Raw genomic sequence first — 230,686 nt, 5'->3', positions numbered from 1 at the left:
GATAGAGCTTGCCGCCGAGCAGCGCCTGCTGGGGATGCTGCCCCCGGAACTGGTCGAGGATTTTCGCCCCCTGCTGGACTCGGGTGCCCAGGACGACGCGCTCGCCCGGCTGGTGAAAGACGCGGACACCCTCTGCGCCTACACCAAGTGCCTCGAGGAGATGAATGCCGGCAACCGGGAGTTTGAACCGGCCAGGAAACGCCTCGAGCAGATGCTGGACGCACGGATGAACCCCGCCATGCGCTACTTTATCGACGTGTTCGTGGCGAGTTTTTCACTACCTCTTGATGAATTGAATGCCCATTGATGCTGTTAACCATAACTTGTGCATGATTTAACCCCGCCCACTCCCCTGGTGGCAGCTTTTTCGGGGTTCCCCAGCAAGCAAAAGGGCCCCGCAGGGCCCTTGTCATCATCACAGTCATCTTGAAACATCAATGCCCCAGCTCCCGGGACGGCACCAGGCCGCTCGCCCGCCAGGCGGGATAGAGGGTCGCCACCAGGCTCATCAGGATGGCGGCGCTGGTCACGATCACCAGATCCTGCATGTGCAGCTCGGTGGGCAGGAAGTCGATGAAGTAGATGTCCGGGTTGAGGAAGCGATGACCGATGAGGGTCTCGACGAAGCTCAGGATCTGGGTCAGCTTGCTCGACAGCAGGCCGCCGAGCAACGCCCCGAGCAGCGCCCCCGCCACCCCGTTCACCATGCCCTGGATGACGAAGGTGAGCCGGATCTGGCCCGGGCTCGCTCCCATGGTCTTGAGGATCGCTATCTCGCTGCGCTTCTCGTTCACCGCCATCACCAGGGTGGAGACGATGTTGAAACAGGCCACCGCCACCACCATCAGCATCACCACGTACATCACGGTGCGCACCATCTGGATGTCCTGATAGAGGTAGCCCTGACGGCTCATCCAGCTGCTGATGTAGACGTAGTGCGGGAACTTGCTCGCCGCCGCCACCGTGATGGACTGCGCCTTGAGCACGTCATTGACCTTGAGGCTGAACCCCTCCACGTCCTTACCCATGCCGATGATGGCCTGGGCATCCGCCAGGTGCATGAAGCCGAGCAGGCCGTCGAGCTGACCGCCGATCTCCATCAGCCCCACCACGGTGAGCGCCTCACGCTTGGGGTTCTTGATACCGCTGGCATCGCCCCCCTGGGGCAGCAACAGGGCAACCTGATCCCCTATCTTGACCCCCAGCTTGTCGGCGATGGTCTTGCCGAGGATCACCTCCTTCTCGCCGGGCTCCAGTTCACGCAGGCCACGGCCCGTCATGTACTTGCCTGCATCCGACAGGTTCGCCTCGAGCTCCGGCAGCACGGCGCGCAACTGGACGCCCTTCAAGGCAGAGCCGTGCTCCAGCAGGCCGTCCAAACGGATCACCGGGGCCGCGGCCTCGATCCCCGGCTGGGCCAGCAGGTAGTCACGAAGCTTCGGCCAGTTGGGCAGCGGCGCCTCCATGCCGATGAGCTCGCCGTGAGGCACCACGGAGAGCACCCGGTTCTTTAGCTCCCGCTCGAAGCCGTTCATGGCCGAGAGCCCCAAGATCAGCGCCATCACCCCGAGGGCGATGCCGATGAGGGAGGAGGCGGAGATGAAGGCGATGAAGCCGTTGCGACGGCGGGAGCGGCTGTAACGCAGGCCCAGGAACAGGGGCAGCGGTTTGAACATCAGGCGACCTCCGCCATGACGCCGCTTACCAGGGTCACCCGCCGGTGCAGCTTGGCGGCGAGGCTCAAATCGTGGGTCACCACCACGAAGGCGGTGCCGAGTTCACGGTTCAGCTCGCACAAGAGCTCGTAGACGGCGGTGGCGCTGGCGTGATCTAGGTTGCCGGTGGGCTCGTCCGCCAGCACCAGGCTGGGCTCATTGACCAGGGCGCGGGCGATGGCCACCCGCTGGCGCTCGCCCCCTGAGAGTTCGGAGGGCCTGTGATTGAGGCGATGGGAGAGCCCCACCCGCCCCAGCATCCGGGTCGCCTTCTCGCTGGCGCTTGCCACCGATTCACCGGCGATGAGCAGCGGCATGGCGGTGTTTTCCAGCGCCGTGAACTCGGCGAGTAGGTGGTGGAACTGGTAGACAAACCCCAGCTCCTGATTGCGGAACCGGGCCTGGGTACGGCTGTCCCAGTGGTGAATGTCCTGACCGTTGAACAGCACGCTGCCGCTGCTGGGGTTATCCAGCGCCCCCATCAAATGCAGCAAGGTGGTCTTGCCGGAGCCCGAGCTCCCCACCACCGCCAGCATCTCGCCGGGGGCCACGGACAGGTCTATCCCCTTGAGCACTTGCGTCTCGAGATTGCCCTCTTTGTAGACATGGTTCAGGGCCTCACAGCGCAGCAGCGGCTCGCGGGACGGATTGTCGCGGGACTCGGCGCCACGCACTACAGGCTCATTCATAAAAGGGGCTCCGCTTGGGGAAGTAATAACAGAAGAATTATTCATGACGCAGTGCCTCGGCCGGTTTGACCCGGGCCGCACGGGCCGCCGGGTAGAGGGTGGCACTGAAGCTCAGCAGCACGGCGCCGAGCAAGATGGTGATGACCTGGGCCGGCTCGACGATGACCGGCAGGCCCGAGCCCCCCGCCGCCATATAGAGGTTGAGCCCCACCGCATTGAGCAGGGGGTTGAGACCAAGGGAGAGCCCCAGTCCCGCCAGGCCGCCAAACAGGGCGCCGATGACGCCGCTCGACGCCCCCAGCACCATGAAGATCTTGACGATACCGGACTCGCTCATGCCCATGGTGCGCAGGATGGCCACCTCCCCTTCCTTGTCGGTGACGACCATCACCAGGGCCGAGAGGATGTTGAAGGTGGCGACCGCGATGATCAGCACCAGCATCAGCCCCATCATGCGCTTCTCCATGGCCACCGCCTGGAACAGCTCGCCCCGCTCCCGGCGCCAGTCCTGCCACTCCAGCCCGTCAGGCAGCGCCGTCTTGATCACCTCGTCGGCGGCGAAGGGATCGTCCAGCCAGAGGCGGATGCCACCGACGGTGTCATCCGGCAGGCGCAGCATGCGCTGGGCATCACCCAGCGCGATCAGCGCCACCTGGCTGTCCACGTCGGCCCCGACCCCGAAGATGCCGGAGACGGTGAACAGCCGCTGGGCCGGTACCCGGCCAAACGGCGTGAAGCGGGTGCCTTCGGTCAGGATAAGGCGCACCTGATCCCCGAGCGATACCTTCAGGCGGTTGGCCACCCCCTGCCCCAGCACGATGTGGTATTCACCCCGTTGCAGGCTGCTGAGCTGCCCCGCCAGCATCTGGGCGTGAAGGATGTCATCTTTCGGCCAGAGTGAAGGGTCGATGCCCTGTACGCTCACCCCGGTCAGCTGACCCGGGCTCTGCAACATGCCTTCGCTGTCGAGCATGGGGGCATGGGCCACCACGTGAGGCAGCCTGGCCAGGTCCGGCAGCCCCTCGGGCGCCCTCTCGATACGGCCGGCGGGATTGGTCACCACCACGTGGGGGATCACCCCGAGGATGCGTCCCTTGAGCTGCCCCTCGAAGCCGTTCATCACGGAGATGACCACCATCAGGGCGGCGACCCCGATGGCGATGCCGAAAGTGGAAAACAGGGAGATAAAGGAGACGAAGCGGTTACTGCGTCGCGAGCCTGCATAACGCAGGCCGATGGCCAGCGACAATGGCTGAAAAAGTCCAGTCTTCAAGGATATCTACGTTGCCAACAAAATAAGATACCGGATAATAAAGGCAAACAGACTAGGACAACAAGGGATAGCCTCCATGCAGGAACAGTTCTTCAGCGTCACCCATGCCACGCCGGTCAATGTGATCCCCATGCCGGCCGACTTCCATCTGCCGACGCTGGAGGCGCTGGACGCCGAACTGCCAGAACCCTTTCGCATCGCCTCCGCCATCACCGCCATCGATCTGGTGAGCAGCCGGCTGCTGCGCAGCCAGAACGAGTCGATGCACGATCTGGTCGAGATCGTCAATCAGCAGTCCCGCAAGATAGACATGATCATGGGCTATGTGCTGGCGGTGCAGGATCACCCGGAACACCGCTTCCACACCCTGCGCTTCGGCGCTGGCAACCTTGTCTACCTGCACCCGCGCCAGGGGCACGGGGAGCCCCCCCGCCCCCACCAAATCGTGCGGCTCAAGATCTTCTTGCGGGAAGAGGCTTCCGCCGTCTACTGCTACGCCGAGGTCAAACAGCTGGAACCGGGCGAGCATGGCACCCAGGTGCTGCTCGACTATGTACGGATCCGCGAGGATGACCGGGAGCTGCTGGTGCGTGCCAGCCTGCACGTGCAATCCAAACAGCTCAAGCTGCGGGCCCAGGAGCGCCAGCGCTAATTCCGGTCTCATCGCCAACGTCAACGTGAAAAGAATCGAACGATGCCAATGACAATCCCCGCCTTGCCCGCCAAAGCGGGCCAGAAGATCACCCTTGGCCAGCTGGTCGGCAGCAGCCTGGCACTGGTCGCCGCCCGTCTCACCCAGCAATCGGATCGCCCCGTTCTGCTGGTCACCGCCGATACCCCGAGCGCCCTGCGCCTCGAACAGGAACTGCAGTATCTGCTGGCTGACAAGGGCTGCCCCGTGCTGCTGTTCCCGGACTGGGAGACCCTGCCCTACGACACCTTCTCCCCCCATCAGGACATCATCTCCCAGCGCCTCGAGACCCTCTACAAGCTGCCGCAGATGAGCAGCGGCGTGCTGATCGTCCCCATCTCCACCCTGATGCTGCGCTGTGCCCCCCGGGTCTATCTGGACAAGTACAGCCTGCTGGTCAAGGCGGGCCAGCGCCTCAACCTGCAGCAGTTGCGCGGGCGTCTGGCCGAGGCGGGGTATGTGGCGGTGGAACAGGTGCTGGAGCACGGCGAGTTCGCCGCCCGCGGCTCCCTGCTGGACCTCTTCCCCATGGGCAGCAACAGCCCCTATCGCATCGACTTCTTCGACGATGAGGTGGACTCCATCCGCCCGTTTGATCCCGAGACCCAGCGCTCCAGCGAGCCGGTCAAGTCGGTGAGCCTGCTGCCCGCCCGGGAGTTTCCCACCGACGAGGGGGCCATCGAGCTGTTTCGCGGCCAATACCGGGAGCAGTTCGAGATCTCCCGCGCCGAGGGCTCCATCTATCAGGAGGTGAGCAAGGGGCGCTGGCCCGCCGGCATCGAATATTACCTGCCGCTCTTCTTCAACGAGACCGCCAGCCTGTTCGACCATCTGCCAGGCAACACCCTGCTGCTCACGGTGGGAGAGATTTATCCTGCCGCCCAGCGCTTCTGGAACGACATCGGTCAGCGCTATGAGGACAGACGCTGGGATAACACCCGTCCCTTGCTGCGGCCCCAGCAGATCTATCTGCCGGTGGAGCAGCTGTTTGCGGCGCTCGGGGACTATGGCGCCGTGCGGCTGCAGGCCGACGCCACCGACGGCAGCGCCGGTCAGCACAACCTGGCCACGGCTCCCCTGCCGGATTTGCAGCTCGATCACAGCAAGGAACAGCCCCTGCTGGCACTGGGCCAGTTCCTGCAAGGCTTTGGGGGCCGCACCCTGTTCTCCGTGGAGTCCGAGGGACGACGGGAGGTGCTGGGTGACTTGCTGGCACGTATCAGCGTGCAGCCCAGGGAGTTCACCTCCCTTGAAGCCTTCGTGGCCAGCACCGCGCGCCATGGCCTGCTGGTCTGCCCGCTGGAGCGAGGCTTCCTGCTGCGCGAGCCGGGACAGGAGGAGCTCGCCCTCATCACCGAGACCGAGCTGCTCGGCGGCAAGATCCGAAGCCGCCGCACCCGGGACAAGAGCAAGAACTTAAGCTCCGATGCGGTCATTCGCAACCTCGGCGAACTGACCCAGGGTCAGCCCGTGGTGCACCTGGATCACGGGGTCGGCCGCTACCTTGGCCTCGAGACCATCGACGCCGGCGGCCTGCCCACCGAGTTCCTGACCCTGGAGTACGCGGGCGGCGACAAGCTGTTCGTGCCGGTCACCAACTTGCACCTCATCAGCCGCTACACCGGCTCGGACAACCCGCCGAGCCACAAGCTCGGCGGCGAGGCCTGGACCAAGGCACGGCGCAAGGCGGCGGAGAAAATCCGCGACGTGGCGGCGGAGCTGCTCGACGTCTACGCCATGCGGGCGGCCCGCCACGGCTTTGCCTTCAAGCACGACAAAGAGGCCTATCGCCAGTTTGCCGCCGGTTTCCCGTTCGAGGAGACCGAAGATCAGCTCAACGCCATCAATGCGGTGCTCGGCGACATGTGCCAGGCCAAGAGCATGGACCGCCTGGTGTGCGGCGACGTGGGCTTTGGCAAGACCGAAGTGGCGATGCGGGCGGCCTTCGTGGCGGTACACGGCGGTAAGCAGGTGGCCGTGCTGGTGCCGACCACCCTCTTGGCCCAACAGCACTACGACAACTTCCGGGATCGCTTCGCGAACTGGCCGGTGCGGGTCGAGGTGCTGAGCCGTTTCCGCTCCGCCAAGGAGCAGACCGCCGTGCTCAAGGAGCTGGCGGAAGGTAAGGTGGACATCATCATCGGCACCCACAAACTGCTGGGGTCCGACCTCACCTTCAAGGATCTGGGCCTGCTCATCGTCGATGAGGAGCACAGATTCGGGGTACGCCAGAAGGAGAAGATCAAGGCGCTGCGCGCCGACGTGGACATCCTCACCCTCACCGCAACCCCGATCCCGCGTACCCTCAACATGGCCATGTCCGGCATGCGGGATCTCTCCATCATCGCCACCCCGCCCGCCAAGCGGCTCGCCATCAAGACCTTCGTGCGCCAGCAGGAGCCGGCGGTCACCCGGGAGGCGGTGCTGCGGGAATTGAAACGGGGCGGTCAGGTTTATTACCTGCACAACGACGTGGAGAGTATTGAGCAGTGTGCGGCGGATCTCGCCACCCTGGTACCGGAGGCGCGCATCGGCATCGCCCACGGCCAGATGCGCGAGCGGGAGCTCGAGCGGGTGATGTCGGATTTCTACCATCAGCGCTTCAACCTGCTGGTGTGCACCACCATCATCGAGACCGGCATCGACGTGCCGAGCGCCAACACCATCATCATGGACCGGGCGGATCATCTGGGCCTAGCCCAGTTGCACCAGTTGCGGGGCCGGGTCGGCCGCTCCCATCACCAGGCCTACGCCTATCTACTCACCCCCCATCCCAAGCTGATGACCAAGGACGCCGCCAAGCGGCTCGACGCCATCGCATCGCTCGAAGATCTCGGGGCAGGCTTTGCGCTCGCCACCCACGATCTGGAGATCCGCGGCGCGGGCGAGCTGCTCGGGGACGATCAGAGCGGCCAGATCGAATCCATCGGCTTCACCCTCTACATGGAGCTGCTTGAGCAGGCGGTGGAGGCGCTCAAACATGGCAAGGAGCCCTCCCTGGATCAGCTGATGAGCCAGCACACCGAGGTGGAGCTGCGCCTGCCCGCCCTGTTGCCGGACGACTACATTCCGGACGTCAACATGCGTCTCTCCATGTACAAGCGCATCGCCAGCAGCCGGGACGAGCAGGAGCTGCGGGAGCTCAAAGTGGAGCTCATCGACCGCTTCGGCCTGCTGCCGGAGGCGACCAAGACACTGATGGAGATAGCCGCCTTCCGCCAGCGGGCCACGGCCCTTGGCATCCGCCGGGTAGAGATGAGCGATCGCGGTGGCTACCTCGACTTCAGTCAGGACACCAAGGTCAATCCGACCTATCTGGTCAAGCTGCTCTCCGAGCAGCCACGTATCTATAAAATGGATGGACCGACCCGCCTGCGCTTCCAGGTGCCAAACCAGGAGAGGGCCATGCGGCTGAAACTGGTGGATTCCCTGCTGGCGGACTTGGCCAAGCACGCCCTGCCCTGATGAGCCCCGCTGGCTGGTTTGACAAGCAGTGTTGGCTGGCACAATGCCATTGAGTCAGTCAGTACGCCAGACCACTCATCGCGCGGCCATCCATGACACCACTCCAACAAAACGGGAGCCCTGAGGCTCCCGTTTTTTATCTGTCTATCCTGCTCGTCATGCCTGGCCCCCTTGGGTTGCCAGTGCCCTGCGAGCCATTCATCCCTGATTGGCCGGATCCTCGTGGGCGGAAAACTCCCGCATGAAGGCCTCGGCCCTGTCCACCATCTTGGTAGAACCAACGAAGTAGGGCGTGCGCTGGTGCAGGGCGGTGGGCTGGATGTCCATGATGCGGCCAAAGCCGTCGGAGGCCTTGCCACCAGCCTGCTCCACCAGAAACGCCATGGGGTTGCACTCGTAGAGCAGGCGCAGCTTGCCGTTCGGGGAGTTGGTGCCGGACGGATAGATGTAGATGCCGCCCTTGAGCAGGTTGCGGTGGAAATCCGACACCAGGGAGCCGATGTAGCGGGAGGTGTAGGGTCTGTGGGTCGCCTCGTCCCGCTCCTGGCAATATTTCAGGTACTTCTTCACCCCGTCCGGGAACTTGATGTAGTTGCCCTCGTTGATGGAGTAGATCTTGCCCTCCTCCGGGATGCGGATGTTCTCGTGGGAGAGGCAGAAGCAGCCGATGGACGGGTCATAGGTGAAGCCGTTGACCCCGAAGCCCGTGGTGTAGACCAGCATGGTGGAGGAGCCATAGACCACGTAACCGGCGGCAACCTGACGGTTGCCCGGCTGCAGGAAGTCCTCCAGGGTCACCCCGCCCCCCGGCGTGCTCACCCGGCGGTAGATGGAGAAGATGGTCCCGACCGAGACGTTGACGTCGATGTTGGAAGAGCCGTCGAGGGGGTCTATCAGCACCACGTACTTGGAGTGGCGGGAGAGCTCGGAATCGAAGGAGACGAAGTCCTCTTCCTCTTCGGAGGCCATGCCGCACACCTCGCCCCGGGCTTCCAGCGCCGCCTTGAAGCGCTCGTTGGCGTAGACGTCCAGCTTCTGCTGCACCTCACCCTGCACGTTTTCGGCTCCCATGGAGCCGATGATGTCCGCCAGCCCCGCCTTGTTGATCTCCCGGTTCACCACCTTGGCAGCCAGGCGGATGGAGCTGAGCAAGGAGGTCAGCTCGCCGGTTGCGGTCGGGTAGTCCGCCTGCTTTTTGACGATGAACTCGCCCATGGTGATCATGTTTCGCATTCTTCTTCCTTTAGGATCGTTTCCGTTGGCCTTGAAAACGTTTGCAAGCATCAGCAAAAAAAGTGCCGATCCTCGGCTGCGTTGTTTTGTAACCTAATGTAACGTCTGTTTTTTGTTTTTGCAGCGAATTAAGGCGGTGATTGTCTCGCCAGTTCACGCCAGAAAATGGCGTCATACTGGGGAAAAAAGGGCGTCAACCGACCTCTTTCGCCACCTTAATTCGTAACAATAATCCAACCCCTGTTGCCTCCGTTCTCCGGCCCCTCCCCATTCGGGAACAGGTCCATGACACCCTCCAATCCCTCCTTGAGATCTGGGGCTCAATCCCGCACACTGGCTTGGCTTTGGAAGCAAAAAAACATAAGGATATTCAATGAAAAGGACACTCATTGCCGGCACGGTTGCCGCCCTGATCTCCCTCCCCGCCCTGGCGGCCCAGGTGCCTGCCGGCACCCAGCTCCTCCCCGCAGCCCAGCAGACCTTCGTGCGCAACATCGGCACCGAGCCCGCCTCCATCGATCCCCAGATGGTGGAGGAGAGCGCGGGCAGCGAGATCGTCAACGATCTGTTCGAGGGACTCTACACCCTGGACGGGGATGGCAAGCTGCAACCCGCCGGGGCCATCAGCTATGAGCTCGACCCCACGGGCACCATTTATACCTTCAAGCTCAGACCCGACGCCAAGTGGTCAAACGGCGAGCCAGTCACGGCGGCGGACTATGTCTATGGCTGGCAGCGGGCGGCGGATCCCAAGAACGCCTCCAACTACGCCTGGTTCATCGAACTGACCGGGGTCACCCACGCCAGCGAGGTGGTGCAAGGCAAGGCCAAACCCGATGCCCTCGGCATCAAGGCCCTGGATGACCACACCCTGCAGATCACCCTGAAAAACCCGGTCCCCTTCTTCCTGAAGACCCTCTCCCACTACACCACCTTCCCGGCGCCGAAGGCGACCATCGAGAAGTACGGCAACGAGTGGGTCAAACCGGGCAACATCGTCTCCAACGGCGCCTTCGTGCTCAAAGAGTGGACCCCGAACGAGCGGCTCATCTCCGAGCGCAACGTCCACTACTGGGACAATCAGCATACCGTGCTGAACAAGGTGATCTATCTGGAAATCATCTCCGATACCGCCGCCTTCAACCGCTACCGGGCGAGCGAGGTGCACTACACCAGCTATCCGCTGGAGCAGTACAAGCAGATCAAGAGCCAGAGCCCGCAAGAGCTGGTCAACGTGCCCGTGCTTGCCACCTATTACTATGTGTTCAACACCCAGCGCAAACCCTTCGACAACCCCAAGGTGCGCAAGGCGCTCTCCTTGGCCATCGACCGGGATACCATCACCGAGAAGATCCTGGGACAGGGGCAGCTCTCCGCCTTCAGCCTGACGCCGCCGAGCGTGGACGGGTTTGAACTCAAGCAACCGGCCAGCGAACTGATGAGCAAGGAGGCGCGGATCAAGGAGGCCAAGACCCTGCTGAACGAAGCCGGCTATGGCCCGGGCAAGCCGCTGGACGTGGACATCCTCTACAACACCAACGAGGGACACAAGAAGATTGCCCTGGCCATTGCCTCCATGTGGAAACACAACCTGGGGGTCAGGGCCGAGCTCAACAACATGGAGTGGAAGACCATGGTGTCGACCCTGAACGAGGGAGACTTCGGGGTGAGCCGCTACTCCTGGAACGGGGACTACAACGACGCCTCCACCTTCCTCGACATCATGACCTCCAGCAGCAGCGCCAACAGCGGCAAGTGGCACAACCCGCAATATGACGCCCTGCTGGCCAAGGCGCATGACTCCCAGGACGCGGCCGAGCGCAATCGCCTCTACCAGCAGGCGGAAGCCCTGATCGATGCCGAAGCCCCCATAGCCCCGGTCTATTTCTATGTGAAATCCCGGCTGCTCAAGCCCTTCGTCAAGGGCTACCCCTATCACAACCCGCAGGATCTGGTCTATTCCAAAGACCTCTATCTGACGGCCCAGTGAGCCGGCCACAAAACCAAAAAGACCGCCTGTTGGCGGTCTTTTTTCTTTCTACCGGGGTTTCAGTCGTCGGGGCAACCCGCCATGGCCAGCCGGGTACGGCGCCGCAAGATCACCGGCTTGACCAGCAACTGCGCCAGCAAGACCCCCACCAGCGTCATGCCGCCGCCGATCAGGTGGTAGCTGGTGAGCCGCTCCCCGAGCCAGCTGATGGCCAGGGCCGCCGTCATCACCGGCAGCAGGTTCATGAAGATGGCGGTGCGGCTCGCCCCGAGCAGGGCAATCCCTTGTATCCAGAGCCAGGGCGAGAGCGCCGAGGTCGGGATCCCCGCATAGAGGATGAGCCAGAGGGCGCGATGATCCGGCCATTGTCCGTCCACCAGCAGGTAGAAGGGGGTGAGGAACAGGAGGCTGCACAGCACCTGGCCGTAGAACAGGGTCCAGCTGCTCAGCCCCAGATCCCAGCGCTTGAGCAGCACGCTGTAGAGCGCATAGGTAGCCGCCGACAACAGCATGTAGATGTAGCCGATGTGAATGCCCTGAGTGAACATGCGAGCGGGATCCCCCTGCCCGAGCAAGATGGTCAGCCCGAAGATGGAGATAACGCCGCCGAGCAGGGCCCCCCAGGTCGGGCGTTCGTGCAGCAGCCAGATGCTGAGCATCACCGTCATCAACGGTGTCAGCCCCATCATGAGGCCTATCTCGGTGGCCCCCAGGGTCTGGGCGGCGTAATAACCGAAGCTCTGGTTCAGCACCATGCCGAGCAGGGCCAGCATGGCAAGCTTGTAGAAACCGGCTTTCAGCCGCACGCGCTCGCGCCAGGCGCGATGGGCCAGGAAGGGGGTCAGGATGATGGCCGCCACCACCCAGCGCGACCAGGCCAGGGCCGCCGGTGAGAGCACGCCCACCGCCAGCTTGCTGACAATGCTGTTGCCGGCCCAGATGGCCATGCAGGAGAAGGGAAACAAGAAGGCAAGTGGCATCGCTAAATCCAGAACAAGACAGCGGGTATTTTGCGGGAGTATAGAGAGGCAAACAGGATAAGCAAGCACCATCATCGGCTGCGCAAAAAGTCATCGACAGCTGGTAACAAAATTGCCACAGCGATTTTCAAAACGGCGTTTTCGGGGAGCTTTAAACAATCATGCCCGCACGAGGGCGGGCATGAGGGGGAACCTATCCGGGCGTGTCTGTCACGCCGCATCCATATGCAGCCTCGAGATCAACTCGTTGACCTCGAGCACCGTCTGGCGATGGGGAATGTCGGCCGCCATTGGCATCAATAACAGGCCCGACTGGAAATCGAAGCGCCCCCTGCCGTGGATGTATATCCGTCCCTTGAAGAAAGTTTTGACATGTTTTGCCACCATCAGCGGCAGGTATTTCTTGAACACTCTCATCGTTTGCAACCTCTTGCAGTTGTATCCGTATGACAGCAGCTCCTGCGAAATAATTCCGTTAAATTTATATAAAATACCGGAAAAATCGCCCATCTCTTCCCTAAAAAACCATTCTGTAACTTATTGTTAACTTTTATCGTATTGTATGCGGCCCTTCCAGCCAGAGCAATACCCCCTTGTCATCTTGCCACTCGATACAGGCCATGCCGGAGGTGGCAAACATGGGCGCCCCCGCCGCCGGACAGAGGCTCTGCACCAGATAACCCACCAGCGGCAGATGGCTGACCATCAGAATGTTGTCATGGCGGCTCGCCAGGGCGGTGAGATAGCTCGCCACCATGGCCGGATCCCCGTAAGGGGTGATATCGCCACTCTCTTCGACGCTCTGCGCCTTTGGCAGCTCGGGAGCGATGGCCTGCCAGGTCTGCCTGGCCCTCAGATAGTTGCTATGAATGGCCAGACTCAAGGGGCCCGTCAATTGGGGAGCCAGCCAGCGAGCCATATGAATGGACTCGTCACGGCCTTGTTCGGTCAGGGGACGCTGTTCATCCGTTTTTGCATTCATGCCAGCCTGGCCATGACGCATGATGTAGATCTTCATTACAACCTCGCCCAGGGGGCCTGTTTAAATAGCGGGGGGATCTTACCCCGCCGTGCCGGGGGAAACAATTGCGCTACCTCTCAGAAAAGGGTTTGCCTCGTGAGATAGCGGCGTCGATAATCATGTTTAAATTCAAATAAATTCACCGCGAGTCAGCCCTCATGAGCCCACATGCCAGTCCCAACGACCATAGGCGGTATCACTATCTGGAGCTGGCAAACCGGCTCAGGGTCCTGCTGATCTGCGATCCCGATACCGACAAGTCCGCCGCCTCCCTGGCCGTCAACACCGGTCATTTCGATGATCCCGCCGACCGCCAGGGGATGGCCCACTTCCTCGAGCACATGCTGTTTCTCGGCACCCAGACCTATCCCAAGCCCGGTGAATATCAGCAGTTCATGAGTCGTCACGGAGGCAGCAACAACGCCTGGACCGGAACCGAGTTCACCAACTTCTTCTTCGACATCGACAACGGCTTCTTCGAGGCAGGGCTCCATCGCTTCTCCCAGTTCTTCATCTGCCCCACCTTCGCCACCGAATGGGTCGACAAGGAACGCAACGCGGTGGACTCCGAATACCGCCTCAAGTTGCAAGACGATGTGCGCCGCAGCTATCAGGTACATAAAGAGACCGTCAATCCGGCCCACCCTTTCTCCAAATTTTCGGTGGGCAACCTCGATACCCTGGCCGATCTGCCCGGCCGGGATCTGAGATCCGATCTCGTTGCTTTCTACGAATCTCACTACAGTGCGGATCGCATGGCGCTGGTGATGATCTCCCCCGCCCCCATCGAGACCCAGCTCGGCTGGTGTGAGCACTACTTCGGCCCCATTCAGGATCGCAACCTCGGCGAGCCGACCCTGTCGGTCCCCCTCTATCGCCTCGAGGATCTCGGCATCCGCATCCAGATAAAACCGGTCAAGGAGACCCGCAAGCTGGCGCTGACCTTCCCCTTGCCGAGCGTGGATGCCTACTACGACAAGAAGCCCCTCACCTTCCTGAGCCACCTTATCGGCTACGAAGGGGATGGCAGCCTGCTCTCCCTCCTCAAGGGCAAGGGCTGGGTCAATCAGCTCGCCGCCGGCGGCGGGGTCAGCGGCAGCAACTTCAAGGATTTCGGGGTGAGCTTTGGCCTCACGCCCCTCGGTCTCGAGCACGTGAACGAGATCATCGAGGCGCTGTTCGGCTACCTGAAACTCATCGAGCGCGATGGCCTGGAGGCCTGGCGTTACGACGAGAAGCGCAGCGTGCTGGAGTCCGCCTTCCGCTTCCAGGAGCGAGGCCGGGCACTGGACACCGCCTCCGGCCTGGTGCTGAATCTCTTCAGTTACGCCCCGGCCGATCTGCTCTACGGCGACTACATGATGCGCGAATATGACGAGGCGCTGCTGCGCCGCTTCCTCGCCAAGCTCACCCCCCACAACCTGCGCATGACGGTGCAGGCACCGGAGGTGAATACCGATCGCCTCGCCCGCTGGTATCAGACCCCCTATAGCGTCGCCCCCATTCCGGAGGCGCTGAAAGTCCGTTGGCAGCAGAGCAAACCGGACTCCAATCTGCATCTGCCCGCCCCCAACCCCTTCATCAGCAGCCGGCTGGATGCGCGCACGCCCCCCTTGCCTGCCGACATGCCCGCCTGCCTGGTGGACAGACCGGGTTTTCGACTCTGGCATCTGCACGAGCACCTGTTCGGGGTCCCCAAGGGCAACCTTTATATCTCCATCGACAGCGAACATGCGGTGAAGAACCCACGCCACATCGCCATGGCCCGCCTCGCGGTGGAACTGCTTCAGGATCACCTCAATGCCCTTACCTACCCGGCGGAGCTCGCCGGGCTCGGCTACCAGATCTATGCCCACCAGGGGGGCTTTACCATCAACATGAGCGGCTTTGCCGACAAACAGCCCCTGCTGCTCGACATGATCCTCAGCAATCGCACCTTGGGTTACCCGGATCCGGCCCGCTTTGCCGAGATAAAAGAGCAACTCATCCGCAACTGGGAGAACCAGTCCAAGACCCGCCCCATCTCCCAGCTGTTCAACCAGCTCACCAGCCTGCTGCAGCCCAACAATCCGCCGTTCGAGCAGTTGTTGCGCCACCTGCGCACCATCGAGCTTGGCGAGATGCCCGAGTTCGTCGCCCAGCTGTTCGCCAAGGTACACGTGGAGACCCTGGTGCACGGGGACTGGGACGTGGGCGAGGCGCTGGATCTCGCCGCCCTGCTGGAGCGCCACTTGGGCGACAACAGCCAGCCCAGCGCCGAGACCCGCCGCCCCCTCATCTCCATCCAGGACAGGGGCACCCTCATTCGCGAGCAGGGTTGCGAGCATGAAGACTCGGCGCTGCTGGTCTACTACCAGTCCCGCACCGTGCGGGCGCGGGATCTCGCCTGCTTCACCCTGGCCAACCACATCATGTCCTCCACCTTCTTCCACGAGCTGCGCACCCGTCAGCAGCTCGGTTACGTGGTGGGGGCCGGCAACCTTCCCCTCAATCGCCACCCCGGCCTCATCTTCTATATCCAGTCGCCGGTGGCGGGGCCGCAGATCCTGCTGGACGCGGTGGAGGAGTTCATCGACCTCTTCCCCATCGCCATGCTGGAGTTTACCGAGCAGCAGTGGCAGGAGAGCAAGGCGGGCCTGCAGGCCCAGCTCAGCGAGCGGGATGCCAACCTGCGCAGCCGCGGCCAGCGGCTCTGGGTCAGCATTGGCAACAAGGATCTCGGCTTCGATCAGCGGGAACGGGTCTGCGAGGAGGTGGGCAACCTCAGCCGCGCCGATCTGGTGCGCTTCATCACCCAGTTGCGCTCCCGTACCTCGGACAGGCTGATCCTCTGCAGTTATGGCCAGGGCCATGAGCACGACGATCGGATCACCGGCCAGCTCATCGACGATCCCAGAGCATTTCGTCTCGCCGCCGCCACCTTCGAGGCGTAACCGCCTCTTCTCACCACGCCGCCGATAATAAAAAGCCGACCCCTGGGGGTCGGCTGGAAAAACCATTAGCAATTGCGACCTGGGCCGCCAAAGTGAACATGAGCGTGAAAATCAGACACTGAGCCGATGACAGGTCAGGCGATGAAACCAGAGCGCGCCGACCGAAACCTGACAGTGATTGAGAAACAGAGCCATCTTAGACAGAGCCTCTGTCCACCACGTTGATCTACATCAAAGGAGGTAAAAAGAGTCTCACGCTCCTCACCAAGGGGTCCCTAGCCCCGGCGCGTCAGCCGGTAGGCTACCTCGTCAAAATAGGAGAGCTGACCCGAGATCACCCTGGGGTGCTCCTGTTCGCTGGCCCGGCCCAGCACCTCCACCGCAAAGTCCCGCTCGAACAGATGGCGAACCTCCATCTCCCCCACCGAGAACGGCGGCTGCTTCTGCTGCTCCGGCTGATACTCCAGGGTCACCAGCAGGATCTGCCCGCCTGGCACCATCAGGCGGCTCATCAACTGGGCATACTCCCGGCGCATGGCGGTCGGCAGCGCGATGAGCGCCGCCCTGTCATAGGCCAGTCGGTACTGGCGCCCGAGGGCGGGGGCCGCAAAAAAATCCCCCTGATGGATGCGCAGGCGCTCATGTTGATGGCAGCGATAGGGACCGACCTCGGTCACCGTCTCGGTCAGCCGGTTTTCACTGAAGAACTGCTCGATGGCAAGCTCGGAGAGCTCGAAGCCATCAACGGGATGGCCCTGGCCACTCAGCCAGAGCATGTCGCTGGACTTGCCGCACAGGGGCACCAGCACGGTCTCCTCTTCTTGCCCGGCGGACCAGCCGACCGGCAGCCAGGGGTTGACGTCCGCCTGATGGAAGCCTATCCGGTTCTCTTCCCACTTCTGATGCCAAAATGCCGCTTCCATCCTCATCCTCTCGCCATCTGCAATGATGCATCAATATCACAACTTCACCGGGGCGGTGCAAGCCCTGTCGACCCTGTCTTGGCCATTTCATAACGGCCATCGTCAACAACATAAAATATGCATCCAAATCACTTTAACAGGTTCCTTTGACTACCCATTTGCCACCTTGCGACACAATACCGTCAGGACTCAGATCCCGCAGTCGTTTATCCCATCAGCGGCGCCCTCTCGGTGCGCAACGAACACAGCGCATCGTCAAGCCGGGAGCCAATCTCGGCAAAGCTCGGTCGCAAGACCACCTCCGGGCGCTGGCATTCGTTCGCCAGTCGATGGAGCGACTCGCACTCGGCGGCTTTCGCCGGGCACAGGGCCAGCAGCTCTTCGAGCAGGCAGCCGAAGGCGCGCACCTCCAGCCGCTCCAGCGCGGCAGCCAGCACGGCGTCTGCCAGCGGATAGCAGGAGGCGGCGCCGAAATCCCCGAGCAGCACGGCCCCCTCCCCATCATGGAGCAGGTTGTGACCGTAGAGATCCCCGTGCATCACCCCCAACCGGTGCAGATGGGCGGCGGCCGAGGCGACGTTCCTGACCATGGCGAGCGCCGCCGACAACGAGAGTGCGAGCCCCTCCGGGTAGATGTCCCGGGTGCAGGAATCAAGGCTCGGCGGCCCCGCCAGGTTCTGCATGTGAGGGCTGACCAGCGTCATCCCGAGCGCCGGGATCCCGGAGGGGTGATCATCCACCCGCCCCAGCACCCCGATGAGCGCCGCATGCTGACCCGCCGCCAAGGCGGCCTTCATCTCGGCCGCCGGCAGGCCGTCGCTAGTCACCGCCCCCTTGAACAGCTTGAGGGCCAATGCCACTGGCTGGCCCACTGCGGGGCGCCAGGTCGCACGGTGAATGGCGCCGGACGCCCCCTGCCCCAGCAGGGCGCCCAGCTCGAGCTCCTGCCAGGGAATGTCGGCAACCACGTTTGCCCTCTTCGGCTCCCACTCCTCGGCGAAAGGATTGCCCGCGTAGGCGAGCCAGGCGAGGCGCGGCAAGGCGAGCAGCCAGGCGGGGAATGCCGTAATCCGATTCGCGGCGATGCGCAGCAGCTCGAGGCGCTGGCAGTGGGCGAGGCTCGCGGGCAGCTCGGTCAGGCGATTGCCCGCCAGCATCAGTTTTTGCAAGGAGGTGCACTGACCCAGTTCGTCCGGCAGGCGCTCGATGGCGTTGTCGGTCAGGATCAGCCAGCGCAGCTTCGCGGGCAGCGACTTGGGGGAGACCACTTCAATCCGGTTGGCCTTGAAGCCCACCATGGAGAGCTCGGGGCAGTTCCCCAACACCTCGGGCAGTTCGGTGAAGCGGTTCTCGGAGCAGAAGATGATGCGAAGCTTCTTGCACTCGGCCAGCTCATCAGGCAGCTCACTTAACTGGTTGCCGGTGAGATCCAGCACCTCCAGTGTCTCTTTGAGGCTCAAGATCTCGGGGGGGAAAACCGCCAGGTTTTCAGAGAGCTTGAGGTGACGGGCGCCGTTCAAGGAGCCTGCGCGCAGCTGTTCCAGGGTATGCATGGCAATGTCTCTTTCGGGGTGGCCAATTATCCGTCGTGATGAAGCAGGCCATCTGCACCACCGGGCCTTGGCCCGGCAGCCATGAAAAGAGGGGCATTATAAAGAACTGGCGCCAGAGATCTTCTGGTTTGTTACGCCACTGGCGGATCATGTTGCAAGCAACCTGATTGGAATGCACGACTCCTTTAACGTCCAGCTGCTTGCCACGGACTGACATTGATTATCTGAAACACCAGAACCCTGGCGCTGAATCTCACGGTTAAAAGAGGGGCAAACAATGACAACCGAAAATATCGTTCAAGGTCAGATAACGCCCCTCTGCCTACTGCTTGGTCAATCCGGCTTTCTAAGTTTGAATGCCAGATATAGCGATAACGCCCCGATCAACAATATGAAGTAAAAGACAGCATGAACCCCCTGGGACAGGGCCGCGGTTTCACTGATATCCCCGCCACTCACCAGCAACTTATCGGTAACTTGAGACATCAAGGTCACAGAAACCGCAGAGCCAATGGCTCCCGATACCTGATATAGCGTGTTCCACACCGACGAACCATCCGCATAGAGTGTTTTGGATAAGGCACTCAGCGCCGTCGTTTGAGCAGGCATGATAATGCAGGTCACCCCGCAGCAGAGGCAGGTAAATGCGATGCTGATCTTCCATGCTGATGTGGACTCATTGACGACACCGAGGAAAATTGCGGCACTCAATAGAATAAATACAGCTCCCATGACGGTAAATACTCTGGTGTCATAGCGGTGATACAAGTTTCCAACAATGGGTGACAACACGACATTTGCAATATTTCCAGGAAGAAGGAACATGCCTGCCAATGCTGCCTCCAGCTTTAAAACATTCATAAAATAAATGGGCAACACTATCGCTGTGGCCAGCACACTCATGATGCTTAACATCATCATGAATAATCCTATTGAGAACTCACGTTGGTTAAAAACACGAAAGTTTATCATGGGCAATGTAATGCGCCCTTGCCGCCATGCAAACAGGATGAGACTGGTAATCCCCAGCATCATTGGTAACCAGAGCGTTGGCGACAGCAAGGGCGTTTCTGCCATGATGGACAGGCTGAAAACGACCCCACCAAACCCCAATGCTGATAGCGCAATAGAGATCACATCTACCTCAGGCTTGCTGATGTCACCGATGTTCTCCACGACACTCAGAGTCATCATGAATATCATCATATAAAGCAAAGCACTGATTATAAAGATGGCTCGCCAGTTCACGAATGTAATTATGACGCCAGACAATGTAGGCCCAATAGCGGGAGCAAGCGTGATTGCGATGCCAACGAACCCCATGATGGCAGCATGCTTTATTTTAGGAAAGGTAACCAAGGCGGCATTGATGAGTACGGGTAGAATGATGGCTGTACCTATCGCATGCACAATACGGCCAATCATTAGCGTGATGATGCTGGTCGCAACAGTGGCGATCACGCACCCAATGAAGGAGATTAGGATTGCGTTTAGAATAAGGCTTCTCGTATTGAACCATTTAGTTAAAATGGCCGAAACAGGCATGAAGATGGCCAAGGTCAATAGATAGCCAGTCACCAACCACTGTGCAATACCCGCAGTAATCGAAAACTCGTCCATGAGCGTGGGCAGCGCCATATTCAATGCTGTTTCGCCAAACAAACCAGAAAAGGTTCCTATCATCAATACCATCAACATTAGATAGGGTGATTCAACCTGTTTCTCTGGCTTTTCAAATGTGTCACAAGTCATTTTTTAATCCGAACTGTCGGTTGCTTGATAAGCTCACATAAAACAACCGCCATTAAATATCCTTAATGGCGGTTGCTTCATTTCACTTGATGTTTGTTACATTGCTTGATCGAAGAAATCACCACCATATGCCTGTGCAAAGTGGTAAGACGCCTTGCGCTCGGCCAGACGGAAGAACTGTTCAATTTCATCCGCTGACAAAGTCACAAATGACTTCGCTTTGATGGAGAGCTCTTCAAAGGCGGTCTGTGACAGGCTCTCAATTTTTTCCAAATCATACCCGACGAGCTGGCCATGGCGTTTACGGATCATGCCGTCAGCGATAACGGTATCGACATCGCTACTCTTCGTCATTTGCGCAACACTGCCAGCCACATTCATTGTCGAAGAGAAGCCTTCATGATGGCGAATGATAATAATGTCGGCTTTTTTATCTATGGTTAATGAGCCGATCTCATTCTCCATTCCCATTACCTCAGCACTGCCCAGAGTGGCCCAATGGAGTGCTTCACGCACGGTTGGCGTAATGACGAATGGCATGGTGTCACGCTGGTGAACCTTGTCATTGGCCAGGGCTCGCTCAATTTGCAATGCAATATTCAGCTGGGTGAACAGATCGTCAGTCGTTACCCCCGTCAGGTCGGTCCCCAGACCAAAGGGAATATTATGTTCGACGCAAGGCCGATAGGGCAGGAACCCCATCCCCATTTGCAATTCACTGGACGGTGTACTGACGACATACCCACCTGTCTTTGCAATCAGTTTCCAGTCTTCACCGGTTAATCCATTACTGTGTGCATGCAGGTGGCCCGGGCGCAACAGACCGTGATCATCCAGTTCTCGCAGGCCACGCAGTAGTACCGATGTTTTCGCCGCCCCCGTGTGAGAAACACATTTTATTCCCAGCTCGTCAATCAGATTGATCTGTTTGACTGTCGACTCGAAATCAACGGTACCCAAGTCAGAAATGAGCATCCCCATTTTCAGGCGATCTTGACCATTGAACTTGGTTTTCGAAATATCTTTCGCATTATCCAGGCGATCTTTCATGGATTTATAACCGGCTGGTTTGAAATCATATACCTGCATGCCATAGGCATAGATGCCACGAATACCGCTATCCTTCATGGCCTGGATCGCATTCACCGCATGATCAGGAGTATTCACACAGTCATTGATCTCATACACAGTGGTTGTACCCGCATTGAGAGCACTCACGTTACCGCCAAGCACGGCGGCATACATGTTGTCTGCGGTAAGCACACCACCGAAAGCGTAAAACGTATTGATCAGAAAAGCCGGCAAGGACTCTTCTGTCGACACCCCACGGAAAAGAGACATCCAGTTATGGCGATGAGCATCGACCATCCCAGGCATGACGATGGCACCATCGGCATCAATAAACTCCGCATCTTCGTGACTGTCAAATTCATGGGGGTTTCGACTCACGCCTTTAATGAGGTTTCCCTCAATCAACAACGCACCATTATGGATATCACCCATGGCCTTATCCATAGTGATAAAGACACCACCCCGAATAACTTTCTTATGCTGATTCATACAGTACCTTCATTAATCCAGAAAATATTAAAAGTCACATTGCAACCAGTGTTTTTATTTTTAACACCATCACCACAGTAAAATGTTTTAAAGATGAATGGTTCCCTATCTGAGCATCATCAGGAATTCATCCTTCAATCTCATGGTGAAATTATAAAAACACTCTATTCAAGTGTCAGTGGACAATCCGGACAAGATATTGCTCAATCCGGCCAAGGTTGAATAAAGGTAACGGTGATACGGTTCAATCACGCAGGCCGTGATCCCATGCATATGGAGGAATATTTTGAGAGAAGGTTCATCTGCCTCATTGAATGGCGCAAGGCATTCACCAAGGGGATGGCTTGTCTGGAATAAACCTGCCTTGGAGATACCCTGTGCCCGCAGCGGTCGCTCACCCGGGCCCTAAGGACACATAGGATTGCTGCTTGCGTATCGCTTGCCCACCCCTCTTGACTCAACTGCATCAGCCCTCCCCTGGCAGGCGAGCAATATGTCACCACATTCGCAATGCCCGATAAGGATTTATCGAGCGAATAATAACCCCACGACTACGCTGCTGACGAAACGACCTCAGGCCCCCACCAAAGAGCAAATTTTACTCACGAACGATTGGAAAAAGAAAAGACGCCCTAGAGCGTCTTTCTTATTGATGAGGTTTGGGATCAACCGGTCGGTAGCTTTTCTCCTTCCCCGGCTTGTCCCACTACGGATCAGATCGGGGTGATGGAGGTTATCTGGGCAGTGCCTTCCAGAGATTGGAAGATCTGCACTACGGCTTCCCCGTGGATGGGGTTGGGCAACGGTACCGTGCTCTTGCATTTGAAGCGGTAGTTGGTGCCGGCGACGACCTGGGTCGAGGCCTCAAAGGGTGTGTACTGCACCCCGACAAATCCTGCCAGCGCTTGATTGAATACGGCCTGATCCTTGGTGCTCAACTTGTGGTAGGCAGTCCATCCGCCCAACAACACTGCTTGTTCTGACATAACTAACCCTCCGTGATCTCTTGTCCCTACTCGTTTGGCTGTTCGGGTTCCGCCCCGTTGATTCAAGTGGTACCAGGACTCCACCGGGGCCATACCAGAGAGTGGTATGTCCGGTGCCGACAGCGTACATGGAGGCTTTGCTGTCGCCACCCTCCCCTTCTGCCACGACCGGTGCCTTACAGAGCAGGTCTCAATTGGCATGGCAGAGCCTAGCGCGTGATCCATGATCCCCCTTGTCATAGATCACAGAGACAAGAAGGCGAGAAAACGGCTAACGAACAGAAAAGTGAGGCGCAAACGATTGGAAAAAGAAAAGACGCCTCAAGGGCGTCTTTTTTACAGTTTTGCGTTATCGGTAAGGAAAGCGTTAACCGCTTATTCCCACTCGATGGTTGCAGGCGGCTTGCCGGAGACGTCGTACACCACGCGGGAGATGCCGTTGATCTCGTTGATGATGCGATTCGACACGTGGCCGAGGAAGTCGTATGGCAGGTGAGCCCAGTGGGCGGTCATGAAGTCGATGGTCTCGACGGCGCGCAGCGCAATGACCCAGTCGTACTTGCGACCATCGCCCATGACGCCGACGGAGCGCACCGGCAGGAACACGGCGAACGCCTGGCTGACCTGGTTGTAGAGATCGGCCTTGCGCAGTTCTTCGATGAAGATGGCATCGGCCTTGCGCAGCAGATCGCAGTACTCTTTCTTCACCTCGCCCAGCACGCGTACGCCCAGACCCGGGCCCGGGAACGGGTGACGGTAGAGCATGTCGTAAGGCAGACCCAGCTCCAGGCCGACGCGGCGCACCTCGTCCTTGAACAGCTCGCGCAGGGGCTCGACCAGACCCATCTTCATCTCTTCCGGCAGGCCGCCGACGTTGTGGTGAGACTTGATGACGTGGGCCTTGCCGGTGGCGCTGGCGGCAGATTCGATGACATCCGGGTAGATGGTGCCCTGAGCCAGCCACTTGGCGTTCTTGAGCTTCTTGGACTCGTCATCGAACACTTCCACGAAGACGCGACCGATGGTCTTGCGCTTGGCTTCCGGCTCGTCGATACCCGCGAGAGCTGACAGGAAGCGCTCCTCGGCGTCGACCTTGACGATGTTCAGACCAAAGTGATCACCGAACATGTCCATCACCTGCTGGCCTTCGTTCAGGCGCAGCAGACCGTTGTCCACGAACACGCAGGTCAGGCGATCACCGATGGCGCGGTGCACCAGCATGGCGACCACGGAGGAGTCCACCCCGCCGGAGAGGCCCAGGATCACCTCATCTTCACCCACCTGCTCGCGAATGCGGGCGACGGCGTCATCGATGATGGTGGCCGGAGTCCACAGGCACTCGCAACCACAGATGTCTTTCACGAAGTGTTCCAGCAGACGGGCGCCCTGACGGGTGTGGGTCACTTCCGGGTGGAACTGCACGCCGTAGAAACGCTTCTCTTCACAGGCCATGGCGGCGTGGGGGCAGGTGGCGGTCTGGGCGATGGTGGTGAAACCGGCCGGGATGGTGGTGACCTTGTCGCCGTGGCTCATCCAGACGTCCAGCAGGGCGTGGCCGTTCGGGGCGATGGCGTCTTCGATGTTGCGCAGCAGGGCGCTCTGACCCAGTACTTCGACCTGGGCATAACCAAATTCACGTTCGGTGGAGGATTGCACCTTGCCGCCGAGCTGCTCGGCCATGGTCTGCATGCCGTAGCAGATACCGAACACCGGCACGCCGGCGTTGAACACGTACTCGGGCGCGCGGGGGCTGCCTGCCTCGGTCACGGATTCCGGGCCACCGGAGAGGATGATGCCGCTCGGATTGAATTCACGGATCTGCGCTTCGGTCACATCCCAGGCCCAGAGCTCGCAGTAGACGCCGATTTCACGCACGCGGCGGGCGATCAGCTGGGTGTACTGGGAACCGAAGTCGAGGATAAGGATACGGTGCTGGTGAATATCTTTAGTCATTTTATTCCTGCATCAGGCTGATGTTGTCACAAAAAGCACGGGATAAAAAAGGGGTGGAGAAACGGGGCCGCAGCCCCGTTTTATCAGCCCATCCGGTAGTTGGGGGCTTCTTTGGTAATGGTCACGTCGTGGACATGGGACTCTTTCATCCCGGCGCCCGAGATGCGCACGAACTCGGCCTTGGTGCGCATGTCGTCTATGGTGGCGCTGCCGGTCAGCCCCATGGAGGAGCGCAGGCCGCCCATCTGCTGGTGGATGATTTCTTTGAGGCGGCCCTTGTAGGGCACGCGCCCTTCGATCCCTTCCGGCACCAGCTTGTCGGCGGCGTTGTCGGTCTGGAAGTAGCGATCGCTGGAACCCTTGGACATGGCACCGAGGGAGCCCATGCCACGGTAGGACTTGAAGGAGCGGCCCTGGTAGAGCTCGATTTCACCCGGCGCCTCTTCGGTACCGGCGAACATGGAGCCGACCATGACGCAGCTGGCGCCAGCGGCGATGGCCTTGGCCAAGTCGCCGGAGAAGCGGATGCCGCCATCGGCGATGACCGGGATGCCGGTGCCTTCCAGGGCATCGACCGCGTCAGAGATGGCGGTGATCTGGGGTACGCCGACACCGGTCACGATGCGGGTAGTACAGATGGAGCCCGGGCCGATACCGACCTTGACGGCGTTGACGCCCGCTTCCACCAGCGCCAGGGCGCCAGCACCGGTAGCCACGTTGCCACCGATGATCTGCAGATCCGGATAGGCTTCGCGGGTCGCCTTGATGCGATCCAGCACGCCCTGGGAGTGGCCGTGGGAGGAGTCAATCAGCAGCACGTCCACCCCGGCCTCGACCAGGGCGGCGACGCGCTCCTCGTTGCCGGCACCGGCACCGACGGCGGCACCGACCCGCAGACGACCCTTGTCGTCCTTACAGGCGTTGGGCTTGCGCTCGGCTTTCTGGAAGTCCTTGACGGTGATCATGCCCTTCAATTTGAAGTCGGCGTTGACCACCAGCACCTTCTCGATACGGTGCTTTTGCATCAGGGCGACCACCTCTTCACGAGGCGCACCTTCACGCACGGTGACCAGACGATCCTTCTGGGTCATGATTTGTTCGACGGTCTGGGAGAGATCGATCACGAAGCGCACATCACGGCCAGTGATGATGCCGACCAGCTGGTTACCGTCGGTGACGACGGGGTAGCCGGCGAAGCCATTCTTGAGGCTCAGCTCCTTGATCTGGGCGATGGTCATGTCGGGACGCACGGTGACGGGGTCGGAGACGACGCCGCTCTCGTACTTCTTGACCTTGCGCACTTCGAAGGCCTGTTGCTCGATGGACATGTTCTTGTGAATGAAGCCGATACCGCCTTCCTGGGCCAGTGCGATAGCCAGACGGGCTTCGGTCACTGTGTCCATGGCAGCGGAAATCATCGGGATATTCAGGGAGATACCAGACGTGAGCTTGGTGCGCAGGTCGGCGGTATTAGGAAGAACAGTGGAGTGGGCTGGTACCAACAATACATCGTCGAAGGTCAGCGCTTCTTTGGCAATCCTGAGCATGGCAATATCTCACCGTTGTGGAAGTGGGGGTGTAAAATATTGCCGACAAATTTTACTCATGCATTGGTCGATGGTAAAGAAGTTTTTTGAATTTTTTATGGCGTAGCCCGTTTTAACGCCCTGAACTGGGCAAAAAACCAATAAATTCAGCCGTAACCATGTCGTTTTGTGGAACAAGATGATCTTTTTTGCCGTTGGGACAATTTCTGCCACCAACCCCTCGCCTGCGTCTTTTTTAACAACTCCTCTGCCCTCTGGGAAGCCGAGGGCAGCCTCAGCTGCCCTGATAGCGACCAGGCTTGTGCCAGTTCATCAGCATGGCGTTCATGGCGAGCGCGCTCAGGGTGGACCAGAGCAACAGAGTCAGCGGCAGGGTGAGCAAGGAGAGGACGAACACCAGCACATCCAGCAGCATCTGGCTCTTGCCTGCATTGATGCCGGCGCGCCGCTGCAGCCAGAGCGTGACCACGCCGACGCCCCCGACCGAGGCGTTATGGCGGGCGAGAGACAATACTCCCATGCCGAGGAAGGTGCCCCCGACCAGGGCGGAGAACAGGGGATGCACATAGCTCACCGTCAGCAGCAAGGGCACCCCTTGGGTCGCCGCCGAGAGTGCCACATTGACCACCAGGGTCTTGAGCATGAAAGCCCGGCCCATGGTGAAGTAGCTGAACACCAGGAACGGCAGGTTGGCCAGGAAGAACAGCACACCGATGGGCAAGGTACTGACGTGGGAGAGCAGCAGCGCGATACCCGCGATGCCACCGGTGATCATGCCAGAGCACTTGAGCAGATTGAGCCCCACGGCGATGAACATGACGCCGAGCACCATGCCGTAAACATCGTCCTTGAGGCTGTGGGCCAGCCCCTGGGTTGCCGGGGATGAGATGGCCATTTCACCTTCCATATGACTCCTTTTCTTGATCCTGAAAACCCGGGTGGCTCGACCCGAGAGCGGCTTGCCGAGCCCCTGTCCCGTCAGCACATCACGGCGACAGAGGCCATGACCCTCCGGCGAGAAGCGGCATCCGGATTACTCAGGGTGTGACGCGTCCATTCATCGCAGCAAAAACGGCGCCAACCAACACAAGCGACCATTAAATATTGAATTTTTGAATTTAATATCTGTTATTTATTCAATTAACAGTCGATTGCACCTGTATGAAAACGCCAGGCTTCACGGAGTCAGCATGTTTGCGCTGTCCCGGGATGGCAATGCGTGAAACGTCGCCACGACTCGGCGACGAAACGGGCAAGAGGCCGGTGGCAACAGGGCTGGGGATAGATCAGTGCCTCATCCCGGCTCCCGAACTTGCACGAAAACGGCAGGACCAATATCGAACGAGGCGCACCACAATGATGCAATAGCACCAACTTGGTGCGAATGTTGGACGGCAAGATCAAGATGGCCTGGTATTGGCTGCGTATCCATCTCTCCCTTCCCTGGATGGATGGCCATCAGGAAGGCCGTCGGGATCAGGGCCAGGCAGTTGCGCCGAGGAAATCGGGAACAGGGCTTGGCAACGTACCTGGAGCGCCGACGGCCCAAACAACGGGCGTACCCACTACCAGCAGTCAGCAGTCAGCAGTCAGCAGTCAGCAGTCAGCAGTCAGCAGTCAGCAGTCAGCAGTCAGCAGTCAGCAGTCAGCAGTCAGCAGTCAGCAGTCAGCAGTCAGCAGTCAGCAGTGAACAGTGAACAGTGAACAGTGAACAGTGAACATTGCCGCGCATCATCGTTGGTGAAGATCATGGGGGGATAAAAAGTCGGCCCTCGGGCCGACTTGGGATTTGTCAGTCACGCGATGGCCCGGTGGCCGGGCCATCGCAGGCGATCATTTCAGATACTTGCCATCCCCCCCGACCTTGCCCGGGCCGTTCAGCACCCAGACGCGCGCCGAATAGGCGGGCACCGCAAAGCTCAGGCTGCCATTGCTGACGCTGACCGTGGTACCGGTCACGGCGTCCGTGTAGCTGCCGTTCTTGATGCCGCTCAGGCTTATCTGCTGGGCCGAGTTGGCGGCAAGGCCGACCGCCGCGTAGCTGCCCTCGGCGCTGAGATCGCGCACGAAACTCATGCCGCTGCCCCACTCGTTCACCTGGCTCATGGGCGCCTTTTGCAGGGCGGGCACCGCCTTGCGGATCTGGTTCAGACGCTTGATGTGCTGGTAGAGCGGATGGGAGGCGGTCGCCGGGTTGTCCAGCACGTCGCCGTAATAGGCGCGACCGGTCTGATCCACCGTCATGGTGGCGCCGTCGATGTCTTGCGGCTTGCCGGCCTGGAACATCACCTCCTCCCCGTAGTAGAGGGTCGGGATGCCCCGCGCCGTCCACAGCAGGTTGTAGGTCATGGCCGCGTTGCCCTCCTCCCCGCCGTAGCGGTACTTGAAGTCGTTATCCGGCCCCACGTCGTGGTTCTGGAAGAAGGTAATGAGCTTGGTGGCATCCCCGTAGACCCAGTCCATGCCGAAGATGCCGCCGACTCCGCCAAAACTCCCCTTGGTGACGTTGTCACGGAAGGTGGAGAACAGGGAGAAGTCGAGCACCGACAGGCCCGAGTCCCCACCGGCGCGCGGATTGGCCGGATCGCTGGTGGTGCGGGTGTACCACCAGGGGCGGATCACCGCGGAGGCGTTGTCGTTGGCGATCTCAGATCCCCAGCCGGTGCCCTTCACCAGGTTCTCCCCGAATACGAAGAGCCCGGGCTTGTGGGCCTGCCAGTCGTGGACATAGGTCAGCAGCTCGTCCCGCTCGATGTGCTTGAGGGTATCGATACGGATGGCATCGACCCCCATATCGAGGTACTGGTGGATGGCGCCGTTGATGTAATCCTTGACGTTCTGGTTGCCGGTGGCCAAGTCGATGCAATCCCCCGCCATGTGCTTGCGCTGCAAAGAGAGCGGATTTTCCCAGTCACCGCCGGACATGAAGCCATCCAGGTGATACCAGGCGGGATCCAGCCCCTGGGCGTCGATGCCGAAGAAGCGGTTGGGGTTGTAACCGGCGCTTGGCACCGTGCTGCCGGTCTTGGGATCCACCAGGGGGACCAGACCTTCCGGGTCAGACTGACAGCGGGCCTTGTACCAGTCCGGCGCCGCCGGGTTGTCATCGTCACAGCGGTTTGCGCTGGCGTAATCCCCGAGGTTGCCCTGATAGGGGCCGTTGTTGATCAGCCCCTGCTTGGAGCCAGCCGGCACATAGTATTTGATGGGCAAGTGATCTATCCAGGTCTTGCCCCGCAGGCCGTACTGGCTGGAGTGGTTGATCACCACATCCTGTATCACCTTGATCCCCTTGGCGTGGGCCGCCTGGATAAACTCACGGTAGCCCGCCCCCGGCGACTCCAGCCGGGGGTCGACCCGATAGAAGTCGTAGGCATGGTAGCCGTGATAATCGAGGCCGGAGCGGTTCTCCACCGGCGGTGTCACCCAGATGGCGGTGAAGCCGAGATCCTTGATGTAGTCGAGCTTCTCGATGAGGCCCTTGAAGTCGCCACGCCAGTGAGGATCCCCCGCCTTGTAACGGTCCCGGTTGTAGTAGTTGTTGCCGGCATCCCCGTCATAGAAGCGGGCGGTCAGCAGGAAGTAGATGCTCTCCCCCCGAAAATCGCCGCTGGCCACTGCCTGATCGCCGATGTAGTAGCTGAAACTCTGCTCACGGCGATTGCCGGCAGCATCAACGCTCAGGGTCTTGATCACCAGATCGGCGCCGCTGCCCTTGTCGCTGGCGCTGATCCCCTGACCGCTGTAGAGGGGGGAGCCGGTGCTCGGGGTGCTGCCATCCAGGGTGAAATAGAGCTTGGGGGCGGCATCCTGGTCATCGCTCACGGTGAGGGTGATGGACTGCGCCTGGGTGTAGTTGCCGGGGGCCGGGCTCGCGCTCACCGTCGGTGCCTGGGTGTCGGCACCCACCAGCGGCGCCACATTCAGCGCCTTGCTCGTGGCATCGAAGCAGATGCGGTAGCTGGTGTTGGCGGTCACCTTGTAGTCCTGGGCCGGGTAGGCTTCCGTCCAGTCCCCCTTGTGATCCACCTTGAAGCGGGGATCGCTGTTGCCAAAGGCCTGCTCGGTACAGAAATTGACCCCATCCTGGCTGGTCATGGCGGTCAGGCCCCAGTTGTTGGGGGTACCGCGGAAGTACCATTTGTCACCGCTCTGGGGCGCCGCCACCACCACGCTGGCACTGCTGCTCCCGGTTGCCCCCTGATCGTCGGTCACCGTCAGGCCGTAGGTGAAGGTGCCCACCTGGCTGGTGTTGACGACGATGCTCTCCGTGGTCTCGCCGCTGCTCCAGAGGTAACCCGCTATCTGGCCGTCCGCGTCCGTGGAGTCGCTGCCGCTCAAGGTGAGCGCCGCTCCCTGCGCCACATTGACCGTGCCGCCCGGGGTGATCACCGCGAGCGGCGGCTGGTTGTCATCCCCAAGGGAAGTGATGCTGTAGGCCAGGGTCTGATCGTTGACCTGGAAGCGGACATTACCGGTGCCGCCCCAGAAGATGTCGCCACCGCCCGGCTCCAGTACTCCGTCGGCGTTGCTGTCCCCGTAGTTGCTCACCCAGTCGCCCGCCAGATCGAACTTGAGGCGTTGGCTCGCCTTACCATCCATATAGGCATCCACCTGCCACAGGTGATCCGCCACCAGGGTCAGGGGCTGGCTGGCCCAGCCGTTGAAGGTGCCGCGTACCTGCAACTGCGGCCAGATCTTGGCAAAGCCTCCCGGCTCACAGCTCTCCACCGCCGTGGCGGTGATGGCCTGGGTACCGGCGTTGATGCGAATTTGATAGTGGGTATTGGCATTGACCAGCTTGTCGGCCGCCGGGTAGCTCTGCTGCCAGTTGCCGTATCTGTCTATCTTGAAGCGCGGGCCGCCGCTGGCGTCTCCGCTCTGGAAGAATTGGCAGGTATCGAAGTTGACGCCGTCGGTGGAGACCATGGCGGTCGCCGCCCATCCATTCGCGGTACCACGGAAGAACCACTCCGCGGCCGCCGCTCCTGGCGGCACCATGAGGGTTCCCAACAATCCGGCCGCGATTATCCATCTAGCCATTGATAGTCCTTTATTTTCATTGTTTTGTGTGTGACGCCTGTGTGTCGGCGTTCCCCCATCCGCTACTGTCCCGCCTTCAGATGGGCCCAGCCAGTCTAGGGCTCAAACTGGCCGCCCAATGACCCGTTACGTGCAATTTGTGACCAATATCGCCCCCGATATCTGCTGTATGTGATTGATAGCGCTTTCATTTCTAAGCAGGTTGCGATGGGCTCCGCGTGCTATGGATGAGAGCTTGGCGGGAGGGATTGCTCCTCATCGAGAAGATGCACGGCAGGTCGGCACGATGGCACCCACATCGCCGTGGATCTGCCCGGATGATTAAAACGCGATTGATAATCTTTCTTGTTTGAGGGCTGTCGGCTGGCGCATGCTGGGCACCAAGGGCCGGTATTGACGGCCATTTCATAGACATTCGAGTACCAAGATGACATGCCGGAAGGACGCGGGTCGATGAGCACCTGCACGATGAGGCCTACCCTGGGCCGCGACAAGATGACCCTTGGCCCTGCCCAGCTCGCCTGCCTGACCCTGGCTCTGCTCCTGCACCTCGCCCTTTTCGCATTGATGCAGGGCAGTCACGCCGCCCCCATCCAGCCGCCCGAACCCCTCACCCTCTCTGCCCGCTGGGCGGGGGAGTCGAACAAAGATGATGCTCCGGCCAAGGCGGCCGCCGCCCCCGCACCGCCCCCGGTTGTCAAAAAATCGGCGCCGGTGCAGCAGAAGGTGGTCAAGCCGGTCGTCAAGCGGCCAGCGCCCAAACCCGTGCCCAAGGCGCCGCCCAAGCCCAGACCCGTTCCTGTGGTCAAACCTGTCACCGTGGTGGCCCCCGTTGCGCCTGCCACGCCGACCACGGCCGCATCCAATAACCAGAGTGCCAACAGCAGCAGTACACCGGCCAAGAGCCAACCGACGGGCACTGGCGGGGGCAGCAGCGCCCCCATCGCCCGGGATGCCAGGTTGAAAAACCCCGAGCCCCTCTACCCCCAGGAGTCCCGCAGGCGCGGGGAAGAGGGCCAGGTCGTGCTGAAGGTACGCGTCACCAGGGAGGGCACGGCGGAGTCGGTCGAGGTGGAGCGCAGCAGCGGTTATCGGCGCCTTGACATGATCGCCAGACGCACCGTCAACCGCTGGCGCTTCATTCCAGCCAGGCAGAACAATGTCGCCGTCGCGGACTGGGCCAGGGTCACCATCATTTTCAAGCTAGGAAGTTAACCATGAATCCGGAAGTCCAAACCAACACCATGGGCATCGCCCATCTGCTCAGCCAAAACACCGGGGTCGGCCTCATCCCCCTGATCCTGCTGGTGTTGATGTCGCTGGCCACCTGCTACTACGCCCTGCTCAAGCTCTGGCTCGGGGTGCGCGAACAGCGGCTGAACGCGCGTTTCATCACCCGGTTCTGGCAGCATGAGAGCGTGCAGGAGGTGGAACGCCAGCTCGCCCACACGCCCCCCGACGAGGCCTATGGCAGAATTACCCACGCGGCCCTCGCAGCCGTGGCCCAGATTGACCGGGCGCAGGAGCGAGCCGTCTCCCTCAAACTGGGCGCCCCCGATGACTTCCTGCTGCGCGCCCTGCGCCAGGCCATCACCATGGAGCGCATCCGCCTCGAGCAGGGGCTGGCCTTCCTCGCGTCCGTCGGCTCGGCGGCCCCCTTCATCGGGCTGTTTGGCACCGTCTGGGGTATCTATCACGCCCTGCTGGCCATCGGTGCCGCCGGCCAGAGCAGCCTGGACAAGGTGGCAGGCCCCGTAGGTGAGGCCCTCATCATGACCGGCTTCGGCCTCGCCGTCGCCCTGCCCGCCGTGCTCATCTATAACGTCTTCGTGCGCCGCAATCGCCTCAAGCTCGCCGCCCTAGACGAGTTTGCCTACGACCTGTTCGCCCTGCTGGTAACCGGGTTTGAGAAGAGCGCCTCCAACGTGACCCAACTGCCTGGTATCGAGAATGCCAAGAGCGAGAACATCAAGAAGGGGCAGCTGTAATGGCCTTTGGCAAACTGCCCGGCGATCCGGATGAGCAGCCGCTCTCCGAGATCAACATGATCCCCATGATCGACGTCATGCTGGTGCTGCTGATCGTCTTCATGATCACGGCCCCCCTGCTCACCAATGCGGTCAAACTCGAGTTGCCCGAAGCCAGCAGTCAGGTCAACCAACCCAAACAGGAGGATGTGGTGCTCTCCATCGACGGGGCTGGCAAGCTGTACTGGAACGATCAGGAGGTCGATGAGGCGGCGCTGCTCGGCAAGATGGAACAGGCCAGCGCGGCCAAACCCGAGGCCCCCGAGATCCAGCTGCGCATCGACAAGGGGGTCAAGTACGGCATCATCGCCAAGGTGATGGCCCAGGCCTCCCAACAGGGTCTGCACAAGATAGCCTTCGTGAGTCAGCCGCAAAGCGAATAGGGATGCCAAGTCGAATACGGCATGATCATCGGCCAAGGTGATGGCCCAGGCATCCCAGCAGGGTCTGCACAAGATAGCCTTCGTGAGTCAGCCGGAAAACGAGTGATAGACCCAGGCACGGATTGAGCTAAATCGACACACCCCATGCGACAAGGCATCACCCAGGTGGTGCCTTGCTGGTGTGCCTCCCCTTCAACCGGTTGTCAGCAGCCGGGCAAGGCTGCATGATGCGGAGTCTGCAGGCCAGTCAGTGGACGCAAGCCCGGCATTTCAAGGAAGAGAATATGAGAACATCGGATTATGGAAGACTGCTGGCCCTGGCCGCCATCTGGGGCGCCAGCTTTCTGTTCATGCGCATCGCGGCCCCCGCCTTTGGCTCGGTCAATACCACCTTTTTGCGGGTCTTCTTCGCCCTCATCGGCCTCGCCGCCATGTTGGCGCTGCTGCGAACCCCCATGCAGTTTCACGGCAAACTCAAGTCGTCCATGGTGCTTGGCATCATCAACTCCGGCATCCCCTTCCTGATGTACGCCATCGCGGCGCTCTGGCTGCCGGCGGGGTATTCCGCGATCCTCAACGCCACCACGCCCCTGATGGGGGCCCTCATCGGCTTCTCCTTCTTCAACGAGCAGCTGACCCTGCGCAAATGGGCCGGCGTGCTGCTCGGCCTCGTCGGGATCACCCTCATCACCACCACCGGGGAGCTGAGCCTGACCGGCAACCTCGTCACCGGGGTGCTGGCCTGCCTCCTCGCCACCGCCTGTTACGGTTGCGCCGGCTTCCTGACCCGCCGCTGGATCAGCGAGCGCGGAGGGCTGGATGCCAAGCTGGTGGCCTTTGGCAGCCAGCTCGGCGCCTGCCTGTTCCTGCTGCCCTTCTTCGGCTATGTCCAGGCCACGGGGCCCGTGGTCAACTGGGCCCTGCCCGAGGTGTGGGCCAGCGTGCTGGCGGTCGGTTTCATCTGTACCGCCCTCGCCTACCTGCTCTATTTTCGCCTCATCGCCGACATCGGCCCCCTGCGCTCCCTCACCGTCACCTTCCTCATTCCCCCGTTTGGCATCCTGTGGGGCTATCTGGTGCTCGGTGAGACCCTGACCGGTGGCTTCGTCATCGGTGGCGTCGTTGTCTGTCTCGCGGTCTGGCTGGTGGTGAGCCCGGCCCGCGCCGTCAAACCCATCAGCCCACAGCCCGAGCGCTGATCCCGTAACTGAACCCTTGAAATACCGGGCCCCAGGGCCCGGTATCTGTTTCGGCCATCAGATTGCGCCGCCTCGCCTTCCCCGGACTCGGCTCACGCCGCGAACTGGGGTAAGATAGGCCCCATCGTCTTCTCCCCGCCCCGGCGGACCCAGCAGCAGGACCAGCCTTGAATCACCTCAACGACAACAGCCAGAACCGGGCGCAACAGATCTTCACCGTCACCCGCCTCAACAGCGCCGTGCGCATGATCCTGGAGCAGGATCTGGGGCTGGTGTGGCTGACGGGGGAACTCTCCAACCTGGCGATGCCCAGCTCCGGCCACTGGTACTTCTCCTTGAAGGACATGTCCGCCCAGGTGCGCTGCGCCATGTTCAAGGGCAACAACCGCCGGGTGCCGTTCCGCCCGCAGGATGGCATGCAGGTACTGGTGCAGGCACGGGTCTCCCTCTACGAGCCCCGCGGCGACTATCAGCTCATCATCGAGTCCATGCAGCCCGCCGGGGATGGCATGCTGGCCCTGCGCTTCGAGGAGCTCAAGCGTCGGCTCGGCGCCGAGGGGCTGTTCGACGAGGGGCGCAAGCGTCCCCTGCCCCGTGAACCCCGCGCCGTGGGCCTGGTCACCTCCGCCACCGGCGCCGCCCTGCACGACATGCTGACGGTGCTCAGGCGCCGGGCCCCGGATCTGCCGGTCTTCATCTACCCGACCCAGGTGCAGGGCAGCGCCGCCACCAGCCAGATAGTGGCGGCCATCATGCTGGCCAACCGCCGCGCCGAGGTGGACGTGCTGATCGTCGGTCGCGGCGGCGGGTCGCTGGAAGATCTCTGGTGCTTCAACGAAGAGGCAGTGGCCCGTGCCATCAGTCGCTCCGCCATCCCGGTGGTGAGCGCCGTGGGTCACGAGGTGGATGTGACCATCAGCGACTTTGCCGCCGACTTGCGCGCCCCTACCCCCTCCGCCGCCGCCGAGCTGGTGGCGCCGGACAGAAGCGCCCGTGCCCAGCGTCTCGCCCACCTGCACCAGCGCATCACCCAGGCCATGGCGCGACGCCAGACCGCCGCCAGCCACCAGTTTGCCCTGCTGCAAAAACGGCTGGATCACCAGGATCCCAAACGCCGGCTGGAGCAGCAGTCCCAGCATCTGGACGAGCTTGCCAACCGCTTGCAGCAGTTGCTGGCAAGCCGCCTGCATCGAGGGGAGCGGCGCCTGGCGAACCTCGAGCTGCGCCTGCAGGCCAGCAGCCCCGAGAAACGGCTGGCCGCCGGCAAGCGCCGTCATCAGCTCGCCGAGGAGCGCCTCCTGACCCTGATGAACCGCCGCCAGAGCCAGGCCGAACACCGCCTCGCCATGCTGAGCGCCCGCCTCGACGGGGTCAGCCCGCTGGCCACCCTGGGTCGCGGCTACTCCATCACCCGCACCCAGAGCGGCGAGGTGATCAGTCGCGCCAGTCAGGTGAGTCCGGGTCAGACACTCCTCACCACCCTGGCACAGGGGAGCCTCGAGGTGCGAGTGGACAGCATTAACGACCAGTAAACTGCGCTACAGAAAAATAAAAATGGCCCACCGTATGGTGGGCCATTTTTTATGCTGCCAAACTCACACCATGGAATGACGAACTGCGGCGCCCGGATGGCCAGATCTCGCCGCCGGCACAGGCTCACCACCCAGGGGATTGAGCTGCAAGAACTCGAACAGCCCGGCCTGCAGATTGACGTTCCAGAAGCGCCCGGCCAGGGTCAGATCCAGACGTTCCCTCGACAGTGTCGCCAGTCCGTGCTGCTGCCAGGCTTCGAACAAGGGGGCCAGATGGGCACGCAATGGCGCAGGGATCCGTTCCAGCGCCAGCCAGCCGGTGTCGAGCGCCCCGCGCAGCAGGCCGTCGATACGGGCATTGGGATTGACGCTCATCACCATGCCGGGGGCGCGCGCATTCGCACTCAGGGCCTCGTGCCAGAGGGCCAGATCCCGGCCATACATCAAACCATGGCCGTGCACATTGCCCCCGGCACCGGCGCCGAAGGGGAGGATCTCGGCCCCGCGCTTCGCCATCTGGTTGTAGCGGCTCTGCTCAGCATCGCCCCGGCGCCAATGGCTGCCGGAGAGCCGATCCCAGCCCCCCTGCTCCAGCGTGTGGGCCCCATAGGCATACATGGCCGCGCGCTGCTGGCCGTCTGCCGACCAGCCGAGCTTGCCCTTCTGCTCCGCCCGCTCCAGATTGGTGCCCGCCATGGCGATGAGCTGATAGAGATCCACCCCGTGCACCCCGCTCGCCATCACGTCCGCGATGTCCTGACGCCAGATTGCATCATCCTGGCCCGGCAGACCGAAGATGAGATCCGCGACGATGACGGCGGCATCGTCCCGGGTCAGCTCGGCCAGCCGAGTCAGTAGCGTCTCCCTGTCGTCGAAACGGGCCGCCTGCTGGCGCACGGCGGTATCGAAGCTCTGCACCCCGAACGAGAAGCGGTTGAAACCCCCTTCGAGGGCCGTCTGCCACTTCTCGTCATCGAAGCCGTTGAGGCGCCCCTCCAGCGTCAGCTCCGCATCCGGCGTCAGGGGAAAACGGCGGATCACGGCGGCGAGGCGCGCCAAATCCACCGCCTCCATGTCGGTGGGGGTGCCGCCCCCCACATAGACGGCGGAAAATGGCAGACTCTGACCGAGGGGGGAATCGGCGGCCCGCTGCAAACTTTCACACAGGGCGGCCATATAGCGGCTCATGCGCGCCGGATTGGCGCCATTTTCGAAGAAGTTGCAGAAACTGCAGCGCTTGCGACAAAACGGAATATGGATGTAGAGCGCCCGCTCATCCGCCTGGCTCGGCTGCTGCCACCAGGCCTGCCAGCCCGCGTCATCAAGGGGCAAGGGACGCACGCCTCCCCGGCTGGCGTGGGCCGACGTCTTGGCGGTGAAGGCAAACTTGAGGGGATCCGGGCTGGAGACCCCGGTCATGGTGGGAGTGAGTTGTACTGTCATCAGGGACCGTTACCATCTGCAAATAATGCAAATGATAACGACTATCACTCAATGGCCGCGTTGTGCTGGATCAAGTCAGGGGCAGAGTGTGGCCATTAATCCCCACCCTGAGACAGGACCGGGCTAGAAGGGGTTGAGTGACGAGGGATCAGAGAAGAGAGATAGCCACCCCCCGGGGAGAGTGGCGACACACACGGATTGGCTTTGCCTGCGCAACATGGCGACCTCGCGATGCGGGAAATCAGCCAGGCGCGGCTCGCGCGCTCAATCGTTGCCGATGATGATGGCCACCCGGCGATTCTCGGCGCGTCCGGCCATGTTGCTGTTGCTGGCGATGGGCGCCTCTTCACCGCGGCCGCGGATATCCAGGTTGGCAGGGGGCATGCCCACGGAGATCAGCACGTCCGCCACGGACTGGGCCCGTTTCAGGGAGAGCTGCTGATTGTAGGCCGCCTCACCATTGGAGTCGGTGTGGCCATCCACCCGCGCCTTGTCCAGCCCCACATCCATCAGTGCCTTGCCAAGCTGCGCCACCACCTGGCGCGTGTTGGGGTTGAGTGCCCCCACGTTGTTGGCAAATAGCACCTTGTTGGAAATATCCAGAGTCCAGCCTTCGTCGGTCAGGTGAAAGCCCTGCTCCTTGAGCACGGTCAGCTGTGCCGGGGTCAGGCCCTGGGGAGCGCTCTGGCATGCGCTCAGAAGGGTGAGCAACAAACCGGTCAGGCTCGCTCTTATCCAGTTGGAAGTGTTCATTCTTGTCCTCTTGTTATTGTACTTGCGTCACTCTGCGTCTCTTGTGCTCTCTTCAGCCTCCCGTCGTTGTCGTTTCGACTCATACATGGCGCCATCCGCGTGTTGCAGCAGCGCCTCCGCCGTGCCCCCCTGCTGGGGATACATGGCAAATCCGACACTGACGCCGGCCACCAGCTGCTGGCCGTCCCCCAGCACCACGGGGGCCGCCATGGCCCGCTGGATCCGGACCATCACCTCATCCACCTCGTGCTGGAAATGCAGGGGCAACAGCAGGATGGCAAACTCGTCCCCCCCCAGCCGGCATACCAGATCCAGCGGCCGCAGCTGATGCTGGATCCGTCTGGCCAGGGTGATCAGCACATCGTCACCGGCGGCGTGGCCGAGGCTGTCATTGATCTGTTTGAAGCGATCGCAGTCGAGATAGAGCAAGGCAAAGTGCTCCCCCTTGGTCGCACCGGCCGTGATGGCCTGGGCCAGCCTCGCCTCGAACAGGGCCCGGTTGGGCAGCCCGGTCAGGGGATCGTGGGTCGCCTGATGGAGCAGGCTGGCATTCTCCCGCTTCTGGTGTGCCTGCCAGGCTTCCAGCTCATCCAGCAGGGAGTTGAAATCCTCCCCCAGCTCGTGCAGCTCGGCGATATTGGTCGACGGTACCCGCAGGTTGGTGTCGCGGCGGCGGCGCACATTGAAGGCCACCAGCGCCAGGGACTTTAGCGGTTCGGTGATGGAGTGCTGCATCCGGCGCGCCACATAGAGGGCACCCAGGATGCTGAGCAGCAGGCAGACCAGGGTCGCCAGCAGGGTTTGCAGCAAGAAGCTGAGCAGGTATTGCCCGTGTCCCACCAGATGGATGCTGGCGATCTCCTGGCCATCCCGCAGTATGGGCAAGTCCACCGGACCTGGCAGGATCAGGTGAGCCAGTTGCTGCTCCAGACTGGACCAGGGGGTGGAGATGGCCCGGGTCCAGCTTGCCAGCAGCTGACCATCGGCCAGATGAATGCTGGCGCTCGCCACATCCTCGTGGGAGGCAATGGCCTCAAGGGCATCTCTGGCCGCCTCCTCGTCGTGGAACACCACCGCCGCCTCAGTGGTATAGCTGATGGCCCGCGCCACCAGCTCCAGGTTGTGGTCCGCATAGAGGCGCAGGGCCAGCAGGGCGGTGATGGTCAAAAACAGGCCCGCCATGCAGACGGCGGTGAGCGACGTCATCATATGGGTGCGCCCAAGGCTCTGACGCAGGGTGACCCGGGTTGAATCAAACGAGGCGTGATCTTTCATGGCGCCCCCTCCCCGGCACGGGCCAATTTGAGCACGGCCGGGTGCACCCTGACCCCGCTGCGGGCAAGGGCATCCAGATTGACCTTGAAGCGCACCCTCTCCCCCGTCGCCTGCAGGCAGAAGACGGCGTCGGCGATGCACTCGCTGCTCTGCTCGCTGATGCTGAGGATGGGGTACCCCTCCAGCCGCTGGAACAGGGGCAGACGCAATGGGGGGGAGAGCACGCCGACGTAGATCACGTCGCAACGCTGGCCCAGGCTCTCGTCATTGGTTTCGTAACGGTGTACCTCCACTGGACGGCCATTGGCCTGGTGCGCGATGCTGAGCAGGGCCTCCGCATATTCCGTCGGCGCCGTGATGCACAGGCGCAGGGTCGTGGGTTCGCTCGGCCAGCGGGTGTAGCTGAGGATATCGAGCACGGTCTGGCGAACCTGTTCGGCACGCAGTTCCGCACTGGTCAGGGGCTCACCGGCCTGCACCAGGGAGCCAGACAGCGTGATCAGCAGCAACAGGGCCCGGATCAAGGAGTGTGATTGCATCATGCCTGTCTGCGCTCGTCAGTACCCATGGCAAGGGGGAGGATATGTGATGCGAGCTTACCAGTCGTGCGAGCATCGCAGACCCGCAACCACCTCGGTTGTGTCAGCTGTTGTCGCAAGCACCACAGGGCCCCGTGATCAACAGGGCCCCACCAGCCTGATCCACTCATCTCGCTATTTCTTGCCGAGCCCGTACTCACGCAGCTTGTTGGCGATGGCGGTGTGGGAGACCCCGAGCCGCTTGGCCAGCTGGCGAGTGGATGGAAAAGCCGGGTAGAGCCGCGCCAGCAGCTGGCTCTCGAAGCGCTTGACCGCTTCGTCGAGCCCTCCCTCAAACCACTCGTCGATGATCGGCATGGTGTCAGCCGCCATGGGCAAATCCACGTGCTCGGGGCCGATCTCGTCCCCTTCCAGCAGGGTCATGGCCCGGTAGAGGCAGTTGCGCAGCTGGCGCACGTTGCCCGGCCAGCGATAGGCGGTCAGGTATTCGGCCATGTTGCGGGTGAAACGCGGGCGCGGGCGCTGCAACTCGCTCGCGAAGCGGGAAACGAACTGCTGGGCCAGGGCCATGATGTCCGCCTTGCGCTCACGCAAGGGGGGAAGCGCCAGACTCAGCACGTTGAGGCGATAGTAGAGATCTTCGCGGAACTTGCCCTCGTGCACCAGATCCAGCAACTGCTTCTGGGTGGTGCAGATGAAACGCACATTGACCCGCACCTCCTGCTCGTCCCCGACCCGGCGGAAGACCCCGTCTTGCAGCACCCGCAGGAACTTGGTCTGCAGATGGGGAGACATGTCGCCGATCTCGTCCAGCATCAGGGTGCCACCGCTCGCCAGCTCCAGCACCCCGCGCTTGCCCTCGGTGTTGTTGCCAAAGGCGCCGGGGGCGTAACCGAATAGCTCGCTCTCGGCCACGTTGTCCGGCATGGCGGCACAGTTGAGCGCCATGAAGGGGTGGCTGGAGCGCAGGCTGGCGCCGTGGCAGGCGCGGGCCAGCAGCTCCTTGCCGGTGCCGGTTTCCCCGACGATCAGCAAGGGGGCGTCCTGCATCGCGAGCTTGGCGGCCTGGGCCAGCACCTCTTTCATCTTCTGGCTCTCGGCCTGCAGGTGCTCGAAGCCCCCCACTTCCACCGCGTGCAGCGCACTGAAATGCATGCCGACCCGGCGGGCGGATTTGAGTACCACCACGGCGCCGGCCAGGGCCTGTTTGCCCTTCTCCTCCGCCACGAACAGCGGCATGAGATCGCCGAGGTACTCCTCGCTACCGAGGCTCAGCTTGCAGGTCTGGGGGCGGATCTCTGGGGCCTCCAGCCAGCGGCTGAAGGAGAAGCCCTTGACCAGGGAGCCCAGCGCCATGCCGCGCACCTCCTCCGGTGGCAATGCCAGCGTGGTGAGGGCGGACTGGTTGGCCTGGGTGATCTTGCCCTTGGCGTCGAGGGAGAACACCAGATCCGGCAGCGCCTTGAGCAGGGCCTCAATCTCGTGATGCTCCCGCTCGGAGGGCATGTAGGGAATGGTTTTGACGTCATAGACGCCAGGAATGCGGCGAATGCCCGGCATCAGGTGCTGGAAGTCGCTGAATTCCAGCTCGGGGAAGTTGAGGTAGATGATGCCTGAGGTATCGATTTCGATGCCACGCAGATCGATGTTGTGCTCCACCAGGCGGTCGAGGAGTTCCCGGGTCAGGCCCAGGCGGTCTTCACAGCTGACTTCAAGACGCATTCGGAACACACTTCCTAGCTAACATTCTGATTCACCGGATAATACAGACTCGATCCCGCCAGTGCGAGCGCTGACCCACAAAAATGCGGGCCCACCCGATTTTCATCAGGCAGGCCCGCGGGGAAAAACCGGGGAAAATGGCTTACTTCAGCAGCGCATCGGTGCGTGCCGCCATGATGAAGTCGTTGCGATGTAATCCGCCAATCTTGTGGGTCCACCAGCTCACCGTGACCTTGCCCCACTCGGTCAAGATGGCGGGGTGGTGAAACTCTGCCTCCGCCAGCTCGCCGAGACGGTTGGTGAAGGCGAGCGCCTCCTTGAAGTTGCGAAAGCCAAACTCCCGGCGCAGTTGCAGCTCACCGGCGACCACCAGGGGTTGCCAGTCGGGAATGTCGTGCATCAGCGTCGCCAGCTCCTCGTCGCTGACCTTGGGGGCATCGGCGCGGCACGCTTCGCACTGTTGGCTTGCCAGTTCGGACATGGGGGACTCCTTTGGTTAATAAATCGGAAAGTGGACCCTGGCCTCAGCTCGCCTGCTTGTCAGGGGCCGGGGCGAACAAGGGGGCATTGAGGCCGAGGCGACGCGCCTCGGCGAGCGCCCCCATGATGTCTTGCTCCGCCAGCCGGTAGAGGGCATCCAGGCTCGGCAACACGAAGTAGATGGGTTGCATGATGTCGATGCGATAGGGGGTGCGCAGCACCTCCATCAGATTGAAGGGCTGCAACTTGGGCTGGCCCGAGAGGGCATAGGCGGTCTCGCCGATGGAGGAGAGGATGCCGCCGCCATAAATGTGAAGGCCATCGCTCCCCTGCCCCTTATCGGCGTCCCCCTGCACCAGGCCGAACTCCACCGTGAACCAGTAGAGGCGTGCGAGGAAGACCCGCTCCTCCTTGCTCGCCTGCTGACCGAGCTGGCCGTAGACATGGGTGAAGTGGGCGAAGGCCGGGTTGGTCAGCATGGCGCAGTGACCGAACAACTCGTGGAAGATGTCGGGCTCCTGCAGATAATCGAGCTCGTCCCGGCGGCGGATGAAGGTGGCCACCGGAAACTGGCGGTTGGCCAAGAGCGAGAAGAAGCGGTCGAAGGAGATGAGCGCCGGCACGGCCACCACGGTCCAACCGGTGGCGGGTTGCAGCACGGCGTTGATCTCGGCGAGCTGGGGGATCCGCTCCCGGGGCAGGTCGAGGCGCGCGAGCCCCGCCACGTACTCCTCACAGGCCTTGCCACCCAGCGCCGCGAGCTGGCGCTCGATGAGGATCTGCCAGGTGCCGTGCTCCTCATCGCTGTAGTGGATGACGCCCTGCTCGTCCGGTTGATGTGCTGTATAGAGGCTGGCCATGATCCCTTCCATCCCGTGCCCTGCCTGGGCGCCGCTGCGTTGGCTCTGCGGGAGAAGCCCTGTGTGCACAGGTTCTCTCGCAAAGGTCTATGGGATCACTGTAACGGTTTGCCCCCTAAAAAAGCAGCCGACCCCGGGGTCGGCTGCCACGCACAAATGTAAATAATTTGTGACATTCAGATTTGAGACTCCCATGCCAGACCCGAACCATCATCCGGGCTCCGGAACGGGAGTGCCAGGACCTCAGCGATTGAGATAGCCCGCCAATTGGCCGATGAGCCGCTTGCGCAACTCGCCAAGCTTGGGTTTCTCGTCGCCGCACCAGGGCAGCGGGCGGCACGCCTCTATGGTGCGCAGCCCGAGCCGTGCGGTGAGCAGCCCCGCCCCCACCCCCTGGGCGGCCCGCGCCGACAGCTTGGCGGTAAGCTCGGCACCGAGCAAATCCATCCCCACCTCGGTGACGAGTTCGGTGGCGCCGGCATAGAGCATGTTGCGAAACACCTGGCGGATCAGCTTAATTCGACTCCAATAACCGAGTTCAATGGCATAAACATCCGCAATATCTTCAATCATCCGCAGGTTTCGCCACAGCATCAGCATCATGTCGACGGTGGCAAGTGGACTCAGGGCCACCAGCACGGCGGCCTCCCCCGACCATTTGGCGACCCGGGCCTGGGCCAGCTTGTCCCGCTCGGTCAGCACCAGCTGGCTGTAAAGGGTCAGCACCTCCCGGTCGCTGTGACTCTCGTCGAGCTGGGAGAGCCAGTTGCGATAGCCCTCCCGCCCCTTGTCACCACTCTTCTCGGCCAGAGCCTCGCAAAATGCCTGGCCCTGCCCCACCCCCTGATGCGCCAGCAGGTCTTCGGCGCGGGAGCGCACATCCTGGCGCCGCTTGAGGGTACGCAGTCGCAGCCACTCACGGCCCGCCACGGAGGCCGTACCCACCAGCACCAGACCGGAGGCCAGCAGCCAAGCCCCGCCCCAGAACGGCGAGGAGGCAAACTGGTCGGCGAGGAAGACCCCAAACTGGCCGAGGGAGAGCAGCCCCACGGCCCCCAGTCCCCAACCCAGCAGGCGGTGACGGCGACGGGGCTTGACGGTGAGGGCGGGCTCCACCTCGGTGAAGTCATCGAGATCGTCGAGGCGCTCGAAACTCGCCTCTTCCAGCCGCTGGGCCGGTGCGGGAGCGGGCTCCCGGGCTGCCGCCGGGATCACCGGCTCCAGCACCATCTTCCCCTGCAGCGGCGCCTCATCCAGCGCACGCGGTTTTGTCTGATCGTTCATCGCTATGTTCCTCGGCGCTAGGTCGCGGGGTTGCCGCCGCCTGGCCACCTGATTATTCGAGATGATCCCCGAGCAAGAATTCCAGCGCGGCATCGAGCCGGATATGGGGCAGCGCCTGATGGGCGCTCATGGGCAACGGGCGAAATGCCTGGAAATCAAAGCCCTGGTGTTGCCACCACTGGGCCGACGGGATCTGGGAAGGCACCTCCCCGGGAAACAGCAGCAAGGGCTCGCCGTCCAGACTGGTGCCACGGATGGCGGGGAACTCCCGGCCATTGGCCTGCCCCTTGCCCACCTCGGTGGCCTTGATGGCGGCGAGCGCCAGGCATTCGGTCTCGATGCCCTCGAAGCGAGCCTGGCCGCGACCGCTGCTCACCAGATGTTGCAACAGAGAGACCAGAGGCCCGTGCTGCTCCGGGGTCACGTGATCGGCCTTGCTCGCCACGAACAGCAACTTGTCGATGCGCGGGGCGAACAGCCTGCGCCACCAGTTGCTCTTGCCGTAGGCAAAGCTCTCCATGATGCGGGCGATGGCCTGTTGCATGTCACCAAAGCTGGCGGCACCGGCGTTGAGGGGTTGCAGGCAGTCCACCAGCACGATCTGGCGATCAAACCCGGCGAAATGCTGCTCGTAGAAGCCCTGTACCAGGTGCTGCTTGTACTGCTCGAAGCGCTGCTTGAAGGTGGCGTAGAGGGTGCCGTCGGCAGGCTCGTGGGCAGGCTTGTCCCACACCCAGGGCACGAATTGCAGCAGCGGTGCACCGGCATACTCCCCCGGCAGCACAAAGCGCCCGGGCTGGATGAGGTGCAGACCGAGCTCCCGCTTGCAGGCGTGCAGGTAGTCGGTGTAACGCTCCGCCAGCTCGCAGGCCGGTTTCTCCTCGAACGGCTGCTCTGCCTGCCAGGCCGGCGCCAGCCAGCGACTGGCGAGCGCCTGCAGCTCGGGGCGGCGCAGCTGCTGCTCAACCTGCTCGCTCCACTGCTCGTAGCTGAGATCCAGCAGCGGCAAGTCCAGCAGCCACTCGCCGGGGTAATCCACCAGATCCACATAGAGGGTGGAGATCTCCCCCAGATGGCGACGCAAGGGATGGCGGGTGCGATAACGAATTTCGAGGCGTACCTCGGCCACCCCGCGGGTGGGCTCGGGCCAGGCGGGGGGATCGCCAAACAGAGCGTCGAGCCCCCGCTCGTAGGGGAAGGTGGGGATGTGGACGTTTTGCTGGGGCACCCGACGGGCCCCCAGGATCCGCCCCTGACGCTGGGCATCCCACAAGGGCAGCCGACCGTCGATGGCCGCATGCTCCAGCTGGTTTACCAGCGCCGTGATGAAGGCGGTCTTGCCACTGCGGGAGAGGCCGGTGACCGCTAGCCGGATGTGGCGATCCCGAACCCGGTTCACTACCTCATTGGCCTTGTGTTGCAGCACGGACCACTGCTGTTCGAACTTGTTTCGTAGCAATTTTTTAGGTGTCAAGGCGTGCTCAATCCTCTGTGTTGCTGCGCCCCAACCCTCGCTGGCCCAGGGCGCGCTTGTCTCTTGTCACACTCTCATCACAGCTTGCTGAATTCCCGTTGCAAGTTGAACTCCTTGGAGGTGACCAGCTTCTCCATGCGCTGCAATCTCGGCTCCAGGCTGTCGAGCTCCTGGGCGATTCGTCCCAGCGCCTGATGAGGGGTAACCCCCGCCTGCCAGCTGCGCGCCTTCATGCGCAGCTCGCCAAAATCGGCATCCTGCTCCCCATAGAGGGTCACCGGTTTCTTGTCGAGCAGGAACCAGGCTGCAATATAGGCGGTGAAGGTGATGAAACCGGCGAAGATGAGACCGCTGATGGCCAGCAGCCGCACTATCCAGGTCTCCACTCCAAAGTAGTCGGCAAGGCCGGCGCAGACGCCGGCAATCTTGCCCTGCTGGGGATCCCGATAAAGGTTGCGTTGACTGTTGGCGGCGCTCATACCTTGTTCCTCCAGCCGGGGACCTCGGCATCCAGGATGGACTCCAGGGCACCGACCCGCTCCTGCATCTTCTCGGCGCGCACCAGCAACCCTTGCAACTGTTCGCGCTCGTTGTCGGCGAGGCCTGCCCCTATCCTGCCTTTGGCACGATAGTGCAGCACCAGCCAGATGGGGGCGACGATCACCATGAAGACGATGAGCGGCGTCGCCAGAATGCCAATGATGTCTTCCATCCATTACTCTCCTTTGGGAGCCGGGTTCTGACCCAGCTTCTCACGCATGGCCTCGAGTTCACGACTGATCTGATCGTCCACTTCCAGCTCGGCGAATTGCTGGGCCAGCGCCTTGTCGGATTGCCCCAGATCGGCGCGGGCTTCCATCTCGTCGATGCGACGCTCCATGCGCTCGAACTTGCTGACCACGGCCTGGCTGTCGCCACGGGCCACCTGGCTTTGCACGTTTAGGCGGCTGCTGGCCGCTTCGCTGCGAATGGCCATCGCCTTCTGGCGGGCACGGGCGTCTTCGAGTTTGGCTTCCAGCTGGCGAATTTCATCCCCCAGCTTGTCGATGCCGCTGTCCACCGCCTGCTGCTCCCGCTGGAGCGCATCGGCGAGCTCCACCTGCTTCTTCTTCTCGATGAGGGCGGCGCGGGCCAGATCTTCACGGCCCTTGGTCAGCGCCAGCTCGGCCTTGGCCTGCCACTCGTCCACCCGCTCCTGATGGCGGCAGACCTGGCGGCCAATCTCTTTCTGGTTGGCGAGGAAGCGGGCCAGGTTGGAGCGCTCCTTCACCAGTTCATCTTCCATCTCCTGGATGATCAGGCGCACCATCTTCTGGGGATCTTCTGCCTTGTCGAGCAGGGCCGTCAGGTTGGAATTGATGATGTCGGCCAGACGGGAAAAAATACTCATGATTGTACTCCTGTGATGGGCATTGGGTTGTTTCTCCATTGACAATGGCAACTTGTGTGCCAATCTGGAACAAATTTTAACTTATTGATTTATATGGGCGCATTGGATGAAATTCAAGGACGCCGTCTCAAGGGGTGATAAAAATCACCAACTCTTGGTAAGATTGACCAGATTTTTCAACGAGCAGGGAGCAAGATGAGCACAACCACGGAGAGCCTGTTGGGTGAGTCCAACGCATTTCTCGAGATCATTGAGCAGGCCTCGCGACTCGCCCCCCTGCGCAAACCCGTGCTCATCATTGGCGAGCGGGGCACCGGCAAGGAGCTCATCGCCCACCGCCTACATTATCTCTCGGCCCGCTGGGATCAAAGCTTTGTCACCATCAACTGCGCCACCTTGAGTGAAAGCTTGCTGGAGACCGAGCTGTTTGGCCACGAGGCAGGCGCCTTCACCGGCGCCGCCAAGCGTCACCAGGGCCGTTTCGAACGAGCGGACGGGGGCACCCTCTTTCTCGACGAGCTGGCCACCACCAGCGCCCGGGTGCAGGAAAAGCTGCTGCGGGTCATCGAATACGGGGAGTTCGAGCGGGTCGGCGGGGCCAAGCCCCTCAAGGTGGACGTGCGCCTGGTGTGCGCCACCAACGAGGATCTGCCCGCCTTGGCAGACAAGGGGCTGTTTCGACACGATCTGCTGGATAGATTGGCCTTTGACGTGATAACCCTCCCCCCTTTGCGGGAGCGACGGGAGGATATCCTGATGCTGGCGGAGCACTTCGCCCACAGCATGACCAGGGAACTCGGCTACCCGCTGTTTGCGGGTTTCTCCCGCAAGGCGACCCAGCTGATGCTCGACTACCCCTGGCCCGGCAACGTGCGGGAGCTGAAAAACGTGGTGGAGCGCAGCATCTACCGCCAGGGCAACCCGCAATTGCCGCTGGCGGAGCTGGTGCTCAATCCCTTCGACTCCCCCTGGCGCCCTCGCGCCGCGAGCGTGCAGACCTCCGCTCCCGCCGGGGAAGCGCCCCCTGCCGGCTCCCCGCCCCTCCAGTTGCCGCTGGATCTCAAGAGCACGGTGGCCGAGTTCGAGATTAATTTACTCAAGCAAGGGATGCAGCAATCTCAGTATAATCAGCGCAAAGCGGCCCAATTGCTGGCGCTGAGTTACCACCAGTTCAGGGGCATGCTGCGAAAATACCAGTTGCTCGACGGGGATGATGGCAATGGCAACCCAGAGCACGACGGCGCCTGAGTCAGGACCTGCCAGGGGCCATGTCGCCCACGGTTGATGACGGGATGTGGCAAGATAGCCGCCAGGAGAGGGATGATGCGCCGCCACGGCAGCAGCACGGGCCCTCACCACTCGCCAGCCCGGGGCTGGCACTTTCGAATAAAAACATGGTTCCATAATGAGAATGCTCAAACCAATGCTGCTCGGGCTGCTGGTGCTGGTCACCGGTTGTCAGAAACAGGACGACGCCTCCAAGACAGGGCTCATCTATTGCGTCGAAGGGGCGCCCCAGACCTTCAACCCGCAGCTCGCCAACTCGGCGGTGACCCTGGATGCCAGCGCCCGCCCCCTCTACGATCGCCTGCTGGAGGTCAACGCCAATACCCTGAGCATCGAAGGGGGGCTGGCCACCCGTTGGCAGATCAGTGACGACGGCCTGACTTACCGCCTCACCCTGCGCAAGGGGGTGACCTTCCATCGCACTCCCTGGTTCAATCCATCCCGTCCCTTCAACGCCGACGACGTGGTATTCACCTATCATCGCCTACTGGATGAGCATCACCCCTACCACCACATCTCAGGTGGCGATTACCCCTATTTCTCGAGCCTCGGCCTCTCCTCCCTCATCAAGCGGGTCTACAAGAAGGGCCCCCATGAGGTGGTATTCGAGCTGAATCGGCCGGACTCCTCCTTCCTCGCCACCCTGGCCAGCGACTACGCCATCGTGCTCTCGGCAGAGTATGGCGAGCAGATGCAAAAGGCAGGTACCCCCGAGCTGCTCGACAGCCGCCCCATCGGTACCGGTCCCTTCAGCTTCAAGGAGTACCGCCACAACGAGTTCGTGCGCTACCTGCGCCATCCCGGCTACTGGGGCGGCGAGGCCAGGATTGAGCAGCTCATCTACGACATTACCCCCAAATCCTCCAAGCGGCTCGCCAAACTGCTGACCGGGGAATGCGACGTGATGAGCACCCCCTCCGCCAGCCAGCTGTCGGTGATCGACAAGGATTCCCACCTCAATCTGTCGGTACAGTCGGGCATGAACGTCGCCTTCCTCGCCCTCAACACCCGCAAGGCACCGTTCAACAAGGTGAAGGTTCGCCAGGCCATCGCCAGCGCCATCAATGTGCAGAACCTGCTGCAGGCGGTCTATTTCGAGACCGGACAACCGGCGGTCAGCCTGCTGCCGCCCCTCTCCTGGGGCTACAACCCCTCCTTGCACCTGCGCAAGCAGGATCTCAAGCTCGCCCGTCAACTGCTCGCCGAGGCTGGTTTCCCCCACGGTTTCGAGATGCAGGTGCTGGTCCAGCCAGGGGCGCGCCCCTACAACCCCGATGGCCTCAAGACCGCCCAGCTGATGCGCAGCGATCTGGCCAAGATTGGGGTGAAGCTGAAAATCGTGCAGCAGGCCTGGCCGGTCATCGAGACCCGGCTCGCCAAGGGGCAATATGACAGCCTGCTCTCCGGCTGGGTCGCCGACAACGCGGATCCGGACAACTTCTTCCGTCAGCTGCTCAGCTGCGCCGCCGTCGAGCGGGGCAACAACTACAGCCGCTGGTGCAGCCCCGCCTTCGATCAGCTGCTTGACGATGCGGTGACCACGCCCCAGCTCGCCTTCCGGCTGCGCAATTACTACTATGCCCAGACCCTGCTCGGCGAGCAGTTGCCGGTGATCCCCCTGGCCCATGCCCTGCGCACTCAGGTGAGCCGCAACGATATCGAGGGGCTGGCCCTTATGCCCTTTGGGGGCACCACGTTCAATCAGGCCCATCGGGAGTGAGCATGTTCCGACTTCTTCATGCCAGCGATGACGCTCCGTCATCCCACCGTCAGCGAGGACGGACCTAACCATGTTCTTCTATATCCTGCGCCGCATCACCTTGCTGCTCATCACCCTGCTGGTGCTGAGCATCGGGGCCTATCTGCTGGAATATCGCCTCATCACCCAGGTACTGGACTTCTGGCACGGCTACCCGGACTTCATGCGCCGGATCTTCGCCGGCAATCTCGGCGTCTCCAGCGTCTCCGGCCAGCCGGTGCTGGACGAGATCCGTCACTACTTCCCGGCTACCCTGACCCTCTGCCTCGCGGCCTTCGCCATCTCCCTGCTGGTGGGGATCCCGCTCGGCACCCTGGCCGCCCTCTACCAGGGGCGCAGCGTGGATCTCTCCATCATGACCGCCGGCCTCATCGGCTATGCCGTGCCGGTGTTCTGGCTGGGGCTGCTGATGGTGATGTTCTTCTCCCTGGATCTCGGCTGGCTGCCGAGCTCGGGCCAGATCAGTCTGCTCTATGACGTGCCCAACATCAGCGGCATTGCGATCATCGACGTGCTGATGAGCCAGGAGCCCTGGCGCGAGGCGGCCCTGCACGATGCCCTTCGCCATTTGGTGCTCCCCTCCCTGGTGCTGGCGGTGGTGCCCACCACCGAGGTGATCCGCCATGTGCGCAGCTCCCTCATCGACGTGATGAAGCAGAACTACATCAAGGCCGCGGCGAGCCGTGGCCTCTCCCGTCGCCAGATCGTCTGGCGCCACGGCCTCAAGAATGCCCTGCCCCCGGTGTTGCCCCTGCTCGGGTTGCAGCTCGGCAGCGTACTCACCTCCGCCATGATCACCGAGGTCGTGTTCGACTGGCCCGGCATTGGTCGCTGGCTGGTGAGCAGCATCGCCCTGCAGGATTATGCCGCCATCCGGGGAGCCTCCCTGGTGGTGGCGAGCTTCGTCATCTTCACCAGCGTCAGCACCGAACTGCTGACCACCATCATGTATCCGGCCAGGCGCAAAGAGCTCTATGCAAAGCAACACTGAACAGGGTCACGGGATGCACCGCAACCAGACACCATCCGCGATACCGGCCCCTTGCGGCTCTCGGGGTTGCCGGCCTGGCGCAAAGCACGCGATGCAACACATGACTGAACACGCCGATGGCCTGGGTGGGAGCCTGACTCATGCAAGATAAATCGAGCCTCTACCCGGAACTCAGGATCCTCTCCCCCCTGGAGCAGACCTGGGCCGCCTATCGCCGCAATCCCCTGGCCATGGCCGGACTATGGTGTTTCGGCCTGTTGCTGCTCATCACCCTCATCGGTCCCCTGGTGGTGCCCTATGGCATCGATGATCAGCACAGCACCCGCCTGTTGCTGCCCCCCTCCTGGGCCAGCACCGGCAACATCGACTACTTCCTCGGCACCGATGATCTGGGCCGTGACATCCTCTCCCGCCTGGTGGTGGGGGCCCGTCTGACCTTCGGCAATGCCCTGCTGGTGGTGCTGATTGCCCTGATCATCGGCTCCGCCATCGGCATCCTCGGCGGCATGAGCAAGGGGGTGAAATCGAGTGTGCTGCACCATCTGCTCGATACCCTGCTCTCCATCCCCTCATTGCTGCTGGCCATCATAGTGGTGGCCATCCTGGGGCCTGGCCTGTTCAACACCCTGATCGCCATCACCCTGGCGCTCATTCCGCCGTTCATCCGGGCCACCTACAACGCGGTCCACACCGAGATGCAGAAGGAGTACATCATCGCCAGCCGCCTCGACGGCTCGCCCCCCTCCCGCATCATGCGTCTCGCCATCTTGCCGAACATCGTCGAGACCCTGGTGGCCCAGACCACCCGCACCCTCTCCGCCGCCACCCTGGACATCTCGGCGGTGGGCTTCCTCGGCCTCGGCGCCCAATCCCCCCAGCCGGAGTGGGGTGCCATGCTGGCGGATTCGAGCGACCTCATCTATCTCGCTCCCTGGACCGTGACCCTGCCCGGCATGGCCATCCTGTTCAGCGTGCTGGTGACCAACGTGGTGGGTGAAGGGATCCGCGAAGCGCTCAAGGAGGGGAACGACTGATGGGGGTATCATTGAAGATAGGCAGCCGCGCGCACCTGAGCTCCGCGCTGGACATGCCGTCACGGGCTGGCGCCCGCGCACCACTCGAAGGGGGAAACGTCCATGCCCTTGCTTGATATCCGCAACCTCACCATCGAGATTGACACACCCCAGGGCAAGGTCAAGGCGGTGGACAAGGTCAGCCTGACCTTGAGCGAGGGAGAAATTCGCGGCCTCGTCGGCGAATCCGGCTCCGGCAAGAGCCTGGTGGCCAAGGTGATCGTCGGCATCCAGAAGGACAACTGGACGGTGCGCGCCGACCGGATGCGCTTCAACGACATGGATCTGCTGACCATGGCCCCCAAGGAGCGGCGCCGCATCATGGGCCGGGAGATCGCCATGATCTTCCAGGATCCCATCAGCTGTCTCGACCCCTCGACGGAGATTGGCACCCAGCTGGAAGAGGCCATCCCCACCGACTCCTTCGTCGGCAAGCTCTGGCAGCGCTTCCAGTGGCGCAAGAAGCGGGCCATCGCCCTCTTGCACCGGGTCGGGGTCAAGGATCACCGCAAGGTGATGCGGGCCTATCCCCACGAGCTCTCGGACGGCATGTGCCAGAAGGTGATGATCGCCATGGCCATCGCCAATCAGCCGCGCCTGCTGGTAGCGGACGAGCCCACCAGCGCCATGGAGTCCACCACCCACTCCCAGATCCTGCGGCTGCTGGACAAGATGAACAAGCTGGGCAACACCACCATCCTGATCATCAGCAACGACGTCGCCGCCATCGCCAACCTGACCGACACCATCAACATCATGTACTGCGGTCAGATGGTAGAGGTGGGGACCCGCGAGCAGATCATGACCAGCCCTCATCACCCTTATACGGACGCCCTGCTCAAATCCATCCCGGACTTTGACAAGCTGGTGCGCCACAAGTCCCGGCTCGAAACCCTGCCCGGGGTGATCCCTCCCCTGCAGCACCTGCCCATCGGCTGCCGGCTCGGCCCTCGCTGCCCCTATGCCCAGAAGCAGTGCGTGCAGACCCCGCTGATGAGCAAGGTGAAGGGACACCAGTTCAGCTGCCACTTCCCCCTCAACATGGAAGAGCCGAAGAAATGATCGCTCCCCGTCGCCAGCCCCGGCTCCCGGGCACCCCATCCCAACAGGCCGGTCATGGCGCTGCACACCCGAGCCACATCGATATAAAAATGATGCCAAGAGCCATTTTTTTAGCATGTTCCGCTACCCAGGAGCCCAACCTGTGACCGAACCCTCTCTGTTGCAGGTCAGGGGCCTGTGCAAGACCTATCAGAACCGTACCGGCCTGTTCCGGCGCCAGGCGGTGGAGGCGATCAAACCCCTCTCCTTCAGCCTGGAGACGGGTCAGACCCTGGCCATCGTCGGCGAGGCGGGCTCCGGCAAGAGCACTCTCGCGCGCATTCTGGCGGGCATGATAGAGCCGAGCGGCGGCGAGATCGCCGTCGAGGGCCAGCGCCTGGTACACGGCGACTACCAGACCCGCTGCAAGCTGCTGCGGATGATCTTCCAGGACCCCAACACCTCCCTTAACCGCAAGATCCGGGTCGGCCAGATCCTGGAGACCCCCCTTCGCCTCAACACGGCGCTGAGCGAGGAGGAACGACGGGAGAAGGTCGTCCAGACCCTGCGCATGGTGGGCATGCTGCCGGATCACGCCCTCTTCTACCCCCAGATGCTCTCCGCCGGTCAGCAGCAACGGGTGGGGCTGGCACGTGCTCTGATCCTCAACCCCAAAATCGTGGTGGCGGATGAGGCGCTGTCGACCCTGGATATCTCGGTGCGCTCCCAGATCATCAACCTGCTGCTGGAGATGCAGGAGACCACGGGGCTGAGCTATGTGCTGGTCGCCAACGATCTGGGCATCGTCAGCCACATCAGCGACGAGGTGCTGGTGATGCACGAGGGCCGGGTGGTGGAGCGTGGCAAGACCCTCAAGGTGTTCGCCGATCCCCAGCACGAGGTGACCCGCCGCCTCATCCAGAACTACAACAACGAATACCGCCGATAACCCCCAAACGGCCCGCTCGGGCCGTTCCTCCCCCTGTCAGCGACAAGAGAGAACCGGCCTGTTAGCCGTTTTCAGCCATAAAAAAACCCGGCTTGTGGGCCGGGTATTGCGCTCAAAAAAAAGTGATTGCGTCGCTCGTAGTAGGAACACCCCAGATACTAGGTGTGCCCCCTTTTATCAACAACTGTCAGATCTGACAGGCAGTCCGCTATGGAACCTGAACTGCGGATCCGGTGAGCAGATGAGCTCCGCCTCTATCTTCCCGAAGAAGGCCACCCGCTCGCTGATATCCTCCTCGGCAAACTGTTCCGCCAGGGCCAGATAATCCTGGTAGTGACGCGCCTCCGAGCGCAGCAGGGAGACATAGAAGCGCCCCAATTCTTCGTCCAGATGGGGAGCCAGCTTGGCGAAGCGCTCGCAGGATCGCGCCTCGATGTAGGCACCGATGATCATCTTGTCCACCACGGCCGCGGGCTCGTAGGTGCGCACATGGGTGAGCAGGCTGCGGGCGTAGCGGGAGGCGCTGACCGGGCCATAGGGGATGTCGCGGGCCTGCATCAGCGCCAGCACCTGCTCGAAGTGGTGCAGCTCCTCCTGAATGAGCCTGACCATGGGAAACAGCAAGGGGTTGCGCTCAAGCTCGGCAAACACGCTTCTGTCCGACTCCCCCATGGTGCGCTTGCCCAGGATCTCCGCCTTCTCGGGGATGGCGTCTAGCTCCCGGTAAAACTCGAGCTTGGGCAGCAGATGGCGCTTGCCCTTGGGCAGGCAGTAGCGGCGCACCAGACTGTGGGCGGTCAGGGCGGCCTTGTTCTCGCAGTTGGCGTGATCGATGAGCAGGGTCGACAACTGGGCGGGATCCCGCGCCATCTCCACCCACTCATCCGGGGTCTCACAATGCAGGAACTGGCGAACGGGGGCTAGCAGATCATCCATCTGAACTCTTGTACTCTCTGGTTGGCGTTGACTGACATACAGGCTGCGGCGGGTCGCCGCGAAGGGGGCCTATGCTAACGGATCCCGCCCCCGCTGCCCACTGCCATCACGCCAGCAGGCGCTTGAGGGAGTCGCGCCGGATCAGGGTGCCGCTGAAGGAGGGCAGTGTCTGAACGCCCCCCTCCTCCACCATGGTGATCAGCCGGCTGATGGTCTCCTGGATCATCTCGGTCACCGGCATCTTGACGCTGGCCAGCGAGGGAATGACGTAAGGTGCCAGCGCGATGTCATCGAACCCCACCACGGAGACCTGCTGGGGCACCGCGACTCCGCTGGCGTGCAGCTGCTTGATGGCACCGATGGCCATGTCATCGTTGCTGGCCACCAGGGCCGTGAAACTCACCCCTCGCGCCAGCAGGGTCGCGGCGGCGGCGGCGCCGCAGGCGGGGGTCCACTTGCCGGGGGCGATCAGGGCATCTTGCTGGGGCAAGCCGTGGCGAGCCAGGGCGTCGCGGTAACCTGCGAGGCGCTCGATGCCGGTCGGCGAATCGGACGAGCCGGCGATGAAGGCGATCTCCCTGTGCCCCATCTCCACCAGCTTGTCCACCACGGTCGCCGCCGCCACCCGCTGATCGGAGTAGACGCAGTGGTGGTGGTGACGGGGCAATCGCCGGTTGAGCACCATGATGGGCTGGGGATGCTGCTCGATGATCTCGTCCATCTCCTCGACGCCGAGGAAACGGGGGTAGATGATGACACCATCACAGCGCGAGTCCAGCAGGTACTGAATGGCCTGACGCTCTTCCTCGGCGCTGTGCTTGCCATCGGCCAGGATCAGCTGGCGCCCGCGGGCCTCCGTCATCCGCGCCGCGTGGGAGAGCAGCTCGCCGAAGTAGACGCCGTGATAGAGGGTGTTGGTCACCACCAGCCCCAGGGTCTGGGTGCTTTTGGTCGCCAGTTGCCTCGCCACCAGATTGGGGCGATAGCCGCTCTCGTCGATGGCTTTGAACACCCGATCCCGGGTCTCCTGGCTGGTATAGCCATTGCCCGACAACACGCGGGAGACCGTCGCCTTCGACACCCCTGCCCGTCTCGCCACCTCCAGCATAGTGGTCATCTTCTTCATCCCTCCTATCCGACGGGCCGCAGTGTACTGCACGGGACCCGCTTGTGCTAACGGGAATGGGCGCAGGCCGCCCCTTTCAGTGATCCCATTCACGGTTCTGCACAATGGTGGTGCGACCGTCTTGTCTACAAGTATGAAACTGCGCATGCTATGTGGAACCGGTTCCATATTCAGTTTCATGCCTTCTCATCCCGCCGTCAACGGGCCCGGATGAACAGGACCCATTTGGTAAAAAGGATACAGCTAGATGTCAAAAAACTATGCGGCCCTGGCCGGCCAGGTCATCACTGCACTCGGCGGAACCGGCAACATCAGTGCCGTGACCCATTGCATGACGCGCCTGCGCTTCGTGCTGCAAGACCCCGCCCTGCTCGACGGTCCGGCCCTGAAAGCCATCTCCGGGGTGCTCGGGGTGGTGCAAAGCGACAACCAGTGCCAGGTGATCATCGGCAACATGGTCTCTCACGCCTATAAGGAGGTGCTCGCCCTGCTGCCCGCCGGTGAGCACGCCCCCGCCGTCGAGGCCAAGCCCGGCTTCAGCCTCCGTCGCCTCGGGGCCGGCATCCTGGATGCCCTCATCGGCACCATGTCGCCGCTCATCCCGGCCATCATCGGCGGCTCCATGGTCAAGCTGCTGGCCATGGTGCTCAGCATGAGCGGCGTCGTGGAGACCACGGCCCCCAGCTACATCATCCTCAATGCCATCGGTGACGGCGCCTTCTTCTTCCTGCCGCTGATGGTGGCGGCCTCGGCGGCCATCAAGTTCAAGACCAACATGTCGCTCGCCATCGCCATCGCCGGCGTGCTGGTGCACCCGAGCTTCATCGACCTGATGGCCAGGGCCGCCCAGGGTGAGCAGGTCAGCTTCGCCCTCATTCCGGTCACGGCGGTGAAATACACCTACACGGTGATCCCGGCCCTGGTGATGACCTGGTGCCTCTCCTACATCGAGCGCTGGGTGGACAGGATCACCCCGGCGGTGACCAAGAACTTCTTGAAACCCATGCTGATCGTGCTCATCGCCGCGCCGCTCGCCATCGTGCTCATCGGCCCCATCGGCATCTGGATCGGCACCGCCATCTCCGGCCTGGTCTACACGGTCCACGACTACCTCGGCTGGCTGTCGGTGGCCATCATGGGGGCCCTGTGGCCGCTGCTGGTGATGACCGGCATGCATCGCGTCTTCACCCCCACCATCATCCAGACCATCGCCGAGACCGGCAAAGAGGGCATGGTGATGCCGTCCGAGATCGGCGCCAACCTCTCCCTCGGTGGCTCTTCCCTCGCCGTGGCCTGGAAGACCAAGAACCCCGAGCTGCGTCAGACCGCGATGGCGGCGGCCGCCTCCGCCATCATGGCGGGGATCTCCGAGCCCGCCCTCTACGGGGTGGCCCTGCGCCTGAAGCGGCCGCTCATCGCCAGCCTCATCAGCGGCTTCATCTGCGGCGCCGTCGCCGGCATGGCGGGGCTTGCCAGCCACTCCATGGCGGCTCCCGGCCTCTTCACCAGCGTGCAGTTCTTCGATCCGGCCAACCCCATGAGCATCGCCTGGGTGTTCGGCGTCATGGCGCTCTCCGTGGTGCTCTCCTTCATCCTGACCCTGGTGATGGGCTTTGAAGACATCCCGGTCGAGGCCCCCAAGGAGGCCGACGCACCCCAGCCGGCTGCGACTGCCCAGGCCAAGGTTGGCCAGAGCCAAACCACCGCCAGCGCCTAACCCACTCATATCAGACATGACAAGAGGTAACAGATGTCGATAACCCGATTCCCCGAAGACTTCCTCTGGGGCGGCGCCCTGGCCGCCAACCAGGCGGAGGGGGGCTACTGCGAGGGCGGCAAGGGGCTGACCACGGTGGACATGATCCCCCACGGCCCGAACCGCATGGCGGTCAAGCTCGGTCAGGAGAAGCGTTTCTCCCTGCGAAGCGACGAGTATTACCCGAGTCACGATGCCATCGACTTCTATCACCGCTACAAGGAAGACATCGCCCTGATGGCCGAGATGGGCTTCACCGTGTTTCGCACCTCCATCGCCTGGAGCCGGATCTACCCCAGGGGAGATGAGCACGAGCCCAATGCCGAGGGCATCGCCTTCTATCGCGCCGTGTTCGAGGAGTGCAAGAAATACGGTATCGAGCCCCTGGTCACCCTGTGCCACTTCGACGTGCCCATGCACCTGGTGACGGAATACGGCTCCTGGCGCAGCCGCCAGATGGTGGAATTCTTCACCCGCTACGCCCGCACCTGCTTCGAGCAATTCGATGGTCTGGTGAAGTACTGGCTCACCTTCAACGAGATCAACATCATGCTGCACAGCCCCTTCTCCGGCGCCGGGCTGGTGTTTGAGGAAGGGGAAGACAAGGAGCAGGTGAAGTATCAGGCAGCCCATCACGAGCTCGTCGCCAGCGCTCTGGCGACCCGGATTGCCCACGAGGTAAACCCTCGCAACCAGGTGGGGTGCATGCTGGCGGGGGGCAACTTCTACCCCTACTCCTGCAAGCCGGAAGATGTGTGGATGGCGCTCCAAAAAGAACGGGAGAACCTGCTGTTCATCGACGTGCAGGCCAGGGGCGCCTACCCGAGCTATGCCGCCAGCCTGTTTCGGGACAAGGGCATCCAGATCGTCAAGGCGCCGGAGGATGACGACATTCTGAAAAATACCGTCGATTTCGTCTCCTTCAGCTATTACGCCTCCCGCTGCGCCTCCGCCGACATGAACGCCGGCAACACCAGCGCGGCCAACGTGGTCAAGTCCCTGAAAAACCCCCATCTCCAGGTCAGCGAATGGGGCTGGGGCATCGATCCCCTCGGCCTTCGCATCACCATGAACACCCTCTATGACCGCTACCAGAAGCCGCTGTTTCTGGTGGAGAACGGTCTGGGCGCCGTGGACGAGGTGAATGAGGCGGGCGAGATTGAGGATGACTATCGCATCAGCTATCTGCGCGAGCACATCCGCGCCATGGGGGACGCCATCGGTGACGGCATACCGCTGCTGGGCTACACCAGCTGGGGCTGCATCGATCTCGTCGCCGCCTCCACCGGCGAGATGAGCAAGCGCTACGGCTTCGTGTATGTGGACAGGGACGATGCGGGCAAGGGAACCCTTGAGCGCAGACGCAAGAAGTCGTTCTGGTGGTACAAAAAGGTCATCGCCAGCAACGGCGAGGATCTGGCGTAACCAGATAGCTATAACAGGGATAAAAAATGGGGGCCTCGGCCCCCATTTTCGTGTCGGCTCGCAAGCCGTGAGAAAACGTTTAACTGCCTTCGTTAAAAATTTCCAGGTTACTGGTGCCTTCCTGCCACTCGCGCACGGCCTTGTTGTCGTCGCTGCGCATGGCATTGAGGTGATCCAGATAGCCTTGATCCACGTCGGAGGTGACGTAGTGGCCGTTGAACACCGAGGTCTCGAAGTGGCGCAGCTCGGGGTTGATCTCCCGCACCGCCTCTTCCAGATCTTCCAGATCCTGGAAGATGAGGCCGTCTGCACCGATGATCTTGCATACCTCTTCCACTTCCCGGCCATGGGCGATCAGCTCGTTGGCGGTGGGCATGTCGATGCCGTAGACGTTGGGGAAGCGAATTTCCGGCGCGGCGGAGGCGAAGTAGACCTTGGCAGCACCGGCTTCCCGCGCCATCTGGATGATCTGCTCGGAGGTGGTGCCACGGACGATGGAGTCATCCACCAGCAATACCTTCTTGCCCTTGAACTCGGAGCCGATGGCGTTGAGCTTGCGGCGCACCGACTTCTTGCGCTGGGTCTGGCCCGGCATGATGAAGGTACGGCCGATGTAGCGGTTCTTCACGAAGCCCTGACGGTAAGGCAGGTCCAGGGTGTGGGCGATCTCCAGCGCCACGTCGCAGGAGGTCTCGGGGATGGGGATGACCACGTCGATGTCGAGATCTTCCCACTCGCGGGCGATCTTCTTGCCGAGCTTGCGACCCATGTTGAGGCGGGCGGCGTAGACCGAGACCTTGTCAATGCACGAATCGGGACGGGCGAAGTAGACGTACTCGAAGATGCAGGAGCTCATCTGCGGGTTGTCGGCGCACTGCTCGGAAAAGAGCTGGCCCTGCTCGGTGATGTAGATGGCCTCACCCGGGGCGACGTCACGCACGGTCTCGAAGCCGATGGCATCCAGTGCCACACTCTCCGAGGCGAGCATATATTCAATCTGTCCCTGCTCGTCGGTGCGACGACCCAGGATCAGCGGGCGGATGCCGTTGGGATCACGGAAACCGATGAGGCCATGGCCAATCACCAGGGAGACCACAGCGTAGGCACCGCGGATCTGCTGATGCACCTTGCGCACCGCAGAGAAGATGTCTGCCGGCGCCAGCGCCATCTTGTCGCACAAGTCCAGCTCGTGGGCCAGCACGTTCAGCAGCACTTCCGAATCGGACGTGGTGTTGATGTGGCGGCGAGCCACCTTGAACTGCTGCTCCTTGAGCGCCTTGGCGTTGGTGAGGTTGCCGTTGTGGGCCAGCACCATGCCGTAGGGAGAGTTCACATAAAAGGGTTGGGCTTCTGCGGCACTGGAGCTGCCTGCGGTGGGATAACGGACATGTCCTATGCCGATATTCCCTTTCAGACGCTGCATGTGGCGCACTTCAAACACATCCTTCACCAGGCCGTTGGCCTTGCGTTGCCGGAAGTTTCCACTGTCTATGGTCACGATCCCGGCGGCGTCCTGTCCCCTGTGCTGCAACACCGTCAAGGCGTCGTAGAGGGCCTGATTGACGGGGGTGGTGCCAACTATACCGACAATACCACACATGTCTTTGCTACCTCGAAGTCACTGTACCGGTTGAATGAAACTCGATGAGCTCTGTATGAACCCAAAAAACCACTGGATCACCGGTTTGAACTCGGGAACCAGCTTGGATGCCGCCCACCAGTCGCTCTGGGAGAGACTGGTGAAGGTATCCATGAAAAACAGCAGGGCACTGACGATCAGTACCCCACGAATGGCGCCAAAACAGATGCCGAGCACCCGATCCGTGCCGGACAGGCCCGTCTTGTCCACCAGGAGCCCCACCACATAGTTCACCACGCTGCCGAGGATCAGGGTCGCCACGAACAGGGCGGCGATGGCCAGGCCATTGCGCACGAGAGCGTCGGAGAAGGAGGTGAAATAGACGGCGAGATCGGAATAGAAATGGCTGGCGATGAAGAAGGCGACGAACCAGGTGACAAGGGACATGGCCTCCTTGACGAAGCCGCGCACCAGGCTGATGAGGGCGGAAAAACCGATGATGCCGATGATGGCGTAATCAATCCAGACCATAGAAACGGGTGTCCTGCGAAATTGCGGCGCAGTCTAACAAAAACGATTGCGCAATGCTTGATAAAATTGTGTTAAAGCTTCACTACAGCGTCGATAGAGCCCTGTTTTGCGGCACTAAAAAACGATTGAGCCGCGCCCAAATGCACAACGCCATGGCACTGCCATGGCGTTGTCATTACGGCGTTCGGCTTAGCCGATATGGGTCAGACCACCCATGTAGGACTGCAACGCCTTGGGAATGGCGATGCGGCCGTCGGCCTGCTGATAGTTCTCCATCACCGCCACCAGGGTGCGACCCACCGCGAGGCCGGAGCCGTTCAGGGTATGCAGCAACTGGGGCTTGCCGTCGATGCGTACCCGGCCCTGCATGCGGCGAGCCTGGAAATCGGTACAGTTGGAGACGGAGGAGATCTCGCGGTAGGTATCCTGTGCCGGCAGCCAGACTTCCAGATCGTAGGTCTTGGCGGCGCAGAAGCCCATGTCACCGGTGGCCAGCGCCATCACGCGATACGGCAGCTCCAGCAGTTGCAGCACCTTCTCGGCGTGACCCACCATCTCTTCCAGGGCATCCCAGGATTTTTCCGGGTGCACCAGCTGTACCATCTCGACCTTGTCGAACTGGTGCATGCGGATGAGGCCACGGGTGTCACGGCCGTAGGAGCCCGCTTCGGAGCGGAAGCAGGGGCTGTGGGCAGTCATCTTGATGGGCAGGTCCTGCTCGTCGAAGATCTCGTCGCGGGCCATGTTGGTCAGCGGCACTTCGGAGGTCGGGATCAGGGAGAACTTGCGCACGTGGCCCTCTTCGTCCCCTTCCCCGTTGATGCCGGTGTTGAACAAGTCTTCGGAGAACTTCGGCAGCTGGCCGGTGCCGTACAGGCTGTCCGGGTTCACCAGGTAGGGAACATAGCACTCGGTATAACCGTGCTGCTGGGTGTGCAGGTCCAGCATGAACTGCGCCAGGGCGCGGTGCAGGCGGGCAATCTGACCCTTCATCACCACGAAACGGGCACCGGAGAGCTTGACCCCGTTCTTGAAGTCCACGCCCTTGGCCGCTTCACCGAGATCGATGTGATCGCGCACCGGGAAATCGAAGGCGCGCGGGGTGCCCCAGCGGCGCACTTCCACGTTGTCGTTCTCGTCACGGCCCACCGGGGTGGTATCGCTCGGCAGGTTCGGGATGGCGTCGGAGATGGCCTTGAGGTCGCGCAGCAGCGCCTCGAGTTCAACCTTGCTGGTCTCAAGCTCTTCGTTAATCAGGGTGACTTGTGCCTTGAGCGGGGCCACATCTTCACCACGACGAGCTGCCTCACCGATGGACTTGGAGCGGGCGTTGCGCTCGGCCTGCAGCTCCTGGGTGCGGGACTGCAGATCCTTGCGTTTCTCTTCCAGAGCATTGACAGCCGCTACGTCCAGGACGTAGCCACGTGTCGCCAGACGAGCGGCAGCTTCGGCGATATCGCTGCGCAGATATTTGGGATCCAGCATGGTTTACCTACTTTTTTAATGAGATCTGAGCCCGGGGCATGGCCCTGGCGAGAAAACAGATCAGGAAGTTAATATCGATTGGCGTACCCCAGTCGTCTTTAAGAAGAAAGTTGGATCTTTCCAGCCTTCAAAATCAAGAAGATGGCACCGAGCCAAGACAACGGGGTCAGTGGGGCAGTGTAGCAGACCGCCCCCCCGCCCGAACAGGGCGTTATGGGGTCGTTTTTCGCAAGTTTTACGACAGGGGCGGCACTTCGCACCGCCCATCGGCGCATTGCACTGCCCTGCCTCATTGAAACGACTTATTTATCCCGTTTTTTCGGGCTTTGACTGTCCAGTTCACGCAGATAATCGAGCTTTTGCCCTATCTGCTTCTCCAGACCCCGATCGGTGGGTTGGTAGTAGTGCTTGCCGGCGAGCTCCGGCGGGAAGTAGCTCTCGCCGGCGGCATAGGCGCCGGGCTCGTCGTGGGCGTAGCGGTACTCGGCGCCGTAGCCGAGTTCGCTCATCAGCTTGGTGGGGGCGTTGCGAAGGTGGGGCGGCACCTCGAAGTCCGGCAGGTTTCTGGCGTCATTGAGCGCCGCCTTCCAGGCAACATAGACCGCGTTGCTCTTGGGGGCGCAGGCGAGGTAGACGATGGCCTGGGCGATGGCCCGCTCCCCTTCCGCCGGGCCGATGCGATGGAAGCAATCCCAGGCTGACAGGGCTACCTGCATGGCACGGGGATCGGCATTGCCCACGTCCTCCGAGGCGATGGCCAGCAGTCGGCGAGCGATATAGAGGGGATCGCAACCGGCACTCACCATGCGGGCATACCAGTAGAGGGCCGCATCCGGCGCCGAGCCGCGAATGGATTTGTGCACCGCCGAGATGAGGTCGTAGAAGTGATCGCCCCCCTTGTCGAAACGGGCCACGTGCTCCCCCACCACGGCGGCAAGCAGGCTGCTGTCGATAACCCGCTCCCCCGCTCCGTTCGCCTCGGCCATGTCGGCCAGGAGCTCCAGGTAGTTGAGGGACTTGCGCCCGTCCCCGTCCACGGCTTTGGCCAACGCCTCCTTCACCCCGGGGGCGAAGTGCAGGCCGGGATCACTCAGGCCGCGGGGATCGGTCAGCGCCTGATCGATCATGGCGAGGATGTCCGCCTCTTCCAGCCTTTTCAGCAGATAGACCCGGGCCCGGGAGAGCAGCGCGTTGTTGAGTTCGAACGAGGGGTTTTCGGTGGTGGCACCGATGAAGGTGATGGTGCCGTCTTCGATGTGGGGCAGGAACACATCCTGCTGGCTCTTGTTGAAGCGGTGCACCTCGTCCACGAACAGGATGGTGCGCACCCCGCGCCAGCTGTTCTCCTTGGCCTTGTCGATGGCCGCGCGGATCTCCTTGATGCCGGAGGTGACCGCCGAGAGTCGCTCCACCTCGGCCTGGCAGTAGTGCGCCATCAGTTCTGCGAGGGTGGTCTTGCCGGTGCCGGGGGGCCCCCAGAGGATCATGGAGTGGCAGTGGCCCGCCAGTATGGCCTTTCGCAGGGGCTTGTCGGGCCCCAGGATATGCTGCTGGCCGATGTATTGATCCAGGTTCTGCGGCCGCATGCGGGCCGCCAGCGGGCGAAAGTCCGACGAAAAATCCAGGGATAAATTGCTCATCAGGGTTACTCGTCCAATGGGGAGCAGGCCGCGCCCGATGAAACACCGGGCGGCGGCCTGCTCCCGCTCATCAGCGTTGGTCGTCCAGCGCCACGCCCTTCGGTGCCTTGAACACGAACTCATTGCCCTTGAGCGCCGGCTTGCGATTGAAACTGCTCAGGGTGAATTCGCTCCACTGCCCCTGGGCCTCTTTCACATCGAAGCGGTTGATGTTGTTCTGTCTGTCGAAGGTGATGCGAAAGGAGGCTATCAGCTCGTCCTTGTTGCGGCTGGTGACGGTGTAGACGTCCCCCTGCTGGGTCACTTCATAGTTCTTCCAGAGCGTGTCGTCGTTGCCGGCGATCAGCACGAAGGGGGTGTTGAGCACGGCGTCTTTCAACTTGAGGGCGGTGACCTGCTCGACGAAGGGATCGTAGATCCAGACATCCTTGCCGTCGGCCACGATCAGGCTCTCGTCCGGGGTGGTGGTGTGCCAGTTGAAACGATTGGGGCGTTGCACCAGCAGGTCGCCACCGGCGCGCTGCAGCTCCTTGCCCTTGCTGTCATAGACCACCTGGGAGAACTTGGCGGAGAAGAGGCTGACACCCGCCAGCTTCTGTTTGAGATCGCTGGCGGCATCCGCCCAGACCTGGCTGCTGGCCAGCAGCAGTACAGAACCCATCAACAATGCTTTTTTCATCACGATTCCCATGTCAGAGGGCCAGATAAAGGCCATGTCCGCAGACATGGCCAGGATGATATGAAGAGTCAGTCGCGTACCGGGGGCGGTGCCAGCACGTCCCGTTGGCCGTTGCCGCCGGGGGAGCTGACGATGCCCTGATTCTCCATCTGTTCGATGAGGCGGGCCGCCCGGTTGTAGCCAATCTTGAACTTGCGCTGCACGCTGGAGGTGGAGCCGCGGCGGGATTCCACCACGAAGGCCACCGCCTCGTCGAACAGGGGATCGAGCTCCTCGTCGCCACCACCGCCGTAGTCGCCACCGCTCCCCTCGCCGTCCGATTCACCGGAGAGGATCTCGTCGATGTAATCCGGCTCGCCGCGCAGTTTCCAGTCCGCCACCACCTTGTGGACCTCGTGGTCATCGACGAAGGCGCCGTGCACCCGGGTCGGGTTGGAGGTGCCGGCCGGCATGTAGAGCATGTCACCCATGCCGAGCAGGGATTCCGCACCGCCCTGATCCAGGATGGTACGCGAATCGATCTTGCTCGACACCTGGAAGGAGATCCGGGTCGGGATGTTGGCCTTGATGAGGCCGGTGATCACGTCCACCGACGGACGCTGGGTCGCGAGGATGAGGTGAATACCGGCGGCCCGCGCCTTCTGGGCGATACGGGCGATGAGCTCTTCCACCTTCTTGCCGACGATCATCATCATGTCGGCGAACTCGTCCACCACCACCACGATGTGGGGCAGCTTCACCAGCTCGGGCGGCATCTGATCCATGGAGTCGCCCGGACGCCACAGGGGATCCAGCAGGGGTTCTCCTTCGGCGGCGGCCGCCAGCACCTTGTCGTTGTAGCCCTTGAGGTTGCGCACCCCGACCGCCGACATCAGCTTGTAGCGACGCTCCATCTCGCCGACGCACCAGCGCAGGGCGTTGGCGGCATCCTTCATGTCGGTGACCACCTCGGTCAGCAGATGAGGGATCCCCTCATAGACCGACAGCTCCAGCATCTTGGGGTCGATCATGATGAAGCGCAGATCTTCCGGGGAGGACTTGTAGAGCATGGAGATGATCATGGTGTTCACCCCCACCGACTTGCCCGAGCCCGTGGTACCGGCCACCAGCAGGTGCGGCATCTTGGCGAGGTTCACCACCACGGGTTCACCGGCGATGTCCTGACCCAGACCCATGGTGAGCGGGTTGTGGCTGCCGGTGAAGGCTTCGCAGTCCAGGGTCTCGCGCAGGTAGACGGTCTGGCGCACCCGGTTGGGCAACTCGATGCCGACGAAGGTCTTGCCCGGGATGACTTCCACTACCCGCACGCTGCTGGCAGACAAAGAGCGGGCCAGGTCTCGCGACAGGTTGGTGATCTTGCTCGCCTTCATGCCCGGCGCCAGGTCCAGCTCGAAGCGGGTGATGACGGGGCCCGGGTAGACGCCGACCACCTTGGCCTGCACGTTGTAATCGGCGAGCTTGGCTTCCACCAGGCGGCCCATGCGATCCAGCTCGTCCTTGCTCATCATTTGGGTCTTGGCAGGGGGACGGTCCAGCAGCTCCAGGCTCGGCAAGGGTGCCATGTTGGGCTGCGGGCGACGCTTGGCCTTGGGCGCGGGGGCGGCGGCAACAGGCGCCGCGGGTTCGTCATCTCCATCCGCCCAGGGCAGATCGAGATCATCTTCCTCTTCGTTGGCCAGCTGCGGCTGGGCACGGGCCGGACGCTTGGCCTTGGCCGCGGGGGCTGGCGCGTCATCATCGTCGTCAAATTGCGGATCGAACTGGAAGGTATCCTCGTCCAGCTCCGGCAGGTATTCGTCAGATCTTGTCTTTTGCACCTTGCCGACCGCCTTGGGGCGACGGGTCCAGCTGCTGTGGGGCTCATCCTCGTCATCGAGATTGACGCCACTCGGGCCCCCTTCCAGCAAGGGATCCGGCCCCTCCATGCGCGGCTGGCGCCAGCCACCGGTCAGCCAGCGACCCAGGGTGGTGGGGAAATGGTAGATGGCGCTGACGCTGCCGGTGCAGCTCGCACCGATGCGCTCGACAATGGTAAGCCAGGACCAGCCGGTAAACAGGGTGATGCCGGTAGCCACGAAGCAGAGCAACATCAGGTTGGCACCAACGCCACCAAACAGCGGCACCACGGCGGAGGCGATCACGTCCCCCACCAGGCCGCCGGCGGAGAAGTTTTGCAGATCGTTGAAGTTCATGCTGGCGATGGCCGACATGCCAAGCACCGTCAATACGAAGCCGATGATGCGTACCGACAGGGTGAGATAGTCCACTTCCAGCAGTTTGCTCGGGCGCCAGAAGAGGCTCCAGCCGAGCAAGACGACCAGAGGGGGAACCAGATAGGAGAAGGCACCGAAGGTGAACATGGTGATATCGGCAAGCCAGGCACCGGCACTGCCCGCCAGGTTCTTCACATCCCCCTGCCAGGAGGTTTGGGACCAGCCGGGATCGGCGGGGTGATAGGACAACAAGGCGAGTAAGAGATAGGCAGCCATCAGGGTGATGGCGATCAAGACGGCCTCGAAGATCCGTTGGGTACCTGATAAAGGAGTAAACAGCTTTTTGTCGGCCAAACTCCGGCTCCTTTCTGAAAACGAGTAATGCGGGGATAGGTGGCCTAGTATCCCTGAAAAGCCCACCGATTGTCAGCCTGTGCCTGTGGGCGGCCATGGTTATCACCAGGTGATAAGAAGAAACGAGCGGACCAGCCGCTCGTTTCTGACTATCGTGACTCGTCGTTGAACAAGCAAGTCACAGCACAACCCACCTTAGCGGGTGCTGATCACCAGACGACTACTCTGTTTGACCTCTTCCATCACCACGTAGGTGCGGGTGTCGTTGACCCCGGGCAGGCGCAGCAGCGTCTCCCCAAGCAGACGGCGGTAAGCCGACATGTCGCTAACACGGGTCTTGAGCAGATAGTCAAAATCGCCGGAGACCAGGTGGCACTCCTGGATCTCTTCGAGTACCTGAACAGCCTTGTTGAACTGTTCAAACACGTCGGGAGCACCACGATTGAGGGTAATTTCCACGAATACCAGCAGGGACGCGTCAAGATAATGAGGGTTCAGAATGGCGGCATATCCTTCGATATAACCTTGTCGCTCGAGGCGACGAACCCGTTCAAGACACGGTGTAGGACTCAGGCCAACTCGCTTGGACAACTCAACATTCGAAATCCTGCCGTCCTTTTGCAGTTCGTTCAGAATGTTGCGGTCAATCCTGTCCAAATCCTTCAGCCGACTCTTAGCTTCCATCATTTAATTCCATCCTTTGGCTATTTTTTGGTAAGAATCACCAGTCATTTTATAATAATGGTCACAAATCCTGTCAATACCTGAATATACTAGGCGCAAATGTTGCTTAACACATTGGCAACATAAACCACCAATCGATAGACGAGGGATAGCATGATTATCGGTGTACCTAAGGAAATAAAAAACCATGAATATCGCGTAGGCATGGTTCCAGCCAGTGTACGTGAACTAACAGCACGAAACCATACTGTTTTCGTGCAAAGCGGGGCAGGAAGTGGCATTGGCTTCACTGACGCAGATTATCTGGCTGCTGGCGCCGAAATTTTGGCCTCTGCTGCCGATGTTTTCGCCAAGGCGGAGATGATCGTCAAAGTGAAGGAGCCCCAGGCGGTCGAGCGTGCCATGTTGCGCCCGGGCCAGACCCTGTTCACCTACCTGCATCTGGCGCCAGACCTGGCCCAGACCCGGGAACTGGTCGACAGCGGCGCGGTCTGCATCGCCTACGAAACCGTCACCGATACCCGTGGCGGCCTGCCCCTGCTGGCCCCCATGTCGGAGGTGGCCGGACGCATGTCTATTCAAGCCGGCGCCCAGGCGCTGGAGAAATCCCGTGGCGGTAGCGGTGTGCTGCTCGGTGGCGTGCCCGGCGTGGAACCGGCCAAGGTGGTGATCATCGGTGGCGGGGTCGTGGGCTCCAACGCGGCCCGCATGGCCATCGGCCTGCGCGCAGACGTCACCATCCTTGATAACAACATCGACACCCTGCGCCGTCTCGACAGCGAGTTCCAGGGCGCAGCCAAGGTGGTTTACTCCAATCGCGAGACCCTGGAGCGCCACATCCTGGCAGCGGATCTGGTCATCGGCGGTGTACTGGTACCCGGTGCCACTGCGCCAAAACTTGTCAGCCGTGACCATATTGCGCGCATGAAGCCGGGTTCGGCCATCGTCGATGTGGCCATCGATCAGGGTGGCTGCGTGGAAACCTCTCACGCCACCACCCACCAGGATCCCACCTTTATCGTGGATGAGGTGGTGCACTATTGTGTGGCCAACATGCCGGGTGCCGTGGCCCGCACCTCCACCGTGGCCCTCAACAACGCCACCCTGCCCTTCATCATCCGGCTGGCGGATCAGGGTTATCGCAAGGCGCTGCTCGGCGATCCCCACCTGCTGCACGGCCTGAACGTGATGGCGGGCAAGATCACCTGCCGGGAAGTGGCCGAGGCGCATAACCTGGCCTACACCGATCCCCTGACCCTGTTGAACTGATCGCCCGCCGAGTCGATGAGTGAAAATCCGCCCGCGATGGGCGGTTTTTTTATGGCTCTTTTCCTGCCCCCTCCCCCCTTTCAAGGCGATTGCCACAATCGATGCACCGCCCTTTGACCCCGGATCACGAATTACCTACAATCGCGCAAACTCATCACGTCTCGGAAATCACATCATGAGCCAAGTCACTCACAGCAAACTGCTGATCCTGGGGTCCGGCCCGGCAGGCTACACCGCCGCCGTCTACGCCGCCCGCGCCAACCTCAATCCCCTGCTGGTCACCGGCATGCAGCAAGGTGGTCAGCTGACCACCACCACGGAAGTGGAAAACTGGCCAGGTGACGCGGAAGGGCTGACCGGCCCGGCCCTGATGGAGCGCATGCAGGCCCATGCCGAAAAATTCGATACCCGCATCCTGTTCGACCACATCAATGAGGTCGAACTGACCCAGCGCCCGTTCCGCCTCAAGGGCGACAACGGTGAATACAGCTGCGATGCGCTCATCATCGCTACCGGTGCCTCCGCCAAATACCTGGGTCTGCCCTCGGAAGAGGCGTTCAAGGGTCGCGGCGTCTCCGCCTGCGCCACCTGTGATGGTTTCTTCTATCGCAATCAGGAAGTGGCCGTGGTCGGCGGCGGCAACACCGCCGTGGAAGAGGCCCTCTATCTGGCCAACATCGCCAAGAAGGTGCACCTCATCCATCGCCGCGACGAGTTCCGCGCCGAGAAGATCCTGATCAAGCGCCTGCACGACAAGGTAGCGAGCGGCAACATCGTGTTGCACACCCACCAGACCCTGGACGAGGTGCTGGGCGATGAAATGGGCGTCACCGGTGTACGCCTGCGCAGCACCCGCGATGACAGCACCACCGAGCTGCCGCTGATGGGGGTCTTCATCGCCATCGGCCACCAGCCCAATACCCAGATCTTCGCCGGCCAGCTGGCGATGGAGAATGGCTACCTCAAGGTACGTGGCGGTCTCGAGGGATTTGCCACCCAGACCAGCATCGAGGGAGTCTTCGCCGCCGGTGACGTGGCCGATCACGTCTACCGTCAGGCCATCACCTCCGCCGGCACGGGCTGCATGGCGGCCCTGGATGCTGAGCGATATCTGGACGCGCAATAAGCGCAAGGATATAAAGGGCATGCCAAGAGGCATGCCCTTTTCTTTTTAAGGAGCCGGATGAAGCGAAAAATATTGATAGTCGAAGACAGCCTGACGATCCGCCGGATGCTGATCCAGGCCATCGCCCAGCAAACCGGGCTGGAAGTGGATGCCTTCGATACCCTGGCGGGCGCCCGCCACTGCCAGGGAGAAGAGTATGTGGTGGCCCTAGTGGATCTCACTCTGCCGGATGCCCCGAGTGGAGAAGCGGTCAAGGTACTGCTGGAGCAGGGCTTGCCGGTGGTGATCCTCACCGCCGACATCAGCGAGGAGAAGCGGGAAGCCTGGCTGGAGGCCGGAGTGCTGGATTATGTGATGAAGGATTCCCGTCACTCGCTCCAATACGCCGTGAGCCTGGTGCATCGCCTCTACCTCAATCAGGCCATCGAGGTGCTGGTGGTGGATGACTCCCTTACCTCGCGCCACCGCACCATGGCGCAGCTGCGCAAGCAACTGCTGCAGGTGCACGAAGCCAACTGCGCCCGCGATGCCCTGACCCTGCTGGAGCAGCACCCGGCCATCCGGCTGGTACTGGTGGATTACTACATGCCGGAGATCGACGGCATCAGCCTGGTACGCATGCTGCGTGAGCGCTACAGCAAGCAGCAGCTCGCCATCATCGGTATCTCGGTGTCGGACAAGCGCGGCCTCTCGGCCCGTTACCTCAAGCAGGGGGCCAACGACTTTCTCAACCAGCCGTTCGAGCCCGAGGAGCTGCAATGCCGGGTCAGCCACAATCTGGAGGCCCTCGAGCAGTTCAACAACATTCAGGAGTCGGCCAACCGCGACTATCTGACCGGGCTCTACAACCGGCGTTACTGGTTCAACGAGGGCCAGAAGTGGTTCGAGGAGCACCAACAGCAGCAGACGCAGCTCTCCCTCTGCGTACTCGATGTGGATCATTTCAAGCAGGTCAACGATCACTGGGGTCACGCCATCGGCGATCAGCTGCTCTGCCATCTGACCCGGCTGCTCGCCCAGTTCTTCCCCGATGCCATGATCGCCCGCTTCGGTGGCGAGGAGTTCGCCCTGATGGTGCCTCATTGCACCGTACCCGTGCTGCTCAAGCGGTTGGAAGGTCTGCGCCAGCAGATGCGCCAGCAACCCCTCTCCCGGGAGACCCCGCTGTTCGTGCGCGCCAGTTTTGGCGTCATCAACGTCGGGCGGCTCTCCATGGATGAAGCACTGTCCGAGGCGGATCGCCAGCTCTATCTGGCAAAGAACACCGGTCGCGACAAGATAGTGTGTCAGGAAGCCTGAGCGTCTCGCCAAGGCACTCCGTGTAGTCCCGCCCGGCCCGCTCTCTTGCGGCGCCGGGTTCATTTCCCTTCTTCTTTATCTCTGCTTGGCCACAGTCAGCCGCTCAATAGGTCTTGTCGACCCGCACCCCGTCGCTGAAATAGAGAATGCGCACCTTGTCACCGCTCGCAAAGACCATGGCCGGATCGTAATCCTGGATCACGTTGATGAGGCCGTTCTGCTCGTTGCGAATGAGCAGCTCCACCAGTTTGTTTTCCACCACGCTGTCGTCAGACTGGTAGTGCTGCACCGCTGCCGCCCCCGCGAGCGCCCCGACGGCGGTCGCAATTTCCCGCCCGTGACCACCGCCAAACTGGTTGCCAAGCAGACCTCCCAGCACGGCGCCGCCCAGGGTCTTCCAGCCACTGTGCTCGGACTCCACTATCTGGCGCTGGGTGATGTTGCGCACCGTATCGACCTGGCCAAACACCACCTGATCCACGGGGCGCGCCGTGTTGCGCTCATAAGGCGCAGCCCAGGCGGCTGCCGTGACAAAGCAGAGCAAGCTGGATACTATCAGGAGAATGGCCTTCATCTGTGAACCTCTGTCTTATGTCTCGCTATCTCACCCAACTGGATGATGAGCTGTGCTGGTTTCCCGACCCCCGCCACGCGCTGGAAGAGCCCAACGGTCTGCTGGCCATCGGGGGGGATCTCTCCCCTGACCGTCTGCTGGCAGCTTATCACAGGGGGATCTTCCCATGGAATGAACCCCACCAGCCGCTGCTCTGGTGGTCACCGGATCCCAGGGGCGTGGTCCTGCCGGATCAACTGCACATTGGTCGCAGCCTGCACAAGGCCATCCGGCGTACCTCATTCGATATTTCCGTCAATCGCGCCTTTAATGAGGTGATAGTGGCCTGTGCCGCCCCCCGTCGCAGCGCCAGTGGAACCTGGATAAGCACCCCCATGATCGACGCCTATCAACAACTCCATCGCCTGGGCCACGCCCACTCTGTCGAGATCTGGCAGGAGGGAGAGCTGCGAGCCGGGCTCTACGGGCTCTCCCTCGGGCGCCTCTTCTGCGGTGAATCCATGTTCAGCCGCATCGATAACGGCGCCAAGCTGGCCATGGTCGCGCTCTGTCGCCACTTTGCCCGCCACGGCGGTGCCCTCATCGATTGCCAGATGCAAAATGACTTCCTCGCCACCCTCGGGATCGAGCAATGGCCGAGGTCGCAGTTCTTGAGTGCCTTGAACCGGCTGACCCAGCAACCCCTGCAGGCGGGCTGCTGGCAACCGCGGAGCATCAGCCTATGACCGAAGAAGTCATCCTCAAAGTGGGATTGACCCCCAGGCACCCGTGCAGCTACCTCGGCCACGAGCAGGAGCAGCTGCTGGTGCTGATGGATCACGACCTGCTCAATGCCAACGGTTACGAGCGACTGCTGACGGCGGGATTCCGACGCAGCGGCAACGACATCTATCGTCCCCACTGCCCGGCCTGCAGCGCCTGCCAATCCCTTCGCATTCACAGCGAACTCTTTGTGCCGAGCCGGGGCCAGAAGCGCGTGCGTCAGCAGAACCGGGATATCGAACTGGTGCTGAGTTACGACGACAAGCCCGAGTACTATCAGCTCTACGAGCGTTACATCCGCGAGCGCCACCGTGACGGCAGCATGTATCCACCGAGCCGAACCCAATACAAGGGCTTCCTGCACTGTGACTGGATGCCCCCGCTCTATCTGGAGATGCGCAAGGAGGGGCGCCTCATCGGGGTCGCCACCACGGATCTGCTGCCCCACTCCCTGAGCGCCATGTATACCTTCTTCGATCCGGACTACGCCGATCGCTCACTGGGCACCTTCGCCATTCTGAGTCAGTTGGAACTGGCCCGACGAACCGGCCGCAGTTGGCTGTATCTGGGTTATCTGGTGGAGGCGTGCCGCAAGATGAATTACAAACGCCAGTACCTGCCTCATGAACTGCTGGTACAGGGAGAATGGAAAAAGATCGACGCCAAGCCCGAGTAAACTTTACACATAGCCTTAAATCCGGCATGATCCAGCGGTTTTTTGTTGTGGCTTATCAAGAGGATTCAATGGCTAAAGAAGACAGTATTGAGATGCAGGGTACCATTCTCGAAACCTTGCCCAATACCATGTTCCGTGTGGAACTGGAAAATGGTCACGTGGTTATCGCTCATATTTCCGGCAAGATGCGCAAAAACTACATCCGTATCCTGACTGGGGACAAAGTAACGGTGGCTCTGACTCCGTACGATCTCTCCAAGGGACGTATTGTTTTCCGCTCTCGCTAAGCCAGGAATTCAGCAAAAAACCCCAGCCTCTCGGTTGGGGTTTTTTGCTATTTCTGTCGTCAGCGAGATTTAGTGGGACACAGCTTCAACATTGACCTGAAAATCAAAGCTGAGGCTGTCATTCACCAGTTCCACTTTCACCACCCCACCATCGACCAGGGAACCAAACAGGATCTCATTAGCCAACGGCTTCTTGAGGTGTTCCTGAATGACCCGTCCCATGGGTCTGGCACCCATGGCTCTGTCGTATCCCTTCTCGGCCAGCCAGTGACGCGCCCCTTCTGACACCTCGAGGGACACGCCCTTGGCATCCAGCTGCACCTGCAGTTCGACGATGAACTTGTCGACGACCTGGTGGATCACCTGCATGTCCAGATGATTGAACCAGATGGTGTGATCGAGCCGGTTGCGGAATTCCGGACTGAACGTCTTGTTGATCACTGCCATGGCATCGTGGCTCATGTCCTGCTGCTGGAAGCCGATGGACTTGCGCTGGGTCTCCTGCACACCGGCGTTGGTGGTCATCACCAGGATCACGTTACGGAAATCCGCCTTGCGGCCGTTGTTATCCGTCAGGGTACCGTTGTCCATCACCTGCAGCAGCAGGTTGAACACATCCGGGTGCGCCTTTTCGATCTCGTCCAGCAACACCACGGAGTGCGGGTGCTTGAGGACGGAATCGGTCAACAGCCCCCCCTGCTCGAAGCCCACATAGCCGGGAGGTGCCCCGATCAAGCGGGAAACGGTATGGCGCTCCATGTATTCGGACATGTCAAAGCGCAGCACCTCAACACCGAGCGCCTTGCCAAGCTGCTGGGTGACCTCTGTCTTGCCTACCCCGGTCGGGCCGGCAAACAGGAAGCAGCCCACCGGCCTGCGCTCGTTGCCAAGACCGGAGCGTGACAGACGGATGGCATCGGTCAGCACGGTAATGGCCTTGTCTTGCCCGAACACCACCATCTTGAGATTGCGCTCCAGGTTCTTCAGTACTTCCTTGTCGGAGGAAGAAACAGATTTCTCCGGGATACGGGCGATCTTGGCCACGATGGCTTCAATCTCCGGCACATTGATCACTTTTTTACGCTTGCTGGCTGGCAGCAGCCGCTGGCCCGCCCCCGCCTCGTCGATCACGTCGATGGCCTTGTCCGGCAGGTGACGATCGTTGATGTACTTGGCCGAGAGCTCTACTGCCGCCCGGATCGCTTTCACTGTGTAACGCACACCGTGGTGCGATTCATAGCGGCTCTTGAGCCCCATCAGGATGCGGGTGGTGTCGTCCACGCTCGGCTCGACGATATCGATCTTCTGGAAGCGGCGCGCCAGGGCACGGTCTTTCTCGAAGATTTGGGAATACTCCTGATACGTGGTGGAGCCGACGCAGCGCAGCAAGCCATTGGAGAGCAGCGGCTTGATGAGGTTGGCGGCATCCAGTTGCCCACCGGAGGCTGCCCCCGCTCCTATGATGGTATGGATTTCGTCGATGAAGAGGATGGCCCCTTCCTGACGTTCAATCTGCTTGAGCAGCACCTTGAGGCGCTTCTCGAAGTCACCGCGATACTTGGTTCCCGCCAGCAGGGAGCCCATGTCCAGGGAATAGATGGTGCTGCCTGCGATCACCTCTGGCACGTCGCCCTTGACGATCCGATAGGCCAGCCCTTCGGCGATGGCGGTCTTGCCCACGCCGGCTTCCCCGACAAGCAGGGGGTTGTTCTTGCGGCGGCGGCAGAGTACCTGGATGGTGCGGTTGAGTTCCTGATCACGCCCGATGAGGGGGTCGATGCGCCCTTCCAGCACCAGCTGGTTGAGGTTGGTGGCAAAACTCTCGATCTGGGCGGAGGAAACCTCATCGTCAGACTCGGCATTGTTGCCGCCACTCTCGGGCTTGCTGTCCTTGCGTACCCCATGGGAGAGGAAGTTCACCACATCCAGTCGGCTTATCTCGGCCTTTTTCAGGAAGTAAGCGGCCTGGGACTCCTGCTCGCTGAAGATGGCCACCAGCACATTGGCGCCGCTCACCTCGGTATTGCCGGAGGATTGGACGTGGAATACGGCCCGTTGCAGCACGCGCTGGAAGCCTAAGGTGGGTTGGGTTTCACGGTCTTCGTCATCCCGGGGGATGAGCGGGGTAGTCTGGTTGATGAATGCGCGAATTTCCTTGCGCAGTTGCTCCACGTCCGCACCACATGAACTCAGCGCCTCATGGGCTGAGCTGTTATCCAGCAGGGCTAACAACAGGTGCTCGACTGTCATGAATTCGTGGCGCTCGTCACGGGCCAGTTTGAAAGCCTCGTTCAGCGTCTTTTCTAGATCTTTGTTCAACATAGGCACCTCCCCTCAGTACAGCCACAATGCGGTGTCGTTATCGCCATCAAGTCATCAGATTCAAACCTTTTCCATGGTACATAGCAGTGGATGTTCGTTGTTACGTGCGTAGGTGTTGACCTGGACTACCTTGGTCTCGGCAATCTCGGCGGTAAAGGTGCCGCAGACTCCCTTACCACTATAATGCACACTCAGCATGACCTGAGTTGCCTTGTCCAAGTCCATACCAAAGAACCTTTGCAGCACCTCCACCACGAACTCCATGGGTGTGTAGTCATCGTTGTTCAACACAACCTTGTACATGGATGGCGGTTGCAGCTTCGTTTTCTCTGCTTCTGCAATCTCTTCATTAGCAAAGAGTTCTTTCTGCTTGCTCATAATTGCGCTTTGGTACCTCTAGATTACTACCGTCTCGCTCAGGATTGTCAATAGACTTGTTAACCAGATCACATCGGTTGTTAACAACTTCTTGACTCGCTCAAAAGTTGGACTAGATTGGTTACTTGCTAATCGGCGCCCGTCTGCTATGGGCTGATGCTCTAGTTATATAAGGCTGGCGCAGGTTACTCAACGACTTCAGGGTAATCAATAAAAGGATGTAGATGTATGGCAACCGGAACAGTCAAGTGGTTCAACAACGCAAAAGGATTTGGGTTTATCTGTCCGGAAGGCGGTGGTGAAGATATCTTCGCTCACTACTCCACGATTCAAATGGAAGGTTACAAGACCTTGAAAGCAGGTCAAGCAGTCAACTTTGAACTGCAGCAGGGGCCGAAAGGAAATCACGCCTCTGTCATCGTGCCAAACGAAGCACAGAACATGTAAGAGTCAAACTGGATAAATTAAAAAACGGCAGGCCACGCGGCTGCCGTTTTTTATTGGGAAAAATACATAGAAAAAGGAAGGCCTGGCCTTCCTTTTTTACTGCTCGGAACGGGTAAGCGATAGTTCCTCAGCGCGCCAGCAGGATGTTCAGCATCCGGCGCAGCGGCTCGGCGGCCCCCCACAGCAGCTGATCACCCACGGTGAAGGCGGCCAGGTATTCCGGACCCATGTTGAGCTTGCGCAGACGTCCCACCGGGATGCTGAGGGTGCCGGTGACGGCGGCCGGAGTCAGCTCACGGGCGGTGATATCGCGATCGTTTGGAATGACCTTCACCCAGTCGTTGTGTGCGGCGAGCAGCGCCTCGATCTCGGCCAGCGGCACGTCTTTTTTCAGCTTGATGGTGAAAGCCTGGCTGTGGCAACGCAGGGCGCCGATCCGCACGCAGAGGCCGTCCACCGGAATGGCCGCATCTTCGATACCCAGGATCTTGTTGGTCTCCGCCTGGCCCTTCCACTCCTCACGGCTCTGACCGTTGTCGAGCTTGGTGTCAATCCAGGGGATGAGGCCGCCGGCCAGCGGCACGCCGAAGTTGTCCACCGGCAGGGTGCCGGAGCGGGTCTTCTCGGTGATCTTGCGCTCGATGTCGAGGATGGCAGAGGCGGGATCCGCCAGCTCCACCGCCACTTCGTCCCGCAGCAGGCCCATCTGGGTGACCAACTCGCGCATGTGGCGGGCACCGCCACCGGAAGCAGCCTGATAGGTCGCCACGCTCACCCACTCCACCAGGTCTGCCTTGAACAGGCCGCCCAGGGCCAGCAGCATCAGGCTGACGGTGCAGTTGCCACCGACGAAGGTCTTGACGCCCTTGGCCAGGGCCTGCTCAATCACATCGCCATTGACCGGATCCAGGATGATGACGGCATCCTTGTCCATGCGCAGGGAGGAGGCGGCATCGATCCAGTAGCCTTGCCAGCCGGTGGCCAGCAGACGTGGATAGACATCCTTGGTGTAATCGCCGCCCTGGGCGGTGATGATGATCTCCTGCGCCGCCAGCGCCTCGATGTCGAAGGCATCCTGCAGGGTGCCGGCATCGACGCCGAAATTGGGGGCGGCCTCACCGGCCTGGGAGGTGGTGAAGAAGGTGGGCTGGATACGGGCAAAGTCTTTCTCTTCCTGCATCCGGCTCATCAGTACCGAACCCACCATGCCCCGCCAACCGACCAAACCTACTTTTTTCATAATGTCCTACCCTGGATAGCTGCTATAGAAACTGTGTATCAAACGCCCGGATCCCTTGCCGGACGCGGGGTCCGTTTACAAATGGATCACAAGAATGGTGTTGCACGCATGCGTCTGTCCACATTACGGATTGTCGCGGCGGGCGCAAGTCGAATTGCGCAATATTCTGTGTCGATTGCCGCAATACCCCCCTGGTGCGATTGCCGCTGGCAACCCCTGGCAGCCAAGCGCACCTTGAGGCATGATGGACGGGATCTGGCAGCCCGGCTGCCCCTCGGGGACGACCCCGAGGCTCCTCTGCTCGCAGGGACGACCCTGCCCCTTCGGAAACTCCCTGATGGCGTGGTTACTCCTGCTACTGGCTGGCCTGTTCGAGGTCGCCTGGGCCATTGGCCTCAAATACACCGACGGCTTCAGCCGCCCCCTCCCCACCCTGCTGACCCTCTCTGCCATGGGGGTGAGCGTGTTCTTGCTCGCCATGGCGGTCAAGCAGCTGCCCCTTGGCACCGCCTACGCGGTCTGGACCGGCATCGGCGCCGTCGGCACCGTGCTGATGGGGATCTGGCTGTTCAACGAACCCGCCACCCTGGCGCGCATCCTCTGCCTGCTGCTGATCATCGGCGGCATCCTGGGGCTGAAGTTTGTTGGCTAAACCATAAAATGGGGATCGGACTGACCGATCCCCTGCATCATCGCCGTGTTCGGCACAGGACGCCGTGCCGGGTGGCACAGAATCGCACCAACATCTCACTGCCCGTTGCGACTTTTCATTCAGCTTATTCTGCGAAATGTATAGGGAATAGCATCTCTCACTGCCATGAATCGGCATTGATCCCTGGGTCGGCGCTCGCCATCCCTGCTCTGTCATGCGCGATCCACGCATATAAAAAGGGCCACCCAGGGTGGCCCTCTTCTTGCCTTTCCTTATTTATGGCTCTGCCAGCCTTATGCCTGCGTCAGACTGCCGATCAGCTCATGTTCGATGCGGGCCTCCGGCATCATCTGCCGCAATCCTTCGATGAGCCGATCGCCGGCCTCCTGCAAGGCCGAGAGCGGCATTGGCGGCAGGCTTTCCAGGATGAACCACATCTGGCCGGACTCGGCGCTGAGCCGGGTTCTGATCCCCTGGCGCCAGTTCCAGCGCCGGCAGGTCACCCCCTTGTCGTCACGCCACACCACTTCGCCAGGTTCCGGACACTCAAAGGCGGGCTCCCCCTCCTTTATGGTGTCAAACAGCTCGCTGCCATCGGCCACGATGAGGCGCGGTGCCCCCTCATAGGCGGTGAGATCTTCCCCCCCGACCGGAATGGCGTATTCGATGCTGATGGCGTTGTAGAGATCCACCACGGGATCGATGCTGGGCAGGCTGCCGTCCCGCTGCACCCGCTTGCGCAGGGCCAGTGCCGAACAGGGGAAACGCTGGGGCTTGGCGCCAAAGCGTTTGAAGACCTCGCCCCAGGCATCGAGGTGGGCCTGCGCCCAGGGGGCCCCGTCGGCGTCGACCGACTGACAGGCCCGCGCCAGCGCCCGGGCACCGACCTCGGCATCGACGATGGGGGCCCCGTCGACCAGAATGCTCAGGGCCCGAAATCCCGGTGCCAAGTCGGTCACGCCGGGTGCAATTTGTGGTGTCATCAATGGCATAGCAACTCCCGATAAATGGGCTCCGGACAGACAATCATGAAGAGCGGCCCGCGCCGGTGCGCGCCGCATCTTGTCTTCCGCAGCAAGAGGGCCCCATGATGGCGGAGGCCGAATCATAAAAAAAACTACTTTTTCTTAATGTTGTTTAGAGAAACTAATGAAGAAGAGGCAGATCGGCCGCCGATGGCACTCCTCACAACCTCTGGGGTGGGATTGTCCCCGCCGACTCATGCTATTATCTGCGGCCTAACATGAGTCAATAAAATCAGGATATTGTGATGACCGACCACACCTTTATTCCCGGCAAGGACGCGGCGCTGGAAGACTCCATCGAACGCTTCCAGACCAAGCTGCAAGCCCTGGGGTTTGATATAGAAGAAGCCTCCTGGCTCAACCCCGTGCCCAACGTCTGGTCCGTGCATATCCGCGACAAGGAGTGCGCCCTGTGCTTCACCAACGGCAAGGGTGCCAGCAAGAAGGCGGCACTCGCCTCCGCCCTTGGCGAATACTTCGAGCGTCTCTCCACCAACTACTTCTTCGCCGACTTCTATCTGGGCGAGCAGGTCGCGAATGGCGACTTCGTTCACTACCCGAACGAGAAGTGGTTCCCCATCGAGGGGGATCAGCTGCCCGCCGGGCTGCTCGACAGCTTCACCCGCAAGTTCTACAACCCGGACGGGGAAGTGACCGCCGACATGCTGGTGGACCTGCAATCGGGCAACGAGGGCCGCGGCATCGTCGCCCTGCCGTTCGAGCGCCAGTCTGATCACCAGACCGTCTACATCCCGATGAACATCATCGGCAACCTCTATGTCTCCAACGGCATGAGCGCCGGCAACACCAAGACCGAGGCCCGCACCCAGGGGCTGTCCGAGGTGTTCGAGCGTCACGTGAAGAACAAGATCATCGCCGAGGCCATCAGCCTGCCGGAAATTCCGAGCGACGTGATCGCCCGCTACCCGGGGATCAAGGCCTCCATCGATGCGCTCGAGGCCGAAGGCTTCCCCATCTACAGCTTCGATGCCTCCCTGGGCGGTCGTTACCCCGTCATCTGCGTGGTGTTGCTCAACCCGAGCAACGGCACCTGCTTCGCCTCCTTCGGTGCCCACCCGCGCTTTGAAGTGGCGTTCGAGCGTACCGTCACCGAGCTGCTGCAGGGCCGTGGCCTGAAAGATCTGGACGTGTTCGTGCCCCCCTCGTTCGACAACGAGCAGGTGGCGGATCACCACAACCTGGAGACCCACTTCATCGACTCCTCCGGTCTCATCAGCTGGGATCTGTTCAAGCAGGAGAGCGATTTCGAGTTCGCCGACTGGGACTTCCGTGGCAGCTCTCAGGAGGAGTTCGATCACCTGATCGGCATCTTCCATGAGCTGGAGCAGCCGGTCTACATCGCCGACTACGAGCACCTTGGCGTCTATGCCTGTCGCATCCTGGTGCCCGGCATGTCCGACATCTACCCGGTCGAGGATCTGCTGCTGGCCAACAACACCATGGGCGCGCACCTGCGGGAAGTGATCCTGGCGCTGCCGTCCCTGGAGTGGGATGCCGAGCAGTACATGGCGCTGTTCGATCAGCTCGATGAAGAGGGTCACGACGAGCGTACCCGGGTGCGCGAGCTGCTCGGCATCGCTGCCGCCAAGGGCACCGCCCTGCACACCCTGCGCGTCGGTGAACTCAAAGCCATGCTGGCACTGGCTGCTGGCGAGCTGGAGAGCGCGCTGGATCTCATCGACTGGACCATGGAGTTCAACCAGTCGGTGTTCCCAAGCGATCGCGCCAACTACTACCGCGCCCTGCGTGCCTGCGTCGAGCTGTTCCTGGACGAGGAGCGCGATCCTGAGCAGTACCGTCCGGTGTTCGCCCGCATGTTCGGGGAAGCGGCGCTGGCCGAGGCCTGGGCCCACGCCAGTGGCGAGGCCCGCTTCCATGGGCTGGAGGCCGCCGATCTGTCCCTGTCTCAATTCCCGCTGCACCAGAAGTTGCTGGCGGCCTATGAGAAGCTACAGAAGGCCAAACGAGCCCATTCTTGGGCCTGATGTGGTAATGTGACGAAGGGGCCTGATGGCCCCTTCTGTTTTATGGTCTACGCTTTGGGCTGTTTGTTATTCAGGGATGAAATAAATAACAAAAAATACCCCTAAGGGGGTTGTCAACCTCGGTACTTCTGTGCGGGGCTGCCGCAAAGATAGATTGACGATGTATTTTTGCCAAAAACAAAATAATGTCACATTAAATCATTAACTTACTGTAAAATGCATTTCTGTTTCACATGAAATCGGGTGTAAAGTCAAGCTGCCAGCGGGGTAAAATTTCTGTAGTAAAATTACATTCACAATCTGTAATTCTTGATCCGAGTCAAATTTGACGAAATGCCCCTTTGTTATGATTTCCACAGGCAAAATATGCAGGTACATGAGAATTGAAAGCAGAATCTCCCTTTGATTGTCTCAAGCCCGAAGCCATCGCCGCATTGGCCGAAGACATTACCTATGCCAAGGCCACCAAGCCTGCATACAAGGTCATCCCCCTGGCCATCACGGCCGGCGCCTTCATCGCCATCGCGTTCATCTTCTATATCACGGTCACCACCGGCAGCAGCGGCATGTCCTGGGGCATGGCCAAACTGGTTGGCGGTCTGTGCTTCTCCCTCGGCCTCATCCTGTGCGTGCTGCTCGGTGCCGAGCTGTTCACCTCCACCACCCTGACTCTGGTGGCCAAGGCGGCCAATCGCATCAGCTGGGCGCAGCTGTTCAAGAACTGGGGTCTGGTCTACTTTGGCAACCTCATCGGTGGCCTCATCATGGTCGGCCTCATCATCATGTCCGCCGAGTACACCGCCGCCAACGGCCAGTGGGGCCTCAATGCCCTCAACGTGGCCCAGCACAAGCTTCATCACAGCTTCTTCGAAGCCGTCGCCCTCGGTATTCTCTGCAACCTCATGGTGTGTCTCGCCGTGTGGATGGCCTTTGGTGCCCGCAGTGCCACCGACAAGGTGATGGTCATGCTGCTCCCCGTCGCCATGTTCGTGGCCTCCGGTTTCGAGCACAGCATCGCAAACATGTTTATGATCCCGGTTGGCATCGCCATTCACAGCGTGGCCGGTCCGGAATTCTGGCAGGCCATCGGCCAGGATCCGGCAAGCTTCGCCGATCTGACCGTATCCAACTTCGTGCTACACAACCTCATTCCGGTGACCATTGGCAACATCATTGGCGGCGGCGTAATGGTTGGTTTGACTTACTGGTTTATCTTCCGTCGCCATCATTAAGGACGGCGACAGACACATAAATACCTTGAGAGGTAATGAAAATGGCAGAACTTAACGAACAGTTCCAAAGCGCATGGGAAGGCTTCGCAGCCGGTGAATGGCAGACCTCTGTCAATACCCGTGATTTCATCCAGAAGAACTACACCCCTTATGAAGGTGACGAGTCCTTCCTGGCTGGCGCGACCGAAGCTACCACCAAGCTGTGGGACAAGGTCATGGAAGGCATCAAGATCGAGAACCGCACTCACGCGCCGGTCGATTTTGATACTGACCTGCCCTCCACCATTACCGCTCACGATGCCGGCTATATCGACCAGAGCCTGGAGCAGATCGTCGGTCTGCAGACTGACAAGCCGCTCAAGCGCGCCATCATCGCCAACGGCGGTATCAAGATGGTCAAGACTTCCTGTGAAGTCTACGGCCGTCAGCTCGACCCCATGGTCGAGAAGATCTTCACCGAATACCGCAAGACCCACAACCAGGGCGTGTTCGATGTCTACACCAAGGACATCCTGAACTGCCGCAAGTCCGGCGTCATCACCGGTCTGCCGGATGCCTACGGCCGTGGCCGTATCATCGGTGACTACCGTCGTGTCGCCCTGTACGGTATCGACTTCCTGATGGCCGACAAACTGGCCCAGTTCAAGTCCCTGCAGGCTGATCTGGAAAACGGTGTCAACCTGGAAGCCACCATCCGTCTGCGCGAAGAGATCTCCGAGCAGCACCGTGCCCTGGCCCAGATGAAGGTGATGGCTGCCAAATATGGCTGCGACATCTCCGTTCCGGCCAAGACTGCCAAAGAAGCCGTACAGTGGACCTACTTCGCCTACCTGGCGGCGGTCAAGTCCCAGAATGGTGCCGCCATGTCCTTCGGTCGTACCTCCAGCTTCCTGGACGTCTACATCGAACGTGACCTGAAGAAGGGCCTGATCACCGAGCAAGAAGCCCAGGAGCTGATGGACCACATGGTCATGAAGCTGCGTATGGTTCGCTTCCTGCGTACCCCGGAATACGATTCACTGTTCTCCGGCGACCCGATGTGGGCCACCGAGACCCTGGCCGGTATGGGTGTTGATGGCCGTACCCTGGTCACCAAGAACAGCTTCCGTATGCTGAACACCCTGTACACCATGGGCCCGTCCCCTGAGCCGAACCTGACCATCCTGTGGTCCGAGAAGCTGCCGGTCGGTTTCAAGAAGTACTGCGCCAAGGTATCCATCGAGACCTCTTCCGTTCAGTACGAGAACGACGACCTGATGCGTCCGGACTTCAACAACGATGACTACGCCATCGCTTGCTGCGTGTCCCCGATGATCGTCGGCAAACAGATGCAGTTCTTCGGTGCCCGCGCCAACCTGGCCAAGACCATGCTGTATGCAATCAACGGCGGTATGGACGAGAAGCTCAAGATCCAGGTCGGTCCGAAAACCGAAATGGTCAAGTCCGAGTTCCTCGACTACGACGACGTGATGGACCGTCTGGATCACTTCATGGACTGGCTGGCCAAGCAGTACGTCGCCGCCCTGAACATCATCCACTACATGCACGACAAGTACAGCTACGAAGCCTCCCTGATGGCGCTGCACGACCGTGACGTCTATCGCACCATGGCTTGCGGCATCGCCGGTCTGTCTGTTGCAGCTGACTCCCTGTCTGCCATCAAGTACGCCAAGGTCAAGCCGGTACGTGATGCCGACGGCGTCTCCATCGACTTCGAAATCGAAGGCGAGTACCCGCAGTTCGGTAACAACGACGCCCGCGTCGATGACATCGCCTGCGACCTGGTCGAGCGCTTCATGAAGAAGATCCAGAAGCTCAATACCTACCGTGGCGCCGTGGCGACCCAGTCCGTGCTGACCATCACCTCCAACGTGGTGTACGGCAAGAAGACCGGTAACACCCCGGATGGCCGTCGCGCCGGTGCACCGTTCGGCCCGGGTGCCAACCCGATGCACGGTCGTGACCAGAAGGGTGCCGTTGCTTCACTGACGTCCGTCGCCAAGCTGCCGTTCGCCTACGCCAAAGATGGTATCTCCTATACCTTCTCCATCGTACCGAACGCCCTGGGCAAAGACATGGAAGCCCAGAAAGCCAACCTGGCTGGCCTGATGGATGGTTACTTCCACCACGAGTCCAACCTGGAAGGCGGTCAGCACCTGAACGTCAACGTGATGAACCGTGAAATGCTGCTGGACGCCATGGAAAACCCGGAGAAATATCCGCAGTTGACCATCCGCGTATCCGGTTATGCCGTTCGCTTCAACTCCTTGACCAAGGAGCAACAGCAAGACGTCATCACCCGTACCTTCACCGCTTCTCTGTAATCGCTTATTTGTAAGCAAGCATTGCGGTGAACAAGAACCGGCGCCCAGGCGCCGGTTTTTTTATGGCTGTTGGCCGCAGTGCAAGCCGCTTTCACCCTCGCAGATCCGCTGATCCACCGATTTGCTTCGACGCACGGGCTCGGCCAGACATTGGCTTCCTGACGTCCCTCTCTATGCCCCTCTCTCCTCCCCTCCACCGTTTTATGTACTGATGCGCTCACAAGCACTCAGACAAGCAGACAAGCAGACAAGCAGACAAGCAGACAAGCAGACAAGCAGAGCAGAACCGTGCTCGGCCGCCACGGACTTTGCATCAGAACCTGAATCCCTTCCCTCGCCCCTTGGGAGAGGGTCAAGGTGAGGGGATGTCATCGACATCGCGAGAAGGCGCCAGAAAGCAACAAGGGCAGCAGAGTGTGAACTCTGCTGCCCTTGTATCCTGGACGCGATTGAACGGGTGCTGGCGGCGTTAGAGGCGACCTCTCAGAACCCGGCGCAGCGTTTATCTCACAGCAAGACGTTACACTGCCTATATCTCATAAAACTGATCATTTATATGCCAAAAACAACAGGGGCAGTGGAGTCTCACTCCCCTGCCCCTGTTGTTTGCGATAAACGGCGGCGATAAACGGCGATGTAAGGTTTAGCTCGCCCAGGTAATGATATGGTCAGCCCAGTCGCCGGCCTGCGCCTCGTGGACCACCTTGCCACGCACCGACTGGCCAGCCTGGTGCATGGCGCTGCGGCTGCCGGTGATCAGCGGATGCCAGGCAGGCAGGGTATTGCCTTCGGCCAGCAGGCGATAGGCGCAGCTCGACGGCAGCCAGTCGTATTCGGCAATCTTGTCGACCGTGATTTGCAGGCAGTCCGGCTCTTTCTTGAAGCGGTTGCCGTAGTCGGAGCACTGGCAGGTCTTGGTATTGAGCAGGTTGCAGGCCACGTTGGTGAACACCAGCTCTTCGGTGTCCTCGTCAATGAGCTTGTTCAGGCAGCATTTGCCACAGCCGTCGCACAGAGACTCCCACTCGGTCATGGTCATCTGCTGCAGGCTCTTTACCTGCCAAAAGGGGGCGGTCTGCACGGGTTCACTCTGCTGCATAAATTTGGCTCACTCAATACACTGACAAGCGCGTGGTTATACGCTTTTTGACCCGATTTTTCAAGGTTGGGGACTGCTCGCAGTATGATAAGCAAGCAGCAGCTTTCCGATGTTGGTCAAAGATCGTAGTGTTTTAACAAAAGCTACTTAAAAATAAATGATGCATAAAATCAACAATTTATACGTCTTGACCAAGCGCATAAGAAACCTTACTCCCATCAACTGTTATGTGGCCCGCGCTGATCAGTGCTCGAACGATATTTTGTACGTCTTCATTAGTGAGCTGTTTCTGAAATAATGATGCAATCGTGCTATTCAACGTCGCTATCGCTCTGGGCCGAGATGTCTTCATCTGTTGAAGTTTCTTCAGAACAAGGGTCATACGTTCCAAGGAAGTCTGAGCGTTATTGCTCTTAATGAGAGGAATATCTACAACATGTTCGGTGCGAGCTGCGAATATTTTCTTGTCTTTGAGATGCTGTATGAGCGGATCAAACCCCTTGTCCTTCGAGATTATATGGAAAAAGCCAGCAGGATCCGAGGCAGCTAATTGGCCAATGTAATATGCAATATGAAAGTCCAAAGCATTCGGACCGCTCCCCGCAATCTTAATATACTGAGCCTTATCTCCGAGCTGCTGGATCACTGAGACCGTTTCGAAAGCGAGCTTGGACTGATTCGAGCCGACGAACACCAAGATTTTGAAGTGATCTTTCGCCAAAACAGCGAGACGCTCGGGCTGAACATTCTCAAAATCAATGAGGACGTAGTTAGTGCGCATGAAGGGGCCTCGCAATTTATTACGCGGCAATTTGCCATCTATCCATGATTCACTCGCCATCAAGCCCTTAATGGCATGGGAGCATATCCTTGTAACTTGTTGTTACATCTAAAAATATGCCATATATTTTTATTTGTGCATAGGCTAAGAACTTACAATCCATCCAGCAAGGAAAACTCGGATGCTGTATAGAAAAAATCCATTATTTGGCGATCCTTCATCAAACCGCATCCATAAAAAATGCCGCCCTAAGGCGGCATTTTTCTATCAGAGATAACAGGCTGACTTACCAGCCGGTCACTTCACGCAGAGCCTTGCCGATATCGGCCAGGGAGCGCACGGTTTTCACACCGGCATCTTCCAGGGCGGCAAATTTCTCGGCCGCCGTGCCTTTACCACCGGCGATGATGGCGCCCGCATGACCCATGCGCTTGCCAGCCGGGGCGGTGACACCCGCGATGTAGGAGACCACCGGCTTGGTGACGTAAGCCTTGATGTAGGCTGCCGCTTCTTCCTCGGCGCTGCCGCCGATCTCGCCGATCATCACGATGGCCTCGGTCTCAGGATCCTTCTGGAACATCTCCAGGATGTCGATGAAGTTGGAGCCCGGGATGGGGTCGCCACCGATGCCGACGCAGGTGGACTGGCCGAAGCCCTCGTCCGTGGTCTGCTTGACCGCTTCATAGGTCAGGGTGCCGGAACGAGAGACGATACCGACCTTGCCCGGCTTGTGGATGTGGCCTGGCATGATGCCGATCTTGCACTCACCCGGGGTGATGACGCCCGGGCAGTTCGGCCCAATCATGCGCACGCCGGTTTCCTGCAGCTTCACCTTGACCTGCAGCATGTCCAGGGTCGGGATGCCTTCGGTGATGGTGACGATGAGCTTGATGCCGGCATCGATGGCTTCCAGGATGGCGTCCTTGCAGAACGGGGCCGGAACATAGATGACGGAGGCGGTGGCGCCGGTGGCTTCCACGGCGTCACGGACGGTGTTGAACACCGGCAGGCCCAGGTGGGTGGTGCCACCCTTGCCGGGCGACACGCCGCCGACCATCTGGGTACCGTAGGCAATGGCCTGTTCGGAGTGGAAGGTACCCTGACCGCCGGTGAAGCCCTGGCAGATCACCTTGGTGTCTTTGTTGATCAGAACGCTCATTATTTGGCCTCCGCGGCTTTGACCACTTGCTGCGCGGCGTCAGTCAGACTCGTTGCGGCGATGATGTTGAGGCCGCTGTCGGCCAGTTTACGGGCACCCAGTTCGGCGTTGTTGCCTTCCAGACGCACCACCACGGGCACTTTCACCCCGACTTCTTTCACGGCGCCGATGATGCCTTCCGCGATCATGTCGCAGCGCACGATGCCGCCGAAGATGTTGACCAGCACGGCCTGGACCTTGCTGTCAGACAGGATGATCTTGAAGGCCTCGGTCACGCGCTCCTTGGTGGCGCCGCCGCCGACGTCCAGGAAGTTGGCCGGTGAGCCGCCGTGCAGGTTGACGATGTCCATGGTACCCATGGCCAGACCCGCGCCGTTGACCATGCAGCCGATGTTGCCATCGAGCGCCACATAGTTCAGCTCCCACTGGGCGGCGTGCGCTTCGCGGGGGTCATCCTGGGAGGGATCGTGCATCTGGCGCAGCTTGGGCTGACGGTACAGGGCGTTGGCATCGATGTTGATCTTGCCGTCCAGGCAATGCAGGTTGCCCTTGTCGGTGATGACCAGGGGGTTGATTTCCAGCAATGCGAAGTCGCAATCCAGGAACATCTGGCCAAGACCCAGGAAGATCTTGGTGAACTGCTTGATCTGATCACCGACCAGACCCAGCTTGAAGGCCAGCTCGCGCGCCTGGTAAGCCTGCGGGCCTACCAGCGGATCGATGGCCGCCTTGTGAATAAGTTCCGGGGTCTCGTGGGCAATCTTCTCGATGTCCACGCCACCTTCGGTAGAGGCCATGAAGACCACGCGGCGGCTGCCACGATCGACCACGGCGCCGAGGTACAGTTCCTTGGCGATGTCGGTGCAGGATTCCACCAGGATCTTGGTGACCGGCTGACCGTTGGCGTCAGTCTGATAGGTCACCAGGTTCTTGCCGAGCCAGTTCTGAGCGAAGGCACGGATCTCGTCCTTGCTCTTGGCCAGCTTGACGCCGCCCGCTTTACCGCGGCCGCCGGCGTGGACCTGGCATTTGACGACCCAGGTGTTGCCGCCAATCTTGTCGGCCGCTTCGGCCGCTTCCTGCGGGGTAGCGCAGGCATAACCTTCGGAGACCGGCAGGCCATACTCGGCAAACAGCTGTTTTGCCTGATATTCATGCAGATTCATAGATGCTCTATCCGTGTTGTAGGTATTTCCGTCCGGGGCTCGTGTTTCTCAATCCCCTGTGAAAGGGCCTCGGGGGCCCCGGTTATCTTTCTGATTTCGCTCGGGTACTCGAAGGCGGGGGCGCTTGCCAGCAAGGGCGCCTCCCCTGCCCCTCGGACATCCTGTGCATGGCCGGATGGAAAGCCCGGGGGCTTGCCCATCCGGCCCATGCCCTTAGACGTCCAGCAACAGACGGGTCGGATCTTCCAGCAGTTCCTTGATGGAGACCAGGAAGCCCACGGACTCGCGACCGTCGATGATGCGGTGATCATAAGAGAGCGCCAGGTACATCATCGGCAGGATCTCGACCTTGCCATCGACCGCCATGGGTCTGTCCTGGATCTTGTGCATCCCCAGGATGGCGCTCTGCGGCGGGTTGATGATGGGAGTAGACATCAGGGAGCCGAACACGCCACCGTTGGTGATGGTGAAGTTGCCGCCGGTCAGTTCATCCACGGTCAGCTTGCCGTCACGGCCCTTGCCAGCCAGATCCTTGATGGCCTTCTCGATGTCCGCCAGGCTCATGTTGTCGCAATCGCGCAGCACCGGGGTTACCAGACCACGGGGGGTGGAGACGGCGATGCTGACGTCGAAGTAGTTGTGATAGACGATGTCATCCCCGTCCAGCGCCGCATTCACTTCCGGGTAGCGCTTCAGGGACTCAACAACGGCCTTCACGTAGAAGGACATGAAGCCGAGCTTGATGCCGTGCTTCTTCTCGAAGATCTCGCCGTACTGCTTGCGCAGCTTCATGATGGGCGCCATGTTGATCTCGTTGAAGGTGGTCAGCATGGCGGTGGTGTTCTTGGCCTCCAACAGACGCTCGGCGATGCGCTTGCGCAGACGGGTCATGGGCACGCGCTTCTCGGTGCGACCGGCCAGCGGAGCGACCGGTGCCGCAGCCACGGGGGCGGCAGCAGCCGGAGCGGCAGCAGCCGGAGCGGCAGGAGCCTTGCCCAGGTTCTTGATGAAGGCTTCCACGTCTTCCTTGGTGACGCGACCGCCCTTGCCGGTGCCGGTCAGCTTGGCGACGTCGATGGCGTGCTCGGCCACCAGACGGCGCACGGACGGGCTCATGCCATCGGTGCTGTCGTCGGCTGCGGCTTCCACCGGCTTCTCCTTGGTCTCTTCACCGGCCACGGGGGCGGCCTTGAGCATGGCGATCAGCTGACGGGAGAGCACGGTCGCCCCTTCCGCCTGCAGGATGTCACCCAGAACGCCGGCTTCCGGCGCCGGGACTTCCAGCACGACCTTGTCGGTTTCGATGTCGACCAGCACTTCGTCACGGGCAACCAGATCACCCGGTTTCTTGTGCCAGGTCGCGATGGTGGCATCTGCCACTGATTCGGGCAGGTCCGGTACCTTGATCTCGATAGTCATCTATTCAGTTCCTTGTTTACTTCTTGGCCAGCAGGCTTGTTCCAGCTCAGAGAGGGGCTTGGCACCCCTCTCATCCATGACTCGTTTATTCCAGCGTGAGGGCGTCTTCCACCAGGGCTTTCTGCTGCTTGGTGTGGACGGACATGTAGCCGACGGCCGGTGAGGCCGAGGCCGGGCGACCGGCATAACGCAGGCGGGCCTGACTTGGCAGCACGCTGTCATAGTGATGACGGGTGCTGTACCAGGCGCCCTGGTTCTGCGGCTCTTCCTGACACCAGACGAAGTCGGTGACATGGGCGTAATCGGCGAGAATGGTGCGCACCTCTTCCTCCGGGAAGGGGTAAAGCTGCTCGATCCGCACCAGGGCCACGTCCTGCTGCTCGGCCTTGCGACGGGCATCGAGCAGGTCGTAGTAGACCTTGCCGGAGCAGAACACCACGCGTTTGACCCCTTTCGGATCCAGTGCATCGATCTCGCCGATGGCGTTCTGGAAGGTGCCTTCCGCCAGCTCGTCGAGCTTGCTCACCGCCAGCGGGTGGCGCAGCAGGGATTTCGGCGTCATCACGATGAGCGGACGACGCATGGGGCGCACCACCTGGCGGCGCAGCATGTGGAACACCTGGGCCGGGGTGGACGGCACGCACACCTGCATGTTGTGTTGGGCGCACATCTGCAGATAACGCTCGAGGCGGGCGGAGGAGTGCTCCGGACCCTGCCCTTCGTAACCGTGGGGCAGCAGCATGGTCAGACCGCACATCCGGCCCCACTTCTGCTCACCGGAGGAGAGGAACTGATCCACCACCACCTGGGCACAGTTGGCGAAGTCACCAAACTGGGCTTCCCAGATGGTGAGACCCGCCGGCTCGGCGCTGGCATAGCCGTATTCGAAGGCCAGGACCGCGTTCTCGGTCAGCACGGAGTCGTACACCTCGAACGGCCCCTGCTCGTCGTGCAGGTTGCACAGCGGGGTATAGGTGCTGGCGTCGGTCTGGCTGTGCAGCACGGCGTGGCGGTGGAAGAAGGTGCCACGGCCGGAGTCTTCACCGGTGAAGCGGATGCGCGAGCCCTTGTCCACCAGGGTGGCGTAGGCCAGGGTCTCGGCAAAGCCCCAGTCCAGCAGCTTCTCGCCGGCGGCCATCAGGCGACGGTCTTCGTAGATCTTCTCGACCTGGCGTTGCAATACGTGAGTCGCCGGGTACTGGCTGATGCGCTCCCCTAAGGACTTCAGGTGATCCATGGGCACAGTGCTGTCGTAGGGCATGGCCCAGTCATGACCGAGATACGGGGTCCAGTCCACGGAGTGCAGCTCCATGGGGCGCCACTCCTTGCTCACCCGCTCACCCCGGTCCAGGGTGTCGCGGTACTCGTTGACCAGGGTGGTCGCGAGCTCGGGAGCGATGATGCCCTCGGCGATCAGCTGATCGGCGTAGATCTTGCGCGGGGTCGGATGCTGCTTGATCTTCTGGTACATCAGCGGCTGGGTCGCGCTCGGCTCGTCCGCCTCGTTGTGGCCGTGACGACGGTAGCAGACCAGTTCGATGACCACGTCGCGCTTGAAGGTGTTGCGATAATCCAGCGCAATCTGGGTCACCAGCACCACGGCTTCCGGATCGTCACCGTTGACGTGCAGCACAGGCGCCTGCACGGACTTGGCGATGTCGGTGCAATATTCGGTGGAGCGCAGGTCACGGATGTAGGAGGTGGTGAAGCCGACCTGGTTGTTGATGACGATGCGCACTGTCCCGCCGACGCCATAGGCACGGGTCAGGGACATGTTGAAGGTCTCGGCGACTACCCCCTGCCCGGCCATGGCGGAATCACCGTGGATGGTGATGGGCAAAACGCTGGAGCCATCCTTGTCACCACGACGGTCCATACGGGCACGGACCGAGCCGATGACCACGGGGTTGACGATCTCGAGGTGAGACGGGTTGAAGGCGAGCGCCAGGTGGACGTTGCCACCCGGGGTGGCGAAGTCGGAGGAGAAGCCCATGTGGTACTTCACGTCACCGGTGCCCCAGGACTCACCATGCTTGCCGGCAAACTCGTCGAACAAATCTTGCGCCCGCTTGCCGAGCACGTTGATCAGCACGTTCAGGCGACCACGGTGGGCCATGCCGATGACGGCCTCTTTGCAGCCCTGCTCACCGGCGCGGCGGATCAACTCTTTCAGCATGGGCACCATGGCATCGCCCCCTTCCAGGGAGAAACGCTTGGCACCGGGGAACTTGGCCCCCAGGTATTTTTCCAGCCCTTCGGCTGCGGTCAGACTCTCGAGGAAACGGGTCTTCTCCTCCAGGTTGTAGTTGCCGTGGGCTTCGATGGATTCGAGCCTGTCCTGCAGCCAGCGCTTCTCCTCGGTGGAGGTGAGGTGCATGTAGTCGGCACCGATGCTGTTGCAGTAGGTCTTCTTGAGCGATGCGTAGAGATCCGACAGCACCATGGTCTCACGCCCGATGGCGTAAGAGCCCACGTTGAAGGTGGCCTCCATGTCGGCCCCCTGCAGACCGTGGAAGGCGGGGTCCAGTTCGGCAACGGTTTCACGATCCCAGAGGCCGAGCGGATCCAGATTGGCGTTTTGATGGCCACGGAAACGGAAGGCGTTGATCAGCTGCAGCACGCGCACCTGCTTGGCGTCCACCTGGGGATCGCTGACAGGGGCACTGTAACGGGAGGGATCCTTGGCCAGGCGGCGGAAATAGTCGCGAACCTGGGAATGGGGTTGGTCGACAGCATGACCGTTGACCTGGGGCAGCTGCTCAAACAGGCTGCGCCACTCGTCGGCGACGGAGTCGGGGTTTTCCAGGAAGGATTCGTACAAATCCTCAATGTAGCTTGCATTCGCACCAGCCAGGTGAGATGACTCCAACCAGGCCTTCATCACGCCGTTATGCATTTCTATCCCTTGTACATCTTGTTCGCTGCAGCGCAGCTTGTAGGGGTCAAACAGCCATCCTGCATCTCGCCTGGCACCTCGCCTGAAGAGGGGCGGGATGGCTATCCAGAGGTCGGGCCCGGCGGGTGACGCCCGGCCCTGGTACTACACGGCCCGATTGAGCAGCATCGACTTGATCTGACCGATGGCCTTGGTCGGGTTCAAGCCTTTGGGACAGACGTTCACGCAGTTCATGATGCCGTGGCAGCGGAACACGCTGAACGCGTCGTCCAGGTTACCCAGTCGTTCGGCAGCCGCGGTATCACGGCTGTCCGCCAGCCAGCGATAGGCGGCGAGCAGACCGGCCGGGCCGATGAACTTGTCCGGGTTCCACCAGAAGGAGGGGCAAGAGGTGGAGCAGCAGGCGCACAGAATGCACTCGTACAGACCATCCAGCTTGGCGCGCTCTTCGGGGGATTGCAGGTGCTCACGCACGGGCGGCAGTTTTTCATCGTTGATGAGGAAGGGTTTGACCTTCTCCCACTGGGTGTAGAACTGGGTCATGTCGATCACGAGATCCCGGATCACCGGCAGGCCGGGCAAGGGACGAATGACGACCTTGTTGCCCTTCTTCAAGAGATCGGAAAGCGGAGTGATGCAGGCAAGACCATTCTTGCCATTCATGTTGACGCCGTCGGATCCACAGACCCCTTCGCGGCAGGAGCGGCGGAAGGCGAGTGTGGGGTCCAGCTCTTTCAGCTGGATCAGTGCGTCGAGCACCATCATGTCGGAACCTTCAGGAATATCAAGGTGATAATCCTTCATGTGCGGGACGTTATCAACATCCGGGTTGTATCTGTAAACAGAGAATGTGACGTTCATTGTATTTGGCTCCGCAATCAGTAAGTCCGCACCTTGGGTGGGAATGCCTCACGGGTTTTCGGAGACATGTTGACAGCGCGACGGGTCATGGACTCGGTGTCCGGGTGATAGAGGCTGTGGCACAGCCAGCTCTCATCGTCGCGATCCGGGAAGTCGAAGCGGCTGTGGGCACCGCGACTCTCGGTACGGAAGTTCGCCGCCACCGCGGTGGCATAGGCCGTCTCCATCAGGTTATCCAGCTCCAGGCACTCGATGCGCTGGGTGTTGAACTCCTTGGAGGTGTCGTCCAGACGGGCGTTCTTGAGGCGCTCGCGGATGAGTTTCAGCTCGGCCAGCCCCTCTGCCATGGCATCCCCTTCCCGGAATACGGAGAAGTTGTTCTGCATGCAGCGCTGCAGATCTTTACGGATCTGGGCCGGGTCTTCCCCGTCACGGTTGGCTTCCCAGCGGTTGAAGCGCTCAAGAGCCTTGGCGACCTCGGCCTCGGTGGCCTCGCGGCCATGTTCCATCTCGCCCAAGGTCTCCACCAGGTGCATGCCGGCGGCACGACCGAACACCACCAGATCCAGCAGGGAGTTGCCACCCAGACGGTTGGCGCCGTGTACGGAGACACAGGCGATCTCCCCCACCGCGAACAGACCGACCACGGGGACGTCGTTGCCGTCCTTGTCCTGGGTCAGGCACTGGCCGTTCACGCTGGTCGGCACGCCGCCCATCATGTAGTGGCAGGTCGGGATGATGGGAATGGGTTCCTTGACCGGATCCACGTGGGCGAAGGTGCGAGACAGCTCGCAGATCCCCGGCAGGCGGGATTCCAGTACCTCTTTACCCAGGTGATCCAGCTTGAGTTTGATGTGCGGGCCCCAGGGACCGTCGCAGCCACGGCCTTCGCGGATCTCGATCATGATGGAGCGAGCCACCACGTCGCGACCGGCGAGATCCTTGGCGTTCGGCGCATAACGCTCCATAAAGCGCTCGCCGTCCTTGTTCAGCAGATAGCCGCCTTCACCGCGGCAACCCTCGGTCACCAGCACCCCTGCCCCGGCGATGCCGGTCGGGTGGAACTGCCAGAACTCCATGTCCTGCACGCCTACACCGGCGCGCAGCGCCATGCCGACACCGTCACCGGTGTTGATGTGGGCATTGGTGGTGGACTGGTAGATGCGACCGGCGCCACCGGTGGCGAGCACCGTGGCCTTGGCCTTGAAGTAGACGACCTCGCCGCTCTCCATGTCGATGGCGGTGCAGCCGACGACGTGACCGTCCTGGTTCTTCACCAGATCCAGCGCATACCACTCGGAGAAGACCGTGGTCTTGTTCTTGACGTTCTGCTGATACAGGGTATGCAGCAGGGCATGGCCGGTCCGGTCGGCCGCAGCCGCGGTACGGGCCGCCTGCTCGCCACCGAAATTCTTGGACTGACCACCAAACGGGCGCTGATAGACGGCGCCGTTGTCGAAGCGGGAGAAGGGCAGACCCATGTTCTCCAGCTCATAGACGGCTTCCGGGCCCGTCTTGCACATGTATTCAATCGCTTCCTGGTCACCGATGTAATCGGAGCCCTTGACGGTGTCGTACATGTGCCACTGCCAGTTGTCGTCATGGGCATTGCCCAGGGCGACCGTGATCCCGCCCTGGGCGGAAACGGTGTGGGAACGAGTCGGGAAAACCTTGGAAAGCAGTGCGCAGCTCTTGCCGGATTGGGCAATCTGCAGCGCGGCGCGCATACCGGCGCCACCGGCACCGATCACGACCGCATCAAATTCACGAGTTGGAATAGTCACCTTACACACCCCACAGCACGACGAAACCAGTCATCAGATAGACAAACAGCACCACCACCAGTGCAAATTGCAGTGCACCGCGCAGTCCCACCGGTTTGATATAGTCGGTCAGCACCTGCCACAGACCGATCCAGGCGTGGATCAGGACGCAAACCAGCGTCAGCAGGGTGAAGACCTTGGTGAAGGTTTTGGCGAAGAAGCCGGTCCACACCTCGTAGGTGATGTCATTGAGGGCGACAAAACCCACCAGATAGAGGACGTAGGCCGTCATGATGAGGGCGGTGGCGCGGATCAGGATGTAGTCATGAACACCGCTGCGCCCGAAAGTTGCAGAATTGGTTACCATACCAGTACCCCCGCCAATACGGCCAGAATCGCGGTGATCACGAAGCCCACCCGGGCGCTCTGATTCGCGGATTCCAGCTCTTCCCAATGCCCCATGTCCATGACCAGGTGACGCAGACCGCCCACGATGTGGTAAGCCAGCGCAGTCAGGATCCCCCACAGCACGAACTTGACCAGGAAGTTGTCCATGATGGCAACGACCGTTTCAAATCCTTCGGGAGAGGCGAGTGAAGTACCAAGCATCCACAGCAAGATGGCAAGCGCCACAAAGGTGATGACCCCTGAGACACGATGCAAGATGGAAGCGATGGCGGTGACAGGAAAGCTGATCGTCTGTAGGTCGAGGTTTACAGGTCTCTGTTTGTTTTTCACGGCTTTGCCCACTCAGCTCCATTGAGCACGTTAGTTATTGTTTTTACACGCTTTGAGGGCTAGGAGTGGCATTTGTTAGGTTTTTGTTACCAAAACAACTCAGGAAAGCCAAAAATAACATTTTCAATATCACATCTGGCTTTGCGAAAGCGTTTCAAACACCGACGACCATCACCCACGTGGCGCAGTATATCGGCGGCCTTAACCAATGACAATCAATTAGCTACATAGAAAACCCAAAACCGTAAACCAGATCCCACAACAGCTTTAACAACTCATTAATGATCATCCAGTAAAATTGACAAAGCTATCGATCTCTGGTTCAAATAAGGCGCTCCAGCCGCCGTGGTACGGGTAACAACCTTTGCCAGCGTTATGAAAGTCGTAATAAAGTAGGACTGGAACCAAATTATAAAGAGCAAAGGAGACGTGCTATGGCTGATAAAATAGCCACCCTACACTTGCCCGGAAAAGAGCCGGTAGAACTGCCGATCCTGTCCGGGACTGTCGGACCCGATGTCATCGATGTCAGAAAACTGGGTGCTCAAGGGTACTTCACCTTTGACCCGGGCTTCATGGCCACCGGATCTTGCAAATCGTCCATCACCTACATCGACGGGGATCAGGGTGTCTTGCTGCACCGTGGTTATCCCATCGCCCAGTTGGCCACCCAGGCCAGCTACCTCGAAGTCTGCTACATCCTGCTCTACGGTGAGGCCCCCACCAAGGCCCAGTACACGGACTTCGAACGTCTGGTCACCCGCCATACCATGGTGCACGAACAGATCGCCTTCTTCTTCCGCGGCTTCCGTCGTGACGCTCACCCCATGGCCGTCATGTGCGCCGTGGTCAGCGCCCTGTCCGCCTTCTATCACGATGCCCTCGACATCAACAACGAGGAGCACCGCGAGATCTGCGCCTTCCGCCTGCTCTCCAAGATGCCGACCCTGGCCGCCATGTGCTACAAGTACTCCATCGGTCAGCCGTTCATGCAGCCGCGCAACGCCCTCTCCTATGCGGGCAACTTCCTGCACATGATGTTTGGCGTGCCGACCGAAGAGTACAAGGTCAACCCCATCGTCGAACGCGCCATGGATCGCATCTTCACCCTGCATGCGGATCATGAGCAGAACGCCTCCACCTCCACCGTGCGTCTGGCGGGCTCCTCCGGTGCCAACCCGTTCGCCTGTATCGCCGCCGGGATCGCCTCCCTGTGGGGTCCGGCCCACGGCGGTGCCAACGAAGCCTGCCTCAAGATGCTCGAAGAGATCGGTTCGGTCGATCGCATCCCCGAGTTCATTGCCAAGGCCAAGGACAAGAACGATCCCTTCCGTCTGATGGGCTTCGGTCACCGGGTCTACAAGAACCACGATCCCCGCGCCACCGTGATGCGTCAGACCTGCCACGAAGTGCTGCAGGAGCTGCAGATCAAGGATCCGCTGCTGGATGTGGCCATGGAGCTGGAGCGCATCGCGCTCTCCGACCCCTACTTCATCGAGAAGAAGCTCTACCCGAACGTGGACTTCTACTCCGGCATCATCATGAAGGCCATCGGCATCCCCATGTCCATGTTCACCGTGATCTTCGCCATCTCCCGTACCATCGGCTGGATTGCCCACTGGAATGAAATGCACTCGGATCCGGATCAGAAGATCGGCCGTCCTCGTCAGCTCTACACCGGTCAGCCCCAGCGGGAATTCGTCCCCCTGGATCAGCGCTGAATTCATCGCGGATAAAAATTGTTACAAAGGCGGTCATTGACCGCCTTTTCATTTACCGCTTTAATCGCGCCCTTTCGCCAAAAGGAGAGACCCTGATGAAAGCCCCCCTGATACTCTGTTCCGCCCTGTTGCTCAGTGCCTGCCAGAGCACCCCGCCCACCGAGACCCTCTACATCAAGAGCCAGCTGGCCGACTGCGTCGGTGTCGCCCCCATGAAGTGCATGCAGGTACGCAGCCAGCCCGGCGAGAGCTGGAGCTTCTTCTACCAGCAGATCGAGGGCTTCACCTTCGAGCCCGGCTACAACTATCAGCTGGAAGTCACCAAGGAGAAGCTGACCGATGTGCCGGCCGATGCCTCTTCCCTGCGCTACCAGCTGATCAAGGTCGTGAGCAAGGAAGCCGCTCGCTGAGTGAATGGGCGTCATATAGACCACACCAGTTCAATTAATCAGCACCTTGTGCTAGTCTGGGCCTCCCTCATGGTTTGAGTCACTACTGCAGCGTTAAAGGTTATGATTAACATCCGCGCCATCCGGGCTCCCGACTGGCCCGCCATCATGAAGATCCAGCACGAGTGCTATCACCAGTTCGATCCCGAGCCTCTCGACGTGATGCAGAACAAGTCCGAGCTGGCGCCGGCATGCTGCTGGGTTGCCGAGCGCCAGGGCAAGGTGCTCGGTTACCTGCTCTGTCACCCCTGGCGTGCCAGACGGCCCCCACCCCTCTCGGTCGCCATGCAACGACTGGCTGGGGATGAGGAGTTCTATCTGCACGATCTCGCCGTCTCCGGCGAAGCGCGCGGCATCGGGGTGGGTCAGCGGCTGCTTGCCACCGCCCTCGCCTTCGCCAGTGAAGAGGGATTCGCACATGCGGGTCTGGTGGCGGTGCAAGACGCGCCGGCCTTCTGGCGCAAGCAGGGGTTCCTGCCCGCCGCCACCGACAAGTGTCTGGCGGAATATGGTGAGGGTGCCGTCTATATGCGACTGCCGCTGGCAGCGCCAAGCGTGGCGTGAACGACAGCAAGCAAACCCGGTGTGTACGCCAGCGTACTTTTCCCGGCAGCAGTGCGGTTTGAACACTGACGACCGGCCATAAAAAAGGCGCCTTGCGGCGCCTTTTTCTATCTCGATTGTCTCGCCAGGATGGCTAGTTCATCAAGCCTTGAACTTGCTGAACACCAGGGAGGCGTTGGTCCCGCCGAAGCCGAAGCTGTTGGACATGACGGTGTTGAGATCAGCCGCTTCGTACTCGCGCACGATGGGCAGGCCCACGGCCTTCTCGTCCAGATTCTCGATGTTGATGCTGGGGGCGATGAAGCCGTGCTTGAGCATCAGCAGGGAGTAGACGGCCTCGTGCACACCGGCCGCGCCCAGGGCGTGCCCGGTCATGGCCTTGGTGGCGGAGAGCTTGGGCGCATTGCTGCCAAACAGGGTCTGGATCGCTTCCAGCTCCTTGGTATCGCCCACCGGGGTGGAGGTGCCGTGGGTGTTGATGTAATCCACCTGACCCACACCCTGCATCGCCATCTTCATGCAACGCACCGCGCCTTCACCGCTCGGGGCCACCATGTCGTAGCCGTCGGAAGTGGCACCGTAACCGGTGATCTCGGCGTAGATGTGCGCACCACGGGCCAGGGCATGTTCCAGCTCCTCGACCACCAGGATGCCGCCGCCACCGGAGATGACGAAGCCATCGCGGTCCGCATCATAGGTGCGGGAGGCTTTTTCCGGGTTGTCGTTGTACTTGGTGGAGAGAGCGCCCATGGCGTCAAACTGGATGGTGGAGGACCAGTCCAGCTCCTCGCCGCCGCCGGCGAAGACGATGTCCTGCTTGCCGAGCTGGATCAGTTCCAGTGCGTGACCGATGCAGTGGGCAGAGGTCGCGCAGGCGGAGCTGATGGTGTAGTTGACACCCTTGATCTTGAACGGCGTGGCCAGACAGGCGGAGGTGGTGGAAGACATGGTGCGCGGCACCATGTAGGGACCTACCCGCTTGACGCCCTTCTCGCGGGCGATGTCTGCAGACTCCGAGGTATTCTTGCCGGAGGCGCCGCCGGAGCCGGTGACGATACCGGTACGCTCGTTGGAAACCTGATCCTCTGCCAGACCCGCATCTTCGATGGCCTGCTGCATGGAGAGATAGGCGTAGGCCGCAGCGTCACCCATGAAGCGCATGACTTTACGGTCGATCAGTTCAGACGGATCGAGTTTGATGTTACCCCAGACACGGCTGCGCAGATTGTACTGTTCAAACTGCTCGGAATAGGTGATGCCGGATTTGCCTGCTTGCAGGGAGGCCAGCACTTCTTCCTTGTTGTTGCCGATACTGGAGATGACGCCGATACCGGTGATCACTGCTCTTCTCATTAATTCATCTCGTCTGGAAAAACTGGCACCGAGTCTACCCGCTTTCGGCTGCCAAACTGGTCTGCTTTCACGTAGAATGCCCGCGATTTTATGACGCGAGCAGAGGAAAACGTGAGTCAAACATCCTTACATCATGCCCGATTGGACTGGAATGAAGCGGGAACTCCAGTCTCCAGTGAGTTCGGGGATGTGTACTTTTCCAATGATAACGGTCTAAGTGAAACCCGCTACGTCTTTTTGCAGCAAAATCGGCTGCCAGAGCGATTTTCGCACCACGATAGTGACAGTTTCGTGATTGGTGAAACAGGTTTCGGCACTGGTCTTAACTTTCTGGCGACAATGGCTGCGTTTCTGGAACAGGCCGGCGATCCCGCCCGCTGCCCGCGTCTGCACTTCATCAGCTTCGAAAAATACCCTCTGACCCGGGACGATCTGTGCAAAGCGCTCGCGGCCTGGCCCGAACTCGCGCCGTTGAGCCGTGCCCTCATCGACCAGTGGCCGCTGCCGGTCGAAGGCTGTCACCGTCTGTCGTTTGCCGGTGGCCGGATACGCCTCGATCTCTGGCTCGGTGACATCAAGGAGACGCTGCCGCAGGTCCCCCACCCGGCCGAGGGACTGGTGGATGCCTGGTATCTGGACGGTTTTTCGCCTGCCAAGAACCCCGAGATGTGGACCCAGGATCTGTTCGACGGCCTCGCGCGTCTCGCGCGCCCCACCGCCACCATCGCCACCTTTACCTGCGCCGGTTTCGTGCGCCGGGGGCTCATCGCCGCGGGTTTTGCCATGAAGAAGGTGAAAGGTCACGGCAGCAAGCGGGAGATGCTGGCCGGAATGCGGGAAGAGAAGACCCCGGACAGCACCATAGCGCCCTGGTACGCCCGCCCGGCGGGCCGGGAAGGGGCGACCCTCATCATCGGCGGCGGTATCGCCTCCGCCATGACCGCCCTCTCTTTGGTGGAGCGGGGCCGCGCCGTCACCCTGCTCTGCGCCGATGCCGAGCCCGCCACCGGCGCCTCCGGCAACCGCCAGGGGGCGCTCTATCCCTTGCTCAACGGCGAGCATGACGCCCTGTCGCGCTTCTATGCCCTCGCCTTCGGCTATGCCCGAAACCGGCTGCAGGCCCTGAGCGATCGCCACCCCATCGCCTTTGCATTGTGCGGCGTCACCCAGCTCGGCTATGACGACAAGTCGGCGGCCAAGCTCGCCAAGATGAGCCAGGGCCCCTTCCCGCCCGAACTGATGCGCCCCCTCTCGGCCAGCGAGATCGAACCATTGGTCGGCCTGCCCTGCGGCGTGGGCGGCGTCAGCTATCCCCTGGGGGGCTGGCTCTGCCCGGCGGACCTGACCCGGGCGGCGCTGAGCGACGCCATGCAGAGCGGCTTGCTGCAGCTGGAATATGGCGCCGAGGTGACCCAGGTCGATGAACAGGCCGATGGCTGGCAGGTGACGAGCCATGACGGCCGCCACTGGCTGGCCCCCAATCTGGTGGTCGCCGCCGGTCATCGTCTGCCCGCCCTCATCCCCTTCGCCGAGCTGCCCCTCTACCCGGTGCGCGGTCAGGTGAGCCATGTGCCGACCACGGCAGGCTTAAGTCAGCTCAACACCGTGCTCTGCTACGACGGTTATCTCACCCCGGCTCACGATGGCGCCCACTGCATCGGTGCCAGCTATGGCCGCAACCAGACCGAGCTTGGGTTTAGCGCCGAGGAGCAGGCCCAGAACCGCAGCCGGTTGCAGGCCTGCCTGCCAGATCAGATCTGGCCGGACGAAGTGGACGTGAGTGGCCACCAGGCCAGGGTCGGCGTGCGCTGCGCCAGTCGGGATCACCTGCCGGTGGCGGGGCCCGTGGTGCGTCTGCCCGGTCTCGCGGATCACTACGCCGGGCTCCAGCAGCATCCGGCGGATGCCGCTCCCCTGCCCCTCCACCCGGGCCTCTATGTGCTGGGGGCGCTCGGCTCCCGGGGCCTCTGCTCGGCCCCCCTGTGCGGTGAGCTGGTGGCGAGCGAGATCTGTGGCGATCCCCTGCCGCTGCCCCGCGATCTGCTGGAAGCGCTCCACCCCGCCCGCTACTGGGTGCGTAAGCTGCTCAAGGGCAAGTCCCTCGACTGAACAAGCAAGCCTGAGGCTGGCGGCCGATGACCAACGAAAACGGGCTACCCACTGGGTAGCCCGTTCTGTTTTGCCCCATGTCAGCGCTCAGCGCCAGACCAGCCCCAACTTGCGGCCACCGTCGGTCTGCTGCGCCAGGGTGGCGAAACGGCTGCGGGTGGTCGCCAGCACCGCCTGCCCCTGCTGCCACCCCTGATATTGCAGGGCGTCGCAATCCCGGGTCACCGGCAACTGGGCGAGCCGGATGCCAAGCTGGCTCACGCTCTCCAGCAGGATGTCCTTGTGACGGCTCTCGTAGTCAAACATGGCCGCCATCAGCCGATCCCACTTCTGCCGTTCGCGCTCGGGCGCCTTCGCCTTGTCCATCCAGTTCGGTACCAGCACCTTGACGCGGGCGGTCACGCTGGCCTGCTCCAGCTCGCAGCGCGCCGCCGTTGGCTTTGTCTGCAACTGCCAGGAGAGCTGATAACTCGCCTTGCCGATGTGGCCGTTCGCCTGGGTGGGAGCGGGGTGGGCGATCTGGCGCATCAGGCTGGCGACATCGGGACCGGATACCCGGTAAAACTGAAAATCGACCTTTATATCCGGCGCCACTCGAATACCGCTATGATGGGAGGGTTGTGCCCCGATTGAGGCGGCGTACATCAGGACGGCCGCCATCCCTGCTTTGCTGAAGAGTCCCATCTGTTCGCTGCCTTGCTCCTTGTGAGTCCGGCGTAATTTCGATTAAGAATCAATGAATTAATATTCAAGATGGGAGATTACCCGCGTTCGGGACAACTGTCACCTCCTGTCACCCTGAGCCAGGTCCAAGTGCACAAAGGGTGGTCAGACGAGACAGCTCGAATGTGAAAGATAGGGAGACAGATCAAAGAAAAATACTACTTTTGAGATAATAATCAGCACGTTTTATTACCGGGGCTAACCAATTTGGTCAGATCTGCGCCAACGCGGGCACGCAGCTCCACCGTTATTCGTACTCAGGAACTTACTTTATGATGGAACTCCTCATTGGCACCCTGGTCACCCTGGCCGTGGGTCGCTACATATTCAAAGGCTACTCGGCGACCGGGGTCCTGCTCAGCGGCGGTCTGCTGCTGCTGGCCATCACCGCCCTGATGGGCAAGACCGTGCTGCCCGCCAGCGTCACCTCCACCGGTCATGTAGCCACGGACGTGTTCGAGTACGTGCGCTTCCTGCTGGTCGACCGTGGCGGTGGCCTGGGCATGCTGATCATGGTGCTGTGCGGTTTTGCCGGCTACATGAGCCACATCGGCGCCAACACCATTCTGGTGAAACTCGCCAGCAAGCCGCTTGGCATCATCAAGTCCCCCTATATCCTGCTGGTCGCCGCCTATCTGGTGGCCTGCGCCATGTCCCTCGCGGTGAGCTCGGCCACCGGTCTCGGGGTACTGCTGATGGCGACCCTGTTCCCGCTCATGGTCAACATGGGGATCTCCCGCGGCGCGGCGGCGGCGGTGTGCGCCTCCCCGGCGGCCATCATCCTCGCCCCCACCTCCGGGGACGTGGTGATGGCGGCCCAGGCGGCCAACATGGAGCTCATCGAGTTCGCCTTCCAGCTGACCCTGCCCATCTCCCTCGCGGCCATCGCCGCCATGGCGGTGACCCACTTCTTCTGGCAGCGTTATCTGGACCAGAAGTCCGGCGAGCACAATGCTCCGGTCGCCCCGAGCGATCTCATCACCGATGCCCCCAGCTTCTACGCCATCCTGCCCTTCACTCCCATCATCGGGGTGCTGCTGTTTGACGGCAAAGTCGGTCCCAAGCTCGACATCGTCACCATCATCGTCATCTGCCTGGTGCTGGCCGCCCTGCTGGAGCTGGTGCGCAAGCGCGATGGCAAGGAGCTGCTGGACGGTCTGCAGATCTGCTGGCGCAGCATGGCAGACGCCTTCGCCGGCGTGGTCATGCTCCTGGTCGGCGCCGGGGTCTTCGCCCAGGGCCTGATGGGGCTCGGCTTCATCGCAAACCTGCTGGATCTTGCCCAGAGTTTTGGCACCGGCGGCATCGTCATCATGCTGGTACTGGTGGTCATCACCACCCTGGCCGCCTTCACCACCGGCTCGGGCAATGCCCCCTTCTACGCCTTCGTGGAGCTGATCCCGCATCTGGCCACCAGCCTCGGGGTCAACCCGGCCTATCTGGTCATCCCCATGCTGCAGGCCTCCAACCTCGGTCGCACCATCTCCCCGGTCTCCGGCGTGGTGGTCGCCTGTGCGGGCATGGGCAATCTCTCCCCCTTCGAAGTGGTCAAGCGTACCTCGCTGCCGGTGGCCGTCGGCCTGCTGGTGGTGATCCTCGCCACCCAGATCCTGGTTCCCGCCTAAGTCACTGCCCTACTGTCACCAGCCCGGCGCCCGCCGGGCTGGTATCTCCCCCCTCCCCTGGAGTAGACTCGGTGCTCTTTTTTCTCTAAGGAGGACCGAGATGAGTATTACGGTTCAACTTGCCCATTTCAGTGACTGCCACTCCCATTTCGATGGGGCGCCCATGCGCTTTCTCCCGGTCGGCGAATCCGAATGGCGCACCCAGTGCGGCGGCTATGGCCGCATCCTGACCCGGCTCGACCGCCTGCGTGCGCAGGCCGAGGCGGCAGGTCAGGCGTGCCTGTTCCTCCACGGCGGCGACACCTTCCAGGGCTCCCTCTATTTCAACCGCTTCAAGGGGCGCGCCAACGCGGATCTGCTCGGCCGGTTGCGCCCGGACGCCATGGTGATCGGCAATCACGAATTCGATCTCGGCAACGGCCCTCTGGTGGAGTTCCTGCGCCAACTCGACTTCCCGGTGCTGACGGCCAACCTCGACAGCAGCCAGGAGCCCGACGGCCTCTCCCTGCGCCTGCGCGGCCTGACCAACCTGTATGACGCCAGCCGTCCCTGGCACCAACGCCTCGTCGGCGGCGTCCCCTTCGCCCTGCTCGGCATCACCTTGCCGCAGATGGCGACCATCGCCAACCCGGACGCCCACACCCATTTTCACGGCATCGAGGAGACCCTCACCCGGGCCCTCGAAGAGATCCGGGCGCAAGGCATCCACCACATCATCTTGCTGAGCCATCTCGGGCTTGAGCAGGACAAGCGCCTGGCCGCGCGCTTCCCCGAACTCAGCCTCATCATCGGGGGCCATACCCACAGCCTGCTGGGGGATCTCGCCCCCCTTGGCCTCACAAGTGAAGGCGACTACCCCCTGATGATCGAAGGGGTCGCCATCCTGCACGCCGCCCACAGCGCGCTCTGCCTCGGGGTGTGCGAGCTGACCTTCGATGACGCAGGCCGGGTTAGCCACAGCCGTGGCCAGCTGGAGTGGCTACCCTGGCAACCCTGGCCGTTCGCCTCTGAGGCACCCGCGGGCCTCTGCTTCTGCGAGCCCGCCGCCGAGATAGAGCAACATCTGGCCAAGCGCTATCGACCCGAGCTCGAGACCATGACCCAGCGGGTGGTGACCCGCCTGGATGCGCCCCTTCATCACCAGCGTCTGCCCGATGCCAACTACCCCGCCGGCAGCCAGGTCGCGCCGCTCGTGGCGAGCGCCATGCTGAGCGCCGCTCACGAGCAGGTGGGTCAGGTGGATTTCTCCCTGCACAACGCAGGGGGCGTGCGCTGCTCCCTCGAGGCCGGGCCCCTCAGCGAGGCGGACATCGCCGGACGGCTGCTCCCCTTCGCCATTCCCCTGACCCTCTACCGGGTCCACGGTCATGAGCTGGCGGAGGCGCTGGAGAGTGCCATCGACAATGCCACCAACAACGGCGTCGTCGGCAATGGCAACGGCAGCTTCCCCTATACCGCCGGGGTGCGGTTCTGCTATCAGGGGGATCGGCCCAAGGGCAGTCGCATTACCCGGCTGGAGTGGGAGCCTAGCCCGGGCCAGTGGCAAGCCGTCGACGCGAACACCGTCTATCGCGGTGTTTCCAGCGCCTATACCGCCTCCGGCAAGGAGGGTTACACGGCGCTGGCCCGTACCCTGACCCAACACAATCAGGAACTTGGCATCACCCTCGCCGATGCCTTCAGCCGCTGGGCCCGTCATCGCCCCGTGCTGGCCCCCCTGCCGGTGCTGGTGGAGTACCACGGCGGCTAGCCTGGGTACCCCGTACAAAACGAGGCCCTTTCTCCTTGCGGGGAAAGGGCCTCGTCACTTGGGGCGACCCCGGCTGCTATGGTAGTCAAAAAATCTATAACACTTCAATTTGTTAGCTAAATGTTTAATTAAACCCACAGAAATCCAGAATTAAATGTTGATTATCTTTCACTATCGATATTTTACACTATAGAGGTGTGCGAGAAATAGGTCCCTCGGCAACACTGGGCCCCACTTCCCGTCCCCCCGCGAGGGACTGAAAACGGGACTTTTATAAATTATTTCAAGCACATTCCTTCATCCCATTGCATAACGCTACCAGCCTCGGCAAGGACTTGGCCCCGCTTTTCGTCTCCCCGCGAGGGACTGAAAACGGGACTTTTATAAATTATTTCAAGCACATTCCTTCATCCCATTGCATAGCGCTGCTAGCCTCGGCAAGATAGGCCCGCTTTTCGTCTCCCTGCTGGAACAGGTCACCCATGAATCACGCCATCCGTTTTACTCCGCAGCGCCACAACCCGGGGCTCAAGCCACTGGTTATCCTGCTCACGGCCCTGATAGCCCTGCTGTTTTGCCTGCGCAATCCGCTGTTCCACGGCATGGCGCCGGGCTTTGACGCCTCGCTGTTCGCGGTGATGGGCAAGATGTGGAGCGAGGGGGGCGTGCTCTATCGGGACATGATCGACATCAAGGGGCCCATGATCTTTGCCCTCGATGCCCTGGGCTACGGGATGGGTGGCTTCTTCGGGATCTGGCTGCTGGAATGGGTGCTCTGCTGGTTCGGACTGCTCGCCAGCTGGCAGGCCTTCACCCAGCTCGGGCTCTCCCTGCAGGCCCGTCTTGGCAGCATGCTGGCGCTGCTGGCGCTCTACAGCACCCGCTACTACTACGGCAACATGACCGAGGACTGGACGTTCCACCTGGCCCTCATCGCCCAGTGGGCCTTCATCACCCTGTTGCTGGACAAACGCTTCAGCTGGGGACCCGCCCTGGTGACGGCCATCACCTTCGCCATCGTCGCCTGGATGCGCACCAACAACGGGGCCTTCTGGGGAGCCTGGTATCTGGTGCTGTTCTGCACCTGGGGCCTGCGGGAGCAATGGCGCTGCGCCTTCGCCCTGCTCGTCTCCAGCCTGCTGGGGCTCGCCCTCGTCGGCGGGCCGCTGTTGGCCTACTTCCAGCACCATGGCCTCCTGGCCGAGTTCCAGTACTACGCCTTCGGGATCTTCTTCGAGGGCAGCTACGGCAGCAGCGGCTTCTCGCCGGATGTCGGCAGCGTCGGCCTGCTGCGCACCGGCCTCATCATGTTGCTGCCCGCCTTCATCGTGCTGATGCTGACCCGCCGGCAGGAGTGGTACCTGCCCGCCCTGTCCGCCACCCTGCTCGGGGTGCTGTTCACCCTGGTGGCCAACTCGGTCTCCGGCCATGTGTTCGATCACTATGACGTGCTCTTTCTGCAGTTCGCTCTGTTGCCGCTCGCCTGCCTGCTGGATCGCAGCGAGCAGCAGTCCGACGCCCTGGGCTTGCTCTGCATCTCCCTGGTGGTGCTGACCGCCAGCTGGCTGCTGGCCCAGCAGCTCGGCTATGGCTGGAGCACCAAGGAGTGGACCCTGGAGAGGGTGCGGGAAGTGCTTGGCAACAGCCTGCTGTGGGCCCTGCCTGTGTTGATCCTGGTGCCCCTGTGGCGTGCCTGGGATGTGCGCAGTGCCACTCCCTGGCTCGCCTCGCTGGCCATGCTGGCCCTGCTGCTCAACAACGCCTGGGAGGGCAACCTCAAGGGCAAGCCGTTCAATCCGCCGACCCAGGTACGGGTCGACAGGATCAAGGCAGAGACGACGCCGAGTGACAAGATCTGGGTCGATGGCATCCAGCCGCAATATTACCTCTGGACCGATCGCCAGCCCGCCTCCGCCTACCTGTTCTTTGCCAACGTCAATCCGCCCTATGACGTGCGCGAGCGGGTATTGGCGGATCTCAAACGCCAGACCCCCAAGTTCATCATCGCCAAGCCGGAGCGGATCGCCGATGAGTTGAAAAAACCGAGCTCCCCCTCCAGCCTCGCCTTCTATCAGTACCTGACCGAGCGCTATGAAGAGGTGGATCCCGGCCTCTACCGCAGACGCTGAGCCGCCCCATCATGACAAGGGCCGCCCTGGGCAATCAGGGCGGCCCTTGTCATTGCCGCGGTATCCAAAGCGGCGCATCCTCACTACAATGGCGCTCATTTTTGATGTGACGAGTGAGATACCATGGCGGAACTGACCTATCTCGGTGGCTATCCCGAGCCCCTCAAGGCCCAGGTGCAGCAGCTGATTGCGGCAAACAAGCTCGGCGAGGTGCTGGCCAAGCGCTACCCCGACACGCACCTCATCCAGAGTGACAAGGCGCTCTTGGCCTACACCATGGATCTCAAGAACCGCTACCTCAAGAGTTCGGCGCCACTCTCCAAGGTGATCTTCGACGGCAAGATCAACGTGATCAAGGACGCGCTGGGTCTGCACACCTATGTCAGCCGGGTGCAGGGCAACAAACTCAAGGCCAAGAACGAAATTCGCATCGCCGCCCTGTTCAAGGAGGCCCACCCCGCATTCCTGAAGATGATCGTGGTGCACGAGCTGGCCCACCTCAAAGAGAAGGATCACAACAAGGCCTTCTATCAGCTCTGCCAGCACATGGAACCGGACTATCATCAACTGGAGTTTGATCTCAGGCTCTGGCTCACCTGGCGTGACATCGAGCGGAGCAAGGGCTGATCAGGTTGCAAGGAGGCAACATGTTCCCATGGCGACAGCGTTCCCGACGATATGGCCGCCGTCTGGTGTGGCCCTGGCTTGTCAGCGCCTGGCTGGCCTGGATGCCAAGCCAACCCCTGCAGGCGGCCGCCCGCTGGCAGAGCGATGCGTATCTCATTCAGAGCTTCATGGAAGTCGCCATGAAACGCGAATATGGCCATGAGACCCAGATCCGCTTCTCCCGCTGGCAGGCCCCCATCCGCCTCAAACTCATCAACGAATTTGGCGACAAGCCGCTGCAGGCCGAGGTGGTCAGAGTCCAGAGCCAGCACCTGGCCAGGATCACCGGCCAGCCCATCCAGCTGGTGGAGACCAATCCCAATCTCACCCTCATCATGACGCGCCACCAGCAGATGGCGAGCTGGGCCAGCCGTACCATAGGTCGGGGGGATTCGGTCAAGATCGCCCTCAAGGAGGGGATCTGCCTGGCCAATTTCGCCACCAACCCCCGCTTCGAGATAGCCCGCGCCACCATCATCATTCCGGTGGATTACAGCCGGGACAAGGGGCGTTTTTTGGACTGCGTGGTGGAGGAGCTCACCCAGGTGATGGGACTGCCCAACGACTCGGACAAGGTCTTCCCCTCCATCTTCAACGACCGCAGCATCGACAGCTTCCCGACCGGGCTCGATTACGTGCTGCTCAAGCTCGCCTACCACCCGGCCCTGCGCTCCGGCATGACAGTGGACGAGGTGCAGGCTGCCCTGCCTGCCGCCATCAAGACCCTGCGGGCCAACGGTGACATCGCCCAGGCCGACCAGCGGGTGCAGATAGATAGCCTGAAACGTTGGGCCGGGCTCTAGCCTGCCCTGCGTCAGCTCGTCAGCTCGTCAGCTCGTCAGCTCGTCAGCTCGTCAGCTCGTCAGCTCGTCAGCTCGTCAGCTCGTCAGCTCGTCAGCTCGTCAGCTCGTCAGCTCGTCAGCTCGTCAGCAAATCACATCCTTTGGCTTGTTTGTCACTGTGCCATCAACAAAAAACGCAGCCTGGGCTGCGTTTTTTGTCATCACAAGCGGGCGTCATACAAGCTCGGCCTGAGTGCGAGAGGCTCAGGCGTGCTGCTCTTCCGGCATCCAGCTGTCGGCATTCTCCCACACCTCCTGCACCATGGCTTCAGCCAGCTCCTTGTCTTCCTTGCTGGCCCGGCTGACCGTCAGCGCCATGGTACTGCCCGGGGCCACCCGCACATGCAAGTCGGGGAATTTCTCGCCCAGCTGCTTGAGCAGCTCCTGGCGCAGTGCCTCCATGGTCGAGGTGGGGATCTGATGTTTCTTGTCGATGATGATTTCCAGACGCATAGGGTACTTCTCCATGATGGTTAACTGTATTTTTATACAGTAACTTGAAAAAGTAAAGCCTCCTGAACGCGCCACTCATGTCGATGCACTGAACCCCGAGCGAACCCTACGAGATCGGATCTTGCCCCTCACTGTTCCTCCCAGCCTGCGTCCACGGGTGAGCCTGGATCGATAAAAAAGAGTTGATATTGATTCTCATCTGTCGCACTATCCTTGTGTTATAAGATAACATCACAAGGAAAATCATGCGCCCCCATATTCACCCCGAGTATCGCCAGGTCCTGTTCCATGACCTGACCACCAATACCCACTTCCTGATCGGTTCCACCCTCAAGACCGATCGCACCAAACTGTGGGAGGATGGCAATACCTACCCCTATGTGACACTGGATGTCTCCAGCGCCTCCCACCCCTTCTATACCGGCAAACAGAAACAGGTTGGCAAAGAGGGACAAGTGGCCCGCTTCGGCCAGCGTTTCGGCCAGTTCCTGAACAGAGGCAAGGAAAAATCATGAAAGTGCTCTCCTCCCTTAAATCCGCCAAGTCACGCCACCCCGACTGCCAGATTGTGCGCCGCCGCGGCAAGCTGTTCGTGATCTGCAAGAGCAACCCCCGCTTCAAGGCGCGCCAACGCTGAATGAAGCCCCCATCTACCGCTGGTCACGGGCCAGCGGGTTTACCTGCCTTCATACGGGCGATAATGGCTCACTCTCATCTTTCTTAACGACCCGGCTAACCCGCATCTCGTGGCAATAACCCCATACAAGATATCGCTAATCGCCATAACACAGATTTTTACGCTAAAAATCACACAAAATTTAGATAAAAAACCAAACAACCGCGGTTTTATAGTCATCCTCGCTAGCCAACCCCTGCCCGAGGCCAGACCTGCATCGCCTGGCCGTTCTCAATGCCCCATCCCATCAACCCCCTCGATGCCAATGACGGGAAACCACGGCACACTTTTCACCGCAAGCCTTCTATTTCTGCGATTTCCCGATGGCATAGCATGCCAACCCCCACCAAAACGACCACCCAGCCGCCATGAGATGTCGATCATTTCATCGTTTATGGTGTGAAAATTGTGTCATCCGGTGAATGCATCGTTACCCAAAAGAGGTATTAGATGGTGACTTTGGGCGCCTCTCTCCATAATTTTTGCGTTAAATCACAATTTAATGAAATGGCATTTCAATATGCTTGATGCATTAATTTCATTTTATAGAATGGCGACATCAGAACGGTGGAGAGTCCCATGTCTATCAAGGTTGCCGTCATTGGCGAATGCATGATCGAGTTGTCCGAAAACAAGACGGGCATCCAGCGCCATTTTGGCGGGGACACGCTCAACACCGCCGTCTATCTGGCCCGTACCAATGCCAACCTGGCGGTGCACTATGTCAGTGCCCTCGGCACGGATGCCATCAGCGATGCCATGCTGAGCCAGTGGCAACACGAAGGGATCATCACCGACCTGGTCCAACGCATGGCCAACAAGCTGCCAGGGCTTTATCTCATCGAGACCGACGATAAGGGCGAGCGCACCTTTCACTACTGGCGCAATGATGCCGCGGCGCGCTATTGGCTGCAGACGCCGGACGCCCGCTCTGTCTGCCAGCAGTTGCAGGATGTCGACTACATCTACCTGAGCGGAATCAGCCTCGCCATCCTCTCACCCCAGGATAGGGCCACGCTGCTGGCACAACTCGCCCTCTGCCGGACCCAAGGGGTGAAGATCGCCTTTGACAACAATTACCGTCCGCGCCTGTGGGAAAGCCGGGAGGCCACACAGCAAGCGTATAGCGCTCTGCTGGCCCTGACCGACCTTGCCTTCCTGACCCTGGATGATGAGGTTGCCCTGTGGGGCGATCGCCAGATCTCCCAGACGCTGGCGCGTACCCAGGCCCTCGGTGTCGGTGAAATCGTCATCAAGCGGGGAGCCGAACCCTGTCTCATCGCCCAGGGAGATCATCAGTGCGAAGTGCTGGCCGTCTCGCTCCCCCGGGAGCGGGTGATAGACACCACGGCAGCAGGCGACTCGTTCAGTGCCGGCTACCTCGCCAGCAGACTGGCCGGCAATGCCGTCGCCATCGCCGCTCGCCATGCTCATCGGCTGGCCAGCACCGTCATACAGCATCGTGGGGCCATCATTCCCCCGGCCGCCATGACAGCCCCCTGAATATCGAGAGGACACCGGTAGCGTGCCCTTGAACAGAAGCGACCTTGGTTGCCATGCCACTCTCTCGTCAGAGGGGGTTTACCTACCTGCAACTGCAGGAAATACCGTCAGAAAGGATATTCGACTCATGATCATCGGTAATTTGAACTGCCTTGATAACGCCCTGCTGCCAGCTCCGCTGAAGGCGTTGTTGAATAAAGAAGAGTGTTCCTTTGCGCAGTTGAGTAATAAGGAAGACGGCAGGTATGACATCTTGAATAACACCGTCTTTTATATTGTTTCAAGCCCGATGACGGCCCCCGAAAATACGCTCAAGAGCGAATTCCATGATCAGTTCATCGATATTCAGGTGCTGCTGTCGGGCCATGAGGTCATCGCCACCAGCAACACCATCACCCAACCGCACCCCTATCAGGCGTGCAAGCCGGATCTCCTATTCGTGGATGATGACCAGCTCACCACCCGCATCGTGCTGGCCGCCGGCGACTTCGCCATCTTCTATCCGGGGGAGGTGCATCGGCCGACTTGTCAGCAGGAAGAGCCGACCCGGATCAAGAAAGTCGTCTTCAAAGTCTGCAAGGATTGGCTGGCCAACCAATAAGCCAGCCCCAACACCACCCATTCCATTATTTCCATTTTCGACAAGGAAGTAGCCATGAAGATCAAACAAACGTTGGACAAGATCCCGGGAGGGATCATGCTGGTGCCTTTGCTGCTGGGGGCCACGCTCAACACCTTCGCCCCTGGTGTCGCCGAATACTATGGTGGCTTCACCAAGGGGATCATCACGGGGACTGTGCCCATTCTGGCGGTCTGGTTCTTCTGCATCGGTGCCTCCATCAACCTGCGCGCCACCGGCACCGTGCTGCGTAAATCCGGGGTATTGGTGATCACCAAGATAGCCGTCGCCTGGGTGGTCGCCCTGGTCGCTGCCAAACTCATCCCCGAGCATGGCATTCAGGCCGGCATGCTGGCCGGGCTTTCGACCCTCGCCCTCGTCTCGGCCATGGACATGACCAATGGCGGCCTCTACGCCAGCCTGATGAACCAGTACGGCACCAAGGAAGAGTCTGGCGCCTTCGTGCTCATGTCCATCGAATCCGGTCCCCTGATGACCATGGTCATCCTGGGTGCGGCCGGGCTCGCCTCCTTCCAGGGCCACCATTTCGTCGGTGCGATCCTGCCCTTCCTGATCGGCTTCGCCCTTGGCAACCTGGATCCGGATCTGAAAGAGTTCTTCAGCAAGGCAACCGGCACCCTGATCCCCTTCTTCGGGTTCGCGCTGGGTAACACCATCAACTTTGCGGTCATCATCGACACCGGCCTGCTCGGCATCCTGCTTGGTCTGGCAGTCATCGTCATCACCGGCATTCCGCTGATCTTCGCCGACAAGTGGCTGGCCGGTGGCAATGGCACCGCCGGGGTCGCAGCCTCCTCCACCGCCGGAGCCGCCGTCGCCAACCCGATGATCATCGCCCAGATGAACCCGGATTTTGCCGCCATCGCTCCCTCGGCCACCGCCCTGGTTGCCACTTGTGTCATCGTGACCGCGATTCTGGTGCCGATCCTGACGGCACTGTACAACAAACGCTTCGCCCCACAGGCCATCCCTGAGGTTCCTGCCGCTGATGCCGCCATGGCCAAGGTGCGCCGGGCTTGATAGAGGGGAACCTTGCCCCTCTTACCCCATAACCCATAACCCCAGGCAGACATGCCTGGGGTTTTCTTTTTCTGACTGGAATAAACACTGGTTAAATATCGTTAACCCTTGGAACTGGCATAATCTCCCACCAAAACATGCACACCTGATTTAATTCCGGCGAACCCGGTATTGATTTAGCGAGTCATTTAAAAACAAAAGAAAGGGCCATTGAATTGAGGTGGCCTGCGGGTTATTTCCCTCCATGAAGGCGGGGGAATATCGCCTCCCCCGCTCGCAGGCATACTACGCATCCCCATCCAATAATGGGGAGGTCATATTCAGGATGACGGGTGGCAGTCCTGCAACCAGTGACTGATCCGGGTCACCCCGGCGCGCTGGTTATCGGGGCGCACCAGCAAGGCATATTCGTGATCCGTGCCGAGTACCAGATCGAACGGCGCCACCAGGGTGCCGCTTTCCAGCTCTTCGGCCACTATGGTGGGATCGCCGAGGGAGAGGCCAAAGCCCTGCAGGGCGGCATTCATCGCCAAGTCCAGGGTGTCGAACAACTGCCCCCCCTGGGGTTGCCAGGGCGTGCCGAGGAAGGTCGCAAACCAGTTGCGCCAATCCCGCCTGTCCGTACTGGCATGGAGCAGTGGCAGCAGGGGAAGATCCTCGATGCGGCGCTCAAACAGGCCGTGTTTTTGCGCAAACGCGGGGGCGCAGATGGGGGTCAGACGCTCCCGAAACAGCGGTTGGCTGTGGGGATATCTGGCCTGGCTCGATTGATAGACGATGGCGAGATCGAAGGATTCGCGGGAGAAATCGATGCCATGACTGTGGCTACCCCGCACCTCGACCTCATCCCCCTCGAATGCCTGCAAGCGGCGCAGCAGCCAGCGGCTGGCACAGGAGGGCACCTTGATGCTGATGGCCTTCTCATGGGCCAGGGCCTGCAGGGCGCAGAGTCCCTCGCCCATGCGCGCCAGCCCCTCCCTGACGAAGGGCAACAGGCACTCGGCGGCGGGAGTCAGGCTCAGGCAGCGCGTCCCGCGCAAGAAGAGCGGATGGCCGAGGCGCTCCTCCAGCTGGGCTATCTGTTTGCTCACCGCCCCCTGACTCACGCACAGTTCATCGGCCGCCAGGGTGAAGCTCAGATGACGGGCGGCACACTCAAAGACTTGCAAGCCATAGAGGGGCAAGTGGCTACGGACGGGGTAGGTTGACATTCAGGCCTCCATGCTTGAGAAAAACTCATGCATACCATGCCGAATAATCCATTGTCCGACAAGCCTGCCCGAGGCTAAAAAGAGGCATCTTTCACACAATCAGGTGACGGCGTGATGTCTTCCCCCCGCATTCTCAGCAAACTGCCCCAGGTGGGCACCACCATCTTCAGCGTCATCGGCGATCTGGCCGCCCGTCACCCCAGCATCAACCTCTCCCAGGGGGCGCCAAGCTTCCCCTGCGATCCCGACCTCATCCGGGTCACCCATGAGGCCATGCTGGCCGGTGAAAACCAGTATGCCCCCATGACGGGGTTGCCCGAGCTGCGCGAACGGCTGGCGGCCAAGATAGACGCCAGCTATGGCCATGCCTACGATGCCGGCGAGGAGATCACCATCACCGCCAGTGCCAGCGAAGCCCTGTTCTGCGCCATCACCGCTCTGGTACACCCCGGCGATGAAGTCATCATGTTCGAGCCCGCGTTCGACAGTTATCGCCCCATGATCCAGCTGCAAGGGGCCACCCCTGTGGTGATCGCCCTCAAGGCGCCAAGCTTTGCCATTCCCTGGGACGAGGTCGCCGCCCGCATCACCCCGCGCACCCGCATGATAGTGCTCAACACCCCCCACAACCCCACCGGTACCGTCTGGCAGGCGGGGGATCAGGAGCGCCTGGCCCGTCTGGTGCGCGGCACCGACATCGTCATCCTCTCCGACGAGGTGTATGAGCACGTGGTGTTCGATGGGGCCCTGCACCAGAGCGTCATCCGCTACCCGGAGCTGGTGGAACGCTCCGTCGCCGTCTTCTCCTTCGGCAAGACCTTCCATGTCACCGGCTGGCGGGTGGGTTACTGCGTCGCCCCCCGTCCCCTGATGGAGGAGATCCGCAAGGTTCACCAGTTCGCCATGTTCGCCGCCGACACCCCCATGCAGTACGGTTTCGCGCACTTGCTCCAGCAGCCCGACCACTACCAGGGGCTGGCTGATTTCTATCAGCGCAAGCGCGACCTGCTGGTCTCGGCCCTGGGCAATTCACGCTTTACTCTCTTGCCCTCCGCCGGCAGCTTCTTCATGCTGGCCAGCTACGAGCGGATCACGGACGAGGCGGACAGCCTGTTCGTGCAGCGTCTCATCCGCGATCACGGAGTCGCCACCATTCCGGTCTCCGCCTTCTATCACGACGGCACGGATCAGCGGGTCATTCGCCTCTCCTTCTCCAAGGATGACGACACCCTGCTGGCGGGCGCCGAGCGTCTGTGCAAGGTCTAGGAGGCGTCATGGACAGCGTACGTGTTGCCGTATTGCAGATGGTGTCGGGAGATGATCTTGCCCGCAACCTGGTCCAGGCCGAAGCGCTGCTGCGTCAGGCGGCGGCCGAGGGGGCCGAGTTTGCCCAGCTGCCCGAATATTTCTATCTGATGCCCGACGATGAGCGGGCACGGGTCGCCCTGGCCGCAGCCGTGGAGGATAGCCCTCTGCTGGCATGGGTCCAGGGGCTGGCCCGGGAGCTCGGGATCTGGATCCTGGCAGGCACCCTGCCCCTTGCCAGCGAAGAGCCCGGCAAGATGTACAACAGCAGCCTGCTCATCGACCCTCAAGGGCAACTGGCCACCCGCTATGACAAGTTGCACCTGTTCGGCTTTTGCACCGACAGCGAGCAATACGATGAGGCCGCGACCATGAGCCCGGGCCAGCAGGTGGTGAGCCATCCCTTGCCCTGGGGCCTGCTGCGTTTCGGCATCTGTTACGATCTGCGTTTCCCCGAGCTGTTTCGCCTTGGACCGGCCCCCGACATCATCGCCCTGCCCGCCGCCTTCACCCACACCACGGGGGAGGCCCATTGGGAGTTGCTGTTGCGGGCCCGGGCGGTGGAGAATCTGGCATTCGTGCTGGCCTCGGCCCAGGGGGGATATCATCCGGGTGGACGACGTACCTACGGTCACAGCATGATCATCGATCCCTGGGGCCGTGTGCTGGCCCGGGTCGAGACAGGTCAGGGCATGGCCATCGCCACCCTGGATCTGGCCGCCCAACGCACCGTGCGCAGCCAGCTGCCCGCCCTCCACCATCGCAAGATACCCGTCGGCCCCTGAGGCCGGTACATTGACGACGACTGGCATGACGCCACAACTTCAAGGGAATGACCATGAAACTCAACACAGCCATGATGCTGGTGGCCCTGGCCACCGCCGGACAAGCTGCCGCCAAGCCCCTGGTGATCGCCACCGACGCCACCTATCCCCCGTTCGAGATGGTCGACAGCAACGGCAAGCTCGGCGGCTTCGAAGTGGATCTCGCCTACGCCCTGTGCGCGGCCATGAAGACCCAGTGCGAGGTGATCAACCAGCCCTGGGATGCCCTGCTGCCAGGCCTGCAGGTGCGCAAATACGACGCCATCATGTCCTCCATGAACATCACCGACGAGCGGCGCCAGAAGGTGGACTTCAGTCAGGTCTACTACATGATGCAGAACCGCTTCGTGGGGCGCAGTGACAAGGCCGACACCTTCGCCGACGATCCCGCCCACTTCAAGGGCAAGGTGATAGCGGTGCAGGAGGGGACGCCCCAGGACAACTTCATCACCGCCCGCTATGGGGAAATGGCCAGCATCAAGCGCTACGTCAACGCCCAGTCTCCCATGCTGGATCTGCAATCCGGCCGTGCCGACTACACCTTCGGCAACATGGTGCAGCTGAAAGTCGGTTTCCTCGACAAGGAGATGGGCAAGCAGTTCACCTTCGTGGGTCCCCAGTTCAACGGTACCCAGGACAAGATCCTGGGCGAAGGGGTGGCGGTGGCGCTGCGCAAGAACGACGCCAAGCTCAAGGGCCAGTTCGATGCCGCCATCGACAGCGTCAAGACCGACGGCACCTTCGATCGACTGCTCAAAAAGTATCAGCTGGAAGACCTGCTGTAAGGCAGATTGACTCGCGATAAAAAGACTTACCACAGAATAAAACAACGCCAGTCAATTGACTGGCGTTGTTTTATTCTACTTCCAACCAAGGCGCTCCATTCCCCCGGGCCAGACGATCCCGACATCCTCAGTGATCCTGTTCCTCCCCCGTCCAGGGCAGCCGATCGGCGATGCTCCGGTACAGCACCCCATAGTCATCGTCAAAGTGGTGGGAGCCTGGCAGCGTCACCGTGGTGACGTTTGGCTGTTTGAGCCTTGGGCAGAGCCGCACCGGCGAGTCATCCTCTGCCCCCTGCAGACAGAGCAGGGGCAGCGACGTGATCCGCTGCACCTCAGGTTGGGTGGGATAATTGCCCGCCTTGTTGTGTATCACCATGTCGCTGACGTGGATCTCGAAATCCGAGGCCGTCGAGGGAGAGAGCATCACCGCCCCCACCAGGCTGTCGCGATAGTGCTGTGGCAACCGGTTGATGACGAAGGGGACTATTTCAGCTCCGAAAGAGAAGCCCACCAGCAACCAGCGCTGGCGCCCCCAGCGGGACTGGTAGTCGGCGAGGATCCGCGCCAGATCGGCGCTGGCCTGCTCCGGCGTCTTCTTCTTCCAGTAGTAGGTCAGCGAACTCCAGCCCACCACCGGCATGCCGTGGCGCTGAAACTCGGCGCTGAGCCCCTTGTCGAGCGCCGCCCAGCCGCCATCCCCGCTCATGAACACCACCATGGGCGCGGGCGATGCTTTGGCCACCGGCAGCTCCACCAGCCCGAGATCCCCCTTCACCGATGGGCCCTGGGGCGCGGCGACAGAGGGAAAGACACAACACAACAGCAATAACAGCAGGGCTCTCATGGCCAACTCCTATTTCTTCAGCATGTTATTCATCAACCCAAGCGGGCCGCGGCTTATCAGGGAGATCAGGTGAGTCAGGGTGCGGGGCAGCGTCAATCGGCTGGTGCAGAGCAGATAGCGGGGCTCCCACTGGGGGGAGAACTTCTCCTTGTAGCGGCGCAGCCCCTGGAAGTTCTAAAAACGGCTGCCCCGGGTAAACAGGGTATTGCCGAGCCGGGCCCAGTAGCTGGCAAGGGGGTGATCGTTGAAGCCGGACATGGGGGCCATGCCGAGGTTGAAGCTCTCATAACCCTCCCCCTTGCCCCACAGCAGCAGCTCCACGAACAGGAAGTCCATGATGGGGGCCGTGCCCGTGTCCACGCTGTAGCGCATCAGATCGATGGAGAGGCTCTCCTTGTTGTCGCTGATCCAGAGGTTGGCAAACCCCACGATGTGGCCCTCGTGCCACACCAGCGCCGCCGGGCTCAGGGCAAGATAGTCAGGCTCGAAGCTCCCCACCGAGAACCCCTTCTCCTTGCCCTGCTTGCTGCGCAGCCAGGTGTCGGAGATGGCCTTGAGGGCAGGCAGCAGGGCGGCCACCTGGGCTACGTCCACCACCTCGAAACTCAGCCCCTCCCGCTTGCCCTTGGCGTGGCTCTGGCGCAGGTTGCGCAGCCGGCTGCCGGCGAGATCGAACCCCTTGAGATCGACGATCGCCTCCTCCCCGAGCTTGAACGGGATGAGGCCGAGATCCAGGTAGAGCGGCAGATAGCGGGCCGACACCTGATAGAACACCGGGTTGGCGTCCTGCTCGTCGCACAGTTCCCTAAACTGCCACAGCAGTTCCTCGACCAGCGAGGCATGGCCGATGGGGTCCCCCATCACTATCCAGCTGTTGCCCTCCACCCCGTACATCAGAAACGCCTCGCCACTGGCGTGAAACAGCAGTGACTTGTCACCGAGCTGGGCCAGATAACCGTGACCGCCGCCATGACGCAGCACCAGCGCCTGTGCCCGGGCCAGCTCCTCTTTGCCCGGCTTGTTGCCAAAGACCCGCAGGGGCGCCAGCAACTGGGCCACCCCCACCACCGCCAGCACGGCGATCACGCTCCCCATGGCACGCAAGGCACGGGAAGCCGCGCCCGGCCCATGGGCCGAGACATTGAGCCAGAGGCTCTGGTCATACTCCACCTGGCGATAGGAGAAGAAGAGCAGCCACAAGGCCCCCAGCAGCACGGCCCCCACCGACATCAGCCAGCCGGGGGTGAACTGGGCGTGCAGCAGGGAGCCCTTGCGATAGAACAGCGACCGACAGGGGGTGATGACGAGCAGGAAGGCGCCGAGCAGCAGGGCAGACTCCCAGTCGGCCCCCTTGAACAGGGAGAACATCATGCCAAGGCCAAGCAGCCACTGGGTGATGCGAAACGCCCCGTCGTGACGCCGATAGAGGCTGTGGGCCAGCAGGATCAGCAGCACGCCGCTGACGCTGCCGAGCACATGGGAGATCTCCAGCAGGTGCAGGGGAAAGATCTGCAACACGGCCTCGATGCGCCCCCGCATGGTCGGCACCATGCCGGAGCAGAGCAGCAGTGTGCCGGCGGCGAAGGTGCCGAGACTGATGAGGGCCGGCAGAAACTCGCGCATGGCGCTCATGAGCCCCTGCAGCCGCTGCCAGCGGGCCCGCTGTTGCAAGGCCTCCTGGCTCGCGAACAACAGCAGGGCGCAGAGGAAGGGCAGCACATAGTAGATGCAGCGATAGAGCAGCAGGGCGGCCAGCAGTTTGTCCGCCGGCAGATAGTGCGCAAGCAGCAGGCTCATGCTCGCCTCAAACACCCCCAGCCCCCCCGGCACATGAGCCAGCACCCCGAGCAGGCTGGAGATCACGAAGGCGCTGAGCAGCACGCCATAGGGTACGCTCCCAGACGGCAGCAACACATAGAGCACGGCGGCGGCGGCCATCCAGTCCAGCAGGGCGACCAGCAGTTGCAGCAGCCGGTACTTCAGGCTCGGCAGGGTCAGCTGATGGCCGCGCCAGCTGAGCCGGGCGCCGGGCCAGAACAGATAACCCAGCACCGCCAGCAGCGCCAGGGCGCCAGCCAGTTGCAACCCCCAGCCCGCCCAATCCGGCCAGCCCGGCAACAGGCTCCGGGCCTGCCCCAGCAGGAGGGAGAGCCCGCCCCAGGCCAGCAGGCCGAGGAAGAAAGTGATGGAGCAGAACAGGATGACGCGAGCCACCTCGAAGGTGCCGAGCCCCAGGGAGGAGTAGAGACGGTAGCGCACCGAGGAGCCGGTCAGCAGCGCAAAGCCCAGGGTGTTGGAGAAGGTATAGGCGATGAAGGAGGTCATCCCGACCTGCGGCCAGGGTACGGGTTTGCCGAGCATGCGCACCGCCAGCAGGTCATAGCAGCAGAGGCAGCCATAGCTCAGCAGGGTCAGCAGCAAGGCCCCGGCCAGCGGTGGCAGGGGTTGGGACCAGAGGGCCAGCCGGATATCGTGCCAGTGCCAGGACTCGGTCAGGTGATACAACACGGTCAAGGCCGCCCCGAGCAGCAGCAGGCTGCACAGGGGGCCTATCCAGACGAACAATGAACGCCGCATTCCCGCTTCCCGTCATGATATTGAGAATGAACACACCCCATTGAGCCTACAGGCAAACCCGCGGTGGGGTGAAAAAACCAACTCAAATGAGAACAGACACGACGCCGCTGCGCCTGACAGAAGCCCGGCCATCCATCGGACAAGGGCGGTCACCTGCCACCGGGCCAACCCGGCCCTCTCGTCATGCACACATGATTCACCAGAGCCCCGCCCGACCGCCATGCTTCTTCTGTAACCTTATGTACAAGCAGCAAATACTGACGCTTCCCACCATCGAGCCTGCTCGTGCCCCTTTATCGATATGACGATCATGGGCTGCTGTCGGGGCATCCCCTAACAGATCTGAACGAACTGACGTTACCCGCAGCCATGGCATGGCCTGCCGATTAAAGCATCAGGCGGGAGGGCTGCACTTCGCTCTGCCGACGCTATGGTTTACCATGCTGGCATTCGTGGTGCCCGTCACCATCCACCCTGGCGCCAGGCGCCCCCGCATTTCGGACAACATGAGCAACGCAGCACAATCAGGCCAAGGGCCGACCTTCTACTTCCACGACTACGAGACCTTCGGGATCAGCCCCGCGAAGGACAGGCCGTCCCAGTTCGCGGGCATTCGCACCGACGCGGATTTCAACCTCATCGGCGAGCCCCTGGTCATCTACTGCAAGCCCCCTGCTGACTACCTGCCGGATCCCGAGGCCTGCCTCATCACCGGCATCACGCCGCAAAAGGCGATGAAGGACGGGTTGTGCGAGGCGGACTTCATTCGCCAGATCCACGAACAGTTCGCGACGCCGAACACCTGCGTGCTCGGTTACAACAGCATCCGCTTCGATGACGAGGTGACCCGCTACACCCTCTATCGCAACTTCTACGACCCTTACGCCTACGCCTGGCAAAACGGCAACTCCCGCTGGGACATCCTCGACATGCTGCGGGCCTGCTACGCCTTGCGTCCGGAGGGGATCACGTGGGCGTTCGATGAAGAGGGCAAGCCGAGCTTTCGCCTCGAAAAATTGACCGTGGCCAACGGCGTGGCCCACGCCAATGCCCACGATGCGCTCTCGGACGTGCTGGCCACCATCGAGATGGCCAAGCTGGTAAAAAAAGCCCAGCCCAAGCTGTTCGGGTATCTCTTCGATCTGCGCAACAAGAACAAGGTCAAGGCCCTCATCGACGTGGTGACCATGAAGCCCCTGGTGCACGTCTCCGGCATGTTCTCCCCCTGGCAGGGGTGCGTGAGCTGGGTGTCGCCACTCGCCTGGCATCCCACCAATCAGAATGCGGTGATCATGGTGGATCTCACCCGCGACCCCACCCCCCTCATCGAGCTCAGCAGCGACGAGATCCGCGAGCGGCTCTACACCAAGAAGGATGAGCTGGGGGATCTGGCCGGCATTCCGGTGAAGCTGGTGCACATCAACAAGTGCCCGGTGCTGGCCCCGGCCGCCACCCTCACGGCCGAGCGGGCGGACGAACTCGGGGTCAATCGGGAGCAGTGTCGCAAGAGCCTGGATCTGCTGCGAGCCCACCCCGAAATACGGGAGAAGCTGGTGGAGGTGTTCAACCAGGAGTTCGCCGGCAGCAACGACAAGGATCCCGACACCCAGCTCTACGCCGGCTTCTTCAGCCACGGCGACAAGGCCAGCATGGATCTGGTGCGCGCCACCCCGGCGGATCTGCTGGGAGAGCGGGAATTTGCCTTCAGCGATCCGCGCCTGCCCGAGATGCTGCTGCGCTATCGTGCCCGCAACTGGCCCCATACCTTGAGCGAAGCCGAACAGAAACGCTGGCGCCTGCACTGCAGCGACTACTTCAGCAGCCGGTTGCCGGATTATGCCGCCCGTCTGGAGGCCCTGGCGGAACAGAACCAGGGGAACGAACGGAACTTCGCCATCCTCAAGAGCCTCTATCGCTACCTCGAAGATCTCTGATATGTGAGTGATTTCACAGTTAAATCCCTGTACGCTGCCCTTGCTCGGGACATAATGAGCAAGGGGAGCCCAGACTCCTGATAATTTGATTATTTGTATCTACGAACGGCAGGACGCCGTGCCATCGACTCTTGGGGATTGCCGATTTGATGCGTTCAGGACTGTCTGTTTTCACCCTTGTGGCCTGTGCCCTGCTGCCCTCGGCTGCCATGGCCAGCGTGCGCTTCGAGGTACCGGACTATCTGCTGCGCCTGCCCGAGCAGACCTACCGGCTCATCGAAAGCAACTTCAGCACCCTCTATCGGCAGACCGATTTCACCCCCCAGATCACCAACAGCTACTTCAACCACTCGGATCTCTACCGCTTCGCCGGCATCCCGATCGCCATCACGCCGCAAAACGGCTTCCAGATGGAGGTGTTCGGTCAGCTCTACAACAAGTCGTCCCAGATCTACGCCCAGATGAGCGAGGATCTCTCCCTCTATCGCACCCTGCGGGTCGACATGATGGGGGATCAGACCGACGAGGTGGCCATCGGCATGGGGCTCGGCATGCCCCTGAGCAAGCGCATGACCCTGAAGGCCCTGGTCTCCAGCAACGAGATCCCGGGCTACGGCTCCTCCAACTATGCCATCGGCATGGAGTGGCACTTCTAGCGCCTCCCCAGGCAACCAGAGACACCAAAAAAGGCTCCCGAGGGAGCCTTTTTATCTGCCTGAACTGACTTTAACGGTACAGCAGCACTCTGCCTTGCCCTGCTTGCAGCGCAATCCGCTGACCCGCGGGGCGCTCATCCCAGAAGTCCTGCCCTCCCGCTGGCACAGAGACCTCCCGCGCAGCGTCTTCCCAGTTGAACAGGCAGAGCAGCTCGCCGCCACCTGGCAGCGCCACCCTGCCACGGCTGAACCCCATGTCATCGAACCGGGCCGCCGGGGCCCGCGCCTCGCACAGGGCCAGCAGCTTGTGCAGCCAGGTCGCCTGCTCGTCATCGAGATCCCGCAGCCTGTCTCCCGCCAGCACCATGCCGCCGCTCGCCACCAGGGCGGCCAGGTGGAACTGGTAGTCCGCCTCAAAGGCACGTTGACTTGGCAAATCCCGCAGGCAGACGCAGTCCGGATCCAGCGCCCACAACCGGTCATTTTGCCAGGCGCGGCAGAAGGCCTCCCGCGCTATCTGGCGAAAACGGGGGCCATGGCGCTCCACGTCGTCGCTCACCCGCATGCCGTGCACCAGCCCCAGACTCGGCCAGATGGGGGCGTTGCAGCCGAGCAGGAAGGCCCCCTCCCCGGCGCCGCGCAGCACCGCCGCCATGCCACGGCGATAGGCCTCGACCCGGGTCGCGCTAGCATCGTGGAACTGACCGCCGTGAATGGTGCCCCAGAAGTTCGCGTCCAGCTTGAAGTAGTGGATCCCCCACTGCTGGCGCAGGGTGCGAAATACCTGCTCGAGATGGGCCTGCACCTCAGGATGGGTGCCATCCAGCACATACCAGGGAGTGCAGCGCCAGCCACCGTAGGTGACCCGCTCCGAGGGGAGCGGCAGACCGTCCTCCCCCTTCACGAACCACTCGGGATGCTGCTGGAATACCCGGGAGCCGGGTTCGGCGATAAAGGGGGCGACCCAGAGCGCCGGCTCACAACCGGCGGCGCGGATCTCGCTGGCGAGCGCCGCCACCCCCTGCTCGAATTTGGCAGACGGCTCAAGCCAGTCCCCCATCCTCGCCTGATAACCGTCATCGATCTGCACATAGCGCAGGCCTGGAAAGCGCGCGGCCCGCTCGGCCAGATTCTCGCGGATGTCGTCCGCGCTCACCTGCGCGTAGTAGTGATACCAGGAGCACCAGCCGCTGGGGCGGGCCTTCACGTCGGCGACCAGGGCCGGGTGTTCGGCGCCAATCCGGCTGGCCAGCTCAGCCAGCAGCGCCTCCCGATCCGGCCCCTCCAGGCAGAGCAGGGCTTCGCTTTGCCAATGCTGGCCCGGGGCCAATGCCCGCCCCTCGCCGTTCATCAGGATCTGCAAACGGCCATCGGGATAGAGCCGAAACTCGCCGCCAAAGCGCTGGCAACTCGTGAACCCCAGCAGCAGCCAGCCCCCCGCTTGCTCCACCAGCAGCAGGTTGTGGATGGTGTGATAACCCTGATCCGCACTGATGCGATAGACGCTCGCGTCCGGGCAGCGTCCGACCGGCTCGGGAGAACGCCAGGTGCCCATGGTCTGGGCCAGCATCTGGAATCCCTCCCCGTAGATGGCGGCATCAGGGCTAATGCCGAGATCGCCATCAAACAACAACCACGTCTGGATTGCCGCCGGCGCCGCACCCGTGTTGTCCAGCCGCACCCGGCACAGGGGGCCATCCCAGGCGGGGGTCTGCAGCAACTGGGTATGGGGGTCAGGCTGGGCGGATAACTGGCGCAGCCGGGACAAGCGCGAGGGGGCCGACATGGGATCTCCTTCTGATGGGCAGGTACGATACGTCTGGTGAATGGAAACGACGCTGGCGCCATTGTATCCCCTGTGGGTCAGTTGGCCCTGTCCTGTTCCCCCCGCGTTCTGTTAAACTGCGACCTCGCTCACAGTTGCCAAGATGAGGCCCCCGTGCTGCTTCAACGCGCCCTGCTCTACCTTCGTGATTTCATGGTCATCATCGCCTGCCTGCTGGCGGGCAAAGCCCTGGCGGCCCTGCTGCCCTTCGCCTTCCCCGGCAGCATCATCGGCATGCTGCTGCTGTTCGTGCTGCTCTCCCTGCAACTCGTCAAGCTGCACTGGGTGGAACAGGGGGCCGGTCTGCTGCTGCGCCACATGGGGGTTTTGTTCGTGCCGGTGGCGGTTGGCCTCGTGGCCTGGCTCGAGCCCCTGCGCCAATCCTTCGGCCTCATCATGCTCTGCGTGGTGCTCGGCATCGTGCTGATCCTCGCCACCGTCGGCCATCTCTACCAGAGGATGAACAAGCAATGATGTTCTGGTTTGCCATTCCCCTGACACTGGCGCTCTATTTCGCCACCCGGGCCCTCTATCGCCGTCTGCCCTGGCCCATCATCAACCCGGTGCTGATCCCGACCCTGGTGATCATCGCCATCCTGCTCCTCTTCAACCTGCCGCTGGCGGAGTACCAGCACGGCACCTTCCCCATCACGGCCCTGCTCGAACCCGCCGTGGTGGCGCTGGCGCTGCCCCTCTATCAGCAGGCGCGCCAGATCCAGGCCAGACTCAAGCCCATACTCGTCTGCACCCTGGCATCCGTGCTGATCTCGGTCTGTACCACCTTAGGCATCGGCCACGTCATGGGGGCGGATCCGGCGCTGCTGGCCTCCCTGGCCACCAAGTCCATCACCACGCCGCTCGCCATGAGTGTCAGCCAGTCCCTTGGCGGCATTCCCGCCATCGCCGCCGCCGTGGTGGTGGTGGTCGGGATCCTGGGGGCCCTCATCGGCTACCCCCTGCTCAAGCTGATGCGGGTCACCGACCCCGAGGCGCAGGGGCTCGCCATGGGGGCCTGCGCCCACGCCATCGGCACCGCCACCTCCGCCGAAAAAGGAGTGACCCAGGGGGCCTTCTCGTCGCTCGCCATGGTGGTCTGCGGGGTGCTCACCGCCGCTGTTGCCCCCCTGCTGTTTGCCCTCTACCACTGGCTCACCTGAAACACCCCACGATGGGAGGAGAGCGCCCCCTGCCCCTCCCATCGCCCGCTCCCTGACTCGTCACGCAGCCATGGCCCCGCCCGGGGTGGGAGCCGCCGCACAGATTGCGAAAGACAAACGTTTCCTTTAACATCCATCGTCCTTTGCCCACCAAGGCGTGAGCGCGCTCACACATTTCAGTGCGCTTGCTCCCTACAATGGCCCCCCAATTGGCCTTTGAGGACACAGTATGCATCCCCGTTTTGCCAAGCCATTCGACACCCTGCCCGCCCCGCTGCAAGCGGCGCTGCGCCCCATGCTGGACGACCAGTTCGCCGCCCGCTTCAGCCCCGAGCAAGTCGCCACCCTGAAAGCCGCCACCGGTCTTGAGGATCGCGCCCTGCGTCTGGCCCTGCTGCCGCTGGCCGCCGCCTGTTCGGTCGCCCCCATCTCCAAATTCTTCGTGGGCGCCATCGCCTGCGGCCTGAGCGGCAGCTGGTATTTCGGCGCCAACATGGAGTTCGCGGGCCCGGGACTGTTCCACTCGGTCCATGCGGAGCAGTCCGCCATCTCCAATGCCTGGCTCGGCGGCGAGACCGGGATCAGTGAGATCACCGTCAACTACACCCCCTGTGGTCACTGCCGCCAGTTCATGAACGAGCTGAGTACCGCCAAGACCCTGAAAGTCTCCCTGCCAGACGACTTGAGCGAGCTGCAATCCTTCCTGCCCCACTCCTTCGGCCCGGCGGATCTCGACATCACCGACGCCCTGATGAGCCCGCAGGCCCACGACGAGCTGGTGCTGAAGACCGACGATCCCCTGTGGCAAGCCGCCCTCGCGGCCGCCCGCCAGAGCTACGCCCCCTACAGTCAGGGCTATGCCGCGGTGGCGCTGCAATTTGCAGACGGCCGCATCTTCTGCGGGCGCTACGCGGAGAACGCCGCCTTCAACCCCAGCCTGCCGCCGATGCAGATGGCCTGCGCCCATGCGGTCCTGAACGGTGAGGATCTCGGCCAGGTGCGCCGCGCCGTGCTGCTGGAGAACGGCAACAGCCCGATCAGCCAGCGGGATGCCGCCCAGTCCACCCTCAAGGCGCTGGGACATGTCGAGCTGGAGTACCGGGCGGTCTGATAGGCCCGTTGAACGCAAGAAGGGGAGCCCATGGCTCCCCTTCTTCATTTAATTTTCAAATACGCTGCGGCTTGTTAGTGATTTTCCAAATGCCTGCCGGGCGTGGCAAGCCCGCCACAGCGGCCAGTCATGACTCCCAGACGATGGTCTCGGCCCCGGCCCAGCGTTCGCCGATGTCGGCGTACTTCTGCTCCAGCAGGTGGCGGCGGATCTTCATGGTGGGGGTCAGCACCCCGTTCTCGATGTTCCAGGGGCTCTTCACCACCAGGATGCCGCGGATCTTGGCGTGGGGTTCCAGCTGGGCGTTGACCCGGTTGCGAGCCGCCTCCAGCTGGGCATTGACGATGGAACGTTCCCCGCGCATGGCGCTCTCGGCGAGCTGCACCAGGGCGACCGGCTGCGGCATGCCATAACCGATGACGCAGAGCTGCTCGATGATGGGTTCCTGCCCCAGCATCCCCTCGATGGGCACGGGGGCCACGTACTTGCCCTTGGCGGTCTTGAACACATCCTTCATGCGCCCGGTGATGGTGAGGTAGCCCTCCTTGTCCAGCTTACCCATGTCGCCGGTGTGCAGCCAGCCCTCCTCATCGATGGCCTCGCGGCTGTGCTCGGGATCCTTGTAGTAACCCAGCATCATGCCCTCGCAGCGGCAGAGGATCTCCCCCTCGTCGGAGATCTTGATGGTCACCCCGGGCCCGGCCTTGCCGACAGTGCCTATCTTGTCTGCCCGGAAGGGGAAATTGAGCGTGGAGAAGGCGTGGTTCTCGGTCATGCCCCAGGCCTCGGTGATCTCGAGGCCGATGCTGTGATACCACGCCAGCAGCGCCGGCGCCACCGGCGCCGAACCGCAGCCCAGCACCCGTGCCTGATCCAGCCCCAATCCCTTTTGCAGCTTGCCCTTGATAAGCCCTGAAATCAGAGGGATCTTGAGCAGCAGCTCGAGCTTCTTCTGGGGCAGCTTCTCGTGGATCTTGATGCGGAACATGGCCCACAGCCGCGGCACCGAGATGAAGACGGTGGGACGGCAGCGTTTGACGTCGTCGATGAAGGTGTCAAGGGACTCGGGGAAGGCAATGGTGGCCCCGCTGAACAGGCTGCCACCGTAGATGTAGACCCGCTCGGTGATGTGGGCCAGCGGCAGGTAGGAGAAGCCGCGATCGGCATCGGTCAGCGCCACCGCCTCCACCAGCTTCTCGCAGGACCAGGCATAGCGCTCCACGCTCAGCATGGCGCCCTTGGGCTTGCCGGTGCTGCCGGAGGTGTAGACCAGGCTCAGCAGGGCATCCGGCGCCTGCATCGGACTGTCAGCAATGGGCTCGTGGGCCTTGAGCAGCGCGTCCCACTGATGGGGGGCCGGCATGGTGTCGTAGGGGAAGGCGATGCGCAGCAAGTCCGTCGGCACCCCCGCCTCCTGGCTCTTCCAGTCATCGAGCTTGCCGACGAAGATCGCCTTGGCCTCGCTGTGGCGCAGCACGTATTCGATGGTATCGACGTTGGCGGTCGGATAGATGGGGACGCTAACATACTGCCCCATCTGCATCGCCAGATCGGCGATGAACCACTGTGCACAGTTCTTGGAGAGCAGGGCCACCTTGTCGCCGGGCTCAAGGCCCAGCTCACGCAGTGCCGTGACCATGCGCCGCGCCTGCTCGGCAACCTCACCCCAGGTGAAATCGACGTATTCGCGGTGAATGGTTTGACGAAGGTAGACCCGATCAGGCGTCTGCCGCTCCCAGTGATAGAGCATCTCGAGCGGCAGTTTGTTGGCAATGCGTGAGGAGGAAGCCATGGTTTATTCCCTGAAACAAAAGGCAAGACTCATTATTAACCTTTTGATAACAATCAGGGAAGCAGAAAACTCAAACTTGTGTTTGAACTGCGAATGGGATCAAGCTTCTACCTGTTGTTGCAGCCGTTTCCACATATCCTGCACCAGCTCCTCGTCCTGCTCGGAGAGCTCTCCCTGCAGGATGGCTTCGTTCAGGCTACGCAACACATAGCTCTTCACGTCCCGCACCAGGGTCTTGCCCTCCAGCTCGGCCCGGGCGACGGCGAGGGAGATATGACCGCGCAGGTAGCCACCCGCAAACAGCTCGTCTTCGCTGGCCGTGGCGACCATGGCGTCGATCAGTCCCAACAACTTGTGTTCAAAATCGTGAATCGTCATTTAACGCAGCCTCATTTCCGGGGTTGCCGGCAAAATAATTCGGGGAGTGGAACCGCGATCCGGTTGATCGCGGCTCTCTGGCGCCAGGCCAGCCGCATCCTTGATGTCCTATTCCGGGTTGGCCACCGGGTAGATGACCTGATCCTTGTATCCGGTGGTTATGCGCAGATAACCACTTAACGACCGGTTCAGTGCCGGGTCATCGGTATCCACCAGCAGCGGACGGCCATCGAGTGCCGCCAGCTTGGCTTTGGTAGCGAGCACCTGGATGTGCTCGCGTCCGACGGTCCGGATCACCTCTGGACTCAGTTGCTGATTTCCGCGCCCGAACAGATGTCCCTGGCCACCGATCAGGGTGATGATCAGGCGGCAGCGACGGCCACGGATCCGGGTCAGGATCTCGGTGGCGGACAGATCCTGCCCGATAAGCCGGCCATTTTCCACCAGATCCACACCGAGCAGGGTATTTTCCAGACCCAGCTCCCCCATGCAGGCAGCCACCGTGCTGCCGGAGCCCATCAAATAGAGGGTGTCGGGCTCCATCTCCTCCACCACGCCGGCGGCGAGATCGGCGAGCACCAGCGCCTCGGACTCCCGCCCGCCCTGCTTGGTGGCCTGCACGTAGCGCAGATCCCCGGGCACCTGCATCTGGCCATAGTGGCGCGCCCGCACCTTGCCGGCCCGGAACGCCTCCTCGTCGATGTCCACCACCTCGGCGTCGATGAGACTCAGCAGTTCACCGGCGATCATCCTGGCGACCACCCGGCCGCTGGCGGCGGGGGTAACCCCGTAGACCCCGGAGTGGATCTTGCACCCCGCCGGGATGCCGAGCACGTGGCAGGACTCCCCCACCGCGGCGCAGATGTCCCGGGCGGTACCGTCGCCACCGGCGAACAGCAGCAGATCCACCTCGGCATCGCGCAGCAGGGCGGCTGCGATGCGGGTGTCGGCGGCGCTGCTCGGGGAGGCTGGCTGATGCACGATGGTATGGGGCAGTTGCAGCGACGCGGCCAGCTCGCCCCCCATCTCCCCCCCGACCGTCAACAGTTCGAAGGGTTGGCTCAGGCCACACAGGGGCAGCAGGGCCTGACGAGCCCGCTCCCGGGCTTTTGGGACTGCACCCCGCGCCAGCGCCTCGGCCACCACGCCGTCACTGCCCTTGAGCCCCACGGCCCCGCCAATGCCGGCGACCGGGTTGATAATAAGCCCTAAACGAAACATGTTTTTCTCCCTCTGGACGCCGCCATTTTATCTGTTCGGCGCGCTGGGACAAGTCAGGTCCGCCTGCTAGAATGCGCTGTTTCAATCGTCAACCACTGTTCAACCAAGGTTCAATCATGCTGGAATGGATTGCTGACCCCTCAGCCTGGGTCGCGCTCGCCACCCTGACCCTGCTCGAGATCGTGCTGGGTATCGACAACATCATCTTCATCTCCATCCTGGTGGGCCGCCTGCCGGAAGCCCAGCGCCAGCGTGCCCGGATCCTGGGCCTCGGCCTCGCCATGGGGACCCGCATCCTGCTGCTGCTCTCCCTCGCCTGGGTGATGCGCCTCACCGAACCGCTCTTCTCCGTGCTGGGCGAAGCCATCTCGGGCCGGGATCTCATCTTGCTGATCGGGGGCCTGTTCCTCATCGCCAAGAGTACCCACGAGATCCACCACAGCCTGGAAGGGGCCGCCGACGAACAGAGCACGGTAAGCAAGGCGGCGGGCTTCATGTCCACCCTGGTGCAGATCGCCATCCTGGACATCATCTTCAGCCTGGACTCGGTCATCACGGCCGTCGGCATGGCGGATCACGTGCCGGTCATGGTGCTGGCCATCATCATCGCGGTTGGCGTCATGATGTTCGCTGCCAAGGCCATCGGTGACTTCGTCGATACCCACCCCACCATCAAGATGCTGGCCCTATCCTTCCTCATCCTGGTCGGGGTCGCCCTGATGGCGGAAGGGCTGGATCTGCACATTCCCAAGGGCTACATCTACTTCGCCATGGCCTTCTCGCTGGTGGTGGAGATGATCAACATTCGCCTGCGGGATCACATGGCGCGCAGCAAATAAGCACGCACAGCCCCCTGGCACCATGAGCGGCCCCATAAAAAAGCGCGACCCAGGGTCGCGCTTTTTGTTGCCAGTGGTGTGATCGCCCGGGCGCTATCGGCCTGACAGCATCTCCCTCAGCCTGCGTTGCGGGTGGCCACCGCATCGGCCAGATTGTGCAGCAACACCTCGGTGTCATCCCAGCTGATGCAGGCATCCGTGATGCTCTGGCCGAAGGTGAGCTCGCAGCCCTCCACCAGATCCTGGCGTCCTTCCACCAGATGGCTCTCCACCATGACCCCGAACACCGCCTGGCTGCCACCGCGCAGCTGGTCGGCCACGTCCTCGGCTACCCGCATCTGGTTCTTGAACTGCTTGCTGCTGTTGGCGTGACTGAAGTCGATCATCACCTTCTGTGGCAGACCGGCCTTGTCCAGCCCCTTCACCACCTCGCTCACATGGGCGGCGCTGTAGTTTGGCTCGCGGCCGCCGCGCAGGATGATGTGGCAATCCGGGTTGCCCGCGGTGGAGACGATGGCGGAGTGGCCGAACTTGGTCACCGACAGGAAGTGGTGCGGGGCGCTGGCGGCACCGATGGCGTCGATGGCCACCTTGATGGTGCCGTCGGTACCGTTCTTGAAGCCCACCGGGCAGGAGAGGCCGGAGGCGAGCTCACGGTGAACCTGGGATTCGGTGGTGCGGGCGCCGATGGCCCCCCAGCTCATCAGATCCGCCATGTACTGCGGGGTGATCATGTCGAGGAATTCGGAGGCGGTGGGCAGCCCCATGTCGTTGAGATCCAGCAGCAGCTTGCGGCCGATGCGCAGGCCGTCGTTGATCTGGCAGCTGTTGTCGAGGTAAGGGTCGTTGATGAGCCCCTTCCAGCCCACGGTGGTGCGCGGCTTCTCGAAGTAGACCCGCATCACGATTTCCAGCTCGCCCTTGAGCTCGTCACGCAACACCTTGAGGCGCTTGCCATATTCCAGTGCGGCGACCGGATCATGGATGGAGCAGGGGCCGATCACCACCAGCAGACGTTGATCTTCACCGGCCAGGATCTGATGAATGGCCTGGCGGGATTCAAACACGGTCTGTGAGGCGTTCTCGGTCGCCGGAAATTTCTCGAGCACCGCAACCGGGGGCAATAACTCTTTGATTTCTTTGATTCTAACGTCGTCGGTTTGATGCTGCATGACCATACTTCCTGCTAAATGACTGCGATTGAGTGATCCCAATCTATTCCTCTATCGAAAGGGTGTAAATAGAAAATTACATGCCTCAACAAAGTATTTTTGCAACTAACCTTGCAAGTTGTTGCAATGCTGCTATTGGCATGCGGGAAAGCAAGAGGCCCGCACGGTGGCGGGCCTCTTGGATGACAACGAGCATGAGATCAGACGGCCTGGCTGATCCCCGCCAGCTTGTCGAAGTAATCCGGGAAGGTCTTGGAGGTACAACCCGGATCATTGATGGTCACCGCCGTATCGGACAGGGCCACCAGGGAGAAGCACATGGCGATGCGGTGATCGTTGTAGGTGTCGATGGCCGCATGCTTGAGGCTGGCAGGCGGAGTGACGGTGATGAAGTCATGCCCCTCCTCCACTTCCACACCCAGTTTGCGTAGCTCGGTGGCCATGGCGTGCAGACGATCCGTCTCCTTCACCCGCCAGTTGTAGATATTGCGAATGGAGGTGAGCCCCTCGGCAAACAGCGCCGTGGTGGCGATGGTCATGGCCGCATCCGGGATCTGGTTCATGTCCATGTCGATGCCGTGCAGGGGAGCCTGCTCGGCCTCGATGAAATCATCCCCCCAGGTGATGCGGGCGCCCATCTTCTCCAGCACGTCGGCGAAGTGAATATCCCCCTGGATGCTGTGCTTGCCGATGCCGGTCACCCGCACTTTGCCCTTGATGGCGCCGGCGGCGAGGAAGTAAGAGGCGCTGGAGGCATCCCCTTCCACCAGGAAGTCACCTGGGCTGACATAGGTCTGGTTGCCCTTGATGTAGAACAGCTTGTAGTCGTCGTGTTCGATGACCACGCCAAACTGCTTCATGATGTGCAGGGTGATGTCGATGTAGGGCTTGGAGACCAGCTCCCCCTTGATGTGGATGCGGGTGTCGCCGGCCGCCATGGGGGCCGCCATCAAAAACGCCGTCAGGAACTGGCTGGAGACGGATCCGTCGATATGGACGTCGCCGCCCCAGAGCCCCTTGGCATCCACCACCAGGGGCGGGAACCCGTCTTTTTTCAGGTACTGGATATGGGCACCGGCTTCGCGCAGGGCATCCACCAGATGACCGATGGGACGCTCCTCCATGCGCGGCTCGCCGCCCAGCATGTATTCACCGGAACCCAGACAGAGCGCGGCGCAGAGGGGGCGCATGGCGGTACCGGCATTGCCGAGGAACAGATTGACCGGATCCTTCACCGCAAAGCTGCGGCCAAGGCCGTGCACCGTACATTCGGTCTTGTCGGCAGACAGCTTGTACTTGACCCCGAGCTGGGTCAGGGCCGCCAGCATGTGACGGATGTCATCGCTGTCGAGCAGGTTGGTCAACCGGGTGGTGCCGCGGGCCAGGGCCGCCAGCAACAGGGCACGGTTAGAGACACTTTTGGAGCCAGGCAGATTGACGACACCGGCCACGCGAGAGATGGGTTCCAGACGCAACGAATTCATAGACTTCCTGTACGACCTCAAATAAATCACCTGACCGGACGTTAACAGCCTCGCCCCTGTGCGGCAATACCGCGCTTGGCACAAATACGGGGCTGGGGGCACAAAGGTCAGGATCCTCTGCAAAAACAGACGCCGGGGAGTCCCCGGCGCCTCACGATGGGGAAAACGCCTCAACCGTGGCGCTTGGCAAAACCGTCCATAAAGCTCACCAGGGCCTTGACCCCTTCCAGCGGCATGGCGTTGTAGAGGCTGGCACGCATGCCACCGACGATGCGGTGCCCCTTGAGCGCCAGCAGGCCGGCGGCCTCCGACTCGGCCAGGAACAGCTTGTCCAGCGCTTCGTTCTTGAGCTGGAATGGCACGTTCATGCGGGAGCGGCAGGCCGCATCCACCTTGTTGCCATAGAAGCTGGAGTCATCGAGATAGCCGTAGAGGAAATCGGCCTTCTCCTTGTTGCGCGCCTCCATGGCCGCCAGACCGCCCTGCTCTTTGAGCCACTCGAACACCAAGCCGGCCAGGTACCAGGCGTAGGTTGGCGGCGTGTTGAACATGGAGTCGTTCTTGGCGGTGAGCTGATAGTCGAAGATGGAAGGCACGTCGGCGCGCGCCTGGTTCAGCAGATCGTCGCGCACGATGGCGATAGCGAGCCCGGATGGCCCTATGTTCTTCTGCGCACCGGCATAGATGACGCCGAAACGACTGACATCGAGGGGACGGGAGAGGATGGTGGAGGAGAGATCCGCCACCAGGGGCACAGATCCTGTGGCCGGGATGTCGAACATCTCGATGCCATCGATGGTTTCGTTCGGGCAGTAGTGCACATAGGCCGCATCGGCACGAAATGCCGGGGCCGGCAGCAGGTGACTGACCCCTTCTGCGTTCTTGGCGACCCCCTCGACGGTCTGGATGTCGCCGAACTTGCGGGCCTCGTCCACCGCACTCGCGGCCCAGACCCCGGTCAGCAGATAGTCGGCTTTTTTATTCGCGCCGCCCAGCAGGTTCATGGGCACGGCGGAGAACTGGCCACGGCCACCGCCGTGCATGAACAGCACCTTGTAGTTGTCCGGCACCGCCAGCAGGTCGCGCAGATCGGCCTCGGCCTTCTCGGCGACCGCCATATAGGGCTTGCCGCGATGGGAAAGCTCCATGACCGAGGCTCCCAGCCCCTGGAAGTTACAAAATTCGCGCTGGGCGCGCTCCATGACTTCGACCGGCAACATGGCGGGGCCGGCGCAGAAGTTGTAAATCGGTTTGCTCATGACGCTTTCCGTGAATGGCTGAGTGTGAATGACGACTCGAACGGTTTTACACGAGAGGCCCCGGTGGGGGCAAAGGCTTTTTGGGATCTGGCGCACCCTTTTTGGGCAGGCATGCCCCCCCTTGGCAGCAGAAAAGCCCTGAACGGGTCAGGGCTTGCAGAGAACATGCAGATAAATGGCCGACTGCTGGCATAAACGCGCAGTCATGCCCCTTTTGACAGCATCATGTCAGCGCATCACAGCTTGGCGGTGAGCTCCGGCAACAAAGTGAAGAGATCCCCCACCAGACCGTAATCCGCCACCTGGAAGATGGGGGCCTCCGCATCCTTGTTGATGGCGACGATCACCTTGGACTCCTTCATCCCCGCCAGGTGCTGGATGGCCCCCGAGATGCCGACCGCAATATAGAGCTCGGGCGCCACTATCTTGCCGGTCTGACCCACCTGCAGATCGTTGGCGACAAAACCCGCGTCCACCGCCGCCCGGGAGGCACCGACCGCCGCCCCCAGCTTGTCTGCCAGCGCCTCGATGAGGGCGAACTGCGCTTTCGAACCCAGTGCCCTGCCCCCTGAGACCACCACCCGCGCCGCGCCGAGCTCGGGACGTGCGGATCGTACCGCCCGCCGCTCGATAAGGCGGGTCCTGCAGCGGATCTCGGGCACGGGCACTGACGAAATGGTGGCCACACTGGTGCCCTGCCCTGCCCCGTCAAAGGCGCTCGCCCGGATGCTGAGCACCTTGATGGCCGCCGAGCTTGTCACCCTGGCGATGGCGTTGCCCGCATAGATGGGACGCAGGAAGGTATCGGCGGACTCGATGGCCGTTACCTCGGAGATCATCTCCACCCCGAGCCTGGCCGCCACCCGCGGCAGCAGATCCTTGCCCTGGCTGCTCGCCGCCATCAGGCAGTGTTGATAATCCCGCGCCAGCGGAGCCAGCAGGGCGTCCACCCCGTCATTGAGCCCCTCCGCCAGCATGGGGTGTTCGGCCAGCAGCACCCTGTCCACCCCCTGCAAGCGGGCGGCCTGCTCCCCCGCCTCGGTCAATCCCTGACCCAGCAGCAGCAGGTGCACCTCGCCGCCGAGTGGCCCGGCCGCCGCCACTACGCGGGCGACGCTGTCGGCCAACTGGCCCTGATGATGTTCGGCAATGATGAGTACGCTCATGGCAGCACCTTGGCTTCGTTCTTGAGTTTGCTTAGCAGCTCGTCCACCGAGCCGACCCGCACTCCTGCACTGCGCACCGGGGGGGCCATCACCCCGAGTACACGGATCTCGCTTTGGGTATCCAGACCCAGAGCCGCCAGGGGTTGGCTCTCCAGGGGCTTGCGCTTGGCCTTCATGATGTTGGGGAGCGAGGCAAAGCGCGGTTCGTTGAGCCGCAGATCCACTGTCACCAGGGCGGGCAGGCCCATGCCGAGGGTTTCGAGCCCGCCGTCAATCTCCCGGGTCACCTGCAGCTCTCCCTCAACCAGCTTGAGGGCGGAGGCGAAAGTGGCCAGGGGCCAGTCGTTGAGGGCGGCGAGCATCTGGCCCACCTGATTGTTGTCAGAATCAATGGATTGCTTGCCAAGCAGCACCAGATCCGGTTGCTCCTGCTCGCACAATTTTTGCAATGCCTGCGCCACCTTGAGGGGGCTCAGGGTCTCGTCGCTCACGTAGTGAAGCGCCCGATCCGCCCCCAGAGCCAGGGCGTGGCGCAGTTGCTCGGCCGCGGCCTCTGGCCCGAAGGTGACCACGATCAGCTCGCTCGCTACCCCGGCTTCGCGCAGCCTCACCCCCTCTTCCACCGCGATCTCACAGAAAGGGTTGATGCCCATCTTCACATTGGCGAGCTCCACATCGGAGCCATCCTGCTTGACCCGGATCTTGACGTTGAAGTCAACGACCCGTTTGACAGCGACCAGCAGCTTCATGTCGGTCTTCCTCGTACCGGTTGAGTGAGTCCATTGCGCCCACTTGCGCGTTAGTGCTTACAAAATGGTTTACGTTTACGTAAACTACCATCACTACCCTAGGCCAAGTCGAGCACAGAGGCAAGATGGAACGCGAAGCAATGGAATTTGATGTCGTCATCGTCGGTGGCGGCCCGGCGGGCCTCAGCGCCGCCATCGCCCTCAAGCAGCAAAGCCCGGCGCTGTCGGTCTGCCTGCTGGAAAAGGGGGCCGAAGTGGGGGCCCACCTGCTCTCCGGCGCCCTGTTCGATCCCGTCGCGCTCAGGGAGCTGCTGCCTGACAGCTGGCAGGAGGCTCCCCTCGGGTTGGCGGTGAGCGACGATCAGGTGCACCTCCTGCAAAACGGAAGCCGCGCCCTGTCACTACCCCACTGGGCGGTGCCACCGCGCATGCACAACGACGGCTGTCACATCATCAGCCTCGGCAACCTCTGCCGCTGGCTGGGCAAGCAGGCCGAAGCCCTCGGGGTCGAGATCTACCCCGGCTTCACCGCCAGCGAGCTCATTCTGGAAGAGGGCAAGGTCAGAGGGGTGATCACCGGCGATCTCGGGCTGGACAGAGACGGCAATCCCAAGGCGGATCACGTACCCGGCATGGCGCTTCATGGCCGCTACACCCTGTTCGCGGAGGGGGCTCGCGGTCATCTCGGCAAGCAACTCATCAAGGAGTTCAACCTGGAAAACGGCGCCCAGCCGCAGCACTACGCCATCGGTTTCAAGGAGTTGTGGCAGGTTCCCGCCAACCAGTCCCACCCCGGCCGGGTGCTGCACGGCAGCGGCTGGCCTCTCACCGAGGATGGGGGCAACAAGAGCCAGGGGGGCTTCTACCTCTATCACCTGGCGGACAACCTGGTGGCGGTGGGTCTCATCGTCGATCTCAACTACCAGAATCCCTGGCTCAGCCCGTTCGACGAGTTCCAGCGCCTCAAGCACCATCCCCTCATTGCCCAGACCCTGACGGGAGGCGAGCGCATCAGCTACGGTGCCCGCGCCATCACCAAGGGAGGCTGGCACTCCCTGCCCCGCATGCACTTTCCCGGCGGCCTGCTCATCGGTTGCGATGCCGGCACCCTGGATTTTTCCCGCATCAAGGGCATCCACACCGCCATGAAGTCCGGCATGTTGGCGGCTGACATTGTCGCCATGCGTCTGCGTGGGGGGGATGAAGGAGGACGGGATCTGGCCGAGTTCGGCGATGCCCTGCAGCAGAGCTGGCTGGCAAGCGAGCTGAAGACCGCCCGCAATTTCGGCGCCGCCCTGCACCGCTGGGGCCCCTGGTTGGGCGGGGCCTTCAACTGGCTGGAGCAGCGGCTCTGGGGCAAGGGCTCCCCCGTGACGCTATTGGACAAGGAGCCGGACTATCGCCAGCTGCGCCTGGCCAGCCGCTGTCAAGCCATCCCCTACCCCAAGCCGGACGGCAGACTCAGTTTTGACAAGCTCTCCTCTGTCTATCTCGCCAACACCAGCCATGACGAGGATCAACCCTGCCACCTCAAGTTGCAGGACGCGAGCATACCGGTGAGCGTCAACCTGCCCACCTGGGCCGAACCCGCCCAACGCTACTGCCCCGCCGGGGTCTTCGAAATCATTGAGGCCGAGCCCCAAGGGACACAGAACCAACCCAGATTGCAGATCAACGCAGCCAACTGCATTCACTGCAAGACCTGCGACATCAAGGATCCCAGCCAGAATATCCTCTGGACCCCCCCGCAAGGTGGCTCGGGGCCCAATTACCCCAATATGTGATGGGAGTTGACGATACACAGGAGCTGCAACATCAAGGATACTCAGTCCCAGCATATCCTCTGGACACCACCGCAAGGCGGCTCGGGGCCCAATTACCCCAATATGTGATGGAAGTTGACGATGCACAGGATCTGCGACATCGAGGATGCTCAGCCCGTCGCAGTCCGGGCTTCGCCATAAGGGGGCGCGAAACGGACCCGTGAGAGATCAACTGGATGATAAAAGGCGACATCGTCACCTTGCTGTCATCCTCTTCTGCCCTCGGCCGACGGGGCCGGAAAACGATGGCGCCAGGGCGGGATCCGCTGCTCCGACCTCGCCGTTTTTTTGAGCAAACAGGCTGAACCCCTGATGAATAGGCCCTGACAAGCGGGGCGCACCCCTGTATAGTTCGCGGCATTCAGGTTGTCCATCGGCCCCGTCATGCTTTCCCATGGATCGCGCTCCGAACGATCCAAGGCCGTATGAACCTGTGCAACCATCCCTGATAACCCATGACTTCTTAAGGGGGACAGATGATCACCGCCTACATCCTCAACAACAAGGTGCTGGACATCGTCACGCTCGGGCCGGACGACATCGTTCCCGACAACACCGTCTGGCTGGATGCCTACAAGCCGGACACGGCGGAGCGAGAATGGTTGACGGGCCTGTTCCTGGAAGAAGTGCCAGACAAGGAAGAGCTGGATGATATCGAGGCATCCGCCCGCTTCTACTGGGACACCGACGGCCTGCACATTCACTCCCTGTTTCCCCAGCGGATCGGTCGTGACACCAAGGGTGTCCACGTCTCCTTCACCCTGCGCCAGAACCTGCTGATCAGCATCCGCGAGGATGACATCGGCCTGGTACGCCTGCTGCGCCATTACATGCGCCAGGACCGGCTGGAGGTGGAAGATGCACTGGATATTCTGCTGGAAGTACAGAACCTGAAAGTGGAATATCTCTCCGATCTCATCGAGGATGGTTACAAAACACTGGAAAATACCGCAGACCAGATTTTTGAACCGGACCAGATCAATCCCATGCTCAAAGAGCTGATGGCCCAGGAAGAGGCCAACGGCCAGATCCGTCTCTCCCTGCACGATACCCGCCGCGCCCTGCGATTCCTCAAACGCAGCCTGCGCCAGCGCATGACCGGCGAGCAGAACAAGTGGATCGACGAGATGCTCCATGACGTGGAGTCCCTGCTGCCCCACACCCAGTTCCTGTTCGACAAGATCAACTTCCAGCTGGAGGCCTCCATGGGGGTGACCAATCTGGAGCAGAACAAGGTGATCAAGATCTTCTCGGTAGCCGCGGTGATCTTCCTGCCACCGACCCTGATCGCCAGCATCTACGGCATGAACTTCGGCCGGATGCCGGAGCTCGCCTGGGAATATGGCTATCCGCTCTCGCTGGTGCTGATGGTGATGTCATCCCTCGGCACCGGCCTCTTCTTCAAACGCAAGGGCTGGCTCTGATCTGCCGGGTGGCCGCAGGCTTGAAACAGATCGGGGAGCCAAGGCTCCCCGATTAATTCCAGCCGGCTTCCTGCCTTGTAAAGGCCAGGCCCCTGCCCCATATCCCCAGGTATCACTCACCCGATGCGGAGCAGACCGGGCCCCATGACCCTCTACCCCGAACACCGATATGACGATCACGGCCAGCTGCGCCCCCCGCTCTGGTTCTGGCCCATCGCCCTGCTGCTGACCCGCTCGGTCTGGCTGTTTCTGATGGCCGGGGTCACCCGCGAGAGCGGCAGCGCCATCCTGACCCTGTTCTATCCGGACCGGCTCAGCCTCTATCTCGGCCTCTTGAGCGACCTGCCCGCCATGCTGGCCCTGCTCGCCTACGGCGGTACCCATCAGCAGACGCAGAGCATCCGCGCCTGGCTCAGACGACACAGCCGCGGCCTGCTGCTCTGCTCCACCCTGAGCGGCCTGGCGCTGCAACTGCACAGCCTCAACTTGCAGAAGTGGTCCTTCAGCTGGCCGACGGCCCTGGTGCTCATCGGCAGCCTGTGGGCACTCTGGTACCTGCTCAGGAGCCGTCAGCTGCGCGAATATGCGGTGGATCAGCCCCACGCCGGGAGTTGATCCGCGCCATTCACTCTGAGTGATCAAACAGGTCGAGAGGGGATGTGCCGGGCCGCCTATTGACGGCTGACCCGGATCTGCAGCCTCTGGCGCTCGCCGCCGCTGGTTGTGCTTATCCCCGACGGATTGGCGATTGCCGCCCCCTGGCTCCCCTGTGTGGTGGCAAGCTCCCCCACCGTCAACCACTCGCCGGGGGCACCGCTCACCTCGGTGGCGCTCTGCCCAGTCTTGATGTCACCCCGCTCCAGCCTCGCCTGCTCGCTGCCAAGGGCGATCTGCACCCGCTCCCCCACCAGGGTAGCGGTGGCGTAGAGGCCGTTCACCAGCGGCACCATGCCCACCACCCGCCCTCCCCGCCAGCGATAGAAGGTGACTGGTTGATAGGATCCCATCTGCAGCAACACGGGACGCCCGGAGAGGCCGCGCACCTGCCAGCTGTCACTCTGAGTGCGCTGGTACTGCTCTGCCCTTCCCTCCAGCAACCATTGCCGTCTGGCGTTGTCATTGCCGATCCCCACTCCCAGTTGCTGACTGCTCGAAGCGCCCTCCACCCGCCATTCGATGAGCAGGCTCTGGGGCGGCTGGTTGAGCTTGGTCAGCAGGGTCTCGGCCTCCTGCAACTGGGCGGGCGTGCCGCTTAGCACCAGCTGGTTGCCCATGGCGCTCACCCCGAGCTCCGGGTAGATCTCTCTGAGCGTCTGCACCATGGCCTCGGCCTCGAACACGGGCACCACCTTGACCTCGGCCCGCAAGGGCAGTGCCCAGAGCCAGCACATACAGATTATCCAGCTGCCACCTCTCATCACCCTCTCCCCCACTTTTCTCACCCTCATGAATGCATCATCGACCATGGACGGCCAATTGCAACGAGTCCGTGGCAAGCGGCCACCCGGGTTCGCGTGCCATGGCTGAAAAGGCTTCATTCGCATGCTTTTTTGGCCTCTGAGTACGGTGCAAAAAAGAGACTCATTGAGAGACCAATCAATACAAATAAAAATGGTTATCATTTGTTGTCACAACAAGATCGCTCGGATACAATTCGGACTCATTTTTTCGAGCAGCCTCTGATGAAGCCAGATCCTGTCGTCTCCCGTACCCCTGCCACCATCCATCTGGCCATGTTGATCAACATGCTCTCCATGGGCAGCATGATGATGGTGATGCCACTTGGGCCCGATCTGGTCACCAGCCTCGGCATGCAGTCGGAGCAGACCGGCTACTTCAGCGGCGGCGCCACCCTGGGGGCTGCGCTCATGGGGATCCTGGCCGCCCCCTGGCTCGATCGCTTCAATCGCAAACCCGCCTTGATCCTGTTGCTGACCCTGCGCTTCCTGTTGCTGATGGCCTGCGCCCTGGTGCAAGACAGCCAGCAGTTGCTGCTGCTGTTCATCCTGTCGGGCTGCGTGGCCGGCCCCCTCGCCGCCATCCTGATGGCCGCCGTGCTGGATCTGGTCCCCCCGGCGGAGCGCGGACGCCGTCTCGCCTACGTGGGCATGGCGTTTTCGCTGGCCGCCATCCTGGTCGTGCCCGCCGCCCTGACCCTGGCCCAGTGGCTTGGCTGGCAGAGCCCCTTCCTGCTGTTTGGTGCCTGTGGCCTGCTGCTGGCCCTGGTGAGCAGCCGTCTGCTGCCCTCCCTGCCGGTCAGCCCTGCTCCCCATGGCAAGGGACTGCGACAGTTGCTCGCCTCCCCCCTCTGTCAGGGAGCCCTCGTCATCCTCTGTTTGCAGATGTTCGGCCACTTCCTGCTGATCCCGCACTTCGCCAACTATTTCCAGTTCAATCTGGGCTTCCCACGCCAGCAGATCGCCGCCCTTTATCTCTGTGGCGGCCTCGCCAGCATGGCCACCATGCGCCTGTGCGGTGGCTGGATCGATCAAGGGCGTGCCCAGGGCGCCATCCTGCTCACCAGCCTGCTGCTGGCCCTGGTCACCCTGCTCGGCTTCGCCCTGCCGGCGGGCTTGCCCATCTATCTGCTGTTTACCCTCTTCATGGCGCTCAGTTCGGCTCGCGCCAGCACCACACTGGCCATCACGGCGGCCATTCCGGCTCCCCATCAGCGCGCCGCCTTCATGTCATTCCAGGGCACGGTCACCAATGTGGCGGCCGGCCTTGGCAGCTTGCTCTCCGCCAGTTACCTGGTATCGGACGAGCAAGGCGCCCTGCACGGCTTCGCCGAGCTGGCCTGGTTCAATATTGCCTGCGGCCTGTTGGCCTGCGCCGGCGTCTGGTTCCTCATCAGGGGGCTGGAGCGGATAAAGAATAACAATAACCCCGCGTCTGGCATCGCCAGACAAGGAAGTCAGTGAGCAGTCGGACCAGAAGAGTCCGACCCAAATAACCTCTGTTTTTCATGGAGCTTTAACAATGCAGTTGCAGCACGGCGTATTTAAATTAAACCCCATCCTGCTCTCCCTCGGGCTGATGGCCCTGCCGGGTCTGGCCCAGGCCGAGACGGTCAAGGCCAACGAGACCGTGGTCGTCACCGCGACCCAGACCAAGCACACCGAGTTCACCGCCCCGGCGAGCGTCTCCGTGGTGACCCGCGCAGACATCGACAAGATGAACGTGAACAACATCGGCGATGCGCTCAAGCATGTGCCCGGCGTCAACATCATTGCCACCAACCCCACCGGTCGCAACGAGATCAAGATCCGTGGCATGGGCGGTGACTACACCCTGCTGCTGATCAACGGCAAGCGCGTCAACGCCCGCGAAACCCTGGGCAGCGCCTATGGCAACGACTTCGACCTGAGCTCCATCCCCATGGCGGCCATCGAGCGCATCGAAGTGATCCGCGGCCCCGTCTCCTCCCTGTACGGTGCCGATGCACTGGGGGGCGTGGTCAACGTGATCCTGCGCCAGGCCAAGGAGCAGACCGAAGCCGCCGTCAGCTACACCCACAGCATGCCCACCAAGGGGGATGGCGGTGACGCCAACCAGGGCAGCGCCTATGTGTCCGGTGCCCTCATCGACAACAAGCTGCTCGGCAACATCGTGGTCGAAGGCTACCAGCGGGATCGCTGGAAGAGCGATCAGAGCAACAACCCGGACGCCGACGCTCTGGAAAAACGGGAAGTGGTCAACGTGCTGACCGGCCTGAAATGGCTGGTGTCCGACAACCAGGACATCGACTTCGATCTGGGCTACAACCAGAACGACATGGACAGCTACTTCAACAACGTACCCCGTGCCCCGACCGCACCAGCCACCCCCCACAACGTGCAGAACCTGGATCGCCTGAGCCTGGGCGTGACCCACAACGGCCGCTGGGAGCACTTCGACAGCCGTCTGCGCTACTACTTCGAGCAGACCGACCTGATGGACGACTCCCAGCTCAACGGTGGCGCCGCCGATGTGACCCAGACCAACAACACCGTCGACGGTCAGGTCAGCGGCTACCTCGGGGATCACCTGCTCACTTCGGGTGCCGAGTTCCGCAAGACCGAGCTGGAGCACAGCCGCAACATCACCAACGGCAGCGTGGATGCCTCCCAGAGCGCCGTCTACCTGCAGGACGAGTTCAGCTTCGGTGATCTGGCCCTGACCCTCTCCGGCCGTCTGGATCACCACGAGACCTATGGCAACGAGTTCAGCCCCCGTGCCTACGCCCTCTACACCCTGACCGACGAGTGGGTGATCAAGGGCGGCGCCGGCAAGGCGTTCAAGGCCCCGACCCTGGCGCAATCCAGCGAAGGTTTCTCCACCACCGCCTGCCGCGGCGCCTGCCAGGTCATCGGCAACCCGGATCTGAAACCGGAAACCGCCGTCAGCTATGAGCTGGGTACCGCCTACGAGAGCGCTCGCTTCGGCGCTGGCGTCACCGGCTTCCACAACGACATCGAGGATCTGATCCAGAGCGATCAGTGGGGCCCGGGCTACCGTCCGAGCGTCATGACCTACCTCAACGTCAAGAAGGCGCGGGTCAAGGGTCTGGAGCTGACCGGCTGGGTTGACGTGCTGGACAACGTACAGCTGACCGGTAACTGGACCCTGCTGGACTCCGAAGACAAGAGCACCGGCGAGGATCTGGCCAAGACCCCGGATCACACCGGCAACATCGGCCTGGATTGGCAGGCGAGCGACGTGGTCAGCGCCAACCTGGCCTGGCAGTACGTGGGCAGCCAGATCATCAAGGTGCCGGCCCGCAACGCCCAGGCGTTCAAATCCGAGCACTACCAGACCCTGGACGTGAACACCAACTGGAAGGTCACGCCGGCCCTGGACTTCAAGCTCGGCATCACCAACCTCACCAACACCCAGCGTGATGAAGTGGCCACCGACGCCGACTTCATCCTGGAAGGTCGTACCGTCTACGCCGGGATCGATTACAAGCTGTAATCCCCCCCTGTGGGAGCTCCGGCAACGGGGCTCCCTTTTTGCGTTTCTACTGCTCTGACATGAAAGGAGTTTTTGCGTGCTCAGATACCAAACCCGGCTGTTCTGGCTCGGCGTACTGCTCCTCTTTCTGCTGATTTGTCTGTCACTGGCCACCGGGGCCGGTGTCTATGGTGGCCGTGAGGTCGCCGGTTTCCTCCTGGGCGACCCCGCCCTCGTGGCCGATGAAAAACTCGCCATGATAGTGCATACCTTGCGACTGCCCCGCACCCTGGCCGCCCTGGTGGTCGGTGTCTGCCTCGCGCTCGCCGCCTCCATGCTGCAAAGCGCCACCCGCAACCCCCTGGCCGAGCCCGGCCTGCTCGGGGTCAACGCCGGCGCCGTCTTCGCCCTGGTCATCGGGCTCACATACTTCGGGGTCGAATCCGCCTACGGTTACCTGCTCTGGTCCGGCCTCGGCGCCCTCATGGGCAACCTGGTCGTGCTCGGCCTCGGCCTCATGGTGGGCCGCTCCAACCCTCTCAAGCTCATCCTGGTCGGGGTCGCCCTCTCCGCCACCTTCGGCGGCCTCTCCAACTTCCTGCTGCTCTCCAACAAGGTGGTGCTGGAACAGTTCCGCTTCTGGAACTTGGGGTCGCTGGCCGCCTCCAGCCTCGATGCCGTGCTGACGGTGATGCCCTTCGCCTTCGCCGCCCTGCTGCTGACCCTGGCCCTGTGCCGTCAGCTCACCCTGATGCAGATGGGGGACAACCAGGCCCAGGCACTCGGGATCCGCACCACCCGGGTGCGCATCGGGGTATTGCTCGCCGCCACCCTGTTCACCGCCTGCGCCATCGCCATCGCCGGCCCCATCGGTTTCGTCGGTTTCCTCGCCGCCTATTGCGCTCGCCTGGTGGAGCCGGTGCGCCTCGCCATCCAGGTGCGCTTCTCAGCCCTGTTCGGGGTGCTGTTCCTGCTCGCCGCCGATGTGCTGGCGCGCTGGCTGCTGCAGCCGTTCGAGCTGCCCAACGGCGTCATTCTGGCGCTGATCGGTGCCCCCGTGCTCATCATGGTGGTGCGCAGCGGGGGCTTTCGCTCCCTTCTGGCCGTGAAATAAGGATGCCTCTGATGTCTGACTCGTCGCCGATGTCCACGACCGCACTGCCCGCCGGCACCTTCTGCCTTCGCCTCGGCAGCCGCACCCTGCTGCTCGATCGCCGGGCCTGGTTGATCACCACGGGGCTTTTGCTGGCCCTCATCTTGTTATCCCTGCTGGCGCTGACCTTAGGGTCAGGCAAGCTCACCATGCTGGGGGTGATCCAGACCCTGATGGGGGAAGGGAGCCGCCTGAGCGAGGTGACCGTGTTCAAGATCCGGTTGCCGCGCATCGTCGCCGTGCTGGTGGCGGGGGCCGCCATGGGCCTCTCCGGCTGCCTGGTGCAGACCCTGATTCGCAACCGCCTCGCCACCCCGGACATGATAGGGGTCAACGAGGGGGCATCGCTCGCCATCATCATCTTCTCCCTCTACCTGACTCTCGGCAGCTGGCCCTGGTGGGCCGCGCCCCTCGGCGCCCTGTTCGCCGCCGCCGTGCTCTACGCCCTGTGCAACAAACCGGGGGAGCAGGGCTATCTGTTCGTGGTGATCGGCATCGGGGTCTCCGAGCTGATGAACGCCATCGGTCAGTTCGTCATGTCCACCCAGTCCCTGGTGCACCTCACCAGCCTCTATCTGTGGAACATGGGCAACTTCGTCGGCCAGGGTTATGGCACCGTGCTGCCGGTGGCCATCATCATCCTGCTGATCTGCCCCTGGGTTGTGTACCTCTCCCGCGCCCTCGGGGTGCTGCGCCTCGGTCCCGTCACCGCCCAGACGCTCGGGGTGAACGTCAACCGGGTGCAGCTCGGGGTACTGGCCCAGGCCATCGTGGTGGCGGCGCTCGGTACCGCCATCGGTGGCCCCGTGGTGTTCATCGCCATGGCAGCCCCCATCCTCGCCTCCTGGCTCTCCCGGGACAGGGTGGTGCCGCTGTGGATAGCCGCCCTGTGCGGTGCCCTGCTGCTGCTCGCGAGTGACACCCTGGTGCGGGTGCTGGCCAGCCCCCACGAGGTGGCCACCGGCATCATGACCCGCATTCTCGGCGGCATCCTGCTGCTGTTCGTGCTCATCAAAGACAGGCAGAAGGCCGACTGATGCAGACATTTATCCTGATCAATCAACGACAAGGGGCTCTTCGATGACGCTCTCCACGAACGGCCTCCACTTCGGCTACCAGCAAAAAGCCGTGTTCCAGGACGTCTCCTTCACCATTCCCAAGGGCAAGCTGGTGGGTATCGTCGGCCCGAACGGAGGCGGTAAATCCACCCTGCTGAAACTGCTGGCAGGGCAGGAGCAGCCCCAGCGCGGGGAGATCCTGCTCAAGGGCAAGCCCCTTGGCAGCTACGGCATGAAGGCCCTGGCCCGGGAGCTCGCCTACCTGCCCCAGCGCCCCCTGGTACCGGCCGGCATTTTGGTAGAACAGCTGGTGCAAAACGGCCGCCACCCCCATCAGGGCTGGTTCAATCAATGGAGCGAGGAGGATGCGCGCATGGTGCGCTGGGCCTGCGAGCGGATGCAGCTGGAGTCCATCTGGCATCAGAGCGCCAGCTCCCTCTCCGGCGGCCAGGCCCAGCGGGTCTGGCTCGCCATGGTGCTGGCCCAGGATGCGGACATCATCTTGCTGGACGAGCCCACCAGCGCGCTGGACATCGGCCACCAGACCGAGGTGATGGAAGCCATCCACCAGATCACCGCGGAGGGCAAGACGGTGCTCATCGTCATCCACGATCTCGCCACCGCCGCCCGCTACTGCGACGAGCTGATCGCCCTCGGCAACGGCGGCATCCAGGCCATGGGGCCGGCGCGGGAGGTGGTGACCAAGCCCCTCATCGATCGCCTCTACCACACCGATGTGGACATACTGCATGCCCCCGGCGATGGCGCCCCCGTCATAGTGCCGCGTCGGCACTCAGCAACCGTGCCGCACCAGCGCGCAGAACCAGGTGCCAGACAGGTAAATGAATAAAGCTCTACTCTGCCCTGCCAGAGATAAAAAAACCGCCATCACGGCGGTTTTTTTATCTCTCATTTCTGCTGCTTAGTCCCCATCAAAGCGCCAGCAGGGTGAGCACTCCCCCCGGCAGCCGCTGCCAGTGCAGGGTGCAGTCCCAGCCGGCGGGCAGGTCCGGGGCAAGCGCCGTCTTCAGACTCAGACGCAGGGTTTGACTCCCCATGGCCGACCAGCTGGCATCGAGGAAGTCAAAGTAGCGGCCCACCCTGGGGTAGAGCCCCTTGAACAGGCTCTCCTTGGCCGAGAACACCAGGGTCAGCCCCTCTGCCAGGGTCAACCCGGCGCCCGCCGCCCCCGCGCCCAGTCGCGCCCACTCCCCCTCATCGACGATGCCGGGCCAAAGCTGGCTGACTTGCGCCTCTGACAGCCAGGCCTCCAGATCCAGTCCGAGCCCGGCACCGACCGGGCGCACCACGCACAGGGCCACCCCTTCCCCGAGCAGCTGACTGTGGCTGATGCTGCCCTCCATCCCCGCAGGCCAACAGGGTGCCCTGTCCGGCCCGATGCTGACCGCGCGCCCTCTCAGTCCGAAGGGCGCGAGGGCCTCACGGGCCGCCAGGCGGCCCGCCAGAAACTCCCCCTGCCGTTTGGCCACGGCGCGCGCAAGGGCTGCGGGCAGCAGCATCTCGTGGTCAGCGAAGCTTGCCGGCGTCAAGGCGGCGGGATCAAAGCTGATCCGATGGATGGGCAAGGCGGCCATCCCCGCCACGCTCAGCACATCGGTGTGGCGGATAAAGCCGGTCGCAGGCGCCGTGGTGGGGAGGGACGCGGACATGGAAACCTCTCTCAATGGGGAGCCTGATGGTACCAAAGCTCCACGCTGGAACGCCACAAATACAAATGACAACGTTTCTCACTTAAGACTGTGGTAGCATGTTCCCGCCCATTTGGGGCCAATTAAACCGGACGCATCGCCCCGACCCAGTGTCAACCCGAGCGCCCGCCGCATTCACCCATAAGGATGTAACCATGAAGATCTCCTCCCCCCTGGCCGCCGCCCTGATGCTGGCGAGCCTGGTCGGTTTCCAGGCCCAGGCCGGGACTCGCCAGGTCATCGATGCCAACGGCCAGTCCCAAACCGTCCCGGATGCTCCCGCGCGCGTCGTCGTGCTGGGTGAGCTCGACCTGGACGCCGCCCTGACCCTGGGTGTGCAGCCGGTCGGCACCGTCAATGGGCGCGGTCAGGCCACCCTGCCCCGCTATCTGCTGGACAAGGCGGGCAAGGAGATAAGCGTGGTGGGGGATCTGGACAACCCCAATCTGGAGAAACTCATCGATCTGGAGCCGGATCTCATCCTGACCGCCCAGACCAAACCCGAGCTACTGACCCTGCTCAACGAAATCGCCCCCACCGTCGTCACCGGCAACTGGGGTGAACCCTGGAAGCAGGTGTTCCAGCGCACCGCCCTGGTGCTGAACAAGGAAGCCGAAGGCAAGGCCTTCCTGGCCCAGTACGACGCCCGTCTGCAGGAGGCCCGCAGCAAGCTTGCCAAGCATCAGGGTGAGCAGGTGAGCATAGTGCGCTGGAACCCCAAGGGTCCGAGCTATATGCACGGCAGCACCTTCGCCAGCAGCGTGGTGCAGGAGATGGGGCTGGCCCGCCCACCCCACCAGGTCGGTGACAAGAGCCCCCACTCCCCGGCCCTGAGCCTCGAGTCCCTCAACCTGCTGGACGGTGACTGGCTGGTGATCGGCACCCTGAGCGCCAGCGGCGATGCGGTGGATGCCATGAAACAGGCCGAGCAGACCCCCGCCTTCCAGCAGCTCAGCGCCATCAAGGGCAAGCGCTTCGGCGCCGTGGACGGGTCTCTCTGGACCTCCACCGGCGGCCCCCAGGCGGCCCTTCGGGTGATTAGCGACGTGGAGCAGTTGATGAGCAAGCCGGACGCCGCCCCCATCACCCGCTGATACCGACTCGCACGGATCAACACGGATAAAAAAGCCCGCATCATGCGGGCTTTTGTCTGGCTGGCGGGTGAAGCCGTGCTGACGAGACCAGGACTCCGAGGCGGGATCCGGCCTGTCAAACATCGGATACGCCAGAAAGGGGCAAACCACCAACCATGTTTGCTTTTGCAGCATATCAGCACCGAAAAACCACAAGCTTGCAGCTCAACCTATCACCACGATTCATTCAGGCAGTGGCAACGCCTTTCTATCCAATTTCCCGCTGCCGGTCTTGGGCAAGGCATCGAGCAAGATGATGCGGGCCGGCACCATGTAGTGGGGCAGGCTCTCCTGCAGCCCCTTGCGCAGGGCAAGCCGGTTGAGGGTCACCCCACTTTTAGCCTCCACATAGCCCACCAGCATGGCCTCATCCCCCTCGCCGATGAGGCGCACCGCCGCCTCCTGCACCCCGGCCTGACGACGCAGGCCCGCCTCCACCTCCCCGAGTTCGATGCGAAAGCCCCGCAACTTGACCTGATCGTCGCGCCGCCCCAGGTAGCGGTACTTGTCCCCCCCGAGGGCACGCACCCGATCGCCGGTGCGATAGAGGCGATGGGTATCGAGGCGCAGGAAGGCCGCCGACGTCAGGGCGGGCTTGCGCCAATACCCCTCGCACAAGGCCGAGCTCTCGATGCAGAGCTCCCCCTCCTCCCCATCGGCCACCGGTTGCCCCGAGCCGTCCAGCACCCAGTGCCGATAGCCCGGCAGGCTGTGACCTATGGTGATGCGTCCGTCGGTCAGTGGCAGGCGCACCTCGCTCACCAGGGACCAGACGGTGGCCTCGGTCGGGCCATAGCAGTTCCAGAGCCGCCGGGTGCGGGTGCAGAGCTGCTCGGCCAGGCCCGCGTCCAGCGCCTCGCCACCGCACAGGGCGGTGAGGTGCTCGCTCCCCTGCCAACCGGCCTTGAGCAGCATGCGCCAGCAGGCGGGGGTCGCCTGCAGCCAGTTGATGGTGGTGTCCGCCGCGAGCAGGGCCATCATCCCCAGGGGGTCCTTGTTGTGGTCGTTGTCCGCCACCGTCAGGCGGCCGCCCCCCCAGAGCGGTCCCAGCATCTCCAGCAGGGAGATGTCGAAGGCCGGGGTGGTGATAAAGAGCCAGTGACAGCTCGGCGATAGACCGAGCCGCTCGCGGATCCCGTCGAGAAAGCAGAGCAGGGCACGCCGGCTGATGACCACCCCCTTGGGCTCGCCGGTGGAGCCGGAGGTGAACATCATGTAGGCGGCCAGGGCGTCATCCACCGGAGGCCAGATGCAGGCCTCCTCGTTCAGAACTTCCTTACCCGGAGTCTCGCCACGTCCTTCCCCCCTTCTCGCGCCAAGTGGACGCAGGGGGCAGCCAAACGCGGGGCAGCCCTCGACTTCATCACAGAGCACCGCCGAGAGCCGCGCCTGACGGGCGATGCCCTGCAGCCGCTCCACCGGAAAATCCGGCTCGAGGGGCACGAAGGTGAGCCCGAGGCGCAGACAGGCGAGCAGGCTGGCCACCAGATCCGGGGATCGCGCCAGGTAGAGACCGACCCGCTCCCCTACGCCTAAGCCGCGCAGGCTGGCGGCTATCTGGCCGACTCGCGCCTCCAGCGCTCCATAACTTTGCCACTGACCGTTCATGGCGATGGCGGGGGCGAGCGGTGTCCCCCCCAGCACCCGAGCCAACCGCACGCCGAGCCCCTGCTCACCCTGCTGGGCAATAGGGGAGAGCTCCCCTTGCCGTGGGTTGAGCCTTGTTGCCGTCGTCATAGTACCTCCTCGGGCAGGCGCACCAGCCAGTGGTTGAACAGATGCGCCGGCGACCCCTGCTCCTTGAGCCGTTGCAGACTTAAGATTCCGTGACGGGCGCCGAACGCCTCGTTGAGAGCCGCCAGCAGGGCGAGCTGCTGCACCGAATCGATGCCAAGCTCGCTCAGATTCTGCTGCCAACTTGCGTGCTGGCCGCAGTGATCCTGCCACAGGGTCAGCAGTCGGCGGGCCTCAGCCTCAATCGGCATGGATGGGGTCGGCATGGCCTCGCCCGCCACCGGAGCCGCCACAGCGCCAGGCGCCTTGGCATCCGCCAGTCGGGCAGGTTCGGCGAGGCTCACGCCTGCCAGCCACTCGAGCTCGGCAATCCATTGGGCCAGCACCGTTTGGGCACGATCCTGCGCTATCTGCTCGCCATCGAACTCGAGGCGCAGGTTGAGCTGACCGCCACGGGCGTTGACCACGAGCGACAAGGGCAGCTCCACCTTCTCCACCACGGCGCCAAAGCGCGGCACCAGTTGATGGGGCTCAGGGGTCGCCGGGGGCACCGGCATGGGGTAGTTCTCGAACACGAACAGGCTCTGGAACAGGCGCGGGCCACCCCGGGTCAGGGCGGAAAGAGACTGAGTACCGTGCTGGTTCAGGGCCAGCAAGTCCCCCTGCAACTGAGCGATATGCTGCGCCAGGGTCAGCTCGGTGCGCCAATCCAGGGCCAGCGGCAGGCTGTTGATATAGAGCCCCACGCTTTGGGTTATTCCCTCGATGGGGAAGTCCCGGCCCGGGGTCACGTTGCCCACCAGGGTCACAGGATCGCCGCAGTGGCGGGCCAGCAACCGATGCCAGGCGTACTGGGCCAAGAGGCCAGCGGTGACCCCCAGCTCGCGGGCCCGGCTCTCCAGCTGTCCGGAGATCTCCGGGGCCAGGGGCTGGCCGCACAGCGCGGGGCGCTGCTGGGTGAGGCGTCCACTCAGGCCAGATTCGAGGGCCACCCCGAACAGGGCCGACAGATCATTGGATCTCGCCAGCAGATCTTCGCGTCCCTGCCAGTAGGCGGCGCTGCTGGCGGACTGGCTGGCGATATGGCGGCCGAAGGCGAGCCAGGCGGTATCGGGGCTCACCTCGGGTGCCGTGTCCTGATTCCGGGCCTGCGTCATCGACTGCTGATAGCCGCGATGCACCGACCCCAGCAGCACGGGGCCACTCCAGCCATCGAGCACGGCGTGGTGGGCGCTCAGGATCACCTTGTGGTGATCGGGGGCCAGTTTGAAGCAGGCGATGCGCAGCAAAGGGGCCTGATCCAGCGATATGGGTCTGGCCAAGTCCTGCCGGCGATAGGCCTGAACCCGCGCCTCGGCCTGCGGGTCGCCGGACAACTCCTCATAGTGGAAGGGCAGCTCGGCCCTGGCCATGATGCGTTGCAGCGCCACCCCGTCCGCCAGCAGCAGGGCAGCCCGGAGCACGGGCCAGCGGGCAAGCTGGGCCTGCCAGGCAGCGCGATACACGGCCACATCCATCTCTTGCAGATAATCTATCTCCGTTTGCAGGTGATAGGCGCTATCCGTGGGCACCAAGGCCCTGTGATGCAGCATGCTCTGCTGCAAGGAGGTCATCGGCAGCAGGGTCTCCACCTCGCCGCCAGCCTCTGCCTCGTCCAGCACCTCATCCAGGGCGGCCTGGGTCAGCGCCAGCCCCGGGAAGTCGCTCGGGGTGCGGCGCGGCTTGGCTTGCGCACAACAGGCGTTCACCAGGGTCTCGATATTGGCCGCCAGTGCCGCCATCAGGGCATCGCTCGCACCCTGATTGAGGGCGCCAACCTGGCGCAGGGTGAGGCAGCCGCCGTAGACACCGCCGTGCAGGCTGATGAGCTCACGCGGCAGGTTCTCTGGCACCGAGGGTTGGCCCGGCGCCACCGGCAGCGGCTGCCAGGGGGCCGGGGTGCCTCTGTGGGAGACCCCCAGATAGTTGAAGACGATGGCAGAATGCGGCAGTTCATCCCCTCCGGGATGGTGCAGACGCAGGGCGTTGAAGCCCACCCCCTTGTCCGGCACGGCTCGCAGCCGCTCCTTGGTGTCGCAGACCAAATCGCTCCAGGAGGTACGATCGGCCAGCGCCAGCGGATAGGTGCTGGTGAACCAGCCGAGGGTACGGCTCACGTCCAGTTGCGCATCGATAACTTCACGGCCGTGCCCTTCCAGCATCACGCACAGTTTGGTGCCATAGCCCAGCTCGCTTAAGGTGCGGGTCAGGGCCGCCAGCAGCAGATCCGGCACCTGGGTCAGGTGAGCCTGGTTGGCCTCATCGATGAGACGGGCGGTGATCTGCTCATCCAGTCGCAACAGACTCGCGGCGGCGCGGCCATCGGGGGCGCGCTGCGCCTCCAGCAAGTCTTGCTCGCTGCCCTCCCCTTGCGCCTGCCAGAACGCCAGTTGCGCCGCTTCACGGCTCGCATAGGCGGCCAGCCCCTCTCCCCACTGGCGATAACTGCTGCCCTTGGCAGGCAGCGGACGCCCCTCGGCGAGGCGCACCAGATCCTCGGCCAGGATGCGCCAGGAGACGGCATCGATGACCAGATGGTGGAAGGCAATAAAGAGCCCCTCCACGGGGTCGGCATCCGCCTTATTTTCAAGGTGGCTTTCGAGGTGGTTCTCAAGGTGACTGAGCCGCGCCCAGGCCAGGGTCTGGCCCTGCTCGGGGACAAAGCTCCCCTGCCACTGGGTCAATCTGGCCTGCAACTCGGACTCACCCAGCCCGGCCGCATCCAGCCGATGCAGGGGCGGCAGGGGAAGTTCGGGCAGATAGCGCTGACCGGCCGGGGTGACCGCGAGGCGCAGGACGTCGTGGTGGGCGCGCAGGGTGTTCATCCAGCCCATCAGCGCGGTGTCGTCGATGCCCGCAGGCAGGCGCAGTATCACCCCCTGGTTCCAGTGGCCGGACTGGGCGAAGCCCTGCTCGAAGAACCAGTGCTGAATGGGATGCAGGGGGAATTCTCCCTCCAGCACGCCCTGCTCCGTCTGGTGGCTGACCGCCTGCTGCTGACCGAGCTGGCGACAGAGACGGCGCACCGTCTTGGCCTCGAACACGTCCTTGACGCTGCAGTGCAGGCCGGCGTCCCGCAGGCGGGTGGTGAGCTGGATGCTGAGGATGGAATCTCCGCCTAGGCGGAAGAAGTCATCCTCCACCCCGAGGGGTTGCTTGAGCACCGATTGCCAGATGGCGAGCACCGTCTGCTCCAGCTCCCCTTGCGGCTCGCCCTTGCTCTCCTGCCAGCTGATGGCGGGCAGGCGGCGCAAGTCCAGCTTGCCGTTGGGGGTGAGCGGCATCTCGGGCAACCAGCACAGGCGCACCGGCACCATGTATTCGGGCAGGCACTCGCCGGCCCGTTGCAGCAGGGCCTCGGCATCCGGCTCGGGCACCCCGGCTTGCAGGCAGGCGTACGCTAACAGGCGAGCTTCCTGCACCACCACCTTGATCTGGCGGATGGCCGGTTCAATGGCGGCAATCTGGGTCTCTATCTCGCCAGGCTCGATGCGATAACCCCTGAGCTTTATCTGCTCGTCGATGCGGCCCAGATACTGGATGTTGCCATCACGGCGCCTGAGGGCCCTGTCCCCGGTACGATAGAGGCGATGAACACGGGTGCCCGCGCCACTGACCAGGGTGCGCTCGATAAAGGCGTCTTGGGTGCGATCCGGCAGGTTCAGGTAGCCACTGGCGAGGCCGAGGCCGGTCAGGCAGAGCTCGCCGGGCACCCCCACCGGGCAGGGGTTGCCCGCCTCATCCAGGATCACCGCCTTCAGGTTGTCGATGGGCTGGCCTATGGTGATGGGCTCGCCCGGGCGTAGGCGCGCGCAGAGCGCGGTCACGGTACACTCGGTCGGGCCATACATGTTGTAGAGCGCGACCCGGTTCCCCCAGCGCTCCACCAGGGAGCTGGGGCAGGCCTCGCCGCCGAAGCCGATGGCCCGCAGCGACCCGAGATCCGCCACTGGCAGCAGGTTCGCAAGCAAGGCCGTCGGCAGGATCATGTGGCTGGCGCCCTTGGCCATGGCGGCGGCGATCACCCCCTCTCCCGGTTCGCCGAAGTGCAGGGCGGCGCCGCAGTAAAGGGGCAACAAGGTGGTCATGTTGCCCGCATCGAACGAGAGGGACATGCAGTTGAACATGGCGCCACTGTGATCAAGCGCGATGCGCGCCCTGTGATCCGCCATCAGGTTGACCAGGCTGCCCTGCTCCACCATGACCCCCTTGGGCAGACCTGTGCTGCCCGAGGTGTAGATGATCTGGGCCAGCATGGCGGCATCGCGGGAAACGGCGGGGACGCCGGTCGGCATCTCAGCCAGCGCCAGGGCGTGCAGGTTGTGATACTCGGCCGCCGTGCCCGCCAACGCCGCGGCAAGGCGCGCGTCCGGCTCGCCCCCCAGCACCAGGCCGATGGCGGCGTCACTCAGGATATGAGCCAGCCGCTCGGCGGGATAGGCGGGGTCGAGCGGCACATAGGCCGCCCCCACCTTCCAGCAGGCCAGCAGGCCAATGACGAAGGCCGACTCCCGTTTGGCCTGCAGACCGATGGCGGCGCCAGGGGTCACCCCCTGGGCCAGCAGCCAGTGCGCCAACCGGTTGGCCTCGGCCTCCAGTGCGCCATAGCTGAGTGCCTGCTTATCATCGCTGACCGCCAGGGCGTCGGGCCTGACCGCCGCACGGCGCTCGATATGGCAGAGCAGGGTGTCGCGGCTCGGGTAATCGACCGGCAGGCTCGCAAGCTCCAACCCCAGGGCTGCGTCGTCCATCCCCGCTTCCAGCGGCAGTTGCCAGATGTCGGTCTCGGGGGCGGCCACCACGGCGCGCATCAGGTGCAGCAGGCGATCGGCGTAAGCCTCTATGGTGGCGCGCTCGAACAGGGCGGTGGCGAACAGCCAGTCCACCCGCACCGAGTCCATCAGCTCGGTCACCTTCACCGAGATGTCGGTCTTGGCGGGCAGCACCGGGGAGGTCTCCTCCACCAGCTCGCAGCCGGGGATGAGATCGTTGAAATCCACCTTGGCCTGATACACCAGCATGATCTGGAAGATGGGGTTGATGGCGGTAGTGCGATCCGCGCCTATGGCTTCGGCCAGCGCCTCAAACCGATAGAGTTGATGGTCAAAGGCAGCCAAATCCTCTTCCCGGCACTGCTGCAGGTAATCCACGAAGCTCGGTCGCCCCTCCAGCCGAGTTCTCAACACGAGCGTGTTGACGAAGAAGCCCACCAGAGACTCAATCTCGTGGCGCTCGCGGTAGGCGAGCGGCGTGCCGATGACCACCTCCTTCTCCCCGCTCTGGCGCACCATCAAGAGGGCGAACAGGGCGTGCAGACCGATGAAGTTGGAGGTGCTGTGACGCTGGCACAGGCGCTTGAAGCTGTCCCAGAGACTGTTGTCGATGGTGGAGAAGACCAACTCGCCGCCGCTGCCCTGATGGGCCGGGCGAGGTTTGTCGAGCGGCAGGCCATGCACCTCGGGGCTCCCCCCCAGGCGGTCCACCCAGAACGGCTTGAACTCGGCGTGATAGTCGAGAAAGCGCGGGGAGTTGAACCAGTGGGCGTAGTCCAGATAATTGAGCGGCAACTCGGCCACCTGCAGGGGCTCCCGGTTCTGGTGGGCAAGAAAGGCGCGCTTCAAGTCCGCGAACATGTTCTTGACCGACCAGCCGTCGGAGATGATGTGATGCTGGGTGATCAGCAGCACATGCTCATGAGTCCCCAACCGGATCAGGTTGACCCGGCTCAAGTCCCCTTTGGTCAACGAGAAGGGACGGCCTATCTCCTCGCGCACCCGGCGGGCCACATAGGCCTCGCGCTCGGCAGACGGCTCACCGCTCACATCTTCAATCTGCAGCTTGAACGGGGCATGGGGCAGGATCTCCTGGGCCCCCCTGCCCGCCTCGTCCTTGACGAAGCGGGTGCGCATGCTGGGGTGGCGCGCAAACAGGTGATCGAAGGCAAATTCCAGCGCCGCGGTATCGAGATCGCCACGCACCCGGAAGTAGACCGGCATGTTGTAGAGGTGGGAGGCCTCTTCGTATTGCTCGATAAACCAGAGCCCGCTCTGGGAGGAGGAGAGCGGCCCCTGCAGGGTGCTCTTCGCCTCCTCGCTGACGGCGATAGGTGCCTCGAAGGCGGCGCGGGCGGCCAGGCAACGCACCAGCTCATCCTTGTGGGCCTTGATTTGGGCGCCGATGGCGGGGGTCACCGCCTCCTTGCTCGACTGGGAGATGAGCTGCCCCTTGTCGTTCAGAGCCAGCTTGACCCCTTGGCGCTCCAGCTGCTTGAGCAGCGTGATCATATTGTTCATCTGTCTTTGAGTCCTCAGGCGCTCAGGGTGGCGCCGCCGTCGACGACCAGATCCTGCAGAGTGATATGGCTGGCCAGATCGGAAGCCAGGAAGAGGACGCTGTGGGCTATCTCTTGCGCCGTCGCAATCTTGCGAAGTGGTATGCCGAGCTTGAACTGATCCGGCAGCCCCGCAATGGTGCGGGCCATGGCCCCTTCATCCGGCAGCATGCCGCGCAACATCTCGGTGTCCGTCGAGCCCGGCGACACCAGGTTGACCCGCACCCCGAAGGGGGCCAGCTCCAGCCCCACCGTCTGGGTCAGGCTGGTGACCGCCGCCTTGGAGGCGCAGTAGGCCGCCATCTGCATGCGCGGCACATGGGCGGCGTTGGAGCCTATGGTGACGATGGCGCCGCGCCGCTCTTCCTTGAAGTGGGGCACCAGGGCCCGCAGCAGGTAGAAGACGCCGCTGGCGTTGACCGCGAGGCAGTCATCCCAATCGGCATCGCTCAGGGCTTCGGTGGGGCCGAGGCGCAACACCCCGGCGCCATTGACCAGCACGTCCAGCCCGCCGTCCGCCAGCAGCTGTTCACAACAGGCGTTGACCGCCCCCGAGTCACGCATGTCGAGCACCCGGGTGGCGAAGGGGTAATCGGTATAGGGGAAGGCCAGATCCAGCCCCACCACGGAGGCGCCGGCGGCCACGAACTGCTCGGCCACCTCGCGCCCGATGCCGCGCCCTGCCCCGGTTACCCAGACCCGTTTGCCACGAAAATCGAAGGTCATATTCTGTTTGTCCATCACCACACCATCTCCACGCTCTCTTCGTCCTCGGTCAGCTTGCCGTCCAGGAAGCGGCAGAAGTCGTCGAGGCGCGGGTGATCGAACACATCGGAGACCTTGACCTGCACCCCGAACTCGGCACCGAGCCTGTTCACTATCTGGATGGTCTGCAGGGACTGGCCCCCCAGCTCGAAGAAATTGTCCGCCGGCCCCATGGTGGCGAGCCCCAGGATCTGCTGCCAGATGGCGCCGACCCGGTTCTCTGTCTCGCTGCCCAGCGTCAGGGCTTCGCCGCCCGCCTGGTACTGGGCCAGCAGGCCCTTGCGATCCAGCTTGTTGGATCCGGTGCGAGGCAGCTGATCGTAGTGGCGATAGTCGGTGGGGATCATGGCGGCGGGCAGCACCTTGGCGAGCTGCGCCTTGATGACCCGACTGTCGCGCTCGGGGCCGGCCACGAAGGCCACCAGCCGGCGCACGCTGCCCTGACTGATGCCCTGCACGCAGGCCTCATCCACCCCGGGCAGGGCCAGCAGCTGGGCCTCCACCTCGCCGGGCTGGATGCGATAGCCGCTTATCTTGAACTCGTTGTCACGGCGGCCGAGATAGACCAGCCGACCGGACACCCAGCGCACCCGATCGCCGGTGCGATAGACAGGCAGCAGCTCGGCGCCCACACGCAGGGTGCCGAAGGTACCCTGCACGCCACCGACGTAACCGTTGGCGAGTTGCGGGCCGAACAGTACCAGCTCCCCTTCCCCGGCGGGTTGCTCCCCCGCCCCCAGGATCAGCGCCTGCATGCCGGGCAGCGGCAAGCCGATGGGCAGCTGGGCCTGGGCGGGATCCTCGTTCTGCAGCTCCTGCGTGGTGACCACGACGGTGGTCTCGGTGGGACCATAGGTGTTGAACAGGCGCACATCGGCGCGTCCCTGGCGCTGCCACTGGGCCAGCTGCTCGGGGTAGACCGCCTCGCCGCCGATGATGACGGTGGCCAGGTTGGCCGGAATGTGGGCCTGGCCAGCGCCGAGGGACACCACCCATTCGTTCCAGAACGCGGTGGGGAGGTCGAGGTGGGTGATCCCCATCTCCTCCACCCCGGCCGCGAAGGCCGGCATGGATTCGAGCAGGGCGTCGGTGCGCAGCACCAGGGTGGCACCGGCGCTCAGGGTGGCGAACACCTCCTCGATGCTGGCGTCGAAGTTGAAGGGGGCAAATTGCAGCATGCGCGCCCCCTCCCCCAGGTGATAACGGCAGCGGGCGGCAGCGGCGAAGTGATCCAGGGCGTCGTGGCTGACCGCGACCCCCTTGGGCAGGCCGGTTGAGCCCGAGGTGAACATCAGGTAGGCGACGGCGCGGCCCGCGGCCGGCTGGCAGAGGCGATCCCCGCTCACCAGATCCCCGGCCAGTAGGGTGCGGCCTTCGAACAGGCTGGCCAGCTTGTGGCGATACTCCGCCTGGGTGATGAGGGTCTTGACCTCGCCGATGCGCAGGATATGGCCCTGACGCTCCAGGGGCTGCTCGGGGTCGAGCGGCACATAGACAGCCCCCGCCAGCAGTACCGCCAGCTGGGCGAAGATGGCCTGGGGAGTGCGAGCTAGCATGACCCCGACCCGCTCGCCTGGCTGCACGCCGGCATTTTGCAGGGCCGCGGCCATCTGCTCGGCGCGGGTCAGCAACGCCTCGTAGCTAAAACGTGCCTCCCCCTGCTCCAGCGCTATCTTGTCCGGGGTCTGGGCCGCGAAGTGGCAGAGAGCATCCAGCACGGGGCGCACCTTGATCACTTCCTGGGCCGGCCCGGTGATCAGGGCCTCGGCCCTTTGCTCTGCCAGCCAGTCGGCCTTGAGGGTGCCGAGGGTTTGTGTCGGCTCGGCGAGCCAGCGCCCCAGCAGGGTGAACAGGGTGTCGGCGATGCGCGCCAGATCCGTGGCCTGATAGCAGCCAGGGTTGGCGTCCAGATCCAGCCTCGGCTGACCATCGGCCCCCACCTGCACCTCGATGGTGAGATCTTCCACCGGGCCGGCACTGATGTTGAGGATATGGGCATTGAGCGGGCCGAAGCGGCGGGCATGATCGAACGGCATGATGTTGACCAGGGGGCCAAACAGGCGCTTGTCGCCCCCCACCAGGCCAAGGTCGCGGCGCAGCAGTTCGTAGCGATAGTGCTGATGCTTGCGCACCCCGCGTTTGGCCTTGGCCACAGCGCCCGCGGCCTCCAGCAGGCTCATTTCCTCACCGAGTTCAAGGGCCAGGGGGGTGATGTTCATCTGCATGCAGGGGACGGTCAGCGATGCCGAGCCGATACGGTTCATCATCATGAGGCCCAGCAGGGTCTTCTGCTGACCGCTCGCCAGCGCCAGCTGGGCCGAGAGGCCGGCCAGCAGCAGATCCGGCCAGCTCAGCTTGTTTTCATCGGCAAAGCCCACCAGGGATTGCCAGAGCGCCGCCGGCAGCGGGCGGCTCTCGCGGATAAATTCGGCGGCGATGGGGGCGCGGGATTCGCTGAAAGATTTTACCTCAGGCCACGCTTGCAGTTGCTCCTGCCAGAAGGCGCGGGCGACGGCGTTTTTGCCGCTCTCCTCCCGGGATGCCTCTTCGGCCAGCACCTCGTCCAGCAGCCCAAACGGGGACGGCGACAGCATGGCGCCCTCCAGCCCCTCCCCGTAGAGCTCGGCGATGCGCTGGAACAGGAGGGTGGTGCCAAAGCCGTCGAGGGCGATGTGATGCACGCAGCTGTAGAGGTAATCCCGATCGAGGCCGCGCAGCAGGACGAAGCGGCAGGGAGATTCCCGGGTCAGCTCGAACGGACGGCGCAGATCCGCCCAGGCCCAGGCGCGAGCCTCGGCCTCGTCACCGCGCGCCAGGGTTATCTCGCCATAGACGGGGGCCAGGGTATGGCTGATGAAGCAGACCTCATCCCCACTCTCCTCGAAGTGGCCCTGCAGGGCCTCACACTCCCCCACCGCCTGAGCGAGGGCCGCGGCCAGCACGGCGCCGTCCACCTTGCCATCGAAGGCGATGCACTCGGCGGTGTTGAACATCCCCTTGTCGTCGTTGAGCAGATGGCCGGACCAGAGCCCCTGCTGGGGAATGGTCAGTGGGAAGCGACTCATTGTGCCACCTCCAGGGTCTGTTGCTCCGCCAGCTTCTGTTCGATTAACCGCCACCAACCGTTCAGGGTCGGCTTCTTGGCGAGATCCACGAAGCCGAGCTCCACCCCGGCGACGCGCCATTCGGTGAGCAGGGCCATGATGCGTACCGAGTCCAGGCCGTAGTCGATGAGGTTCTCGTCCGCGTCGAACTCGTCCTCCTCCTCGTCGATGTGGCTCAGCAGCCGGGCCTTGAGCCCCTCATAGGTTAACAAAGAGTTCAGCAACGGATTCTGCCCTTCGGCTTGACCTGCCTTGGCAACCACTGTCTTGGGCGCCGCCATGGCCAGCACCTCTTCGCAGGGGATCACCTTGCCGCAACGGGTCGCCACATAGTCCAGCGCCATCTGGTGATCGGCGAGAGAGAAGTCCGCCACCCCGTCCGCCAGGAAGAAAGGCTGGATGTCGCGCATGAAGGCGTCACAGGCGGTCATCATGCAGCCGATGTGACCGTAGATGCCGCCGATGATCAGCTGATCCCGCCCCTGATCTTTCAGCAGTTGTTCAAATTCGGAGCGCTGGAAGGCGCTGTAGCGCCACTTGACCAGCACCACGTCGTCGCTCTCCGGGCGCAGGGGGGCAACCACCTGTTGTTGCTCGGGGCGCTTGTTCAGGCCCGGGCCCCACATGTCGTTGAGCAGGGCCCTGTCTTCGGGGGCCTGATCCTTGGGCTGGGCGGTGTAGTAGACGGGGATGCCGAGGGCCTTGCAGTGACGGCGCACCGCCACCAGACGTTCGGTCAGGGCGGCGATCAGCGGGCTGTTCTCGCCATAAAACGCGGTGAAGTACTCCTGCATGTCGTGAATGAGCAGGGCAGCGCGTTTGGGATCCAGGGTCCAGCTGACCTTGTTCTCCTTCCATTGGCTGGGCATGGCGTAGTTGTTCAGGGTTGGGATAGCCATAACGTCATGATTCCTTTTAGTTTTAAACTGTTGTCATCGGCAGGCTGTCGCCTGCAAGGGAGTGCGCGATGCGCTCGCGCAATCCTTTCTTGTCTATCTTGCCCACCGCCGTCATGGGCAGGGCGTCGAGGATCTCGAAACGATCCGGCAGCTTGAATTCCGCCACCCCGCGCGAGCGCAAGAACTTGCGCAAGGCCAGCGCCTTGAGGCCGGGTTCGGTGGCGACGATGAAGGCGCAGCTCTTCTCCCCCATGGTGCTGTCCGGCATGGAGACCAGGGCCACCTGGGTGATGGCCGGGTGGTGCAGCAGCTGATTTTCAACTTCCTCCGCCGCTATCTTCTCGCCGCCCCGGTTGATCTGATCCTTCTGACGCCCCACCACGGTGAGGTAGCCATCGGCATCCTGTACCACCAGATCTCCCGAGCAGTAGAAGCCATCGGCATCGAACACCCGGGCGTTGTGAGCCGGGCTCTGGTAGTAGCCACGGAAGGTGTAGGGACCACGGGTGTGCAGGGCGCCGGGCTGCCCCTGGGCGACCGGGTTGCCCTCTTCATCCAGCACCCTCACCTCGTCGTCCGGGCTCATGGGGCAACCCTGGGTGTGGACTACCTTCTCGTCCGGGTCATCGAGCCGGGTGTAGTTCACCAGCCCTTCGGCCATGCCGAACACCTGCTGCAAACGGCAGCCGAGCAGTGGCGCTATCTTTCTCGCCACCGCTTCACCGAGCTTGGCACCGCCCACCTGCAACAATGAGAGGCTCGCGAGCTGAGTCCGCACGGACGGGTCGGCCTCGGCGGCCTGCAGCCACAGGCTGACAGCCGGTGGTACCAGGGAGCAGAGGTTGACCTGGTGGCGCGCAATCAACGGGAAGCAGCTGATGGGGCTGGGGTCGTGCGCCAGCACCACGGCGCCCCCTGCGTCGAACACCCCCAGGGCACCGGGGGAACTCAAGGGGAAGTTGTGGGGAGCCGGCAGGGCGCAGAGGTAACGGGTATGGGGACCGAGCTCGCAGATCTCGTTGCTTCTGCGCACGCTGTAGTAGTAGTCATCGTGGGTACGGGGGATGAGCTTGGGGGTACCGGTGCTGCCGCCGGAGAGCTGGAAGAAGGCCACTTCGTCCGCCGGGCTCGGGCCAAATGTCACCGGCGTCATCTCATCTTGCGCGGCCAACCAATGGGTCAGCCCCAACTCACCCTCGTCCCCATCCAGCAACACCAGTTCGGCACCCATCTGTGTCAGCAGCTCGCTCTCGCGAGCCCCTGTTTCGAACAGAGGGTGAGCCAAGGATCCGATGAACAGGCGGGGCTTTATCTGCTCGGCATAAGCGGCAAGCTCCAGCCGGTTGTGGCTAAACAGTGCATTGACCGGCGCTATGCCGACTTTGAGCAGGGCGAAGAACACCAGATAGAACTCGGCCACGTTCGGCAACTGCACCAGGGCGGTGTCGCCCACCTGGAAGCCATGACGGGCGAGGCGCGCCGCCAGCCGGGTCGAGCCTGCGTCCAGCTCCCCATAGGTGAAGCGGCGCTCACCGCAGATGACGGCCGTGGCGGCCGGTGCCAGCTCGCACTGGCGCGTCAGCATGGCGGTCAGGGGTTCGCACTGCCAATACCCCTTGGCACGGTAAGCTTCGGCCAGCGCGGCTGGCCAGCGGCTATAGGGCAGAAAACGGTGAGTCCTGGTCATAGGGCCACCTCGGTGCCCAGCCCCAGGGCCTTGAGCATGGTGCCGAGCTTGGTGCCGGTCTCGGCCCACTCCATGGCGGGATCCGAGCCTGCGACTATGCCGGCACCGGCAAACAGCTCCACATGATGACCATCCAGCACACCGCAGCGGATCACCACGGCCCACTCGCCGTTGCCCTGGCTGTCACACCAGCCGACGATGCCGCTGAACAGGGCGCGCCGGAAGGGCTCCTGCTCGCGGATGAACTGGCGGGCCAGCGCCGTCGGATAACCGCACAGGGCCGGGGTGGGATGGAGCTGGCAGGCGAGCGACAGCACAGACGCCTGCTCCCCGTGCAACTGGCCCGCGATGGGGGTACCCAGATGCCAGAGGGTATCCGTGCTCATCAGGGAAGGCTCGGCCGGAATGGCCAGCTCCCGGCAGTGAGGAGCCAGCACCCGACGGATCTCGTCGATCACCAGCTTGTGCTCGTGCTGATCCTTGCGTGACGCCAGCAGCGCCCGGGCCACCGCCTCATCCTGCGCCGGTTCGCTGCCACGCTTGGCAGAGCCAGCCAGAGGATGGGTGAAGACCTCCCCCTCGCTCACCCGCAGCAGCAATTCAGGGCTCGCACCAAGCAGGCGGCGCTCCTGACCAAGCGGCAGGGAGAAGTGGAAGGCATTGGGGTTCTGGGTCATCAGGCGAGCCAGCACCTGCTGGGGATCCGCCGGTCTGCTCAGTTGCAGGGAGAGTTTGCGCGACAGCACGACCTTGGCGAGGCGCCCCTCGGCAAAGGCATTCAGGGCGGAATTCACCGAGGCCTTGAACTCGGCCGCAGCCGGCGTGCTCTGCACCGAGATCACCTGATTGTGCTCGGGCAGGCTGGCTGCCGGGGTATGTCGCTCCCCCCGCTCGTAGCGGCCGGGAACATAAAGACAAGAGGCTTCGGCGGGATCGAAGGCGAAGGCACCGATGAGCAGCGGGTTGTGCTGACCGGCTGCCTCGGCTGCCCCCAGCGCTTGCACTATCTGCCGCTCGAGCAGGGACCATTCACAGGCGGGGGTGCTGATGGGTTGGCCGAGATCAAAGGCGCGAATGCAGCCCTGACTAGAGGTAAACAAGAAATCGGGCGGGGATCCGGCCTCGGCTGGCGCACCATCTTCCATTACTAGAGTATTCACGCTACACCCTCAAAGATGATTCAAAATGATAATCGTTATCAATTGCTTTTGAGCGGCGGTAAAATACTCGTCCCGAAAGAAACCGGTCAAGGGGATTTTTCGGTGCTAAAACTGGAGTCTGATTGTGGATATTGGCGGGTTCAAGCCAGCACTGGCCTGGCGTGGTTGGCCTCACGCGGGTTACTTGGATGACCGCAGATTGCTAGCCCCATATGGGGGATGCGACAGAAACGGGATCCCGGTGCCGGACTGGCGATCGACCCGCTTTGCCCCTAAGATGGCGCCATCACCCGTTGTCGTCCCGTTGATGGAAACCTTTCATGCTCAAGCATCTGTTATTGCTCCCCTTTGCCCTGCTGCTCGCGGCCTGCTCCTCCCTGACCCAATACAGCGTCAGCGAGAGCGAGATAAACCAGTACCTCAAGGAGAGAGTCGCCTTCCAGAAAGAGATCGGCATCCCGGGGATCATGTCGAGCCGGATCAGCCTGGACGATCTCACCAGCCGCATCGGCCGTACCCGCAGCGACAGGGTTGAACTGGATGCCGCCGGGGATCTGCAAGTCGCCAGCCCTCTCGGCAGCCAGCAGATGAAGGTGCGCCTCTCCCTGAGTGCCCGGCCGGATTATGTGGCGGATCAGGGCGCCATCTATCTGCGGGATCTGGAGCTTATTTCGGTCAAGACAGAGCCGGCCGATGTGGGCGCCGCCCTCACCCCGCTGCTGCCCACGTTCAACCAGTCCCTCTCCCTGTTCCTCTCCCAGACTCCCGTCTATCGACTCGATGGCAACCGCCAGAACGAGGCCCGGATCAAGGACAAGGTCGAAGCCCTCAAGGTGGAGCCGGGACGCCTGGTGATCCCCTTCAAATTGATGTAATACTCATCGCCGCATCTGCCTTCTCCCCTTCCTCCAAGGTGCGGCTTTTTTCTTCTCAAGCCCCTCCCTTTGGCCCATAATGCACACCATTCTCATTTAGATTTTGAGAATCGTCATAATAAAATCAAACATATGGGTGAAAAGGACATGAGAAAAACCGTACTGGTGCAGGCGATTGCCTGCGCATTGATCGGCACCGCCGCACAGGCCGCCGTCAAGGTCGAGGACAAGACCTTCCACACCGCCGCCAGCATGCTGGCTTACACCGAATTCGAGCTCTCCGGCGAGCCCCTTGCCGAGGCGCTGGGCCTGGATCTGGACGTGCTGGATGCCAACCGCGCCGACGAACCCACCCCCTTCGACTTTGCCTCCGGCATCGAATCCTATGAGTATTCCGAAGAGGCCATGTACGCCCTGAACTATCAGTCCGGCATGGGTCCTCACCTAGTCAACGGGCCGCAAAACCTGGCCCGCGGCGGCACCCTGGCAGACCTTGGCAAGCGCGTGCTGGCCATGGCCGAGGCCGTCGGCTTCCCCGCCGACGAAGTGCCGCAAGGCATGTATCCTCTCTCCCTGCCCTACGCCTCCGCCAACCCAGAATTTGCCCAGGCGGTCAACACCACCCCGGTCAACGGCGATCAGGTCACCATCAAGACCGCCAAGGGCGTCGAGAAAGCGGTCAAGACCCAGGTTCCCGCCTATTTCCGTGACTACGCCACCCTGCGCTGGAGCGGCTCCGACAACCTGCTGAACCCGGCGGCCGTGGGCGGCATTCTGCTCAAGGAAGTAATGTGGTCCCAGGACTTCCTCGGCGGCATGCACGTGGCCGAGAGCGATGAAGAAGTGGAAGCGGCCTCATCCACCATGGATCAGGATGGCAAGCACAAGCTCGGCGTCTCCGCGGCCGACGGCTTCAACGGCATGATGCTGACCGAGCAGTCCATCGACAAGCTGAGCATCCTGCAGAGTCAGCTTGGCTTTGACGGCAAGCAGCTCGGCGCCAAGATAAGCCCCCAGTACGATCCGGCCAAGGGCGTGGTCTACTTCCCCCATCAGGTGAAAGTGACCGAGACCACCAAGAACGAGGTGGGTGCCATCGGCAAACTGGATGTGGTGGATGGTTCCGCTCAACTGCGGGATGCCTGGATGCTGCTCTGGCCCCTGTCCGAGTTCTATGCCTTCAGCGATCAGCGCAGCGCCAACACCAACCAGAACCCAGCCTTCCACGCCGTGTTTGACGGTGCCCCCTTCGCCGCAGCACCGGCCGCCAACAAGAGTAGCGACGCCGCCAAGCTGGTCGCCGGTGACGATGCCTTCTCCCTGGCCCTGAACCTCTCCGGTATGGTGTTCAAGAACCTCAATGCCCTGCACTTCGATGCCAAGGCCGGTACCCTGGTGGACAGCTGGCAGGCCGGCAAACAGGGCAAGCACGTCACGACCTTCGACGCCGCCTACAGCCTGGTCGCCCTGCAGATCTTCCAGCGCGCCCAGGATGCGCTGCCGGTCGGCTACGCCGCCGGTGACAACGGCGAGTTGAACCTCAAGACCGCCCAGGGCCAGCAGGCTCTCGCGATCGTCCGCCAGCAGGCCGACTTCCTGCTCGCCCAGCTCAAGGGCAAGAACGGTCTGCTGCACGACGGTCTTACTCTTGGTGGCAAGGCTGATGCGGGTCAGTCCATCGAGACCCAGTTCGCCGCCATCCGTGGCCTGACCGCAGCCTTCCTGGCTACCTCGGACGCCAAGTACCGTACTGCTGCGCGCGATCTCTTCATCGCTACCGACAAGGCCTTCTTCAACGTCAAGGCCGGCACCTGGCTCGCGGACAAGCAGGGTGAATACACCCCCTGGACCCAGGCCGCCATCTCCGGCGCCCTGCGCTCCGCCATGCTGAACCTGCGCAACGAAGGCGCCGAGAAGGCACCCGAGCTGGAGCTGGCCCATCTCACGCAACGTTATGTGAGCTGGTTCCGCGGCACCGTCAACGGCGGCATGCAGATGGCCGAGTGGATCGGTGATTCCGGTGAAAACGTCATCGACGGCGCCAGCCATGACACCGACGAAGATGGCGTTCCGCAAGTGACCGCCGCCGGTGGCAAGCACGGCACCGCCATGGTGATGGCCGGCAAGGCCGTCGTGAGCGAATAACGCATCAGCAAACGGGTCAGCCGCTGACCCATGAAAAAGGGAGCCCTCGCGGCTCCCTTTTGTTTTGCTTCGTTTTGCTGATCGGGCCTCGATTACCCCAGCTTGGCCAGCATCTCCTTGGTCACCAGTACGATGCCCTGCTCCGAGCGGTAGAAGCGGCGATTATCCTCATCCGCGTTCTCCCCCACCACCAGGCCATCCGGCAGCTTGCAGCCCTTGTCCACCACCACCCGACGCAGACGACAACCGGCGCCTATCTCGACCCCGGGGAAGATGATGGCCTGATCCAGGGTACAGAAGGAGTGCACCCGCACATTGGTGAAGAGCACCGAGTTCAGTACGAAGGAGCCACTGACGATGGAGCCGCCGGCGAACATGGAGTTGATGGTCATGCCGTGCTGGCCGTTTCTGTCCTGCACGAACTTGGCGGGAGGGGCCATGTTCTGACTGGTCCAGATGGGCCAGTTCTCGTCATAGATGTCGAGCTCGGGCACCACGGAGGCGAGATCCATGTTCGCCTCCCAGAACGAATCCAGGGTTCCCACATCGCGCCAGTAGGGTTTCACCCCCTCCTTGGCCCCCACGCAGGACATGCTGAAGGGGTGGGCGAATGCCTTGCCCTCCCCCACGATACGCGGGATCACGTCCATGCCAAAGTCATGCTTGGACTCCTGGTTGTGGATGTCCTCCTCCAGCAGCTGATAGAGATACTCCGCCTCGAAGATGTAAATCCCCATGGAGGCGAGGGAGAGGTCATCGCGCCCCGGCATGGCGGGCGGGTTGGCCGGTTTCTCCACGAAGGCGCGGATCTTGCGCTGCTCGTCGATGTCCATCACCCCGAAGGCGGAGGCTTCACAGCGCGGTACCTCGATGCAGGCCACGGTCACCTTGGCGCCGAGGCGCACATGATCGAGCAGCATGGCGGCATAGTCCATCTTGTAGATGTGATCCCCCGCCAGCACGACGATGTACTTGGGGCCGTAGTCACGGATGATGTCGACGTTCTGATAGATGGCATCGGCGGTACCGCGATACCAGTGCACCTCGTCCACCCGTTGCTGGGCGGGCAGAAGATCGATGAACTCGTTCATCTGGTAGCGCAGGAAGGACCAGCCCGATTGCAGGTGGCGCAACAGGCTGTGGGACTTGTACTGGGTGACCACACCCACCCGGCGAATACCGGAGTTGATGCAGTTGGAGAGCACGAAATCGATGATGCGGAACTTGCCACCAAAGTGGACCGCCGGCTTGGCGCGGTTGTCGGTCAGCTGCTTCAGGCGACTCCCTCGCCCCCCCGCGAGCACCAAGGCCATACTCTGATTCAATAACTGCCGTGCTTTGGCTGTGTTGACGGGTTCTAGTTGCATAAATACCTCGGCCTGGTTGCTGCTGTTTTCATCCCATATTCACCTTTTTTAGCCGTTATGAAAGTGTTTTCAATCACATTTAATGGGATTGCAACCCCCATTCCATGGGGGCTGACAAGCCCATCAGTACTATGCTCACCACATGGTTAGAATTGATCCACGACGACTTCATCAAGGACCCGCCGATGTCAAACAAGTCTGGGAGGACGCTGCTGCTGGTCGGCGCCATGGCCACCCTGCCGCTGCTGATGCTGCAAGGGGTCTTGCTGGCGCCCCCCATCCCGCCGCTCACCCTGCTGCTGGTCATGCTGTGTACTGTGGTTGGCTTCTTCCTGCTGCTCTATCTCACCCATCGCCTGCACAAGGTAGAGCTGGAGCGATGGGAGCAGCGCTGGCTGCAGGCACTGCAACTGCGGGACCCCACCAGACTGGATAGCCCCCATGCCAGGCTGGCCCTGCAACAGCTGCTCGCCAGCTTCAACAACGCCGAGGAAGAGGCCCGCCGCCAGATCACCGAACTCTATTCCCTGGCCACCCGGGATGAGATGACTCAGCTTGGCAACCGTCACGCCTTCCGCCGGGATCTGACCGAATGGTTGCAACAAGAGGAGTCCCAGACCTCGATCCTGGTGCTGATCCGCGCCACCGAGCTGGGCCGGCTCAATGCCCAATATGGCTTCCAGTCCGGGGATGCCTACATCAAGGACATCGCCACCCTCATCCATCTGGTGATCAACCGCTTTCAGGGGCAGCGTGTCTATCGCATCTCGGGCTCCGACTTTGCGGTGCTGCTCCCCGCCGACGCCAACATTCCCCCCCATCTGCTGGGTCAGGAGTTCAAGCGGGCCTTCGACCACTACCATAGGGAGCGGGAGCTGGAGAACGTGGCCTATGCGGGGATCACCCTGTTATCCCGCAGCCAGAACATTGAGGCAATCCTCTCCCGCGCCGATCTCGCCCTGGCCCGGGCCCAGACCGAAACCGTCAACGGCTGGGCCATCCAGCAGCATGATCACGCCAGTCTCCACGGCCAGCAACACTGGAGAAGCGTGCTGGATGAACTGCTGTCGCAACCGGATCGCATCATCCTTAACTACCAGCCGATCCAGGCACTCAACCGGGACATGGTGCCCTACCAGCAGGTCTTCGCCCGTTTCAGCAGCCGGGAAGGCATACAGTTTCCCACCGATACCCTGTTTGCCATGGCGCAGCGGCTGGACATGCTGATGCGTCTCGAGCAGATGCTGATCACCCACGTCATCCGCCACTATCGCACCTTCGATCAACAATCCCATCGCTGGGGGATCAACCTCTCCAGCGCTCTGTTGCAAAATAGCGCCTTCCTGATCTGGTTCGATCACCAGTTGCAAAAAGATGGAAACATCAGCGCCAACCTGGTCTTCGCTCTGGACGAAGATCAGCTCAAACACAACCTGGCCGGCGGCAAGCGACTGTTTGAGCTGCTGCGGCGCCAGGGCAGCCGCTCCGCCATTCGCAACTTCGGCAAGGGGATGGACTCCTTCACCCTGCTTCATGAGCTCAGACCGGATTACGTGAAGCTGGATCCCCTGTTGCTCGGTACCCTGGAGCGTGACATCACCAATCAGCAGTTTGTGCAGATGATCGTCGACATGTGCCATCGCATGGACTGCCTGGTGATCGCGGAGGGAGTGGAAGAGGTGGCGCAGAAAGAGCTGCTGCAAGGCATGTACGCTGATGGGTTGCAGGGAGGGCTCATCGCCAGGCCCCAGGAGCTGAGGCCGGATAGCAGTTATCAGGGACTGTTTACTGGGGACGTTTCAACTTCAACAAGGTCAGTATGATGTCGTTGAGCTGGCGGTACCGCTCCAGTTCCTTCTGATCGTAACGGGTCGCCAGCATGGTGGGATTATGGCGATTCTTGAGGTAGCGGTTGATCTGCAGGCGGTTGAAACCGGCCACCTTGTAGACCTGCCCCAGCAGCACGTTGAGTTCCTCGTCATCCAGTCCGGCCTTGGCCAGATAATCCTCCTGGGCCGGGCTCTCCAGCTGGCAGCTCTGCTTGTCTATCTGTCCCGTCTCCTGCAGATAGGCGAGCCACTGTTCCACATAGAGCGGCTTGCAGCCCGCCAGCAGATTGAAATAGCCCACTGCATCGCAGCGGCAGCCCCCCAGCAGTACCAGCGCCAGCTCATCGCTGTCGCAGCAAAAGGTCACAGGCCCGCTCTGGGTCCAGTCCAGCGCCTGCACCCGGATCTCCGCATGTGCTCCCGCCCCCGTGGTCACGTCAAAGACAAACATGGCACCTCCTGACTGGCAAAGGATTGATGATGGCCCATCCCGTCCCCCGATCCAAGCCAATTCGCCCTTTCATGCCGATCCCGCCCCCATTCCCATAAAAAAACCGGCAGCCTCGCGGCTGCCGGTCCTTAATCCATCGAAGGCCTGGGCCTCAATGCAGTACGGTTCAGGCGTCCAGTTCCACCAGCGCTTTGGCAAGCTCGATGGGTTCGAGTTCCTGACCTTCCAGATCCGCGTTCCAGTTCGGACCGACCAGCACATCGTCGTCATCCAGATCGTTGATCCAGATGTCGAGAAACTCTTCCAGTTCGATCACCTCAGGTTCGTAGTCTGCCCACTCATCCACACAGTGCAGACGGGCATCCCCTTCGGCGGACCAGAGCGGCATCACGTCCGCATCTTCGAACTCGGCGGAGCGGCATACTACCCAGTCTTCCCCGTAGCGCAGACCCCATACCTGACCCGACTCACGGACTTCTTCGATAAACAGCTGGAAATTGGCGTCAAGATTGTCAGTTAATTTGCTCATGGGATCTCTCTCTTGCAGGCAATGGCAGGCAGTCGACCAGCGTGGCCGATAATGGGGCTGATGGTGTCCCAAAAGCCCCCCGGACTCAAGTCAAATCCCCAAAAAGCAGGGGATAAAGCCCATCAGGTGCGATATTGCGCGACAAGGGCCCCCAATTCGTCGCAGGAGTGGGCCAATTTGCCCGCCGCCTGCTCCGTCAACCGGTTCTGGGCCAGGGCGTCCGCCGCCAGGGTCGTGATCGCCACCAGCCGCTGGTTTATCTCCTCCGCCGCCTGGCTCTGCTGCGCCGCCGCGCTGGCTATCTGACTATTCATGGCGGTGATGGTGTGCACGGATCCATCGATGGCATTGATGGCCCCATCGGCATCCCCGGCCTTGTCCGCCGTGGTGCGGGAGAGCTGCTGCAACTGGGTAATTCCGTGCACGGCCTTGCCCGCCCCCTCCTGCAGGCGCTGGATCATCTGCCGGATCTCGTCGGTGGAGCTGTGGGTGCGGGTCGCCAGGGTGCGCACTTCATCGGCCACCACCGCGAAGCCGCGCCCCTGCTCTCCGGCCCGGGCCGCCTCGATGGCGGCATTGAGCGCCAAGAGGTTGGTCTGCTCGGCCACCCCGCGGATGACGTCGAGCACCGAGCCAATCTGCTGGGTCTCCTGCTCCAGCTGGCTCACCGCCTGTACCGTATCGGCCATCTCATCGGCCAGCTGGCTGATGGTGGCAATGGTCTGGGCCACAACCTCGCGGCCATGGCGGGCAAGATCCAGGGCGGCATCCGCCGCCTCTGCCGCATCGGCCGCATGTTGGCCCACTTCACGACTGCTCACCGTCATCTGTTCCATGGCGCTGGCCACCCGCAAGGTATCCTGTTCCTGTCCAGTGACGATGGTGCCGGTGCGATCGACCACCTGCTCCAGCTGATGGGCCTGCTCCCGGTTCTGGGCGGCGATCTGCTGGCTGCGTCCCACCAGTTGCGCCATCTGGCCAGCAAACTGGTTGAAATTGGCCGACAGCTGACTCAGTTCATCCCGGCCACGCTCCGGTAGGCGGAATCGCAGGTCTCCCTCCCCTCGCGCGATATTGCCAAGGGCTGATACCGATTGGGAAAGCGGCACCACTATGCTGCGCACGATGAGCCCCACCACTACAAACAACAGGATGGCGAGCACAAGTCCGATGCCGAGCAGGGTTCGCAGCACCTCCTGGTACTGGGCCTCCACGTCGTCCACATAGATGCCTGTGCCGATGATCCAGTCCCAGGGCGCAAATCGCTTGATGTAGGAGATCTTGCGCACCGGCTCCTCCACCCCGGGTTTGGGCCAGTAGTAGGCGAGCTCCCCCGCCCCTTGCGCCTTGGCGAGATCGGCGAAGGCCACGAACAGCTTGAGCCCCTGCTTGTCCTCCACGCCGGAGAGATCCTTGCCGTCCAGCTCCGGCTTCATGGGGTGCATCACCATGGTGGGGTGGCTGTCGTTGATCCAGAAGTAGTCGTCCTGGCCGTAACGCAGCCCCTTGAGCAGCGCCAGCGCCTGGACCTTGGCATCCGCCTCGCCGAGCTCGCCACGCTGCACTCTCGCCTCGAACTGCGCCACCAAGCTGTAGGCCGTCTCGACCTGGGCCCGGGTCTGGCGGCTCTTCTCCCCCATCAATCCCTGCTGGTAGATCTGCAGACAGGAAAAGAGCAAGAGTCCGAGCAGGACCAGCACCATCAGGGTCACCAGCGACAGGCGTCGACCGATACTCCATTGTCTCAACATAAGCCCACCTCATACCGCTACATATTGTTAACAAGGTATGATGCGGCAGCGCTGACTGTCCACGACGACCGCAATGCCGCTGTCAAAAACATGATCCAGCCCCAAAATGCACGAAGGCGCCCGCAGGCGCCTTCGTCTTTTAGTCTAAACAGTCCCGCAGGATCAACGCTCCCAGTACACCTCTTCCAGACTGTCTTCCTTCTCGGGCAGGCCACGGGATAGACGCGGGCTGCTCTGGGCCAGCACTTCGTAGCTCACCCGATTCGCGTACTTGCACACCTGGGCCAGGGAGGAGTAGGTGAGGAATTCGGACATGTGCTTGGCGGAGTTCGGCACGTTCATGCGGTGGTAGGCGTTGGCCACCATGTCGTGCAGCACGGCAGACAGCGCGCCGTCACCGGCACCGTTGGTGTTCTTGATCTTCTCGGGCCCGCCCATGTAGGGGGAGATGTGGGAGTAGATCCGTGCGGGCTTGCGGCACTTGGCACGGCTCATGGGGCGGCTGAACTCAAACATGTTGAATTCGGGAATGACCCCGGGCAGCAGGGTGTGGGTGGTCTCGCGCTTGTAATCTTCGTCGGTGTAGCTCGCCATGTAGAGGCCGATGGGACCGGCGGTGCAGAGCACCATGTCGGCCCAGTCCAGCGCCTTGTCGGCAGCGCCGAGGGGATCGCTGATCCCGGTCAGGGCCTCGGCCTCGTCCTCATTCATCGCCAGCACGGTCACGTTTTCGGCGATGAAGTCGCGCCACCACTGGGGGTTCTCATCGATGACGAAACGAGTCCCCAGGGTCAACACCACGGGCACACCGGCCTCGCGGGCATAACGCACGGCGGTCATGGCCGCGTCCTTCATGGGGGTGCCATCGGCGCCACGGACCAGATAGGCGGTGATCACCAGGGCGGAGGCCTCCTTGATGATGGCCTCGGGGATGTGCGCCACATCCAGGTGATCCATCTTGCCGGCGTTGATGCCAAAGCTGCGCTCGCCCCCTTCGGTGATGAAGGTGAAGCAGCGGCCGACCGGGCCGTCCACCGGTTGCAGGTAGTCAAGGTTGACGCGCGAGGAGGTGTTGCACAGATAGCGGTAGGCGTAGCTGCCGATGCGGATATCCTGGCTCATGACCCCGAGCAGTATGGAGTGGGAATCCGCCAGCACGGAGTAGTTGTGCATGGTGTTGCCGATGGTGCCGCCGGCGAATTCGCTCACCACCATGTTGTTGGTCTTGAGCTCTTCGTAGACCCGTTCGGCCACGTCGTCGGAGATGAGCATGGAGTGGCCCTTGCTCAGGCCGTACCGGTTCAGGAAGTCTTCATCCACGTGAGCTTCGATGTCCACCAGGGTCTGATCGATGCCCACCACATAGGCCTTGCCCAATTCGGTGAGCTGGGGATTTTGCGGGATCAGAGGATCCCGCCTGTCGACCGGGAAGTAGTGTTTGGACTTGCGCTGACCGGGAAATTTCATGGCAATCTTCTGTGCTCTGGGGAAAAGAGGGGCGGGATTTTAACACAATCCGCCCCATCGAAAAGTCGCCCGCTTAAAATATGGGGTCAGTATAGACAAGGGCTGCAGAGGAAAACGTTTGACTCTGGCGGCATAAAAAAACCACCTTGATGACGGGTGGTTTTTAACAAATCAGCGTGTTGGGTTCTCAACCAAATGACAAACCCTGCACCAGGGAAAGCACCGAGAAGAGCCCGAGGGAGAGCCAGAAGAACAGGGTGCCAAACAGGCGCGGTTTGTTCGGCGCCTTGGGGATCTGGATACCGATGGCGTGCAGCACGCGCCCCACCAGCAACAACATGCCCCCCAGATGCAGCCAGAGGGCACCGACCCCTGCCAGCTCGCACAGGGCCATCAGCAGCAGGGTGAGGGGCACGTACTCGGCGAAGTTGCCGTGGGCACGGATGGCCGCGCGCATCTCGGGGGCTTCGCCCTCCCCTATCATCACCTTGAACTGGGCTCGGCGCTTGACCACCCAGAAGGAGAGCAGCAAGAACAGGAGCCCCAGAAGACCGGCGTAGATCAGCGTGATATGCAGCATAAAGACAATCCTTGTGGTTGAAGATGAATCCCCAGACTCATGCCAGCTCGCGGCAGATCAGCGACACCATCATGCGAATGTGGGCCTGATCGCTGTTGAGCGCCGGGATGTAGTGGAACTGTTCTCCCCCCGCCTCGGTGAAGAGGTGGCGGTTCTCGACCTGGATCTCCTCCAGGGTCTCGAGGCAGTCGGCGGAAAACGCCGGGCAGATCACATCGAGTCGCTTGACCCCCGCTTTGGCCAGCTCGGTGATGGTGGCATCCGTGTAGGGCTTGAGCCACTCCTGCTTGCCAAAGCGGGACTGGAAGCTGGCGCTCCACTGCTCGGGGGCAAGGCCGAGCGCCTCTGCCAGCAGGCTGGCGGTGCGGCGACACTGGTGGCCATAGGGGTCACCCTCGTCTTCGCTGCGCTGGGGAATGCCATGGAAGGACATCAACAGATGCTCCCCCTGCCCCTGCTGCTCCCACTGGCGGCGCACACTCATGGCGAGCGCCTGAATGTACTCCGGATGGTTGTGATAATCACGGATGAGTCGCATCACCGGCAGGTGACGTTCCCCTTGCATCACCCGCGCCCAGCCATCGAACACGGCGGCCGTGGTGCTGGCGGCATACTGGGGGTAGAGCGGCAACAGGATCACCCGGTTCACTCCCTGGGCCTTGAGGGCCTGCCAGCCATCGGCAAGGGAGGGGTTGCCATAGGTCATGGCGAGCACCACGGGCACATCCACCCCTTCCCGCTTGAGCTCCTGCTCGAGCGCCGAGCGCTGGCGCTGGCTGATGGCCATCAGGGGGGAGCCCTCTTCGGTCCAGATCTGCTGGTAGAGCTTGGCGACCCGGGGAGCCCGCAGGGGCAGAATGACGCAATTGAGCAGGGGTGACCACAACAAGCGGGGGATCTCGACCACCCGCGGGTCGCTGAGAAACTGGCTGAGGAAGGCCCGCACGGCCGAGGCCGTCGGCGCGGTTGGGGTTCCCAGATTGACGAGCAAGATCCCGGTTTTCGTGGTCACGTTAGCTTCCTGTCGTGTTTGTCGTTCTTGTTATGATGCAAGAAAGGGCCCTGCATGGACCCTTGTCTCGAACTCGTTGGGGATCGAAGGAAAAATCAGCCCAGGATCGCCGCCAACTGCTGGCTGACCTGATCCACCGGCTGGGTGCCGTCGATCTTGACGTAACGGGTGTTGCCCGCTTCGGCTTCTTGACCGTAGAAACCGATGAGCGGCGCAGTCTGCTGATGGTACACATCCAGACGCTTGCGCACTGTGGTCTCTTCGTCGTCGGCACGGATCACCAGATCCTCGCCGGTCACGTCATCCTTGCCTTCAACCTTCGGCGGGTTGAACACCACGTGGTAGGTACGGCCGGAGCCGGAGTGAACACGGCGGCCGCTCATGCGCTTGACGATCTCTTCGTCCGGCACGTCGAACTCCAGCACGAAGTCCACCACCACACCGGCATCCTTCATGGCTTGCGCCTGGGGGATGGTGCGCGGGAAGCCGTCCAGCAGGAAGCCGTTGGCGCAATCCGCTTGCGCGATACGTTCTTTGACCAGGCCGATGATGATGTCGTCGGAGACGAGCTGACCTGCGTCCATCACGGCCTTGGCCTTGAGGCCCAGCTCGGTGCCCGCCTTGATCGCCGCACGCAGCATGTCGCCGGTGGAGATCTGCGGAATACCGTGTTTTTCCATGATGAACTGAGCCTGAGTGCCTTTACCTGCACCCGGTGCTCCCAACAGAACAATGCGCATACACGCTCCTAATTGATTGGTTATTCAATTCTTGAGAAGGCAAAAAACTACACGGTTTCGCCCATTTTCACAAGCTTGCCCCGTGTGAGTGGCCACATTATCACCATGTGTTTGTGCTGGCACTACGACGAAAGACGCAAGGGCTGCACACAGAAAATGATTGAAAATGCAGCTAAATAGTGGTCTGGCCAGTCATGGCAACACCAGCAAGCCAGCGTAAAAAAGCCCACTGCATGCAGTGGGCTCTTGGCTATCACGCCTGGAGTAGCAGGCGGTTGATGCGGGCGACGAAGCTCGCCGGATCGTTGAGGCCACCCTGCTCGGCCAGCTGGGCCTGTTCGTGCAGCAGGCTCACCCACTCACCGAACAGACTCTCGTCCTCGATGGTATCGAGCTTCTTCACCAGCGCGTGCTCCGGGTTGAGCTCCAGGATGTACTTCTGCTCCGGCACCGGCTGGCCGGCTGCGCGCATCAGCTTGATCATCTGGGTGCTCATGCCGTTGTCGTCGGTGACGATGCAAGAGGGGGAATCGGTCAGGCGATGGGTGACGCGCACCTCCTTGATGCTCTCTCCCAGGCTCTGCTTGACCCGCTCCACCAGACCGGCGTTGGCCTTCTCGGCCTCTTCTTGCGCCTGTTTGGAAGCCTCGTCTTCCAGCTCGCCCAGATCCAGCTCGCCACGGGTGACGGAAACCAGCTGCTTGCCGTCGAACTCGGTGAGGTGGCTCATCAGCCACTCGTCGACGCGCTCCCACATCAGCAGCACTTCGACGCCCTTCTTGCGGAAGATCTCGAGGTGCGGGCTGTTCTTGGCGGCGGCGAAGCTGTCGGCAGTGATGTAGTAGATCTTCTGCTGACCTTCCTTCATGCGGCCGACGTACTCTTCCAGGGAGACGGTCTGGGCTTCCCCTTCACCGGCGGTGCTGGCAAAGCGCAGGAGTTTGGCGATCTCTTCGCGGTTCGCGTAATCCTCGGCCGGGCCTTCTTTCAAGACGTTGCCGAACTCGCTCCAGAACTTGGCGTACTTCTCGCCATCCTCTTTCGCCAGCTTGTTCAGCATGGTCAAGACGCGCTTGGAGCAGGCCTTGCGCAGGGAGGCGGTGACCTTGTTGTCCTGCAAAATTTCACGGCTGACGTTGAGCGGCAGATCGTTGGAGTCCAGCACCCCTTTCACGAAGCGCAGGTAGGTCGGCATGAACTGCTCGGCGTCATCCATGATGAAGACGCGCTGCACGTAGAGCTTGAGACCGTGCTTCTGCTCGCGGTTGTAGAGATCAAAGGGCGCACGGGCCGGGATGTAGAGCAGGCTGGTGTACTCCTGTGCCCCTTCCACCCGGTTGTGGCCCCAGAGCAGCGGATCCTCAAAGTCGTGGGCGACGTGCTTGTAGAACTCCTGGTACTCCTCTTCCTTGATGTCTTTCGGATTACGGGTCCAGAGTGCGGTGGCGCGGTTGACCTGCTCCCACTCGCCCGGGGTGCCGACGATGGTTTCACCGTCTTCCTCCCGATCCGGCGTCCCTTCCTTGTACATCTCAACCGGCACGCTGATGTGGTCGGAGTATTTGCTGACCACGGAGCGCAGGCGCCAGTCGTCCAGGAACTCCTCTTCCTCGGCACGCAGGTGCAGGATGACGTCGGTACCGCGCGTTTCCTTGGTCACATCCGCCACGGTGAAGGAGCCTTCCCCTTCGGATTCCCACTGCACGCCCTGGCTGGCGTCAGTGCCAGCGGCGCGGGAGATGACGGTCACCTTGTCGGCGACGATGAAGGCGGAGTAGAAGCCCACCCCGAACTGACCGATCAGCTGGGAGTCTTTACCCTGATCACCGGAGAGGTGCTTGAAGAACTCGGCGGTGCCGGACTTGGCGATGGTGCCCAGGTGTTCGATCACCTGGTCACGGGTCATGCCGATGCCGTTGTCCGAGATGGTCAAGGTTTTGTTCTCTTTGTCCACCACTAGGCGCACGCGCAGCTGGCCGTCGTTTTCGAACAAAGAGGCATCGGAAAGCGCCTTGAAGCGCAGCTTGTCCGCCGCATCGGAGGCGTTGGAGATCAGCTCGCGCAGGAATACTTCTTTGTTGGAGTAGAGGCTGTGAGCCATCAGGCTCAGCAGTTGTTTGACTTCGGTTTGAAAGCCGTGGGTTTCGGCGTGAACACTTTGGGTCATCGACCAATCCTCAAAAACGTCGGGTTGAACAGATTCCCAAGCTAGATGGGGGTGGCCTTGAAAATATCAAGGGGCGAGTGTGCAAACTTGCCCACTCGCCCCTCATGCCGGGCGCGGCTGCCCATTTCTTGTACCGTCGCGGCTAGAGGCGCTGGCGCCCCATCAGGGAGTGGGACAGCGTGGTGCCATCCACCAGCTCCAGCTCGCCTCCCACCGGCACCCCGTGGGCGATGCGACTCACCGCCACCCCGGCGGCGCGGGCCATGTCGGCGATATACCAGGCGGTGGCATCCCCCTCGATGGTCGGGTTGGTGGCGAGGATCAACTCCTCAATGGATTCATCCTTCAGGCGGCGCTCCAGGATCTCCAGCCCCAGCTCCTCGGGGCCTATGCCGTCAAGGGGTGACAGGTGCCCCATCAGCACGAAGTAGCGACCGGAGAACTGGCCGGTGTGCTCGATGGCGGCCACGTCCGCCGGGCTCTCCACCACGCACAAAAGACCGCTCTCCTCGCGCTTGGGGTTGGTGCAGATCTCGCAGCGCTCGTTCTCGGTGAAGGTACGGCAGTGGCTGCAGTGACCGATTTCGGTCAGGGCGCGGTTGAGCAGGGAGGCCAGACGCAGGCCGCCGCTGCGCTCGCGCTCGAGCAGGGTGAACGCCATGCGCTGGGCCGACTTGGGGCCAACGCCCGGCAGCACCTGCAGCGCCTTCATCATCTCATCGAGCAGGGGGCTGAATTTCATGGGGATATCCTTTGATGCCGTGCCGAAGGGAGGAGCCTGGGGGCTTGCTTGATGCAGCGCCACTCCGCCATCCGAACCTAATCTTGTTGGCGCAGGACTATACCCGAGCCCGCCCCCTGCGCCAATGCCCGCGCCACAAGGGAGCGCCAATCAAGGGGCGTTATTCCAGCAGGATCCGCTGGCGGCCACAGTAGATCTCGGCCCGCCCGGGACGGCAGAAGCCTGCGAGGGTGAGGCCGGTCTGCTCGGCCTGTCTCACCGCGAGCTCGGTGGCGGCCGAGATGGCGAGCAGGATCTCGACCCCGGCGCTGGCACACTTTTGTACCATCTCGAAGCTGGCACGGCTGGTCACCAGGATGGCCCCATCGCGGCGACCATGGCGGCACAGGTATCCCACCAGCTTGTCCAGCGCGATGTGGCGGCCCACGTCTTCACGGATGGCGAGGATGTTGCCGGCCAGGTCCAGGTGCACGGCGGCGTGGGTGGCCCCCGTGCTCTGCCCAAGTTGCTGCAAGGGACGCAGGGCCGTCAGCACCTTGTCTATCTGATCGACGGCGAGGCGCTGGCTGTCTGGCAGCGGGGGGAGCGTGCGCACCACCTGATCCAGGCTCTCGCTGCCACAGATGCCGCAACCGGTACGCCCCGCCAGGGTACGTTTCTTCTCTTTCAGGCGGTGAACGCAGCGATTGGCCAGGGTGATGTGCAGTTCGATGCCCTGGCAGCCATCGACCTGCTCCATGTCGTGAATGTCGTGCAGGCCGTCGATGATCCCCTCCGTCAAGGAGAAGCCGATGGCGAAATCCTCCAGATCCGAGGCACTGCACATCATCACGCTGTGGGCGATGCCGTTGTAGACCAGCGCCACCGGGGTCTCGGCAGGCAGCAGCATGGCGCTGTCAGTGGTAACGCCATCACGGTGGTAGTGCACCACCTCGCGCTGACGGCTCAAGGGGTGCATATCATTGTTCTGCTCTGGCAACATCCGCTCTGCCTTCAATCGAGGATCTGGGGGGCTTTCGCCGAGATACCGAGCCGTTTCATCTTCGACAGCAGGGTGGTGCGTTTCATGCCGAGGCGCTGGGCGGCGCCCCGCTCCCCGGCGACGATGCCGTTGCACTCCTTCAGCGTCCGGATGATCTGTTCACGCTCGTCCTCGCCCTCCCCCTCCGAAGGAGGTGCGGTGCGCACCGGTGCATCGAAGAGCCCGCCGGCCGGTTGGTCATAGACCAGGGTCTCTATCTTGTGAAAGCCCTTGAGGGGCAACAGCTCGTCCGGAGAGAGGTTCAGCACGTGGCCACGGGTCATCACCACGGCCCGCTCGATGATGTTCTCGAGCTCGCGGATATTGCCGTACCAGGGGAGCGACACCAGCATCTTCATGGCATCGGCCGGGATGGACGTGATGGTGCGGCGCATCCGCTTGGCAATCTTCTTGATGAAGAAGTTGACCAGCAGCGGGATGTCCTCGCGACGCTCGCGCAGGGGCGGCAGCTCGATGGGGAAGACGTTGAGGCGGTAGTAGAGATCGCTTCTAAAGCGCTTGGTCTTGACCATGGAGAGCAGATCGCAGTTGGTGGCCGCCACCAGCCGCACATCGATGGGAATGGGGGTGCTGTTGCCCACCCGCTCCAGTTCATGCTCCTGCAAGACCCGCAAGAGCTTGGGCTGCAAGTCGAGCGGCATGTCCCCCACTTCATCCAGGAACAGGGTGCCCTTGTGGGCCCGCTCGAAGCGGCCGATGCGCTGACTGAGGGCGCCGGTGAAGGCCCCCTTCTCGTGGCCGAACAAATCGCTCTCGATAAGACCGGTGGGGATGGCGGCACAGTTCACCTTCACCATCTCCTGCTCATGGCGCAGGCTCTGCTGATGGATGGCCCGGGCGATCAGCTCCTTGCCGGTGCCCGTTTCCCCCAGAATGAGCACGGAGCAGTCGCTCTGGGCCACCAGTTTCACCTTCTCCAGCACATTCGCCATGACGGCGCTCTGGTAGATGATGTTGGCAAAATCCCCCTCCGGGGTATCGGCCACCCGCAAGGTCTTCTCCCGGGCACCGTTGGTGTTGGAGATCTCCTGCTGCGCCTGCACGTTGTTCATGGCAATCGCCGTGCGGGCCGCCACCTGCTCCAGCAGGGAGATGTCGAGATCGGCGAAAAAATCCGCCGCCGGGTGGGAGAGGATCAAGACCCCCAGCAGGTTGCCCCGATAGCGCAGGGGCAGGATGCAGGAGCTGTGCGCATCGGGGGGCAGGATCTGGGAGCTGAAGCGGCAACCCGAATCGCAGCCGTGGCCCTGCTCACGATACACAAAGAAAGGCTCGCTGTGACCGAGCGCCCCCTGCAGGCAGTGTTTCTCGAAACAGGAGTGATTGATGATGCCAGGCTTATCGCTCTCGCGCTGATTCACCAGATAGCTCTTGAAACTGTCGGAGGTGGCGTTGTACTCCGCCAGACACAGGCTGCCGATGGCAAAATGATGCTGCAAGATGGTGAACAGGCTGCGGGGCAGCTCGGCGATGCGCACCAGCTGGAGCACCGCATTGGTGATGTCCACCAGGATCTTGCAACTGTCGCGTTCAAGGCGCAGGGAGTGGGCCTGCTCCAAGGTGCGCTCCTTGTCCTGCACGCTTTCCAGCGCAATGGCGACGATGGCGGCAAGCTGGGTCAGCTTGGCCAGGGCCTCCATGGGGAAGGCGTCTTCCTCGGCACTGATGAACTCAATGCCCCCCAGATGACTGCGAGCCGTGGTGATGGGCAGCTGGCAATAGGATTGCAGGCCGTCATAGACGGGGGTGCTGGCAAGCCCGGCGCAGTGATTCACGAAGCTTGCCGCCGACAGGACGATGGCCTGCTTTCGGGAAAAGTGCAGATCCCCCTTCTGGCAGAGCAACTGCTGCGGCCCCGCCTCCCCCATGTAGCAGAAGAGCACCTCCTCCCCGCCGAGGTTCAGAATGAGGTTGACCCGGTTCACGTCGCCAAAGCAGCTGTCGATGTGGCTGAGCTTGATGATGAAGTCGTCCAGGGTGACGGCGGAGAGCAGGGTCTTGGAGAGGGAGAGGAAACCGTCATCCCAGATGGGGGAGATCTCGGTCAGCGGAATGGCATTCATGTTCAGCATGTAGGCCTCGCATACGCAGGGTATGGGAAAAGAGCGGGCACATTGCAGTGAGCAACGACGAGGGGCGATGTATTAGCCATATCCGTCAGATGTTATAATTAAGACTTAATGATTTAACACTTAATTATAAAAACAAACATCCATTGAAATAGCATCGGGCTGGTTGAACGCATAATAACGGAGCATCCGCACCATGACAACGGCGCCACGCTTTCACATTATTAGCCAGCCATCAGATTGATCGCCCGATAATATATTCAACCGGTTCGCTCCTATTTGATGGCGATCAACTCATCCTCAGGAGAGGTGCACCTGATAGCGATTGAACTTGAGCCCACCGAAAATGAACAGGGCGGACAACAGCTGGAAGGCAACCAGGATCAGGGTGATGTTGTCGGCCAGCTCCGCCGATACCGCCTGATGGGTCAGATAGAGCATCAACGCCGAGAACCCCATCAGCAGGCTGTTGACCAGGGTGGTGGAGAGAAAGGCGATGAGCCAGGCCACCTGCACGCTGAGGGCCGCCAGCACCATGCTCATGGCCAGGCGTGCGGCGATGAAACAGCCAAAAAAGCCAAACCCCAGCAGGAATATCATTTCGTCTTGCCATAAATAGCAGGCCACCCCGAATGACATCACCAGGAAATAAGCCGATACGTAGCAGATACCGAACGATACATTTAATTCATTTTTCATGAATGCCCCCTGTTCACTGAAAAAAGGGTGAAGGGATCCGGGCTCTGTAAACAGAGCCTGGATCCTCTTTAATTAGCGAGACTTACCCTTTGGCGGCGCTGCGCAATTTCGCCTTGAGCGCGCTGTATTCGGTCTGGACATAATTCTCCGCCTCAGACTGATTATCAATTCGCTCAATTTTCACCGCGCAGTACTTGTATTCCGGGGTGTAGGAGACCGGGTCCACGTGCTCGATGGTGAGCTCGTTGCAGGCCCCTATCCACCACTGGTAGGTCATGTAGACCACCCCGGCGTTGACCCGCTCGTTGTAGTTCGCCCGGGTGATCACCTTACCGCGCCGGGACGAGATCCAGACCAGCGCCTGATCTTTCACCCCCAGTTTTTGTGCATCGCTCGGGTGGATCTGCACATAGCCGGGCTCATCGGCGAGCGTCTGCAGCGCCGAGCAGTTGCCGGTCATGGAGCGGCAGGAGTAGTGACCCACCTCTCGCACGGTGGAGAGCACCAGCGGATAGTTTTCATCGGGCTGCTCCAGAGGGGGGCGCCACTCGGAGGCAATCAGCTGACCCTTGCCGCTCGGGGTGGTGAACACATTGCCCTCGAACAGGGTGCTGGTGCCCGGGTGATCCTCGGTCGGACAAGGCCACTGCACGCTCTTGAGATCCGCCATCTTGTCATAGCTGACCCCGGCGTAGAGCGGACAGAGCGAGCGCATCTCGTCCCAGATCTGGCGGGTGTCCCGATATTCCATGGGATAACCCATGGCGGTCGCCATCAGGGAGAAGATCGCCCAGTCCGGCTTCACGTTGTCGGGCGGTGTCACCGCCTTGTAGAAGCGCTGGAAGCCGCGATCCGCCGAGCTGTAGACCCCTTCATGCTCGCCCCAACTGGTGGCGGGCAAGATGACATCCGCCATCTCGGCGGTCTGGGTCATGAAGATGTCCTGCACGATGACCAGTTCCATCCCCCCGAGGGTACGGCGGAACTGGGCCAGATCGGCTTCCGTCTGGGCCGGATCTTCCCCGAAGATGTAGAAGGCCTTGCACTTGCCCTCCTCCACTTTGTGACCCAGCTCCGTCAGACGGTAGCCCGGTTTCTGGGACAGGGATTCCACCCCCCAGGCCTTGGCGAACTTGGCACTGATGGCGGGATCGGCCACGGACTGATAGCCCGGGAACTGGTGGGGCAGCATCCCCATGTCGCAGGTCCCCTGCACGTTGTTCTGACCGCGCACCGGACCGCAGCCGGTACCGCGCCGACCGAAATTGCCGGTCAGCAGCGCCAGCCCCGCGAGACCCTTGACTACGTCCACCGCCTGACCGTACTGGGTCACACCCATGCCCCACAGGATCATGGAGGCAGGGGACGCCGCATAGGTGCGGATGGCGGCACGGATATCCGCGGCCTTGAGGCCGGTGATCCCTTCCACGTATTCCGGGGTGTACTTGGCCACCAGCGCCTTGTAGGTCTCAAAGCCCTCGGTGTAGTTGGCAACGAACTCCTTGTCGTAGAGGTTCTCGGCGATCAGCACGTTGCCAAAGGCATTGACCAGGGCCATGTTGGAGCCGTTTTTGAGCGGCAGCCATTGATCGGCGATGCGGGCGGTTTCCACCATGCGCGGATCGCAGACGATCACTTTCGCCCCGTTGGCTTTTGCCTTCAGGATATGGCGCGCGACGATGGGATGAGAGTCAGCAGCATTGTAACCAAACACCAGCAGGCATTGGGTCTCTTGAATTTCGGGAATGGCGTTGCTCATGGCGCCATTGCCTACCGTTGTCTCCAGACCGGAGACTGAGGGGGCGTGTCACACCCTCGCGCAGTGGTCGACGTTGTTCGTCCCGATGACAGCACGCGCAAATTTTTGCATGACATAGTTGGCTTCGTTGCCAGGACCGCGGGCGGAGCCGGTGGTCATGATGGCGTCCGGGCCATATTTTGCCTTGATGGCCGACAGGCGGCTGCTGGCAAACTCGATGGCCTCGTCCCAGGAGACGGACTCCAGCTTGCCACCGCGCTCGCGGCGGATCATCGGGCTCTTGAGGCGCGGGGTCAGCAGGTTGGTGTCGTTGAGAAAATCCCAACCGTAGTAACCCTTGAGGCAGAGCTGCCCCTCGTTGGTACGGCCGTGGGCGCCTTCGGCCCCCACCACCTTGTCGTTGTCAACCAGCAGGTTGATCTTGCAACCGGTGCCGCAATAAGGGCAGACGGTAATGACTTTTTTCATGACTCACACTCTTGTTTGTTAACGAAAGATGGTCGAACGAATGGGCACATGACCAATTGGCAGCACGGAAGGATTGCGAAACACTGGGTTTCCAGCGAAATTCACTGCCACGGCGGCCATCGCGTCTCAGCGTCCCAGCCCTGCCAGCATGGCCTCGGCACTGGCCAGCTGTTTCTGACGATTCAGGTTATCGAGGCTCTGCGGGGTCACCAGACGCAGCGCCTGGGTGGGGCACACCTCGACGCAGGCCGGGCCCGCCTCCCGGTGGTTGCAGAGATCGCACTTGAGGGCACGGGCCTTGGTCTGCGGCCGCTTGAACAACGCATCGGCGGCCGGGGCCACCTCCTGCACCACCACCGTCATGGCGCCGTAGGGGCAGGCCACCGCACAGGATTTGCAGCCGATGCAGCGCGCCTGATAGACCTTGACATAACCATCCTCGGTGACGATGGCGTTGTTCGGGCAGGCCTTGGCGCAGGGCTTGTCCTCGCACTGGCGGCAGAGCACCGGGGTGGTCACCTTGCTGCCGACGATGACTTTCAGGCGGGGTTGAAAATAGCTGTCCCTGGAGACCAGGTGCCCATCCTCGATGGCCAGGTGCAGGCCGCTCTCCCGCTCCAGGGTGCCACTGCAGGACCCAGACTGGTGTGACACGGCGCAGGCCACCTCACAGGTACGACACCCAATGCAGAGACCGGGATCGGCAATCACGAAGCTGTTCATAAAAGAGGGATCCTAAATGGTTCGATACCGCCGGCCGGATCCCCCAGGACCCGGCCGGTCATCCCACTAGGCATTAATCAGACCAAGTCAGGCCAATCCCGCGATAAAATCCACAACCAACTGAAAATAAAGGATTAACACCATCATGCCTGGCCCCTTGCCCAGCCCCATGATGCTGACGAGCGGGAAACAAGACTGTGATCGACACGACAAAAGTGACGAGCTCGACACCCAGAGCTTCCCCTCTCCATCGGATGGGCCGACCGCTCGCCGACACAGGGACGAGGCATTGATGGCATGGCGACAAGAGGGATAAAAACAGCCTGGGCAGGCACTGGAGGGGGCGAGACGCTGACCACAGTGTTTAGTTTTACTATCCACTGACTCAGAGTCGTAAAGAAAAACAGAACAAAAAAAACAGCCTGGATGGACCCTGCGATTGAGCAGAAACAACGGCTAGGCAAGCCACGCTTCTATATGTTTGGAACGTCGCTTTTGGCTCGGCTTATCCATCAAGGGCTCAGTCTCGCATCGCTGTGATGATTAAGGTTTTATTCACCGAAGGCAGGCTTGCTAAAGCAGGCTATACGGGGTCTAGCCTGCTTGAGATGAGGATGGTTACTGCTTGACTGCGAGCAGTACGGCGGAGGCTTTCACCAGCGCCAATACCCGAGCGCCGGCAACGAGTGTCATCTCTTCGCTGGCGTCGTTGGTGATGACCGAGGTCAGCTCAAAGCCGGCGTCCGTCTTCACCTGCACGGTGCTGTTGACCGCCCCCGGTTGCACCGCGCTGACGGTGCCCGGATATTGGTTGCGGGCGGAGAAGCGCAGCCCGCACTCTTCCGAGGCCAGCATGACCCAGGGGGCTTTGATCAAGGCGATCACCTCTTTGCCGACATTGAGCCCCAGCGCCTTCTGGCTGCTCGCCGTCACCACAGCCACCAGACTGGCGCCCCCCGCAAGGCTGATTTCCACTTCATCGTTCACCGCCCCTGAGTTCACCGCAGAGACTTTTCCTTGTAACTGATTTCGGGCTGATACGGCCATACAACACTCCTGTTTTGCTGGATTGGGGCACTCATCATGGTCGTCTCTGACGGCATATTCAACCGGCACTGCCGAGCGCCGCCATCACCACGGTGCAGCCCGGCCGTCTGTTTTTATCCCCTGTCGAGCGCCTCGTCACAAGTGACGAACGTCACACTTCGACACGGGCCCATGCTTCTCACCCTGCTGTGACAGCCAATAAAATCGCGATAAAAAACATAACCTTACTTTCATTTTACGCTGCAACCCCAAGCTGGCCCGCATTTTGCCAACCACCCCCTACTTTCTCCGTTCGCGACACGACAAGGTAGGCTATGAACCGCTTCGTTATCGCTGATCCCAAACTTTGTATCGGTTGTGGCACCTGTATGGCCGCCTGTTCCACCGTCCACAAGGCCAAGGGTTTGCAACAGGCCCCCCGATTAACCGTCATGCGACACGAGCAGGCCACCATGCCGGTTCAGTGTCGTCACTGTGACGATGCCCCCTGCATCAAGGTCTGTCCGGTCGAGGCCATCGCCCAGACCGGCGATGCGGTGCAACTCAATGAGTCGCTCTGCATCGGTTGCAACCTCTGCGCCGTGGCCTGCCCGTTCGGCGCCATCCAGAGCGGCGGCAGCCGTCCGCTCGCCATGGCCAACAGCTATGACACCTATATTCCCTGCTCGGTACGCTCCAGCAACCCGGCCACCTCGGCGGGGCTGAGCTGCTTTGGAGAAGACTTGCTGAGCTGGGAGCCCGGCGTGCGATCCATTGCGGTCAAATGCGATCTCTGTGCGTTTCGCGAGGATGGTCCGGCCTGCATCGAAGCCTGCCCCTCCCAGGCCCTGAGCCTGGTCAACGACAGCGTCAGTGCCAAACAGGCCCAGACTCGTCGCCTGCAGGCGGTAGCGGCTCACCCCGAGCTGGCCTCTTCCTTTGCCACCGCGGCCCTGGCCGCCGACACCCGACAGGGAGAACGCTGATGTTGCCTTCATGGATCACGGGCATGTTGATGCTCTTTGCGCTGGGCGCCGCGGCGGGCTTCCTGCTGCAAAAACAGGGGGGGCTCGCCAATCGCCTCAATAGCGGTTTCGCCCTGCTGGGGTCGCTCGCCGGTGTGGTGGTTGCCGTGCAAGCCCTCGCCGCCGGCGGGACGATAGACGGCCAGCTCTGGCTGCTGGGCTCGGTACACCTCGGCTCTTTTTATCTGGACACGCTGGCCGCCCTGATGCTGCTGGCGGTCACCCTGGTGGGCACCGCGGTCTCCCTCTACTCCTTTGCCTATATCAAGGAGTACGAGGACAAGGGGGATGTCACCATCGGCGTGCTGATGAACCTCTTCCTGCTCGCCATGACCGGCATGCTGCTGGCCGACAACGCGCTCGGCTTTTTGCTCTGCTATGAGCTGGTGACGCTCACCAGCTACTGGCTGGTCAAGACCAACCCGGCCGCCGCCAGGCAGAGCCGGCTCTACCTCGTGATGAACCACATCGGCATGGTGCTGGTGCTCGCCGCCTTCTGGCTGCTCTGCCAGCGTAGCGGCAGCCTGGAGTTCAGCGTCCTGCGCGAGCATCACCTGGCCGGGCCCCTCGCCTCTTTGGTGTTCCTGCTCAGCTTCTGCGGCTTTGGCCTGCGCGCCGGTTTCGTGCCCCTGCACGGCTGGCTGCCGGTGGCCGAACCGGTTGCCCCCTCCCACATCTCGGCGCTGATGTCCGGGGTCATGGTGAAGCTCGGTCTGTTCGGTATTTTGCGGGTCGGCATCGATTTTCTCGGTGCCAGCCAGCTCTGGTGGGGCTACATGGTGCTGATCTTCGGCGCCTGCTCGGCGGTGCTCGGGGTGCTGTTTGCGCTCGCCGAACACGATCTCAAGCGATTGCTCGCCTACCACACGGTGGAGAACATCGGCATCATCCTGATGGGGATGGGCATCGGCATGATTGGTCTTGCGGGCCAGCAACCGACCCTGGTGGTGCTGGGGCTGCTCGGGGCGCTCTATCACCTGCTCAATCACGCCATCTTCAAGAGCCTGCTGTTCATGGGTACGGGTTCGGTGATGTTCCGCCTGCACACCCGCGACATGGACAAGATGGGGGGGCTGGCCAAGCTGATGCCCTGGACGGCGCTGGCGTTTCTCATCGGCGCCATGGCCATCTCGGCGCTGCCGCCGCTGAATGGCTTCGTGAGCGAGTGGTTCATCTATCAGTCCCTGATCACCATGACCAGGCTCGGCACCTCCATCGTCGCCCCCCTCGCCGTGGTGATGCTGGCGGTGACCGGCGCCATGGCGGTGATGTGCTTCGTCAAGGTGTACGGCATCTGCTTTAGCGGCGCACCGCGCAGCGAAAAAGCGAGCCAGGCTCGGGAAGTGCCGGGTGCCATGGTAGCGGGTACCCTGCTGCTGGCCGCGGTCTGTCTGGTGCTGGGCCTCGGTGCCCCCTGGATTGCCCCCCTGGTCAACGGCTACGGCCAGGCCCTCGTCGCCGCTCACCTGGCAAGTTCAGTGACCAGCACGGTGGCAACCGGCGCGACCCTGATCCCGCTCGATAGCAGCCAGGCGATCCTCTCCCCGCCGGTCATTGCCATCACCCTGTTCGGCCTCTTCCTCATCCCGCTGCTGATACTGGCCCTGTTCAAGGGACCCAAACCGGGTCGCCGTCACGCCGGTACTCCCTGGGCCTGTGGTTACGCCTACGAGGAGCGCATGAGCCTCACCTCGGGGGGCGTCACCCACACCCTACGCCGCCTCTGTGCACCGCTCTATCGCAAGCAGCCGAGCCTGGATCTCGCCAGCGCCCTGACCGGGGTGAGCGAGGCCCCGTCCCGCACGAGCCTGGTGCTGCACGCCCTGGTGCTGGTGCTCTTTATCCTGATGGCTGTAGGAGTCTGATCATGGCTGTTCTTGAAATGCCGAGCTGGGACATGGTGGCCCTCGCCCTCACCCAGGCCCTCGCCATGTTGGCCCTGGCCCCCCTCGCCACCGGTTTCAACCGTGTGCTGCGGGCCAGGATGCACTCTCGCCAGGGACCGGGCCTGCTGCAGGATTACCGGGATATCGCCAAGCTCCTGCGTCGCCAGGAGGTGACCCCGGAGCCCGCGGGCATCATCTTCAACCTGACCCCCTCCCTGCTCATCGCGGCGCTGCTGCTGGTGGCCATGGCACTGCCGACCCTGACCCGGGAGTCCCCCTTCCCCATCGCCGGGGATCTCATCACCGATATCTATCTGTTCGCCATCTTCCGCTTCTTCTTCTCCCTCTCCGGGCTCGACAGCGGCAGCATGTTTGCCGGGATGGGCGCCCGCCGCGAGCTGACCCTCGGCATCCTGGTCGAACCCATACTGGTGCTCTCCTGCTTCGTCATGGTGATGATGGTGGGCAGCTCGGATCTGGGCAACATCAGCACCTATGTGGCGACCCAGCCCCTGGCCGCGCCCGTGGCGACCCTGCTGGCGGGGGCCGCCTGCGCCTTCGCGGTCTTCGTGGAGATGGGCAAGCTGCCCTTTGACTGCGCCGAGGCAGAACAGGAGCTGCAAGAGGGGCCGCTGACCGAGTACTCGGGAGCCGGGCTCGCCCTGTTCAAGCTCGGCATCGGCCTCAAGCAACTGGTGGTGGTGCAGCTCTTCCTCGCGATCTTCCTCCCCTTTGGCAAGGCGACCGGCGACAGCCTGCCCGCCCTGGCGATGGCCGCGCTCATCCTGCTGTGCAAGCTGGTCATCGTCTTCACCCTCGCCGGCATCATCGAAAACGCCATGGCCCGCACCCAGTTCGTGCGCACCCACAGGCTGACCCGCTATGGCTTAGGGATAGCTCTCCTGGCCCTGCTCGCCTACCTGGTCGGAGTCTGAATCATGGCCGCCTTCCTCCCTTTTTCCGCTTTTAACGAGACAACAGCATGACCATCGCCATCTCAGATCGCATCGGCCGCGACTATATCCAGCAGTTGCGACAGCAACTGCCCCACGCCATCACCGACGAGCAGTGGCAGACCGCCGATCAGGCCACCCTCACCGTCAAACCCACGGATCTGGTGGCCCTCACCAGCATCTTGTTCCACAAGCTCGGCGGCTGGCTGTCGGTCTCCTTTGCCAATGACGAACGCAGCCTGAACGGCCACTTCGCGGTCTATCACGTCTTCTCCATGGAGGCCGAGACCAAGAGCTGGATCACCGTCAAGGTACTGGTCAGCGCCATCGAGCAGGAGTACCCCTCCATCACCCCCACTATACCGGCGGCGGTCTGGGGGGAGCGGGAGATCCGCGACATGTACGGCCTGCGTGCCGTCGGCCTGCCGGACGAGCGTCGGCTGGTGCTGCCGGATGACTGGCCCGACGACATTCACCCCCTGCGCAAGGACGCCATGGATTATCGCCAGCGCCCCATGCCCACCACGGAGACCGAGACCTACCCCTTCGTCAACGAGCTCGGCAACGAGGCCAACCGCATCGTGCCGGTGGGGCCGCTGCACATCACCTCGGACGAGCCGGGCCACTTTCGGCTGTTCGTCGATGGTGAGGACATCATCGACGCCGACTATCGGCTGTTCTATGTCCACCGCGGCATGGAGAAGCTGGCCGAGACCCGCATGGGCTACAACGAGGTGGCGTTTCTGACGGATCGGGTGTGCGGCATCTGCGGCTTCACCCACAGCGTCGCCTACACCACCTCGGTGGAGAACGCCATGGGCATCCCGGTGCCGGAGCGGGCCAAGATGATCCGCGCCGTGCTGCTGGAGGTCGAGCGCCTGCACAGCCACATCCTCAACATCGGGCTCTCCAGCCACTTCACCGGTTTCGATACCGGCTTCATGCAGTTCTTCCGGGTGCGGGAAAAATCCATGACCCTGGCCGAACTGCTCACCGGCGCCCGCAAGACCTATGGCCTCAACCTCATCGGCGGGGTGCGCCGGGACATCTTCAAGGAAGATCGCATCAAGGGTGCCCAGCTGGTGCGCGAGCTCCGTGATGAGCTCAAACCCCTGGTGGCCATGCTGCTCGACACCACCAACATCTCCTCCCGTCTGGTGGGGGTGGGCAAGCTGGATCCCCAGGTCGCGCGAGACTTCAGCTGCGTCGGCCCCATGGTGCGGGCGAGCGGTTTCAAGCGCGACGTGCGCCGGGTCCACGACTTCGCCGCCTACCGGGAACTCCCCATGGAGATCCAGAGCCTCGCCGGTTGCGACGTGCAATCCCGGGTGCTGGTGCGCATCCACGAGCTCTACGACTCCCTCGACATGATTGAATTCGGTCTCAACCACCTGCCGGAAGGCCCGCTGCTCACCGAAGGCTTCACCTACCAGCCGGGCAAGTTTGCCCTGGGCTTCACCGAGGCCCCCCGGGGGGAGAACATGCACTGGAGCATGACCGGCGACAACCAGAAGCTGTTCCGCTGGCGCTGCCGGGCCGCCACCTACGCCAACTGGCCGGCCTTGCGCTACATGCTGCGGGGCAACACGGTGGCGGATGCGCCCCTCATCATCGGCAGCCTGGATCCCTGCTACTCCTGCACCGACCGGGTCACCCTGGTCGACCCGAAGAAGGGCAAGTCCACCGTGGTCTCCTACAAGGAGATCGAACGCTACGGCATCGACCGCAAGCACTCTCCGCTCAAATAAGGGGTCACCATGATCAAGCTGTTCAAGACCATCCTCAAGGCGGGCACCCCGGTGGCGAAATACCCCTTCGCCCCCTTCGAGGTGAACCGGGACTTTCGCGGCAAACCCGAATACCAAGCAGATCAGTGCATCGCCTGCGCCGCCTGCACCAAGGCCTGCCCCGCCAACGCCCTCATCATGGAAGTCGACATGGAGAGTGGCGAGCGACGCTGGGAGCTCTCCATGGCGCGCTGCATCTTCTGCGGCCGCTGCGAGGAGGTGTGCCCGACCCACGCCATCACCCTCTCCCCGAATTTCGAGCTGGCGGTGACCAACAAGGCCGATCTCTATGAGGAGGCCCGCTTCCCCCTGGCCTCCTGCGAGCTGTGCGGCACCTTCTTCGCCCCCGCCAGACTCGTCGCCCTGGTGGAAGATACCCTCGCGCAAGCGGCCAAGCCGCTGGCCGACCCACAGCGGTTGCACCACTGCCCCGAGTGCAAACGCAAACAGAGCATGCTGCATCAACCGATCCGGCCGGATGCCCAACAGGAGTGGATGAAATGAGCCAAATCAAAGGCATAGAACCGGTCGTCGGCGATGCCCATAGCCGGGCCGTACCGCTCGCGCAGGATCCCGAGCTCGCGCGTCTCAAGAAAACACTGCTCAACGACATTCGCCGCTCGGCCTATGTCTACCGGGTGGATTGCGGCGGCTGCAACGCCTGCGAAATCGAGATCTTCGCCACCATCACCCCTGTGTTCGATGCCGAGCGTTTCGGCATCAAGGTGGTCGCCTCCCCGCGCCACGCCGATATTTTGCTGTTCACCGGCGCCGTGACCCGGGCCATGCGGGTACCCGCCCTGCGCGCCTATGAAGCCGCCCCGGATCCCAAGATCTGCATCGCCTATGGCGCCTGCGGCTGCGACGGCGGCATCTTCCACGATCTCTACTGCGTCTGGGGCGGTACCGACAAGATAGTGCCGGTGGATGTCTATATCCCCGGCTGCCCCCCCACCCCGGCGGCGACCATCTACGGCTTCGCGGTGGCGCTGGGTCTGCTCGAGCAGAAACTGAAAGCCACCAGCCACGAGGTCAAACCGGGGAAACGGGTGGAGCTGCGCCACACCGGCATCCCGAGCGAGATCCGGGTGATGATAGAGCGGGAGGCGCGCCGCATGGCGGGCTACCGTCAGGGGCAGATCATCGCCGATGAGTTCATGGCGCTGCTCGAAGGCGCGACCCAGCAAGACGTGGATCTGCGCATCCAGGGCTATCTGCAGCAGCACGACGACCCTCGCCTCTCCGAGATCGTCAACAACCTGGCGAGTGCCTGCCTCAACCGGGGTACGGGCAAGAGAGAGGCCGCCCATGGCTGATCAGGTCTTCTTCTATCGCCTCTCCCGCAAGTTCGTGGACGAGCAGTTCGACGTGCCCGAGGAGGCGAAAGAGGTGATGTACTACAGCCTCGCCATCGGCCACCACCTCGGGGTCGTCGACTGCCTGCGCGCCGATCTGATCTGCCCTCTGGCGGGCTATCGGGACTGGGTAGGGAAACTGCCGGCGGGCAGCGAGGCAAGGCGCAAGATGGAGGGATTTCTCACCTTTGGCGAGATCACCGTCTATCGCGATCACTGCCACATGCTGGCCTGCGCCTTCGACCGGCTGCGCAAGACCGAAGGACTGCTCGACGAGCAGGAGCTGGGCTGGACCGACACCTTCATGGACCAGCTCACCGCCCTCTATAACGATCCCCATATGTACCTGATGGTAAGGAGCCGCTGATGGGCTGCAATCTCGTGTTGACCGTGGGCAATGCCATGATGGGGGACGACGGTGCCGGCCCTTATCTGGCGGAAAAGTTGCAGGCAAGCCCCCTGCCCGGTTGGGAGATCATCGACGGCGGCATCGCGCCGGAGAACATGGTGCATCGGGTGCGGGCGCTGCAACCGGATCGCATCGTGCTGGTGGACGCCGCCGATATAGGCGAGAAGGCGGGCACCCTCAAGGTGATCCCCCCCGACACCATTGCCGACATGTTCATCTTTTCGACCCACAACATGCCGCTCAATTTCCTCATCGATGAGCTGAAGACCTTCGTCCCCGAGGTGATCTTCGTCGGGGTGCAGCCAGCCATCGTCGCGTTCTCCTTCCCCATGACCGAGATGGTGAGCGGCGCCATGGATTATCTTCACCAGCATCTGGACGCGGCCCAGGATACGGCGCGATTAATAAAACGCTTTGCCCAATGGAATATTCAAAATAGCGAGAAATAAAGCCCGGCGCACTATCAAAAATAATTCTCACTTCATTTCACCCCAGCCTGTTGCGACAATAAAAACTTCGGGCTAACTGCGCCATGTTTGATATAAAACAACGCTTGTGGAGATACATGGAAAAATGGCCGAATAACGGGATTTCATGACCAAAAAAGCGTTGCCAGTCACAAAAAAGTGCCACAAAATGGCGGCCTCAGTGGAAGTTGATGGGGTCTGGTGGCCCTCCCGGTCTTCAAAACCGACGTGAGCCGAGAAGGCTTTGGCAGGTTCGATTCCTGCCTCTTCCGCCACTTTTTATATATTGGATGAATAGACGACACACCGCTTGCCAATATAATCCGACGAATACTCCTCTTAACCTGATTCAATTATCCAGACTGGATGTTTATTGATTTTGGGTAAGAAGCGTCATCGCGGAAATAACCGACTCCTTCGGTCAAGTTATCGGTCAACCGGTGTGCCTTCGTCAGCACAATCCGGGTAACTCCATGCCGAACCAGCCTCAGGCGCCAGCCACCGACCATCAATGCACGCCCTCCCAGCCGCAGGCTAACTGTCGCCTGCCCCAGGTGGAGCAGTTGCTGCAACAAGCCTTTCTCGCCCCCTATATCGCATCCTTGAGTCGTCCCCTGGTGACCCAGGCGGTGCGCGATACCTTGAACGACCTGCGCCAGCGCGAGGGCTTTCGCACGACTGGCATGAACCCCGCCAGCCTGGAGGCGCAGATCGTCGCCCGCTGCCAGCGCCTGGTGCGCCAGCGCCAGACCCGGATCATCAACGCCACCGGCACCCTGGTGCACACCAATCTGGGGCGCTCGCCGCTCAATGCCCAGCTGTGGGACGAGGTGCGTGAACTCAACACGGGTTACAACAACCTGGAGCTGGATCTTGCCACCGGCAAGCGCGGTGGGCGCAAGGGGCTGATCGCCCCCCTGCTCGCCAGCCTGACCCAGGCCGAAGATTCCCTGGTGGTGAACAACAACGCCGCCTCCCTCTTCCTGCTGCTGCAAGAGATGGCCAAGGGGCGCGAGGTGATCGTGTCGCGGGGCGAGCAGATCCAGATCGGCGGTGGCTTTCGCATCCCGGACATACTCGCCCTCTCCGGCGCCACCCTGGTCGAAGTGGGTACCACCAATATCACCACGGCGAAAGATTACCTCGATGCCATCACGGATCAGACGGCCCTGGTGCTGATGGTGCACAGATCGAACTTCGCCATTCGCGGCTTCACCGAATCCCCCGACATCGGCGAGGTGGCCCGCGCCCTGCCGGATCACATCGTGCTGGCGGTGGATCAGGGCTCTGGCCTCACCACCGAGACCTTCGCACCGGACGAGACCTCGGTGCGCCAGTACCTCAAGGCGGGGGCGGATCTGGTCTGCTACTCCGGCGACAAGCTGCTGGGGGGCCCCCAGTGCGGCATCATCGGCGGCCGAGCCGATCTCATCAAGCGGCTGGAAAAACACCCCATGATGCGCACCTTCCGCCCGAGCCGCATCGTCTACTCCCTGCTCGAACGCTTGCTCATCCACAAACTCAACAAGTCTCCGACTGGCGAAGGGATTGCCCAGCGCACCCTCTCGGATCCTGCCGCCATGCAGGAGCGGGCCGAGCGGCTGATGCGCGCCCTGCCCGGTTGCTTCGTGCAAGTACAGGCCCAACTGGTGGTGGGAGGCGGCACCTTGCCGGACGAGTTCTACCCCGCCCCGGCGCTGGTCTGCCTCGACCCTCGTCCCGCCCAGCAGCTGCTCGACGCCCTGCGGGCATTGCCGGTGCCGGTGATCGCCACCGTGCGCCAGCAGCAAGTGCTGCTCAACATGGCCTCCTTGCTGGAAGAGGATATGGAGGTGCTGATTTCGCAGTTGAAAACACTGATAAATGCCGACCAATTCAATGAAAACACCACAAAATCGTCCCAGGCGGGCCATCCCCTGAGCATCTCGAACGAGGCACGCTGATCCCATGAGCTCCTATCGCTCCGTCATCGGCCTCGCCGGCCACGTGGATCATGGCAAGACCCTGCTGATCCAGGCTCTCACCGGCATCATCACCGCCCGCGCCCACGAGCAGGCCATCGGCATGACCCAGGATCTCGGCTTCGCCCACTTCGACGACGGGTTGGGCAATACCATCGGGGTCATCGACGTGCCCGGCCACGAGCGTTATGTGCGCAACATGGTGGCGGGGCTCTGGAGCCTGGATCTGGTGCTCTTGGTGATTGCCGCCGACGAGGGCTGGATGCCCATGACCGGCGATCACCTGCGCCTGCTCAAGGCCATGGGGGTCCCGCGCCTGCTGGTATGCATCAACAAGTGCGATCTGGTGAGTCCGGCTGAGCTGGCCCAACTGGAAGAACAGTTGCTGGAGCGGGTGATGGACGAGAGCGGCATGGTGCCGGACATCGTCTGCGTCAGCGCCAAAAGCGGCCATAACATAGGCGCGCTGCACGCCGCCATCGTACGCCAGCTGGCGGATGTGGCAGCAGTGCAGGCTGCCCGCGAGCAACTGCCCCCCCGCCTCTATGTGGACAGGGTCTTCACCGCCAGCGGCATCGGCACCGTGCTCACCGGCACCCTGCAGCAGGGGTGCCTGCGGGTGGGGGACAAGCTGCGCCTTTACCCCGCTGGCCGTGAGGTGCAGGTGCGCTCCCTGCAGGCCTATCACCGACAGGTCGACGAGATTGGCGCCGTCTGCCGGGTGGCGGTGGGGCTTAAAAAAGTGCCCCACAAGGAGGTGGCTCGCGGCCACTGCCTCGCCAGCGCCAGCGGGCACTGCCTGGGTGGCGAGGATGGCCCCGCCGCCGCGACCCAGCTCATCGTGCGACTCGAGGAGGATGCTCGGCCGGTGCGAGAGCGGCGCAACCGGGAGGTGGAAGTGGCCCTCGGCAGCTGGCACGGCCGTGCCCAGCTGGTCTATCTTCGCACCACCGAGACCGATGACCAGCCCGAGCTGGCGCGCCTTCGCTTTGCCAGCCCCCTTCCCTGCTTCTTCGGCCAGCCCCTTGCCATCATCCGCCACGGCAGCAGCGAATTGCTGCACGGCGCCCGCATACTCTGGTGCGGCGACGTTCATCCGGCCAGGCGCAGGGCGCTGCACCATCTGCTGCGAGCCCTGCCCCGGGATCTCGCGGGCCACAGCCCCGCCCGCTTGCAACTGGCGCTCAGCGGGTATGCCCTCGCCAGCACGTTCGATGCCCTGCCCCCGGATGCCGAGCCTCTGGGGGAGTGGGTCGTCAACCCGGGCTGGCTTGCAGATGCCCTCACGGCCGTGGAAAACGCCCTCGATACCGAACCCATGAGCGCTGCCGAGCTGGCCAACCGGTTGCAGGTAGCCCCGGCCCTGATCGGCTTGCTGCTGCAACGGCTCAAGGGAGAGCAGCGTATTCGCCTGCACCACGACAAGTGGCAACGGGGCGATGGCGAGTCGGAAGATGATCTCGGGGAAGAGGCGCTGCTGGTGCTCAAACTGGTGCGAGATCAAGGCAAGGAGGGCTATGAGCCCGGTAAACTGGGCCCCGGCGGCGTGGCCATAGACCCCGTGCTCAAGCTGCGCCTGCCACAGGGTTTGCAACAAAAGGGCGCACTGCCGAAGCAGTTGCGCAATCTGGCGAGACTCAAGTACCTGGTACAGCTGGAAGGCCCCATCTACTACGATGCCGCGCTCTATCAACAGATGGTTCAGGCCGTGCTGGCAGGCCAGCAGGTGGGGGATCTGATCGACATGGGATCACTGAAAGAGAGAGTCGGGCTGTCACGCAAATACGCCATCCCGTTCTGCCTTCGCATGGAGATGGATGGCTGGCTCAGGCGGGAAGAGAACGACCGGCGGGTGCTGCGCCTGCCCGCGAACGCGCCGCAATCTGGCGAGGCGCAGCCATGAGTCAGCAGCCAGACACGTCCCGCCTGCGCCGCGAGTTTCACCTCGACGGCATCGTGCAGGGGGTGGGGTTTCGCCCCTTCGTCTATGGTTTGGCCCTGCGCCACGGCCTCACCGGCTATGTGCTCAACGACGCCAACGGCGTCACCATCGGGGCCGAGGGTGCCCCCCAAGCGCTGGCCGCCTTTGCCCACGCACTCAAGACCCAGGCGCCCACCCTCAGCCGCATCGACCGTTTCAGCGAACAGCCTCTCCCGCTGGATGACGCCCCCGACTTCGATGGTGCCTTTCATATCCGGGCCAGCGAGCAGCAAAGCGCCGCCACCGTCGCCATCTCGCCGGATCAGGGAATGTGCGAGGCCTGCGCCCGGGACATCGCCAACCCGGCGGATCGCCACCATCGTTACCCCTTCACCAATTGCACCCACTGTGGCCCGCGCTACACCATCATCCGACGCCTCCCCTACGACAGGCCCCACACCGCCATGGCGAATTTCGCCATGTGCCCGCACTGCGCTCGCGCCTATGAGGATCCGCTGGACAGGCGCTATCACGCCCAGCCGGTGAGCTGCCCCGCCTGTGGCCCGCACCTCACCTGGCGTGCAGGCAGCGGGGATGTTCTGGCCGAGCGAGAGGATGCCCTGCAAGCGGCCGCCCGGGCCCTGCAGGCCGGTCAGCTTGTCGCGGTCAAGGGGATGGGAGGCTATCACCTGATGTGCGATGCCCGAAACGAGCAGGCTGTGGCACGGCTGCGCCGACTCAAACGCCGCGAGCGCAAGCCGCTGGCGGTGATGATGGGTACCCTCGACGAGGCCAGGTTGCACGTGGATGGCGGCGCAGAAGAGTGGGCACTGCTCAGCTCCCAGCCCCGTCCCATCACCTTGCTTTGCAAGAAACCAGCGGGTGAGCAGCCAGCCAGGGCGGTGCCACTGGCCGAGGGCATCGCCCCCGGCATCCCCTATCTCGGCGTCATGCTGCCCTACACCCCCCTGCACCAGTTGCTGCTGGAGGCCTGCGCCATCCCGCTGGTGGCCACCAGCGCCAACGGTCGCGGCAGCCCCATTCTCATCGCGGGCGAGGCGGTGGTTGCCGAGCTAGGCCCCCAGATAGACGGCATCCTGGATCACGATCGCCCCATCCTGCACCCCTGCGACGACAGCCTGGTGCAGTGGGCGGGGGGACGGCAGCAGACCCTGCGGCTGGCCCGCGGTTACGCCCCCAGCACCCCCAGCCTGAAGGAGGCGGTACAGCAATCCGTGCTGGCGGTGGGGGCCCAGCAGAAGAATCAGCTGGCGCTCGCCTTCGGTCGCCAGCGGATCTACAGCCCCTATATCGGGGATCTGCACAGCCTGCCGATGCAGCAGCACTTCGAGCAGACCCTGGAGACTTTCCGTGGCCTCTACGATCTCAAGCCCAGTACCCTGGTATCGGACCGCCACCCCGGTTATCTCAGCCATCGGTGGGCCAAAGACTATTGCGCGGCAGAGGGGGCGACTCACCTCGAGGTGCAACACCACCACGCCCATTTGCTAGGGGTGATGGCGGAGCACGATATGACAGGCCCTGTGCTGGGCTTTGCCTTCGACGGCACCGGCCTGGGTGACGATGGCACCCTCTGGGGGGGCGAGCTGCTGCTCGCCGACGTGCGAGGGTTTGAGCGCCTCGCCCACCTCAAGCCATTTCGGCTGATCGGCGGCGAGGCCGCCATCCGCGAGCCGGTGCGCCAGCTGCTCGGCCTGCTGTTCGAATCCCTATCGCCCGATGAGATAGTCGCCCTCGACATTCCGGCGATCAATCAACTGCCCGCAAAACAGATAGGCAATCTGCACCAGCTCTGGCGCCTGGGCCGCAATGCCCCCCATACCAGCTCCATGGGCCGGCTGTTCGATGCCGTGGCCGCCCTCTTGGGGCTCATCGACACCCCGGATTACGAAGGGGAAGCCGGGCTCTTGCTGGAGGCGGCGGCCCTGCGCCTCGCGCCGGATGCCGAGCCCTGGCCCCTGCATTTTGCAATCACCGAACAGGCCGGCGGCCCCTTGCTGATCGACTGGACGCCGCTCATTGCCGGGTTGCTCGGGCAGCGCGGCCAGGTAGATCCCGCTCGCCTCGCCGCCGGCTTTATCCACGCCATCGCTGAGCTTGTCACCGCCCTGGCCGCACGCTTCCCCGGCTATCCGGTGGCGCTGGGGGGCGGCGTCTTCCAGAATCGCGTGCTGATGGACTGGCTCATCCCCCGCCTCGACGCGGCCGGACGCAAGGCACTGACCAGCCAGACCCTGCCCCTCAACGACGGCGGCATCGCCGCCGGCCAGCTCTGGTTTGCCATCCATCACCTTGCGCAAGGGCCCAGCGCCCTGCCCGCCGTGCCGGAGTCTTGAATCCATGCCCTTTCCTGCCCCCGGCGACAAACGCCAGCCTTGGCTTGCCCCCTCTCATCTTGCAGCACAGAAGGGTGCTGCCGTGTCGGAGTCCTGAATCCATGCCCTTTCCTGTCCCCGGCGACAAACGCCTGCCTTGGCTTGCCCCCTCTCATCTTGCAGCGCAAAACGGTGCTGCCGTGCCGGAGTCCTGAATCCATGCCCTTTCCTGCCCCCGGCGACAAACACCAGCCTTGGCTTGCCCCCTCTCATCTTGCAGCACAGAAGGGTGCTGCCGTGTCGGAGTCCTGATATGTGCCTTTCCATTCCCTCCCAGGTGGTGCAACTGCACCCCGAAGATAACTGCGTCACCGTCGACACCCTGGGGGTGCTGCGGCGGGTCAGCTGCATGCTGATCGAGGAGCCGCTGGCGCTCGGGGACTATGTGTTGCTCCACATCGGTTTCGTGATGAGCAAGATTGACGAAGAGGAAGCCCAGGCGAGCCTCGAGAGCTTCCGCCAGATGGTGGCCCTGATGCCCGAGCAGGACATACTGCCATGCTGAGCCTGAACGATCTGTTCCAGGGTTTTCGTGAGCCCCAGGTGATCCGCGCCCTCGCGGCCCAGATCACCGAGCTTGCAAAGGATTTGCCGGAGCCCCTGCGGGTGATGGAGGTCTGCGGCGGCCACACCCACACCATCATGAAGTACGGCCTGCCCCAGCTGCTGCCCGAGTGCATCGAGTTCGTCCACGGCCCCGGCTGCCCGGTCTGCGTGATGCCGAAAGAACGCATCGATCAGGCCATGGAGCTGGCCGCCCAGCCGGGCGTCATCCTGGTGACGCTCGGCGACATGATAAGAGTGCCGGGCTCCAAGGGCTCCTTGGCCCAGCAGCGGGCCAAAGGCAGCGATATCCGCCCCGTCTATGACCCCCTCGATGCCCTGAGGATCGCGAAGGAGAACCCGGACAACACCGTGGTGTTCTTCGCCATCGGCTTCGAGACCTCCACCCCCATGACGGCGGCGCTGCTGGCAGCCGCCGAGACAGCCGGGGTGACCAACCTGCTGTTTCATATCAACCATGTGCTGGTACCCCCCGCCATTCACGCCGTCATGGCCGACGGGGTCGCCAAGGTCAACGCCTTCATCGGCCCCTCCCACGTCAGCGTCATCACCGGCGCCGACATCTATCTGCCGATCGTCGAGCGCTACCAGGTACCCGTGGTGGTGAGCGGCTTCGAGCCGGTGGACGTGATGGAGGCGCTCTTGATGATGGTGCGCCAGAAGGTGGAGGGGCGCTGCGCCCTCGAGGTGCAATACAGCCGCGCCGTCACCGCCCACGGCAACCGCGCCGCCCAGCGGCTGGTCGAACACTATTTCGAGACCCGGGAGCACTTTCGCTGGCGCGGGCTCGGGGACATCAACGCCTCCGCCCTGCGCCTGCGGGACGCCTTCGCCGCGCGGGATGCGGAGCGTCATTTCTCCCTCAACCAGACCCCCATCGACGATCACAAGGCGTGCCAGTGCGCCGACATCCTGCGCGGGCTCGCCAAGCCGCACCAGTGCAAGGTCTTTGGCCGGGGCTGCACCCCGACCCAGCCCATGGGCAGCTGCATGGTGAGCTCGGAGGGGGCCTGCAACGCCTACTACCGCTATATGGGGATCCAATCAGCATGAGAGAAATTCAACTTAGCCACGGCGGCGGCGGCGTGGAGATGAACCAGCTGATCAACCAGCTGTTCTTCCGCCATTTCGGCAACGAGATCCTGCTGCGCGGCGAAGACGCCGCCCTGCTGCCGGTCAGCGGCCCCGTCGCCTTCACCACCGACAGCTTCACCGTCTCCCCGCTCTTTTTCGCCGGTGGCGACATCGGCAAGCTGGCCATCGCCGGCACGGTGAACGATCTCGCCATGATGGGGGCCAAACCTGAATACCTGAGCGCCAGCTTCATCATCGAGGAGGGCTTCCCTTACGCCGACCTCGCCCGCATCGTCGAGTCCATGGCGTTGGAGCTCACCAAGAGCGGCGCTCGCATCGTCTGCGGCGACACCAAGGTGGTGCCAAAAGGCGCAGCCGACAAGATCTTCATCAACACCAGCGGGGTCGGCAGCTTCCCCCGCCCCGAGCAGAGCCGGGACATCTCGGTACGAAATATCCAGGCCGGGGATGCCATCCTGGTATCGCGGGATATCGGCAGCCACGGCGCCTGCATCCTGATGGCCCGCGATGCCCTGCAGCTTGGCTCCTCACTTCAGAGCGACTGCACCACCCTCTGGCCCCAGGTGGAGGCCCTGCTTGCGGCAGACATTCGCCCCCACGCCCTGCGTGATGCCACCCGAGGGGGCCTCGCCGCCGTGCTCAACGAATGGAGCACGGCCTCCGGCGTTGCCATCGAGTTGGAGGAGTCCGCCATACCGGTGTGCGATCCGGTGCGCGGCCTGTGCGAACTGTACGGCTTCGAGCCCCATGATCTCGCCAACGAGGGCACCATGGTGCTGGCCCTGCCCGCGGCGCAGGCCGATGCGGCCCTGGCGCTGCTGCGAACATTCAACCCTTTCGCCAGCCAGATAGGCCAGGTCAGGGAGAGCGCCCAGCACAAGGTGATCCTGAACAACCCCTGGGGCAGTCGCCGCTATCTGGAGCTGCCACAGGGGGAGCTGCTCCCCCGGATCTGCTGAGCCATGGCCCATCACCATAAGGAGTGCTGAACATGCACGAGATGTCTCTGGCCATGGCGGCCATCGATCTGGCGGCCGAGCAGGCCACCCAGCGGGGCTTTCGCAAGGTCACCGCCCTCTGGCTCGAGGTCGGCAGCTTCTCCTGCGTCGACCCGGACACCATCGCCTTCTGTTTCGAGGCCGCCGCCAAGGGCACGGCCGTCGAGGGCGCCCGCCTCCATTTTCAACACCAGGCCGCCGAGGGCTGGTGCTATGACTGCAGTCAGACGGTCGTGCTCACCGAGCGTGGCCAACCCTGCCCCCATTGCGGCGGCTACAAATTACGAGTCGCGCAGGGGGACAGCCTGCGCATCACCGACATCGAGGTAAGTTGATATGTGCAGCGTATGCGGATGCGGCCAGGCGCGCATTGCCGGCCAGGAGCCAGACAGTCATCATCACGAGCATGAACAGGGTCACGAGCATCCTCATGCTCACCCCCACGTCCATCATCATGACCACCCCCATCACCATGGGCACGACCATCATCATGAACACCACCACGACCACCCGGGGCACGCGCATAACGAGGGACATGGTCAGCAGGAAGCCCGCACCCTGATCATCCATCACCACTATCACCATCAGGGGGACGTGCACCACCACTACCACGGCGTCCGTGCCGAGCTCGCCGCCCCCCGGCCATCCGGCAGCGGGTCGGCTCATGACCATCACCACGGGCATCATGATCACGACCACCACCACGCAGATGAGCACGCTCACTCCCATGAGCATGAGCATGAGCATGAGCAGGGTGATCTGCACTACGGCCGCGGGGAAGCGGGGCTGTCGGTGCCGGGCATGGGTCAGCGCCAGCTGATCGCCATCGAGATGGATGTGCTGGCCAAGAACAATGCCCTTGCCGCCCACAACCGGGAGCATTTCGAAGCCGCCAACCAGCTGGTGCTGAACCTGGTGTCGAGCCCGGGCTCGGGCAAGACCACCCTGCTGTGCGAGACCCTGCGCCTGCTTTCTGACAAACGTCACTGCGCCGTCATCGAGGGGGATCAGCAGACAAGCAGCGATGCGGATCGCATCCGTGCCACCGGGGTACCCGCCGTGCAGATCAACACCGGCAAGGGCTGCCACCTGGACGCCAAGATGGTGCACGACGCCTGCCACCAGTTGCCCGCGAGCGAAGGGGGCATCCTCTTTATCGAGAACGTGGGCAACCTGGTCTGCCCCGCCAGCTTCGATCTCGGCGAGAAGTACAAGGTCGCTATCCTCTCGGTCACCGAAGGGGAAGAGAAGCCCCTGAAATACCCGGACATGTTCGCCGCCGCCCAGCTGATGATCATCAACAAGACCGACCTGCTGCCCTATGTCAGCTTCGATCTCGCGCGCTGTATCGAGAACGCCAAACGGGTCAACCCCTATATCCAGGTGATCCAGCTGAGCGCCACCACGGGGGAAGGGATGGACGCCTGGCTAGGCTGGCTGGCCAGCGCCTGAGTCCCCCCCGGGAGGGCCTGTGATGACGGCATGCCCCTCGCAGATAACCGATAAGAAGACGGATAACCGATAAAAAAGAGGGAGGCTGATGCCTCCCTCTTTTTATCCGTGACAGTACAAGATGCTCAGGCGGCATCATTTTACAGCATGTTGAACGCCTCATCTCGCCCCTCACCGGGGTAGATCACGCGATAACACACCTGCCTTAGCAGCGCCTGCTGGTGGCTGAAGACCAGGATGCCGAGCCCGCGAGTCTCGCACTCCCGGATCAGCTCCTGCCAGAGCTGGCGCTGGATGCGGGGATCGAGCTGGGCGGTCACCTCGTCGGCAATCAGCACACGGGTGCGGGGATCCAGCGCCCGCAACAGGGCGATGCGGGCCAGTTCGCCGCCGGAGAGCTGACCCGGCTTTCTGGATAGCCACTCGGGGTTCACCAGAAAACGCGCCAGCATGGCCTCGTCCGGCTGCCACACATCCCAGAGGGACTGTCCCGTGCTGCGGCGCGGGTTGAAGCAAAGCTCCGGGTGCTGAGGCACCAGTTGCACCGGGTTGTACCCTCGTGCAGGGAGCGACTCCCCGTCCAGCCGCACCCGGCCAGGGTCCGCCAGGGGTTGCCAGCCCGCCAGCACCCGCCCCAGGCTGGTCTTGCCAAAGCCGCTCGGTGCGGAGAGGCCGAGCCGCTCACCGGCCTTGATCCTCAACGTCAGCCCCTGCCAGAGGGTGCGCCCCCCTTGCTCAATGGCCAGATCCTCTACCTCGAACATCAGCACGCCTCCGGCCGGGTCGGGAACAACGAATGGAACTCCGGCAGCGCCTGCCAGTGGGCCCGCAGGGTCGCGCTGCCCTGCCCGGCCCTGAGCTGCTGGCAACTCAGGGTGTCGCTCACCCGCCCCTGATGGAGCAGGACGATGCGATCGGCAAAGCGCGCCGCCATCGCCAGATCATGGGTGACCCAGAGGATACCGGTGCCCTGCTCGGCGAGCTCACGGAGCTGGCCAAGCAACGCACAGGCCAACCCCTCGTCCAACCAGGCGGTGATCTCGTCCGCCATAATGAAGCGGGCACCGCCGAGGGCCGCGGTGCAGGCCAGGATGCGCTTGGCCATGCCACCCGAGAGCTCGCGGGGGTAGTTGTCCAGCACGGCGGCGGGCAGCCGGTAGCGTGAAAGCTGCTGGCCGAGCCGCTCGCGGGCGCCGTTCTGGCCCGCGAGCCGGGCGGCGCGGCCGAGCTGACGCTCCACCGTCAGCAAGGGGTTGAGGGCACTCACCCCCTGGGGCACATGGCAGAGGGTGTGGCCGCGCAGGCGGGCGAGCCCGGCCTCGCACAGGGGTTCACCGTCCAGGGCGATGCGCCCGCCCCTTCGCAGGTTGTCCGGCAACAGGCCGAGGGCGCTTTGCAGCAGCAGGCTCTTGCCCTCCCCGCTCTCCCCCACCAGGGCGAGGATTTCGCCGGGGGCCAGGGTGAGGTCTATCTCCCGCAGCAAAGGTCGCCACTGGCGGCGGCCCAGCCAGTTGTAGTGGGCCGCCTCTATGGTCACGTGCTCGAAACTCAGCATCGTCGGCTCACTCCGGCTCCCTCGCCCCCGAACCACAGTGCCTGCAGGGCGCGAGTGGCCTGATCGAACAGCAATACCAGCACCAAGAGCATCAGCCCCGGGAAGAACGCCAACCACCAGCCACCGCTGGTCAGGTAGCGCAGGGCATCCGCCAGCAGGAGGCCGAGAGACGCCTCGTGGGCCGCGAGGCCAAATCCCAGGAAACTCAAGGCGGCGCTGTGCAGCACCGCGTGGGGGAACATCAACAGCGTCCCGATGAACCACTGGGGCAGGAGCCCGGGCAGCAGGTGGGTGCACCAGCGCCGAAGCGGCCCCATCCCCTGGCAACGGGCCAGCACCACGTAGTCACTGCAGGCGATGCGTCTGGCCTCGGCCCGCAGGATCAGGGCGAGCTTGGGCCAATGGGTCAGGGCCACCGCCAAGATCACCCCTCGCAGCCCGCCGCCCAGGGTGAAACAGATGAGGATCAGCAGCAGCATGTGGGGCAGCGCCAGCATGGCATCGATCACCAGTCGCACGGCCGCATCGAGCCTCGGGTGCAGCAGACTGAGGCTGGCGGCCAGCATGGCCAGCAGGCCGCTGCACAGGGCCGTGCTGATCCCGAGCTCCAGACTGGTGAGGGTGCCCTGGAAGGCGCGCAGCCAGAGATCCCGCCCCATCTGATCGGTACCAAACCAGTGCGCGGCAGAGGGCGCCTGCTGGCGGGCCAGCAAGTTCATGGGCACCTCCTGCCCCGCCAGGTGCCAGCCATAGCCGGCGAGCAGACCCAGGATCAGCAGCGCAAACAGCAGACGCAACAAGGAGGGGAACGGATTAAACAGCATGACGCCCCTCCCAGCCCCGGTTCATCCGGGCCAGCAGCCAGCGGGCCAGGGTGTTGCCCATGAACACCAGCAGGGTGCAGAACAGCACTATGCCCATCAGCAGGGGGATGTCCCCCTTGAGCCCCGCATCCACGGTCGCCTGACCGAGCCCCGGATAGGCGAACACCTTCTCCGCCAGGAGCGACCCGCCGATCAGCTCCCCGAGGGAGGCAAATTGCAGGCACAGCGCCGGGGTCAGGGCGTGGCGCAGCACGTGGAAACGCAACATGGGCCAGCCGCCGTCCCCCTGGGCACGGGCGTAGCGGATGAAATCACTCTCCAGCACCTCGGCCACCCGCTCCCGGGTATGCAGGGCGATATTGCCCATCCCGAGCAGGGCGAGCGTGGTCAGGGGCAGCACCAGATGGCGTGCCCGCAGCAGCCAGTCGGCGTCATTGGCGGGCAGCCCCGGGGTCCAGGCGCAGCAGACCGGCAGCAAGGGCCAGTGCACCGCGAAGAGGGCCAGCAGCAAGAGGCCGACCCAGAAGGTCGGCAGGGAGGCGAGCAGATAGGCCAGGCGGCAGATGAGCCTGTCCGGCCAGCGATTGAGATAGCGCCCGGCACACAGGCCGAGCAGGACCCCCAGGGTGCCGGAGAGCAGCCAGGCCCCCGTCAGCAGGGCGAAGGAGGCGGCGAAACGGGCCCCGATCACCTCGGTAACGGGGGAGTTGTAGAGCATGGAGTAGCCCAGATCCCCCCGGATCACCTGGCCGAACCAGTGCCAGTAACGCAGCCACAGGGGCTGATCCAGCCCCCAGCGGGCGGCGATGCGGGCGTACTGCTCGGGAGGCACATGCAGCAGATCGTTGCCGATGTAGGCCTTGATGGGGTCGATGGGTGAGTGGCTCAGCAGCACGAAACAGGCCAGCGACACCAGCGTGAGCAAGCCTGCCAGTCGCAGCAGGGTCTTGCCCAGGCTCAGGATCATCATCCGCCGGGGGGGGCTTAGGAGCAGGTCCATCGCCAATCCTGCAGATTGTTGAGCAGGGACCAGCTACCGTGGATCTCCGGCGCGCTCTTGCCCAGATCGATGCAGCCGTTGGCCAGATAGGTGTGCTGCACGTTGATAAGCCAGGCCCAGGCGGCATCCCCCTGCACCCCGGCCCCGGTGTTGCCATCCCACTCCACCTGCTGCCAGAACGGCACCGCCGCCTGCCAGGTGGGGGCATCCAGGGCCTGCTTGAGGTGCGCATCCACGGCACTGTTCCGGTAATAACCCGGGTTGTAGAACTCCACCCCGGCTGCGCCGCTCTGGTAGTGGTGATAGAGCTCCATGGGATCCAGGCTCCCCCAGCCCATCATCACAGGGTTGGCGTGCATGGCCCGCTCTACCTGCTCCCAGCTGCCGGATTTGAGGCTAACGTCGATGCCGATGGGGGTGAGCATGGCGCGCACCGCCTCGGACAAGTCCCGCCGGGTGCTGTCACCACCGGGATACCAGAGGGTGAAGGCGGCGCGCAGATCCCCCTTGTGGCGCACCCCGTCGCTGCCCATCTTCCAGCCTGCCGCATCCAGCAAGGCATTGGCATGGGCCGGGTCCCCATCCTTGAAGGCGACCGCGGGGTTGTACCAAGGCAGCCCCTGCACCGCGCTGTAGGCGGGGATGGCATGGCCTTCGAGCAGTTGATCAGCCAGCAGCTTGCGGTCGATGGCATAGTTGATGGCCCGGCGCAGGGCCACATCCGAGGTGACGTCGTTGCCGACGGGATTACCCTGGGCGTCCTTGCCGCCCGCCGCCTGCACGGGGAAAACGATGCCCCGGTTTTCCACGCTCGGGCGTACCCAGAGCTTGAGAGCCGCGGGCACGGTGGGCGCCAGGGCCGGGGGAATGCGCACCAGATCGAGCTGACGGCTCTGGGCCGCCGCGTAGGCGCTCTCCTCATCGATGAAGACGAACACCAGCCGCTTGAAGTCGTTGTGGCCATCGGCGTAATGGGGGTTGGCCTCCACCACCAGCTGCTGTCCCGGCAAATAGCTCACCAGCCGGTAAGGGCCCGCACCGACGGGGTGGCGGGCATACGCCTTGGGATCGTAATCCCGCTTCGAGACGATGCCGAGGGATCCCAGCACGTTGACGAAGGTGCTCTGGGGGGCGCTAAGGCGGATGGTCACCTCGGTGGGAGAGACGACCTCGGCCTTAACGAAGTTGCCCATGTCTATCTTGCCGCCGCCCTGAGCCGCGCTGTTGTAGGTGAAGGCCACATCTTCCGCGGTCAGCGGCGCACCGTTTGAAAATTTGAGATCCGGCTTCAAGCGGATGCGCCAGCCCTTGCCATCCTTGCTCGGCTCCACCGACTGGGTCAGCACATTGTCCCAGCCAAGATCCGCCTTCTGTTTGAGCAAGGGGCTGTGCAGCAGCAGATAACTGCCGTGGCTCCAGCCGAGCAGGGGATCGAAGCCCTCGGTGGGCTCGGCCCCGATGGCGAGCTTGAGCTCAGTAGGCACGGTCTGGGCGGCGGCGCTCTGCACCCCGCTCCCCAGCAAGAGAGCCAGCCACAGGGCTGTGCCCAGGGGGCGAATAGTCATCATGTTGATCCTGCTATGTATTTTATTTCTTTATGCCTCTTGCCCCGGGCAAGAAACGCCACCTGATTAAACCAAACAAGGGGCCTGCGGGGCCCCATTGCGACTATGACGATGTTGGCGGACTAGCCTTGCCGGGCGCCCAGCAGTCGCCTGCGGCCCAGATCCACGGCCCCTGCCCCGCCCTGCTGCACCGGCAGGGAGAGCAGCATCTTCTGCACGCTCTCCACCAGGGCCGCCCCTTCGTGGGCACCGAGGTGCGAGTCCAGCGGCGACATCAGGGAGCAGGCGAGCAGTTGCCCCGTCTCGGGCAACGCCCCCACCATGAAGGTGAGGTTGCCGCAGGGCAGTTGCAGGGCGAGGCGCGAGCTCAGCGGGCGCACCGGCCAGCACTGATCCGGCCCCGGCAGCACCACCACGCTCAGCATCCAGGGGGTGAGCACCACCCCGAGCCACTGCTCCTCATGCAGCGCACAGCGCGCCAACACCGGCATCGTCTGGTGATAGAAGGGCAAGCCCTGCATCTCTTCCCGAGCGATGCGCTTATACTGCGCCACCAGCATGGATGCGGGGTTTTCTGCAATTCCGCAGACCCCTTGCTCTGCCTGATTGCCATCTGACAGCACATATTGCTGTTTATCGCTCAAATGGGGTTGCGCCATGCGGCCTCCCGTTCCATGTCGGTGAGAGGAGTGACCGGGCAGCCAAGCTCGGCCAGCAAGGTCAGGATCCGCTCCTTGGCCTCCCTCATCGCCGCGGCCACCACCGGGGTGAGGCCGATACGGGGCTCCAGCGACTCTGGCTCTATGCCGATCAGGGTCAGTCGCTTGGGGGACTCCCCGGTCAGCTGCAGGGCCGAGAGCACGTCCGCCAATCCCAGTTGATGAGGGGAGATCTTGCGACCGAACAGCGCCGGGATCTCCTCGTCACGCAGGGTGATGACGGTGCCGGGCGGATTTGCACTCAGTACCGCATCCGCCACTATGATGTGGTCGCGGCACGCCATGGCTTCGAGCAGTTCCATGCCGGCGGTACCGCCGTCCAGCAGCTCGACGCCCGGGCCGAAGCGGTACTCCCGCCCCAGCGCCTCGACGATGCGCACGCCGACCGCCTCGTCGCTCAGCAGCAGGTTGCCGACCCCCAGGATCAGGGTGTTCATCACAGCACCTTCACTTGGGTCACGTCGCCGCTTCGGGTATCCACCACGTGAACGGCGCAGGACATGCAGGGATCGAAGGAGTGGATGGTACGCACCACTTCCAGCGGCTTGGCGGGATCCGCCACCGGGGTCCCCACCAGGGACTGTTCGTAGGGGCCGGGTTCGTCGTTGAAGTTGCGCGGGCCCGAGTTCCAGGTCGACGGCACCACCGCCTGATAGTTTTCGATCTTGCCCCCTTTGATGACCACCCAGTGGGAGAGCATGCCCCGGGGCGCCTCCTCGAAGCCCACCCCGCGAAACTCCTTGTCCGCCGGAATGTCAGCCTTGATGTAGGCGGTGGTATCCCCCTTGCCGATGTTGTCGATGAGCGCCTGCCACTGATGGGAGAGGGTGTCTTTGAGCACGCAGCAGCGCACTGCCCGGCCGATGATGCGCCCCAGGGTGGAGTGCAGCTGTCCGGTCTTGATGGCCGAGCCGGTCAGGGTCTGATAGAGGCCACCCAGCTGATCGAAATGCGCCACCGTGCCCGGATGCTTGGCCGCGAGCTTCACCAGCAGATCCGCCAGCGGCCCCACCTCCACCACCTTGCCGTAGAAGGTGGGGGATTTGACCCAGGAGTACTTGCCGTCATCCTGCCAGCCGGTGTAGTTCGGCTCTGTCTTGCCCTCCCAGGGCTTGAGGGGCTCATCGTCCTTGTACCAGGCGTGCTTGTTGCTCTCGGCGATGCCGTCCATCAGCCAGGTGTCCTGATGGCTGTCGATGGGGCGATAGCTCGCCAGATCGCCGTTCTCGATATAGCCCCCCGGCAGCAGGAAGCTGCCGCCGTCGCCGTCGGTGGGCAGTTCGGGAGCGCAGAGGTAGTGTTTGGCCCCCTGCCCCAGGTTCAGCCACTCGGGGTAGTGGGCGGCGATGATGGCGGCATCCACCTTGTAGACCTGCTCGATGAACTCGCCGAGACGGTCGATGAAGCTCTTCACATAGAGCAGCCGCTCCAGGTTCAGCACGCTCGGGGCATCCAGGTTGATGGGGTTGGCCACCCCGCCTACCGCCAGGTTCTGGATGTGCGGGCTCTTGCCCCCCAGGATGGCGACGATGCGGTTGGCATCGCGCTGGCATTCCAACGCCTGCAGGTAGTGGGCCACGGCGATGAGGTTCACCTCCGGGCTCAGCTTCATGGCCTTGTGACCCCAGTAACCGTTGGCGAAGATGCCGAGCTGGCCGCTCGCCACTAGGGCGCGGATCTTCTCCTGCACCTTGGTCAGCTCGGTGGCGCTGTTGAGGGACCAGGTCGATACCCCCTTGAGGATGTCCGCCGCCTTTTGCGGGCTCGCCTCGAGGGCCGCCGTGATGTCCACCCAGTCCAGTGCCGAGAGCTGGTAGAAGTGAACGATGTGATCGTGGATGTTGTGGGCCGCGACGATGAGGTTGCGGATGTACTGGGCGTTGACCGGCACCTTGGCGCCGATGGCGTTCTCCACCGCCCGCACCGAAGCGATGGCGTGGATGGAGGTGCAGACCCCGCAGATGCGCTGCACTATCATCCAGGCGTCGCGCGGGTCGTTGCCTTTGACGATCTCTTCCATGCCGCGCCACATGGTGCCGGACGACCAGGCCTTGGTGACGACGCCGCCTTCGATCTCACAGTCGATACGCAGGTGCCCCTCGATGCGGGTGATGGGGTCTATGGTGATACGTTGGCTCATACGTTGGCTTTCCCTCGGGCCTGATAATCTTGGTGAACACGTTCAAGCGATGGCAACACCGGCAGCAGCCGGATCAGCAGCAGATAGGCACAGACCTCGATGGCCACGAAGCCAAGGGAGATGAGCACCTCTTCGGTACTGGGGAAGTAGTGATAGCCATTGCCCGGATTGAAGGCGAGCAGGGAGTAGTCCAGTCGCCAGAGGGCGGCGCCCAGCAGCATGCTGAGGGCCCCTAGGAACAACATGCGGGAATCCCGGCGGCTCTTGTCCCAGTGGAACACCAGCAGCGGGAAGATCATCAGCGCGATCTCGCTCCAGAACATGATGGAGTAGCGGTTGAAGTCCGAGAGGTATTCCGACTTGTCATTGATGACGATTTCGGCAAAGCGCAGGGCCACGAACAGGATCAGGAAGATGTCGATCACCTGGGTCAGCTTGTAGAACAGCGGTTTCTCGTTGGGGCCGCGTCCTGCCAGCCCCGCCTGCACCAGGGAGCCTTCAAACACTACGATGGAGAAGCCCATGATGAAGGCGGTCAACAAGGAGAAGACCGGCAGCAGCTCGTAGCTCTGCCAGAGCGGATGGATCTTCTCCCCCGCCACTATCATCAGGGAGCCCATGGAGGACTGGTGCATGGTGGGCAACAGGGCGCCGAGCGCCAGCACGAAGAACATGATCTTGTTGAGCCGGATAAGCGAAGCCTTCCAGCCGAATTTCTCCAGCAGCACGGGGGCAAACTCCAGCGCCATGACCCCGATGTAGATGGTCATGCAGACCGCCGTCTCGAACAGCACCGACGAGGTGTTGAAGTGACCCGGCAAATAGAAGTACGGCAGGTTCCAGTAGCGCCCCACATCGATGGTGATGGAGAGACCGCCCAGCGAATAGCCGAACAGGCTGGCCAAGAGCGCCGGTCGTACCAGGGGGTGATACTCCCCCCGGTTGAACACGTAGACGGCCCAGGCAAGAGCCCAGCCGCCACAGGCGAAACCGGTACCAATCAAGAGGTCAAAGGAGATCCAGAGCCCCCAGGGATAGCCGCCGTTCAAGTCGGTGACCGAGCCCAACCCGAAGATGAGCCGCTTCAAGATCAGCATGCCGCACAAAATGGCGAAGGGGGCCAGCACCAGCACGGGCCAGCTGACCAGCTTGCCCCCCAGTGGATGAGCCTTGTGGTTACTCATGATCCTTGCCTCCCGATGATTTTCCCTGATCCTGGTGCTGCGCATCATGATCCTTGTCATGCTGTTTGGCATTGCGCCGGATCAGCACGGAGAGACCGGTCAACACCACCATGGGCAACACCATCCCCTTGTAGAGGGTGTGCTGGATATGCTCGGAGCGGGCACCGGAGGAGAGCTCGGGTAAATCAGGCATGTCGAGCTTGGTGTAAGGCACCCCGGCCAGCACCAGCACCTGGGTACCGCCCCCCTCCTTCTCCCCGTACACATAGGGCTGATAGCTCGGCACGGCGTGCAGATAAGGGTCGTTGGCAGTGAGGGTCTGACGGGGATAGGCGTATTCGCTGCCCGGGGTCGCCAGCAGACGACGCTTGGCCTCGGCCATCAGCTCCTCCCGGGTGCCGAAGATGACGGCGCCGGTGGGGCAGACCTCGACACAACCGGGCAACTTGCCCTGATCGATCCGCTCAAGCCCCTTCTGGTTGCACAGTTCGCACTTGTGGATCGCGCCCAAGGGGTTGTCGTACTCGTATTTCGGCACGTCAAACGGGCAGCCCACCATGCAGTAGCGGCAACCGGTGCAGACGTCCGGGTTGTAGTGAACGATGCCGGTTTTGGGATCCTTGCGCAGGGCCTGTACCGGGCAGACGGAGACACAGTTGGGATCCACGCAGTGCATGCACTGCTTCTTGATGTAGGCGTAGCCATCCACCAGCTGATCCTTGTGTTCACCGCTGCCGCTTCGCCACACCTGGATGATGTTGTTGGTGTAAGGGGTCAGCTTGTCGTTGTTGGACCAGGTCTGCTCCCTTGCCGGGTTGCCCGGATTCCCGTTGAGGCGCTGGCACTCCGCCACGCAGGCCTGGCAGCCGACGCAGAGGGTGGAGTCATAGAGCATGCCGAGCGACCCGGGGATGGGAGGTTTGTTTCTGGCTTCCGCCATGGCCGTGCCGGGAATGGCCGCCCCTGCCGCCATGGCACCCACGGAGGCAAATTTGAGGAAGTTGCGTCTGTTCACGGTCATTCCCCCCGTGGCGCTTGCTGTCCGGCTTCGTGGCGTTTCTGCTGGCGACCGAGTTCACGCACCGTCATCAGGCTCACCCCGACCAGCACCCCGAGGGCGCCGCCAATCAGGCCGGTGGCCGTCGGCGACATATAGCCCCCTTCCTGAATGGCCACATCGGGTTTCTCCACCCTCGGGGTGGGATTCTCCACCTTGGCGAGCTGGAAGATCCCCTTGCTGAAACCCACCCCCTGCTCGTTGCAGCCATAGCAAGGGTGGCCGATGCCCACCGGCCAGATACCGCCACCCACATCGCAGAACTCCAGGGTGGAGCAGTTGCCATAGGTCTCGGGACCCTTGCAACCGAGGTGATAGAGGCACCAGCCCTGGCGGTGGCCTTCATCGCCAAACTCCTTGGCAAAACGCCCGGCATCGAAGTGCGGGCGGCGCTCGCAGTTCTCATGGATGAGTCGTTCATAGGCGAACAGCGGCCGCTTCTTGGCATCGAGCGCCGGCAACTTGCCGTAGGTGATGTAGTAGGCGACCGTGGTCAGGAAGTTATGGGGATTGGGTGGGCAACCCGGAATATTGATGATGGGCGTACCGATATTGCCGAGGGCCTCTTCCAGGCTGACTGCACCGGTGGGGTTGCCACCGCTGGCAGGCACCCCGCCCCAGGCGGAGCAGGAGCCGATGGCGATGACGGCGGCGGCGTCCGCCGCCGCGCGGCGAATATGATCGACGATGGGCTCGCCGGCCACCATGCAGTAGACGCCCCCATCCTTGAGCGGGATGGAGCCATCCACCACCAGCACATACTTGCCTTTATAGCGTTCGATGGCGTTGTGCTTGTTCTCTTCCGCCTGATGACCAAAGGCCGCCGAGAGCACTTCGTGGTACTCCAGCGATATGGTATTGAGGATCAGGTTCTCGATGGTGGGGTGCGTGGCGCGTAGCAGCGACTCGGTACAACCGGTACACTCCTGCGCCCCTATCCAGATCACCGGAGGCCGCACTGGGCTGGTGAGCGCAGTGGCCATCTTGGCCACTGCATTCTGGCTTAACCCCAGGGTTGCGGCCATCCCGGCGCACAACTTCATAAAATCACGGCGATTAATTCCATGAGCCGATAAAAAATTATCCGCGACCATTCGTCTTATTCCCGTCAGTGTGCATTATTTGACAAATGCTTAATTGCGGAAATGCTATGCCTCCTCCCCCGCCCCGATGTTGATCTCAATCAAGTCGCGGGACATTAGCCGCCGATAAAACTCATCATGAAAAATAAAAAAACCATATACAGCAATAGCTTATAGAAAATCATTCTCAACTAAAGAATACCCATTATGGGTTATTATCTGTTCAACTTGAATTAAAAACATTTAAATTTCGGCTCATCTCCTGGGCGTATTTATCAAAACAAAAGCGCTGTCACAGAATCATTACCCTACTGCTGATATTGGACGTTATAGAGACTGGGGTCGAGATTTTGCTAAATGGAGCACGCAAAGGAAGCCTATAAAAAACCGTACAAGGCCAATTAATTAATCAAATCAGCATTTCCTATCATCAGGACCTGCCACTGCAGCCTACGCCCTGTTTGGTGATGTCACGCCTTAAGTGAGCCTCAAACAAAACTCATTTTTTGGATTTCTCGCTGCGAAAACAACCGAGCTCGATTCTCAGACCCAAGAGAAGGAACCTGGGAGCCGTAACTACGTGCTCCCGGATATAAAAACACCGGCCTTAAGCCGGTGTCGGAAGATAATATCTATAGACAAGGAATTATTCATGTACATGAAATAACAGATAACTGTTTACCATTCTGAATTACTGATATCTCGCCCTTAGCAGGTGATACATTGTACATCGTGTTTTTATTCTTAAAGCTAAATGTTTCACCCATCAATGAAAAATCATTAAGGGATAGTTCCTTTCTCTGCTTGCCATAATTATATGTTATATCTCCTGAGAAAGGAGAGTAGCATAAGTTAAGATTTTTCCCCGATTTTGTCTTACAGTAATAGAACACACTCTCATCACTGCCACAAATTTTGTTTCCGGTATACTCTGACAATGCATTTATCTCAATGTATCTCATGTCATGATATAAATCTGAAACTTTATCATTACTCGCAAGACTATAAGAAGTGCTGATGATTTTACTTATGATGGCTGCATCCTCACTTGCTACTCCATCCAAATCAACGGCAGAAATTTCATTACCTTTATTTATTTCACCAATACCACTTACTCGCTCCTCACCTGAGCTTATTGAGATAGATGCACCACCTATATAATTAAACTTCCCAGAAACATCAAAGTAATATATAGCACTCAGTCTTGGTCTATCAGCAGGAACAGTTATCTTTATAAGTCCATTAGTATTAATTTTTTTACATGAAATATTTCCAGAAGAAAATGGAACTGTGAACGTCCGCCCTTCCCCGCTATGCATTATAGATAAGGTGCTACTTGGTTCATCATCTGAAGTCTTAGTGGTGATATAATACGATACATCATCATCGCAGGTGCTATAGGCATATGTGTACATAGGAATGATACTATAAAAAGCGATGTACAACCCTCTTAAGAAAAGATTCATTAATCTGCACCAAAAACAACATTAAAGATATTGTTTATCAGGATAACATCCCAATGCATCTTCTTTATCACATTGTAGCAAGGGGATCAGGTCTACAAGTTTGTTTGCAATTATTTTTCTGCAAGGGATATTATATTCCTTTTCAGATACATTTACTATTATACCTGACATTTCTTCATCTCCTTCGTAGTTACTAAAAACCGAATACTTGTATTTCCCTTTACTGAAAGAAACCTTTCCATATTCAGTCTGGTATCTATAGTAATAATTATGACTGAACCCATTAAAGCTATCCCTCAATGAGTGATAAGAAAACTCAATTTTATCACCTTTAGAGAATTCATAACCCAATCTATTTTCATTAACAAATAATTTAACGTCACCTTTATCAGTCTCACAAGAAAAGTATACTACTTCGTTTGCATATGACGATGTAGAAGTTAATAAAAACAATGTAAACATATAAAAACCATATCTCATTATACCTCCCCAGCTTATACTAACTTATCATATTAATTATATTTAAGAAGCATTAAAAGTTAGTGAAAAAACCAATGGCAGTTAATAACAGAAACAATTTAACCTAAAGAAGTTCACTATCATAGAAATGAAGTTTAATACAATTTAAAAATAACTTCCATCGATGATGGAATCATGAGCAGATAACCATAAATTTAAAAAACACTGGGTAGTTAACAGCTACTTTTAAATAGCAAGATAACTTTTTTAATCACATGACCCTAAATTAAAGTTAGAGTCATGTGGCAAAGATCATTTACTTAGGAAAATCTAATTCACTGTTTCTAACATCCTTATCGTCAATTTCAACTATAGCATTACTATATATATTTTTATCCCCAAAAGAATTATTTACGCATAATTTGTCATGCCCAAGGCGCTCCCCCTTTCGCTTAACAGACAAAAATGCTTTAGCATTTATTGTTTCTTGTGGAATACCAAATGAGTATGAATATTCACCACGTTTAAACCCAAGATAGACAGTGTAGGTTCCTGCATCAGTCCACCTCTGAAGTTGATTTTTATTAGTAAATTTAACTGCTAATTCAGTAGCATTTTTTCTACCAAATCTGTAATTAATCACATCTATTTTTTTGTCTAAACAGAATGAGATCAATCTCTGTTTTGGCTCATCTATCTTACATGCAGCAATCTCTATCTCACCAGATGTGCATAAGTTAAGTTCGCTACCATTTGCACTGATGACATATGAAGTGGCAATTGTAACGATTAATATCGACAGATAGTTCATTTTAAAATAGTCTCTATGATTTTATACGCTTCTTTCCGCTCATCAAGGCCTACACTACCTCCATTTACCCGTCTTGTAACACTTGGTACATCACTAAATCCGTTGTTATTATCACTTAAATAAACCTTGTATTTAAACCAAAACCACAGTGCGCTTCTAATTGCTGTCGGCATTACATTTATAACATTAGGCTGCTCTACTGCATCAGGGACGTCTCCTGACCAATAAGATGAATATTCAGACTTAAAGCCATTATATTTTTCGTAACCAGTAATTTGTATTAATCCTCTACCTCTAAAATTGAATCCATCATTAGGATTGGATGATCGATTTCCATTCAGTTTCTGGAAGTGTTTTCTTCCTATGGCCTGCTGATCAGCCCTACGAATGATCTTACCTTTTGAGTCTTTTTTATATCCATCAACTTCTGATTCTTGTGGGTTAGCTCTATAGTAACTACTAAATGACCTCAAAACAGCAGGAGAGTATTCCCAACTTTCTGTTCTCCCCTCCATTGTCACACCGACTTCACCTCTAATCTGAGAAAAGAAATGTCTCTGTCTAGTTCTGGTATTTAACTTAAACCGCTCGAGGTTACTATTTACTTCATCCAAAACGATATCTAAATTCGTCTTACTAGCCCCAGGGAATATAGAACGCAGTTGTTCATAAGTAATAGATAGAGAGTGAACGTTTTTTTGTAAAATTGATAACGGATAAATATGCCAAACTTCCTTATCAAGTCTTAATTTGGCAGTGCTCTGCATCCACTCCAGCTTATCGATGCGTTGCGTTTCGTGATCCACCAGCTTGTCAAAATCGGGTAGGCCAATTTTAGCCATCAGCTTGTCCAACCACAAATAACTGCTGGCGGAAGATTTCTCATACCATTCGCTGGGGTGCTTGACGATAAATTTGTTGAGTTGCTCTCTATTGCCGCTGTTTTGCAAGGCGGCCTGGATCACTTTGCTGTCAAGCTCACCGCTCTTGTCGGTATCAAAGCTGTTGACCAGATCGGTGAAGAAGGCCGGTGGCGCCTCGGGATCCAGATAGCCATCAGAGCCTGAACCATCGACCTTTTTAAAACCGATCTTCAGCCAGTCATGCTGACTCAGCAGTTCAACCTGCTCTTTTTTGACATATTTTCCTGATGAGATACCAACCCACTCCTGCTTGGCCGCATCTTTCTTTATCTTGGGGGATTCAACCAATTCCTCCAGACTCTTGCCACCGGTTGCCAGCCATTGCTCTTTACCGTCCTGCTTTTTCTTCTCATACAAGAGAAGTTCTGCCGGCACCTTGGCATAGACGGTTCCCCCCTTGGTGCCCGCCTTGTTGGCCAGCACGTCGTCAAGACGAGGGTCCTGGGTGAAAACTTCGAGATGGACCTGATGCTTGCTCTCTTTCCCGCCCATGAGGGAGCCTGGCGTTTCCACCAGGCCGAGGTACCCTATTGTCTCGCCCGCGGCGATGGCGACGGGGGATGGCAACACATAGAGTTCACCGAGATGGGAGGGAGCGCGCGTATTTGCCTTGATATATTTGTCTTCGACGCACACCCAGGCAACACCACAACTGCCTGGCATTGCGTCCACACTCGGCGTCACATATTTGCATCTGGCCATCTTGTGCGCCTTGTCACCCATCCAATGGAATTCCAATTGGTGCGCATCATACTGCAACTTGGTACCGGCAGGCAGAGAAACACTGTGCTTTCCCGCCACCGGACGACCTGTTGGTCCATCAACGCCAGGATCCGACCGGCCAACCATATTGGTCAGCAGTTCCGCCTCTATTTGATCGAATAGCCAGCTCGGCAAATTAGGCTTGATAACACCGACCGCATCCGGGCTATTGGCGATCCAGACCGAGCTCCCTTCACCGACCAAGACGCCCGCCTTCTCCGCCTCTTTTACCTGAGAGCTGGCAAGCTTGCTCTTGATAGTTACCTTGATGAAATCATATTCCTTGCCCCCCACATTTCCCTTCTGGGATGGCGCACTGCTGTCCATCTCCAGTTCGGTATCCTTGGGCAAAGCGAAGCGGGGCAAAGCCGCATCGGCACCTTGCTGCTCGGCATCGGGATTGGCATGAGGAACGGAGTTGCGCGCATTCCAACCTTTCTTCAATACCAGCTTCTCGGCAGTCTGATACTGATTCCAGGGCAGCAGATGCATATAGAGCGAATAGAAGGTGAATTCATTTTTCGCCTTGGTCTCTGCGTTGATTTCACAATATTCGTGCTGCACCAGGCAGAAGCAGTTGGAATAACGCAGGGATTCCCCCTGAAATTCGGAGGTCAGGTAATCCTCCATCATCCGAAATGCCACCACCTTGCCATCGGCGATGGCCCTGACGGGATATTTATCCTTGCACCAAGGGGCACTCTGATCGCTGATATGAATACCGCCGTGCCACTTGTTGTGATTGACGATTGGTTTTAAATAATTAAAAATCTAAAAAACAATGAAAAAATGACACCGGTTTGAGGCCGGTGTCAGGTGATAACTAGATCTGTACAGCCAATTTTTACACTATTTATTTTCATTAGGGTTGGAAGAGAGTTTATCATAAGAAAATAAATTTATTTCTTACAACTCTAACGAACTCCCCCTTCACAATTCGCGTAGCACAGAAGTTATTATTTTTTATCAAGAGCTTTCTTTATTGAATTGGCATCTTTATATTCACATGAAGAATGTTTTTTACTGTCCTTATATACACCATCAAAGCAGTTTAAAAAACGATAATCCTGATTGTCACTTTCAAAGAACTGAACCATTAGTCCCGAGGACTGAGGAAGTAATGAAAATCTAGCTACCGAGTAAATACTTCCAACTTGAAATTCATTATCAACTGTTTCTTGATTGAGAACAAACATAGATCTCCCATTCTCTTTCGCATCAGTTTCTTTTGTTTCATAAAAGAATACCGATATTATTTTACCCTTAGCGAGGCTGGGAATGCTTATATTATCTGATTTTCGTGAAGGCAATGAGATTGTATATAAATTACCGGAGGATGCACCTTCGCTAGCGAGAAAAGAAACTATGGCTTCTTTCCCTTGATACATAGCTTTTATAGGAGGGTGCAACTCGACAAGCCCACTACCTGCATTTACTAATGACGGGATTAATAAAATAATGCTAGTTAAATATTTTTTCATTTTTATGTATTCTCTTGAAATGATCTTTTCTTTCTTGATAGCTACCAGTATTCAAATTAACAATTGCGGTAATACTATCAACATTATCATCTGAATCGCCTTGATCTGCTTTGAGATATAGTCGATTGGACAACCAAAAACTAACAGCAGATCGTAGAGCATATTTTGGATTGCTGCTAAGAAGGTCTGGATTATTTATAAAATCCACATCTTCACCATGAATTTCGAGGTTTTTTTGCCTAAATATTTCGTAGTTGGATTTTCCTGTTAGTTGTTTTAATCCTCTGCCACGATACTTCCAACCCTCACCGGAGGATACGCTGCCATTTCCATTTCTATTTGCATATGCTCTATTTGCAATAGCCTCTTGATTTTCTTTTGAAACATACTTCACCCCATTTTTATAACCATAATGCTCTGCCTCAGATCTATTTCTAGAAAAATAGCTAAAAAGATTTATCAAACCTGAAGAACTGTACGTAAAGTCCTCTTCAACTCTGCATTTTGCGCCAGCCTCTTGTCTGACTTGTGCAAAAAAATGCGACAGTCTAAGGGAGGTGTCCAACTTGTATTCAATAGCGTTTTCATTTATCTGTTCAGCAATGCCAGCAAGCAACTCTTGTTTCTCTGTTTTACCATATAACCCTTCAAAAACACGCCTTAACATTGCAACAGTAACGAACTCTTTCCGTTTAGTATTGGCCACTAATCCCATCATCCCTGCTGGATGAATAAACCAAGGTTTGGTATCATCTACCACAGCAGCAGCCTGCTCTATCCAGGCCATTTTATTGGTGACTTCCAGCACGTATTTGTACAGGTTGGGCATGTTTTTTAGCTCTTGCTCGAGTCTTGACCACGTATCGCGCTTTACCCATTCGCTTTCATGCTTGATAAACAGCTTTCGCACTTTGTCTGCAACCATTTTTTCGGCCATCGCAGCCTTGATTTCATCGGCACTGATACTGCCATCGCCATCCCGATCTGTCACCAGCTCTTCGTAGACAGCGCTGAAAAAGTCCCCTCCTTCCTTGCCGTCAGTATCAGCCTTGTCAAGGAATCCATCGGGATCCGAGCCACCATCCACCAATGTCACACCCAGTCTGGCCCACTCATGTTGGCTCACCAAGCGGGTGTCACCACTGATAAGCACATGCTGATCTTCGGCCACCTTCACAAATTTGTCGGCACCATGGAGCACTATGTCCTGAGTGTTTATTGGTTTAGGGGTATCCAGTGGACCAAATACGCCTACCTTGCTGTAACTGGTTTGATTGTTCTCCTTGGTTAACTTATAAGTATCTGCCTGCTCCCCCTCTTTAAGCAGCAAATACTCTTGTCCCTTGGCCAACTTTCCTTCATTGCTGATGCATTTACTCAAAGCCTCTTTGTTACTCTCTGCGACAAATATCTCCATATGTATGGCTTTACGATCTTCATTGAGAACATAGCCATTGGCCGTTGGTTTCGGTGTCTCATGCTCTCCCCAATGCCCGACCACCTCACCGGCCTTGACTGGAATGGGATTGATATGTCGCACTACCACTTGGTCGTAAATAATGGGGAGGTGTCGAACGGCATCGCTGGGTTGACCCAGCATCTCTTTGGCAACCCAGTAACGCTCACCTTTCGAAGCATTCTGCACAGCTCTCCCTGTACCATCGGTCAGCTTGCCTTGGGCAACCTCCCAGACCTCAATCTCGAGATACTCTTTCATATTGGAAAATACGATAGGCTGAGCGCTGGTTCGTGCTATTTTGCTCATTTTTGGCAATCCCGCAGCCACAGCCTCCCCCTGTTCTTTGCTC

Annotated in this window: 191 protein-coding genes, 1 tRNA gene and 1 pseudogene (2 of these 193 only partly in view); 83 read left to right on the top strand and 110 right to left on the bottom strand. The window is 61.6% G+C overall.

Annotated features, from left to right (window positions below; all coding sequences use genetic code 11):
• Nucleotides 1-307: the 3' portion of a 5'-deoxynucleotidase gene (gene yfbR / locus ABNP46_RS09185; protein WP_349922085.1), read on the top strand. Its footprint begins 284 nt before the window's first position; the window shows 307 of its 591 coding nt (coding positions 285-591); the start codon falls outside the window, past its left edge; its stop codon occupies nucleotides 305-307.
• Nucleotides 308-434: 127 nt separating this feature from the next.
• Here yfbR and lolE read toward each other — a convergent pair whose 3' ends face one another.
• From lolE to ABNP46_RS09170, 3 genes are read right to left on the bottom strand one after another with little or no spacing between them, the layout of a single operon-like run.
• Entirely contained in the window at nucleotides 435-1,676 is a 1,242-nt protein-coding gene (gene lolE / locus ABNP46_RS09180) for a lipoprotein-releasing ABC transporter permease subunit LolE (protein WP_349922084.1), read from the bottom strand.
• Nucleotides 1,676-2,404: a lipoprotein-releasing ABC transporter ATP-binding protein LolD gene (gene lolD / locus ABNP46_RS09175; protein ID WP_349922083.1), complete on the bottom strand. Its 729-nt coding sequence runs from the start codon at nucleotides 2,402-2,404 to the stop codon at nucleotides 1,676-1,678. Before lolD ends, lolE begins: the two co-directional genes overlap by 1 nt.
• A gap of 37 nt (nucleotides 2,405-2,441) precedes the next feature.
• Complete coding sequence (locus ABNP46_RS09170; protein ID WP_349922082.1) at nucleotides 2,442-3,677, bottom strand: lipoprotein-releasing ABC transporter permease subunit; 1,236 nt, start codon at nucleotides 3,675-3,677, stop codon at nucleotides 2,442-2,444.
• A gap of 76 nt (nucleotides 3,678-3,753) precedes the next feature.
• Here ABNP46_RS09170 and ABNP46_RS09165 point away from each other — a divergent pair, with 76 nt between their 5' ends.
• Together ABNP46_RS09165 and mfd are read left to right on the top strand one after the other, a co-directional pair.
• On the top strand, nucleotides 3,754-4,329 hold the full coding sequence (locus tag ABNP46_RS09165) for a PilZ domain-containing protein (RefSeq protein WP_349922081.1): 576 nt from the start codon (nucleotides 3,754-3,756) through the stop codon (nucleotides 4,327-4,329).
• A gap of 48 nt (nucleotides 4,330-4,377) precedes the next feature.
• Nucleotides 4,378-7,833: a transcription-repair coupling factor gene (gene mfd, locus ABNP46_RS09160; protein ID WP_349922447.1), complete on the top strand. Its 3,456-nt coding sequence runs from the start codon at nucleotides 4,378-4,380 to the stop codon at nucleotides 7,831-7,833.
• A 198-nt stretch (nucleotides 7,834-8,031) separates the two neighbouring features.
• Here the strand turns inward: mfd and fbp are convergent, their stop codons facing one another.
• The gene (gene fbp, locus ABNP46_RS09155; protein ID WP_349922080.1) at nucleotides 8,032-9,066 is read right to left on the bottom strand and encodes a class 1 fructose-bisphosphatase; all 1,035 of its coding nucleotides are present in this window, start codon (nucleotides 9,064-9,066) and stop codon (nucleotides 8,032-8,034) included.
• A 373-nt stretch (nucleotides 9,067-9,439) separates the two neighbouring features.
• On the opposite strand from fbp, the gene ABNP46_RS09150 reads away from it, so the two are divergent.
• Complete coding sequence (locus ABNP46_RS09150) at nucleotides 9,440-11,056, top strand: peptide ABC transporter substrate-binding protein (RefSeq protein WP_349922079.1); 1,617 nt, start codon at nucleotides 9,440-9,442, stop codon at nucleotides 11,054-11,056.
• A gap of 59 nt (nucleotides 11,057-11,115) precedes the next feature.
• Here ABNP46_RS09150 and ABNP46_RS09145 read toward each other — a convergent pair whose 3' ends face one another.
• The 3 genes from ABNP46_RS09145 to sixA all read right to left on the bottom strand — a co-directional run bounded on the left by ABNP46_RS09145 (nucleotide 11,116) and on the right by sixA (nucleotide 13,054).
• Nucleotides 11,116-12,036, bottom strand: a complete 921-nt coding sequence (locus ABNP46_RS09145; protein WP_349922078.1) for a DMT family transporter — start codon at nucleotides 12,034-12,036, stop codon at nucleotides 11,116-11,118.
• Nucleotides 12,037-12,246: 210 nt separating this feature from the next.
• On the bottom strand, nucleotides 12,247-12,453 hold the full coding sequence (locus tag ABNP46_RS09140) for a DUF1107 domain-containing protein (protein ID WP_349922445.1): 207 nt from the start codon (nucleotides 12,451-12,453) through the stop codon (nucleotides 12,247-12,249).
• Between the two features lie 133 nt (nucleotides 12,454-12,586).
• A complete protein-coding gene (gene sixA, locus ABNP46_RS09135; protein ID WP_349922077.1) occupies nucleotides 12,587-13,054 on the bottom strand; it encodes a phosphohistidine phosphatase SixA in 468 nt (155 codons plus the stop codon).
• Between the two features lie 161 nt (nucleotides 13,055-13,215).
• Between sixA and ABNP46_RS09130 the strand changes: the two genes are divergently transcribed.
• On the top strand, nucleotides 13,216-15,990 hold the full coding sequence (locus tag ABNP46_RS09130) for an insulinase family protein (RefSeq protein ID WP_349922076.1): 2,775 nt from the start codon (nucleotides 13,216-13,218) through the stop codon (nucleotides 15,988-15,990).
• 275 nt (nucleotides 15,991-16,265) lie between these two features.
• On the opposite strand, the gene ABNP46_RS09125 is transcribed toward ABNP46_RS09130, so the two are convergent.
• From ABNP46_RS09125 to ABNP46_RS09090, 8 genes are all read right to left on the bottom strand, one after another.
• Nucleotides 16,266-16,913, bottom strand: coding sequence for a thiopurine S-methyltransferase (locus tag ABNP46_RS09125; RefSeq protein WP_349922075.1), 648 nt, complete (start codon nucleotides 16,911-16,913; stop codon nucleotides 16,266-16,268).
• 206 nt (nucleotides 16,914-17,119) lie between these two features.
• Nucleotides 17,120-18,466, bottom strand: a complete 1,347-nt coding sequence (locus tag ABNP46_RS09120) for a protein kinase (protein ID WP_349922074.1) — start codon at nucleotides 18,464-18,466, stop codon at nucleotides 17,120-17,122.
• Between the two features lie 333 nt (nucleotides 18,467-18,799).
• Nucleotides 18,800-20,218: an MFS transporter gene (locus ABNP46_RS09115; RefSeq protein ID WP_349922073.1), complete on the bottom strand. Its 1,419-nt coding sequence runs from the start codon at nucleotides 20,216-20,218 to the stop codon at nucleotides 18,800-18,802.
• 96 nt (nucleotides 20,219-20,314) lie between these two features.
• Nucleotides 20,315-21,778, bottom strand: a complete 1,464-nt coding sequence (locus ABNP46_RS09110) for an amidohydrolase family protein (protein ID WP_349922072.1) — start codon at nucleotides 21,776-21,778, stop codon at nucleotides 20,315-20,317.
• A gap of 713 nt (nucleotides 21,779-22,491) precedes the next feature.
• Nucleotides 22,492-22,764, bottom strand: a complete 273-nt coding sequence (locus tag ABNP46_RS09105) for a hypothetical protein (protein ID WP_349922071.1) — start codon at nucleotides 22,762-22,764, stop codon at nucleotides 22,492-22,494.
• A 375-nt stretch (nucleotides 22,765-23,139) separates the two neighbouring features.
• A complete protein-coding gene (guaA, locus tag ABNP46_RS09100; protein WP_349922070.1) occupies nucleotides 23,140-24,717 on the bottom strand; it encodes a glutamine-hydrolyzing GMP synthase in 1,578 nt (525 codons plus the stop codon).
• Nucleotides 24,718-24,800: 83 nt separating this feature from the next.
• A complete protein-coding gene (gene guaB, locus ABNP46_RS09095; RefSeq protein WP_349922069.1) occupies nucleotides 24,801-26,264 on the bottom strand; it encodes an IMP dehydrogenase in 1,464 nt (487 codons plus the stop codon).
• 274 nt (nucleotides 26,265-26,538) lie between these two features.
• Complete coding sequence (locus tag ABNP46_RS09090) at nucleotides 26,539-27,171, bottom strand: YitT family protein (protein ID WP_349922068.1); 633 nt, start codon at nucleotides 27,169-27,171, stop codon at nucleotides 26,539-26,541.
• Nucleotides 27,172-27,648: 477 nt separating this feature from the next.
• Between ABNP46_RS09090 and ABNP46_RS09085 the strand changes: the two genes are divergently transcribed.
• Nucleotides 27,649-27,954: a hypothetical protein gene (locus tag ABNP46_RS09085; RefSeq protein ID WP_349922067.1), complete on the top strand. Its 306-nt coding sequence runs from the start codon at nucleotides 27,649-27,651 to the stop codon at nucleotides 27,952-27,954.
• 143 nt (nucleotides 27,955-28,097) lie between these two features.
• Here ABNP46_RS09085 and ABNP46_RS09080 read toward each other — a convergent pair whose 3' ends face one another.
• A complete protein-coding gene (locus ABNP46_RS09080; RefSeq protein WP_349922066.1) occupies nucleotides 28,098-31,307 on the bottom strand; it encodes an alpha-amylase family glycosyl hydrolase in 3,210 nt (1,069 codons plus the stop codon).
• Between the two features lie 453 nt (nucleotides 31,308-31,760).
• Here ABNP46_RS09080 and ABNP46_RS09075 point away from each other — a divergent pair, with 453 nt between their 5' ends.
• From ABNP46_RS09075 to xseA, 5 genes are all read left to right on the top strand, one after another.
• Nucleotides 31,761-32,522: an energy transducer TonB gene (locus tag ABNP46_RS09075; protein ID WP_349922065.1), complete on the top strand. Its 762-nt coding sequence runs from the start codon at nucleotides 31,761-31,763 to the stop codon at nucleotides 32,520-32,522.
• 2 nt (nucleotides 32,523-32,524) lie between these two features.
• Complete coding sequence (locus ABNP46_RS09070) at nucleotides 32,525-33,295, top strand: MotA/TolQ/ExbB proton channel family protein (protein WP_349922064.1); 771 nt, start codon at nucleotides 32,525-32,527, stop codon at nucleotides 33,293-33,295.
• Nucleotides 33,295-33,717 (top strand): ExbD/TolR family protein, encoded by a 423-nt coding sequence (locus ABNP46_RS09065; RefSeq protein ID WP_349922063.1) that lies wholly within the window; start codon nucleotides 33,295-33,297, stop codon nucleotides 33,715-33,717. The genes ABNP46_RS09070 and ABNP46_RS09065 overlap by 1 nt, the downstream gene beginning before the upstream one ends.
• 284 nt (nucleotides 33,718-34,001) lie before the next feature.
• On the top strand, nucleotides 34,002-34,916 hold the full coding sequence (locus ABNP46_RS09060; RefSeq protein WP_349922062.1) for a DMT family transporter: 915 nt from the start codon (nucleotides 34,002-34,004) through the stop codon (nucleotides 34,914-34,916).
• 167 nt (nucleotides 34,917-35,083) lie between these two features.
• Nucleotides 35,084-36,448 carry an exodeoxyribonuclease VII large subunit gene (xseA, locus tag ABNP46_RS09055; RefSeq protein WP_349922061.1) on the top strand — a complete coding sequence of 455 codons (1,365 nt, stop codon included), beginning with the start codon at nucleotides 35,084-35,086 and terminating at the stop codon, nucleotides 36,446-36,448.
• A 63-nt stretch (nucleotides 36,449-36,511) separates the two neighbouring features.
• Here xseA and hutW read toward each other — a convergent pair whose 3' ends face one another.
• From hutW to pspA, 12 genes are all read right to left on the bottom strand, one after another.
• Nucleotides 36,512-37,891, bottom strand: coding sequence for a heme anaerobic degradation radical SAM methyltransferase ChuW/HutW (gene hutW / locus ABNP46_RS09050; RefSeq protein WP_349922060.1), 1,380 nt, complete (start codon nucleotides 37,889-37,891; stop codon nucleotides 36,512-36,514).
• A gap of 264 nt (nucleotides 37,892-38,155) precedes the next feature.
• The gene (locus ABNP46_RS09045) at nucleotides 38,156-38,644 is read right to left on the bottom strand and encodes an OmpA family protein (protein WP_349922059.1); all 489 of its coding nucleotides are present in this window, start codon (nucleotides 38,642-38,644) and stop codon (nucleotides 38,156-38,158) included.
• 27 nt (nucleotides 38,645-38,671) lie between these two features.
• Complete coding sequence (locus tag ABNP46_RS09040; protein WP_349922058.1) at nucleotides 38,672-39,919, bottom strand: diguanylate cyclase domain-containing protein; 1,248 nt, start codon at nucleotides 39,917-39,919, stop codon at nucleotides 38,672-38,674.
• Entirely contained in the window at nucleotides 39,916-40,461 is a 546-nt protein-coding gene (locus ABNP46_RS09035) for a YfiR family protein (protein WP_349922057.1), read from the bottom strand. The genes ABNP46_RS09040 and ABNP46_RS09035 overlap by 4 nt, the downstream gene beginning before the upstream one ends.
• Nucleotides 40,462-40,632: 171 nt before the next feature.
• A complete protein-coding gene (gene tyrR / locus ABNP46_RS09030) occupies nucleotides 40,633-42,180 on the bottom strand; it encodes a transcriptional regulator TyrR (protein ID WP_349922056.1) in 1,548 nt (515 codons plus the stop codon).
• Nucleotides 42,181-42,322: 142 nt separating this feature from the next.
• Nucleotides 42,323-42,661, bottom strand: a complete 339-nt coding sequence (locus ABNP46_RS09025; RefSeq protein ID WP_349922055.1) for a 4a-hydroxytetrahydrobiopterin dehydratase — start codon at nucleotides 42,659-42,661, stop codon at nucleotides 42,323-42,325.
• A 43-nt stretch (nucleotides 42,662-42,704) separates the two neighbouring features.
• The gene (gene phhA / locus ABNP46_RS09020) at nucleotides 42,705-43,520 is read right to left on the bottom strand and encodes a phenylalanine 4-monooxygenase (RefSeq protein WP_349922054.1); all 816 of its coding nucleotides are present in this window, start codon (nucleotides 43,518-43,520) and stop codon (nucleotides 42,705-42,707) included.
• Nucleotides 43,521-43,763: 243 nt separating this feature from the next.
• Nucleotides 43,764-44,804 carry a YcjF family protein gene (locus ABNP46_RS09015; RefSeq protein ID WP_349922053.1) on the bottom strand — a complete coding sequence of 347 codons (1,041 nt, stop codon included), beginning with the start codon at nucleotides 44,802-44,804 and terminating at the stop codon, nucleotides 43,764-43,766.
• 52 nt (nucleotides 44,805-44,856) lie between these two features.
• Complete coding sequence (locus ABNP46_RS09010; protein WP_349922443.1) at nucleotides 44,857-46,263, bottom strand: YcjX family protein; 1,407 nt, start codon at nucleotides 46,261-46,263, stop codon at nucleotides 44,857-44,859.
• Between the two features lie 92 nt (nucleotides 46,264-46,355).
• Complete coding sequence (pspC, locus tag ABNP46_RS09005; RefSeq protein ID WP_349922052.1) at nucleotides 46,356-46,757, bottom strand: envelope stress response membrane protein PspC; 402 nt, start codon at nucleotides 46,755-46,757, stop codon at nucleotides 46,356-46,358.
• Entirely contained in the window at nucleotides 46,754-46,990 is a 237-nt protein-coding gene (gene pspB, locus ABNP46_RS09000; RefSeq protein WP_349922051.1) for an envelope stress response membrane protein PspB, read from the bottom strand. Before pspB ends, pspC begins: the two co-directional genes overlap by 4 nt.
• 3 nt (nucleotides 46,991-46,993) lie before the next feature.
• A complete protein-coding gene (gene pspA, locus ABNP46_RS08995; protein WP_349922050.1) occupies nucleotides 46,994-47,668 on the bottom strand; it encodes a phage shock protein PspA in 675 nt (224 codons plus the stop codon).
• 195 nt (nucleotides 47,669-47,863) lie between these two features.
• On the opposite strand from pspA, the gene pspF reads away from it, so the two are divergent.
• The 6 genes from pspF to ABNP46_RS08965 all read left to right on the top strand — a co-directional run bounded on the left by pspF (nucleotide 47,864) and on the right by ABNP46_RS08965 (nucleotide 54,768).
• Nucleotides 47,864-48,916, top strand: coding sequence for a phage shock protein operon transcriptional activator (gene pspF / locus ABNP46_RS08990; RefSeq protein WP_349922049.1), 1,053 nt, complete (start codon nucleotides 47,864-47,866; stop codon nucleotides 48,914-48,916).
• Nucleotides 48,917-49,079: 163 nt separating this feature from the next.
• Nucleotides 49,080-50,675: an ABC transporter substrate-binding protein SapA gene (gene sapA, locus ABNP46_RS08985; protein WP_349922048.1), complete on the top strand. Its 1,596-nt coding sequence runs from the start codon at nucleotides 49,080-49,082 to the stop codon at nucleotides 50,673-50,675.
• 70 nt (nucleotides 50,676-50,745) lie between these two features.
• A complete protein-coding gene (locus ABNP46_RS08980) occupies nucleotides 50,746-51,705 on the top strand; it encodes an ABC transporter permease (RefSeq protein WP_349922047.1) in 960 nt (319 codons plus the stop codon).
• Between the two features lie 140 nt (nucleotides 51,706-51,845).
• Nucleotides 51,846-52,739 (top strand): ABC transporter permease subunit, encoded by an 894-nt coding sequence (locus ABNP46_RS08975; protein ID WP_349922046.1) that lies wholly within the window; start codon nucleotides 51,846-51,848, stop codon nucleotides 52,737-52,739.
• Nucleotides 52,740-52,841: 102 nt separating this feature from the next.
• Nucleotides 52,842-53,840 (top strand): peptide ABC transporter ATP-binding protein, encoded by a 999-nt coding sequence (locus ABNP46_RS08970; RefSeq protein WP_349922045.1) that lies wholly within the window; start codon nucleotides 52,842-52,844, stop codon nucleotides 53,838-53,840.
• A 142-nt stretch (nucleotides 53,841-53,982) separates the two neighbouring features.
• A complete protein-coding gene (locus ABNP46_RS08965; protein WP_349922044.1) occupies nucleotides 53,983-54,768 on the top strand; it encodes a peptide ABC transporter ATP-binding protein in 786 nt (261 codons plus the stop codon).
• 177 nt (nucleotides 54,769-54,945) lie between these two features.
• On the opposite strand, the gene miaE is transcribed toward ABNP46_RS08965, so the two are convergent.
• Complete coding sequence (gene miaE, locus ABNP46_RS08960) at nucleotides 54,946-55,704, bottom strand: tRNA isopentenyl-2-thiomethyl-A-37 hydroxylase MiaE (RefSeq protein ID WP_349922043.1); 759 nt, start codon at nucleotides 55,702-55,704, stop codon at nucleotides 54,946-54,948.
• Nucleotides 55,705-55,810: 106 nt separating this feature from the next.
• Complete coding sequence (locus ABNP46_RS08955) at nucleotides 55,811-56,821, bottom strand: LacI family DNA-binding transcriptional regulator (RefSeq protein ID WP_349922042.1); 1,011 nt, start codon at nucleotides 56,819-56,821, stop codon at nucleotides 55,811-55,813.
• Nucleotides 56,822-57,077: 256 nt separating this feature from the next.
• Between ABNP46_RS08955 and ascF the strand changes: the two genes are divergently transcribed.
• Entirely contained in the window at nucleotides 57,078-58,547 is a 1,470-nt protein-coding gene (gene ascF / locus ABNP46_RS08950; RefSeq protein WP_349922041.1) for a PTS cellobiose/arbutin/salicin transporter subunit IIBC, read from the top strand.
• Nucleotides 58,548-58,580: 33 nt separating this feature from the next.
• On the top strand, nucleotides 58,581-60,011 hold the full coding sequence (locus ABNP46_RS08945) for a 6-phospho-beta-glucosidase (RefSeq protein WP_349922040.1): 1,431 nt from the start codon (nucleotides 58,581-58,583) through the stop codon (nucleotides 60,009-60,011).
• Nucleotides 60,012-60,090: 79 nt separating this feature from the next.
• Here ABNP46_RS08945 and purF read toward each other — a convergent pair whose 3' ends face one another.
• The 7 genes from purF to lrp form a co-directional block, all read right to left on the bottom strand.
• Complete coding sequence (gene purF, locus ABNP46_RS08940; RefSeq protein WP_349922039.1) at nucleotides 60,091-61,611, bottom strand: amidophosphoribosyltransferase; 1,521 nt, start codon at nucleotides 61,609-61,611, stop codon at nucleotides 60,091-60,093.
• Nucleotides 61,612-61,629: 18 nt separating this feature from the next.
• The gene (locus tag ABNP46_RS08935) at nucleotides 61,630-62,121 is read right to left on the bottom strand and encodes a CvpA family protein (protein WP_349922038.1); all 492 of its coding nucleotides are present in this window, start codon (nucleotides 62,119-62,121) and stop codon (nucleotides 61,630-61,632) included.
• A 189-nt stretch (nucleotides 62,122-62,310) separates the two neighbouring features.
• On the bottom strand, nucleotides 62,311-63,606 hold the full coding sequence (gene serS, locus ABNP46_RS08930; RefSeq protein ID WP_349922037.1) for a serine--tRNA ligase: 1,296 nt from the start codon (nucleotides 63,604-63,606) through the stop codon (nucleotides 62,311-62,313).
• Between the two features lie 302 nt (nucleotides 63,607-63,908).
• The gene (locus ABNP46_RS08925; protein WP_349922036.1) at nucleotides 63,909-65,246 is read right to left on the bottom strand and encodes a replication-associated recombination protein A; all 1,338 of its coding nucleotides are present in this window, start codon (nucleotides 65,244-65,246) and stop codon (nucleotides 63,909-63,911) included.
• Between the two features lie 70 nt (nucleotides 65,247-65,316).
• Complete coding sequence (gene lolA, locus ABNP46_RS08920) at nucleotides 65,317-65,925, bottom strand: outer membrane lipoprotein chaperone LolA (protein ID WP_349922035.1); 609 nt, start codon at nucleotides 65,923-65,925, stop codon at nucleotides 65,317-65,319.
• Nucleotides 65,926-65,993: 68 nt separating this feature from the next.
• The gene (locus ABNP46_RS08915) at nucleotides 65,994-68,492 is read right to left on the bottom strand and encodes a DNA translocase FtsK (RefSeq protein ID WP_349922034.1); all 2,499 of its coding nucleotides are present in this window, start codon (nucleotides 68,490-68,492) and stop codon (nucleotides 65,994-65,996) included.
• Between the two features lie 195 nt (nucleotides 68,493-68,687).
• On the bottom strand, nucleotides 68,688-69,179 hold the full coding sequence (gene lrp, locus ABNP46_RS08910) for a leucine-responsive transcriptional regulator Lrp (RefSeq protein ID WP_005300047.1): 492 nt from the start codon (nucleotides 69,177-69,179) through the stop codon (nucleotides 68,688-68,690).
• Nucleotides 69,180-69,329: 150 nt separating this feature from the next.
• On the opposite strand from lrp, the gene ald reads away from it, so the two are divergent.
• The 3 genes from ald to ABNP46_RS08895 all read left to right on the top strand — a co-directional run bounded on the left by ald (nucleotide 69,330) and on the right by ABNP46_RS08895 (nucleotide 72,870).
• The gene (gene ald, locus ABNP46_RS08905) at nucleotides 69,330-70,445 is read left to right on the top strand and encodes an alanine dehydrogenase (RefSeq protein WP_349922033.1); all 1,116 of its coding nucleotides are present in this window, start codon (nucleotides 69,330-69,332) and stop codon (nucleotides 70,443-70,445) included.
• Nucleotides 70,446-70,620: 175 nt separating this feature from the next.
• On the top strand, nucleotides 70,621-71,571 hold the full coding sequence (gene trxB / locus ABNP46_RS08900; protein ID WP_349922032.1) for a thioredoxin-disulfide reductase: 951 nt from the start codon (nucleotides 70,621-70,623) through the stop codon (nucleotides 71,569-71,571).
• A gap of 57 nt (nucleotides 71,572-71,628) precedes the next feature.
• Nucleotides 71,629-72,870 carry a diguanylate cyclase gene (locus ABNP46_RS08895; protein WP_349922031.1) on the top strand — a complete coding sequence of 414 codons (1,242 nt, stop codon included), beginning with the start codon at nucleotides 71,629-71,631 and terminating at the stop codon, nucleotides 72,868-72,870.
• 103 nt (nucleotides 72,871-72,973) lie between these two features.
• Here ABNP46_RS08895 and ABNP46_RS08890 read toward each other — a convergent pair whose 3' ends face one another.
• Nucleotides 72,974-73,444, bottom strand: coding sequence for a glycine zipper 2TM domain-containing protein (locus tag ABNP46_RS08890; RefSeq protein ID WP_349922030.1), 471 nt, complete (start codon nucleotides 73,442-73,444; stop codon nucleotides 72,974-72,976).
• Nucleotides 73,445-73,461: 17 nt separating this feature from the next.
• On the opposite strand from ABNP46_RS08890, the gene aat reads away from it, so the two are divergent.
• From aat to infA, 3 genes are all read left to right on the top strand, one after another.
• A complete protein-coding gene (gene aat, locus ABNP46_RS08885) occupies nucleotides 73,462-74,169 on the top strand; it encodes a leucyl/phenylalanyl-tRNA--protein transferase (RefSeq protein WP_349922029.1) in 708 nt (235 codons plus the stop codon).
• Nucleotides 74,166-74,882, top strand: coding sequence for an arginyltransferase (locus tag ABNP46_RS08880; protein WP_349922028.1), 717 nt, complete (start codon nucleotides 74,166-74,168; stop codon nucleotides 74,880-74,882). Before aat ends, ABNP46_RS08880 begins: the two co-directional genes overlap by 4 nt.
• Before the next feature lie 68 nt (nucleotides 74,883-74,950).
• Nucleotides 74,951-75,169 carry a translation initiation factor IF-1 gene (gene infA / locus ABNP46_RS08875; RefSeq protein ID WP_005300033.1) on the top strand — a complete coding sequence of 73 codons (219 nt, stop codon included), beginning with the start codon at nucleotides 74,951-74,953 and terminating at the stop codon, nucleotides 75,167-75,169.
• A gap of 69 nt (nucleotides 75,170-75,238) precedes the next feature.
• Here the strand turns inward: infA and clpA are convergent, their stop codons facing one another.
• Together clpA and clpS are read right to left on the bottom strand one after the other, a co-directional pair.
• A complete protein-coding gene (gene clpA / locus ABNP46_RS08870; protein WP_349922027.1) occupies nucleotides 75,239-77,491 on the bottom strand; it encodes an ATP-dependent Clp protease ATP-binding subunit ClpA in 2,253 nt (750 codons plus the stop codon).
• 60 nt (nucleotides 77,492-77,551) lie between these two features.
• Nucleotides 77,552-77,869, bottom strand: coding sequence for an ATP-dependent Clp protease adapter ClpS (gene clpS / locus ABNP46_RS08865; RefSeq protein WP_349922026.1), 318 nt, complete (start codon nucleotides 77,867-77,869; stop codon nucleotides 77,552-77,554).
• A gap of 228 nt (nucleotides 77,870-78,097) precedes the next feature.
• Here clpS and cspD point away from each other — a divergent pair, with 228 nt between their 5' ends.
• Nucleotides 78,098-78,316, top strand: coding sequence for a cold shock-like protein CspD (cspD, locus tag ABNP46_RS08860; RefSeq protein ID WP_005300025.1), 219 nt, complete (start codon nucleotides 78,098-78,100; stop codon nucleotides 78,314-78,316).
• Between the two features lie 127 nt (nucleotides 78,317-78,443).
• Here the strand turns inward: cspD and asd are convergent, their stop codons facing one another.
• Entirely contained in the window at nucleotides 78,444-79,556 is a 1,113-nt protein-coding gene (gene asd, locus ABNP46_RS08855; protein ID WP_349922025.1) for an aspartate-semialdehyde dehydrogenase, read from the bottom strand.
• Nucleotides 79,557-79,893: 337 nt separating this feature from the next.
• On the opposite strand from asd, the gene sugE reads away from it, so the two are divergent.
• Entirely contained in the window at nucleotides 79,894-80,208 is a 315-nt protein-coding gene (gene sugE / locus ABNP46_RS08850; protein ID WP_349922024.1) for a quaternary ammonium compound efflux SMR transporter SugE, read from the top strand.
• Nucleotides 80,209-80,501: 293 nt separating this feature from the next.
• Here the strand turns inward: sugE and ABNP46_RS08845 are convergent, their stop codons facing one another.
• Nucleotides 80,502-81,200, bottom strand: coding sequence for a B3/B4 domain-containing protein (locus ABNP46_RS08845; protein ID WP_349922023.1), 699 nt, complete (start codon nucleotides 81,198-81,200; stop codon nucleotides 80,502-80,504).
• A gap of 278 nt (nucleotides 81,201-81,478) precedes the next feature.
• On the opposite strand from ABNP46_RS08845, the gene ycaO reads away from it, so the two are divergent.
• The 3 genes from ycaO to pflB all read left to right on the top strand — a co-directional run bounded on the left by ycaO (nucleotide 81,479) and on the right by pflB (nucleotide 86,795).
• Nucleotides 81,479-83,239, top strand: coding sequence for a 30S ribosomal protein S12 methylthiotransferase accessory factor YcaO (ycaO, locus tag ABNP46_RS08840; RefSeq protein WP_349922022.1), 1,761 nt, complete (start codon nucleotides 81,479-81,481; stop codon nucleotides 83,237-83,239).
• A gap of 383 nt (nucleotides 83,240-83,622) precedes the next feature.
• On the top strand, nucleotides 83,623-84,471 hold the full coding sequence (gene focA / locus ABNP46_RS08835) for a formate transporter FocA (protein ID WP_349922021.1): 849 nt from the start codon (nucleotides 83,623-83,625) through the stop codon (nucleotides 84,469-84,471).
• A 41-nt stretch (nucleotides 84,472-84,512) separates the two neighbouring features.
• A complete protein-coding gene (gene pflB, locus ABNP46_RS08830) occupies nucleotides 84,513-86,795 on the top strand; it encodes a formate C-acetyltransferase (RefSeq protein WP_349922020.1) in 2,283 nt (760 codons plus the stop codon).
• Nucleotides 86,796-87,438: 643 nt separating this feature from the next.
• Here pflB and ABNP46_RS08825 read toward each other — a convergent pair.
• The 10 genes from ABNP46_RS08825 to sdhC all read right to left on the bottom strand — a co-directional run bounded on the left by ABNP46_RS08825 (nucleotide 87,439) and on the right by sdhC (nucleotide 98,689).
• Nucleotides 87,439-87,894, bottom strand: a complete 456-nt coding sequence (locus ABNP46_RS08825; RefSeq protein ID WP_349922019.1) for a YcgN family cysteine cluster protein — start codon at nucleotides 87,892-87,894, stop codon at nucleotides 87,439-87,441.
• Between the two features lie 178 nt (nucleotides 87,895-88,072).
• The gene (locus ABNP46_RS08820; protein WP_349922018.1) at nucleotides 88,073-88,675 is read right to left on the bottom strand and encodes a PIN domain-containing protein; all 603 of its coding nucleotides are present in this window, start codon (nucleotides 88,673-88,675) and stop codon (nucleotides 88,073-88,075) included.
• A 286-nt stretch (nucleotides 88,676-88,961) separates the two neighbouring features.
• Nucleotides 88,962-89,834 (bottom strand): succinate--CoA ligase subunit alpha, encoded by an 873-nt coding sequence (gene sucD, locus ABNP46_RS08815; protein WP_349922017.1) that lies wholly within the window; start codon nucleotides 89,832-89,834, stop codon nucleotides 88,962-88,964.
• Nucleotides 89,834-91,000: an ADP-forming succinate--CoA ligase subunit beta gene (sucC, locus tag ABNP46_RS08810; RefSeq protein WP_100861649.1), complete on the bottom strand. Its 1,167-nt coding sequence runs from the start codon at nucleotides 90,998-91,000 to the stop codon at nucleotides 89,834-89,836. The genes sucD and sucC overlap by 1 nt, the downstream gene beginning before the upstream one ends.
• A gap of 213 nt (nucleotides 91,001-91,213) precedes the next feature.
• A complete protein-coding gene (odhB, locus tag ABNP46_RS08805) occupies nucleotides 91,214-92,419 on the bottom strand; it encodes a 2-oxoglutarate dehydrogenase complex dihydrolipoyllysine-residue succinyltransferase (RefSeq protein WP_349922016.1) in 1,206 nt (401 codons plus the stop codon).
• 85 nt (nucleotides 92,420-92,504) lie between these two features.
• The gene (sucA, locus tag ABNP46_RS08800; protein ID WP_349922015.1) at nucleotides 92,505-95,315 is read right to left on the bottom strand and encodes a 2-oxoglutarate dehydrogenase E1 component; all 2,811 of its coding nucleotides are present in this window, start codon (nucleotides 95,313-95,315) and stop codon (nucleotides 92,505-92,507) included.
• 144 nt (nucleotides 95,316-95,459) lie between these two features.
• Nucleotides 95,460-96,176: a succinate dehydrogenase iron-sulfur subunit gene (locus tag ABNP46_RS08795; protein WP_349922014.1), complete on the bottom strand. Its 717-nt coding sequence runs from the start codon at nucleotides 96,174-96,176 to the stop codon at nucleotides 95,460-95,462.
• Between the two features lie 17 nt (nucleotides 96,177-96,193).
• The gene (gene sdhA / locus ABNP46_RS08790) at nucleotides 96,194-97,960 is read right to left on the bottom strand and encodes a succinate dehydrogenase flavoprotein subunit (RefSeq protein ID WP_349922013.1); all 1,767 of its coding nucleotides are present in this window, start codon (nucleotides 97,958-97,960) and stop codon (nucleotides 96,194-96,196) included.
• 1 nt (nucleotide 97,961) lies between these two features.
• Entirely contained in the window at nucleotides 97,962-98,306 is a 345-nt protein-coding gene (gene sdhD, locus ABNP46_RS08785) for a succinate dehydrogenase, hydrophobic membrane anchor protein (protein WP_349922012.1), read from the bottom strand.
• Entirely contained in the window at nucleotides 98,300-98,689 is a 390-nt protein-coding gene (sdhC, locus tag ABNP46_RS08780) for a succinate dehydrogenase cytochrome b556 subunit (protein ID WP_349922011.1), read from the bottom strand. Before sdhC ends, sdhD begins: the two co-directional genes overlap by 7 nt.
• A gap of 422 nt (nucleotides 98,690-99,111) precedes the next feature.
• Between sdhC and ABNP46_RS08775 the strand changes: the two genes are divergently transcribed.
• The 3 genes from ABNP46_RS08775 to ABNP46_RS08765 all read left to right on the top strand — a co-directional run bounded on the left by ABNP46_RS08775 (nucleotide 99,112) and on the right by ABNP46_RS08765 (nucleotide 101,411).
• Nucleotides 99,112-100,398, top strand: a complete 1,287-nt coding sequence (locus ABNP46_RS08775) for a citrate synthase (protein ID WP_349922010.1) — start codon at nucleotides 99,112-99,114, stop codon at nucleotides 100,396-100,398.
• Nucleotides 100,399-100,493: 95 nt separating this feature from the next.
• Nucleotides 100,494-100,808 (top strand): DUF4377 domain-containing protein, encoded by a 315-nt coding sequence (locus ABNP46_RS08770; protein WP_349922009.1) that lies wholly within the window; start codon nucleotides 100,494-100,496, stop codon nucleotides 100,806-100,808.
• 102 nt (nucleotides 100,809-100,910) lie between these two features.
• Entirely contained in the window at nucleotides 100,911-101,411 is a 501-nt protein-coding gene (locus ABNP46_RS08765; protein ID WP_349922008.1) for a GNAT family N-acetyltransferase, read from the top strand.
• 141 nt (nucleotides 101,412-101,552) lie between these two features.
• On the opposite strand, the gene fabB is transcribed toward ABNP46_RS08765, so the two are convergent.
• Nucleotides 101,553-102,764, bottom strand: a complete 1,212-nt coding sequence (gene fabB / locus ABNP46_RS08760) for a beta-ketoacyl-ACP synthase I (RefSeq protein ID WP_349922007.1) — start codon at nucleotides 102,762-102,764, stop codon at nucleotides 101,553-101,555.
• A 90-nt stretch (nucleotides 102,765-102,854) separates the two neighbouring features.
• On the opposite strand from fabB, the gene mnmC reads away from it, so the two are divergent.
• A complete protein-coding gene (mnmC, locus tag ABNP46_RS08755) occupies nucleotides 102,855-104,873 on the top strand; it encodes a bifunctional tRNA (5-methylaminomethyl-2-thiouridine)(34)-methyltransferase MnmD/FAD-dependent 5-carboxymethylaminomethyl-2-thiouridine(34) oxidoreductase MnmC (protein ID WP_349922006.1) in 2,019 nt (672 codons plus the stop codon).
• 87 nt (nucleotides 104,874-104,960) lie between these two features.
• Here mnmC and ABNP46_RS08750 read toward each other — a convergent pair whose 3' ends face one another.
• A complete protein-coding gene (locus ABNP46_RS08750; protein WP_349922005.1) occupies nucleotides 104,961-105,557 on the bottom strand; it encodes a DUF922 domain-containing protein in 597 nt (198 codons plus the stop codon).
• A 311-nt stretch (nucleotides 105,558-105,868) separates the two neighbouring features.
• Between ABNP46_RS08750 and dcuC the strand changes: the two genes are divergently transcribed.
• From dcuC to ABNP46_RS08725, 5 genes are all read left to right on the top strand, one after another.
• Nucleotides 105,869-107,221, top strand: a complete 1,353-nt coding sequence (gene dcuC / locus ABNP46_RS08745) for an anaerobic C4-dicarboxylate transporter DcuC (RefSeq protein WP_349922004.1) — start codon at nucleotides 105,869-105,871, stop codon at nucleotides 107,219-107,221.
• Between the two features lie 100 nt (nucleotides 107,222-107,321).
• Complete coding sequence (locus ABNP46_RS08740) at nucleotides 107,322-108,971, top strand: bifunctional metallophosphatase/5'-nucleotidase (protein ID WP_349922003.1); 1,650 nt, start codon at nucleotides 107,322-107,324, stop codon at nucleotides 108,969-108,971.
• Nucleotides 108,972-109,453: 482 nt separating this feature from the next.
• Nucleotides 109,454-111,100 carry a hypothetical protein gene (locus ABNP46_RS08735; RefSeq protein WP_349922002.1) on the top strand — a complete coding sequence of 549 codons (1,647 nt, stop codon included), beginning with the start codon at nucleotides 109,454-109,456 and terminating at the stop codon, nucleotides 111,098-111,100.
• 123 nt (nucleotides 111,101-111,223) lie between these two features.
• Complete coding sequence (locus ABNP46_RS08730) at nucleotides 111,224-111,727, top strand: M48 family metallopeptidase (protein ID WP_349922001.1); 504 nt, start codon at nucleotides 111,224-111,226, stop codon at nucleotides 111,725-111,727.
• A 101-nt stretch (nucleotides 111,728-111,828) separates the two neighbouring features.
• Nucleotides 111,829-112,569, top strand: coding sequence for a DUF2927 domain-containing protein (locus ABNP46_RS08725; RefSeq protein WP_349922440.1), 741 nt, complete (start codon nucleotides 111,829-111,831; stop codon nucleotides 112,567-112,569).
• A 243-nt stretch (nucleotides 112,570-112,812) separates the two neighbouring features.
• On the opposite strand, the gene ABNP46_RS08720 is transcribed toward ABNP46_RS08725, so the two are convergent.
• Nucleotides 112,813-113,061, bottom strand: a complete 249-nt coding sequence (locus ABNP46_RS08720; RefSeq protein WP_349922000.1) for a DinI family protein — start codon at nucleotides 113,059-113,061, stop codon at nucleotides 112,813-112,815.
• A gap of 245 nt (nucleotides 113,062-113,306) precedes the next feature.
• Here ABNP46_RS08720 and ABNP46_RS08715 point away from each other — a divergent pair, with 245 nt between their 5' ends.
• From ABNP46_RS08715 to kdgT, 5 genes are all read left to right on the top strand, one after another.
• Entirely contained in the window at nucleotides 113,307-113,576 is a 270-nt protein-coding gene (locus ABNP46_RS08715) for a type B 50S ribosomal protein L31 (RefSeq protein ID WP_349921999.1), read from the top strand.
• On the top strand, nucleotides 113,573-113,698 hold the full coding sequence (gene ykgO, locus ABNP46_RS08710) for a type B 50S ribosomal protein L36 (RefSeq protein ID WP_005300174.1): 126 nt from the start codon (nucleotides 113,573-113,575) through the stop codon (nucleotides 113,696-113,698). Before ABNP46_RS08715 ends, ykgO begins: the two co-directional genes overlap by 4 nt.
• Before the next feature lie 618 nt (nucleotides 113,699-114,316).
• Nucleotides 114,317-115,240, top strand: coding sequence for a sugar kinase (locus ABNP46_RS08705; RefSeq protein WP_349921998.1), 924 nt, complete (start codon nucleotides 114,317-114,319; stop codon nucleotides 115,238-115,240).
• A 127-nt stretch (nucleotides 115,241-115,367) separates the two neighbouring features.
• Nucleotides 115,368-115,841 carry a YhcH/YjgK/YiaL family protein gene (locus ABNP46_RS08700; protein ID WP_349921997.1) on the top strand — a complete coding sequence of 158 codons (474 nt, stop codon included), beginning with the start codon at nucleotides 115,368-115,370 and terminating at the stop codon, nucleotides 115,839-115,841.
• Between the two features lie 54 nt (nucleotides 115,842-115,895).
• Nucleotides 115,896-116,900: a 2-keto-3-deoxygluconate transporter gene (gene kdgT / locus ABNP46_RS08695; protein ID WP_349921996.1), complete on the top strand. Its 1,005-nt coding sequence runs from the start codon at nucleotides 115,896-115,898 to the stop codon at nucleotides 116,898-116,900.
• Between the two features lie 320 nt (nucleotides 116,901-117,220).
• On the opposite strand, the gene ABNP46_RS08690 is transcribed toward kdgT, so the two are convergent.
• On the bottom strand, nucleotides 117,221-118,111 hold the full coding sequence (locus ABNP46_RS08690; RefSeq protein WP_349921995.1) for a LysR family transcriptional regulator: 891 nt from the start codon (nucleotides 118,109-118,111) through the stop codon (nucleotides 117,221-117,223).
• Nucleotides 118,112-118,225: 114 nt separating this feature from the next.
• Here ABNP46_RS08690 and ABNP46_RS08685 point away from each other — a divergent pair, with 114 nt between their 5' ends.
• Genes ABNP46_RS08685 through ABNP46_RS08675 form a run of 3 tightly spaced genes read left to right on the top strand, consistent with a single transcriptional unit; the run spans nucleotide 118,226 to nucleotide 121,025 of the window.
• Nucleotides 118,226-119,377 carry a methionine aminotransferase gene (locus ABNP46_RS08685; protein ID WP_349921994.1) on the top strand — a complete coding sequence of 384 codons (1,152 nt, stop codon included), beginning with the start codon at nucleotides 118,226-118,228 and terminating at the stop codon, nucleotides 119,375-119,377.
• An 8-nt stretch (nucleotides 119,378-119,385) separates the two neighbouring features.
• Nucleotides 119,386-120,201, top strand: a complete 816-nt coding sequence (locus tag ABNP46_RS08680) for a carbon-nitrogen hydrolase family protein (RefSeq protein ID WP_349921993.1) — start codon at nucleotides 119,386-119,388, stop codon at nucleotides 120,199-120,201.
• 53 nt (nucleotides 120,202-120,254) lie between these two features.
• Nucleotides 120,255-121,025, top strand: coding sequence for a transporter substrate-binding domain-containing protein (locus ABNP46_RS08675; RefSeq protein ID WP_349921992.1), 771 nt, complete (start codon nucleotides 120,255-120,257; stop codon nucleotides 121,023-121,025).
• 127 nt (nucleotides 121,026-121,152) lie between these two features.
• On the opposite strand, the gene ABNP46_RS08670 is transcribed toward ABNP46_RS08675, so the two are convergent.
• Both ABNP46_RS08670 and mprF read right to left on the bottom strand, forming a co-directional pair.
• Nucleotides 121,153-121,869 carry an AcvB/VirJ family lysyl-phosphatidylglycerol hydrolase gene (locus ABNP46_RS08670; protein ID WP_349921991.1) on the bottom strand — a complete coding sequence of 239 codons (717 nt, stop codon included), beginning with the start codon at nucleotides 121,867-121,869 and terminating at the stop codon, nucleotides 121,153-121,155.
• A 9-nt stretch (nucleotides 121,870-121,878) separates the two neighbouring features.
• Nucleotides 121,879-124,446 (bottom strand): annotated as a pseudogene (mprF, locus tag ABNP46_RS08665) (bifunctional lysylphosphatidylglycerol flippase/synthetase MprF).
• Nucleotides 124,447-124,952: 506 nt separating this feature from the next.
• Here mprF and sbcB point away from each other — a divergent pair.
• Complete coding sequence (sbcB, locus tag ABNP46_RS08660) at nucleotides 124,953-126,380, top strand: exodeoxyribonuclease I (protein ID WP_349922439.1); 1,428 nt, start codon at nucleotides 124,953-124,955, stop codon at nucleotides 126,378-126,380.
• A gap of 149 nt (nucleotides 126,381-126,529) precedes the next feature.
• Nucleotides 126,530-127,036 carry a hypothetical protein gene (locus tag ABNP46_RS08655; RefSeq protein WP_349921990.1) on the top strand — a complete coding sequence of 169 codons (507 nt, stop codon included), beginning with the start codon at nucleotides 126,530-126,532 and terminating at the stop codon, nucleotides 127,034-127,036.
• A gap of 70 nt (nucleotides 127,037-127,106) precedes the next feature.
• On the opposite strand, the gene ABNP46_RS08650 is transcribed toward ABNP46_RS08655, so the two are convergent.
• The gene (locus ABNP46_RS08650; RefSeq protein WP_349921989.1) at nucleotides 127,107-128,822 is read right to left on the bottom strand and encodes a glycoside hydrolase family 36 protein; all 1,716 of its coding nucleotides are present in this window, start codon (nucleotides 128,820-128,822) and stop codon (nucleotides 127,107-127,109) included.
• Between the two features lie 153 nt (nucleotides 128,823-128,975).
• Between ABNP46_RS08650 and ABNP46_RS08645 the strand changes: the two genes are divergently transcribed.
• From ABNP46_RS08645 to cdd, 3 genes are all read left to right on the top strand, one after another.
• Nucleotides 128,976-129,335: a CidA/LrgA family protein gene (locus ABNP46_RS08645; protein WP_349921988.1), complete on the top strand. Its 360-nt coding sequence runs from the start codon at nucleotides 128,976-128,978 to the stop codon at nucleotides 129,333-129,335.
• Nucleotides 129,332-130,018, top strand: coding sequence for an LrgB family protein (locus tag ABNP46_RS08640; protein ID WP_349921987.1), 687 nt, complete (start codon nucleotides 129,332-129,334; stop codon nucleotides 130,016-130,018). Before ABNP46_RS08645 ends, ABNP46_RS08640 begins: the two co-directional genes overlap by 4 nt.
• Before the next feature lie 229 nt (nucleotides 130,019-130,247).
• Nucleotides 130,248-131,129: a cytidine deaminase gene (cdd, locus tag ABNP46_RS08635; protein WP_349921986.1), complete on the top strand. Its 882-nt coding sequence runs from the start codon at nucleotides 130,248-130,250 to the stop codon at nucleotides 131,127-131,129.
• 127 nt (nucleotides 131,130-131,256) lie between these two features.
• Here cdd and ABNP46_RS08630 read toward each other — a convergent pair whose 3' ends face one another.
• The 3 genes from ABNP46_RS08630 to ABNP46_RS08620 form a co-directional block, all read right to left on the bottom strand.
• On the bottom strand, nucleotides 131,257-132,921 hold the full coding sequence (locus ABNP46_RS08630) for an AMP-binding protein (RefSeq protein ID WP_349921985.1): 1,665 nt from the start codon (nucleotides 132,919-132,921) through the stop codon (nucleotides 131,257-131,259).
• A gap of 99 nt (nucleotides 132,922-133,020) precedes the next feature.
• Nucleotides 133,021-133,299 (bottom strand): YfcL family protein, encoded by a 279-nt coding sequence (locus ABNP46_RS08625; RefSeq protein WP_349921984.1) that lies wholly within the window; start codon nucleotides 133,297-133,299, stop codon nucleotides 133,021-133,023.
• A 108-nt stretch (nucleotides 133,300-133,407) separates the two neighbouring features.
• The gene (locus ABNP46_RS08620) at nucleotides 133,408-134,520 is read right to left on the bottom strand and encodes an ATP-NAD kinase family protein (RefSeq protein ID WP_349921983.1); all 1,113 of its coding nucleotides are present in this window, start codon (nucleotides 134,518-134,520) and stop codon (nucleotides 133,408-133,410) included.
• A gap of 116 nt (nucleotides 134,521-134,636) precedes the next feature.
• Here ABNP46_RS08620 and ABNP46_RS08615 point away from each other — a divergent pair, with 116 nt between their 5' ends.
• A complete protein-coding gene (locus ABNP46_RS08615; RefSeq protein WP_434476185.1) occupies nucleotides 134,637-135,359 on the top strand; it encodes a TerC family protein in 723 nt (240 codons plus the stop codon).
• Nucleotides 135,360-135,475: 116 nt separating this feature from the next.
• On the opposite strand, the gene aroG is transcribed toward ABNP46_RS08615, so the two are convergent.
• The 5 genes from aroG to ABNP46_RS08590 all read right to left on the bottom strand — a co-directional run bounded on the left by aroG (nucleotide 135,476) and on the right by ABNP46_RS08590 (nucleotide 141,189).
• A complete protein-coding gene (aroG, locus tag ABNP46_RS08610) occupies nucleotides 135,476-136,531 on the bottom strand; it encodes a 3-deoxy-7-phosphoheptulonate synthase AroG (RefSeq protein WP_349921981.1) in 1,056 nt (351 codons plus the stop codon).
• 200 nt (nucleotides 136,532-136,731) lie between these two features.
• Nucleotides 136,732-138,015 carry a 3-phosphoshikimate 1-carboxyvinyltransferase gene (gene aroA, locus ABNP46_RS08605; RefSeq protein ID WP_349921980.1) on the bottom strand — a complete coding sequence of 428 codons (1,284 nt, stop codon included), beginning with the start codon at nucleotides 138,013-138,015 and terminating at the stop codon, nucleotides 136,732-136,734.
• A gap of 170 nt (nucleotides 138,016-138,185) precedes the next feature.
• Nucleotides 138,186-139,274 carry a 3-phosphoserine/phosphohydroxythreonine transaminase gene (gene serC, locus ABNP46_RS08600; RefSeq protein ID WP_349921979.1) on the bottom strand — a complete coding sequence of 363 codons (1,089 nt, stop codon included), beginning with the start codon at nucleotides 139,272-139,274 and terminating at the stop codon, nucleotides 138,186-138,188.
• 236 nt (nucleotides 139,275-139,510) lie between these two features.
• A complete protein-coding gene (locus ABNP46_RS08595; protein ID WP_349921978.1) occupies nucleotides 139,511-140,440 on the bottom strand; it encodes an electron transfer flavoprotein subunit alpha/FixB family protein in 930 nt (309 codons plus the stop codon).
• Nucleotides 140,437-141,189 (bottom strand): electron transfer flavoprotein subunit beta/FixA family protein, encoded by a 753-nt coding sequence (locus tag ABNP46_RS08590; RefSeq protein WP_349921977.1) that lies wholly within the window; start codon nucleotides 141,187-141,189, stop codon nucleotides 140,437-140,439. Before ABNP46_RS08590 ends, ABNP46_RS08595 begins: the two co-directional genes overlap by 4 nt.
• A 125-nt stretch (nucleotides 141,190-141,314) precedes the next feature.
• On the opposite strand from ABNP46_RS08590, the gene ABNP46_RS08585 reads away from it, so the two are divergent.
• From ABNP46_RS08585 to ABNP46_RS08570, 4 genes are all read left to right on the top strand, one after another.
• Entirely contained in the window at nucleotides 141,315-142,973 is a 1,659-nt protein-coding gene (locus tag ABNP46_RS08585) for an electron transfer flavoprotein-ubiquinone oxidoreductase (RefSeq protein WP_349921976.1), read from the top strand.
• A 6-nt stretch (nucleotides 142,974-142,979) separates the two neighbouring features.
• Nucleotides 142,980-143,081: a 4Fe-4S dicluster domain-containing protein gene (locus ABNP46_RS08580; RefSeq protein ID WP_349921975.1), complete on the top strand. Its 102-nt coding sequence runs from the start codon at nucleotides 142,980-142,982 to the stop codon at nucleotides 143,079-143,081.
• Between the two features lie 407 nt (nucleotides 143,082-143,488).
• Nucleotides 143,489-144,436 (top strand): magnesium/cobalt transporter CorA, encoded by a 948-nt coding sequence (gene corA / locus ABNP46_RS08575; RefSeq protein ID WP_349921974.1) that lies wholly within the window; start codon nucleotides 143,489-143,491, stop codon nucleotides 144,434-144,436.
• Between the two features lie 144 nt (nucleotides 144,437-144,580).
• Nucleotides 144,581-145,051, top strand: coding sequence for a DUF2919 domain-containing protein (locus tag ABNP46_RS08570; protein ID WP_349922438.1), 471 nt, complete (start codon nucleotides 144,581-144,583; stop codon nucleotides 145,049-145,051).
• A 56-nt stretch (nucleotides 145,052-145,107) separates the two neighbouring features.
• Here ABNP46_RS08570 and ABNP46_RS08565 read toward each other — a convergent pair whose 3' ends face one another.
• The gene (locus ABNP46_RS08565) at nucleotides 145,108-145,827 is read right to left on the bottom strand and encodes a hypothetical protein (protein ID WP_434476184.1); all 720 of its coding nucleotides are present in this window, start codon (nucleotides 145,825-145,827) and stop codon (nucleotides 145,108-145,110) included.
• Between the two features lie 291 nt (nucleotides 145,828-146,118).
• On the opposite strand from ABNP46_RS08565, the gene ABNP46_RS08560 reads away from it, so the two are divergent.
• From ABNP46_RS08560 to ABNP46_RS08540, 5 genes are all read left to right on the top strand, one after another.
• On the top strand, nucleotides 146,119-147,357 hold the full coding sequence (locus ABNP46_RS08560; RefSeq protein ID WP_349921972.1) for an MFS transporter: 1,239 nt from the start codon (nucleotides 146,119-146,121) through the stop codon (nucleotides 147,355-147,357).
• Between the two features lie 58 nt (nucleotides 147,358-147,415).
• Complete coding sequence (locus tag ABNP46_RS08555; protein ID WP_349921971.1) at nucleotides 147,416-149,389, top strand: siderophore amonabactin TonB-dependent receptor; 1,974 nt, start codon at nucleotides 147,416-147,418, stop codon at nucleotides 149,387-149,389.
• A gap of 76 nt (nucleotides 149,390-149,465) precedes the next feature.
• Nucleotides 149,466-150,482: an amonabactin ABC transporter permease subunit 2 gene (locus ABNP46_RS08550; protein ID WP_349921970.1), complete on the top strand. Its 1,017-nt coding sequence runs from the start codon at nucleotides 149,466-149,468 to the stop codon at nucleotides 150,480-150,482.
• An 11-nt stretch (nucleotides 150,483-150,493) separates the two neighbouring features.
• Complete coding sequence (locus ABNP46_RS08545) at nucleotides 150,494-151,558, top strand: amonabactin ABC transporter permease subunit 1 (protein ID WP_349921969.1); 1,065 nt, start codon at nucleotides 150,494-150,496, stop codon at nucleotides 151,556-151,558.
• Between the two features lie 43 nt (nucleotides 151,559-151,601).
• Nucleotides 151,602-152,429, top strand: coding sequence for an amonabactin ABC transporter ATP-binding protein (locus tag ABNP46_RS08540; RefSeq protein ID WP_349921968.1), 828 nt, complete (start codon nucleotides 151,602-151,604; stop codon nucleotides 152,427-152,429).
• Nucleotides 152,430-152,511: 82 nt separating this feature from the next.
• Here ABNP46_RS08540 and ABNP46_RS08535 read toward each other — a convergent pair whose 3' ends face one another.
• Nucleotides 152,512-153,249: a 4'-phosphopantetheinyl transferase family protein gene (locus ABNP46_RS08535; protein WP_349921967.1), complete on the bottom strand. Its 738-nt coding sequence runs from the start codon at nucleotides 153,247-153,249 to the stop codon at nucleotides 152,512-152,514.
• Nucleotides 153,250-153,443: 194 nt separating this feature from the next.
• Between ABNP46_RS08535 and ABNP46_RS08530 the strand changes: the two genes are divergently transcribed.
• The gene (locus ABNP46_RS08530) at nucleotides 153,444-154,382 is read left to right on the top strand and encodes an iron-siderophore ABC transporter substrate-binding protein (protein ID WP_349921966.1); all 939 of its coding nucleotides are present in this window, start codon (nucleotides 153,444-153,446) and stop codon (nucleotides 154,380-154,382) included.
• A gap of 222 nt (nucleotides 154,383-154,604) precedes the next feature.
• Here the strand turns inward: ABNP46_RS08530 and ABNP46_RS08525 are convergent, their stop codons facing one another.
• From ABNP46_RS08525 to ABNP46_RS08495, 7 genes are read right to left on the bottom strand one after another with little or no spacing between them, the layout of a single operon-like run.
• Nucleotides 154,605-156,158 (bottom strand): amino acid adenylation domain-containing protein, encoded by a 1,554-nt coding sequence (locus tag ABNP46_RS08525; protein WP_349921965.1) that lies wholly within the window; start codon nucleotides 156,156-156,158, stop codon nucleotides 154,605-154,607.
• Entirely contained in the window at nucleotides 156,155-162,487 is a 6,333-nt protein-coding gene (locus ABNP46_RS08520; RefSeq protein WP_349921964.1) for an amino acid adenylation domain-containing protein, read from the bottom strand. Before ABNP46_RS08520 ends, ABNP46_RS08525 begins: the two co-directional genes overlap by 4 nt.
• A 14-nt stretch (nucleotides 162,488-162,501) precedes the next feature.
• On the bottom strand, nucleotides 162,502-163,251 hold the full coding sequence (dhbA, locus tag ABNP46_RS08515; RefSeq protein ID WP_349922437.1) for a 2,3-dihydro-2,3-dihydroxybenzoate dehydrogenase: 750 nt from the start codon (nucleotides 163,249-163,251) through the stop codon (nucleotides 162,502-162,504).
• Nucleotides 163,252-163,265: 14 nt separating this feature from the next.
• Nucleotides 163,266-166,355 (bottom strand): amonabactin biosynthesis non-ribosomal peptide synthetase AmoF, encoded by a 3,090-nt coding sequence (amoF, locus tag ABNP46_RS08510; RefSeq protein WP_349921963.1) that lies wholly within the window; start codon nucleotides 166,353-166,355, stop codon nucleotides 163,266-163,268.
• Nucleotides 166,352-167,293, bottom strand: coding sequence for an isochorismatase family protein (locus tag ABNP46_RS08505; protein ID WP_349921962.1), 942 nt, complete (start codon nucleotides 167,291-167,293; stop codon nucleotides 166,352-166,354). The genes amoF and ABNP46_RS08505 overlap by 4 nt, the downstream gene beginning before the upstream one ends.
• Before the next feature lie 22 nt (nucleotides 167,294-167,315).
• Nucleotides 167,316-168,980: a (2,3-dihydroxybenzoyl)adenylate synthase gene (locus tag ABNP46_RS08500; RefSeq protein ID WP_349921961.1), complete on the bottom strand. Its 1,665-nt coding sequence runs from the start codon at nucleotides 168,978-168,980 to the stop codon at nucleotides 167,316-167,318.
• On the bottom strand, nucleotides 168,977-170,125 hold the full coding sequence (locus ABNP46_RS08495; RefSeq protein WP_349922435.1) for an isochorismate synthase: 1,149 nt from the start codon (nucleotides 170,123-170,125) through the stop codon (nucleotides 168,977-168,979). The genes ABNP46_RS08500 and ABNP46_RS08495 overlap by 4 nt, the downstream gene beginning before the upstream one ends.
• Before the next feature lie 335 nt (nucleotides 170,126-170,460).
• Here ABNP46_RS08495 and ABNP46_RS08490 point away from each other — a divergent pair, with 335 nt between their 5' ends.
• Nucleotides 170,461-171,015 (top strand): lipoprotein, encoded by a 555-nt coding sequence (locus ABNP46_RS08490; RefSeq protein WP_349921960.1) that lies wholly within the window; start codon nucleotides 170,461-170,463, stop codon nucleotides 171,013-171,015.
• Between the two features lie 147 nt (nucleotides 171,016-171,162).
• On the top strand, nucleotides 171,163-173,160 hold the full coding sequence (locus ABNP46_RS08485) for a hypothetical protein (protein WP_349921959.1): 1,998 nt from the start codon (nucleotides 171,163-171,165) through the stop codon (nucleotides 173,158-173,160).
• Between the two features lie 92 nt (nucleotides 173,161-173,252).
• Here ABNP46_RS08485 and glgC read toward each other — a convergent pair whose 3' ends face one another.
• Nucleotides 173,253-174,527 (bottom strand): glucose-1-phosphate adenylyltransferase, encoded by a 1,275-nt coding sequence (glgC, locus tag ABNP46_RS08480; protein WP_349921958.1) that lies wholly within the window; start codon nucleotides 174,525-174,527, stop codon nucleotides 173,253-173,255.
• A 185-nt stretch (nucleotides 174,528-174,712) separates the two neighbouring features.
• On the opposite strand from glgC, the gene ABNP46_RS08475 reads away from it, so the two are divergent.
• A complete protein-coding gene (locus ABNP46_RS08475; protein WP_349921957.1) occupies nucleotides 174,713-176,350 on the top strand; it encodes an EAL domain-containing protein in 1,638 nt (545 codons plus the stop codon).
• Here the strand turns inward: ABNP46_RS08475 and ABNP46_RS08470 are convergent.
• The 15 genes from ABNP46_RS08470 to ABNP46_RS08400 all read right to left on the bottom strand — a co-directional run bounded on the left by ABNP46_RS08470 (nucleotide 176,313) and on the right by ABNP46_RS08400 (nucleotide 193,602).
• On the bottom strand, nucleotides 176,313-176,807 hold the full coding sequence (locus ABNP46_RS08470; protein ID WP_349921955.1) for a hypothetical protein: 495 nt from the start codon (nucleotides 176,805-176,807) through the stop codon (nucleotides 176,313-176,315). The two genes, ABNP46_RS08475 and ABNP46_RS08470, sit on opposite strands and share 38 nt — an antisense overlap.
• A 166-nt stretch (nucleotides 176,808-176,973) precedes the next feature.
• Nucleotides 176,974-177,336 carry a DUF2750 domain-containing protein gene (locus ABNP46_RS08465; protein WP_100861710.1) on the bottom strand — a complete coding sequence of 121 codons (363 nt, stop codon included), beginning with the start codon at nucleotides 177,334-177,336 and terminating at the stop codon, nucleotides 176,974-176,976.
• Nucleotides 177,337-177,458: 122 nt separating this feature from the next.
• On the bottom strand, nucleotides 177,459-179,087 hold the full coding sequence (locus tag ABNP46_RS08460; protein WP_349921954.1) for a methyl-accepting chemotaxis protein: 1,629 nt from the start codon (nucleotides 179,085-179,087) through the stop codon (nucleotides 177,459-177,461).
• Between the two features lie 162 nt (nucleotides 179,088-179,249).
• Entirely contained in the window at nucleotides 179,250-180,554 is a 1,305-nt protein-coding gene (locus ABNP46_RS08455) for an inosine/guanosine kinase (protein ID WP_349921953.1), read from the bottom strand.
• Between the two features lie 187 nt (nucleotides 180,555-180,741).
• Nucleotides 180,742-181,134 (bottom strand): MAPEG family protein, encoded by a 393-nt coding sequence (locus ABNP46_RS08450; protein ID WP_349921952.1) that lies wholly within the window; start codon nucleotides 181,132-181,134, stop codon nucleotides 180,742-180,744.
• A gap of 37 nt (nucleotides 181,135-181,171) precedes the next feature.
• Nucleotides 181,172-182,146, bottom strand: a complete 975-nt coding sequence (hemH, locus tag ABNP46_RS08445; RefSeq protein WP_349921951.1) for a ferrochelatase — start codon at nucleotides 182,144-182,146, stop codon at nucleotides 181,172-181,174.
• A 95-nt stretch (nucleotides 182,147-182,241) separates the two neighbouring features.
• Complete coding sequence (adk, locus tag ABNP46_RS08440) at nucleotides 182,242-182,886, bottom strand: adenylate kinase (RefSeq protein ID WP_349921949.1); 645 nt, start codon at nucleotides 182,884-182,886, stop codon at nucleotides 182,242-182,244.
• Between the two features lie 253 nt (nucleotides 182,887-183,139).
• A complete protein-coding gene (gene htpG, locus ABNP46_RS08435; protein WP_349921948.1) occupies nucleotides 183,140-185,053 on the bottom strand; it encodes a molecular chaperone HtpG in 1,914 nt (637 codons plus the stop codon).
• A gap of 142 nt (nucleotides 185,054-185,195) precedes the next feature.
• Nucleotides 185,196-185,795, bottom strand: coding sequence for a recombination mediator RecR (gene recR / locus ABNP46_RS08430; protein ID WP_349921947.1), 600 nt, complete (start codon nucleotides 185,793-185,795; stop codon nucleotides 185,196-185,198).
• A 160-nt stretch (nucleotides 185,796-185,955) separates the two neighbouring features.
• Nucleotides 185,956-186,753 (bottom strand): formate dehydrogenase accessory sulfurtransferase FdhD, encoded by a 798-nt coding sequence (gene fdhD, locus ABNP46_RS08425; RefSeq protein ID WP_349921946.1) that lies wholly within the window; start codon nucleotides 186,751-186,753, stop codon nucleotides 185,956-185,958.
• Nucleotides 186,754-186,788: 35 nt separating this feature from the next.
• The gene (locus ABNP46_RS08420; RefSeq protein ID WP_349921945.1) at nucleotides 186,789-188,909 is read right to left on the bottom strand and encodes a sigma 54-interacting transcriptional regulator; all 2,121 of its coding nucleotides are present in this window, start codon (nucleotides 188,907-188,909) and stop codon (nucleotides 186,789-186,791) included.
• 297 nt (nucleotides 188,910-189,206) lie between these two features.
• Nucleotides 189,207-189,605: a hypothetical protein gene (locus tag ABNP46_RS08415; protein ID WP_349921944.1), complete on the bottom strand. Its 399-nt coding sequence runs from the start codon at nucleotides 189,603-189,605 to the stop codon at nucleotides 189,207-189,209.
• Between the two features lie 82 nt (nucleotides 189,606-189,687).
• Entirely contained in the window at nucleotides 189,688-191,832 is a 2,145-nt protein-coding gene (fdhF, locus tag ABNP46_RS08410) for a formate dehydrogenase subunit alpha (RefSeq protein ID WP_349921943.1), read from the bottom strand.
• A gap of 126 nt (nucleotides 191,833-191,958) precedes the next feature.
• Nucleotides 191,959-192,555 (bottom strand): 4Fe-4S dicluster domain-containing protein, encoded by a 597-nt coding sequence (locus ABNP46_RS08405; RefSeq protein WP_349921942.1) that lies wholly within the window; start codon nucleotides 192,553-192,555, stop codon nucleotides 191,959-191,961.
• A gap of 618 nt (nucleotides 192,556-193,173) precedes the next feature.
• Nucleotides 193,174-193,602: a TOBE domain-containing protein gene (locus ABNP46_RS08400; RefSeq protein WP_349921941.1), complete on the bottom strand. Its 429-nt coding sequence runs from the start codon at nucleotides 193,600-193,602 to the stop codon at nucleotides 193,174-193,176.
• A gap of 314 nt (nucleotides 193,603-193,916) precedes the next feature.
• Between ABNP46_RS08400 and ABNP46_RS08395 the strand changes: the two genes are divergently transcribed.
• The 16 genes from ABNP46_RS08395 (at nucleotide 193,917) to hypA (ending at nucleotide 210,733) form a co-directional block, all read left to right on the top strand.
• Nucleotides 193,917-194,567 carry a 4Fe-4S dicluster domain-containing protein gene (locus ABNP46_RS08395; protein WP_349921940.1) on the top strand — a complete coding sequence of 217 codons (651 nt, stop codon included), beginning with the start codon at nucleotides 193,917-193,919 and terminating at the stop codon, nucleotides 194,565-194,567.
• Nucleotides 194,568-194,590: 23 nt separating this feature from the next.
• Nucleotides 194,591-196,471, top strand: coding sequence for a hydrogenase 4 subunit B (hyfB, locus tag ABNP46_RS08390; RefSeq protein WP_434476183.1), 1,881 nt, complete (start codon nucleotides 194,591-194,593; stop codon nucleotides 196,469-196,471).
• Nucleotides 196,472-196,473: 2 nt separating this feature from the next.
• A complete protein-coding gene (locus ABNP46_RS08385) occupies nucleotides 196,474-197,427 on the top strand; it encodes a respiratory chain complex I subunit 1 family protein (RefSeq protein ID WP_349921937.1) in 954 nt (317 codons plus the stop codon).
• Nucleotides 197,428-197,474: 47 nt separating this feature from the next.
• Nucleotides 197,475-199,193, top strand: coding sequence for a hydrogenase large subunit (locus ABNP46_RS08380; RefSeq protein WP_349921936.1), 1,719 nt, complete (start codon nucleotides 197,475-197,477; stop codon nucleotides 199,191-199,193).
• Between the two features lie 9 nt (nucleotides 199,194-199,202).
• Nucleotides 199,203-199,736: a formate hydrogenlyase complex iron-sulfur subunit gene (locus tag ABNP46_RS08375; protein WP_349921935.1), complete on the top strand. Its 534-nt coding sequence runs from the start codon at nucleotides 199,203-199,205 to the stop codon at nucleotides 199,734-199,736.
• Nucleotides 199,733-200,548 (top strand): NADH-quinone oxidoreductase subunit B family protein, encoded by an 816-nt coding sequence (locus tag ABNP46_RS08370; RefSeq protein WP_349921934.1) that lies wholly within the window; start codon nucleotides 199,733-199,735, stop codon nucleotides 200,546-200,548. The genes ABNP46_RS08375 and ABNP46_RS08370 overlap by 4 nt, the downstream gene beginning before the upstream one ends.
• A complete protein-coding gene (locus tag ABNP46_RS08365) occupies nucleotides 200,541-200,954 on the top strand; it encodes a formate hydrogenlyase maturation HycH family protein (RefSeq protein WP_349921933.1) in 414 nt (137 codons plus the stop codon). The genes ABNP46_RS08370 and ABNP46_RS08365 overlap by 8 nt, the downstream gene beginning before the upstream one ends.
• Complete coding sequence (hycI, locus tag ABNP46_RS08360) at nucleotides 200,954-201,445, top strand: hydrogenase maturation peptidase HycI (protein ID WP_349921932.1); 492 nt, start codon at nucleotides 200,954-200,956, stop codon at nucleotides 201,443-201,445. The genes ABNP46_RS08365 and hycI overlap by 1 nt, the downstream gene beginning before the upstream one ends.
• A gap of 201 nt (nucleotides 201,446-201,646) precedes the next feature.
• A tRNA-Sec gene (locus ABNP46_RS08355) sits at nucleotides 201,647-201,738 on the top strand.
• A gap of 198 nt (nucleotides 201,739-201,936) precedes the next feature.
• Nucleotides 201,937-203,406 carry an L-seryl-tRNA(Sec) selenium transferase gene (selA, locus tag ABNP46_RS08350; protein ID WP_349921931.1) on the top strand — a complete coding sequence of 490 codons (1,470 nt, stop codon included), beginning with the start codon at nucleotides 201,937-201,939 and terminating at the stop codon, nucleotides 203,404-203,406.
• A gap of 4 nt (nucleotides 203,407-203,410) precedes the next feature.
• On the top strand, nucleotides 203,411-205,327 hold the full coding sequence (locus tag ABNP46_RS08345) for a SelB domain-containing protein (RefSeq protein ID WP_349921930.1): 1,917 nt from the start codon (nucleotides 203,411-203,413) through the stop codon (nucleotides 205,325-205,327).
• Nucleotides 205,324-207,702, top strand: a complete 2,379-nt coding sequence (gene hypF / locus ABNP46_RS08340; protein WP_349921929.1) for a carbamoyltransferase HypF — start codon at nucleotides 205,324-205,326, stop codon at nucleotides 207,700-207,702. The genes ABNP46_RS08345 and hypF overlap by 4 nt, the downstream gene beginning before the upstream one ends.
• A 292-nt stretch (nucleotides 207,703-207,994) precedes the next feature.
• Nucleotides 207,995-208,246, top strand: a complete 252-nt coding sequence (locus ABNP46_RS08335) for a HypC/HybG/HupF family hydrogenase formation chaperone (RefSeq protein WP_349921928.1) — start codon at nucleotides 207,995-207,997, stop codon at nucleotides 208,244-208,246.
• Nucleotides 208,240-209,358, top strand: a complete 1,119-nt coding sequence (gene hypD, locus ABNP46_RS08330; RefSeq protein WP_349921927.1) for a hydrogenase formation protein HypD — start codon at nucleotides 208,240-208,242, stop codon at nucleotides 209,356-209,358. The genes ABNP46_RS08335 and hypD overlap by 7 nt, the downstream gene beginning before the upstream one ends.
• Nucleotides 209,355-210,359 carry a hydrogenase expression/formation protein HypE gene (hypE, locus tag ABNP46_RS08325; protein ID WP_349921926.1) on the top strand — a complete coding sequence of 335 codons (1,005 nt, stop codon included), beginning with the start codon at nucleotides 209,355-209,357 and terminating at the stop codon, nucleotides 210,357-210,359. The genes hypD and hypE overlap by 4 nt, the downstream gene beginning before the upstream one ends.
• A 32-nt stretch (nucleotides 210,360-210,391) precedes the next feature.
• Entirely contained in the window at nucleotides 210,392-210,733 is a 342-nt protein-coding gene (gene hypA, locus ABNP46_RS08320; RefSeq protein WP_349921925.1) for a hydrogenase maturation nickel metallochaperone HypA, read from the top strand.
• Here the strand turns inward: hypA and ABNP46_RS08315 are convergent.
• Entirely contained in the window at nucleotides 210,711-211,163 is a 453-nt protein-coding gene (locus ABNP46_RS08315; RefSeq protein WP_349921924.1) for a hypothetical protein, read from the bottom strand. The two genes, hypA and ABNP46_RS08315, sit on opposite strands and share 23 nt — an antisense overlap.
• On the opposite strand from ABNP46_RS08315, the gene hypB reads away from it, so the two are divergent.
• Nucleotides 211,158-211,850, top strand: coding sequence for a hydrogenase nickel incorporation protein HypB (hypB, locus tag ABNP46_RS08310; RefSeq protein WP_349922433.1), 693 nt, complete (start codon nucleotides 211,158-211,160; stop codon nucleotides 211,848-211,850). The genes ABNP46_RS08315 and hypB overlap by 6 nt on opposite strands.
• A 140-nt stretch (nucleotides 211,851-211,990) precedes the next feature.
• Here the strand turns inward: hypB and ABNP46_RS08305 are convergent, their stop codons facing one another.
• The 17 genes from ABNP46_RS08305 to ABNP46_RS08225 form a co-directional block, all read right to left on the bottom strand.
• Nucleotides 211,991-212,614, bottom strand: coding sequence for an ATP-binding cassette domain-containing protein (locus tag ABNP46_RS08305; RefSeq protein WP_349921923.1), 624 nt, complete (start codon nucleotides 212,612-212,614; stop codon nucleotides 211,991-211,993).
• On the bottom strand, nucleotides 212,614-213,405 hold the full coding sequence (locus ABNP46_RS08300; protein WP_349921922.1) for an ATP-binding cassette domain-containing protein: 792 nt from the start codon (nucleotides 213,403-213,405) through the stop codon (nucleotides 212,614-212,616). Before ABNP46_RS08300 ends, ABNP46_RS08305 begins: the two co-directional genes overlap by 1 nt.
• The gene (locus ABNP46_RS08295; RefSeq protein WP_349921921.1) at nucleotides 213,399-214,229 is read right to left on the bottom strand and encodes an ABC transporter permease; all 831 of its coding nucleotides are present in this window, start codon (nucleotides 214,227-214,229) and stop codon (nucleotides 213,399-213,401) included. The genes ABNP46_RS08300 and ABNP46_RS08295 overlap by 7 nt, the downstream gene beginning before the upstream one ends.
• On the bottom strand, nucleotides 214,219-215,229 hold the full coding sequence (locus ABNP46_RS08290; RefSeq protein ID WP_434476182.1) for an ABC transporter permease: 1,011 nt from the start codon (nucleotides 215,227-215,229) through the stop codon (nucleotides 214,219-214,221). Before ABNP46_RS08290 ends, ABNP46_RS08295 begins: the two co-directional genes overlap by 11 nt.
• Nucleotides 215,214-216,797 carry an ABC transporter substrate-binding protein gene (locus ABNP46_RS08285; RefSeq protein WP_349921920.1) on the bottom strand — a complete coding sequence of 528 codons (1,584 nt, stop codon included), beginning with the start codon at nucleotides 216,795-216,797 and terminating at the stop codon, nucleotides 215,214-215,216. The genes ABNP46_RS08290 and ABNP46_RS08285 overlap by 16 nt, the downstream gene beginning before the upstream one ends.
• A gap of 119 nt (nucleotides 216,798-216,916) precedes the next feature.
• Nucleotides 216,917-217,453, bottom strand: coding sequence for a hydrogenase-2 assembly chaperone (gene hybE / locus ABNP46_RS08280; protein WP_349921919.1), 537 nt, complete (start codon nucleotides 217,451-217,453; stop codon nucleotides 216,917-216,919).
• The gene (locus tag ABNP46_RS08275) at nucleotides 217,435-217,950 is read right to left on the bottom strand and encodes a HyaD/HybD family hydrogenase maturation endopeptidase (RefSeq protein ID WP_349921918.1); all 516 of its coding nucleotides are present in this window, start codon (nucleotides 217,948-217,950) and stop codon (nucleotides 217,435-217,437) included. Before ABNP46_RS08275 ends, hybE begins: the two co-directional genes overlap by 19 nt.
• Entirely contained in the window at nucleotides 217,950-219,653 is a 1,704-nt protein-coding gene (gene hybC, locus ABNP46_RS08270; protein ID WP_349921917.1) for a hydrogenase 2 large subunit, read from the bottom strand. Before hybC ends, ABNP46_RS08275 begins: the two co-directional genes overlap by 1 nt.
• A complete protein-coding gene (gene hybB / locus ABNP46_RS08265; RefSeq protein ID WP_349921915.1) occupies nucleotides 219,650-220,837 on the bottom strand; it encodes a Ni/Fe-hydrogenase cytochrome b subunit in 1,188 nt (395 codons plus the stop codon). Before hybB ends, hybC begins: the two co-directional genes overlap by 4 nt.
• Entirely contained in the window at nucleotides 220,830-221,858 is a 1,029-nt protein-coding gene (hybA, locus tag ABNP46_RS08260; RefSeq protein WP_349921914.1) for a hydrogenase 2 operon protein HybA, read from the bottom strand. The genes hybB and hybA overlap by 8 nt, the downstream gene beginning before the upstream one ends.
• The gene (gene hybO, locus ABNP46_RS08255) at nucleotides 221,855-222,988 is read right to left on the bottom strand and encodes a hydrogenase 2 small subunit (RefSeq protein WP_349921913.1); all 1,134 of its coding nucleotides are present in this window, start codon (nucleotides 222,986-222,988) and stop codon (nucleotides 221,855-221,857) included. The genes hybA and hybO overlap by 4 nt, the downstream gene beginning before the upstream one ends.
• 638 nt (nucleotides 222,989-223,626) lie before the next feature.
• A complete protein-coding gene (locus ABNP46_RS08250; RefSeq protein WP_349921912.1) occupies nucleotides 223,627-224,442 on the bottom strand; it encodes a hypothetical protein in 816 nt (271 codons plus the stop codon).
• A gap of 21 nt (nucleotides 224,443-224,463) precedes the next feature.
• Entirely contained in the window at nucleotides 224,464-224,904 is a 441-nt protein-coding gene (locus ABNP46_RS08245; RefSeq protein WP_349921911.1) for a hypothetical protein, read from the bottom strand.
• A gap of 313 nt (nucleotides 224,905-225,217) precedes the next feature.
• Complete coding sequence (locus ABNP46_RS08240; protein WP_349921910.1) at nucleotides 225,218-225,712, bottom strand: hypothetical protein; 495 nt, start codon at nucleotides 225,710-225,712, stop codon at nucleotides 225,218-225,220.
• Nucleotides 225,709-228,030, bottom strand: a complete 2,322-nt coding sequence (locus tag ABNP46_RS08235) for a hypothetical protein (protein ID WP_349921909.1) — start codon at nucleotides 228,028-228,030, stop codon at nucleotides 225,709-225,711. The genes ABNP46_RS08240 and ABNP46_RS08235 overlap by 4 nt, the downstream gene beginning before the upstream one ends.
• Nucleotides 228,031-228,353: 323 nt before the next feature.
• A complete protein-coding gene (locus ABNP46_RS08230; protein ID WP_349921908.1) occupies nucleotides 228,354-228,878 on the bottom strand; it encodes a hypothetical protein in 525 nt (174 codons plus the stop codon).
• Nucleotides 228,859-230,686, bottom strand: partial view of a glycoside hydrolase family 19 protein gene (locus tag ABNP46_RS08225; protein ID WP_349921907.1) — the 3' portion only. It continues 764 nt past the right edge of the window; the window shows 1,828 of its 2,592 coding nt (coding positions 765-2,592); the start codon falls outside the window, past its right edge; its stop codon occupies nucleotides 228,859-228,861. Before ABNP46_RS08225 ends, ABNP46_RS08230 begins: the two co-directional genes overlap by 20 nt.

This window comes from Aeromonas veronii, assembly GCF_040215105.1.
Lineage (GTDB): Bacteria > Pseudomonadota > Gammaproteobacteria > Enterobacterales > Aeromonadaceae > Aeromonas > Aeromonas veronii_G.
This window is presented reverse-complemented; position numbering and strand designations above follow the sequence as displayed.

Coding starts and splice junctions, on each gene's coding strand:
- ABNP46_RS08970 (WP_349922045.1), top strand. CDS start 52,842: ATGCCCTTGCTTGATATCCGCAACCTCACCATCGAGATTGACACACCC.
- ABNP46_RS08685 (WP_349921994.1), top strand. CDS start 118,226: ATGTCTTCCCCCCGCATTCTCAGCAAACTGCCCCAGGTGGGCACCACC.
- ABNP46_RS08475 (WP_349921957.1), top strand. CDS start 174,713: ATGTCAAACAAGTCTGGGAGGACGCTGCTGCTGGTCGGCGCCATGGCC.
- hypE (WP_349921926.1), top strand. CDS start 209,355: ATGAGAGAAATTCAACTTAGCCACGGCGGCGGCGGCGTGGAGATGAAC.
- sucD (WP_349922017.1), bottom strand. CDS start 89,834: ATGAGCGTTCTGATCAACAAAGACACCAAGGTGATCTGCCAGGGCTTC.
- ABNP46_RS08290 (WP_434476182.1), bottom strand. CDS start 215,229: ATGGACCTGCTCCTAAGCCCCCCCCGGCGGATGATGATCCTGAGCCTG.
- ABNP46_RS08345 (WP_349921930.1), top strand. CDS start 203,411: ATGAGCTCCTATCGCTCCGTCATCGGCCTCGCCGGCCACGTGGATCAT.
- ABNP46_RS09040 (WP_349922058.1), bottom strand. CDS start 39,919: ATGAAAGATCACGCCTCGTTTGATTCAACCCGGGTCACCCTGCGTCAG.
- ABNP46_RS09105 (WP_349922071.1), bottom strand. CDS start 22,764: ATGTCAGAACAAGCAGTGTTGTTGGGCGGATGGACTGCCTACCACAAG.
- sapA (WP_349922048.1), top strand. CDS start 49,080: ATGCTCAAACCAATGCTGCTCGGGCTGCTGGTGCTGGTCACCGGTTGT.
- ABNP46_RS08530 (WP_349921966.1), top strand. CDS start 153,444: ATGAAGATCTCCTCCCCCCTGGCCGCCGCCCTGATGCTGGCGAGCCTG.
- glgC (WP_349921958.1), bottom strand. CDS start 174,527: ATGCAACTAGAACCCGTCAACACAGCCAAAGCACGGCAGTTATTGAAT.
- ABNP46_RS08535 (WP_349921967.1), bottom strand. CDS start 153,249: ATGTCCGCGTCCCTCCCCACCACGGCGCCTGCGACCGGCTTTATCCGC.
- ABNP46_RS08740 (WP_349922003.1), top strand. CDS start 107,322: ATGAGTATTACGGTTCAACTTGCCCATTTCAGTGACTGCCACTCCCAT.
- ABNP46_RS08845 (WP_349922023.1), bottom strand. CDS start 81,200: ATGCCATTGATGACACCACAAATTGCACCCGGCGTGACCGACTTGGCA.
- ABNP46_RS08765 (WP_349922008.1), top strand. CDS start 100,911: ATGATTAACATCCGCGCCATCCGGGCTCCCGACTGGCCCGCCATCATG.
- asd (WP_349922025.1), bottom strand. CDS start 79,556: ATGAAAAAAGTAGGTTTGGTCGGTTGGCGGGGCATGGTGGGTTCGGTA.
- ABNP46_RS08975 (WP_349922046.1), top strand. CDS start 51,846: ATGCAAGATAAATCGAGCCTCTACCCGGAACTCAGGATCCTCTCCCCC.
- phhA (WP_349922054.1), bottom strand. CDS start 43,520: ATGGCCAGCCTCTATACAGCACATCAACCGGACGAGCAGGGCGTCATC.
- infA (WP_005300033.1), top strand. CDS start 74,951: ATGGCTAAAGAAGACAGTATTGAGATGCAGGGTACCATTCTCGAAACC.
- ABNP46_RS08560 (WP_349921972.1), top strand. CDS start 146,119: ATGAAGCCAGATCCTGTCGTCTCCCGTACCCCTGCCACCATCCATCTG.
- ABNP46_RS08235 (WP_349921909.1), bottom strand. CDS start 228,030: ATGATGGAGGATTACCTGACCTCCGAATTTCAGGGGGAATCCCTGCGT.
- hypD (WP_349921927.1), top strand. CDS start 208,240: ATGCTGAGCCTGAACGATCTGTTCCAGGGTTTTCGTGAGCCCCAGGTG.
- ABNP46_RS08525 (WP_349921965.1), bottom strand. CDS start 156,158: ATGACGACGGCAACAAGGCTCAACCCACGGCAAGGGGAGCTCTCCCCT.
- corA (WP_349921974.1), top strand. CDS start 143,489: ATGATCACCGCCTACATCCTCAACAACAAGGTGCTGGACATCGTCACG.
- htpG (WP_349921948.1), bottom strand. CDS start 185,053: ATGACCCAAAGTGTTCACGCCGAAACCCACGGCTTTCAAACCGAAGTC.
- ABNP46_RS09165 (WP_349922081.1), top strand. CDS start 3,754: ATGCAGGAACAGTTCTTCAGCGTCACCCATGCCACGCCGGTCAATGTG.
- hybO (WP_349921913.1), bottom strand. CDS start 222,988: ATGGTCGCGGATAATTTTTTATCGGCTCATGGAATTAATCGCCGTGAT.
- serC (WP_349921979.1), bottom strand. CDS start 139,274: ATGAGCAAACCGATTTACAACTTCTGCGCCGGCCCCGCCATGTTGCCG.
- dcuC (WP_349922004.1), top strand. CDS start 105,869: ATGATGGAACTCCTCATTGGCACCCTGGTCACCCTGGCCGTGGGTCGC.
- serS (WP_349922037.1), bottom strand. CDS start 63,606: ATGCTGGATCCCAAATATCTGCGCAGCGATATCGCCGAAGCTGCCGCT.
- miaE (WP_349922043.1), bottom strand. CDS start 55,704: ATGGATGATCTGCTAGCCCCCGTTCGCCAGTTCCTGCATTGTGAGACC.
- ABNP46_RS08655 (WP_349921990.1), top strand. CDS start 126,530: ATGCGTTCAGGACTGTCTGTTTTCACCCTTGTGGCCTGTGCCCTGCTG.
- ABNP46_RS08895 (WP_349922031.1), top strand. CDS start 71,629: ATGAAGCGAAAAATATTGATAGTCGAAGACAGCCTGACGATCCGCCGG.
- guaB (WP_349922069.1), bottom strand. CDS start 26,264: ATGCTCAGGATTGCCAAAGAAGCGCTGACCTTCGACGATGTATTGTTG.
- tyrR (WP_349922056.1), bottom strand. CDS start 42,180: ATGCGTCTTGAAGTCAGCTGTGAAGACCGCCTGGGCCTGACCCGGGAA.
- ABNP46_RS08615 (WP_434476185.1), top strand. CDS start 134,637: ATGCTGGAATGGATTGCTGACCCCTCAGCCTGGGTCGCGCTCGCCACC.
- ABNP46_RS08770 (WP_349922009.1), top strand. CDS start 100,494: ATGAAAGCCCCCCTGATACTCTGTTCCGCCCTGTTGCTCAGTGCCTGC.
- ABNP46_RS08505 (WP_349921962.1), bottom strand. CDS start 167,293: ATGGCTATCCCAACCCTGAACAACTACGCCATGCCCAGCCAATGGAAG.
- ABNP46_RS09025 (WP_349922055.1), bottom strand. CDS start 42,661: ATGTCCGAACTGGCAAGCCAACAGTGCGAAGCGTGCCGCGCCGATGCC.
- ABNP46_RS08595 (WP_349921978.1), bottom strand. CDS start 140,440: ATGAGCGTACTCATCATTGCCGAACATCATCAGGGCCAGTTGGCCGAC.
- hypA (WP_349921925.1), top strand. CDS start 210,392: ATGCACGAGATGTCTCTGGCCATGGCGGCCATCGATCTGGCGGCCGAG.
- trxB (WP_349922032.1), top strand. CDS start 70,621: ATGAGCCAAGTCACTCACAGCAAACTGCTGATCCTGGGGTCCGGCCCG.
- ABNP46_RS08650 (WP_349921989.1), bottom strand. CDS start 128,822: ATGTCGGCCCCCTCGCGCTTGTCCCGGCTGCGCCAGTTATCCGCCCAG.
- clpA (WP_349922027.1), bottom strand. CDS start 77,491: ATGTTGAACAAAGATCTAGAAAAGACGCTGAACGAGGCTTTCAAACTG.
- ald (WP_349922033.1), top strand. CDS start 69,330: ATGATTATCGGTGTACCTAAGGAAATAAAAAACCATGAATATCGCGTA.
- lolE (WP_349922084.1), bottom strand. CDS start 1,676: ATGTTCAAACCGCTGCCCCTGTTCCTGGGCCTGCGTTACAGCCGCTCC.
- ABNP46_RS08365 (WP_349921933.1), top strand. CDS start 200,541: ATGGCTGATCAGGTCTTCTTCTATCGCCTCTCCCGCAAGTTCGTGGAC.
- ABNP46_RS08240 (WP_349921910.1), bottom strand. CDS start 225,712: ATGAACTATCTGTCGATATTAATCGTTACAATTGCCACTTCATATGTC.
- ABNP46_RS08500 (WP_349921961.1), bottom strand. CDS start 168,980: ATGACCAGGACTCACCGTTTTCTGCCCTATAGCCGCTGGCCAGCCGCG.
- ABNP46_RS08825 (WP_349922019.1), bottom strand. CDS start 87,894: ATGCAGCAGAGTGAACCCGTGCAGACCGCCCCCTTTTGGCAGGTAAAG.
- ABNP46_RS08715 (WP_349921999.1), top strand. CDS start 113,307: ATGCGCCCCCATATTCACCCCGAGTATCGCCAGGTCCTGTTCCATGAC.
- ABNP46_RS08450 (WP_349921952.1), bottom strand. CDS start 181,134: ATGCTGCATATCACGCTGATCTACGCCGGTCTTCTGGGGCTCCTGTTC.
- ABNP46_RS09045 (WP_349922059.1), bottom strand. CDS start 38,644: ATGAACACTTCCAACTGGATAAGAGCGAGCCTGACCGGTTTGTTGCTC.
- pflB (WP_349922020.1), top strand. CDS start 84,513: ATGGCAGAACTTAACGAACAGTTCCAAAGCGCATGGGAAGGCTTCGCA.
- ABNP46_RS08470 (WP_349921955.1), bottom strand. CDS start 176,807: ATGTTTGTCTTTGACGTGACCACGGGGGCGGGAGCACATGCGGAGATC.
- hybC (WP_349921917.1), bottom strand. CDS start 219,653: ATGAGCCAACGTATCACCATAGACCCCATCACCCGCATCGAGGGGCAC.
- ykgO (WP_005300174.1), top strand. CDS start 113,573: ATGAAAGTGCTCTCCTCCCTTAAATCCGCCAAGTCACGCCACCCCGAC.
- amoF (WP_349921963.1), bottom strand. CDS start 166,355: ATGAGTCGCTTCCCACTGACCATTCCCCAGCAGGGGCTCTGGTCCGGC.
- lrp (WP_005300047.1), bottom strand. CDS start 69,179: ATGATGGAAGCTAAGAGTCGGCTGAAGGATTTGGACAGGATTGACCGC.
- aroG (WP_349921981.1), bottom strand. CDS start 136,531: ATGCAGCATCAAACCGACGACGTTAGAATCAAAGAAATCAAAGAGTTA.
- ABNP46_RS09070 (WP_349922064.1), top strand. CDS start 32,525: ATGAATCCGGAAGTCCAAACCAACACCATGGGCATCGCCCATCTGCTC.
- ABNP46_RS08520 (WP_349921964.1), bottom strand. CDS start 162,487: ATGAACAATATGATCACGCTGCTCAAGCAGCTGGAGCGCCAAGGGGTC.
- recR (WP_349921947.1), bottom strand. CDS start 185,795: ATGAAATTCAGCCCCCTGCTCGATGAGATGATGAAGGCGCTGCAGGTG.
- fabB (WP_349922007.1), bottom strand. CDS start 102,764: ATGAGAAGAGCAGTGATCACCGGTATCGGCGTCATCTCCAGTATCGGC.
- ABNP46_RS08625 (WP_349921984.1), bottom strand. CDS start 133,299: ATGACGATTCACGATTTTGAACACAAGTTGTTGGGACTGATCGACGCC.
- ABNP46_RS08880 (WP_349922028.1), top strand. CDS start 74,166: ATGACCGAAGAAGTCATCCTCAAAGTGGGATTGACCCCCAGGCACCCG.
- ABNP46_RS08935 (WP_349922038.1), bottom strand. CDS start 62,121: ATGGTCTGGATTGATTACGCCATCATCGGCATCATCGGTTTTTCCGCC.
- lolD (WP_349922083.1), bottom strand. CDS start 2,404: ATGAATGAGCCTGTAGTGCGTGGCGCCGAGTCCCGCGACAATCCGTCC.
- ABNP46_RS08400 (WP_349921941.1), bottom strand. CDS start 193,602: ATGGCCGTATCAGCCCGAAATCAGTTACAAGGAAAAGTCTCTGCGGTG.
- ABNP46_RS09015 (WP_349922053.1), bottom strand. CDS start 44,804: ATGAACGATCAGACAAAACCGCGTGCGCTGGATGAGGCGCCGCTGCAG.
- hycI (WP_349921932.1), top strand. CDS start 200,954: ATGGGCTGCAATCTCGTGTTGACCGTGGGCAATGCCATGATGGGGGAC.
- ABNP46_RS08750 (WP_349922005.1), bottom strand. CDS start 105,557: ATGGGACTCTTCAGCAAAGCAGGGATGGCGGCCGTCCTGATGTACGCC.
- ABNP46_RS08420 (WP_349921945.1), bottom strand. CDS start 188,909: ATGCTGAACATGAATGCCATTCCGCTGACCGAGATCTCCCCCATCTGG.
- ABNP46_RS08640 (WP_349921987.1), top strand. CDS start 129,332: ATGATGTTCTGGTTTGCCATTCCCCTGACACTGGCGCTCTATTTCGCC.
- ABNP46_RS08405 (WP_349921942.1), bottom strand. CDS start 192,555: ATGAACAGCTTCGTGATTGCCGATCCCGGTCTCTGCATTGGGTGTCGT.
- ABNP46_RS08680 (WP_349921993.1), top strand. CDS start 119,386: ATGGACAGCGTACGTGTTGCCGTATTGCAGATGGTGTCGGGAGATGAT.
- clpS (WP_349922026.1), bottom strand. CDS start 77,869: ATGAGCAAGCAGAAAGAACTCTTTGCTAATGAAGAGATTGCAGAAGCA.
- pspA (WP_349922050.1), bottom strand. CDS start 47,668: ATGAGTATTTTTTCCCGTCTGGCCGACATCATCAATTCCAACCTGACG.
- ABNP46_RS08245 (WP_349921911.1), bottom strand. CDS start 224,904: ATGTTTACATTGTTTTTATTAACTTCTACATCGTCATATGCAAACGAA.
- ABNP46_RS08775 (WP_349922010.1), top strand. CDS start 99,112: ATGGCTGATAAAATAGCCACCCTACACTTGCCCGGAAAAGAGCCGGTA.
- ABNP46_RS08490 (WP_349921960.1), top strand. CDS start 170,461: ATGCTCAAGCATCTGTTATTGCTCCCCTTTGCCCTGCTGCTCGCGGCC.
- ABNP46_RS08725 (WP_349922440.1), top strand. CDS start 111,829: ATGCCAAGCCAACCCCTGCAGGCGGCCGCCCGCTGGCAGAGCGATGCG.
- ABNP46_RS08305 (WP_349921923.1), bottom strand. CDS start 212,614: ATGTTCGAGGTAGAGGATCTGGCCATTGAGCAAGGGGGGCGCACCCTC.
- ABNP46_RS09145 (WP_349922078.1), bottom strand. CDS start 12,036: ATGCCACTTGCCTTCTTGTTTCCCTTCTCCTGCATGGCCATCTGGGCC.
- hybA (WP_349921914.1), bottom strand. CDS start 221,858: ATGACCGTGAACAGACGCAACTTCCTCAAATTTGCCTCCGTGGGTGCC.
- ABNP46_RS08540 (WP_349921968.1), top strand. CDS start 151,602: ATGACGCTCTCCACGAACGGCCTCCACTTCGGCTACCAGCAAAAAGCC.
- mnmC (WP_349922006.1), top strand. CDS start 102,855: ATGACGCGAGCAGAGGAAAACGTGAGTCAAACATCCTTACATCATGCC.
- selA (WP_349921931.1), top strand. CDS start 201,937: ATGCCGAACCAGCCTCAGGCGCCAGCCACCGACCATCAATGCACGCCC.
- fbp (WP_349922080.1), bottom strand. CDS start 9,066: ATGCGAAACATGATCACCATGGGCGAGTTCATCGTCAAAAAGCAGGCG.
- ABNP46_RS08300 (WP_349921922.1), bottom strand. CDS start 213,405: ATGCTGAGTTTCGAGCACGTGACCATAGAGGCGGCCCACTACAACTGG.
- ABNP46_RS08545 (WP_349921969.1), top strand. CDS start 150,494: ATGTCTGACTCGTCGCCGATGTCCACGACCGCACTGCCCGCCGGCACC.
- ABNP46_RS08495 (WP_349922435.1), bottom strand. CDS start 170,125: ATGGAAGATGGTGCGCCAGCCGAGGCCGGATCCCCGCCCGATTTCTTG.
- ABNP46_RS09065 (WP_349922063.1), top strand. CDS start 33,295: ATGGCCTTTGGCAAACTGCCCGGCGATCCGGATGAGCAGCCGCTCTCC.
- ABNP46_RS08295 (WP_349921921.1), bottom strand. CDS start 214,229: ATGCTGTTTAATCCGTTCCCCTCCTTGTTGCGTCTGCTGTTTGCGCTG.
- ABNP46_RS09130 (WP_349922076.1), top strand. CDS start 13,216: ATGAGCCCACATGCCAGTCCCAACGACCATAGGCGGTATCACTATCTG.
- ABNP46_RS08925 (WP_349922036.1), bottom strand. CDS start 65,246: ATGAGCAATTTATCCCTGGATTTTTCGTCGGACTTTCGCCCGCTGGCG.
- ABNP46_RS08630 (WP_349921985.1), bottom strand. CDS start 132,921: ATGGCTTCCTCCTCACGCATTGCCAACAAACTGCCGCTCGAGATGCTC.
- ABNP46_RS08485 (WP_349921959.1), top strand. CDS start 171,163: ATGAGAAAAACCGTACTGGTGCAGGCGATTGCCTGCGCATTGATCGGC.
- dhbA (WP_349922437.1), bottom strand. CDS start 163,251: ATGACCTTCGATTTTCGTGGCAAACGGGTCTGGGTAACCGGGGCAGGG.
- ABNP46_RS08675 (WP_349921992.1), top strand. CDS start 120,255: ATGAAACTCAACACAGCCATGATGCTGGTGGCCCTGGCCACCGCCGGA.
- pspC (WP_349922052.1), bottom strand. CDS start 46,757: ATGAGCGCCGCCAACAGTCAACGCAACCTTTATCGGGATCCCCAGCAG.
- ascF (WP_349922041.1), top strand. CDS start 57,078: ATGTCAAAAAACTATGCGGCCCTGGCCGGCCAGGTCATCACTGCACTC.
- ABNP46_RS08820 (WP_349922018.1), bottom strand. CDS start 88,675: ATGCGCACTAACTACGTCCTCATTGATTTTGAGAATGTTCAGCCCGAG.
- sbcB (WP_349922439.1), top strand. CDS start 124,953: ATGAGCAACGCAGCACAATCAGGCCAAGGGCCGACCTTCTACTTCCAC.
- ABNP46_RS08395 (WP_349921940.1), top strand. CDS start 193,917: ATGAACCGCTTCGTTATCGCTGATCCCAAACTTTGTATCGGTTGTGGC.
- cdd (WP_349921986.1), top strand. CDS start 130,248: ATGCATCCCCGTTTTGCCAAGCCATTCGACACCCTGCCCGCCCCGCTG.
- ABNP46_RS08735 (WP_349922002.1), top strand. CDS start 109,454: ATGAATCACGCCATCCGTTTTACTCCGCAGCGCCACAACCCGGGGCTC.
- ABNP46_RS08555 (WP_349921971.1), top strand. CDS start 147,416: ATGCAGTTGCAGCACGGCGTATTTAAATTAAACCCCATCCTGCTCTCC.
- sucA (WP_349922015.1), bottom strand. CDS start 95,315: ATGCATAACGGCGTGATGAAGGCCTGGTTGGAGTCATCTCACCTGGCT.
- ABNP46_RS08720 (WP_349922000.1), bottom strand. CDS start 113,061: ATGCGTCTGGAAATCATCATCGACAAGAAACATCAGATCCCCACCTCG.
- ABNP46_RS08275 (WP_349921918.1), bottom strand. CDS start 217,950: ATGAACACCCTGATCCTGGGGGTCGGCAACCTGCTGCTGAGCGACGAG.
- ABNP46_RS08380 (WP_349921936.1), top strand. CDS start 197,475: ATGACCATCGCCATCTCAGATCGCATCGGCCGCGACTATATCCAGCAG.
- ABNP46_RS08385 (WP_349921937.1), top strand. CDS start 196,474: ATGGCTGTTCTTGAAATGCCGAGCTGGGACATGGTGGCCCTCGCCCTC.
- purF (WP_349922039.1), bottom strand. CDS start 61,611: ATGTGTGGTATTGTCGGTATAGTTGGCACCACCCCCGTCAATCAGGCC.
- ABNP46_RS08370 (WP_349921934.1), top strand. CDS start 199,733: ATGAGCCAAATCAAAGGCATAGAACCGGTCGTCGGCGATGCCCATAGC.
- sixA (WP_349922077.1), bottom strand. CDS start 13,054: ATGAAGATCTACATCATGCGTCATGGCCAGGCTGGCATGAATGCAAAA.
- ABNP46_RS09075 (WP_349922065.1), top strand. CDS start 31,761: ATGAGCACCTGCACGATGAGGCCTACCCTGGGCCGCGACAAGATGACC.
- lolA (WP_349922035.1), bottom strand. CDS start 65,925: ATGAAAAAAGCATTGTTGATGGGTTCTGTACTGCTGCTGGCCAGCAGC.
- ABNP46_RS08705 (WP_349921998.1), top strand. CDS start 114,317: ATGTCTATCAAGGTTGCCGTCATTGGCGAATGCATGATCGAGTTGTCC.
- ABNP46_RS08460 (WP_349921954.1), bottom strand. CDS start 179,087: ATGTTGAGACAATGGAGTATCGGTCGACGCCTGTCGCTGGTGACCCTG.
- cspD (WP_005300025.1), top strand. CDS start 78,098: ATGGCAACCGGAACAGTCAAGTGGTTCAACAACGCAAAAGGATTTGGG.
- ABNP46_RS08250 (WP_349921912.1), bottom strand. CDS start 224,442: ATGAATCTTTTCTTAAGAGGGTTGTACATCGCTTTTTATAGTATCATT.
- ABNP46_RS09090 (WP_349922068.1), bottom strand. CDS start 27,171: ATGGAAGGTGAAATGGCCATCTCATCCCCGGCAACCCAGGGGCTGGCC.
- ABNP46_RS09080 (WP_349922066.1), bottom strand. CDS start 31,307: ATGGCTAGATGGATAATCGCGGCCGGATTGTTGGGAACCCTCATGGTG.
- ABNP46_RS08700 (WP_349921997.1), top strand. CDS start 115,368: ATGATCATCGGTAATTTGAACTGCCTTGATAACGCCCTGCTGCCAGCT.
- ABNP46_RS08230 (WP_349921908.1), bottom strand. CDS start 228,878: ATGAAAAAATATTTAACTAGCATTATTTTATTAATCCCGTCATTAGTA.
- ABNP46_RS09125 (WP_349922075.1), bottom strand. CDS start 16,913: ATGGAAGCGGCATTTTGGCATCAGAAGTGGGAAGAGAACCGGATAGGC.
- ABNP46_RS09110 (WP_349922072.1), bottom strand. CDS start 21,778: ATGAATCAGCATAAGAAAGTTATTCGGGGTGGTGTCTTTATCACTATG.
- kdgT (WP_349921996.1), top strand. CDS start 115,896: ATGAAGATCAAACAAACGTTGGACAAGATCCCGGGAGGGATCATGCTG.
- ABNP46_RS09140 (WP_349922445.1), bottom strand. CDS start 12,453: ATGAGAGTGTTCAAGAAATACCTGCCGCTGATGGTGGCAAAACATGTC.
- hybB (WP_349921915.1), bottom strand. CDS start 220,837: ATGAGTAACCACAAGGCTCATCCACTGGGGGGCAAGCTGGTCAGCTGG.
- hyfB (WP_434476183.1), top strand. CDS start 194,591: ATGTTGATGCTCTTTGCGCTGGGCGCCGCGGCGGGCTTCCTGCTGCAA.
- ABNP46_RS08465 (WP_100861710.1), bottom strand. CDS start 177,336: ATGAGCAAATTAACTGACAATCTTGACGCCAATTTCCAGCTGTTTATC.
- ABNP46_RS08285 (WP_349921920.1), bottom strand. CDS start 216,797: ATGATGACTATTCGCCCCCTGGGCACAGCCCTGTGGCTGGCTCTCTTG.
- ABNP46_RS08890 (WP_349922030.1), bottom strand. CDS start 73,444: ATGAAGGCCATTCTCCTGATAGTATCCAGCTTGCTCTGCTTTGTCACG.
- ABNP46_RS08415 (WP_349921944.1), bottom strand. CDS start 189,605: ATGAAAAATGAATTAAATGTATCGTTCGGTATCTGCTACGTATCGGCT.
- ABNP46_RS08945 (WP_349922040.1), top strand. CDS start 58,581: ATGTCGATAACCCGATTCCCCGAAGACTTCCTCTGGGGCGGCGCCCTG.
- ABNP46_RS09060 (WP_349922062.1), top strand. CDS start 34,002: ATGAGAACATCGGATTATGGAAGACTGCTGGCCCTGGCCGCCATCTGG.
- pspF (WP_349922049.1), top strand. CDS start 47,864: ATGAGCACAACCACGGAGAGCCTGTTGGGTGAGTCCAACGCATTTCTC.
- mfd (WP_349922447.1), top strand. CDS start 4,378: ATGACAATCCCCGCCTTGCCCGCCAAAGCGGGCCAGAAGATCACCCTT.
- hutW (WP_349922060.1), bottom strand. CDS start 37,891: ATGACAGTACAACTCACTCCCACCATGACCGGGGTCTCCAGCCCGGAT.
- sucC (WP_100861649.1), bottom strand. CDS start 91,000: ATGAATCTGCATGAATATCAGGCAAAACAGCTGTTTGCCGAGTATGGC.
- ABNP46_RS08590 (WP_349921977.1), bottom strand. CDS start 141,189: ATGAAGCTGCTGGTCGCTGTCAAACGGGTCGTTGACTTCAACGTCAAG.
- ABNP46_RS08375 (WP_349921935.1), top strand. CDS start 199,203: ATGATCAAGCTGTTCAAGACCATCCTCAAGGCGGGCACCCCGGTGGCG.
- odhB (WP_349922016.1), bottom strand. CDS start 92,419: ATGACTATCGAGATCAAGGTACCGGACCTGCCCGAATCAGTGGCAGAT.
- aat (WP_349922029.1), top strand. CDS start 73,462: ATGTCTCGCTATCTCACCCAACTGGATGATGAGCTGTGCTGGTTTCCC.
- ABNP46_RS08730 (WP_349922001.1), top strand. CDS start 111,224: ATGGCGGAACTGACCTATCTCGGTGGCTATCCCGAGCCCCTCAAGGCC.
- guaA (WP_349922070.1), bottom strand. CDS start 24,717: ATGACTAAAGATATTCACCAGCACCGTATCCTTATCCTCGACTTCGGT.
- ABNP46_RS08570 (WP_349922438.1), top strand. CDS start 144,581: ATGACCCTCTACCCCGAACACCGATATGACGATCACGGCCAGCTGCGC.
- ABNP46_RS08980 (WP_349922047.1), top strand. CDS start 50,746: ATGTTCTTCTATATCCTGCGCCGCATCACCTTGCTGCTCATCACCCTG.
- hybE (WP_349921919.1), bottom strand. CDS start 217,453: ATGGCGCAACCCCATTTGAGCGATAAACAGCAATATGTGCTGTCAGAT.
- ABNP46_RS08795 (WP_349922014.1), bottom strand. CDS start 96,176: ATGAACGTCACATTCTCTGTTTACAGATACAACCCGGATGTTGATAAC.
- hypF (WP_349921929.1), top strand. CDS start 205,324: ATGAGTCAGCAGCCAGACACGTCCCGCCTGCGCCGCGAGTTTCACCTC.
- aroA (WP_349921980.1), bottom strand. CDS start 138,015: ATGAATTCGTTGCGTCTGGAACCCATCTCTCGCGTGGCCGGTGTCGTC.
- ABNP46_RS08335 (WP_349921928.1), top strand. CDS start 207,995: ATGTGCCTTTCCATTCCCTCCCAGGTGGTGCAACTGCACCCCGAAGAT.
- ycaO (WP_349922022.1), top strand. CDS start 81,479: ATGACCGACCACACCTTTATTCCCGGCAAGGACGCGGCGCTGGAAGAC.
- ABNP46_RS08620 (WP_349921983.1), bottom strand. CDS start 134,520: ATGTTTCGTTTAGGGCTTATTATCAACCCGGTCGCCGGCATTGGCGGG.
- ABNP46_RS08565 (WP_434476184.1), bottom strand. CDS start 145,827: ATGTGCTGGCTCTGGGCACTGCCCTTGCGGGCCGAGGTCAAGGTGGTG.
- ABNP46_RS08670 (WP_349921991.1), bottom strand. CDS start 121,869: ATGAGAGCCCTGCTGTTATTGCTGTTGTGTTGTGTCTTTCCCTCTGTC.
- sdhD (WP_349922012.1), bottom strand. CDS start 98,306: ATGGTAACCAATTCTGCAACTTTCGGGCGCAGCGGTGTTCATGACTAC.
- ABNP46_RS08455 (WP_349921953.1), bottom strand. CDS start 180,554: ATGAAATTTCCCGGTCAGCGCAAGTCCAAACACTACTTCCCGGTCGAC.
- ABNP46_RS08690 (WP_349921995.1), bottom strand. CDS start 118,111: ATGTCAACCTACCCCGTCCGTAGCCACTTGCCCCTCTATGGCTTGCAA.
- fdhD (WP_349921946.1), bottom strand. CDS start 186,753: ATGCACCCCTTGAGCCGTCAGCGCGAGGTGGTGCACTACCACCGTGAT.
- ABNP46_RS09120 (WP_349922074.1), bottom strand. CDS start 18,466: ATGCATACCCTGGAACAGCTGCGCGCAGGCTCCTTGAACGGCGCCCGT.
- ABNP46_RS08585 (WP_349921976.1), top strand. CDS start 141,315: ATGGAACGCGAAGCAATGGAATTTGATGTCGTCATCGTCGGTGGCGGC.
- ABNP46_RS08955 (WP_349922042.1), bottom strand. CDS start 56,821: ATGACCACTATGCTGGAGGTGGCGAGACGGGCAGGGGTGTCGAAGGCG.
- ABNP46_RS09035 (WP_349922057.1), bottom strand. CDS start 40,461: ATGATGCAATCACACTCCTTGATCCGGGCCCTGTTGCTGCTGATCACG.
- sugE (WP_349922024.1), top strand. CDS start 79,894: ATGGCGTGGTTACTCCTGCTACTGGCTGGCCTGTTCGAGGTCGCCTGG.
- pspB (WP_349922051.1), bottom strand. CDS start 46,990: ATGGAAGACATCATTGGCATTCTGGCGACGCCGCTCATCGTCTTCATG.
- ABNP46_RS09150 (WP_349922079.1), top strand. CDS start 9,440: ATGAAAAGGACACTCATTGCCGGCACGGTTGCCGCCCTGATCTCCCTC.
- adk (WP_349921949.1), bottom strand. CDS start 182,886: ATGCGCATTGTTCTGTTGGGAGCACCGGGTGCAGGTAAAGGCACTCAG.
- ABNP46_RS09085 (WP_349922067.1), top strand. CDS start 27,649: ATGTTGGACGGCAAGATCAAGATGGCCTGGTATTGGCTGCGTATCCAT.
- ABNP46_RS09115 (WP_349922073.1), bottom strand. CDS start 20,218: ATGACTTGTGACACATTTGAAAAGCCAGAGAAACAGGTTGAATCACCC.